The 195,193-nt window shown below is 67.1% G+C and carries 180 protein-coding genes, 4 tRNA genes, 1 other RNA gene, 5 pseudogenes and 1 riboswitch; of the genes and pseudogenes, 100 read left to right on the top strand and 90 right to left on the bottom strand.

What is annotated here, in order from left to right; all coding sequences use genetic code 11:
• Positions 1-63: 63 nt before the first annotated feature.
• Entirely contained in the window at positions 64-1,032 is a 969-nt protein-coding gene (locus tag PV772_RS07615) for a hypothetical protein (RefSeq protein WP_347885797.1), read from the bottom strand.
• A gap of 184 nt (positions 1,033-1,216) precedes the next feature.
• Between PV772_RS07615 and ccmD the strand changes: the two genes are divergently transcribed.
• Positions 1,217-2,071: a heme exporter protein CcmD gene (gene ccmD / locus PV772_RS07610; protein ID WP_347885796.1), complete on the top strand. Its 855-nt coding sequence runs from the start codon at positions 1,217-1,219 to the stop codon at positions 2,069-2,071.
• A gap of 108 nt (positions 2,072-2,179) precedes the next feature.
• On the opposite strand, the gene PV772_RS07605 is transcribed toward ccmD, so the two are convergent.
• Positions 2,180-3,220, bottom strand: a complete 1,041-nt coding sequence (locus tag PV772_RS07605; RefSeq protein ID WP_347885795.1) for an NAD-dependent epimerase/dehydratase family protein — start codon at positions 3,218-3,220, stop codon at positions 2,180-2,182.
• A 147-nt stretch (positions 3,221-3,367) separates the two neighbouring features.
• On the opposite strand from PV772_RS07605, the gene PV772_RS07600 reads away from it, so the two are divergent.
• The 10 genes from PV772_RS07600 to rfaE2 all read left to right on the top strand — a co-directional run bounded on the left by PV772_RS07600 (position 3,368) and on the right by rfaE2 (position 14,373).
• Positions 3,368-4,324: a sigma-70 family RNA polymerase sigma factor gene (locus tag PV772_RS07600; RefSeq protein ID WP_347885794.1), complete on the top strand. Its 957-nt coding sequence runs from the start codon at positions 3,368-3,370 to the stop codon at positions 4,322-4,324.
• A 223-nt stretch (positions 4,325-4,547) separates the two neighbouring features.
• Positions 4,548-5,084: an HAD family hydrolase gene (locus tag PV772_RS07595; RefSeq protein ID WP_141158383.1), complete on the top strand. Its 537-nt coding sequence runs from the start codon at positions 4,548-4,550 to the stop codon at positions 5,082-5,084.
• Positions 5,084-6,172: a glycosyltransferase family 9 protein gene (locus tag PV772_RS07590; protein ID WP_141183152.1), complete on the top strand. Its 1,089-nt coding sequence runs from the start codon at positions 5,084-5,086 to the stop codon at positions 6,170-6,172. Before PV772_RS07595 ends, PV772_RS07590 begins: the two co-directional genes overlap by 1 nt.
• Positions 6,169-7,203: a glycosyltransferase gene (locus tag PV772_RS07585; RefSeq protein ID WP_141158381.1), complete on the top strand. Its 1,035-nt coding sequence runs from the start codon at positions 6,169-6,171 to the stop codon at positions 7,201-7,203. Before PV772_RS07590 ends, PV772_RS07585 begins: the two co-directional genes overlap by 4 nt.
• Positions 7,200-8,465, top strand: a complete 1,266-nt coding sequence (locus tag PV772_RS07580) for a glycosyltransferase (protein WP_347885793.1) — start codon at positions 7,200-7,202, stop codon at positions 8,463-8,465. The genes PV772_RS07585 and PV772_RS07580 overlap by 4 nt, the downstream gene beginning before the upstream one ends.
• Positions 8,462-9,172, top strand: coding sequence for an SIS domain-containing protein (locus PV772_RS07575; RefSeq protein ID WP_141158379.1), 711 nt, complete (start codon positions 8,462-8,464; stop codon positions 9,170-9,172). The genes PV772_RS07580 and PV772_RS07575 overlap by 4 nt, the downstream gene beginning before the upstream one ends.
• Positions 9,169-10,560, top strand: a complete 1,392-nt coding sequence (locus PV772_RS07570) for a PfkB family carbohydrate kinase (protein ID WP_347885792.1) — start codon at positions 9,169-9,171, stop codon at positions 10,558-10,560. The genes PV772_RS07575 and PV772_RS07570 overlap by 4 nt, the downstream gene beginning before the upstream one ends.
• A 44-nt stretch (positions 10,561-10,604) precedes the next feature.
• Complete coding sequence (locus PV772_RS07565) at positions 10,605-11,321, top strand: SDR family oxidoreductase (protein ID WP_347885791.1); 717 nt, start codon at positions 10,605-10,607, stop codon at positions 11,319-11,321.
• Positions 11,322-11,407: 86 nt separating this feature from the next.
• Entirely contained in the window at positions 11,408-12,847 is a 1,440-nt protein-coding gene (locus PV772_RS07560; RefSeq protein WP_347885790.1) for an aldehyde dehydrogenase family protein, read from the top strand.
• On the top strand, positions 12,844-14,373 hold the full coding sequence (gene rfaE2 / locus PV772_RS07555) for a D-glycero-beta-D-manno-heptose 1-phosphate adenylyltransferase (protein WP_347885789.1): 1,530 nt from the start codon (positions 12,844-12,846) through the stop codon (positions 14,371-14,373). Before PV772_RS07560 ends, rfaE2 begins: the two co-directional genes overlap by 4 nt.
• 109 nt (positions 14,374-14,482) lie before the next feature.
• Here rfaE2 and PV772_RS07550 read toward each other — a convergent pair whose 3' ends face one another.
• Positions 14,483-14,896 carry a VOC family protein gene (locus PV772_RS07550; protein ID WP_347885788.1) on the bottom strand — a complete coding sequence of 138 codons (414 nt, stop codon included), beginning with the start codon at positions 14,894-14,896 and terminating at the stop codon, positions 14,483-14,485.
• Between the two features lie 152 nt (positions 14,897-15,048).
• Here PV772_RS07550 and PV772_RS07545 point away from each other — a divergent pair, with 152 nt between their 5' ends.
• Positions 15,049-15,948 (top strand): fused MFS/spermidine synthase, encoded by a 900-nt coding sequence (locus PV772_RS07545; protein WP_347885787.1) that lies wholly within the window; start codon positions 15,049-15,051, stop codon positions 15,946-15,948.
• Positions 15,949-16,003: 55 nt separating this feature from the next.
• Here PV772_RS07545 and PV772_RS07540 read toward each other — a convergent pair whose 3' ends face one another.
• A complete protein-coding gene (locus tag PV772_RS07540) occupies positions 16,004-16,897 on the bottom strand; it encodes a LysR family transcriptional regulator (RefSeq protein ID WP_141158372.1) in 894 nt (297 codons plus the stop codon).
• 127 nt (positions 16,898-17,024) lie between these two features.
• On the opposite strand from PV772_RS07540, the gene PV772_RS07535 reads away from it, so the two are divergent.
• Together PV772_RS07535 and PV772_RS07530 are read left to right on the top strand one after the other, a co-directional pair.
• Positions 17,025-18,404, top strand: coding sequence for an MFS transporter (locus PV772_RS07535; protein WP_141183160.1), 1,380 nt, complete (start codon positions 17,025-17,027; stop codon positions 18,402-18,404).
• 75 nt (positions 18,405-18,479) lie between these two features.
• The gene (locus PV772_RS07530) at positions 18,480-19,229 is read left to right on the top strand and encodes a 3-hydroxybutyrate dehydrogenase (RefSeq protein WP_347885786.1); all 750 of its coding nucleotides are present in this window, start codon (positions 18,480-18,482) and stop codon (positions 19,227-19,229) included.
• A 4-nt stretch (positions 19,230-19,233) separates the two neighbouring features.
• On the opposite strand, the gene PV772_RS07525 is transcribed toward PV772_RS07530, so the two are convergent.
• Complete coding sequence (locus PV772_RS07525; protein WP_141183161.1) at positions 19,234-19,497, bottom strand: hypothetical protein; 264 nt, start codon at positions 19,495-19,497, stop codon at positions 19,234-19,236.
• Positions 19,498-19,664: 167 nt separating this feature from the next.
• Positions 19,665-20,018 carry a helix-turn-helix domain-containing protein gene (locus tag PV772_RS07520; protein ID WP_141183522.1) on the bottom strand — a complete coding sequence of 118 codons (354 nt, stop codon included), beginning with the start codon at positions 20,016-20,018 and terminating at the stop codon, positions 19,665-19,667.
• Between the two features lie 141 nt (positions 20,019-20,159).
• Between PV772_RS07520 and PV772_RS07515 the strand changes: the two genes are divergently transcribed.
• Positions 20,160-21,023 carry an SDR family oxidoreductase gene (locus tag PV772_RS07515; RefSeq protein WP_347885785.1) on the top strand — a complete coding sequence of 288 codons (864 nt, stop codon included), beginning with the start codon at positions 20,160-20,162 and terminating at the stop codon, positions 21,021-21,023.
• A 110-nt stretch (positions 21,024-21,133) separates the two neighbouring features.
• On the opposite strand, the gene PV772_RS07510 is transcribed toward PV772_RS07515, so the two are convergent.
• From PV772_RS07510 to PV772_RS07500, 3 genes are all read right to left on the bottom strand, one after another.
• Positions 21,134-22,213: an ABC transporter substrate-binding protein gene (locus PV772_RS07510; RefSeq protein WP_347885784.1), complete on the bottom strand. Its 1,080-nt coding sequence runs from the start codon at positions 22,211-22,213 to the stop codon at positions 21,134-21,136.
• A gap of 73 nt (positions 22,214-22,286) precedes the next feature.
• Positions 22,287-23,153 (bottom strand): ABC transporter permease, encoded by an 867-nt coding sequence (locus PV772_RS07505; protein ID WP_347885783.1) that lies wholly within the window; start codon positions 23,151-23,153, stop codon positions 22,287-22,289.
• On the bottom strand, positions 23,150-23,989 hold the full coding sequence (locus tag PV772_RS07500; protein WP_347885782.1) for an ABC transporter ATP-binding protein: 840 nt from the start codon (positions 23,987-23,989) through the stop codon (positions 23,150-23,152). Before PV772_RS07500 ends, PV772_RS07505 begins: the two co-directional genes overlap by 4 nt.
• 231 nt (positions 23,990-24,220) lie before the next feature.
• Here PV772_RS07500 and PV772_RS07495 point away from each other — a divergent pair, with 231 nt between their 5' ends.
• The 3 genes from PV772_RS07495 (at position 24,221) to PV772_RS07485 (ending at position 27,393) form a co-directional block, all read left to right on the top strand.
• Positions 24,221-24,994 (top strand): IclR family transcriptional regulator, encoded by a 774-nt coding sequence (locus PV772_RS07495; protein ID WP_141183163.1) that lies wholly within the window; start codon positions 24,221-24,223, stop codon positions 24,992-24,994.
• Between the two features lie 141 nt (positions 24,995-25,135).
• Positions 25,136-26,464 (top strand): CaiB/BaiF CoA-transferase family protein, encoded by a 1,329-nt coding sequence (locus tag PV772_RS07490; protein WP_347885781.1) that lies wholly within the window; start codon positions 25,136-25,138, stop codon positions 26,462-26,464.
• Entirely contained in the window at positions 26,464-27,393 is a 930-nt protein-coding gene (locus tag PV772_RS07485; RefSeq protein WP_347885780.1) for a hydroxymethylglutaryl-CoA lyase, read from the top strand. The genes PV772_RS07490 and PV772_RS07485 overlap by 1 nt, the downstream gene beginning before the upstream one ends.
• 58 nt (positions 27,394-27,451) lie before the next feature.
• On the opposite strand, the gene PV772_RS07480 is transcribed toward PV772_RS07485, so the two are convergent.
• The gene (locus PV772_RS07480) at positions 27,452-28,957 is read right to left on the bottom strand and encodes an amino acid permease (RefSeq protein ID WP_347885779.1); all 1,506 of its coding nucleotides are present in this window, start codon (positions 28,955-28,957) and stop codon (positions 27,452-27,454) included.
• Positions 28,958-29,271: 314 nt separating this feature from the next.
• Between PV772_RS07480 and PV772_RS07475 the strand changes: the two genes are divergently transcribed.
• The 5 genes from PV772_RS07475 to PV772_RS07455 all read left to right on the top strand — a co-directional run bounded on the left by PV772_RS07475 (position 29,272) and on the right by PV772_RS07455 (position 35,746).
• On the top strand, positions 29,272-30,882 hold the full coding sequence (locus PV772_RS07475) for a DUF222 domain-containing protein (RefSeq protein WP_347885778.1): 1,611 nt from the start codon (positions 29,272-29,274) through the stop codon (positions 30,880-30,882).
• A gap of 184 nt (positions 30,883-31,066) precedes the next feature.
• Positions 31,067-31,894 (top strand): IclR family transcriptional regulator, encoded by an 828-nt coding sequence (locus PV772_RS07470; RefSeq protein WP_347885777.1) that lies wholly within the window; start codon positions 31,067-31,069, stop codon positions 31,892-31,894.
• 151 nt (positions 31,895-32,045) lie between these two features.
• Positions 32,046-33,743: a urocanate hydratase gene (locus tag PV772_RS07465; protein ID WP_347885776.1), complete on the top strand. Its 1,698-nt coding sequence runs from the start codon at positions 32,046-32,048 to the stop codon at positions 33,741-33,743.
• Between the two features lie 2 nt (positions 33,744-33,745).
• Positions 33,746-35,338: a histidine ammonia-lyase gene (gene hutH / locus PV772_RS07460; RefSeq protein WP_347885775.1), complete on the top strand. Its 1,593-nt coding sequence runs from the start codon at positions 33,746-33,748 to the stop codon at positions 35,336-35,338.
• 162 nt (positions 35,339-35,500) lie between these two features.
• Positions 35,501-35,746, top strand: a complete 246-nt coding sequence (locus PV772_RS07455) for a hypothetical protein (RefSeq protein ID WP_141158359.1) — start codon at positions 35,501-35,503, stop codon at positions 35,744-35,746.
• 79 nt (positions 35,747-35,825) lie between these two features.
• On the opposite strand, the gene PV772_RS07450 is transcribed toward PV772_RS07455, so the two are convergent.
• On the bottom strand, positions 35,826-36,083 hold the full coding sequence (locus PV772_RS07450) for a hypothetical protein (RefSeq protein ID WP_141183169.1): 258 nt from the start codon (positions 36,081-36,083) through the stop codon (positions 35,826-35,828).
• Between the two features lie 204 nt (positions 36,084-36,287).
• On the opposite strand from PV772_RS07450, the gene PV772_RS07445 reads away from it, so the two are divergent.
• The gene (locus PV772_RS07445) at positions 36,288-37,169 is read left to right on the top strand and encodes a fumarylacetoacetate hydrolase family protein (protein WP_347885774.1); all 882 of its coding nucleotides are present in this window, start codon (positions 36,288-36,290) and stop codon (positions 37,167-37,169) included.
• Here the strand turns inward: PV772_RS07445 and PV772_RS07440 are convergent.
• Genes PV772_RS07440 through PV772_RS07425 form a run of 4 tightly spaced genes read right to left on the bottom strand, consistent with a single transcriptional unit; the run spans position 37,166 to position 40,659 of the window.
• Positions 37,166-37,558 (bottom strand): universal stress protein, encoded by a 393-nt coding sequence (locus PV772_RS07440; RefSeq protein WP_141183171.1) that lies wholly within the window; start codon positions 37,556-37,558, stop codon positions 37,166-37,168. The two genes, PV772_RS07445 and PV772_RS07440, sit on opposite strands and share 4 nt — an antisense overlap.
• A 51-nt stretch (positions 37,559-37,609) precedes the next feature.
• Positions 37,610-39,148, bottom strand: a complete 1,539-nt coding sequence (locus PV772_RS07435) for a tripartite tricarboxylate transporter permease (RefSeq protein WP_141158355.1) — start codon at positions 39,146-39,148, stop codon at positions 37,610-37,612.
• Entirely contained in the window at positions 39,149-39,652 is a 504-nt protein-coding gene (locus PV772_RS07430; RefSeq protein ID WP_141158354.1) for a tripartite tricarboxylate transporter TctB family protein, read from the bottom strand. It lies immediately after the preceding gene.
• The gene (locus tag PV772_RS07425) at positions 39,649-40,659 is read right to left on the bottom strand and encodes a tripartite tricarboxylate transporter substrate-binding protein (protein ID WP_347885773.1); all 1,011 of its coding nucleotides are present in this window, start codon (positions 40,657-40,659) and stop codon (positions 39,649-39,651) included. Before PV772_RS07425 ends, PV772_RS07430 begins: the two co-directional genes overlap by 4 nt.
• A gap of 309 nt (positions 40,660-40,968) precedes the next feature.
• Between PV772_RS07425 and PV772_RS07420 the strand changes: the two genes are divergently transcribed.
• Together PV772_RS07420 and PV772_RS07415 are read left to right on the top strand one after the other, a co-directional pair.
• Entirely contained in the window at positions 40,969-42,549 is a 1,581-nt protein-coding gene (locus tag PV772_RS07420; protein ID WP_141183525.1) for a sensor histidine kinase, read from the top strand.
• The gene (locus PV772_RS07415) at positions 42,546-43,211 is read left to right on the top strand and encodes a response regulator (RefSeq protein WP_141158352.1); all 666 of its coding nucleotides are present in this window, start codon (positions 42,546-42,548) and stop codon (positions 43,209-43,211) included. Before PV772_RS07420 ends, PV772_RS07415 begins: the two co-directional genes overlap by 4 nt.
• 36 nt (positions 43,212-43,247) lie before the next feature.
• On the opposite strand, the gene hutG is transcribed toward PV772_RS07415, so the two are convergent.
• A complete protein-coding gene (gene hutG, locus PV772_RS07410) occupies positions 43,248-44,240 on the bottom strand; it encodes a formimidoylglutamase (RefSeq protein ID WP_347885772.1) in 993 nt (330 codons plus the stop codon).
• 198 nt (positions 44,241-44,438) lie between these two features.
• Here hutG and PV772_RS07405 point away from each other — a divergent pair, with 198 nt between their 5' ends.
• Positions 44,439-45,743 carry a cation:proton antiporter gene (locus PV772_RS07405; protein ID WP_307360241.1) on the top strand — a complete coding sequence of 435 codons (1,305 nt, stop codon included), beginning with the start codon at positions 44,439-44,441 and terminating at the stop codon, positions 45,741-45,743.
• Between the two features lie 79 nt (positions 45,744-45,822).
• Here PV772_RS07405 and PV772_RS07400 read toward each other — a convergent pair whose 3' ends face one another.
• Positions 45,823-47,265 carry an NCS2 family permease gene (locus PV772_RS07400; RefSeq protein ID WP_307360244.1) on the bottom strand — a complete coding sequence of 481 codons (1,443 nt, stop codon included), beginning with the start codon at positions 47,263-47,265 and terminating at the stop codon, positions 45,823-45,825.
• 111 nt (positions 47,266-47,376) lie between these two features.
• Here PV772_RS07400 and PV772_RS07395 point away from each other — a divergent pair, with 111 nt between their 5' ends.
• On the top strand, positions 47,377-47,988 hold the full coding sequence (locus tag PV772_RS07395; RefSeq protein ID WP_141158348.1) for a copper resistance CopC family protein: 612 nt from the start codon (positions 47,377-47,379) through the stop codon (positions 47,986-47,988).
• 63 nt (positions 47,989-48,051) lie between these two features.
• Here PV772_RS07395 and PV772_RS07390 read toward each other — a convergent pair whose 3' ends face one another.
• Complete coding sequence (locus PV772_RS07390; RefSeq protein WP_141158347.1) at positions 48,052-48,711, bottom strand: FAD-dependent monooxygenase; 660 nt, start codon at positions 48,709-48,711, stop codon at positions 48,052-48,054.
• Positions 48,712-49,128: 417 nt separating this feature from the next.
• Between PV772_RS07390 and PV772_RS07385 the strand changes: the two genes are divergently transcribed.
• The 5 genes from PV772_RS07385 to PV772_RS07365 are packed head-to-tail and all read left to right on the top strand — an operon-like array spanning position 49,129 to position 56,245.
• Complete coding sequence (locus PV772_RS07385) at positions 49,129-50,169, top strand: universal stress protein (RefSeq protein WP_141158346.1); 1,041 nt, start codon at positions 49,129-49,131, stop codon at positions 50,167-50,169.
• 39 nt (positions 50,170-50,208) lie between these two features.
• On the top strand, positions 50,209-53,067 hold the full coding sequence (locus PV772_RS07380; protein WP_347885771.1) for a PEP/pyruvate-binding domain-containing protein: 2,859 nt from the start codon (positions 50,209-50,211) through the stop codon (positions 53,065-53,067).
• Positions 53,068-53,076: 9 nt separating this feature from the next.
• Positions 53,077-54,303, top strand: coding sequence for a hypothetical protein (locus PV772_RS07375; RefSeq protein ID WP_347885770.1), 1,227 nt, complete (start codon positions 53,077-53,079; stop codon positions 54,301-54,303).
• Between the two features lie 45 nt (positions 54,304-54,348).
• Positions 54,349-55,371 carry an ATP-binding cassette domain-containing protein gene (locus PV772_RS07370; protein WP_246839787.1) on the top strand — a complete coding sequence of 341 codons (1,023 nt, stop codon included), beginning with the start codon at positions 54,349-54,351 and terminating at the stop codon, positions 55,369-55,371.
• The gene (locus tag PV772_RS07365) at positions 55,361-56,245 is read left to right on the top strand and encodes an ABC transporter permease (RefSeq protein WP_141158344.1); all 885 of its coding nucleotides are present in this window, start codon (positions 55,361-55,363) and stop codon (positions 56,243-56,245) included. Before PV772_RS07370 ends, PV772_RS07365 begins: the two co-directional genes overlap by 11 nt.
• A 45-nt stretch (positions 56,246-56,290) precedes the next feature.
• Here PV772_RS07365 and PV772_RS07360 read toward each other — a convergent pair whose 3' ends face one another.
• The 5 genes from PV772_RS07360 to PV772_RS07340 all read right to left on the bottom strand — a co-directional run bounded on the left by PV772_RS07360 (position 56,291) and on the right by PV772_RS07340 (position 61,466).
• Positions 56,291-57,784, bottom strand: coding sequence for a C40 family peptidase (locus tag PV772_RS07360; protein ID WP_141158343.1), 1,494 nt, complete (start codon positions 57,782-57,784; stop codon positions 56,291-56,293).
• Between the two features lie 184 nt (positions 57,785-57,968).
• Positions 57,969-58,889 carry a cation diffusion facilitator family transporter gene (locus tag PV772_RS07355; protein WP_141183180.1) on the bottom strand — a complete coding sequence of 307 codons (921 nt, stop codon included), beginning with the start codon at positions 58,887-58,889 and terminating at the stop codon, positions 57,969-57,971.
• Between the two features lie 10 nt (positions 58,890-58,899).
• Complete coding sequence (locus PV772_RS07350; RefSeq protein WP_347885769.1) at positions 58,900-59,328, bottom strand: metallopeptidase family protein; 429 nt, start codon at positions 59,326-59,328, stop codon at positions 58,900-58,902.
• Between the two features lie 9 nt (positions 59,329-59,337).
• Positions 59,338-60,264 (bottom strand): DMT family transporter, encoded by a 927-nt coding sequence (locus PV772_RS07345; RefSeq protein WP_347885802.1) that lies wholly within the window; start codon positions 60,262-60,264, stop codon positions 59,338-59,340.
• Positions 60,265-60,449: 185 nt separating this feature from the next.
• Positions 60,450-61,466 carry a PHP domain-containing protein gene (locus PV772_RS07340; RefSeq protein ID WP_141158340.1) on the bottom strand — a complete coding sequence of 339 codons (1,017 nt, stop codon included), beginning with the start codon at positions 61,464-61,466 and terminating at the stop codon, positions 60,450-60,452.
• A gap of 164 nt (positions 61,467-61,630) precedes the next feature.
• Here PV772_RS07340 and PV772_RS07335 point away from each other — a divergent pair.
• The 9 genes from PV772_RS07335 to PV772_RS07295 all read left to right on the top strand — a co-directional run bounded on the left by PV772_RS07335 (position 61,631) and on the right by PV772_RS07295 (position 66,619).
• Positions 61,631-61,703 (top strand) — tRNA-Glu (locus tag PV772_RS07335).
• 90 nt (positions 61,704-61,793) lie between these two features.
• Positions 61,794-61,867 (top strand) — tRNA-Asp (locus PV772_RS07330).
• Positions 61,868-61,915: 48 nt separating this feature from the next.
• Positions 61,916-61,991, top strand: a tRNA-Phe gene (locus tag PV772_RS07325).
• Positions 61,992-62,576: 585 nt separating this feature from the next.
• Positions 62,577-64,169, top strand: coding sequence for a glycoside hydrolase family 68 protein (locus tag PV772_RS07320; protein WP_347885768.1), 1,593 nt, complete (start codon positions 62,577-62,579; stop codon positions 64,167-64,169).
• Between the two features lie 192 nt (positions 64,170-64,361).
• The gene (locus PV772_RS07315; RefSeq protein ID WP_347885767.1) at positions 64,362-64,811 is read left to right on the top strand and encodes an Asp23/Gls24 family envelope stress response protein; all 450 of its coding nucleotides are present in this window, start codon (positions 64,362-64,364) and stop codon (positions 64,809-64,811) included.
• Positions 64,808-64,999, top strand: coding sequence for a hypothetical protein (locus tag PV772_RS07310; protein WP_141158337.1), 192 nt, complete (start codon positions 64,808-64,810; stop codon positions 64,997-64,999). Before PV772_RS07315 ends, PV772_RS07310 begins: the two co-directional genes overlap by 4 nt.
• On the top strand, positions 64,996-65,376 hold the full coding sequence (locus PV772_RS07305; RefSeq protein ID WP_141158336.1) for a hypothetical protein: 381 nt from the start codon (positions 64,996-64,998) through the stop codon (positions 65,374-65,376). Before PV772_RS07310 ends, PV772_RS07305 begins: the two co-directional genes overlap by 4 nt.
• Positions 65,373-66,011, top strand: a complete 639-nt coding sequence (locus PV772_RS07300) for a hypothetical protein (protein WP_347885766.1) — start codon at positions 65,373-65,375, stop codon at positions 66,009-66,011. Before PV772_RS07305 ends, PV772_RS07300 begins: the two co-directional genes overlap by 4 nt.
• The gene (locus PV772_RS07295; RefSeq protein WP_141158334.1) at positions 66,008-66,619 is read left to right on the top strand and encodes a hypothetical protein; all 612 of its coding nucleotides are present in this window, start codon (positions 66,008-66,010) and stop codon (positions 66,617-66,619) included. Before PV772_RS07300 ends, PV772_RS07295 begins: the two co-directional genes overlap by 4 nt.
• 33 nt (positions 66,620-66,652) lie before the next feature.
• On the opposite strand, the gene PV772_RS07290 is transcribed toward PV772_RS07295, so the two are convergent.
• Positions 66,653-68,461, bottom strand: coding sequence for a glycoside hydrolase family 13 protein (locus tag PV772_RS07290; protein WP_141158333.1), 1,809 nt, complete (start codon positions 68,459-68,461; stop codon positions 66,653-66,655).
• A 140-nt stretch (positions 68,462-68,601) separates the two neighbouring features.
• Between PV772_RS07290 and PV772_RS07285 the strand changes: the two genes are divergently transcribed.
• From PV772_RS07285 to PV772_RS07265, 5 genes are all read left to right on the top strand, one after another.
• Positions 68,602-69,897 (top strand): ABC transporter substrate-binding protein, encoded by a 1,296-nt coding sequence (locus PV772_RS07285; RefSeq protein ID WP_347885765.1) that lies wholly within the window; start codon positions 68,602-68,604, stop codon positions 69,895-69,897.
• Positions 69,898-69,904: 7 nt separating this feature from the next.
• Positions 69,905-70,942, top strand: coding sequence for a sugar ABC transporter permease (locus PV772_RS07280; RefSeq protein WP_347885764.1), 1,038 nt, complete (start codon positions 69,905-69,907; stop codon positions 70,940-70,942).
• A complete protein-coding gene (locus PV772_RS07275) occupies positions 70,939-71,838 on the top strand; it encodes a carbohydrate ABC transporter permease (protein ID WP_109045843.1) in 900 nt (299 codons plus the stop codon). The genes PV772_RS07280 and PV772_RS07275 overlap by 4 nt, the downstream gene beginning before the upstream one ends.
• Positions 71,838-72,083: a hypothetical protein gene (locus PV772_RS07270; protein WP_210411307.1), complete on the top strand. Its 246-nt coding sequence runs from the start codon at positions 71,838-71,840 to the stop codon at positions 72,081-72,083. The genes PV772_RS07275 and PV772_RS07270 overlap by 1 nt, the downstream gene beginning before the upstream one ends.
• A 152-nt stretch (positions 72,084-72,235) precedes the next feature.
• Entirely contained in the window at positions 72,236-73,288 is a 1,053-nt protein-coding gene (locus PV772_RS07265; protein ID WP_141158330.1) for a LacI family DNA-binding transcriptional regulator, read from the top strand.
• A 7-nt stretch (positions 73,289-73,295) separates the two neighbouring features.
• Here the strand turns inward: PV772_RS07265 and PV772_RS07260 are convergent, their stop codons facing one another.
• Complete coding sequence (locus PV772_RS07260; protein WP_141158329.1) at positions 73,296-74,180, bottom strand: hypothetical protein; 885 nt, start codon at positions 74,178-74,180, stop codon at positions 73,296-73,298.
• A gap of 34 nt (positions 74,181-74,214) precedes the next feature.
• A complete protein-coding gene (locus tag PV772_RS07255; RefSeq protein ID WP_347885763.1) occupies positions 74,215-75,021 on the bottom strand; it encodes an exodeoxyribonuclease III in 807 nt (268 codons plus the stop codon).
• A gap of 159 nt (positions 75,022-75,180) precedes the next feature.
• Here PV772_RS07255 and PV772_RS07250 point away from each other — a divergent pair, with 159 nt between their 5' ends.
• The 3 genes from PV772_RS07250 to PV772_RS07240 are packed head-to-tail and all read left to right on the top strand — an operon-like array spanning position 75,181 to position 78,093.
• Positions 75,181-76,305, top strand: coding sequence for an enoyl-CoA hydratase/isomerase family protein (locus PV772_RS07250; RefSeq protein ID WP_347885762.1), 1,125 nt, complete (start codon positions 75,181-75,183; stop codon positions 76,303-76,305).
• Positions 76,298-77,320, top strand: a complete 1,023-nt coding sequence (gene mmsB, locus PV772_RS07245; protein ID WP_307360289.1) for a 3-hydroxyisobutyrate dehydrogenase — start codon at positions 76,298-76,300, stop codon at positions 77,318-77,320. Before PV772_RS07250 ends, mmsB begins: the two co-directional genes overlap by 8 nt.
• On the top strand, positions 77,317-78,093 hold the full coding sequence (locus PV772_RS07240; RefSeq protein WP_347885761.1) for an enoyl-CoA hydratase: 777 nt from the start codon (positions 77,317-77,319) through the stop codon (positions 78,091-78,093). Before mmsB ends, PV772_RS07240 begins: the two co-directional genes overlap by 4 nt.
• Positions 78,094-78,129: 36 nt before the next feature.
• Here PV772_RS07240 and PV772_RS07235 read toward each other — a convergent pair whose 3' ends face one another.
• From PV772_RS07235 to PV772_RS07205, 7 genes are all read right to left on the bottom strand, one after another.
• Positions 78,130-78,915: a TipAS antibiotic-recognition domain-containing protein gene (locus PV772_RS07235; protein WP_347885760.1), complete on the bottom strand. Its 786-nt coding sequence runs from the start codon at positions 78,913-78,915 to the stop codon at positions 78,130-78,132.
• A 64-nt stretch (positions 78,916-78,979) separates the two neighbouring features.
• Positions 78,980-79,315, bottom strand: coding sequence for a hypothetical protein (locus tag PV772_RS07230; protein WP_347885759.1), 336 nt, complete (start codon positions 79,313-79,315; stop codon positions 78,980-78,982).
• Between the two features lie 120 nt (positions 79,316-79,435).
• Positions 79,436-79,639 (bottom strand): cold-shock protein, encoded by a 204-nt coding sequence (locus PV772_RS07225; protein ID WP_009357211.1) that lies wholly within the window; start codon positions 79,637-79,639, stop codon positions 79,436-79,438.
• Positions 79,640-79,785: 146 nt separating this feature from the next.
• On the bottom strand, positions 79,786-80,970 hold the full coding sequence (locus PV772_RS07220; protein WP_347885758.1) for an acetyl-CoA acetyltransferase: 1,185 nt from the start codon (positions 80,968-80,970) through the stop codon (positions 79,786-79,788).
• The gene (locus PV772_RS07215) at positions 80,967-81,638 is read right to left on the bottom strand and encodes a CoA transferase subunit B (protein WP_141158321.1); all 672 of its coding nucleotides are present in this window, start codon (positions 81,636-81,638) and stop codon (positions 80,967-80,969) included. Before PV772_RS07215 ends, PV772_RS07220 begins: the two co-directional genes overlap by 4 nt.
• A gap of 37 nt (positions 81,639-81,675) precedes the next feature.
• Positions 81,676-83,115, bottom strand: coding sequence for a TIGR00366 family protein (locus PV772_RS07210; RefSeq protein WP_347885757.1), 1,440 nt, complete (start codon positions 83,113-83,115; stop codon positions 81,676-81,678).
• Between the two features lie 52 nt (positions 83,116-83,167).
• Entirely contained in the window at positions 83,168-83,884 is a 717-nt protein-coding gene (locus PV772_RS07205) for a CoA transferase subunit A (protein WP_347885756.1), read from the bottom strand.
• Positions 83,885-84,044: 160 nt separating this feature from the next.
• Here PV772_RS07205 and PV772_RS07200 point away from each other — a divergent pair, with 160 nt between their 5' ends.
• Positions 84,045-84,842 carry an IclR family transcriptional regulator gene (locus PV772_RS07200; RefSeq protein WP_347885755.1) on the top strand — a complete coding sequence of 266 codons (798 nt, stop codon included), beginning with the start codon at positions 84,045-84,047 and terminating at the stop codon, positions 84,840-84,842.
• A 103-nt stretch (positions 84,843-84,945) separates the two neighbouring features.
• Here PV772_RS07200 and nadE read toward each other — a convergent pair whose 3' ends face one another.
• On the bottom strand, positions 84,946-85,800 hold the full coding sequence (gene nadE, locus PV772_RS07195; RefSeq protein ID WP_347885754.1) for an ammonia-dependent NAD(+) synthetase: 855 nt from the start codon (positions 85,798-85,800) through the stop codon (positions 84,946-84,948).
• Positions 85,801-85,875: 75 nt separating this feature from the next.
• On the opposite strand from nadE, the pseudogene PV772_RS07190 reads away from it, so the two are divergent.
• Positions 85,876-87,135: pseudogene (locus PV772_RS07190) on the top strand (FAD-dependent oxidoreductase); the annotation flags it as partial.
• A 48-nt stretch (positions 87,136-87,183) separates the two neighbouring features.
• Positions 87,184-87,768 carry an orotate phosphoribosyltransferase gene (gene pyrE / locus PV772_RS07185; protein WP_168223241.1) on the top strand — a complete coding sequence of 195 codons (585 nt, stop codon included), beginning with the start codon at positions 87,184-87,186 and terminating at the stop codon, positions 87,766-87,768.
• On the opposite strand, the gene PV772_RS07180 is transcribed toward pyrE, so the two are convergent.
• Positions 87,765-88,394: a flavin reductase gene (locus PV772_RS07180; protein WP_347885753.1), complete on the bottom strand. Its 630-nt coding sequence runs from the start codon at positions 88,392-88,394 to the stop codon at positions 87,765-87,767. The two genes, pyrE and PV772_RS07180, sit on opposite strands and share 4 nt — an antisense overlap.
• Before the next feature lie 94 nt (positions 88,395-88,488).
• On the opposite strand from PV772_RS07180, the gene PV772_RS07175 reads away from it, so the two are divergent.
• The 4 genes from PV772_RS07175 to PV772_RS07160 all read left to right on the top strand — a co-directional run bounded on the left by PV772_RS07175 (position 88,489) and on the right by PV772_RS07160 (position 91,794).
• Positions 88,489-89,172: a winged helix-turn-helix domain-containing protein gene (locus tag PV772_RS07175; RefSeq protein ID WP_347885752.1), complete on the top strand. Its 684-nt coding sequence runs from the start codon at positions 88,489-88,491 to the stop codon at positions 89,170-89,172.
• 61 nt (positions 89,173-89,233) lie between these two features.
• A complete protein-coding gene (locus PV772_RS07170; protein WP_246839786.1) occupies positions 89,234-89,980 on the top strand; it encodes a GAF and ANTAR domain-containing protein in 747 nt (248 codons plus the stop codon).
• Positions 89,981-90,063: 83 nt separating this feature from the next.
• A complete protein-coding gene (locus PV772_RS07165) occupies positions 90,064-90,684 on the top strand; it encodes a hypothetical protein (protein WP_141183200.1) in 621 nt (206 codons plus the stop codon).
• Positions 90,685-90,753: 69 nt separating this feature from the next.
• Positions 90,754-91,794, top strand: coding sequence for an alpha/beta fold hydrolase (locus tag PV772_RS07160; RefSeq protein ID WP_141158312.1), 1,041 nt, complete (start codon positions 90,754-90,756; stop codon positions 91,792-91,794).
• A gap of 2 nt (positions 91,795-91,796) precedes the next feature.
• On the opposite strand, the gene PV772_RS07155 is transcribed toward PV772_RS07160, so the two are convergent.
• On the bottom strand, positions 91,797-92,627 hold the full coding sequence (locus tag PV772_RS07155; protein WP_141183202.1) for an HAD-IIA family hydrolase: 831 nt from the start codon (positions 92,625-92,627) through the stop codon (positions 91,797-91,799).
• A gap of 70 nt (positions 92,628-92,697) precedes the next feature.
• Between PV772_RS07155 and PV772_RS07150 the strand changes: the two genes are divergently transcribed.
• The 3 genes from PV772_RS07150 to PV772_RS07140 all read left to right on the top strand — a co-directional run bounded on the left by PV772_RS07150 (position 92,698) and on the right by PV772_RS07140 (position 94,919).
• A complete protein-coding gene (locus tag PV772_RS07150) occupies positions 92,698-93,354 on the top strand; it encodes a TrmH family RNA methyltransferase (protein WP_246857343.1) in 657 nt (218 codons plus the stop codon).
• 122 nt (positions 93,355-93,476) lie between these two features.
• Complete coding sequence (gene fbaA, locus PV772_RS07145) at positions 93,477-94,496, top strand: class II fructose-bisphosphate aldolase (RefSeq protein WP_141158310.1); 1,020 nt, start codon at positions 93,477-93,479, stop codon at positions 94,494-94,496.
• Entirely contained in the window at positions 94,497-94,919 is a 423-nt protein-coding gene (locus PV772_RS07140) for a DUF3151 domain-containing protein (protein WP_141158309.1), read from the top strand.
• Between the two features lie 74 nt (positions 94,920-94,993).
• On the opposite strand, the gene PV772_RS07135 is transcribed toward PV772_RS07140, so the two are convergent.
• Positions 94,994-95,623 carry a uracil-DNA glycosylase gene (locus PV772_RS07135; protein WP_307360318.1) on the bottom strand — a complete coding sequence of 210 codons (630 nt, stop codon included), beginning with the start codon at positions 95,621-95,623 and terminating at the stop codon, positions 94,994-94,996.
• 200 nt (positions 95,624-95,823) lie between these two features.
• The gene (locus PV772_RS07130) at positions 95,824-97,032 is read right to left on the bottom strand and encodes a cobalamin-independent methionine synthase II family protein (protein ID WP_141183205.1); all 1,209 of its coding nucleotides are present in this window, start codon (positions 97,030-97,032) and stop codon (positions 95,824-95,826) included.
• A 13-nt stretch (positions 97,033-97,045) separates the two neighbouring features.
• Positions 97,046-97,151, bottom strand: a riboswitch (SAM riboswitch).
• Positions 97,152-97,379: 228 nt separating this feature from the next.
• On the opposite strand from PV772_RS07130, the gene PV772_RS07125 reads away from it, so the two are divergent.
• The 5 genes from PV772_RS07125 (at position 97,380) to PV772_RS07105 (ending at position 102,321) form a co-directional block, all read left to right on the top strand.
• Complete coding sequence (locus PV772_RS07125; protein WP_347885751.1) at positions 97,380-98,444, top strand: M14 family zinc carboxypeptidase; 1,065 nt, start codon at positions 97,380-97,382, stop codon at positions 98,442-98,444.
• A 235-nt stretch (positions 98,445-98,679) separates the two neighbouring features.
• Entirely contained in the window at positions 98,680-99,969 is a 1,290-nt protein-coding gene (locus PV772_RS07120; protein WP_347885750.1) for an adenylosuccinate synthase, read from the top strand.
• 221 nt (positions 99,970-100,190) lie between these two features.
• Entirely contained in the window at positions 100,191-100,562 is a 372-nt protein-coding gene (locus PV772_RS07115) for a DUF1508 domain-containing protein (RefSeq protein WP_347885749.1), read from the top strand.
• 275 nt (positions 100,563-100,837) lie between these two features.
• Positions 100,838-101,389, top strand: a complete 552-nt coding sequence (locus PV772_RS07110; RefSeq protein WP_347885748.1) for a sigma-70 family RNA polymerase sigma factor — start codon at positions 100,838-100,840, stop codon at positions 101,387-101,389.
• A complete protein-coding gene (locus PV772_RS07105; protein ID WP_347885747.1) occupies positions 101,386-102,321 on the top strand; it encodes a hypothetical protein in 936 nt (311 codons plus the stop codon). The genes PV772_RS07110 and PV772_RS07105 overlap by 4 nt, the downstream gene beginning before the upstream one ends.
• Positions 102,322-102,381: 60 nt before the next feature.
• Here PV772_RS07105 and PV772_RS07100 read toward each other — a convergent pair whose 3' ends face one another.
• From PV772_RS07100 to acs, 4 genes and pseudogenes are all read right to left on the bottom strand, one after another.
• Complete coding sequence (locus PV772_RS07100) at positions 102,382-102,876, bottom strand: CoA-binding protein (RefSeq protein WP_347885746.1); 495 nt, start codon at positions 102,874-102,876, stop codon at positions 102,382-102,384.
• Positions 102,873-104,225, bottom strand: coding sequence for an O-acetylhomoserine aminocarboxypropyltransferase/cysteine synthase family protein (locus PV772_RS07095; RefSeq protein WP_141158300.1), 1,353 nt, complete (start codon positions 104,223-104,225; stop codon positions 102,873-102,875). Before PV772_RS07095 ends, PV772_RS07100 begins: the two co-directional genes overlap by 4 nt.
• A complete protein-coding gene (gene sfnG, locus PV772_RS07090; protein ID WP_347885745.1) occupies positions 104,225-105,418 on the bottom strand; it encodes a dimethylsulfone monooxygenase SfnG in 1,194 nt (397 codons plus the stop codon). The genes PV772_RS07095 and sfnG overlap by 1 nt, the downstream gene beginning before the upstream one ends.
• A pseudogene (gene acs, locus PV772_RS07085) lies at positions 105,415-107,373 on the bottom strand (acetate--CoA ligase); the annotation flags it as partial. The pseudogene acs and the gene sfnG, both read right to left, overlap by 4 nt.
• Before the next feature lie 311 nt (positions 107,374-107,684).
• On the opposite strand from acs, the gene PV772_RS07080 reads away from it, so the two are divergent.
• Positions 107,685-108,110 (top strand): CoA-binding protein, encoded by a 426-nt coding sequence (locus PV772_RS07080; protein ID WP_141158297.1) that lies wholly within the window; start codon positions 107,685-107,687, stop codon positions 108,108-108,110.
• On the opposite strand, the gene PV772_RS07075 is transcribed toward PV772_RS07080, so the two are convergent.
• Complete coding sequence (locus PV772_RS07075) at positions 108,107-109,147, bottom strand: 2-oxoglutarate and iron-dependent oxygenase domain-containing protein (RefSeq protein WP_347885744.1); 1,041 nt, start codon at positions 109,145-109,147, stop codon at positions 108,107-108,109. The two genes, PV772_RS07080 and PV772_RS07075, sit on opposite strands and share 4 nt — an antisense overlap.
• Before the next feature lie 45 nt (positions 109,148-109,192).
• Here PV772_RS07075 and PV772_RS07070 point away from each other — a divergent pair, with 45 nt between their 5' ends.
• The 4 genes from PV772_RS07070 to PV772_RS07055 are packed head-to-tail and all read left to right on the top strand — an operon-like array spanning position 109,193 to position 110,766.
• Positions 109,193-109,606 carry an MmcQ/YjbR family DNA-binding protein gene (locus PV772_RS07070; protein ID WP_347885743.1) on the top strand — a complete coding sequence of 138 codons (414 nt, stop codon included), beginning with the start codon at positions 109,193-109,195 and terminating at the stop codon, positions 109,604-109,606.
• Positions 109,599-110,147: a DUF1990 domain-containing protein gene (locus PV772_RS07065; protein WP_307360343.1), complete on the top strand. Its 549-nt coding sequence runs from the start codon at positions 109,599-109,601 to the stop codon at positions 110,145-110,147. Before PV772_RS07070 ends, PV772_RS07065 begins: the two co-directional genes overlap by 8 nt.
• Complete coding sequence (locus tag PV772_RS07060) at positions 110,144-110,464, top strand: putative quinol monooxygenase (RefSeq protein ID WP_141158236.1); 321 nt, start codon at positions 110,144-110,146, stop codon at positions 110,462-110,464. Before PV772_RS07065 ends, PV772_RS07060 begins: the two co-directional genes overlap by 4 nt.
• An 8-nt stretch (positions 110,465-110,472) precedes the next feature.
• Positions 110,473-110,766, top strand: coding sequence for a DUF503 domain-containing protein (locus PV772_RS07055; RefSeq protein ID WP_307360347.1), 294 nt, complete (start codon positions 110,473-110,475; stop codon positions 110,764-110,766).
• 74 nt (positions 110,767-110,840) lie between these two features.
• On the opposite strand, the gene purL is transcribed toward PV772_RS07055, so the two are convergent.
• Genes purL through purS form a run of 3 tightly spaced genes read right to left on the bottom strand, consistent with a single transcriptional unit; the run spans position 110,841 to position 114,173 of the window.
• Complete coding sequence (gene purL / locus PV772_RS07050; RefSeq protein WP_347885742.1) at positions 110,841-113,150, bottom strand: phosphoribosylformylglycinamidine synthase subunit PurL; 2,310 nt, start codon at positions 113,148-113,150, stop codon at positions 110,841-110,843.
• Entirely contained in the window at positions 113,147-113,920 is a 774-nt protein-coding gene (purQ, locus tag PV772_RS07045) for a phosphoribosylformylglycinamidine synthase subunit PurQ (RefSeq protein WP_141158234.1), read from the bottom strand. The genes purL and purQ overlap by 4 nt, the downstream gene beginning before the upstream one ends.
• Before the next feature lies 1 nt (position 113,921).
• Positions 113,922-114,173: a phosphoribosylformylglycinamidine synthase subunit PurS gene (gene purS, locus PV772_RS07040; protein ID WP_015935902.1), complete on the bottom strand. Its 252-nt coding sequence runs from the start codon at positions 114,171-114,173 to the stop codon at positions 113,922-113,924.
• A 247-nt stretch (positions 114,174-114,420) separates the two neighbouring features.
• Here purS and PV772_RS07035 point away from each other — a divergent pair, with 247 nt between their 5' ends.
• Positions 114,421-114,606, top strand: coding sequence for a hypothetical protein (locus tag PV772_RS07035; RefSeq protein ID WP_141158233.1), 186 nt, complete (start codon positions 114,421-114,423; stop codon positions 114,604-114,606).
• 254 nt (positions 114,607-114,860) lie between these two features.
• Positions 114,861-117,992 (top strand): S8 family serine peptidase, encoded by a 3,132-nt coding sequence (locus tag PV772_RS07030; RefSeq protein ID WP_347885741.1) that lies wholly within the window; start codon positions 114,861-114,863, stop codon positions 117,990-117,992.
• A 73-nt stretch (positions 117,993-118,065) separates the two neighbouring features.
• Here the strand turns inward: PV772_RS07030 and PV772_RS07025 are convergent, their stop codons facing one another.
• The 4 genes from PV772_RS07025 to PV772_RS07010 all read right to left on the bottom strand — a co-directional run bounded on the left by PV772_RS07025 (position 118,066) and on the right by PV772_RS07010 (position 120,403).
• Entirely contained in the window at positions 118,066-118,398 is a 333-nt protein-coding gene (locus tag PV772_RS07025; protein WP_141158232.1) for a serine protease inhibitor, read from the bottom strand.
• A complete protein-coding gene (locus PV772_RS07020) occupies positions 118,395-119,327 on the bottom strand; it encodes a 3-methyladenine DNA glycosylase (protein ID WP_347885801.1) in 933 nt (310 codons plus the stop codon). The genes PV772_RS07025 and PV772_RS07020 overlap by 4 nt, the downstream gene beginning before the upstream one ends.
• Complete coding sequence (locus PV772_RS07015; RefSeq protein ID WP_347885740.1) at positions 119,305-119,865, bottom strand: SSI family serine proteinase inhibitor; 561 nt, start codon at positions 119,863-119,865, stop codon at positions 119,305-119,307. The genes PV772_RS07020 and PV772_RS07015 overlap by 23 nt, the downstream gene beginning before the upstream one ends.
• Before the next feature lie 73 nt (positions 119,866-119,938).
• Positions 119,939-120,403 carry a MarR family transcriptional regulator gene (locus PV772_RS07010; protein ID WP_141158230.1) on the bottom strand — a complete coding sequence of 155 codons (465 nt, stop codon included), beginning with the start codon at positions 120,401-120,403 and terminating at the stop codon, positions 119,939-119,941.
• A 76-nt stretch (positions 120,404-120,479) separates the two neighbouring features.
• Between PV772_RS07010 and PV772_RS07005 the strand changes: the two genes are divergently transcribed.
• Both PV772_RS07005 and PV772_RS07000 read left to right on the top strand, forming a co-directional pair.
• The gene (locus PV772_RS07005) at positions 120,480-120,722 is read left to right on the top strand and encodes a hypothetical protein (RefSeq protein ID WP_141158229.1); all 243 of its coding nucleotides are present in this window, start codon (positions 120,480-120,482) and stop codon (positions 120,720-120,722) included.
• Positions 120,723-120,841: 119 nt separating this feature from the next.
• A pseudogene (locus tag PV772_RS07000) lies at positions 120,842-121,056 on the top strand (hypothetical protein).
• 85 nt (positions 121,057-121,141) lie between these two features.
• Here PV772_RS07000 and PV772_RS06995 read toward each other — a convergent pair.
• From PV772_RS06995 to ffs, 4 genes are all read right to left on the bottom strand, one after another.
• Positions 121,142-122,500 (bottom strand): aspartate kinase, encoded by a 1,359-nt coding sequence (locus tag PV772_RS06995; RefSeq protein ID WP_141158227.1) that lies wholly within the window; start codon positions 122,498-122,500, stop codon positions 121,142-121,144.
• Positions 122,501-122,716: 216 nt separating this feature from the next.
• A complete protein-coding gene (recR, locus tag PV772_RS06990; protein WP_141158226.1) occupies positions 122,717-123,316 on the bottom strand; it encodes a recombination mediator RecR in 600 nt (199 codons plus the stop codon).
• Between the two features lie 75 nt (positions 123,317-123,391).
• Positions 123,392-126,763, bottom strand: a complete 3,372-nt coding sequence (locus tag PV772_RS06985; protein WP_347885739.1) for a DNA polymerase III subunit gamma and tau — start codon at positions 126,761-126,763, stop codon at positions 123,392-123,394.
• A 51-nt stretch (positions 126,764-126,814) separates the two neighbouring features.
• Positions 126,815-126,911: signal recognition particle sRNA small type (gene ffs, locus PV772_RS06980), an RNA gene on the bottom strand.
• A gap of 387 nt (positions 126,912-127,298) precedes the next feature.
• On the opposite strand from ffs, the gene PV772_RS06975 reads away from it, so the two are divergent.
• Positions 127,299-127,383 (top strand) — tRNA-Ser (locus tag PV772_RS06975).
• Between the two features lie 80 nt (positions 127,384-127,463).
• On the opposite strand, the gene PV772_RS06970 is transcribed toward PV772_RS06975, so the two are convergent.
• Positions 127,464-128,399, bottom strand: a complete 936-nt coding sequence (locus PV772_RS06970; protein WP_141158224.1) for an oxygenase MpaB family protein — start codon at positions 128,397-128,399, stop codon at positions 127,464-127,466.
• Positions 128,400-128,530: 131 nt separating this feature from the next.
• On the opposite strand from PV772_RS06970, the pseudogene PV772_RS06965 reads away from it, so the two are divergent.
• Positions 128,531-129,355: pseudogene (locus tag PV772_RS06965) on the top strand (peptidoglycan DD-metalloendopeptidase family protein); the annotation flags it as partial.
• A gap of 74 nt (positions 129,356-129,429) precedes the next feature.
• Here the strand turns inward: PV772_RS06965 and PV772_RS06960 are convergent.
• A complete protein-coding gene (locus PV772_RS06960; protein ID WP_347885803.1) occupies positions 129,430-130,125 on the bottom strand; it encodes a hypothetical protein in 696 nt (231 codons plus the stop codon).
• An 89-nt stretch (positions 130,126-130,214) separates the two neighbouring features.
• Between PV772_RS06960 and PV772_RS06955 the strand changes: the two genes are divergently transcribed.
• Complete coding sequence (locus PV772_RS06955) at positions 130,215-130,727, top strand: glutathione peroxidase (RefSeq protein ID WP_141158223.1); 513 nt, start codon at positions 130,215-130,217, stop codon at positions 130,725-130,727.
• A 160-nt stretch (positions 130,728-130,887) separates the two neighbouring features.
• On the top strand, positions 130,888-131,814 hold the full coding sequence (locus tag PV772_RS06950; protein ID WP_141158222.1) for a phosphodiesterase: 927 nt from the start codon (positions 130,888-130,890) through the stop codon (positions 131,812-131,814).
• A 54-nt stretch (positions 131,815-131,868) separates the two neighbouring features.
• Here the strand turns inward: PV772_RS06950 and PV772_RS06945 are convergent, their stop codons facing one another.
• Complete coding sequence (locus tag PV772_RS06945; protein WP_141158221.1) at positions 131,869-133,506, bottom strand: stealth family protein; 1,638 nt, start codon at positions 133,504-133,506, stop codon at positions 131,869-131,871.
• Between the two features lie 76 nt (positions 133,507-133,582).
• Complete coding sequence (locus tag PV772_RS06940; protein WP_347885738.1) at positions 133,583-134,512, bottom strand: hypothetical protein; 930 nt, start codon at positions 134,510-134,512, stop codon at positions 133,583-133,585.
• A 143-nt stretch (positions 134,513-134,655) separates the two neighbouring features.
• Here PV772_RS06940 and PV772_RS06935 point away from each other — a divergent pair, with 143 nt between their 5' ends.
• The gene (locus PV772_RS06935) at positions 134,656-134,955 is read left to right on the top strand and encodes a type II toxin-antitoxin system VapB family antitoxin (RefSeq protein ID WP_210411385.1); all 300 of its coding nucleotides are present in this window, start codon (positions 134,656-134,658) and stop codon (positions 134,953-134,955) included.
• Complete coding sequence (locus PV772_RS06930; RefSeq protein ID WP_141158218.1) at positions 134,948-135,622, top strand: LytR C-terminal domain-containing protein; 675 nt, start codon at positions 134,948-134,950, stop codon at positions 135,620-135,622. Before PV772_RS06935 ends, PV772_RS06930 begins: the two co-directional genes overlap by 8 nt.
• Positions 135,623-135,652: 30 nt before the next feature.
• Here the strand turns inward: PV772_RS06930 and PV772_RS06925 are convergent, their stop codons facing one another.
• Both PV772_RS06925 and PV772_RS06920 read right to left on the bottom strand, forming a co-directional pair.
• Positions 135,653-136,303: a TetR/AcrR family transcriptional regulator gene (locus PV772_RS06925; protein ID WP_141158217.1), complete on the bottom strand. Its 651-nt coding sequence runs from the start codon at positions 136,301-136,303 to the stop codon at positions 135,653-135,655.
• Between the two features lie 35 nt (positions 136,304-136,338).
• Positions 136,339-137,037, bottom strand: a complete 699-nt coding sequence (locus PV772_RS06920) for a DsbA family oxidoreductase (RefSeq protein ID WP_347885737.1) — start codon at positions 137,035-137,037, stop codon at positions 136,339-136,341.
• A 214-nt stretch (positions 137,038-137,251) separates the two neighbouring features.
• Between PV772_RS06920 and PV772_RS06915 the strand changes: the two genes are divergently transcribed.
• Together PV772_RS06915 and PV772_RS06910 are read left to right on the top strand one after the other, a co-directional pair.
• The gene (locus tag PV772_RS06915; protein WP_347885736.1) at positions 137,252-138,313 is read left to right on the top strand and encodes a glycosyltransferase family 4 protein; all 1,062 of its coding nucleotides are present in this window, start codon (positions 137,252-137,254) and stop codon (positions 138,311-138,313) included.
• Between the two features lie 58 nt (positions 138,314-138,371).
• On the top strand, positions 138,372-140,552 hold the full coding sequence (locus PV772_RS06910; RefSeq protein WP_347885735.1) for a glycogen debranching N-terminal domain-containing protein: 2,181 nt from the start codon (positions 138,372-138,374) through the stop codon (positions 140,550-140,552).
• A 5-nt stretch (positions 140,553-140,557) separates the two neighbouring features.
• On the opposite strand, the gene PV772_RS06905 is transcribed toward PV772_RS06910, so the two are convergent.
• Together PV772_RS06905 and PV772_RS06900 are read right to left on the bottom strand one after the other, a co-directional pair.
• Positions 140,558-141,091, bottom strand: coding sequence for a GNAT family N-acetyltransferase (locus PV772_RS06905; protein WP_141158213.1), 534 nt, complete (start codon positions 141,089-141,091; stop codon positions 140,558-140,560).
• 16 nt (positions 141,092-141,107) lie between these two features.
• On the bottom strand, positions 141,108-142,067 hold the full coding sequence (locus tag PV772_RS06900; RefSeq protein ID WP_347885734.1) for a D-2-hydroxyacid dehydrogenase family protein: 960 nt from the start codon (positions 142,065-142,067) through the stop codon (positions 141,108-141,110).
• A gap of 145 nt (positions 142,068-142,212) precedes the next feature.
• On the opposite strand from PV772_RS06900, the gene PV772_RS06895 reads away from it, so the two are divergent.
• Positions 142,213-143,406 carry an MFS transporter gene (locus PV772_RS06895; protein ID WP_347885733.1) on the top strand — a complete coding sequence of 398 codons (1,194 nt, stop codon included), beginning with the start codon at positions 142,213-142,215 and terminating at the stop codon, positions 143,404-143,406.
• A gap of 257 nt (positions 143,407-143,663) precedes the next feature.
• Here the strand turns inward: PV772_RS06895 and aceB are convergent, their stop codons facing one another.
• Together aceB and aceA are read right to left on the bottom strand one after the other, a co-directional pair.
• Positions 143,664-145,316 carry a malate synthase A gene (gene aceB / locus PV772_RS06890; RefSeq protein ID WP_347885732.1) on the bottom strand — a complete coding sequence of 551 codons (1,653 nt, stop codon included), beginning with the start codon at positions 145,314-145,316 and terminating at the stop codon, positions 143,664-143,666.
• A 219-nt stretch (positions 145,317-145,535) separates the two neighbouring features.
• Positions 145,536-146,852, bottom strand: coding sequence for an isocitrate lyase (aceA, locus tag PV772_RS06885; RefSeq protein ID WP_141158209.1), 1,317 nt, complete (start codon positions 146,850-146,852; stop codon positions 145,536-145,538).
• A gap of 176 nt (positions 146,853-147,028) precedes the next feature.
• Between aceA and PV772_RS06880 the strand changes: the two genes are divergently transcribed.
• Positions 147,029-148,513, top strand: a complete 1,485-nt coding sequence (locus PV772_RS06880) for a helix-turn-helix domain-containing protein (RefSeq protein WP_347885731.1) — start codon at positions 147,029-147,031, stop codon at positions 148,511-148,513.
• 205 nt (positions 148,514-148,718) lie between these two features.
• Here PV772_RS06880 and PV772_RS06875 read toward each other — a convergent pair whose 3' ends face one another.
• The 3 genes from PV772_RS06875 to PV772_RS06865 are packed head-to-tail and all read right to left on the bottom strand — an operon-like array spanning position 148,719 to position 151,844.
• Positions 148,719-149,741, bottom strand: coding sequence for a TAXI family TRAP transporter solute-binding subunit (locus tag PV772_RS06875; RefSeq protein ID WP_347885800.1), 1,023 nt, complete (start codon positions 149,739-149,741; stop codon positions 148,719-148,721).
• Entirely contained in the window at positions 149,725-151,176 is a 1,452-nt protein-coding gene (locus PV772_RS06870) for a HAMP domain-containing sensor histidine kinase (protein WP_347885730.1), read from the bottom strand. The genes PV772_RS06875 and PV772_RS06870 overlap by 17 nt, the downstream gene beginning before the upstream one ends.
• Positions 151,173-151,844 (bottom strand): response regulator transcription factor, encoded by a 672-nt coding sequence (locus tag PV772_RS06865; RefSeq protein WP_347885729.1) that lies wholly within the window; start codon positions 151,842-151,844, stop codon positions 151,173-151,175. The genes PV772_RS06870 and PV772_RS06865 overlap by 4 nt, the downstream gene beginning before the upstream one ends.
• A 240-nt stretch (positions 151,845-152,084) precedes the next feature.
• On the opposite strand from PV772_RS06865, the gene PV772_RS06860 reads away from it, so the two are divergent.
• Together PV772_RS06860 and PV772_RS06855 are read left to right on the top strand one after the other, a co-directional pair.
• Positions 152,085-153,476: an MFS transporter gene (locus PV772_RS06860; RefSeq protein WP_347885728.1), complete on the top strand. Its 1,392-nt coding sequence runs from the start codon at positions 152,085-152,087 to the stop codon at positions 153,474-153,476.
• A gap of 163 nt (positions 153,477-153,639) precedes the next feature.
• Positions 153,640-155,388, top strand: a complete 1,749-nt coding sequence (locus PV772_RS06855; protein WP_109045894.1) for a pyruvate dehydrogenase — start codon at positions 153,640-153,642, stop codon at positions 155,386-155,388.
• Positions 155,389-155,479: 91 nt separating this feature from the next.
• Here PV772_RS06855 and PV772_RS06850 read toward each other — a convergent pair.
• The 4 genes and pseudogenes from PV772_RS06850 to PV772_RS06835 all read right to left on the bottom strand — a co-directional run.
• Positions 155,480-155,752 (bottom strand): annotated as a pseudogene (locus PV772_RS06850) (bifunctional hydroxymethylpyrimidine kinase/phosphomethylpyrimidine kinase); the annotation flags it as partial.
• On the bottom strand, positions 155,677-156,138 hold the full coding sequence (locus tag PV772_RS06845) for a hypothetical protein (protein WP_347885727.1): 462 nt from the start codon (positions 156,136-156,138) through the stop codon (positions 155,677-155,679). The pseudogene PV772_RS06850 and the gene PV772_RS06845, both read right to left, overlap by 76 nt.
• Positions 156,135-157,046, bottom strand: a complete 912-nt coding sequence (locus PV772_RS06840) for a TIGR01777 family oxidoreductase (protein WP_347885726.1) — start codon at positions 157,044-157,046, stop codon at positions 156,135-156,137. The genes PV772_RS06845 and PV772_RS06840 overlap by 4 nt, the downstream gene beginning before the upstream one ends.
• A gap of 21 nt (positions 157,047-157,067) precedes the next feature.
• Positions 157,068-157,724, bottom strand: coding sequence for a TetR family transcriptional regulator (locus PV772_RS06835; protein ID WP_347885799.1), 657 nt, complete (start codon positions 157,722-157,724; stop codon positions 157,068-157,070).
• Positions 157,725-157,916: 192 nt separating this feature from the next.
• Between PV772_RS06835 and PV772_RS06830 the strand changes: the two genes are divergently transcribed.
• Positions 157,917-158,678 (top strand): queuosine precursor transporter, encoded by a 762-nt coding sequence (locus PV772_RS06830; protein ID WP_347885725.1) that lies wholly within the window; start codon positions 157,917-157,919, stop codon positions 158,676-158,678.
• Positions 158,679-158,800: 122 nt separating this feature from the next.
• Here the strand turns inward: PV772_RS06830 and PV772_RS06825 are convergent, their stop codons facing one another.
• The 7 genes from PV772_RS06825 to PV772_RS06795 form a co-directional block, all read right to left on the bottom strand.
• Positions 158,801-159,739, bottom strand: coding sequence for a type IV toxin-antitoxin system AbiEi family antitoxin domain-containing protein (locus tag PV772_RS06825; protein ID WP_141158195.1), 939 nt, complete (start codon positions 159,737-159,739; stop codon positions 158,801-158,803).
• A gap of 156 nt (positions 159,740-159,895) precedes the next feature.
• Positions 159,896-160,645 carry a dienelactone hydrolase family protein gene (locus PV772_RS06820; protein ID WP_347885724.1) on the bottom strand — a complete coding sequence of 250 codons (750 nt, stop codon included), beginning with the start codon at positions 160,643-160,645 and terminating at the stop codon, positions 159,896-159,898.
• A 35-nt stretch (positions 160,646-160,680) separates the two neighbouring features.
• Positions 160,681-161,967: a tRNA guanosine(34) transglycosylase Tgt gene (tgt, locus tag PV772_RS06815; protein WP_141180707.1), complete on the bottom strand. Its 1,287-nt coding sequence runs from the start codon at positions 161,965-161,967 to the stop codon at positions 160,681-160,683.
• A 55-nt stretch (positions 161,968-162,022) separates the two neighbouring features.
• Positions 162,023-162,748: an SRPBCC domain-containing protein gene (locus PV772_RS06810; protein ID WP_141180708.1), complete on the bottom strand. Its 726-nt coding sequence runs from the start codon at positions 162,746-162,748 to the stop codon at positions 162,023-162,025.
• Between the two features lie 82 nt (positions 162,749-162,830).
• Complete coding sequence (locus tag PV772_RS06805; RefSeq protein WP_141180709.1) at positions 162,831-163,862, bottom strand: DUF6707 family protein; 1,032 nt, start codon at positions 163,860-163,862, stop codon at positions 162,831-162,833.
• An 88-nt stretch (positions 163,863-163,950) separates the two neighbouring features.
• Positions 163,951-164,490, bottom strand: coding sequence for an NUDIX hydrolase family protein (locus PV772_RS06800; protein WP_141158190.1), 540 nt, complete (start codon positions 164,488-164,490; stop codon positions 163,951-163,953).
• Between the two features lie 9 nt (positions 164,491-164,499).
• On the bottom strand, positions 164,500-165,252 hold the full coding sequence (locus tag PV772_RS06795) for a VOC family protein (protein ID WP_141183258.1): 753 nt from the start codon (positions 165,250-165,252) through the stop codon (positions 164,500-164,502).
• Positions 165,253-165,358: 106 nt separating this feature from the next.
• Between PV772_RS06795 and PV772_RS06790 the strand changes: the two genes are divergently transcribed.
• Together PV772_RS06790 and PV772_RS06785 are read left to right on the top strand one after the other, a co-directional pair.
• Positions 165,359-165,961 (top strand): YdeI/OmpD-associated family protein, encoded by a 603-nt coding sequence (locus PV772_RS06790; protein ID WP_347885723.1) that lies wholly within the window; start codon positions 165,359-165,361, stop codon positions 165,959-165,961.
• A gap of 134 nt (positions 165,962-166,095) precedes the next feature.
• Positions 166,096-167,739, top strand: a complete 1,644-nt coding sequence (locus tag PV772_RS06785) for a glycoside hydrolase family 32 protein (RefSeq protein ID WP_347885722.1) — start codon at positions 166,096-166,098, stop codon at positions 167,737-167,739.
• Here PV772_RS06785 and PV772_RS06780 read toward each other — a convergent pair.
• Positions 167,736-169,028, bottom strand: a complete 1,293-nt coding sequence (locus PV772_RS06780; protein ID WP_347885721.1) for a glycoside hydrolase family 76 protein — start codon at positions 169,026-169,028, stop codon at positions 167,736-167,738. The two genes, PV772_RS06785 and PV772_RS06780, sit on opposite strands and share 4 nt — an antisense overlap.
• A gap of 141 nt (positions 169,029-169,169) precedes the next feature.
• Here PV772_RS06780 and PV772_RS06775 point away from each other — a divergent pair, with 141 nt between their 5' ends.
• Together PV772_RS06775 and PV772_RS06770 are read left to right on the top strand one after the other, a co-directional pair.
• Complete coding sequence (locus PV772_RS06775) at positions 169,170-169,964, top strand: SDR family NAD(P)-dependent oxidoreductase (protein ID WP_347885720.1); 795 nt, start codon at positions 169,170-169,172, stop codon at positions 169,962-169,964.
• A complete protein-coding gene (locus PV772_RS06770; protein ID WP_347885719.1) occupies positions 169,961-171,169 on the top strand; it encodes an acyl-CoA dehydrogenase family protein in 1,209 nt (402 codons plus the stop codon). Before PV772_RS06775 ends, PV772_RS06770 begins: the two co-directional genes overlap by 4 nt.
• A gap of 14 nt (positions 171,170-171,183) precedes the next feature.
• Here PV772_RS06770 and PV772_RS06765 read toward each other — a convergent pair whose 3' ends face one another.
• Positions 171,184-172,026, bottom strand: a complete 843-nt coding sequence (locus PV772_RS06765) for a DUF1684 domain-containing protein (protein WP_347885718.1) — start codon at positions 172,024-172,026, stop codon at positions 171,184-171,186.
• A 93-nt stretch (positions 172,027-172,119) separates the two neighbouring features.
• On the opposite strand from PV772_RS06765, the gene PV772_RS06760 reads away from it, so the two are divergent.
• The 3 genes from PV772_RS06760 to PV772_RS06750 all read left to right on the top strand — a co-directional run bounded on the left by PV772_RS06760 (position 172,120) and on the right by PV772_RS06750 (position 175,979).
• Positions 172,120-172,659, top strand: coding sequence for a hypothetical protein (locus PV772_RS06760; protein WP_347885717.1), 540 nt, complete (start codon positions 172,120-172,122; stop codon positions 172,657-172,659).
• 113 nt (positions 172,660-172,772) lie between these two features.
• The gene (gene ppc / locus PV772_RS06755; protein ID WP_347885716.1) at positions 172,773-175,580 is read left to right on the top strand and encodes a phosphoenolpyruvate carboxylase; all 2,808 of its coding nucleotides are present in this window, start codon (positions 172,773-172,775) and stop codon (positions 175,578-175,580) included.
• Positions 175,581-175,673: 93 nt separating this feature from the next.
• Positions 175,674-175,979 (top strand): hypothetical protein, encoded by a 306-nt coding sequence (locus PV772_RS06750; RefSeq protein ID WP_141158180.1) that lies wholly within the window; start codon positions 175,674-175,676, stop codon positions 175,977-175,979.
• On the opposite strand, the gene PV772_RS06745 is transcribed toward PV772_RS06750, so the two are convergent.
• A complete protein-coding gene (locus PV772_RS06745) occupies positions 175,976-176,599 on the bottom strand; it encodes a VTT domain-containing protein (protein ID WP_141180718.1) in 624 nt (207 codons plus the stop codon). The two genes, PV772_RS06750 and PV772_RS06745, sit on opposite strands and share 4 nt — an antisense overlap.
• 34 nt (positions 176,600-176,633) lie before the next feature.
• Here PV772_RS06745 and PV772_RS06740 point away from each other — a divergent pair, with 34 nt between their 5' ends.
• Entirely contained in the window at positions 176,634-177,158 is a 525-nt protein-coding gene (locus tag PV772_RS06740; RefSeq protein WP_141180719.1) for an O-acetyl-ADP-ribose deacetylase, read from the top strand.
• Here the strand turns inward: PV772_RS06740 and PV772_RS06735 are convergent.
• Positions 177,155-178,117 (bottom strand): RluA family pseudouridine synthase, encoded by a 963-nt coding sequence (locus PV772_RS06735; RefSeq protein ID WP_347885798.1) that lies wholly within the window; start codon positions 178,115-178,117, stop codon positions 177,155-177,157. The two genes, PV772_RS06740 and PV772_RS06735, sit on opposite strands and share 4 nt — an antisense overlap.
• A 99-nt stretch (positions 178,118-178,216) precedes the next feature.
• Between PV772_RS06735 and PV772_RS06730 the strand changes: the two genes are divergently transcribed.
• Positions 178,217-178,852, top strand: coding sequence for a helix-turn-helix domain-containing protein (locus PV772_RS06730; protein WP_347885715.1), 636 nt, complete (start codon positions 178,217-178,219; stop codon positions 178,850-178,852).
• Positions 178,849-179,541, top strand: coding sequence for an SRPBCC domain-containing protein (locus PV772_RS06725; protein ID WP_307360434.1), 693 nt, complete (start codon positions 178,849-178,851; stop codon positions 179,539-179,541). Before PV772_RS06730 ends, PV772_RS06725 begins: the two co-directional genes overlap by 4 nt.
• Before the next feature lie 100 nt (positions 179,542-179,641).
• Here PV772_RS06725 and PV772_RS06720 read toward each other — a convergent pair whose 3' ends face one another.
• Positions 179,642-181,153, bottom strand: coding sequence for a PLP-dependent aminotransferase family protein (locus PV772_RS06720; RefSeq protein WP_347885714.1), 1,512 nt, complete (start codon positions 181,151-181,153; stop codon positions 179,642-179,644).
• Positions 181,154-181,213: 60 nt separating this feature from the next.
• On the opposite strand from PV772_RS06720, the gene PV772_RS06715 reads away from it, so the two are divergent.
• Positions 181,214-181,834 carry a hypothetical protein gene (locus PV772_RS06715; protein WP_141158174.1) on the top strand — a complete coding sequence of 207 codons (621 nt, stop codon included), beginning with the start codon at positions 181,214-181,216 and terminating at the stop codon, positions 181,832-181,834.
• A gap of 32 nt (positions 181,835-181,866) precedes the next feature.
• Here PV772_RS06715 and PV772_RS06710 read toward each other — a convergent pair whose 3' ends face one another.
• From PV772_RS06710 to PV772_RS06695, 4 genes are all read right to left on the bottom strand, one after another.
• Positions 181,867-182,697 carry a DNA-formamidopyrimidine glycosylase family protein gene (locus PV772_RS06710; protein ID WP_347885713.1) on the bottom strand — a complete coding sequence of 277 codons (831 nt, stop codon included), beginning with the start codon at positions 182,695-182,697 and terminating at the stop codon, positions 181,867-181,869.
• A complete protein-coding gene (locus PV772_RS06705; protein WP_347885712.1) occupies positions 182,690-187,735 on the bottom strand; it encodes a DEAD/DEAH box helicase in 5,046 nt (1,681 codons plus the stop codon). The genes PV772_RS06710 and PV772_RS06705 overlap by 8 nt, the downstream gene beginning before the upstream one ends.
• Before the next feature lie 34 nt (positions 187,736-187,769).
• A complete protein-coding gene (locus PV772_RS06700) occupies positions 187,770-189,374 on the bottom strand; it encodes an FAD-dependent oxidoreductase (RefSeq protein ID WP_347885711.1) in 1,605 nt (534 codons plus the stop codon).
• A gap of 215 nt (positions 189,375-189,589) precedes the next feature.
• Positions 189,590-190,246: a DUF4232 domain-containing protein gene (locus PV772_RS06695; RefSeq protein WP_347885710.1), complete on the bottom strand. Its 657-nt coding sequence runs from the start codon at positions 190,244-190,246 to the stop codon at positions 189,590-189,592.
• Between the two features lie 238 nt (positions 190,247-190,484).
• Here PV772_RS06695 and PV772_RS06690 point away from each other — a divergent pair, with 238 nt between their 5' ends.
• Positions 190,485-190,832 (top strand): hypothetical protein, encoded by a 348-nt coding sequence (locus PV772_RS06690; RefSeq protein WP_347885709.1) that lies wholly within the window; start codon positions 190,485-190,487, stop codon positions 190,830-190,832.
• 76 nt (positions 190,833-190,908) lie between these two features.
• On the opposite strand, the gene PV772_RS06685 is transcribed toward PV772_RS06690, so the two are convergent.
• Together PV772_RS06685 and PV772_RS06680 are read right to left on the bottom strand one after the other, a co-directional pair.
• Complete coding sequence (locus PV772_RS06685) at positions 190,909-191,553, bottom strand: NAD(P)-binding domain-containing protein (protein WP_347885708.1); 645 nt, start codon at positions 191,551-191,553, stop codon at positions 190,909-190,911.
• A 140-nt stretch (positions 191,554-191,693) separates the two neighbouring features.
• The gene (locus PV772_RS06680) at positions 191,694-192,323 is read right to left on the bottom strand and encodes a TetR family transcriptional regulator (RefSeq protein WP_141180729.1); all 630 of its coding nucleotides are present in this window, start codon (positions 192,321-192,323) and stop codon (positions 191,694-191,696) included.
• Positions 192,324-192,394: 71 nt separating this feature from the next.
• Between PV772_RS06680 and PV772_RS06675 the strand changes: the two genes are divergently transcribed.
• Entirely contained in the window at positions 192,395-193,174 is a 780-nt protein-coding gene (locus PV772_RS06675) for an SDR family NAD(P)-dependent oxidoreductase (protein WP_141158166.1), read from the top strand.
• A gap of 105 nt (positions 193,175-193,279) precedes the next feature.
• Here the strand turns inward: PV772_RS06675 and PV772_RS06670 are convergent, their stop codons facing one another.
• Positions 193,280-194,995 carry a thiamine pyrophosphate-dependent enzyme gene (locus PV772_RS06670; RefSeq protein WP_141158165.1) on the bottom strand — a complete coding sequence of 572 codons (1,716 nt, stop codon included), beginning with the start codon at positions 194,993-194,995 and terminating at the stop codon, positions 193,280-193,282.
• Positions 194,996-195,193 lie beyond the last annotated feature (198 nt).

Here is a 195,193-nt window from a genome sequence, read left to right as displayed (position 1 = left end):
TCGAGGCGTTATCCGCTTTCACATGCGCCGCGCTGGGCGGCGGCTCCGGTATCTGGCTGCTCATCACAAACCACCCGCCTGGCCGCCCCGGGTGCGGTCCTGGGTGAGGGGATCGTTGGCCATGGGATCGTCGGCGAGGGCGCGGCCACGGAGCGGATCGTCCGAGAGTTGGTTACCGGACCAAGGCTCTTCCACGAGTTGCGGACTGTCCAGCCCGCTGGCCGCCCCCGCTGACTCAGGGTAGCTGCTGCCGGGAGCGCCGCCGTCGTATCCTGCCGTGGTGGTGGCCGGGCCGGGAAGCTGGACCGGCGGAGGAGGAACTGTCCCGCCCGCTACCGGGTACGACTGGTTGTACTGGTCGCCGTAGGTGCTGCCCGCGTATTGGCCGCCAACACCGGTGCCGGCAGCAGTGGACGCCGATGCTTCGGGCGGGCCTGCGGTGAGGCCGCGGGTGAGGCGGCCGGCCAGGACGCCGGCGCCGGCGGCGAGGAGCAGGAAGGTCCCGGGCTTGTTCCGGGCGAAGCGCTGGACCTCGTTCAGGAGGTCACCCGGTTCCCGGTTTTCCAGCCAGGTGGCCATCGAGGAGGTGCGCTCCGCTGCCTGGCGGACCAGGTCACTGGCCATGCCCTGCTGGTCCGGGGCGCTGGCCATGCTATGCAGCTGGGTGGAGATGTTGCGGATGCCCTCGGCAGCCTTCTGCTGCTGCGTGCCTGCCTGGCTGGTCAGGCCTGACTTCGCCTGTCCCAGCAGGTCCTGCGCATTGGCCTTCGCCTCATGCGCAACGTTCGCTGCCTCGTCCTTCGCCGTCTGGGCCACATTCTGCGCGGACCCTGCTGCGGTACGGGCTACGTCGGCCGCTTCGTCCTTGGCTGCGTCCTTGCGGGAGGAGCCGTAGGTGTCACCAGCCTGGCTGTCGCCCTCAAGGGGAGCGGCGGTGGCGGGGAAGGTGGCGGGCGGCCGCTCGCCGGGAATTCCTGTATTGGCCGGCGGAGCCGTGTAGGCGGGATCCTGGGGCCATTGGTTCTCTGTCATCTTCGCTCTCTTTCCAAGAAGGCCGGTTGTTGATCAAGAACCAGCAATACTGGCCGTAAAATGATAAGCATGATTACTAATGAAAGGTAAGTACCCTTGCTAAACGAGTTATAACCGTTCTAAAAATGTCAGCCGGAAGGCGAGGGCCTGCCCGGTCACAACGAAGTGGAAAGTGGTGGGAAACGTGGACACAGCTCCATGGGTATGGGTTGTAGTTGCCGTTGTTGTGGTGGCGCTGATCGTGCTGCTGCTTTTGGCCGGAGGCAGGCGCCGAAAGGCAATGCAGGAAAAGCGGGACCAGGAACACCGGGAGAAGGCGGCCGAGATCCGGCGCGAAGCCGAGAACATGGAAATCGATGCCCGCGAGCGTGAAGCGAAGGCCATCCGGGCCCGTGCGGATGCGGAGCAGGCCAAGGTAGATGCAGCGCGGCTGCAAAAAGAGGCTGAACAGCGCAGCCAGGAAGCCCAGTCCCTGCGGGGCGACGTTGCCACCCGCGCCCGGAAGGCAGACGAGCTTGATCCCGACGTCGGCCCGGACGGCAGCCGGCAGGACCGCCGCGTGGTGCAGGACGCCCGGGAGGAGCGGGGCGGAGTGGATGCCGGGCACGATCGTCACGATGTCCACGACGCCGGGCAGGATCGACCCCAGGGGTATGGCGCCGGTTCGGACCGTCCGCAAACGCACGACGCCGGGACGGATCGTCGCGTCATACACGACGCCCGGCAGGACCGCACCGAAGCCTATGGCGCCAGGCATGATGCAAGCGAAGGGCTGGGCCACGCCGGACGCAGTGCCTCCCAGTCAGGTTCCGCCGCAGATGTTGGGGCTGGTTCGCGGGGGGAGCCGGGCTATGTTGACGATGGGCGCGACGACGCTGGACGGGGCCTTGGCGGGGACCGCGAATTTCCCGCTGCCGGTGCAGGCGACAGGGCGCCGGAGGCCGAGCCGGGACGGAGGCGCCATGCAGAGACCAGGGATGCCGCCGCGGGCGAAGACGTGCGAAGCGACCGGGGCGGCGACCAGGGCGCCGGCATCTAATCGACGCTTCAATCAACGGCGCCGGCACAGATGCTCCCGGCATCCCCTGGCCAGGGTGCAAGGGGCTGACGCATAGGCGCAGGAGCAGCCGGCCGGCCGCTCCTGCGCCTAGCGGGCGCGGGGTTTGAGGGCGGGGGAAGGACTGACTCCTTCCCCCGTTCCCATGCCCACAAGCAGCTCCTTGACGGCATCGATCGATGCCACTTTCGGCTCCCAGGCCAGGATGCGTTCCGCGCGGCTGGTGTCCATGATCGGGGCGCCGGCAGCCATCTCCACCCATCCGGCGTCTGTGGGCTGCAGCCGGGCCCGCCACGTCAGGTCCACCAGTGCGTGGAGCAGCCGCATGGGGATGGGCAGGATCCTCTTCGCGCCGAAGATGCGGCCCAGTTCCTGGGGCGTGAGGACCGGCTCGGCGGCAATATTGAAGGCTCCGCTGGCGCGCTGGTCGACTGCCCGCCAATAGGCCTCTGCAACGTCGTCCGCATGGACTGCCTGGAAAACCAGGTTGTCAGGGACCGGCAGGATGGGCAGCCATGGCCTGGGTGGTACCAGCCGGGACAAGACGCGGCCAAGGAAGTACCTGCCAATTTCAGCCCCGGCCTGTCCTTGGAAGATCAGCGCAGGCCGCAGCCGCGCGACGGCGATGTCCGGGTGTGCGGCCATGAATCCGTCCAGGAGCTTCTCCTGCTCTGCCTTGTGCCGGCTGTAATGCGAGCCTGCCATGCCATCTGCCGGCCATGACTCGTCCCGCCGCTGGTCCTTGCCGGACGCCTTGTACGCGCCCACCGAGGAAGCGCAGACAACCTGCTTGACTCCTGCGCGTGCAGCCGCCTCCAGGACATTTCCGGTCCCCGTGACATTGGTCCGGTGCAGGAGGTCCAGATCGCGGTTCGGCTGGATCTGCCATGCCAAATGGACCACTGCATCGACCCCGGCCAGCGCTTTTTCCAGCAGGGGCATGTCCCGCTCCAGGCCCACATCCAGGGTGTGCCACTGCACGCCGCTGTAGGGTTCCCCGGACGTATCGGGAAGCCTGCGGCTGATTCCCACCAGTTGCAGGCTGCCGGGCTTCCTGGCCAGCTGGCGCTGCAGGTTGCGCAGCAGTGCTGTCCCCGCGTTTCCGCTGGCTCCCGTAATGGCGATGCGCATACCTAAGACTCCTTGGCGGCTCGATCCAGTTCCCCCTACTTTCAGAGCTTATAGCGGAGGAGCATTGTTTTATAAGCAAGCTTATGATTTCCTACTTCTAAGTCTTGCCGCAGGCTTTCGGAACCAGACCGAGGGAAACCAACACTCATGCCCGAATCCTTTGCCGCATTTGCCGTCGACGCTGCGCCCGTCCACCGCCGGCAGCCGGTACCAGCACAAAACCACACTCCGCCCGCCACCTCCGGGCGGCTTCGCGAGACGTTCGAAAACGATTTGGTCCTCAAATACCTGGACCTTGCAGAAGCCCTGGCTGCGCGCTTCGAAGCCCGCGGCAGGGAGCGGGCAGACCTGAACCAGGTTGCCTATCTTGGCCTGGTCAAGGCAGCCCGTGGCTTCGACCAGGCCAAGGGGGAAAGTTTCCCCGCCTACGCTGCGCCCACCATCACCGGCGAACTCAAGCGGTACCTCCGCGACCGGACCTGGGTGGTCCGCCCGCCGCGCCACATCCAGGACCTGAGGACCCGGCTGTTCCGGGCAGAGCCGGAGTTGACCCAGTCGCTGGGCAGGAATCCCAGCGTGACGGAGCTGGCCAGCGAACTGGGGAGCGATCCGGCCGAGGTGCAGGAGGCCATGGCGGCGTCCAGCAGCATGCACCCCGATTCCCTGGACGCGGTCAACCCCAACTCGGATGCACCATCCATCGGCGAGGTGCTGGCGTGCCCCGAGACACCGCTGGAGCGCCTTGAAGAACTGTCCTGCCTGCGCGACGCCATGCAGGACCTGAACGACTCGGACCGCGAGCTCCTGTACCGCCGCTACTTCTGCGAGGAAACCCAGGTGCAGCTGGGGAAGCGGTTGGGCATGTCCCAGATGCAGGTTTCCCGCCGCCTGGCCAAGGTGCTGGTGGAACTGCATCGCAGGCTGGAGGAAGGCGCCCGTGCCGGAGTGGTGGACGGGGCCCTCGGCGATGAAACGCCGGGCGGCGCAGGCCGGCGGGGCCACCCTGCCAACACGGTTGCGCCCTTCCACCGGCCGCTGAGGGCTGGACACTCCACCGCAGCGAAGCGGGCGGACCGGCGCCACGGCGGCACGGGGACCAGGTAGCGGCCGCACTGCACGCTCCGGCGGCACGGCTGCGGGTACCGGTTCGCAGCAGAAGTGGCTGTTGCTGCGCAGAGCTGCATCGCCGGCATGGCGTAGCAGTCCCAACGCCTGCGCGGCGCACTCCTTATCTTGCCTGTTCAAGGTGGGTACCGGTACGCCGCGGATGCGGCCAAAAGGCACGGGGCCTTGTTTAGGAGCAACAGCAGAAGGGAACTGGTTGGCTATGGGAAGCTCTGAAATGTCCACGCTCCGGGCTGTCCTGTTCGACAGGGACGGAACCCTGGTTGTCGATGTGCCCTACAACGGGGATCCCGGCAAGGTACGGCCGATGGCCGGCGCGAAAGAGGTGCTGGATGGCCTGCGGGCGGCAGGAATTGCCACTGGGGTTGTCAGTAACCAGTCGGGCATCGCCCGCGGCCTGATCACGGCCGACGACGTGGCAAAAGTCAATGCCCGGGTGGAAGAACTCCTGGGGCCGTTCGATGTGTGGGAGGTCTGCCCCCACGAGGAACAGGACAGCTGTTCCTGCCGCAAGCCGGCTCCCGGCATGGTGCACAGCGCCTGCCGCAAACTTGGGATCCACGAATCGGAAGCCGCCCTTATCGGGGACATTGGCGCCGACGTGGGGGCCGCCGAAGCTGCCGGCGCCACCGGGGTCCTGGTCCCCACGCCCGTGACCCGCGCCGAGGAGGTGGCCGCGGCGCGGCTGGTCGCCTCCGACCTGTCCTCAGCCGTGGGCCTGCTGCAGGAGCTGCCCTGATGGGGCGCGTCCTGGTGGCCCGGCTGGACAGCATGGGCGATGTCCTCCTCTCCGGCCCGGCCGTCCGCGCGGTGGCCAACGGCCGCGCCCAGCACGGCGGCAGCACCAACCACGTGGTGATGCTGTGCGGCCGGCAGGGTGAAGCCGCCGCTGCCATGCTCCCGGGCGTCGATGACGTCTACAGCTGGGACAGCCCGTGGATCATGAACCCGGCGCCGCGGATGACGGGCCCGCATGCGGACCGCCTGATCGAATACGTGCGCAATTCCCGCATCACCGAAGCCGTCATCCTCACTTCCTTCCACCAATCGCCCCTGCCGCTGGCTCTCCTGCTGCGCCTGGCAGGCGTGGAGCGCATCACCGGTGCCTCCACGGATTACGCTGGCTCGCTGCTCGATGTCCGCCTGAAACCGGGGGAGGACTTCCCCGAGGACCAGCCCGAAGCGGAACGGGCGCTGGGCATCGCGGAAGCCGCCGGCTTCCGGCTCCCGGCGGGCGACGACGGAAAGCTGCGCATCAACTCCGTGGCCGAAGTGGCTGCCCTCGTAGGTACCGGACCCTACGTCGTGGTCCACCCCGGCGCGGCCGTCCCGGCAAGGGCGTGGCCTCCGCTGCACCATGCTGCCGCCGTCGAACTCCTCCAGGGGGCCGGGTACCGCGTGGTGGTGACCGGCGGTCCCGGCGAGACGTCGCTCACGGCCACGGTGGCAGGCCCCTCCGCCCTGGACCTGGGCGGCCGCACCGACCTTGCCACCATGGCGGGCGTCATGGCCGGGGCCGATGCGGTCATCAGCGGCAACACCGGCCCGGCCCACCTGGCGGCCGCGGTGGGCACACCTGTCGCTTGCCTGTTTTCCCCCGTGGTCCCTGCGATCCGCTGGGCACCCTACGGCGTGCCGCTGGAACTCCTCGGAGACCAAAATGCGCCGTGCCGCATGACCCGGGCCCGGATTTGCCCGGTACCGGGCCACCCGTGCCTCGATTCGGTGTCGCCGGAGGAAGTGGTGGCAGCGGTGGAGCGCCTGGTAAGTGGAGTGAGCTCCTTCAGCACGCACGTCAGCACCCGTAGAAAGGCCCGCAACAGATGAGGATCCTGCTCTGGCATGTCCACGGTTCCTGGACGGATGCCTTTGTCCGCGGTCGCCACGAGTACCTGCTTCCCGTCCTGCCCGGAGGCGGCGCGTGGGGACTGGGCCGCGCCGGCAGGGACTGGCCGGAATCAGTGCGGGAGGTGGACCTGGCCACGCTCGACGCTGACGCCGTGGACGCCGTCGTCCTCCAACGCCCGGAAGAGATCGATGAAGTGGTACGCAACCTGGGACGGAAGCCCGGCGTCGACCTGCCGGCCGTGTTCGTGGAGCACAACACCCCCAAGGGAAATTTCCCGAACACCAGCCACCCCCTCGCTGGCCAGGACCGCATCCCGGTGGTCCACGTAACCCATTTCAACCGCCTGGCCTGGGACAACGGCTCCGCTCCCATCACCGTGATCGAGCACGGAATCCCGGACCCCGGACAGCTATACACCGGTGAGCTGCCGGAACTGGGGGTAGTGGTCAACGAACCTGTGCGGCGGGGCCGGGTCACAGGAACGGACTTGCTGCCGGCCTTCGCTTCGGTGGCTCCGCTGCAAGTGTTCGGCATGAAGACGGAAGGCCTGGCGGCAGCCACCGGAATCGAGGCTTCACGCGTGACGGCCCGGGGCGACCTGAAGACACGGGACCTGCACCGGGAACTTGCCCGCTGCCGCGTCTACGTCCATCCCATGCGCTGGACCTCGCTGGGGCTGTCCCTCCTGGAAGCCATGCACCTGGGCATGCCGGTGGTGGTGCTTGCCACCACTGAGGCCCCACGTGCCGTGCCGCAGGAAGCCGGCGTGGTCTCTGCCGACGTCGACGAGCTGCTCCGCTGTGCGGCGCGGCTGGTGGCCAATCCGGATGAAGCCCGACGGCGGGGACTCGCCGCCCGGGAGGCGGCGCTGGAGCGTTACGGCCTGGGCAAGTTCCAGGACCGCTGGGATGGGCTCCTGGCGGACCTGCGGAACCGGCCCCGGCACCCCGTTAACGAGCGGCCGGACGAGCGGATCCTCGTTCCGGCACGGGAGAGGAAGACACCATGAAGATCGCCATGATTTCCGAGCACGCCAGTCCGCTGGCGGCACTGGGCGGCGTGGACGCAGGCGGGCAGAACGTCCATGTTGCCGCGCTGTCCGAGGCCCTTGCCAAGCGCGGCCACCACGTCACCGTCTACACCCGCAGGGACGCAACGGAGCTTCCCGCACGGGTCCGGGTGGGGCGCCGGTTCGACGTGGTCCACGTGGACGCCGGGCCCGCCCGCCGCGTGCCCAAGGACCAGCTGCTGCCCTACATGGGCGACCTCGCGGACGGCGTGGCCAGGGACTGGGGGCAGCGGCCGCCGGACGTGGTGCACGGCCACTTCTGGATGTCCGGCCTGGCAGCCTTGGAGGCGGCCAGGCGGCCCGACGCCGGGTACCGCGTGCCCATGCTGCAGACGTTCCATGCGCTGGGTACCGTCAAGCGGAGGCACCAGGGCGCGGAGGACACCAGCCCGGAGGCACGCCGCTGGCTGGAACCCGGCGTGGGACGCGCTGCCGACCGGATCATCGCCACCTGCTCAGACGAGGTCTTCGAGCTCAAGGCCATGGGCATCGCCACCGGCAAGATCTCCATTGCGCCCTGTGGGGTGGACCTGGGCTTCTTCTCGGCAAATGGGCCGGTGGCCGAAAGAAAGCGCCGCTACCGGATCCTGTCGGTGGGGCGGCTGGTGCCACGCAAGGGCGTTGACCTGGTGATCCGATCACTCCCGTACCTCAAGGCGGCGGGATTCGACGACGTCGAACTCCTGATCGTGGGCGGCGGGGGGGACACCAACGTCATGCACTCCGACCCCGAGATCCGGCGCCTGCTGGACCTTGCCGCCGGGCTGGGCGTGTCTGAACACGTGACCCTGCAGGGGCAGGTGGCCCGGACGGAGATGCCCGGCATCTTCCGCAGTGCCGATGCCGTGGTCTGCGCACCCTGGTACGAACCGTTCGGCATCGTCCCGCTCGAGGCGATGGCCTGCGGCGTCCCGGTAGTAGCAGCAGCCGTGGGCGGCCTCCGGGACACGGTGGTTGACCATGCCACGGGCCTGCACGTCCCGCCACGGGACCCCGAGGCCATCGCCTCGGCACTGTCACTGTTGCTGGAAGACCCCGCCCTCAGGACAAAACTCGGCCAGGCCGGGGAGCGGCGCGCACGCACCCGTTACTCCTGGGACCGGGTGGCAGCGGAAACCGAAAAGGCCTACCAGCTGGCCATGGCCGGTGCCCCGGCCAGCGTTCCGGCCGGGAACGTACCGATGGAAGGAGCCGCCCTGTGACTGCCGAATCGTCCCTGCGCGAAGCAGACCTCCGTACCCTCACCGGAGCACCGCCGCTGCCCGCGGTGCTCCCAGGCGCCACATTCGTGGACCCCGCCAGCGCCGAGGCCGTCCGCACCCACCTGGACAATGTCATTCCGGCCCTTGATTCGCTCCGCAGCCAGTCCGGCCGGCTGGCCGCCTGGGGCGTGGAGCTTGCCCAGCGCCTGCTGCGCGGGCAGCGGATCCTGGCCGCGGGCAATGGCGGCTCAGCTGCGGAGGCGCAGCACCTCACCGCCGAACTGGTGGGCCGGTTCGACAGCGAACGGGTCCCGTTCTCCGCCATCTCCCTGCACGCGGAGTCGTCGGCGGTCACCGCCATCGCCAACGACTACGGGTACGACGAGGTCTTTTCCCGGCAGGTCCGCGCCCACGGCCGTTCCGGTGACGTGCTGATGCTGCTGTCCACCAGCGGCAAGAGCCCCAACCTGCTGCGCGCCGCAGAAGCGGCGGCCCGGCTCAACGTGACCACCTGGGCGCTCACCGGCTCCGGCCCCAATCCGCTGGCGGACGTCTGCGACCAGGCCGTCATGATCGACGCCCTTAACGCCAACGCCCAGGAAGGGCACCTGATCGCCCTGCATGCCATCTGCCGGGCCTTCGACCTTGAGGTTGCCCGGCACACCCCGTCCGTAGTGTCCGGGTTCCCGAGAGGGGGCCGGGCATGAGGGTCGTCGTCGTGGGAGACGTGATGCTCGACGTCGACCTTTCAGGTGAGGCCACCAGGCTCAGCCCGGATGCCCCCGTTCCCGTGGTGGACATTTCGGGTGTCCGACGCCGCGCAGGCGGCGCAGGCCTGGTGGCGCGCATGCTGGCCCAGGACGGCTGGCCCGTCACTCTGGTGACGGTCCTTGGCAATGACGACGCCGGCAGCCAGTTGCGTGCACACCTGGCCGGGGTGCAGCTCGTCGCGGGCACCAGTGGCTATCCCTCGCCCGTCAAAACCCGGGTCCGGGCGGGTTCGCATCCGGTGGTCCGCTTCGACCAGGGTTGTGAAAAGACGCCGGTTCCGGACGTGAGCCCGGCGATGCTCCGCGCCGTGGAACAGGCCGGCGTGGTCATCGTTGCCGACTACGGCAGGGGGCTGGCGGCCAACCCCCGGCTCCGCGCGCTGCTGGGCCGGCTGGCGGGTGAGGTCCCCATTGTGTGGGACCCGCACCCTTCAGGGCCGGAACCGGTGCCCGGGGTTGCCGTGGTGACACCGAACATTTCTGAAGCAACCAAAGCCGTCCAAGCTGGTTCCGGAAGCGCTGCAGGCTCGGCAGACACCGTGGCGGAAATTCTGCTCCAGCGGTGGCGCAGCCGGGCCGTGCTGGTGACCAGGGGCGAGGAAGGGGCGGTCCTGCTCCGGCAGGGTGATACCTCTGCCCGGGCCGTCCCCGCGCCAAGGGTGGAAGCCGGCGACCCCTGCGGGGCCGGCGACCGCCTGGCAGCCAGCCTCGCCGTGCACCTCCTGGCCGGCAGCGACCTTCCGGAAGCTGCCGCGCTGGCAGTCCACGATGCCGCCGACTTCCTGGCGGCCGGGGGCGTCTCGGCCCTGCCGGACACTGCAGGGGCCGACGCTGCCGCCGGACATCCGGCGCCGGCTGCCGGCCGGCGCACCACCGAACCCGTGCTCCTGGCCCGTTCCGTGCGCGAGCGCGGCGGGACGGTGGTCGCCACCGGCGGCTGCTTCGACCTGATCCACGCCGGCCACGTCCGGTCACTCACCGCAGCCCGCGGGTTGGGGGACTGCCTCATCGTTTGCCTGAACTCGGATGACTCGGTGCGGCGGCTCAAAGGCCCGCAGCGTCCCATCATCGGCCAGCACGACAGGGCCGAACTGCTCCTTGCGATGGAATGCGTGGACGCGGTGATGGTCTTCGATGAGGACACCCCGGAAGCCGCCCTGGACCGGCTCCGCCCCGACATCTGGGTCAAGGGCGGCGACTACAAGGGAGCCCGCCTGCCCGAGGCCGACCTGGTGGAAAGGTGGGGCGGCCGCTGCCTTACCGTTCCCTTCCACCCGGCCCGCTCCACCACCGGCCTGGCTGACGCGCTCGCCAAGGTCAGCTGAACCACTTCCCTTTTCTGTCTTGTTTTCCCACTGAAAGGAACACCATGACCGCAGAACCAACCGCAACTGCTGCCACCACGCCCGGACGCGTCCTGGTCACCGGAGGTGCCTCCGGACTGGGGGCCGCCGTCGTCGAAGCAGTCCTCCGCTCCGGTGGCACTCCGGTGGTCCTGGACCGCGACATCAGTACCGTCTCCGGCGTCAAGGCGTTCGAAGTGGACGTCGCTGACCGTGCTGCCGTGGAGCACGCAGTCCGGGAAGCCGCGGAAACCCTCGGCGGCCTCGACGCGGTGGTTACCGCGGCAGGGATCGACCGCTGCGGCAAGCTCGCCGACGTCGAAGCCACCGAGTGGGAGAAGGTCATCGGGGTCAATCTGATGGGCACCGTTTCCACCGTGCGCGCCGCCCTGCCGTACCTGAAGGAAAGCCACGGGCGCGTGGTCACCATAGCTTCCACCCTGGGCAAACGCGCCGTGGCTGATGCCACCGCGTACTGCGCCTCCAAGTTCGGCGTGGTGGGATTCAGCCACGCGCTGGCTGCGGAAACCGGAGGGGAAATCGGCGTGACCACCATGATTCCGGGCGGCATGAAGACCCGGTTCTTCGATGACCGGACCGAGCAGTACAAACCGCAGGACGATTCCCGGCTCAACGATCCCGCCAACACCGCACAGGCCATCCTGTTCGCCTTGAACCAGCCCACCGGCTGCGAGGTCAGGGAAATGCTGATCTGCCACGAGGAAGAGGGCTCCTGGCCCTAAACCGGGCACAGGCCGCCACACCCTGGCGGCACAGCCGGACCACCAGCACACGACATACCAGCACCGAAAGGCGGGAGGAACACACCATGCCCACCACAGCCACTGAAACAACCGCAGGCAAGGAAACAGTCGAGGGCGCCGGCATCACCATCCAGGACCCGCGGACCGGTGAAGTGCTCTGGACGGTGCCCCAGGCGGGCCCGGACGCAGTGAATGATGCCGTGGACGTGGCCCGCAGAGCTGCGCCCGGCTGGGCGGCGACAGCTCCGGCCGAGCGCGGCGCGGCCCTTCGCGCCGCCGCCAAGGCGCTGGATGCTGCCGGCCGGGAGCTCGCCGGGCTGAATGCCAGCGAAACCGGGCGGCCCGAAGAAGAAGCGCTTGCCGGAATCGCCGCCGCCGTATCCACCCTTGAGCAGTATGCCGAACTGGGCCCGGTGCACCGCGGCCACAGCCTCCGCGGGAGCCGGCTCGCCTCCGACTACACCATCGCCGAGCCGCGCGGCGTGGCCGTCCTGCTGACCCCCTGGAATGACCCGGTGGCAGTAGCCTGCGGCCTGATCGGGGCCGCGTTGGTGACGGGCAACGCGGTCATCCACAAGCCCAGCGAGCGCTGCCCCCGGCTGGGGGAGGCGCTGGGCGAAGTCCTGGCACCGGCCTTTCCCGCCGGCGTCTTCCTGACCCTCTCCGGCGGCGCAGGGGTGGGGGCAGCCCTGTCCCGGGCGGACGTGGACGTGCTCGCCCACGTCGGTTCCAGCGCCTCAGGTGCCCGGATCGCGGAGGCAGGAGCCCGTACCGGTGCCCACGTCATCCGCGAAAACGGCGGCAACGATCCCTTGGTGGTGGACCGCGACGTGGACCCGGCGTGGGCTGCGGAACAGGCCGCCATCGGCGCCTTCAGCAACAGCGGCCAGATCTGCACCGCCGTGGAACGCATCTACGTCCATCAAGACATCGCCGAGGCGTTCTGCAGCGCACTCGAAGCCGAGGCTGCCCTCCGGAACAGCAACGGATCCGTGGCGCCGCTGGTTGACCTACGGATGCGCGACGCCGTCCACGGGCATGTTGCGGAGGCCCTGGACCGCGGCGCCCGTGCCGTGGAAGGCGGTGCACTGCCGGACGGGCCCGGATCCTTCTACCCCGCCACCGTTCTGGTCGGCTGCACCGAAGGAATGCAGGTAATGGCGGAGGAAACGTTCGGCCCGGTGGCCCCGGTCCAGGTGGTGGACACGTTCGACGACGGCCTGCGCCTGGCGTGCAGCGGCAGGTACGGCCTGGCCGCCACCGTCCTGAGCAGCAACCTTGCGCACATCCAGCAGGCCGTGGCCGCGCTGCCGGTGGGAACGGTCAAGGTCAACGCGGTCTTTGGCGGCGCTCCGGGCGGGGCAGCCCAGCCCCGCGGGGAGAGCGGCGCCGGGTTCGGCTACGGGCCCGAGCTGCTGGACGAATTCACGCAGGTCAAGGTGGTGCACATCGAAGCTCCGCCGGCCTATGCACGGGCCGGCCGTGCCGAAGTGGACCAGCCATGAATGCGTCCCCGGACTCCATCGACCTCTCAACCCAGCGGGCGCTGTCTGACTGGCTGCCGGGAAGGCTGGCCGCCGAAAACCCCTCCATCCTGGTGATCGGCGACGTGATGCTCGATGGCTGGTGGAGCGGCAGCATCGAACGGCTCTGCCGGGAAGCTCCCGCGCCCGTCGTGGACATCCAAACCCGCGAATCGGTTCCCGGTGGGGCGGCCAACACCGCCATGAACCTTGCGGCCCTGGGAGCGAAGGTGGCAGTGGCCGGCATCATCGGCACTGACGACGCCGGCGAGGACCTGCGCGGGCAGCTTGCCGCCGCCGGCATCGACGTCCGGCACCTCCACACCCACCCGGATATGGTCACCACCACCAAGATTCGGATCAGCAGCGGCGGCCAGGTGATGCTGCGCCTCGACGACTCGGCCGGCACTGTCCCGGCCGACGCCCTGGCCGCGCTCGCCGCCTCGGTGCGGGCCGCCGTCGAACGCCAGGACGCCGTGCTGGTCTGCGATTACGGGACCGGGGTAGTGGCAGGCCCCGTCCGCGCCGCACTGGCGGGAACCCTGGGGAACTGGACCGGGGAAGGCCGGCCACTGGTGGTGGTTGACGCCCACGACCCGCGGCCGTGGGCGGCCCTGCAGCCGGACCTGGTGACGCCGAATGCCCAGGAAACCGCGCGGCTGCTCGACCGCCGGCTGCCGGAGGGGCAGGGCAGGGTGGAGGCCGTAGGCGGCGCTGCTGCAGACCTGCTGGCCAGCACCGGCGCGCGTGCGTTGGTGGTCACCCTGGACCGGGACGGAACCGTCCTGCTGACGCCCGACGGCGTGCGGCACCGGACGTGGGCGCGGCCGGCTGCCGAAAAGCAGGCGTCCGGGGCAGGCGATACGTTCGTGGCGGCCCTGACGCTGGCCCGTGCCGCAGGCCTCCCACTGACGGCCAGCCTGGACCTGGCACAGTCGGCCGCCGACGTGGTGGTCCACCAGCCCGGCACTTCGGTGTGCAGTACCGCCCAGCTCAGCCGGTACCTGGAGGCGTTCGCCGATACGGCCTTGAGCGAGGAGGAACTGGAGCGCCAACTGGAGCTGCACCGCGCCCAGGGGCAGCGGATCGTGCTGACCAACGGCTGCTTCGACGTCCTGCACAGTGGCCACACCCGGTACCTCAACCAGGCCAAGCAGCTGGGCGACATCCTGGTGGTGGCGCTGAACAGCGACGATTCCGTCCGCCGGCTCAAGGGATCCGGCCGGCCCATCAACACCATGGCGGACCGGGCAGCGGTGGTGGCGGCGCTGAGCTGCGTGGACTACGTGACAGTGTTCGACACCCCCACGGCCGCCCCGCTGATCCGCCTGCTCCGGCCCGAGGTGTACGCCAAGGGCGGGGACTACACGCCCGAAATGCTGGCCGAGACGCCCGCGGTGGAAGAATACGGCGGCCGCGTGGCCATCCTGGACTACGTGGCTGAACGGTCCACCACTGCCGTGGTGAATCGGATCCGCGACGGCCAGGGGGCTGCCACGGCACCGTAGCAGTGGGCCCGTCCCGGCGGCAGCCGAGGGACGAAGCCGAGGCGCGGCCCGACGTCGTCGCGCCCCCCGCTTTCGGCAACTGACCCTCCAGCCCCCTCGGGGACTCGCCTCAGCTGTACAGGTGGCTGTCCAGGACCGAACGGGGTTTTTCTGCCGGATCCGGGTGGGTGACGATGACGCGGATACCGTCGGGATCCCGGCCTTCGACGACGGTAACGCCGCCCTTTGCGCGGGTTTCCGTATAGCGCCCCAGGTCTTTCAGCGCCCGCTCGAAGTACGCCAGGCCCTCAGCGGTGTCTGTCGCCCACATCAGCAGGTGCTGCCCCAGGCCATCCGAGTAGTGCTCCTCACGGGGGCCGCGTTCAATGAGGTAGAGCTCGAAGCCTCCGGGCGCCAGGAGGAGGGCCGCGTCGGCCGAGCGTATGGTTTCCACGCAGTTGAACAGGTCCCGGTAGAAGGTCACGGACCTGTCCAGCTCCGAGACGAACTGGACGGATGAAGCCACCCTCGCTGTGTATTCCATCCTGTCATTGTTGACCCCGCCGCCGCAGACCACCAGCCTTCCATCAGGCGGTGCGGGCTTCCGGGACCGTTGCCCCGCTTCAGCTCCAATGGCGGGCAGCAACTAGGGTTGACCCTGTACAACTCACACGGACTGAAGCGGGGCAACGGGCAATGGCGAAACGCGGACGGTCGGCGAACCGGGCCGGACGCCCGGCAGCCGGTGTGGTTGAGGTTCCCAAGGGGGCTGTGGTGAACGGTCCGGCAGAGGGCGTCTACTACATCGATACGGGCGACTGTGACCTCATCGCCGACCAGGACAACTCCACCGGCTGGCTCCTGAAGATCAACGGCGTCATGAGCTCGCACATTGACCTGGCCGACCCGTTGTTCCTGGACTTTGAGTACATGCGGTGGATGGCGGCGCTCATTGAGTCGCGGTGGCCGCCGTCGGACGTCTCCGCAGCAAAGCTGCGCGGGCTGCACCTGGGCGGCGGTGCCTGCTCCCTGGCCCGCTACTTCTCCGCCGCCTACCCCGATGCGCGGCAGGTGGTGGTGGAGCTGGACGGGAAGCTCGCCGAGTACGTGCGCGGCTGGTTCGACCTTCCCAAGGCGCCCCTGCTGCGGATCCGCGTGGGGGAGGCCCGTGCCGTGACCGAAACCCTCACGGAGCACACCAGGGACTTCATTATCCGCGACGTCTTCGCGGGAGCATTCACCCCCCGGCCCCTCACCACCGCCGAATTCAACCAGCACGCCAAGCGGGTCCTGGCGCCGGGCGGCTTGTATGTTGCCAATTCCGGTGACGCCCCGGACCTGAAGAACGCCCGGGAGGACGCGGCCACCATTGCGGCCGCCTTCAAGCACACGGTGATCATTGCCGATCCCGCCATGCTGAAGGGCCGGCGGTACGGAAACATGGTGATGGCCGGCAGCGACGTGCCCTTCGGGGACGATCCGCAGCTTCGCCGCCGGCTCCTCGGCGGGGCCGTCCCGGCGCACCTGTGGGATGACGACCAGGTGCGGGCATTCGCGGCGGGGGCTCCGGTCCGCCACGACGCACCCGCACCCTGACCCCGCAAGCACGGCCAGGGAACCCGGGGGGCGTGGGCCCACGCAGTTATCGTCTTCAGCGGCCCAGGAGTGCATCGCGGTGCTCGGACATCCGTTCCCTGAGGGCCTGCACGACGGCGGCCACCGCAGGGCGGCGGAGTGAGTCCGGACGCAGGACCATCCAGTAGGGGAGCAGTTCGCCGATCTTTTCGGGCAGCAGGCGGACCAGGTCGTCGTGGAGGTCGGCCATGAAGCACGGCAGGAAGCCGACGCCGGCGCCGGCACGGGTGGCCTCGACATGGACGAACACGTTGGTGGAGGTCAGGCCGTCCTTCATGGCGGGAACGAGCCGCCGCGGCGCATCGAGGTCGTCCACCTGGAGCATCGAGTCCACGAAGTAGACCAGCGGATGCCCGTTGAGTTCGGCCACGGTGGCGGGTGTCCCATACTCTGCAAGGTAGGCGCGGGAGGCATACATGCCCAGCCGGTAATCGCCCAGGCGGATGGCCTCCGCGCGGTGCACCTGCGGCTCGCCCACCACCACTTCGATGTCCAGCCCTGACCGCTGCTGCAGCGCCCGGCGGGTCATGGTGACCACCTCCACGCTCAGGCCCGGATGGTCCCGGCGCAGCCGTGCCACGGCAGGGGCGGCAATGTAGGCGCTGAAGCCATCCGTCGCGGTCATGCGCACGACGCCGGCAATCGGGTCGGGTGCCTGGCCGCCCGGTCCCAGCGTGCCCAGCACCGCCTCCACCTGTTCGGCCGCCCGCACGGCGCGTTCGCCAAGCTCCGTGAGTTCCCAGCCGCCCGCGGCACGGGACAGGACCCGGCCGCCCAGGGACTTCTCGAGCGCGGCGATCCTGCGCGAGACGGTGGTGTGGTTCAGGCCCAAGGCTTGGGCCGCCGTCGTGAACCTGGCGGAGCGGGACACCGCCAGGAGCACCAGCAGGTCATCGGGGTTCGCGTTCATATCTGCAATTGTGCACACGTTGACTGCCTCTTTGGCCATTGAAGAGCCGGACCTGTGCAGCAATACTCATCTGAGTCACTTGTGCTGGAGATCACAGCACGTGTCAATGTGGACACTGAGGAGAACCATGAGCATTGAGCAAGGCCTGGCGAACGACGCCGGGCATGCACCCAAGGGAACGGGCCTGAAGAAGATTGTCGCCGCCTCCATGGTGGGCACGGTGGTGGAATGGTACGAATTCTTCCTGTACGCCACCGCGGCCACGCTGGTCTTCGGCAAGTACTTCTTCCCCGCCACAGGCAACGACCTGGACGGGATCATCCAGGCGTTCCTGACCTATGCCGTGGGCTTCATCGCCCGCCCGCTGGGCGGCATCGTCTTTGGCCAGATCGGCGACAAGCTGGGCCGGAAGCCCACGCTGCAGCTCACCATCATCATCATCGGTGTTTCCACGTTCCTGATGGGCTGCCTGCCGGGCTTCGCCGACATCGGGTACCTGGCCCCTGCGCTGCTAGTGGCCTTGCGCTTCATCCAGGGCTTCGCGCTGGGCGGCGAATGGGGCGGTGCCGTGCTCCTGGTGGCCGAACACAGCCCCAACAAGACCCGCGCCTTCTGGTCCAGCTGGCCCCAGGCGGCCGTCCCGGTGGGCAACCTCCTGGCCACCCTGGTGCTGTACATCATGTCCACCACCCTGAGCAGCGAGGCCTTCCTCGGTTGGGGCTGGCGCGTGGCGTTCTGGCTCTCCGCAGTGATCGTCTTCGTGGGCTACTACATCCGCACCAACGTCAGCGAATCGCCCATCTTCCTCGAAGCCAAGGAACTGGTGGAGAAGGAACAGGCCGTCAGCTACGGCGTCTTCGAGGTCCTGCGCAAGTACCCCAAGGGCATCTTCCAGGCCATGGGCCTGCGGTTCGCGGAAAACATCATGTATTACCTGGTGGTCAGCTTCGCGATCGTGTACCTCAAGAGCGTGCACAAGTACGACACTTCCTCGCTCCTGCTGGCGCTGCTGATCGCGCACCTTATCCACTTCGCCATCATTCCGCAGTACGGCCGCCTCGCGGACCGGATTGGCCGCAAGCCCGTTTACCTGGCCGGCGCCATCCTGGGTGCCACCTGGCCGTTCTTCGCCTTCCCGATGTTCGATACCAGGAACGCCGTCGTCATCGTCCTGGCCGTGACCATCGGCCTGTGCCTGCACGGCCTGATGTATGCGGGCCAGCCCGCCATCATGGCCGAGATGTTCCCCACCCGCATGCGGTACTCCGGCGCATCCCTCGGCTCGCAGGTGACGTCCATCTTCGCCGGTTCGCTGGCGCCGCTGCTGGCCACCCAGTGGCTGAAGGACACGGGTTCGTGGCTGCCCACCGCCATCTACCTGGTGGTGGCCTGTGCCATCACCACGGTGGCCGTGCTAAGCCTGAAGGAGACCAAGGGCATTGCCCTGGAGGACGTGGACCAGGAAGACGCGGCCCGCGAGGGGCTGCTGACCGCTGGACGCCGCTGACCTGGCTGTTGGGTTGACCCGGCCGCTGGACCGTCCGGGCGCGCAAGTCGTTGGCTGTACACAAGGAGAACTGGAATGGACAACACGTTGAATGGACGCAAGGCGCTGGTCACCGGCGGTGCCAGCGGAATCGGGGCCTCCTGCGTGCGCGCACTGGCGGCGCGCGGAGCGAAAGTTGTGGTGGCCGACGTCGATGCCGCCGCCGCAACGTCCCTCGCCGATGAGGTGGGCGGCAGCGCCTGGGAAGTGGACCTGTTGGACGTCGACGCCCTGGCCGCGCTGAGCCTTGACTGCGACATCCTGGTCAACAACGCCGGCATCCAGCGCATCAACCCCATCGAGGAGTTCGATCCCGCAGACTTCCGCCGGCTTATCAGCCTGATGCTGGAGGCCCCGTTCCTGCTCATCCGGGCTGCCCTGCCGCACATGTACGCCAACAAGTTCGGCCGCGTCATCAACTTGTCCTCGGTTCATGGACTGCGCGCCTCTCCGTTCAAAAGCGCGTATGTCTCGGCCAAGCACGGCCTGGAAGGGCTCAGCAAGGTGACCGCGCTTGAAGGGGGACCGCACGGTGTTACGTCGAACTGCGTCAACCCCGGATACGTGCGCACGCCTTTGGTGGAGAAGCAGCTCGCGGACCAGGCCAAGATGCACGGCATCCCGGAGTCCGAGGTCCTGGCGAAGGTGATGCTCACCGAAGCCGCCATCAAGCGCCTGGTGGAGCCGGACGAGGTGGCGTCCCTGGTGGCCTGGCTGGCGTCCCCGGCCGCCGGCATGGTCACCGGCGCCAGCTACACCATGGACGGTGGCTGGTCGGCCCGTTAGTACTTCAGTCCAGGGGTTTGACCAGCCGGTGGTCAAAGAAGAAGACGCCGTACGGGGTCTTCACTCCCACTGACCGGCGGTCCTGCCACACGACGACCCCTTCGCGCCTGCCGCTGAAGGGGTCGTCGCCTATGACGGTGTCCCCTACCCGGTAAGGGCAGCGGGGTCCGAAAGCCGTCAACGTGCGGCCCCATGCCCCGGAAAGGGCGGACCCCAGGCTGACGGGCCGGCCCATGCCGGAAAGATCCTGTGCGTAGTCCCTGGCCATGTGACCAACTCCTTCAAGCGGCAGCCTGCCGCCTGCTAACGGTGCTGGTTGGCCGAATGCTCCCAGCGGAGGATGGTCCTCCCATTCCGGCCGCCACCGTACGGCTACGCTAAGCGCTATTCACACCAGCCACACCGGTAACAGGTACTTATTTTCCGGTGCTGCGACTACTTGGCCGGGACGGCCCCGTTGATGATCTCTTCGGCGTGGTCAAAAGCCCAGGCTGCCAGAGGCACCAGCAGCGCACTCAGTTCGTAGCCCCGGTCGGTGAGGCTGTAGTCCACCCGGGGCGGAATGACAGGCTGGGCTTTCCTGCTGACCAGGCCGTCGCGCTCCAGGGTCTTCAGCGTTTGTGCCAGCATCTTCTCGCTGATGCCCTCGGCCCGCCGCCGCAGGTCGCTCCACCGCTGTTCGCCCTCCGACAGGGCAATGAGGAGCAGGACGCCCCATTTGCTGGTGACGTGGTCGAGCAGTGTCCGGCTGGGGCACCCGGCCGGGAACACGCCGTCGTCAAAGGCCATGGGCAGGGGGGGCGGCTCGCATGCCACAAGCTTACTCCAGGGTCAGTACCTTACTTCAAAGTGCGTACTCACTTTTGGGAAGTTATCCGCCGACGGGCCGGTTGTGCCCTTCGACAGAGCAAAATCCCGAAAGGAATCATCGTGAGCATTGTTGTTACAGGCGCCACTGGCCAGTTGGGCCGCCACGTTCTTGAAGCACTCCTGGAGCGTGGGGTGGCGGCCGGGAATATTGTCGCGGCCGGCCGGTCCGTGGCGAAGCTGGCGGACTTCGTGGAGCGCGGGGTACGCGTACAGCCGATGGACTACGCCGACGCCGGATCGGTTGCCGCTGCCTTGAAGGGTGCCACGCGGGTGCTCCTGATCTCCGGCAGCGAAGTGGGACAGCGGGTTGACCAGCACCGCACCGTTATCGAAGCGGCCAAGGCCGAGGGCGTGGAGCTGCTGGCCTACACCAGCATCGCCAACGCGGACACCACGTCCATGTTGCTGGCCGACGAGCACAAGGCCACCGAGGCGCTGCTGCGTGAGTCCGGGGTTCCGTTCGTGCTGCTGCGCAACGGCTGGTACCTGGAAAACTACACGGAGCAGCTGCCCGGAACGCTTGCGCAGGGCGCTGTTGCGGGAAGCGCCGGTGACGGCAAGGTCAGCGCCGCTGCCCGGGCCGACTATGCCCACGCGGCTGCCGCGGTTTTGGTGGCCGACGGCCAGGCCGGCAAGGTTTACGAGCTTGGCGGCGACAAGGCCTTCAGCATGGCGGACCTCGCTGCGGAGATCAGCGCGGCCACCGGGAAGGCCGTCAGCTACAACGACCTGCCCGCGGGGGACTATGCGGAACTGCTCGCGTCCGTGGGTGTGCCGGAAGCCTTTGCGGAGATCCTGGCGGATTCCGACATGGGCATTGCCCGCGGCGACCTCCTGGTCAGCACCGGCGACCTCCGGCGGCTGATCGGCCGCCCGACGACGTCCCTTGGCCAGGCGGTGCGGGCCGCCGCTGCTGCCGCGTAGGACAGCCGAACTGAAAGGTGCCCGTTCCCCATTGGGGGCCGGGCACCTTTTTCTCTGTCTCTTAGGCGGGCTGGGACGTTGTTCGCTGCGCCGGTTGTGCTTCCCTCGGGTTACTTAACCAGGTCGTTGGTGTACGTATCGGCAAGCTTGATGTCCTTGTTTCCCACGTCAGGGTTGGCCACCTGCTGGGTCTTCAGGACTGCCTGGACGCCGTCGTCGGTAAAAGTGCCGTCCTTGCTCAAAGTCTTCTTGAGGTCATCGATGACCTTGGCGTAGAGATCCTTGTCGCCGCCGGCGAAGTTTTCCGGCATCTTGGCCGCGATTTCTGCCCCCGAATGCCCGTTGATGTACTCCAGGGTCCGCTTGATGGCCTTGGCCAGCTTGGTGGCGGTGTCCTTGTTCTGGTTGAGCCAGTCAGTCTTGGCGTACAGGCAGGCGGAAGGCCAGGAATCGGTGGCGAACACTTCCTTCAGGCCCTCGGAGCTGCGGACATCCTCCAGGACCACTGGGTTGTGGCCGATGCGCTTGGTAAGCACTGAGACGTCCGGTTCGAGCATCACTGCGGCGTCGACCTGGCCCTGCTCAACAGCGGCAACGGCAGATGAGCCGGCGCCGATGGCGGAAACAGCTGCATCAGACTGCTGCATGTTGTTCTTGGCCAGCAGGAACTTCACGAACATGTCGGTGGAAGAACCCGGAGCTGTGACGCCCACATTCTTGCCCTTCAGGTCCGCGATGGACTTGATCTGGCCTTCGTTCTTCGGGGACACCAGCAGGGCCAGGCCGGATGACTGGCCCATGTCCACGAACGCTTTGATCTGCTGGTTCTTGGCCTGCATCTGGATGGTGTGCTCGTAGTACCCGCTGGTCACGGTGGTGCTGCCGCCGATCATGGCGGTCAGGGCCTTGGAGCCGCCCTGGAGGTCCTGGAGCTCAACATCCACGCCCTCATCCTTGTAGTACCCAAGTTGCTGGGCCAACGTGGTCGGGAGGTAGGTCAGGAGGGTCTGTCCGCCGACGCCAATCACCACCTTGCCACCGCCCCCGCCGCCGGCAGTGGCCGATCCGCTTTGGCCGGGAGGGGCCGCCGCGGGTGCGCCGCAGGCTGAGAGCGCCAAGGCAACCGACGCAATCAGGGTCAGTGGCCGGAGGAGGACCCGGCCACGGCGCCGGGTTGCTTTCTGTGTCATGAGTGTCCCTTTCAGGCGGGTTGTTGAGTTTCAGCGCAGGTAAAGCAGCTCTTGGGCCGGTCGGGGCCAGGGGTCAGGAAGACCGGACCGGGCGCCACCTGAGCAGGTGCCGCTCCAGGCGGTTGACGAGGAGGTCGATGATCAGGACGACGATCATAAGGATGAACATCCCCGCAAACACGCCCTTGGTGTCGAACACGCCCTGGGCCTGGGCGATGGCATATCCGACGCCTCCCGACGCGCCAAGGTACTCGCCCACCACTGCGCCGGTAATGGCGAAGCCGACGCTGATATGCAGGCTCGAGAAGATCCAGGTCAGGGCGCTGGGGATGAAGACGTGGCGCAGGAGCTGCTTTTCGCTGGCCCCCAGCATCCTGGCGTTGTCCACCAGGACCCGGTCCACGCTCTTGACCCCTTCCAGGGTGTTGAAGAAGACGATGAAGAACACCAGGGTGAAGCCGAAGGCGACCTTGGACCAGATGCCAAGGCCGAACCACAGCAGGAAAATCGGAGCCAGGACCACGCGCGGGAGCGCATTGAACATCTGGAGGAAGGGGTCCAGCAGCCGCTCAAGGAAGCGGACGCGGGCGAGGATAAAGCCCAGGAGGAGTCCGACGGCGGCTCCCACCAGGAAGGCGAGGATGGCTTCCTGCATGGTCACCCAAAGGTGGGGGAATACGAACCCTGAGGACACCCAGAGCCATACGGTCTGGAAGATGTCCGAAGGGAGGGGGAAGAAGAATTCGTCGATCACCCCGGCCCGTCCCAGGACCTCCCACGCTCCCAGGACGAGAACCGTGAGGAGGAGCTGGATGCTCCGCATGGCCAAGGGTGACATTTCTCCCCGGCGGGCCGGCCGGCTGGCGGGCCTGCGGTCCTGGGTGCCGCCGGGAGAGCCGTTCCCGCGGGACCCGGGCCTCCGTGAACCGAGTATGGTCACGCCGCTTCACCTTCCTCCGCCATAGCGTTTTCGTAGGTCTTTGAAACTTCGACTTTCAGGCGGCCCCAGATCTCGCGGTGCAGCGCCACAAACCGGGGGTCGTCACGGATATCCAGCAGGTCGCGCGGGCGGGGGATGTCGATTTGGTAGCTTCCCACCACCCTGCTCCCGGGGCCGGCTCCCAGAATGACCACTTCATCGGACAATGCGATCGCTTCGTCGAGGTCGTGGGTAATGAAGACCACTGCCTTGCCGGATTCCTGCCAAAGCTGCAGGAGTTCGTTTTCCATGATCTGGCGGGTCTGGACGTCGAGGGCTGAAAATGGCTCGTCCATGAGGAGAATGTCCGGGTTCACTATCCAGGCCTGTGCGATGGCCGTGCGCTTGCGCATGCCGCCGCTGAGCTGGTGCGGATAGCGGTCCGCGAAGTTCTTGAGGCCCACCTTTTCGAGCCAGCGCCGCGATTCCGAGTGGGCCTCCGCCTTGGAGACGCCGGCCATGGTCAGGCCCAGGCTGACGTTGTCGATGACCGTTTTCCACGGCAGCAGGGCGTCCTGCTGGAACATGTAGGACGCCCGGCGGTTCACTCCCGCCACCGGCTCTCCGAAGCTCTTGACCTCTCCGAAGCTGGGAGTCAGAAGCCCTGCTGCCATGTTCACGATGGTGGACTTGCCTGATCCCGTCGGGCCGACGATCGAGACGAAGCGGCCGGGTTCCACCTTCAGGTCAATGTCGCGGACTGCGAAGTAGGTCTCGCCCCCGGATGTTGGAAATTGTTTGGTGCACCCGGTGAGCTCCACGGCATATCCGGACGTGGCTGGCTGTGCAGCTGGCATCTTTGCCTCTTCCCGGCCAACTCCGGCCGTTTGTTTCCCCCTGTTGGTCCACGCTGTCGGAACGAAAGTGGTGCATCGGTCCGCGTCCGGAGACCTGCGTGCGGTCTCTGGTGGTGTTACTCGTCGGCAGGTCCTTCCTGCCACATCGTGGGTTCTCCATCATGATGTGGACCTGATGCTAACAGTTACTTCGGTCACACTCAACGACCCCTCGGCTCATACACTTTCCCCATGAGCTCCAGCGAAACGTCGGCCACGCCCCTGTTGGTCCTGCGGAAGATCACGGCCATCCTCGATGCTTTCTCCCTCGCGCAGCCCGAGCTGTCGCTGGCCGAGATCCGATCCAGCACCGGGGTACCGCACTCCACCGTCCAGCGCCTTGTGGCGAACATGGTGCAGGAAGGGATTCTGGACAGGCACGGAGACCGGTACCGGGTGGGGGTGCGGATGGCCCACTGGGCGGCACCGGCAACCCAGGGGCTGGATTTCCTGGAGCTGCTGACGCCCGTGCTGCGAAGGCTTCGTGACGAGCTGGGCGAGACCGCCTGCATCTTTCGCGAATCCCAAGGGAAACGGGTTTGCATCGCCCTTGCCGAGACCCGCCGCATGCTCCGGCGGGCGGTAAGTGTCGGTGAAATCATGCCGCTGCACGTGGGTGCGGCGGGGCGGGTCCTGCTGGCCTGGAATCCGGAAGTTGCCGAGCGGGTGTACCGGTCGGGCCTGGCATCACTGACCGACCAGACCATCACCGATGCCGCGAGCCTGGAAGAATCGGTCGCCAAAGCCCGCGCGGACGGCTTCGCCATCACCACCGGTGAGCGTGTGTCCGGCGCCAGCGGCATCTCGGCGCCGATTTTCGGCCCGCAGGGCGAACTCTTCGGCGCTCTTACGGTGATGGGGCCCGCCCTGAGGATGCCCTTCGACGTCTGCGCGTCCTGGGTGGAACAGGTGCTGGCGGCCGCGGAAGAGGGTACCAGGGTCATCGGAGGCACCATCCCGCAGTAGCGACGATTTCACCTCCCTCTATCCACATTGTGAATTTAGGTCCACAATATGAGTTGTCGTGCCAACGATGCTTCGCGATCCCACGGCAGGCCGGGCAACGCGGCCCGGGCACCGGTTGCCGTCAGAACAGGAGTCCCAAAGATGGTGGAAACTTCCCAGACCGCACCCCCTGACGGCATGCGCGCCGGGCAGGACGCAGACGCTGGACCTGGCGGACGGTCGTGGACAGGGCCCAGCGCTGCACCTGCCCCTGGCGCTGCCATGGAAAAGGCCGGCGGCCCGTTGACCGGCGTGCGTGTCCTGGAGCTCGGATCACTTATCGCAGGCCCGTTTGCAGGACGGCAGCTCGCAGACTTTGGCGCGGAAGTCATCAAGATCGAGTCACCCGACCGTCCAGACCCCATGCGGGAATGGGGGCGCGCCCGGGTGCATGGCCACACGCTCTGGTGGTCAGTCCAGTCCAGGGGGAAGAAATGCGTGACGCTGGACCTCAAGTCGCCCCGCGGACGTGAACTGTTCCTGGAACTCTGCAGGGAAGCCGACGTCATCCTCGAGAATTTCCGCCCTGGAACACTCGAAAAACTGGGGTTCGCCCCCGATGTGCTTTGGCAAAGCAACCCAGGCCTGGTCATCGCCAGGGTTTCCGGCTACGGCCAGACCGGACCGGATGCCAACAAGCCGGGTTACGCGTCCGTGGCAGAGGCCCGCGGCGGCCTGCGCCACCTCAACGGCTACCCGGACCAGGCTCCGCCACGGACGGGCATTTCGCTGGGGGACAGCCTGGCGTCGCTCTATGCGCTGCAGGGAATCCTGCTGGCCTTGTATTGGCGTGATGCCCGGGGAGGGACGGGGCAGGTCGTGGACGTGTCCCTTGTTGAGGCATGCTTTTCCCTCCTGGAAAGTGCCGTTCCCGATTATGCGGCTCAAGGTATTGTGCCCGGCCCCAGCGGTTCCGGGCTGAAGGGCATAGCGCCGTCGAATATCTTCCGCTCCAGCGACGGAAAGTGGGTGGTGATCGCTGCCAACCAGGACTCTGTGTTCGTGCGGCTGGCTGCTGCAATGGGCACCCCGGAGTTGGCTTCCGACCCCCTCTACAGCAACCATGCTTCCCGGGGAGTCAACCAGGAGGCGTTGGAACAACTGATCGCCGAATGGGCGGCAGGCTTCAACCACTCGGAACTGGTGGCGTGCCTTGACCGGCACGCTGTTCCCAACAGCACTGTGAGTACCATCGAGGACATCTTCGAAGACCCCCAGCTCCGGGCGCGCGGGATGCTGGTTGAAGTTCCCGATGAACAGTTGGGGGCGGTGGTCCAGCCGGGCGTCATCCCCAAGCTGTCCCGGACCAGCGGCGGCATCGCGTGGAACGGGCCGCTGTCGCCTGGCTCCCACAACAGCGACGTCTACGGGGGTCTGCTCAAACTGAACGACGAAGAACTGCAGCATGCCAAGGACGAAGGTGCCATCTGATGAACGGAATTGCGGGAACCGGTACTCGCGGAGATTCAGTCTCCATCGTTGACGTCAGTCCCCGGGATGGGCTGCAGAATGAAAAGATTCCGGTCAGCACCCACGACAAGCTGCGCCTAATCAACGATCTGATTGCCTTGGGCGCCAGGCGGATTGAGGCTGTGAGCTTCGTCAACCCCAAAAAAGTTCCGCAAATGGCCGATGCCGATGCCGTCATGGCCGGGGTGCCGCGGGCTGCCGGCGCCAGCTACATCGGCCTGGTTCTGAACACCCGCGGTGCGCACAGGGCGGTGGACGCGGGCGTGGACGAGATCAACTACGTCCTGCCCGTGACTGATGCCTTCGCCGCAGCCAACCAGAACACGACTGTCGCCGCCGCCCTGGACGCGCTGGAAGAAGTATCCGGAATCGCCGCCGCTGCCGCCATTCCCGTCACGGTTACGGCCGCCGTAGCTTTCGGTTGTCCGTATCAGGGTGACGTGCCTGGAGAGCAAGCTCTTTCGGTGGTCCGCAGGGCACTGCAACGAGGTCAGCTGGCCGAGGTTGCCTTGGCGGACACCATCGGCTGCGCCGTCCCATGGCAGGTCAACGAGGTCTTTGCTGCCCTGGTATCCGAAACGGGTGTGCCGCTGAGGGCCCACCTGCACGAAACGCGACACACTGCACTGGCAAACACCTATGCGGCCATGGCAGCCGGCGTCAGGGTCTTTGACAGTGCCGTGGGAGGCCTGGGCGGATGCCCGTTCGCCCCCGGCGCGGCCGGCAATATCTCCACGGAAGACTTGGTGTGGATGTTGGAACGGGCAGGGTTTGCCACGTCGATGGATCCGCTGGCAGCCACCGAACTGGGGCGCTGGATCTGCGCCAAAGTGGAGACGGCCCCGCGCTCAGGGCTCGCCGGCGCAGGAGTGTTCCCCAAGGCTGCCTAGGCCCGGGGGAACACTCTGCGCCAAACGCCGCAACGGCGGAGTTGCAGTGACGTTATCCTCAGCCCCGCCTGCTTCCGGCGGAAGCCTTTGTCCCTGCGGTCCCGACCACCTGCAGCGGCGGGGTCTCGTCCTCAAGGTGGGGCCTCCGTCGTCCGTCACCCTTGATCCACAGGCGGTAGGCCAGGACCAGCAGCCCCAGCCACACGGCGCCCACGTACAGCGCAATCCGGGTGTCCTCGAAGGCGCCCAGGACGGCGATCACCAGCGCCATGAACGCGATGGTCAGGACTGACGCGGCCGGCCACCACGGCGAGGGGAATTCCGACGCCGGCAGTCCCTTCCTTGCGATTTCCCGCTTCATGGCCACGTGGGACGCCAGGATCATCACCCACACCCAGACGGTGGCGAAGGTGGCGATGGAGGCAATAACGAGGAACACGTCTTCGGGGATGACGGCGTTGAGGACCACGCCCACCAGCAGGATCCCGGCCATCATGACCACGGTCATCCAGGGGACACCGTGCCGCGAGACCTTCCCGAAGGCGGCGGGCGCGTGGCCCTGGTTGGAGAGTCCGAAGAGGATGCGGCCAGCGCCGAAGATGTCGCTGTTGATCGCCGACAGCGCTGCCGTGATGACCACGGCGTTGAGGATGTGCGGTGCTGCGGGAATGCCCAGGCTGCTGAAGATCTGCACGAAGGGGCTGCCGCTGGTGCCTACCTGGTCCCACGGGAAGAGGCTCATCAGGACGCCCAGGGTGAGGACGTAGAACAGCAGCACGCGCACCGGGACGGTATTGACGGCCTTTGGGATGACCTTCTTGGGGTCGGCTGCCTCGCCGGCCGTGATGCCCAGGGTCTCGATCCCGCCGAAGGCGAACATCACCACGGCGAAGGATGCCAGCAGCCCGTCGAAGCCGTTGGGGAACAGCCCGCCGTGCCCAGCCAGGTTGCCAAGGCCGGGCGCCACGGTGGAGTCCGCGGCCTGGAAACCGAACACGATGATTGCCGCGCCGCCGGCGATCATGGCGACGATGGCCGCTACCTTGACCAGCGAGAACCAGAACTCCAGCTCGCCGAAGACCTTGACGCTGAGCAGGTTTAGCGCGGCCAGGAAGCAGATGACGGCCAGGATCCAGATCCAGCGGTCAACCTGCGGGAACCAGAATCCCATATAGATGCTGAACGCGGTGACGTCGGCAATGGCGACAATGGCCATCTCGAACACGTACGTCCAGCCGGTTACGAACCCGGCGAGGGGCCCAAGGTAGCGGCCTGCGTACTGGCTGAAGGAGCCGGACACCGGGTGCCGCACCGCCATCTCGCCCAGGGCCCGCATCACCATGAACACCGCGGCGCCCCCGATAATGTAGGCCAGCAGGACGGCCGGTCCTGCTTTCTGGATGGCGGAGGCGGAGCCGTAGAAGAGGCCCGTGCCGATGGCCGAGCCCAAGGCCATAAAGCGGATGTGCCGGACATTGAGGCCCCTGTTGAGGACTTGTCCGACGACGGCTGCCGGCTTTTGCGTTTCCACCGGACTTTGCGTCCGGGTTGGGGTGGGTTGCATAGAGTTACCTTCTCGTCTTTGGGAGGGAGCCGCTAACCAGCAGACCATTTCCAGGCCCTTCGTGATGAGGCTCACGGAGGCTTGGTGTCTTCGGTTCCAGACTGTGGGTGGCACCTTTTCGCGGCGGGCAGGTTCTTGCGCTGCGCAGGTTCCTTTTCGCGCGGGGTATTAGGGGTGCGAAAAGTAGGTTGCGCAGCGAATACGCGTACGACGGCGGCACGCGGGCTTTTACGGGTGGGCCACCGTGGCGCCGGGTGGCTTTGGCGGCTAATGGCTCCGGTTTCAATGTCAGTGGGTCGCGCGATGATGTCGGTATGGGAAACAGCGGTGGTGTTGGGGTGGCGTTGGAGGGTGTTCAAGCCGCCGTCGCTGCCCTGGATTCGCTGGACCGTGAGGACGCCGTCCTGGCCGCCGGGGTCGGCGTTGGTGCTGATGTTGACGTGTTGCATCGGCGGTATGACATCCGGCTGGAGCGGCTCGAGCTCGTTGCCCGGTTGGAGGCGCAGCTCGCCGCGGTGAAAGCACAAGATGCTGCCGACGCGGTTGGGTTCCAGGAAGCGGTGACCCCGCCGGACGCGTCCGTGGATGACCGCACCTACGCGGAAATGTCCGTGGTGGAGGAGATCGCCGGGGTCCTGACCGTCAGTTCCGCGGCCGCGGGCGCGCTGGTGGAGCAGTCCCGCCGGATCTGCGCCCAGCCGCTGGTGCTCGAGGCGCTGTCCGCCGGAACCATGTCGTGGCAGCATGCCCGGATCGTCGCCGACGAAACCGAGAGCCTCACCGCTGAGGATACGGCGTCTTTGGTGACGCATTTCTTCGACCCTGCCGCGCCCAATGCTGCCCGGGGTGCCGCACCCGGGCAGCTGGTCCCGTCCCGGTTCCGGGCCAAGGTCCGTGGGTGGCGGGAACGCCATCATCCGGAATCGATCGAGAAGCGCCATGTAAAGGGTGTGGCGGACCGGCGGATGGAATACACCCCCGACCGGGACGGCATGGCCTGGGTCTCCCTCTACCTGCCCGGGGACACCGCCTGCGCGATCTGGAACCGGACCACCGCCACCGCCCGCGGCCTCCAGGGACCAGACGAACCCCGCACGCTTACCCAGCTCCGCCCCGACATCGCCGCATCCCTGCTGCTCGGCGCCGGGCACGCGACCGCGCCGGGTGAAGCTGCCGGGGATGCCGGTGATCTCGGGAAAGTCCCCACGCCGAGGGCCGATGTCCTGGTCACCGTGCCCGTGTTCGCCCTCCTCGGAGCCACTGACGAACCAGCAGTCCTCGATGGTTTCGGCCCGATCCCTGCATCGATGGCCCGCAGACTCGTCGCCGGTGGCGCGGAGTCGTTCTACCGGGTCCTCGTCGACCCACGGGACGGGGCGCCCCTGGAAATCGGCAGGAAGAACTACCGGCTCACCGGGGCCATCAAACGCTGGATCAGGCTGCGGGATGCCAGATGCACCTTCCCCGGCTGCACCAACCGCACCCCCGACAACGAAACCGACCACCTCACCGCCTGGCACCACGGCGGCACCACCAACGTCAGCAACCTGGTACAGCTCTGCCCCAAACACCACCGGCTCAAGCACCACAGCCAATGGATCCCCGACCCGGCCACCAAGGATGAGCCGCCAGGCTGGACCTCACCCACAGGGCGCCACTACGACCCCGAACAGCAGGACTCAGAACCAGCCCGCTGGCCGCAATGGCTCCCGGCTTCGTTCCGCGGCGCCTCGGAACGCGAAACCTCAATAGGAGCAACCGAGGCGGCGGACGTGTGCGCGCTTGAAGACATCGGCTTGCTTGAGGAGCTAAGCGTCCCCGACGACCCCGGCCCACTGGAAGGTCAGCTTCCTGCCGACCCTTTTCCGGAGTGGAACCTGTTTTTGGACTTCGTAGAGCTGGAGGCGCCCGTTCTCTCGTGCTGAGGCGCGGAGGCGGGCTGCGGGACGACGCCTGGTCCCGGTGTTCAGCATTGCTGGCTCGCTGGAATGCGCCATGTCTGGTATCCGAGACATAACAAAGGACAATGGATCACGAACGGCGCCACCCGGGGCGCAAGCTTAAGTACGGGATACCGGACACAGCTATCGAGAAGGACCGTTCCTGCCCATGAGCACTGCACTAAGCACCGATTCGTCGGGACCCCGCGCCGCGGCCAAGGTGCCTTCAAAGGTTCCTGCCGCGGAAAACACCCTGCGCATCCTCAAGCTGCTGGCATCCAGGCGCGGGCCCATGGCGGCCTCCCAGATCGCCTCCAGCCTGGACCTGCCCCGCTCCAGTGTGTACCACCTGCTGGGGGTCATGGAGGCGAATGGCTTTGTCCTTCACCTCCACGAGGAGCAGCGCTACGGCTTGGGCATCAGCGCCTTCGAACTCAGTTCCGCCTACTCCCGCCAGGAACCGCTGTCCCGGCTGGGCCGCCCCCTGCTCGCGAGCCTGGTGGACGCCATCGGCGAAAGCGCGCACCTTGCCGTGCTCCATGGAAGGGACGTGTTGTACATCGTGGAGGAGCGGGCCAAGAACCGCCCCTCCCTGGTGACCGACGTCGGCGTCCGGCTTCCCAGCCATCTCACGGCCAGCGGCAGGGCCATCCTTGCAGCACTGCCCAAGTCGCAGGTCCGTGCGCTCTACCCGAACGCCGCCGCCTTCAGTGCCCGGCATGAGGTGGAGGGCGCCATCATGAAGTACTCGTCGCTCTCCTCGCACCTGGACCGGGTGCGGCAGCGCGGATACGCCACCGAACACGGTGAGGTCACCCCCGGCTTCGGATCCATCGCCGCCGCCGTCACCGACCACACGGGCTGGCCCACCGCCGCTGTCGCGGTCACCTTCCTGGAAGACAAACTGGCCCCGGAGGAATGGCCGGCGCTGGCAGCCCGGGTCCAGAAGGCGGCGGATGAACTTTCGGTCCGGATCCACGGACGCCCCACCAAGTAACGCCGTGAACCGCGATCCGGGCAACAGGCCCGGATCGCGTCTGGCATCCCGGACAGCTCCCCGCCAAAAGCCCTGTGACGGGCGTTTCCAAAGGGTTTTAGTGGATACAGAACTTCTTTCCTCCAACAGACAACACAAGAAGGAGCCCACCATGGCACCCGCCGATTTCACCACCGGTGCCCGCCCGGTCAAAGCAGCCCGCGGCACCGAGCTCACCGCCAAGTCCTGGCAGACCGAAGCGCCCCTGCGCATGCTGATGAACAACCTGGACCCCGAGGTCGCCGAGCGTCCGGATGACCTGGTGGTCTACGGCGGCACGGGCCGGGCCGTCCGCTCCTGGGCCGCGTTCGACGCCATCACCCGCACGCTGGAATCCATGGAAAAGGACGAAACCCTGCTGGTCCAGTCCGGCAAGCCCGTGGGTGTTTTCCGGACCAACGAGTGGGCGCCCCGCGTGCTGCTGGCGAACTCCAACCTGGTGGGCGACTGGGCCACCTGGCCGGAATTCCGCCGGCTCGAGGCCGAGGGCTTGATGATGTACGGCCAGATGACCGCCGGTTCCTGGATCTACATCGGCACCCAGGGCATCCTGCAGGGCACGTTCGAAACCTTCGCCGCGATAGCCCGCAAACTCACCGGCGACCAGAACGGCACCCTCGCCGGCACCCTGACCCTGACCGGCGGCTGTGGCGGCATGGGCGGCGCGCAGCCGCTCGCCGTCACCCTCAACGACGGCGCCTGCCTGATCGTCGACGTCGACGAGTCCCGCCTGCGCCGCCGCGCCGGCAAGCGCTACCTGGACGAGGTGGAAACCGACCTCGACGCCGCCATCGCCAAGGTGCTCAAGGCCAAGGAGGAGCGCCGCGGCTGGTCCGTGGGCTACGTGGGCAACGCGGCTGAGGTCTTCCCTGAGATCCTGCGCCGCCACAACGCAGGCGAGCTCACCGTGGACATCGTCACCGACCAGACCTCGGCACATGATCCGCTGTCCTACCTTCCCGAGGGCATCACGGTGGACGAGTGGCACCGCGAGGCTGAGGCGGACCCGGAAGGCTTCACCAAGAAGGCCCAGGCCTCCATGGCCCGCCATGTCCAGGCCATGGTCGAATTCCAGGATGCCGGCGCCGAGGTCTTCGACTACGGCAACTCCATCCGCGACGAAGCCCGCAAGGGCGGCTACACCCGGGCCTTCGAGTTCCCCGGCTTCGTCCCGGCCTACATCCGGCCGCTGTTCTGCGAGGGCCTGGGCCCGTTCCGCTGGGTGGCCCTCTCCGGCGACCCGGAGGATATCCGGGTCACGGACCAGGCAATCAAGGAACTCTTCCCCGGGAACAAGCACCTGCACCGCTGGATCGACGCCGCCCAGGAGCGGGTGGAATTCGAAGGCCTGCCGGCCCGCATCTGCTGGCTCGGCTATGGCGAACGCGCCAAGGCCGGCCTGCTGTTCAATCAGCTGGTCAAGGAGGGCAAGGTCAAGGCGCCCATCGTGATCGGCCGCGACCACCTGGACTCCGGCTCCGTCGCCTCCCCGTACCGCGAGACCGAGGCCATGGCTGACGGCTCGGACGCGATCGCCGACTGGCCGCTGCTGAACGCGCTGCTCAACACCGCGTCCGGCGCCACCTGGGTCTCCCTCCACCACGGCGGCGGCGTCGGCATCGGCCGCTCCATCCACGCCGGCCAGGTCTCGGTCGCCGACGGCACAGACCTCGCCGCGCAGAAGCTCGAGCGCCTCCTCACCAACGACCCCGGCATGGGCGTCATCCGCCACGCCGACGCCGGCTACGACCGCGCCGTCGAAGTCGCCAAGGAACGCGGCGTCCGCATCCCCATGAACGAAGGCAACTAATCATGACCACGATTACCCACGAACCGCTCACTGTCACCCTCGGGTCGGCCGGCGTCACGCCCCAGGATGTTCTCGCCGTCGCGCGCCACGACGCAAAGGTCACCATCGCCCCGGATGCACTCGAAACCGTGGCCAAAGTCCGTGCCCACATCGACAGCCTGGCTTCCAGCGACACGCCTGCCTACGGCATCTCCACCGGCTTCGGCGCTTTGGCCAACCGCCACATCCCGGGCGGGCTGCGCACCCAGCTGCAGAAATCGCTGATCCGCAGCCACGCGGCAGGCATGGGCCCGGCAGTTGAACGGGAAGTGGTCCGCGGCATCATGTTCCTGCGCGCCAAGACCCTCGCCTCCGGCCGCACCGGCGTCCGCCCCGTGGTCCTGCAGACCATGGTGGACGTCCTCAACGCCGGCATCACCCCGGTGGTCCGCGAATTCGGCTCGCTCGGCTGCTCGGGCGACCTCGCGCCTCTGTCGCACTGCGCCCTGGTCCTCATGGGTGAGGGTGAAGCGGCAGGGCCCGACGGCGTCACGTACGGCGGGCGCGGCGAGCGGCCCGTCGCCGAGCTGCTTGCAGAGCATGGCATCGAACCGGTCACCCTGGCTGAGAAGGAGGGGCTGGCGCTGGTGAACGGCACCGAGGGCATGCTGGGGATGCTCCTCATGGCCATCGCGGACCTGCGCCAGCTGCTGGCGACGGCGGACATCACCGCCGCGCTGAGCGTGGAGGCACTGCTGGGCACCGACCAGGTGTTCCTGCCCGAGCTGCACGCCGCGCTGCGGCCGCACCCGGGCCAGGCGGCCAGTGCCGACAACATGCTGCGTGTGCTCTCGGATTCGCCCATTGTGGCCTCCCACAAAGTGGGGGATTCAAGGGTCCAGGACGCCTACTCCCTGCGCTGCGCCCCCCAGGTGGCCGGCGCCGTCCGCGACACCGTGGACCATGCCGAGCTGGTGGCCACCCGGGAACTGGCGGCAGCCATCGACAACCCGGTGGTGCTCCCGGACGGCCGCGTCAGCTCCAACGGCAACTTCCACGGCGCACCCGTGGCATACGTCCTGGACTACCTGGCCATCGCCGTCGCGGACCTCAGCTCCATGGCCGAACGCCGCACCGACCGGATGCTGGATCCTGCCCGCTCGCACGGCTTGCCGGCGTTCCTGGCCGCGGATCCCGGCGTGGACTCGGGCCTGATGATCGCCCAGTACACCCAGGCCGGGCTGGTCTCGGACAACAAGCGGCTGGCCGTTCCGGCATCCGTGGACTCCATTCCGAGCTCGGCCATGCAGGAGGACCACGTGTCCATGGGCTGGCACGCGGCGCGGAAGCTGCGCAAAGCCGTGGAGAACCTCCGGCGCGTCCTGGCCATCGAACTGGTGACCTCGGCCCGGGCCCTGGACATCCGCACCCAGCTCTCCGGCGGCGTGCTGACCCCAGGGCCGGCCGGAACCGCCGTGGTGGCAGCGCTCCGCGAGGTGGTGGAAGGGCCGGGCACGGACCGTTTCCTGTCCCCGGAACTGGAGGCGGCTGACCGGCTGGTCGCCTCAGGTGACGTTCGTGCGGCGGCCGAATCCGCCGTCGGGCCGCTTGCCTGAAACCGAAGGATCTTCAGGGCCTGCTGCGCCTGCGTCCGCAGTGCGGAATATCCGGCGCCACGGCACGCCTTGGCTCCGGGAGTGTAGTAGAACTGAAGATGTAGTGAAAGTCACATCAACGAGGCTGTGGCGGCAGAACGATACAAAGGGGTAGAAGTTCAAATGAAAGCACGTGGGGCAGTCCTGTCGAGGCGCAATGCCCATTCCGCCGCGGTTTCCAACTGGAGGGCCCTCCAGGCCGGGGACCGTGTCGAGATCATCAAGCATGCGCATGTGGTGGCTGCGGGGGAGGTGGAAGAGGTGTCGCAGAGCGGCAACGTCCTCTGGCTGGTGCCGGCGGGCCCGTCAGGTCCGGCGGAGAAGCAGCTCTTCCTGAAATCCGACGGCGTGCAGGTCCGCCGCGGCTGACGGTCCGGCCGGGCAGAACCCAAGGCAACAAAAAATCCCCGCACTCCCAATGGGAGTGCGGGGATTTTTGTGGTCTTGGTCAGGCGGCGATGGACTCGTAGGTTTCGCCGAAGGGGACCGATTCGTCCAGGGCCACCGTGTAGCGTCCGGGGTGCAGCCTGGTGACCAGGATTCCGCAGGCAGCGTCCTTGGCTGCAACTTCGATCAGTTCTGCCACCGCCTCTTCCAGTCCGGCGTGGACCTCGCCGGCGGTGGAAAACTCCAGGCTGATGGACCGGGGGGCGGGTCCTTCGGCGGTCTGGGCGGCGGGAACGCGCTCCAAGAGGGCTGTAGTCATGTACCGAACTTTCTGTGTTTCGTGCCGGTGTGGCTTCACCATTCTACCGACTGAGGACGCTATATGTCAGATGACTGCTCTTTGGCCGGCCGCTGAAACGGTCACAAAAGGTTCCGTTCCGGACGCGGGTCCTTATCGAGGACCATGGAAGTGGGTGTCCGGAGGGCCCGGAGATCCCATCGACACAGCTGAGGAGAACACGGTATGAAGATCATGCGCCTGGGTGAAAGCGGCCACGAGCAGCCCGCCGTGCTGGTTACCTCCCCGGAAGGCCCTGACCGGTACTTCAGCCTGCTGCCCCTCACTGCCGACGTGGACGGTGCCTTCCTTGCTGACGGCGGCCTGGAAAAGGCCCGGAAGGCGCTCGAAGCAGGGGAGCTGCCGGTCCTGGACGGCGCTGCTGCGCTGCGGATTGGTTCCCCCGTGGCCCGGCCCGGCTTAGTGGTCGGCATCGGGATGAACTACGCCGCCCACGCCGCGGAATCGGGAGCGGAGCCGCCCACCATTCCCGTGGTCTTCCTCAAGCCGAGCAACACCGTCACGGGCCCGTTCGACCCGGCCCCGCTTCCGCCCCGCTCCACGCAATACGACTGGGAGGTGGAACTGGGGATCGTGATCGGCAAGGAGGCAAGCTACCTTGGCTCGCCGGACGAAGCTGCCGGCTGCGTAGCCGGCTACGTCACTGCCAATGACTTTTCCGAAAGGGAGTACCAGCTGCCGGGCGCTGCCGGCCAGTGGACCAAAGGCAAATCGCTGCCCGGATCCACGCCCCTGGGTCCGTGGCTGGTACCGGCGGACCAGATCGACGGCGGCAACCTGAGGCTGCGCAGTTGGGTGAACGGTGAGCCGCGGCAGGACTCAACGTCGGCGGAGCTCATTTTCGATGTGCCCACCCTGATCCACCACTGCAGCCAGTACATGCGGCTCGAACCGGGCGACGTGATCCTCACCGGAACTCCGCAGGGGGTGGCCTTAAGCGGCCGTTTCCCCTATCTCCAGCCCGGCGACGTGGTGGAGGTAGAGGTGGAGGGCCTGGGCCGCCAGCGCCAGGAGCTGTTCCGGACGCGGGCGGCCTCCACGGCTTAGTCCGCCTTTACGGCCAGGACAGGGCAGTCCGCTTCCAGCAGGATGCGCTGGGACGTGCTTCCCATGATCAGCTTGCCTACCGGGGTGCGGCGGCGCAGGCCGATCACAATCAGGTCGGCGTTGTGTTCCTCGGCGGCATCCAGCACCTCAGCTGCGGCGTCGTGGCCGCGGACCGGACGTTTGACCAGGTACTGGATCCCCTGGCTGGCCAGCCGCTGCTCGATGTCCTGGATGTCCCGGTCCTGGGCGAAGCGGGTGTCCACCGTGGTCTCGCCCTTGGAGGAGTTGATCAGCACCAGGGTGCTGTTGCTCTTCCGGGCTTCGGTGATGGCCTGGGTCAGGGCAGCTTCGCCCTCGGGGGTCGGGACGTATCCCACAACGACCGTCATGGTGTCTCCTTGCTTCTGCTCGATGTGCGTGGATGGCTTTGGTGCGGCTGCTTAGTCACTGTAATCCGCTGCACCCGAGTTGGCCGGGAGCAGCGGCCTGCGCTCCGGACGGTTGCGGCGGTACACCTTGTAGGCAAAGGGCCAGAGCAGGATGAGGCCAATAATGACATAGATGCCGACGGCGATCGGCTCACCCATAAGCCCTGCCGGGTCGCCTGCGCTCAGCTGCAGGGTCTTGCGGAGCTGCCCTTCGATCCGCGGGCCCAGGATCACGCCCAGGATCAGCGGCAGCACGGGAAGCCCGAAGCGCCGCATCATGAAGCCGAGTGCGCCCAGGACCAGCAGGATCACCAGGTCGAACGCCTGCAGGTTGACCGAGTAGGCGCCCAGCGTGGCGAAGAACAGGATGCCCGCGTACAGGTACGGGCGTGGCAGCTGCAGCAGCTTGGCCCACAGCGGTGCCAGCGGCAGGTTGATGATCAGGAGCAGCAGGTTGCCGATGAACAGGCTGGCGATCAAGGCCCACACCAGGGGCCCCTGGCTTTCGAAGAGCTGTGGACCCGGCTGGATCCCGTAGCTGGTGAAGGCGGCCAGCATCACGGCTGCCGTGGCATTCGTGGGCAGTCCCAGCGCCAGCATGGGGGTCAGCGTCCCGGCGGCCGCAGCGTTGTTGGCTGCTTCCGGACCGGCCACGCCTTCAATGGCGCCCTTGCCGAACTCTTCCGGGTGCTTGCTGAGGCGCTTTTCCGTCACGTAGGACAGGAACGTGGGGATCTCTGCGCCACCGGCCGGCAGGGCGCCGAACGGGAAGCCGAAGGCGGTGCCGCGCAGCCACGGCTTCCAGGACCGCTTCCAGTCGGACTTGCCCATCCAGGGCTGGCCCACCGGGATGGCGTGCAGGGGAGTGCGGCGCAGGTGTGCCGCCACCCAGAGGGCCTCGCCCACGGCGAAGATGGCCACGGCCACCACCACGATGTCCAGGCCGTCCGCAAGGAGCGGCTGGCCGAACGTCAGGCGGCGCTGGCCGGTGACGGAATCCATCCCTACCAGGCCGATGGCCAGGCCGAGGCCCAGGGAGGCGAATCCGCGCAGCCGGGACGAGCCGAGCACGGCGGTGACGGCCAGGAGGGCCAGGACCATGATGGCGAAGTAGCTGGGGGCGCCCAGGCTGACGGCGAACTTCACCACGACCGGTGCGCAGACGGCCAGCAGGGCCGTGCCAATGGTGCCGGCCACGAACGAGCCGATTGCCGCCGTCGCCAGTGCCTGCGCCGCCCGGCCCGCCTTGGCCATCTTGTTGCCTTCGATGGCCGTGACCACCGACGACGATTCACCAGGGGTGTTGAGCAGGATCGAGGTGGTGGAGCCGCCGTACATGCCGCCGTAGTAGATGCCGGCGAACATGATGAAGGCGCTGGTGGGTTCCAGGGCGTAGGTGACGGGGAGCAGCAGGGCCACGGTCATGGCCGGGCCCAGGCCCGGGAGGACGCCGACGGCGGTACCCAGGATGACGCCGATGACGGCGTACAGGAAGTTCATGGGGGTGAGGGCGGTGGCGAAACCGTCCATCAGGGAGGACCAGACGTCCATTTAGAGGATTCCTTCCAGGAGGCCGGCCGGCAGCGCGATGCCCAGGCCGAGGTAGAAGCCGTAGAAGGTCAACAGGGACAGGGCAACGGAGATCAACCCGTCCCGGACAAAGTGGCGGCTGCCCAAGGCAAGGACGCTGCCCCAGAACAGGACCGTTCCGGAGACCACCCACCCGGCCCAGTCGATGAGCAGGATGTTCAGGATGAAGGCTCCGGCCAGCGGCAGGACGGTCTTCCAGTCGGCGGGGTGCGCCAGGTCAACGTCCTCGCCGCCCTCGGCCTCACCCTTGCCGCCGCGCAGGACGTTGATGGCCAGCAGGACGGCGCAGACCACCAGCATCCCGGCCACGATGAACGGGACGGTTTTGGGCCCAACCGGATCAGACTTCGAATACGGGGTTGCCAGGCCGTTGGCGTCAAGGAAGACCAGGACGCCGGCCGCCCCGAGCAGGAGTGCGACCCCCAGCTCGGAGCGGCCTTTAAGGCCTGTGGTCAGCGACGTCACGCCAACCCAAGCTTGGTCAGGACATCCGCCACCCGCTTGTCCTGCTCGCTGAGGAAGGTTTTGAACTGGTCGCCGGTGATGAAGGCGTCGGTCCAGCTGTGGGTCTTCAGCGCTTCCTTCCAGCCCGCAGTGCCGTGCATCTTCTCCAGGGCTGCGATCAGTGCCGCCTTGTCCTTGTCACTGATTCCCGGAGGGGCCACCACGCCGCGCCAGTTGGTGAACACCAGGTCGATGTTGGATTCCTTGAGCGTGGGTGCGTCCACGCCGTCAAGGCGCTTCTCGCCACTGGTGGCCAGGACACGGACCTCGCCGGATTCGATCTGCTTCAGGTACTCGCCGGCGCCGGAGGCGGCGAAGCCGAGCTTGTTGCCAAGGATCGCGGGGAGAAGGTCGCCGCCGCCGTCGTAGGAGACGAAGTTGACCTTCGTGGCGTCGATGCCCACGGCGCCCGCCAGCTGCATGGGCAGCAGGTGGTCCGGACCGCCGGGGGAGGAGCCGCCGCCTACAGCGATGGAACCGGGATCGGCCTTCCAGGCCTTCACCAGGTCATCGATGGTCTTGTAGGGCGAATCCTTGCCCACCATGATGGCGCCGGGCTCTTCGATGAGCCGGGCCAGCGGGGTGGTGTCCGTCAGCTTGGACTCGGACTTGTTGGTGTAGCTGGCACCCACAACGCCCAGGCCCATGAGCATGGCAAGGTCGCCGTTGCCCTTCTCGTTGACAATGCGGGCAAGGCCAACGGTGCCGCCGGCACCGGCGAGGTTGAAGACCTCGGTGTTGGTGGAGATCTTCTCGTCGTCGAGGACCTTGGCGGCGGCGCGGGCGGTGGTGTCGTAACCGCCGCCGGGGGTGTTGGGGACCATGATCTGCAGGCCGGTGATGGGTCCCGCGGCGGCGCCGGAGCTTTCCGGGCCCGTGGAGCTCTTGCTGGTGGCACCGCAACCGGTGGCCATCAGGGCGATGCCGGCAGCAACGGCGGCAACTCGCAATGCGCGGATCTGGCGCATGTGTTCCTCTTCTCTCGAACAAATCTGGCCGGCATCGGCTGACTCGTGGTTCCGATGCTTTGTGGTTCCGATGCTAGGGGCGGCAGTGACGCCGATCACTCTTGTGTACGCAGAGAAAGTTGTGTTCATTGCGTTCACGTTTCCGGCATCCCACAGCCGCCCTGCCGCTGCCTTTGGGATATAGTTCCCGGTACACCACCCCAGGCCCTGCGCCCATATCCTGTGTGCGCTGCGGCCTGCCACTGGCGCCGGCCTCCGGTTCCCCTGCCCGCACATACCAGGAAGACCATTGTGACTCGACGACGAGGAATGTCCCTTGCGGGGCAGTACCTGCTGCTGCAGTTGCTCATCGTCCTGGCCGTGCTGGTGGGCGTCGTGGCCATCTCCCTGGCGCAGTCCGCGGCGGCCTTCGAACGGATTGAGGGCCGGCGCGCCCTGTCCGCAGCGGAAGCCTTGGGCGGCAACCCCGTGGTGCGTGAGCTCCTGCCGGAGACGGAACCGCGCGGCGGGGCAGTACTGCCGGCGGTGGCGGAGTCCGTCAGGATCGTTTCCGGCTCATCCCGGGTGGCGCTGGCACGTATCGACCGCACGGTGGTGGCGTCCTCGGATCCCAGCCTGCTGGGCCTGCCGCTGGAGCTTGGTGCCAGCAGGGTCATGGAGGGCCGTGCCTGGACGGGAGTGGTGGGCGGGACCCCTGCGCCGCTGCTGTCCGCGCACGTCCCCGTCCTGGATGACACTGGGCGCATGATCGGGATTGCCTCCATCAGCCGCAACTATCCAACGGTGCTCGAACGCCTGGGCGACGCCGTGCCCAACCTCCTGACCTACCTGGGCGTGGCGAGTGTCCTGGGCATCGCCGGGTCCTTTTTGCTGTCGCGCCGGGTAAAGCGGCAAACCCTCGGCATGGAGCCCAGTGAGATCACCAGCCTGGTGGAAAACCGCGAGGCCATGCTGCACGGCCTCAAGGAGGGCGTCGTGGCGCTGGACCTGCATGAGCGGATCACCGTGGCCAACCACAGCGCGCGTGCCCTGCTGGGCCTCCCGCCTGACTGCGTGGGCAAGCGCGTGGCGGCGCTCGCCGTCGAACCCGCCCTCAAGGAAGTCCTCACCCGCGAGCAGCCCGGGCCCGACCAGTTGGTGCTGGTGGGGGACCGGCTGGTGGTGATGAACCGGGTACCGTTCCAGTCCCGCGGCCGGGTGATCGGCTCGGTGACAACCCTGCGCGACCGGACCGAGCTCTCCGAACTGGAGCATGAGCTTGGCACCACCCGCACCGCCACGGACACCCTCCGCGCCCAGGCGCACGAGTTCGCCAACCAGCTCCACGTCATCTCCGGCCTGATCCAGATCGGCGAGTATGATTCCGTGGTCCAGTTCGTCAACGGCGCCACCGTGGACCGGACCCGGCTCAACGACGAAGTGTCGGCCCGCATCAAGGACCCCGCGCTCGCCGCCCTGCTGATCGCGAAGTCGAGCCTCGCCACCGAACGGGGCGCGGCCCTGCAGCTGGACCCGGACTCCGTGCTGGACAGCGTCGATGACGGGCTGTCCCGGGACCTCACCACCGTGGTGGGGAACCTGGTGGACAATGCGTTCGACGCCGTCACCGGACTTCCGCAGGCAGCCGTCAGGGTGCTGGTGGAGGGCAACGGGGCGGGAGACGTGGTGGTGACTGTCCGCGATAACGGTCCCGGTGTCCCCGGGGGTGCCACTGACCGGATCTTCCGCCAGGGCTTCACCACGAAGGACCCCGGCCCGGCCGGCAGCCGCGGCTTCGGATTGGCGTTGTCGCGGGCCGTGTGCCGCCGCAGCGGCGGGAACCTGACGGTGGCGAACGATAATGGTGCAGTCTTTACCGCTGTGCTGAAACGAGGGAGTAGCCGGCCGTGATCAAGGTTTTGATCGTCGATGACGATTTCATGGTTGCCAAGGTGCATGCCGGCTTCATCCAGCGCACGCCCGGCTTCACCGTGGTGGGGGCCGCCCATACCGGGGCGCAGGCCGTCGCGGAAACCGGGCGGCTCCAGCCGGACCTGGTGCTGCTGGACATCCACCTGCCGGATATCAACGGCCTGGACCTGATGCAACGCCTCCGCGCTGTCGCTCCGGAGCTGGACGTGCTGGTCATCAGTGCCGCACGCGAGGTTGAGACCGTCCGTAAAGCGCTGCGCGGCGGCATTGTCCATTACCTGATCAAACCCTTTTCGCAAACGGACCTGCAGGAGCGGCTGGAGCACTACCGGAATGCGTACCAGGGCCTGGATGCGTCCAAGGACGTGGCCGAACAGTCGGATGTGAATCGGGTGTTCGGCCTGGACCGCGCCGAACGGCCGCTGCCAAAGGGCTGCAGCATAGAGACGCTGAAGCTGGTGGAGGCAGCGTTGAACGCCGCCACCGGCGACGTGTCGGCGGCGGAAGTGGCCGAGGAACTTGGAACCTCCCGTGTCAGCGCCCGCCGCTACCTTGAGTACCTGCACGATGAAGGAACGCTGGACGTGCGGCTCAAATACGGGGTGGGACGGCCCGAACGGCGGTACGTCCTGAAGGCCTGACGGGACCCCGCCGGAACGCCACCGGGGGACCAGCCCTCAGCGCAGCAGCGTGTCAATCAGCCGGGCGGCGGTCCTGGCCGTCCGGCCGTCAATGTCGAACGCGGGATTCAGCTCCGCCACGTCCAGGTGCAGCAGCTTCCCGCTCCGGGCCACCTGCCGGCAGACGGCCGAAATGACGGGTAGCTCGACACCGTAGGCTGCGGGCGCACTGACCCCGGGTGCCACCGCGGCGGGCAGCACGTCAAGGTCGATGGTCAGGTACAGCACGTCAATGTCGGCCAGGAAGCCCGCCACGAAGTCCCGGGTCCGGTCCGCGTCGCAGTCCTCATCCAGCAGGTACCGGACCCCCAGTTTGTCCGCGGTGTCGAACAGGACCCGGGTGTTGTTCGGCTCCGAGATGCCGGCGACGGCGTAGCGGAATTCGCGTCCGGCGTCCGCTTCCGCGCGGGCCATCTGCAGGAACGGCGTGCCGGAGCTGGCCACGGGCTCCTCGCGGAGATCGAAGTGCGCATCCAGGTTCAGGACCCCGAGGCGCTGCCCGCTGTGGACCGCGGATGATGCGCTGAGGCCGAGGTAGCTGGCATAGGCGGTTTCGTGTCCGCCGCCCAGCACCACGGTTTGGTGGCCGGCATCCAGCAGTTCCGCCAGAACCTGGCCGAGCCGTTCCTGGCCCACCTCGAGGTCTTCCCCGGACACCACCACATCGCCTGCGTCGGCCACGGTACGGTCCAGGTGGAAGGCCAGCGGACCCAGTGCTTTCCGCAGCGCCGCCGGCGCCGCCGCCGCGCCGGGCCTGCCCTTGTTGCGGCGCACCCCCTCATCGCTGGAAAAGCCCAGCAGGGCCACCGACTGCCGGCTGGATGATGCCACCAACGGTTCTTCATCCTGTCCCGCTGCAGCCCCGCCGGCCGCCGACGGACTCTCGTGGTTCACCGCCTGCCACCAGCGGCGGTGGGCCGGCCCATCGCCGTCGAACCTGCCGGTCCAGGGCTGGGGCGGGACGTCGACGGAGGGAAGCTGGAGGGACATGCTCCAAGCTCACCGCACGCCGGGCGCGAAAGCCAGCACGCCCGCCGTCGTCCTGTCCGGAATCCGAGAATCAGGAGGCGCCGGACATCCGTGGAACGTCCCGCCGTGGGTACGGGGGATAGGGTGGGACCGGGCCGCTCCGCAGGCGCAGGCAATGGCTGCGGGCCGGCAACGAAACACTTCCAGGCTGGAGAGCCCATGTTTGAAGCCCCCGACATCCTTTTTGCCGCGGCCGGCGTGGCCGTCTTCGTCGCGGCGGTCCTGCCCAAGCTGCTGCGCAACATGCCGCTGTCCATGCCCATGGTCTTCCTGGGCGCCGGGATGGCAGCCTTCGCGCTGATCCCCTCGCTGCCAAGTCCCAACCCGGTGGAGCACAGCGACTTTGTCATGCACCTTGCCGAGGTGTGCGTGATCATCTCGCTAATGGGCGCCGGGCTTGCCCTGGACCGCCCCGTTGGACGCCGGCGGTGGTCCACAACGTGGCGCCTCCTGGGTATTGCCATGCCGCTGTGCATCCTCGGGCTGACCCTGCTGGGGATGTGGCTCCTGGGCCTGGGGCTCGGCGCGGCCCTGCTGGTGGCCGCCAGCCTGGCCCCCACGGACCCTGTCCTGGCCTCGGAAGTGCAGGTGGGTGAGCCTGCCGACCAGGACGACCACACCGACAAAGAGGACGAGGTCCGGTTCGGCTTGACGTCGGAGGCCGGACTCAATGACGGGCTGGCGTTTCCGTTCGTCTACCTTGCCATTGCCATCAGCGTTGCCGGGGCGGACCCCGCAGGCTGGTTCGGCGAATGGTTCGGACTGGACGTGGTGTGGCGGCTGGCTGTCGGGCTGGTGGTGGGGTTCCTCACCGGAAAGCTGCTCGCCAGGCTGTTCTTCTCCGCCCGCGCGGAGAGCTTCAGGCTGTCCAACCACTCGGAGGGCTTTGTGGCCTTGGCCGCGACGTTCCTGGCCTACGGGCTGACGCAGATGGTGGAGGGCTACGGGTTCATTGCGGTGTTTGTGTGTGCCGTGACCATCCGCGCCGCAGAACGCACCAACGGCTACCACCGGGTGCTGCACTCCTACGTGGAACAGCTGGAGCGGCTCCTGACGGTGGTGATCCTGGTCCTGCTCGGCGGTGCCATCGCCCGGGGGCTGCTGGCAGGTATCGGGCTGCCGGAACTGCTGGTGGCCCTTGCCTTCCTGCTGGTGGTCCGGCCGCTGGCAGGCTGGCTGGGCCTGCTGGGAGGCAAGACCGGTCCGCGGGAACGCGTGGCACTGTCATTCTTCGGCATCCGCGGAATCGGCTCCCTGTACTACCTGGCCTTTGCGTTGGGGGAAGGACACTTCACCGGCCAGGGACGCTGGCTCTGGTCTTTTGTCGGGCTGGTGGTGGCCCTCTCCATCGTGATCCACGGAGCCACCACCTCGCCCCTGATGAACCGGCTGGACCGGCTGCGGCAGCGGAAGGCGCTGGCGGTGTCCGGCGACGAGGGGCTCGCCCCCAACACCCCGGTGTAGGCGCACGGCCCGGGAAACCCGGGTAAAGCGAAAGGGCTGGTGCGGCGGACGCCGCACCAGCCCTTTCCCGGGACAGAGGTTACTTCATCCCCAGGGCCGCCTCGATGGGGCCGATGGCGAAGAACAGCGCGAACGCTGCGGCCACGGCCCACATCAGCGGATGGATGTCCTTGATCCTGCCTTGGACGGTGCGGATCAGGACGTAGGCAATGAAACCTGCGCCCAGACCGTTGGCGATGGAGTAGGTGAAGGGCATCAGGGTGAAGGTGAGGAACGCGGGGATGGCGATGCCCCAGTCCTGCCAGTCGATCTTGCCCACCTGGGAGACCATCATGAAGCCCACCACCACCAGCGCCGGGGCCACGGCCTCGAACGGGACCAGGTTGATCAGCGGAGTGAAGAACATGGCCACCAGGAACAGCAGGCCGGTGACGATGGACGCCACGCCCGTGCGGGCGCCCTCGCCGATGCCTGCGCCGGCTTCCACGTAGATCTGGTTGGAGGAGACGGAGGCGCCGCCGCCGATGATGGCGCCGAGGGCGTCCACCTGGAGCACACGGTCGACGTCGGGAATGTTGCCGTGCTCGTCCACCGTGCCGGCTTCGTTGGCCAGGCCCACCATGGTGCCCATGGCGTCGAAGAAGATGCTGAGCAGGATGACGAAGGCCAGCAGGGTGGCTGCCACGAAGCCAAGGTGCTCGAAGGCGCCGAACGGGTTGGCCTTGCCGATCAGCGACAGGTCCGGGGCAGCCCAGCCGGAAAATGCCGGGGCAACCAGGGACCAGCCCTGCGGGTTGAAGTTCTTGCCGTCGAAGCTGGGGCCGATGTGCAGGGTCATCTCAAGGATGACGGACAGCACGGTGGAGGTGATGATGCCGATCAGGATGGCGCCCTTGACCTTGCGCACCACCAGGGCGATGGTCAGGATCAGGCCGAACACGAACACGGCGGTAGGCCAGCCCAGGAGTTTGCCTTCGAAGCCCAGGCCCACTGGGACGGTGGTTCCCGCAACGTCCGGGATGCGCCGCACAAACCCGGCGTTGACCAGGCCGATCAGGGCGATGAACAGGCCGATGCCCACCACGATGGCCGTTTTGAGTCCGTCCGGAACGGCTTTGAAAACGGCGGTGCGGAAGCCGGTCAGGACCAGGATCAGCATGGTCACGCCGGACAGGACCACCAGGCCCATCATGTCCGGCCAGGTGAGGCCGGGGTTGGTGGCCACGGTGACAGCCACGAAGGCGTTGACGCCAAGGCCGGTGGCCAGGGCGAAGGGATGCCGTCCCCAGGCCCCCATGAGGATGGTGAGGACGCCGGCCACCAGTGCGGTTACGGCGGCGACGGCGGTGAAGCCCAGGGTGGTGCCGTTGGAGTCCGCGCCGGACAGGATGAGGGGGTTCAGCACCACGATGTAGCTCATGGCGAAGAACGTGGCGAACCCGCCGCGGATCTCGCGGGAAAGGTTGGAGCCGCGCTCGGTGACCCTGAAATACCGGTCCAGGGCAGAGCCTTGCTTAAGCATTAGTCCTCCGGGGAAGTGTGTGGGGATACCTGCATCCTAAGGGAGCGGCGGGGAGGGGGCAGGCAATTTCGCCTAGTCTGTAAGGAAGCCAACACGAGGAGCAGCCCCACCATGCGCCAAGTCCCCCGCCAGTTGCTGAGCATGGTGCTCGGTGTGTTTATCTTGGCAGCCGCTGCACTGGGCCTGGCCGCCCCGGCCTCCGCCCATGATGCCGCTGAATCCACCAGCCCGGCGCAGGGGGCGGCACTGGCTGCTCCGCCCGCCGAGGTTTCGGTGACGTTCAGCAGCAAGCCGCTGGGCATCGGGTCGTCCTTCTCCGTCAAGGATGCCGGCGGAACCGAATGGTCTGACGGCTCCGTGCAGATCGTGGACAACGTGGCCACCCAAAAGCTGCGCCCGGGCGGCCCGGCGGGAACGTACACGGTGGCGTGGCGCGTGGTCAGCTCGGACTCACACCCCATCGAGGGAACCTTCACTTTTTCTGCGGCGTCCGGCGCCGCACCGCCAGGCGCGTCCACCGGTGGAAGTTCGACGGCGGCCGGTACGGTCCCCGGCATGGGCACCGCACAGCCGGGAACCACGGAAGAGCAGTCGGAGCCTGCGGCCGCGGGCGAGCCGTTCCAGTGGAGCATCGTGATTTTTGCGGTGGTAGCCGTCGGCCTGCTGGTAGCGCTCGGCGTCATGGCCAGGCGCAGGCTCACCGGTGACGGAGACGCCGAGTAGGACGGGAGCAGTCCCACCCGCTCCGGGCCGTTGGTTCCTGCCGCGCACCCGGCCGGCGGACCCTCAGCAGGTGAGTACCGCAAAGCCGCCGGCGGCCGGCAGGGCACCCCGGGAGGGCTGCCCGCCGGCCGCCAGTCCGCTGTCGGGGTTGACCTTGGCGGAGATGGCCTGGCCCACGGTTTTAGCCTGGCGCAGCACTTCCTTGGGTGATGGCGTGATGAGTTCGCCCACCCCCACCAGGTAGATGCCAATGGCCCGCATGGCGGCTGCCACGTTGCGGCCCACGGCAATGCCGAAATCGCTGAGCATGCGCCGCAACTGGCTGTGTGCGCAGCGGGTGAGCACAATATGGTCAGCCACCAGGATGCCCGTGGGGGTGTGTACCTGCCACTGGGGCGCCACCTGGTCCGGAGTTTCCAGCATGGTCAGCTGGACCGCCCGCGTGGTGTTCCGGACATCCACACTGTGGCTCGCGGCGTAGTTGCGCAGGTGGCGCAGGATCTCGTTGCGTTCCCGGAGGGTATCGCTGTCCGCTGCGTCGCACCGTTGCAGTGAAGTAGTGTTCGCAGGCTGCGCCTGGCCCAGGATGTCGAGGCCGTCCACCACGATGGAGTCCACCCCATGGCGGCGCAGTTCGGCGGCCACGGCCAGCCCGGACAGGCCAGTGCCAATGACGACAGTGGTGGTCTGTTCGGTCCCGGCGTTCCCAGGCGTGCTTGACACTACAGTTTCCCTCCTTTGGAGCTTCGGCAGGTGCCGGCGTCCTCGCCGGCGCGCGTTCCGTTACCCCCAAGTACGGCCGCAGCGCATGGTCCGGGACCGTCCTGGCAGGAAAATGCGGTTGGCGTCCCGGACCAACAATGTCCTGAAGACTACAGACAAAACGCGGCCGTGGATAGCCCAGTGGAGAAAACATTTCCGCCCTGCGAAGGCGCTTTCCGGAAGCCATCCGAAACCCTGTGGATAACTTCGCCCACATGCCCCTGAACAGGCTTGCTAAGCACTGGGGGACGGAGAATAGTGGGGAGCAGGAGCGGTCCTGTTCCTGCCCGCGCCGGTGTTGTGCCGGGTGCGCAGGAAGCGGCCCGTTTTCTGGCAGAATAGCCGCAACATCAGGCGTATCGCGAGGAGGCGGCCCCCATGGGCTCACGAGAGTTGCATCCGGACCCGGCCCGGGACGGTGGCGGTACACCTTCCGCCCCGCGGGGCATCGTGGTCGGCGTCGACGGATCGGACCATGGCCAGTGCGCCCTGGTGTGGGCCGCTCGCGAAGCCCAGCGCCGCCGGCGCCCCCTCCATATCGTCACCGCCTACTCCGTACCGATCTTCGCCGCATCCGGCCTGGACGGGGGTTACGCCACCGTGGACGACTCCGTGATCCGCGAGGGTGCCGAGGCGATTCTCCGGCAGGCACTGGAAAAGGTTGCCGCGTACGACGTCGATGTCACTTCCTCGGTGGAGAACGGCGACGCCGCAGGCGTCCTGCTGGAGATCTCCGAAACCGCTGAACTCCTGGTGGTGGGAACCCGCGGCCGCGGCGGCTTCGTAGGGCGGCTCCTTGGTTCCGTCAGCAGTGCCCTGCCCGCCCACGCGAAGTGCCCTACCGTGACGGTCCCCTTGTTCTGCTCGGACCGGCTTGGGGAGTCCACGGAGGACCGCCGCGTCAAGGCTGAACAGGCCAAGTCCGGCCACCGCACGGTTGAGAATGTGGTGGTGGTTGGTGTGGACGGCTCCGAGCAGGCCCGCGTCGCCGTCCTTGAAGCAGCCGACCAGGCCGAGCGGCTCGGGGCCTCCCTCCGCGTGGTCTGCGCCGTTCCCCAGTACAGCGGCTCGCTGGCCTGGGTTCCCGCGCCCATGGACCGCAAAGCCCTCTTCGACGATATCCGCGTCACCCTGGAAGCCGGCATGGCGTGGCTCCGCAGCCACTACCCCAGGCTGCAGGCAGAGTACGAATTGAAGGACGGCTCGCCGGTGGACGTGCTCGTTGAGGAAAGCCGGCACGTTGAGCTGGTGGTGGTGGGTACCCGCGGCCACGGCGGCTTCACCGGAATGCTGCTGGGCTCGACGTCGGACGGCGTGCTCCACCATGCGAAGGGCCCAGTCATGGCTGTCCCGGACCGGGAGGACCCGCGCCTGGCGGACCGTGGACGGTTCGGCCCCATCCTGGGCGACGCCGCGTAGACGGCGACTTTACCGGGCAGCCAGCGGAAGACCACGGACATGACGCAGCGCACCCCAACCGATGACGGGTCCGGCGGGCTGGTGCTTGACCTGGCCCAGCTCAACGCCGGAATGCTGGCGCTGGTGGGTGGCAAGGCTGCGAACCTTGGAGAGCTGTTGTCGGCCGGGCTGCCGGTTCCGGAGGGGTTTTGCCTCACCACCGCTGCATACCGGCAGGCTATAGGCGCCACCGATGCATTGCTTCCGCCGCTGGCCGGGGTGTACGCCGCGCTTGGGGATGGGGATGGGGATGGGGCGGGGGCCGGCGGGGCGTCACCCGATGTGGCAGAACTCGCCGGAACCGCCCGCGCAGCAATCCTGGCGGCTCCCATTCCCGCAGGAGTTGCCCAGGCGGTGGAGCTGGCCTACACCGCCTTGGGTCCCGACGTCCCGGTGGCAGTAAGGTCGTCCGCCACGGCGGAAGACCTGCCTTTCGCCAGCTTTGCCGGCCAGCAGGACACCTACCTGAACGTGGTGGGCACCGCCGCGGTGCTGGATGCCGTCCGGCGGTGCTGGGCATCGCTGTGGACCGACCGTGCAACTGCCTACCGGGCAAGCCTCGGGATCCACCCGGCCACCGTGGCGCTCGCGGTGGTGGTCCAGCGGATGGTGGGCGCGGAGACTGCGGGCGTGATGTTTACGGCGAACCCGGTCACCGGCAGCCGCCGGCAGGTGGTGATCGACGCCAGCCCGGGCCTCGGCGAGGCCGTGGTCTCCGGCGCGGTCAACCCGGACCACTTCGTGGTGGACGCCCTGACCGGGAGGGTGCTGGAAAGCAAACCCGGCGACAAGACCGTTGAGATACGTCCGGCCGCCGGCGGCGGGACTGAGCTGCGAGAGGTGCCGGGCCGCCGGGGTGCCGCCTGCCTGACGGACCGGGAAGTGGCCGGCCTGGTGCGGCTGGGGTTGCGGGCAGGGGAACATTTTGGTGCCCCGCAGGACACCGAATGGGCCGTGGACGGTGGGGGCGCCCAATGGCTGACCCAATCGAGGCCCATCACCACGCTCTATCCCGTCCCCCGGAGTAATGGTGCCGCCGGCCGGGTTCCGCCGGGTTCCACCGCCGGCGGGACCAGGGCGTACCTCTGCTTCAGCCTCGCGCAGGGACTCACCCGGCCTCTTACTCCGATGGGCCTTGCGGCCGTCCGGCTGATCGCCTCATCGGTGGCCACCGTTGCCGGGTTCCCCGTTCCCGACCCCCGGGGAGGACCGTCCCCGTACGCCGAGGCGGGGCAGCGGATCTACATCGACTTCACCACGCCCATCCGCAGCAGCGTGGGCCGCCGCCTCGTTCCCCGCGTCTTCGACATCATGGAAGCCCGGACGGCAACGGTCATGCGGCAACTGTTCGCAGACCCCGCCTTTTCGGTGACCACCAGGACGCCTTTCGGGCTGCTGCGGCACGTCGTGCCCGCGGCCGTCCGGGCAGAGGTTCCCGCCAACTTCCTCCGTGCGTTGTTCCGTCCCAGCGCGGCCTTCCGCCGGTTGGACCGTTTTATCCAGGAGTTCGACGCTTCCCTGGCTCCCGGTGAGGACGCGGCCGCACTGGCACGCCTTGACCATGCCGAGGAGCTGGTGGGCTCACGCCTGTTCCGGATCGTTCCGGCGATCCTTCCCCTTCCCGCCCTTGGCTTTGCGATGCTGGGTGTTGCCGGCAGGCTGCTGGGCGGGGATGCCTGGGCCGAGCTGCAGCCCGTGATCCGCGGCCTGCCCAACAACGTCACCACGGAAATGGACCTGGAGCTGTGGCACCTGGCACAGGCAATCCAGGAGGACGCCGAATCACGTACCGCCCTGATGGACGGCGACCCCGCAGCCCTGGCTGCAGCCTTCCAGGCCGGCCGACTGCCGGCGCGCCTGGACACCGGCCTGGCAAGGTTCCTGGACAGGTACGGCCACCGGGCCGTGGGCGAAATCGACGTCGGACTCCCGCGGTGGTCGGAGGAGCCGGCACACATCCTGGGAATCCTTGCCAACTACCTGCGGCTGGACAACCCGGCCCTGGCGCCAGACGCCCAGTTCAGCAAGGCCGCCGAGGCCGCCGAGGCGCAGGTGGCACGGCTTGTGGCCAGGGCATCCGCACGCGGCAAGATCCGGGGACGGCTGGTGCGTGCCGCGCTCCGCAGGGCACGGCTGTTCGCCGGCCTGCGCGAGCTGCCAAAGTACCAGCTGGTGCTGGCCCTCGGGGAAGTCCGCCGCCAACTGCTCCTGGTGGGCAACGAACTGGCGCAGGCGGGAACGGTGGAAAGGCCCGACGACGTATTCTTCCTGGACTTCGCCGAGACCCGGCAGGCCTTGGCCGGAACAGCCGGGAACAGCGGAGCTGCCGTCCGGGACATGCAGACCCTCGTGGCGGCGCGGCGCCAGGACTATGCCGTGGAGCTCAGGCGCCGGCACATCCCCCGGGTCCTGCTCTCGGACGGCACGGAACCCGAAGCGGTTCGTACCGCCGTCGGACCCGCAGGAAACGGAGCCGTGCCAAACGGGACCCTGGCCGGCAGCCCGGCCTCGGCCGGGACGGTGACCGCTGCGGCACGGGTCATCCTGGATCCTGTCGGGGCGCGCCTGGAACCCGGCGAGATCCTGGTTGCCCCGTCCACGGACCCGGGCTGGACACCGCTGTTCCTGACGGCGGGAGGACTGGTGATGGAGATGGGCGGGGCCAACTCCCACGGCGCCGTCGTTGCGAGGGAATACGGTATTCCCGCGGTGGTCGGAGTGCCGGACGCCACCGGCCTGATCAGCACGGGCCAAAGAATAACGGTCGACGGCGCCGCAGGAACCATCGTGCCGGAACACCCCGGCAACCCCCGGAATGGACCCGTCCCCAGGGGCACAGACCCCCCTGCGCGGGCGTAGTCTTGGTTTATGGGCTCCAACAGGCTGGATTCCAGCGGACAGTCTCAACACATCAACGTGCAACGAAGCAGCACCAGGGGCCGCAAGGCGTGGCTGCGATGGCTTCCGGCCGTCGTGGCTCCGGCGGCCATCGCCTCCGCAGCCCTGGTCGGGTCCCTTCCGGCCGGTGCCAGCAACCCTCTCCCCGCCAAGACGCCCGCCCAGGTCCTCGAGCTGGCCGCCAGCCACCGAGGGGGCACATTCTCGGGCACGGTGGAACAGTCGGCCGACCTGGGGCTGCCGGAACTTCCGGCCGCCGGGAAACCATCCGGTTCCGCGTCCGGTCCTGCGTCCGCCGGCAGTGTCGCTTCGGTGATTGAGCTCCTGACGGGCAACCACACCGCGCATATCTACGTGGACGGCAAAGACAACGCCCGTGTACAGGTGATGGACCAACTGGCCGAACGGGACGTGGTTCGCCACGGAAACGATGTCTGGTTCTACTCCTCAAAGGACAACACGGCAGCCCATCTGGCCCTGCCCCAGCGCGCCCAGGGCCCTGCCCCCACAACGGACCCCGCGCCTCCAAACGACCCGCACGGGTCACCCGGCATGCACACTCCCGCTGAACTGGCCCAGCAGTTCCTGTCGAAGGTGGACCCGAGTACCGCCGTTTCCGTTGGCCCCGATGTATCCGTTGCGGGGCGTGCCGCCTACAACCTGCTGCTTGAGCCCCGCACGGACGGGACCTTGGTGGGCAAGGTGGCCATCGCCGTCGACGGTGAGAGCGGGATGACTTTGTCCGTCCAGGTGACCGCTCGCGGCGCCGACAAGCCTGCGTTCGCTTCCGGGTTCACCAGCCTCTCGCTCGACGCGCCGGACCCGTCAGTCTTCAGCTTCAGCCCGCCCCCGGGCAGCACGGTGAAGGAGATCCCGGTCCCGGAGAATCCCCATGATCCCGCAAAGTCCCATGATCCTGCCGATGCCCATGGCCCGGGTGCCATGCACGGCGGCGCCAAGGGGAATGTTGCCGTCACCGGTACCGGCTGGGAGACGGTGGTGGGAACGTCGGCTGGCTCGGCTGCGGCGGCCGAACCACTGCTCCAGGACCCGTTGCTGTCCCAGGCCGCCATCGCCGTACCCGGCGGCCGGCTGCTCTCCACCGCGCTGCTGAACATCCTGGTGACCGACGACGGCCGGATATTCGCTGGAATGGTGCCGCCCGAGGGGCTGCAGGCCGCAGCAGCAGCGCGGTAGGCGTTGGACGGACGGGGGAGTGGCGGCCGGGCCGGAGCAGGCCAGGTGACTTCGGGGCTGGCGATTGAGACCCGGGGCCTCAGCAAGCACTTTGGCCAGCAGGCCGCCGTCGACCACGTGGACCTGGCTGTCCCGCACGGGACGGTCTTCGGATTCCTGGGGCCCAACGGGTCCGGGAAGACCACCACCATCCGGATGCTGCTGGGACTGGCTGCCGCGTCTGCAGGCACCGTGACGCTGCTGGGCCAGGAGATGCCGGACAAACTCCACGAGGTGTTGCCGCGCGTCGGCGCCCTGGTGGAGGGCCCCGCGTTCTACCCCTTTTTGTCCGGCGCCGCCAACCTCCACCGGCTCGATTCCGCCAGCCCGCACACTGTGCCTGCCACGCGCAGGGCCCGCGTGCAGCAGGCCCTGCAGCGTGTAGGCCTGGAACACGCCGCAGGGAAGCGCGTGCATGCGTACTCCCTGGGCATGAAGCAGCGGCTGGGCATCGCCAACGCACTGCTCTCGCCCCGGGACCTCCTGGTCCTGGACGAGCCCACCAACGGCCTGGATCCGCAGGGGACCCGCGAAGTCCGCAACCTGGTGCGCTCGCTGGCGCACCAGGGCACCACTGTCTTTGTCTCCAGCCATCTTCTGGCCGAGGTGGACCAGATGTGCACCCACGCTGCGGTCATGAGCGCCGGCAAGCTCGTGGCGCAGGGGCCGCTGGCCGAGCTGCGCCAGGCCGGAAGCACGCGCCTGCGGCTGGTAACACCCGACGGCGGTGCGGCGCGGCAGATCCTGGCGGGGCTGGGGCTGGTGCCCGGGCTGGGGGACGCCGAGGCGGAGCCTGCACGTTCGGGCCGTCCAGGCCCGCAGGGGCCGGAACCACGGCGCACCCAGCCGGACGGGGAGACCATCGTTGCGGCGTTGGATGCGAGCCTGCAACCGGCCGTGCTGCCGGAGGACGTCGTGGTGCGCCTGGTCCACGCGGGGGTCCGTGTCCGGGGCTTCGCCGTCGAACGTGAAAGCCTTGAGGACCGCTTTGTTGCCCTGACCGGGGAAGGATTCGACGTTGCCCAGTAGTGTTCCCGCGGATCTTCCGGAGGCTGCCGGAACAGCCCGGCCGGCCGCAGTGCCGCGCAGTTCCGGGCTGTCCCTGTTGGGGTCGGAGTTCAAGGTCCTTTTCGGGCGGCGGCGGACCTGGGCCTTGCTCCTGGCGCTCGCCGCCATCCCCGTACTCATTGCCGTGGCCGTGAAGGTTTCCTCCAGGGTCCCGCCGGGGCGGGGCCCTGCATTCCTCGACCGGATCACCCAGAACGGCCTGTTTGTGGCTTTCACCGCCATGCTGGTCTCGGTCCCGCTGTTCATGCCGCTCGCGGTGGGGGTGGTGGCCGGCGATACGATCGCCGGAGAGGCCAACCTGGGCACCCTCCGGTACCTGCTGGTGGCGCCGGCCGGGCGGGTGAGGCTCCTCCTGGTGAAGTACGCGGGGGCACTGGCCTTCTGCATCGCGGCTCCGTTGACCGTTGGCCTGGCAGGTGCGGCCATTGGGGCTGCGTTGTTCCCCGTAGGCCCGGTGACCCTGCTCTCCGGAGGGGTAGTGCAGCCTGGCGAAGCCTTCCTGCGGATACTGCTGATCGCCGCCTACCTGGCTCTGTCCCTTGCCGGGCTCTCGGCAATCGGGCTGTTCCTGTCCACGCTGACCGTTGTTCCGGTGGGGGCCATGGCCGCCACGGTGGTGGTGTCTGTGGTGTCCGAGGTCCTGGACCAGCTTCCCCAGCTGGAGTGGCTGCACCCGTGGCTCTTCAGCCATTACTGGCTGGGTTTCGCCGACATGCTGCGCCAGCCACTGGTGTGGGACTCGTTCGGCAGCAACGCCCTGCTCCAGGCCGGCTACGTGGCGGTGTTCGGGGCGCTCGCGTATGGCAGGTTCGTCACCAAGGACATTCTGAGCTGACGACGGCGGCCGGAGCCTTCAGGAGATGCAGCCCCAGGTAGCAGCTCAGTAGCGGGCCGCGTACGGATACAGGTCCATGCCCACCATCGAACTGATCGTGGAAACGGTGATGCCCTCCTGGGGGTTCAGCGCCTGGACCACTCGGCCGTTCCCCAGGTAGATGGCCACGTGGTAGAAGTTCGGGGCGGAACCCCAGACCAGCAGGTCACCCCGGCGGGCCTGCGAAATCGGAACGTGGACGGGGGCTGCCGCGTACTGCTGGGACGCGGTGCGCGGAAGGTACGTACCGGCCGCGGCGAAGGCATTCTGCACCAGGCCCGAGCAGTCGAAACCATACGGCCCCGTGCCACCCCATTGATAGAAGTACGGTGCGCCCACCTTGCCCAAGGCGACGGAGATCGCTGCCTCGTACGTGCCCGAGCCGGCGGGAGGCGCAGGCGCGGGGGCAGGGGCCGGTGCGGCGGGGGCAGGTGCGGGTGCCGGGGCAACCGGAGCAGGGGCCGGAGCAGCGGGTGCCGGGGCGGCCGGGGCAGGTGCCGGGGCGGCAGGGGCAGGTGCTGCTGCAACGGGGGCCGGTGCCGCCGGCGCGGGGGCTGCCGGGGCTGGCGCGGCGGGAGCGGGAGCCGCAGGGGCAGCCACCTGTCCGCCGCCGTTCTGTCCTGCACCGTCCTGGCGGCCGGCTTGGTCGTTGGCTGCCTTGTCCTGTGCTGCTTTATCGGCCGCTGCTTTGTCGGCGGCAGCGGACAAAGCAGCAAGGCGTGCCTCTTCGCGCTGCCGGTCAAGGGCATCCACCCGCGCGGATTCGAGCGCCACTGTGGTGTTGCGGAGCTGGGCCAGCTGGTCCACCAGGACGGTCCTCTGTGCCTTGGCATCGGCGACTGCCTTTGCCTGCGCGGCGTTGGCCTGCTCCGCCTGGGACCTCCGTTGCTCGGCGGTCTTGGCGGCGTCGTCAGCAGCCTTGGTGGCATCATCCGCGGCTGCGGTCAGGGACTGGTAGGCGGTGGCTGCGCTGTCCGCGGCTTCGAACGCGCGGCTGCGGCTGGCGGATAGGGCCTCAAGGGTGGCGGCCTGCTGGAGGCTGTCGCTGCCGCTGGCCAGGGTTCCGAGGGTGGGGTTCAAGCCGCCGTTGCGGTACAGGTCGCCGGCGAGCTGCCCCACCTGCTTCCGGGTCCTGTCCTGCTGGTCGCGGGCGGACGATGCTTTGGCGGCGGCAACGGAAGCCGCTTCAGTCCGCTGCTGCAGTTCCACGAGCGCTTCACTGTAGGAATTGTTGGCCTGCATGGCCACCGCGAACGCCGCCTGCTGGGCAGTTGACGCATCCGCCAGAATCCGCTCGATCGCCGTGACCTGGTCTGCCGTCGCGGACTCACTTGCCTTTGCGGCGGCGATGTCCTCCGGGGACGGGATCTCCGGTGATGCGGGACGGACCGTAAGTGCGGATGGTGCCGGCGCCGCCAGCGCGGGCGGGGCCACAGAGGCAAAGAGTACGACGGCGGCGCACAGCGCAGCGGTCCTGCGGCCGGATCCGGGTATAGCCATCTGCAGAGACCTCGCAACGGTAAGGCTGGGAGTGAGGTTCTGGATGCGGCACGACGGTGCCCCTCAGCTGCTCGCCAGCAGTCCGAGGTTACGTGACGATATGCACATTGGCAACAGCAGTCACATGAATAACATAAACCACAAAGATGTCATTCTCCACGGAATTCACCACGGTGTGTCGGGGTCAGGCGTGCTGGTGTTCCTCGTGTTCTGAGTGGCTGGCGGGCTCCAGCTGGAAGGTGCAGTGGTCGGTATCGAAGTGGGAGCCCAGGCAGGTGATGAGCTTGTCCAGCAACTGGTCGGCGCCCCGGGCGTTCAGCACCCCATCCTCCACCACCACGTGCGCTGAGAAGACGGGGACGCCGGAGGTGATGGTCCAGATGTGGATGTCGTGGACGTCGGTCACACCGGCTACCGACAGGATGTGCTCGCGGATCATCTGGACTTCCACTCCCTTCGGGCTGGCCTCCAGCAGGACGTCCACCACGTCGCGCAGCAGGCTCCAGGCGCGGGGGAGGATCATCAGCGCGATAAGGACGGATGCGATGGTGTCTGCTGCCTGGAAGCCGGTGGCCAGGATCACTATGGCGGCGATGATGACGGCCACCGAGCCCAGGAGGTCGCCCAGCACCTCCAAGTAGGCGCCGCGGATGTTCAGGCTCTCCTCCTGCCCACCACGCAGGACCAGCAGCGATACCAGGTTTGCCACGGCGCCGAGGATTGCGGCGAACAGCATGATGTCCGTCTGCACCTCGGGGGGTGCGCCAAACCGGCGAATGGCCTCCGTGAAAATCACCACGGAGATCACGATCAGGATCAGCGCATTCGCCAACGCCGCGAGCACCTCTGCCCGCTGGTAGCCGTAAGTCCGCTGGTCGCTCGCCGGGCGGCCGGCGATCCAGGCGGCAAGCAGGGCGATGGTGACACCGGCCGCGTCGGAGAGCATATGCCCTGCGTCCGCCAGCAGGGACAGCGACCCGGACAGGGCCGCGCCGACGATCTGGATGACCACAACGCCGAGCGTGATCCCCAGGACCGCCACCAGCCGTTTCCGGTGCCGCCCGGTGGCAGTGATCCCGTGGCCGTGGTTGTGGTCGTGTCCCATGCCTACAAGGCTAGCCCCAGCCCAGCTCGTGCAGCCGGTCATCGGAAATCCCAAAGTGGTGGGCGATCTCATGGACCACGGTGACGGCCACTTCGTGGATCACCTCGTCCCGGGAGGCGCAGATTTTCAGGATGGGTTCGCGGAAGATGGTGATCCGGTCCGGGAGCGAGCCGGCGTCCCACCATGAATCGCGTTCGGTCAAGGGGACGCCTTCGTACAGCCCCAGCAGCACGGTGTCCGGGTCTTCCCCTGGGCCCGGCACGTAATCGTCGTCGATGAAGACTGCCACGTTATCCATGGCCCGGGCCAGCCGGTCCGGAATGCTGTCCAGGGCATCCTGGACGGCTGCTTCGAATTCGTCAGAAGACATGGTGAAACCTGACGGTTCATGCGGCCCTTCGGGAATGATGGGCAGTCCCGGCGGAAGGCTGGCTGGCATACCCCGACTCTAGCCCGCCGCCCGGCCCGTCCCGATGCGGGAGGGGCGCGTCCTGCGCCGGGTCAGTCCCACTCCCACCAGGCAGACCAGCCCGCCCACCAGTCCCCAGGCTGTGGGGATCTCCCCGAGCAGCAGCCAGGAGATGAGCACCGTGGTCCCGGGCACCAGGTAGGTCGTGGCAGCCAGTTTCCCGGCTTCCACCAGCGAGAGCGCGTATGCCCAGGTTGTGAAGGCGATTGCAGTGGGAAACACGCCAAGGTACACCAGCGCCCAGGTGGCCTCCGGAGGGGCGGCCCGGACTTCGGACGCCAGTTGCCCGGCGAAAGGCAGGCAGCACACCGCGCCAACGATGATGCCGAACCAGGTTGCCTGCGCCGCCGGGAACTTCCGCACCACCGGCTTCTGGATGATGACGCTGACTGCGGCGAGCACCGCTGCAAGGAGGCAAAGCGCCACGCCCGCCAGGTCCGTCGTCGAACTTTCCCCGGCGCTGCGCGGCTGTCCGGAACCCAGGGCGATCAGTGCAACTCCCGTGAACGCCACCGTGCTGCCGATGAGCAGCCAGCGGGGAAAACCCTCTTTGAGGAAGATGCCGGCCAGGATGGCCACCAGGATCGGGTTGACGTTGATCAGCAGGGCGCTGGTGCCGGCGTCAAGGATGTGTTCGGCGGCGTTCAGGGCTACGTTGTAGCCGCCGAACCACATCACGCCATAGGCGAGGATGGGCAGCCATTCGCGCCCCCTGGGCAGCATCCGGCTCCTGAGCAGTTGCGGCACCACCAGGAAAGCGAGGACGACGGCGGCGACCGCCAGCCTGCCGAGCGTCAGGGATCCGGGGGAGAAGTGCGGCCCGATAGCGCGGATGCCGACGAACGCGGAGGCCCACAGCACCACGGTAACCACCATGGCCGCCACGCCGAGAGCCTTCACTGGCATGGGCGCTGCAGCGGGGGAAACCAGGGGCTGGCGGGCGGGACTGGTGGAAGGCATGAATCAAATGTACGGCTGCTGCAGGCACCGGACTGGCGGAAATCGGCCGTGTGGGTGACCCCGGGCCAGGCAGAAGCTGGCAGACGCCGTCGAGTAGCGGGGTTCAGCTTCGCTGGCGGTCCGAGGAGGGCCTAGCTCCGCGAAGCCCAGGCGAGCAGCTTGTCCACCGGCCACGTGGTAATGATCCGGTCTGCCGGAACGTTGTTGCGGGCCGCCCGTTCGGCACCGTACTGCAGGAAATCCAGCTGGCCGGGGGCGTGGGCATCGCTGTCAATCGAGAACAGGCACCCGGCTTCCAGGGCCAGCTGGATCAGGGCATCCGGCGGGTCCTGCCGCTCGGGACGGGAATTGATCTCCACGGCGACGCTGTGCTCTGCGCAGGCGGCAAACACTTCCTTGGCATCGAATTCCGACGGCGGCCTGGTCCCGCGCGAGCCTTCCACCAGCCGGCCGGTGCAGTGGCCCAGGACGTTGGTCTGCGGGGCCGTAACGCCCCCGAGCATCCTCGCCGTCATGGTCTTCCGGTCTGCCCGGAGTTTTGAATGGACGCTGGCCACCACGATGTCCAGCCTGTCCAGCAGTTCCGGTTCCTGGTCCAGCTCGCCGGATTCCAGGATGTCCACCTCGATGCCGGCCAGGAGCCGGGTGGGTCCGTCCTTGCCGTTGATGCCCGCCACCACGTCCAGCTGGTCCCGCAGGCGTTCGGGCGAGAGGCCGTTGGCGATGGTGAGGTTGGGGGAGTGGTCTGTCAGGGCCACATACTCCCTGCCCAGCACCTCCGCGGCCGCCACCATCAGCTCGATGGGGGAGCCGCCGTCGGACCACTCACTGTGGCTGTGAAGGTCCCCGCGCAGGGCCCTGCCGATCTCTGCACCGCCGGATGCAAGCGGCTCGGCGCCCTTCTCCCGAAGGTCTGCCAGATACTCGGGGACCTGGCCGTCCACCGCCTGCCGGATCACCGTGAAGGTCCGGTCCCCGATCCCCTTCGTGGATTTGAGCCGCCCGTTCCGGGCCCGCGCTGCCACTTCCTCCGGGCCGAGCGCGCTGATGGCGGCGGCTGCCTTCCGGAAGGCCTGGACCTTGAACGTGGCCGCGCGTCCGCGCTCCAGCCAAAAAGCGATCTCGTTGAGCGCATCGACGGCATCCATCCGTCCATCTTGACCCGTCCAGGGCCCAAACGGCGGGGTTTTCCGCCGATTTTGGAATATTCCGGGTTAGCCCCTATAGTTTTAGAGTCCAGTTCGGAGAAACGCAGAGGACAAAGACGGAAAGCCCCGCTTGACGCCTTTTATTTTGTTCCGAACGGGTTCTGGCCCCCATCGTCTAGCGGCCTAGGACACCGCCCTTTCACGGCGGCGGCACGGGTTCGAATCCCGTTGGGGGTACGCAAGGAACTGGTCAAGCAGGCTAAAAAAGTCTGGTAGGCTGGAAGCCTTGAAAAAAGCGGTAGAGATACTGCAAAGCAAGAAACGCAAGGCCCTGTAGCGCAGTTGGTTAGCGCGCCGCCCTGTCACGGCGGAGGTCGCGGGTTCAAGTCCCGTCAGGGTCGCTCTGATTGTTGGAAGAAATTCCGGCTGTCATGGTGACTAGTCACCTAGGCTCTGTAGCTCAGTTGGTAGAGCGTTCGACTGAAAATCGAAAGGTCACCGGATCGACGCCGGTCGGAGCCACCACTGGGAAGCATCAGTTCTTCGGAACTGGTGCTTTTCTGCTTTAAGGCTCATCCGGTTTCCGGGCCCCATAACCCTCCAGCTTGGTCGCATACCCCTCTACCTTGTTCGCGGATCGCGACGCTGAGGGTCGTGGTACGCGCACAAGCTTCGGAGCTGGTGCGGGTATATGCGTTGGTCCCGTAAACGGGACAGCGGCGGGTCCCGCACTGTGTGGCGCAGACAACATTCCGTCCGGCCTGGGAAAATTATTTGTCTGACTTTTGAAACATTTGACCTGCGCCAAACGGATATGGCACGCGCGCGCATTGGCTGATGTAAGCGCTTGCACTCTACTCGCCGGTAACCCGTTTTGGCGTGTGAAACAGGGTTTGAACTGTCCGTTCCACCCCGTCTACGGTGGAGCGCGGCCGGAGGACAGCATGCTTTCCATCGGCCGGCCAGGCCCTACCCAGGCCTGCCTCCACCCGCAGCACAACGGCGTCCCCGATGACGCCTGAGGTGTCGCCGGGGCCGCGGTTTGTTTCGGGATCATGGGCACACGCCCGCCTTCCACGAAATGTCACAACTCCGCGAGAAGAGCAAGAAATGCACAAGCACCCCCAACCCCGGCTGCTGCGGTGGCGCACTGCGGCCGCAGCGCTGGCGGCGACCCTGGCCGCCTCGGCCTTCCTGGCCGTCCCCGCGGCCCAGGCCAATGAGCCCTCAGATCCGCCCGCCGTCCAGCAGATGCCTGCCCCCACGCCAGGCTTCCCCTTGCCGACGCAGCACACGCAGCAGGCCTTTGACCCGGCGTCGGACTTCACCTCCAAGTGGACCCGCGCAGACGCCAAGCAGATCATGGCGCAGAGCGACTCCACCGTCTCCCCGGGCGCAAACTCCATGAGCCCTGACGTCACCATGCCGGAGATCCCGCAGGACTTCCCCACCATGAATGACGACGTCTGGGTCTGGGACACCTGGTCCCTGACGGACGAAAACGCGAACCAGATCAGCTACAAGGGGTGGGACGTCATCTTCTCCCTGGTCGCCGACCGGCACGCCGGATACGGCTTTGACCAGCGCCACTGGAACGCCCGGATCGGGTACTTCTTCCGCAAGACCAACGCTGATCCCGCCAAGGACAAGTGGAACTACGGCGGGCACCTGTTCCTGGACAACACGTCCATCGGAAACACCGAGTGGTCCGGTTCCACCCGCCTGATGCAGGGCAACCACGTGAACGTCTTCTATACCGCCACCACCTTCTACGATGTGGCGGAGCGGAACGCCGGCGGCGGCGGCATCGCCCCCGACGCCGTCATCGCCAAGGCGTTGGGAAACATCCACGCCGACCAGAACGGGGTTACCTTTGACGGGTTCCAGCACACCAAGCTGCTGGAACCGGACGGAAAGATGTACCAGACCAAGGCGCAGAACGCCGGCTTTGCGTTCCGCGACCCGTACACCTTCCAGGACCCGGCCCATCCCGGCAAGACCTACATGGTGTTCGAAGGCAACACCGCGGAAAACCGCGGCGACTACCAGTGCAAGGCCGAGGACCTGGGCTACCGCCCCGGGGACCCGCACGCAGAAAGCGTCACGGACGTCCAGAACAGCGGCGCGTTCTACCAGACGGCCAACGTTGGGCTGGCGGTCGCGGACAACAAGGATTTGACCAAGTGGTCCTTCCTCCCGCCCATCCTTTCCGGGAACTGCGTGAACGACCAGACCGAGCGCCCGCAGATCTTCATCCAGAATGAAAACGGCAAGAACAAGTACTACCTGTTCACCATCAGCCACCAGTTCACCTACGCGGCAGGGATGCGCGGTCCCGACGGCGTGTACGGGTTCGTGGGCAACGGCATCCGTTCGGACTACCAGCCCATGAACAACAGTGGCCTGGCCCTCGGCTCGCCCACGGACCTGAACCTTCCGTCCGAGTCCCCGGAGGCGCCCACGCCGAACCAGAACGGGCGGCAGTTCCAGGCATACTCGCACTACGTGCAGCCCGGCGGCCTGGTGCAGTCCTTCATCGACAACGTCAACGGAGTCCGTGGCGGTTCCCTCTCGCCGACGGTAAAGATCAACTTCCGCGACGGCGTGTCCCAGGTGGACAGGACGTTCGGCCGGAACGGGCTGGGTCCGTTCGGCTACCTGCCCACCAACGTCAGGGTCGGCGGCGAAGGCCTTTACAAGTAGGCCTGCCCACCGCGGCAGCTTCAAGCAGTACGTGAACCAGGCGGGGAGTCCCACGGCTCCCCGCCTGGTTCCTTTAATAACCGCTTTCCTTCAACACTCCTGGACCCGGTCTGTGCGGCTGCGCCGACGGGTTTCCAGCCCATCTGTCGCAGCCTGGGGATAGGGTGGAACCAACAGAAGGGGGAGTGCCTGATGGAATACCAGAACCCACAACCCGTGGTGCCCAACCGTCCTGCCGCCAGCCCGGCTCCCGGTCCGGGCCGGACAGTTATTTCCGAGACCGCCGTGGCAAAGGTCGCGGGGATCGCTGCCCGCGCGGTTCCCGGCGTCTACGCACTGGGGTCGGGCCCGTCCCGTGCCCTGGGCGCCATCCGCGACGCCGTGGGAAGCTCCGACCACGCCGCGGGTGTCCACGCGGAAGTAGGCGAAACGCAGGTAGCCGTCGATATCACCCTGGTGGCCAGCTACGGAACGCCCCTGCATGCGCTGGCCAACAGCGTCCGTGCCGCCGTTTACCGGGCGGTCGAAGAACTGGTGGGTCTGCAGGTGATCGAGGTGAACGTCGAGATCACCGACGTCTATGTCCCACCCCCGGTCAAGACCGCAGCCCCGGCCGCTTCCGAACGGGAGGCGTTGCTGTGAACCTCACCGTGGCAGGCACGGCCATAGGCGCATTCGTGGCGTTCATGTCGCTGCAGTTCGGTCTTTGGGGCTTCCTGGTTTCCCTTCTCTTCATGGCCATTGGGGCCCTCCTGGGCCGCGCCGCCGAAGGAAAGCTGGACCTGCGCGGCATTTTCGATGCCATCATCGGCCGGCGCTCGTCCTCATGAGTTCGCCCGCGCCCGTTGTGCGTGCGCAGGCGCTCAGCGGCCATAACCGGATTAGTACCCAGGCTTTGACCAGCCTTGCCAAAGCGGCGGCTGCGCAGGCGCTGGGCGTCGACGCCCAGGACATCCGTGCGGACTGGACGGACGACGACGGCCTGCTGGCCTTGTCCCTCGTCGCCCCCATCAGCATCCCGCCGTTACAGGCGGTGGCAGCGGACCGGGCGCGAATCGGCATCGTTGGAGGTTCCATCCGGGACCGCACCGTGAAGGCCAAGGAAAGCATCCTGGCGAAGGTGTCGGAACTCAGCGGTTCACAGGTGAGCCGGGTGGACATCCGCATCAGCGGGGCAAGGATCAGTACAGAAGGGCGGGTACGGTGAGCAGCAGCGTGGAGAGCCGCCGGGCCGGCAGCGGGACCCGGAGAGGCAACGGCCCGGACATGGGCAGGGTGGTCTACCGCGAGACACATTCCGGCAGGGCCGTGGTGTCGGTTGTGGCCGCCGTCCTGGTGCTGGTGCTGGCCGGTTACGGCGTCCTCGAATCCGGGGTGCACGCAGTGGGGCAGCCGGCGTGGCTGGTGGAGCCGCAAGTCGCTGCCCAGCGCATCGTGGACCTTCCCGCCGGGATACCCCCGCTGCTGTTGGCGGCAATCGGCGCCGTGCTCGCGATGCTGGGATTGATCTTCCTGCTTAGTGGGATCCTCCCAGGGAAACGCGCGCGCCACGTGCTGGCCGGCGTACCCGGGGAAGGGCTCCCTGCCGTGGTGGTGGACGACGAGGTCATCGCATCCTCATTGGCCCGCCGCGCGCGCCTCGCCGCCAATGTCACCCCGGACCAGGTCATGGTGGTCGTCTCCCAGCGGCAGGTGCTGGTGAATGTCCGCCCTACCTCCGGCGTCCCGGTAAACCCGGAAAGGGTACTTGAGGCCGTCCGGGATGAGCTGGACCGGATGTTGCTGGAACCGGCACCCATCCCTCGCGTCAATGTGGCGCCATCGGGGGTGATCGGGGCATGAACGGCACCCCGACACTGCTCAACCGCATTTTGCTTACCGTGCTGGGCCTGCTCCTGCTGGGGGCCGGACTCCTCCTGGTGCTGCTGGCCACCGTTCCCTCTGTGGGCGCCTGGTGGCACTCTTGGTCTTCCGGTGCCTGGGGCGGCATCAACCAGTTGTTCGATTCCACCCGGTTCCCGGGCCGGCCGGAAAGCTGGTTGTGGATCGTGGTGGCGCTGGCGCTGCTGGCATTGATGGGGCTCATGGTGGCGTGGATCGCGCAGCAGGGAAAGGGCAAGTCAAACCTCCTGGCACTTGACTACGATCCCGGCGACACTCCCGGCGACGTACGCATCGGTGGCGGGGTGGCAGAACAGGCCCTCCGGCATGCCCTTGAAGGGCGCCCCGACCTCGCCGGTGCAACCGTCACCACCTACGAGGTCCAGGGAACGCCGGCCTTGAAGGTCCGGCTCCTGCCGCGCCAGGGCGTGGCCCCGCATCTGCTGGCCGCCGAGGTCACCGGCCTCGTGGACGCCCTGGAGGCCGTGGTGGGCAAGGAGTTTCCCGTCCTCATCCACATCGGCGCCGGGGCGCGGACACGCTTCAGCAGGGCTGAACGCGTCCGCTGACATGCCGCCGAAGGGCGTCCAGGCGCGCTGCGGTTACCTGCCGCCCATGAGGTACACGGTGGTGTCCACGGGAACCTCCCGCATGCCGGTCCATTCTTCGGCCGGCTCGGGACCGCTGGACAGCACCACGACCAACCCCTCGGGTAAGGGGGCGGAAGCGAATCCCATGTTGGACAGGACCGTGACGCCTCCATTCCGGAACGCCAGCAGGCCGCTGTCCGGCGCGTGTTCAGCCGTCCACTCCACACTGCCGCGGCCCAGCTGTTGTGCCGCACGAAGGGACAGGGCTGCCCGGTACAGCTCAAGGGTTGAGCCTTCCTCGCCGTCCTGAAGGTCGGCGGCCAGGGGCCCGAAGCTTTCCGGTTGGGGGAGCCATGGCTCGCGTGCCTCGCCGGACAACTCACCGGAGAACCCGTACCCGGGTTGGTCCGCAGTCCATGGCAGCGGGACCCGGCAGCCGTCGCGCCCGATTTCGGCACCATGGGTCCGGAAGAATGTTGGGTCCTGCCTCGCCTCATCGGGAAGAGTGGTGTGCTCAGGCAGGCCCAGCTCCTCGCCCTGGTAAAGGTAGGCGGAACCCGGCAGCGCCAGCGCAACCAGCGTGGCCGCGCGGGCCCGCGCCAGGCCCAGCGCCGCGTCGGGCTGCTCGTCGGCGGCCCCGATGCCCTTCGGGAACGTGGTGGGATCCTTGAGGCCGAACCGGGTGGTGTGCCGCACCGTGTCGTGGTTGCTGAGCACCCAGGTGGACGGAGCCCCCACGGATGCTGCCGCCGCCAGGGAGGCGTCGATGGCGTCAGCCATGCGTTCGGCATCCCAGCCTGCCAGGAGGAAGTCGAAGTTGAAGGCCTGCTGCATTTCATCCGGCCGGACATAGCGTGCCAGTCGCTCGGCCGGCTCCACCCATGCTTCAGCCACCATCATGCGGTCCCCGCCGTACTCCGCCAGGACGCGGTGCCAGTCCCGGTAGATGGCGTGGACGCCGTCCTGGTCGAAGAAAGGAGATGGCGGATACATGGGGGACACGGACCGGTGGGGTTCTTCGGCGTCGGTGTGGGCGTGGGGAGCGTCCCCGGGCAGATGGCTCTCCAGGCGGGGAGTGGAGGTTCCCTCCACCATGGCGGCAACACCGTCCCAGTCCGGCAGTCCCGCTTCCTTTACCAGGCCGTGGGCAACGTCCACCCGGAAGCCGTCGGCCCCGCGGTCCAGCCAGAAGCGCAGTACCGAACGCATTTCCTCCTGGACTTCCGGGTTGTCCCAGTTCAGGTCCGGTTGCTTGGTATCGAACAGATGGAGGTACCACTGGCCCGGCGACCCGTCGGCCTCCTGAACCCGGCTCCAGGCCGGCCCGCCGAACACGGATTTCCAGTTGTTGGGGGCCCGGCCACCGTCGCCGGATCCCGGGACCTCGTCCTTGCCGTCCCTGAACATGTATCGGTCCCGCGCAGGGCTCCCCGGGGGTGCCGCCAACGCCTCCCGGAACCAGGCATGCTCGTCAGAGGTGTGGTTCGGAACCAGGTCCACGATGACTTTCAGGCCGCGCCGGTGAGCTTCCTGCAACATGGCGTCGAAATCTTCCAGGGAGCCGAAGAGCGGGTCTACCTGGCGGTAGTCGGCCACGTCGTATCCGCCATCTGCCTGCGGCGACTTGTAGAACGGAGAGAGCCAGATGGCATCCACTCCAAGGGACTCCAGGTAGGAAAGACGGCCCGTGACGCCGCGGAGATCGCCCATGCCATCACCGTTGCCATCTGCAAACGACCGGGGATAAATCTGGTAAACCACGGCGTCCGCCCACCATGCAGAAGGGGTTGGGCCCGGCACCGGAACGGCTGGATCGGTCATTTGGTTCCCCTCTGATAACTTTTTGATGTAAACGCTTGCATTGCAGACAGCAACCTTACTAGTGTGATGGTCACCACATCAACCTCACCTAGCAAGCGCACTGTCGACTTACTTGTCACTCAGCGAGGAGCTTCAAGCTAATGAAAACCCCGAGATTCCTGCTTCCGGCTGCCACTGCCGGCATTCTGGCCCTGACGTTGTCCGCCTGTGGCGGTGGAGGTGGAGGGGGCACCACCGGGGGCGGCGGTGGAGGCGGTGACGCCAGCGCCAACCTCGACGGCCGCGGCCCCATCACTTACGTCCAGGGCAAAGACAACAGCAACGTGGTGCGCCCCCTGGTGGACAAGTGGAACGCGGCCCACCCGAACGAAAAAGTCACTTTCAAGGAACAGACCGACCAGGCCGACCAGCAGCATGACGACCTTGTCCAGCACTTCCAGGCAAAGCAGTCGGATTACGACGTCGTGGATGTGGACGTCGTCTGGACCGCTGAATTCGCAGCCAAGGGCTGGCTGCAGCCGCTGAAGGACAAGATGGCGATCGACACCAGCGCCATGCTCAAGCCGACTGTGGACAGCGCAACCTACAAGGGCACCCTGTATGCGGCCCCGAAAACCTCGGACGGCGGCATCCTTTACTACCGGAAAGACCTGGTACCCACCCCTCCCAAGACCTGGGACGAGATGATGGGCATGTGCTCCATCGCCAAGCAGAACAACATCGGATGCTACGCGGGCCAGTTCAGCAAGTATGAGGGCCTCACGGTCAATGCGTCCGAGGCCATTAACTCCGCCGGCGGTTCCGTCCTGGACAAGGACGGCAAGCCCAACTTGAACACTGCCGAGGCCAAGGCCGGCCTGGGGAACCTGGCCAAGGCCTACGCTGACGGCAACATTCCCAAGGAAGCCATCACGTACAAGGAAGAGGACAGCCGCCAGGCGTTCCAGAGCGGTAAGCTCCTGTTCCTGCGCAACTGGCCCTACGCCTTCAACCTGATCACTACTGAAGGTTCGTCGGCCGTCAAGGACAAGACGGGGCTGGCTGCACTCCCGGGCAAGGATGGACCTGGGGCATCCTCACTCGGCGGCCACAACCTTGCCACCAGCGTGTACTCCAAGAACAAGGCAACTGCCCTTGACTTCATGAAGTTCATGACCTCGGCGGAGACCGAGAAGTTTTACGCTACCCAGGGCTCGTTGGCTCCGGTTCTCGGATCGCTGTATGACGACCAGGAACTCGTTGCCAAGCTGCCCTACCTGCCGGTGCTGAAGACGTCCATCCAGAATGCCGTTCCGCGTCCCGTAACGCCGTTCTACCCGGCAGTCACCAAGGCAATCCAAGACAATGCCTACCCCGCAATCAAGGGAGAGAAGTCAGTGGAAAGCGCACTTTCAGACATGCAGAAGTCCATCGAATCCGCCGGTGCGGGATCGTAGTTCTGCCATGGCAACCGAACTAGGCCCGACGCCGGTCAAGTCACCGGCGTCGGGCGGCACCCCCGTCCATCACGCGCCCAAGGGTGTAGGGGAAGACAACAGGATTGCAACCCAGGGGCGCTGGGCCTCCTGGCTGCTCGCCCCCACCATCATTGCCCTTGGCATCGTCATCGTTTACCCCATCATCAGCGCCATCGTGATGTCCTTCCAGAAGGACGCCGGGCTGGACCCCGCCACCGGCCTGTTCACTGAAGGCGGCTCCGCGGGCATCCAGAACTACGTGAACTGGCTGGCGCAGCAGTGTTCGGCTCCAAGCGGCGGAACCGTCGCTTGCCCGCCGGGCACGCTGGGAGGCCAGTTCTGGTCTGCCACCGCTACGACCTTCTTCTTTACCATCGTCACGGTGGCATTCGAAACCGTGCTGGGTTTCTGGATGGCCATGATCATGGCCCGTGAATTCCGCGGCCGCAGCCTGGTCCGTGCAGCTGTCCTGGTGCCGTGGGCCATCCCCACCGCCGTGACGGCCAAGCTCTGGTTCTTCATCTTCGCCTTCGAGGGCATTGCCAACAAGCTGTTCAACACCACCATCCTGTGGACGGGCAGCGAATGGCCGGCCAAGTGGGCCGTTGTCATCGCGGACGTTTGGAAGACCACGCCCTTCATGGCTCTGCTGATCCTGGCGGGGCTGCAGATGATTCCGGCGGAAGTCTATGAAGCCGCCAAGGTGGACGGCGCCACTGCCTGGCAGCGGTTCCGCATGATTACCCTGCCCTTGGTCAAGCCCGCGCTGATGGTGGCAGTCCTGTTCCGTACCCTGGATGCGCTTCGCATGTTCGACCTGCCGTACATCCTCACCGGCGGTGCCAACAACACCACCACCTTGTCCATCCTGGTGATCAACCAGATCAGGCAAGGCTTCAACGCGGCAGCTGCCCTGTCCACCATCACGTTCATCATCATCTTCCTGGTCGCCTTCATCTTTGTCCGCTTCCTCGGGGCAAACGTGGTTGAGCAGAGCGGCGCCACAGGAAAGGGGAAGAAATGACCACGGCAACAGCAGACGCCTCGGCGTTGCGGGCCCGGCAGGACAAGGGCCGCAAGGCAGCCCAGAACCGGGAAAAGTGGGCACAGGGCAGGACCTACATCAGTGCGGTCATCGTGCTGCTTTGGTGCCTTGCCCCGGCCTACTGGATGGTGGTCACGGCGTTCCGTGAGGTGGGGTTCACCTACGACACCTCGATCCTCCCCACCCATGTCACCCTGGACAACTTCAAGACTGCCTTCGATACGTCCTTTGGCAACAGGTTTGGGCAGGCGCTGCTGAACAGCGTGTTCATCGGCGGCGTCGTGACGGTGGTGTCCCTGCTGATTGGTGTCTTCGCCGCGTACGCCCTGGCCCGCCTGAACTTCAAGGGCAAGTTCCTGGTCCTCGGCTTCATCCTGGGTGCCTCCATGTTCCCCGGCGTTGCCCTGATCACCCCGCTGTTCCAGCTGTTCACCAACATCGGCTGGATGGGTACGTACCAGGCGCTGATTATCCCGAACATCTCCTTCGTCCTCCCGTTGACGGTCTACACCATGACCTCGTTCTTCCGGGAAATGCCGTGGGAGCTCGAGGAATCAGCCCGCGTGGACGGCTGCACCCAGGGGCAGGCGTTCCGCAAGGTCATCATGCCGCTCGCTGCTCCGGCAATCTTCACCACCGCAATCCTGGCCTTCATTTCCTCGTGGAATGAGTTCCTGATTGCCAGCCAGCTGTCCAGCGACGCAACGCAGCCGGTGACGGTGGCCATCGCCAACTTCGCCGGTGCACAGCCCAACCAGATCCCGTACACGGCCATCATGGCCGCGGGCACCATCGTCACCATCCCGCTGGTGATCCTGGTGCTGGTCTTCCAGCGCAAGATCGTGGCCGGCCTGACGGCAGGTGCTGTTAAGTGATGGGCGCCAGTTCCCGCCCCCGGACCCCGGGGGCGGGAACCCGCAGCCGGTTGGTCCGCTCGGGTGAGGACTTCGACATCATCATCGGCTTCCTCGCATTCTGGGCGCTGGTCCTCCTGGTAGTCACTGTGTGGATGGAAGTTACAGCCCAACCCGCCCTTGGATGGGCGCTGGGCCTCCTGGCCAGCCTGCTGGCCCTGTACGGGATGGTGCGGCTGCGCCGGAAACTTCCAGCCCGACGATAGTGAAGAAGGCACCGGTTACCGGTGGCTGTGACTTTGCACGCAGCCGCCGGTCCGGTTATCACTGCCCGTCCCCGGAATGGAAAAATACAAGGCCGGGGGTAAACGCAGGGCCAGCCGGCCCTACGCCGAAAAGGAGTTAAAAGGGGGACGCGGTGGCACGGACAACGGAAAGGTCCCAGCGGGGCGGCCATAACGGCGTCAGCATCGAAGACGTGGCCGCGGCCGCCGGAGTCTCCACAGCGACCGTCTCCCGCGCGGTCCGCGGACTGCCCCGGGTTTCCCCAGCCACCAGGGAGAAGATCCTGGAAGTGGCCGGAAACCTGGGCTACGTGGCCTCGTCCTCCGCTTCCGGACTGGCCACGGGTCGCACCAAAACCATAGGCGTCCTGGCCCCGTTCGTCAGCCGATGGTTCTTTTCAAAAGCAATCGAGGGCGCGGACCGCGAACTGCACGCCCGGCACTACAACCTCTCCCTCTTCAACCTTGGGGGCCACGGAAGCAACCGCGAGCGGCTCTTCAGCAAGACCATGGTGTACAAGCAGATCGACGCCCTGCTGGTGCTCTGCATGGCCCTCAGCCATGACGAGATCGAACACCTCCAGAAGATCGACATTCCCCTGGTGGTGGTGGGAGGGCACGTCGAGGAGTGCCCCTACATTGGCATCGACGATTACGCCGCCGCGTCCACCGCGGTCCGGCACCTGATCGACCTGGGCCACCGCGACATCGCCTTGCTGCACGGCGACGACGAGACAGACCTGAACTTCGACGTTCCCCGCGTCCGCATCCTGGCATTCAAGGACGTCATGGCCGCAGCCGGTCTGCCCACCCGGCCGGAATGGGACGAATGGGGCGATTTCACCGTGCGCAGTGGCCAGGAGGCCTTCCGCCGGCTGTGGTCGGGTCCGGGACAGAAACCGACGGCTATCTTTTGCGCCTCGGACGAAATGGCCATGGGCGTCATTTTCGAAGCCAACCGCATAGGTGTCAGTGTGCCCGGCGACCTGTCCGTGGTGGGCATCGACAACCACGACTTCGCTGCCGCCATGGGCTTGACCACTGTGGGGCAGCGCCCGGACGAACAAGCCGAACTGGCGACGAAGATGCTGCTGGACGAACTGGACGGCGAGGTCGGGGCTGTCCGCTCCGCAGTGGCGCCCCATGAACTCATCATCCGGCGCACCACGGCGCCTCCCAAGGGCTGAAACCGCCTCAGGAAGCGCGGGCCAGTTGGCGGATGGGAATCCAACGCGAGGCCAGCCGGCGGTAGGCTGCCGCGGCACCGGTCATATCTCCCTCCGCCAGGCATTCGATGCCCAGCCTGATATCCATGGGGGATTCATCCGGGTACACCTTGTCCGCCACGGCCCCGTAGTCCAGTTCCACCATGGAGTTCACGTGGAACAGCTCGAGCCATTCCGTCAGCTGGGCGAGGTCATCGAGCATGTCCAGGTCAGGGGCGGCGAGGGCCAGATTGGCCACTGCGTAGCGGGCCCGCTCCAGGGCATCGGTGATGGGCGCCCAGACGCGCACGGTGAGGATCCGCCCGGCTGCCTCCACCACATCCTTGCGGTCGGACTCCATGAACAGAGAGAACCAGCTGAACGGGATACCCCAGGTGGAGGCCCGCGTGTGCACGCGGACGGATCCGTCCCGGGCCTTCACCAGGTCGATCCGCTCCTGGTGCCGGTCCCGCTGTTCCTCCGGGATCAGCAGTTCGGCCAGCGGGCCGTGAATCCCCTCCATCAGGGCGTTGGCGGCCAGTCCGGCGCGGAGGACCAGTTGGCTGGGGCAATACAGGAGGACTGGCTCATTGCCGGCGTCAGCACCGTCGTCGGCCGTTCCACCGCCCGGTGCCGTGGTGACGCGCACCAGGTCGGTGCGTCCGGTGGGGAAAGGGTCCCCGCCGGAGCGGGTAATCCGTCCCAGCGAGGCGAGCAGTTCAGCGTTTTCGACGGCGGCGCGTGACACGGCCTGTGCGCCCGCCGCCGCGATGGCCGGACGCTGCTCTTCCGGGAAGGCCTCCAGGGGCTCGTAGACGCGCAGCGTGGAGGAGAAAGGCAGGCCGGCCTGGCCCCGGTAGAGGTTCCCCGTCACGACGGTCTCCTTGCATGGGTCCAGGGCGCGGTCATCAGTCGGCCAATTCCACCAGCACGGGGGCGTGGTCAGAGGCACCCTTGCCCTTGCGTTCCTCGCGGTCGATCAAGGCGCCGGTGACACGGGCGGCCAGGGCGGGGGAAGCGAGGATGAAGTCGATCCGCATGCCTTCCTTCTTGGGGAACCGCAGCTGGGTGTAGTCCCAGTACGTGTAGACGCCGGGGCCGGGGGTGTAGGGGCGCACGACATCGGTGTAGCCGGCCGACTCGAAGGCGTGGAACGCTTCCCGCTCCGGCGGGCTGACGTGCGTTGCCCGGTTGGCGATGAACAGGTCGATGTCCCAGACGTCATCGTCGAAGGGCGCGATGTTCCAATCTCCCATCAAGGCCACCTGCGCCTGCGGGTCCTCCGTAACCAGCGCCTGGGCGTGCGTCTTGAGGCTTTCGAGCCACTTGAGCTTGTACGGCATGTGTTCGTCGTCCAGGGAGCGGCCGTTGGGGACGTAGAGGCTCCAGACCCGGACGCCGCCGCAGGTGGCAGCCATGGCGCGGGCTTCCTGCACCGGGTCCTTTCCGGCTTTGCCGAACGAGGGCTGGTCCAGGAACGTCCGTTCCACGTCCTCAAGCCCCACCCGGGAGGCGATGGCAACGCCGTTCCACTGGTTCACCCCGAAATGGGCCACCTCGTAACCCATCCGTTCAAAGAGTTCCCACGGAAAGTTCTCGTCCTTGCATTTGGTCTCCTGGATGGCCAGGACGTCGCAGTCGCTGCGCTGGAGCCAGGCTTCAACGCGGTCGGCGCGGGCACGGAGCGAGTTCACATTCCAGGTAGCTATCTTCACGGTTCCTAACTTACCTTGGCGGCCGCGCGCCCGGTAAAGCCCTCGCGGGCCCGGTCCCGCCGTCCGGCCACGGTTGGTCCCGGGCAGCAGGCGGCGGGTATATTCGCACCAGAATGGCCTGGATCACACGCCGGCCACCACGTGAAGGAGCACCAGCCGATGACCGCAGCCACGGGCACCACAACGGACAGCAGTGCAGGAAACGGCGGCGCGGAGGTGCTTTTTGGCCACCGCGGCCGGCTCGGTGTGGTCACCCTCAACCGGCCCCGGGCGGTCAATGCGCTCACCGAGGGGATGGTGGACCTGCTCCTGCGGCAGCTCACCGCGTGGGTCAAGGACGACGACGTAGCCGCCGTCCTGGTACAGGGCGCCGGGGAGCGTGGCCTGTGCGCGGGCGGTGACATCGTGGCCATCTACCGGGACATCCTTCACGGCGGAACCCGGACTGCTGACTTCTGGCAGACCGAGTACCGGGTGAACTCGCTCATCGCCCGGTACCCCAAGCCGTACGTCGCCCTTATGGACGGGTTGGTCCTTGGCGGTGGGGTGGGTATCTCGGCGCACGGGAACGTCCGCGTGGTCACCGAACGGACCAGGATGGGGATGCCTGAAACCACCATCGGGTTCGCGCCGGACGTCGGCGGCACCTTCCTGCTGTCCCGCGCACCGGGCGAGACGGGAACCCATGCGGCGCTGACCGGCGCCCACCTGGCAGCGGGGGACGCCTTGTTCCTGGGCCTTGCCGACCACTACGTCCCGTCCCAGTCGCTGCCCCGCCTGGTGGCGGAACTGGAATCTGAAACCCCGGAAGCCGTCGTCGCCCGTCATGCTGGGCAGTCCCCGCTTTCTGCCCTGGCCGGGCAGCGGGACTGGATCGATGCCTGCTACGCCACCGACGATGCCGGGGACATCGTTGCCCGGCTCCGGGCATGGACCGGCCCCGGCCGGGAAGACGCTACGGCGGCGGCGGACACCATCGAAGCCAAGTCACCCACGTCGGTCAAAGTCACCCTGGCATCACTGCGCCGGGCCGCGAAGCTGACCCTTGACGAGGCCCTTGCCCAGGAGTACCGGGCCGGGCTGCGGTTCCTTGCCGGCCCTGATTTCCGCGAAGGTATCCGTGCCCAGGTGGTGGACAAGGACAGGAACCCGCAGTGGAAGCCGGCCACGCTGGCAGAGGTGCTGCCGGGCCAGGTGGACAGGTTCTTCCAGCCGCTGGACGGCCGGGAACTGGACCTGCAACCTGGAACGGACCTGGAAGTGACGGAGGCGGACCATGCCTGAGAACGGCAGCGTGGCGTTCCTTGGCCTTGGGCACATGGGCGGTCCCATGGCCTTGAACCTGGTCCGCGCCGGTTACCGGGTGACCGGGTTCGACGTGGTGCCCGCAGCCATGGAAGCGGCACGGGTGCAGGGTGTGCCAGTGGCGGCCACCGCCGTCGAAGCACTTGCCGGCGCCGACGTGGTACTGACCATGTTCCCCAGCGGCCGGCATGTCCTGGACGCTTACCGGGGCAACCCCGGACATCCCGGGCAGCCGGGGGAGCCCGGACTCCTGGCCGCCGCGCCACCGGGAACCATGTTCCTTGACTGCTCCACCATCAACGTCGACGAAGCACGGGAAGCTGCCCGGCTGGCCATTGAAGCGGGCCACCGTTCCGTTGACGCCCCCGTTTCCGGCGGCGTGGTGGGAGCCGAGGCAGGCACTCTGACCTTCATGGCCGGCGGCGACGCGGCGGGCTTCGAGGAAGTGCTGCCGCTCCTGGAAGTGATGGGCAGGCGGGTGGTGCACTGCGGCGCCCACGGAGCCGGACAAGCCGCCAAAATCTGCAACAACATGATCCTGGGCGTCTCGATGATCGCGGTCAGCGAAGCGTTCGTGCTGGGGGAGAAGCTGGGGCTGACGCACCAGGCCCTGTTCGACGTCGCTTCCGCCGCGTCAGGCCAGTGCTGGGCGCTGACCACCAATTGCCCAGTGCCCGGACCGGTGCCCTCCAGCCCGGCCAACAGGGACTACCAGCCGGGTTTTGCCTCCGCCCTCATGGCCAAGGACCTCAACCTTGCCGTCAACGCCCTGGACAGCACCGGGGTGGCGGGACAGATGGGAGCGCTCGCTGCGCGTATTTACGATAGGTTTGCCGCGGAGGGCGGAGCGGGCCGCGACTTCTCCGCCATCATCACGGACATCCGCGGCGCATCGGAGCCGCAGGCCGGGGACGGGCCCGCAGGGGCCGGTGGCACGGAGGTGCCGGGCCGGCGTCCGGCCATAACAGCATACGACGACGGGAGTCCGGAATGACGGAGTACGCCAACATCCTGGTGGAGCAGCAGGGCAGGGTCGGACTGGTGACGCTGAACAGGCCCGCGGCACTGAATGCGCTGAACAAGGCCACCATGGAGGAGGTGGTGGCCGCCGTGACGGCGATGGATTCCGATCCCGGCGTGGGCGCGGTGGTGATCACGGGCTCCGGAAAGGCCTTCGCCGCGGGAGCCGACATCAAAGAGATGGCGGACCAGGGCTACATGGACATGTACGTCGCGGACTGGTTCCGGGGCTGGGAGGAGCTCACCCGGCTGCGGATCCCCACCATCGCGGCGGTGTCCGGCTTCGCCCTGGGCGGCGGCTGCGAACTGGCCATGATGTGCGACCTGATCATCGCCGGGGACAACGCAAAGTTCGGGCAGCCGGAAATCAACCTTGCCGTACTCCCCGGCATGGGCGGCTCGCAGCGCCTGACCAGGGCTGTGGGCAAGGCCAAGGCCATGGACATGATCCTCACCGGACGGTTCATCGACGCGGAGGAAGCGGACCGGTGCGGGCTGCTGTCCCGGGTGGTTCCGGCGGCAGAGGTGGTGTCCGAAGCACTCAAAGTGGCCGGCGTCATCGCCGAAAAGTCAAAGCCCGCGGCGATGGCGGCAAAGGAAGCCGTGAACGCCGCTTTCGAAACCGGGCTGGCCCAGGGAGTGGTGTTCGAACGGCGGCTCTTCCACTCCCTGTTCGCCACGGAGGACCAGAAGGAAGGCATGGCGGCGTTCACGGAAAAGCGCCAGCCGGAATTCAAGCACCGGTAGACCCGGCAGCTGATTCGCCCTGCCCGCAGGCGCCGCCTAGAGGTACTGTGCGGCGAAGCTGTGCAGGGCCGCCCGGACGAAGCGGGCTCCATCAGCCCCGCCGTAATTGGCGGCGAAACGGGGGTCCTCCACGTACATGTCGGCCAGCCCGGTGACGTATCCCCGGACATCGCCGCCGCTCCCAGCGGCAGGTGTTCCCGGGATGGACTTCAGCCACGCGACATGCCGCCCTGCCAGTTCGCGCGCTTCCGGGCCGTCCGCAGGAACGCCCGCAGCCGCAGCAGCCTTCCAGTCCCGGCCAAGCTCCTCCGCGTGGGACTTCCACTCCTGTTTCTCCGCAGCCCCCATGCCACGCCACCACTTATCGGATGCCGCGTAGGCGTCCTTGCCCCACCGTTCTTCAACTTCATCCTTGTACTGCGTGTGGTCGAAGCCCTTGAACATGTCCTCAGCCATCAGCTGGCCTCCTGCCTTTACTGTTTCGATTGTTTGCCGCACGGACTCCGCCTGCCGGGCCAGCCGCTGTTGCTCTTGGCCCAGCCATTCCAGGTGCCGGCCCAGCGCTGCCACCGGATCCGCCTCGCGGTGGAAGACTTCCGCGATGGCCGGCAAACCCAGGCCCAGTTCGCGCAGCAACAGGATCCGCTGCAACTGGAGGAGGGTGGCGCCGTCGTAATAGCGGTAGCCGTTGTGGCCTACCCGGCTGGGCTTCAGCAGGCCGATGTCGTCATAGTGACGGAGCGTGCGGCTGGTGGTGCCGGCGATCCTGGCTACGTCCTGGATGGACCAGTCACTGCCGCCGGTGTTGGAAGAATCCTGCATGCTGCGAGCCTAAGGGTTGACGCTGCGTCAAGGTCAACAACAATGTCAAAACGGCGCCTGGTGTTCAGCCGGTCCGGCGGTCCCGTGGGGCCCGGTGCCTGGCCTGGGCCACAAGCCGGGTGAACGCAAAGACAAAGATGGCCTCAATGAGCACCATGAGGCCCAGCAGGAGCCACTGCTGGCGGCTGATGAAGACGATGCATCCCGTCAGGGCCAGGACGGTTCCCAGGGCAAGCGCATAGGTGGCGAAGCCTACGGCCACGCGGGCGCTGCGGACCCCGGTCCGGAACCCAAAGCCGTGCGGCTCCCCGCCGGGCTGCCCGGGGATGAGGTCCGGCGCTGCTGGGCCGAGGGAGTCGAACTCCTCCCACGGGTCCCTGTCCTGGTCCTGCCGAGTCATGAATCAATTATCCCAAATGTGGGAAGCCGAAGAGTGGCGGCACAAGAAAGCGGCTCCCCCAACTGACGTTGGGGGAGCCGCTGAATGGGGTCCCGGCCTGTGCCGGTGGCCGCCGAAGACTTAGAGCGGGCGGATGTTCTCTGCCTGCGGGCCCTTGGGGCCCTGGGTCACATCGAATTCGACCTTCTGGTTCTCGTCCAGTGAGCGGTAGCCGCTGGTGGCGATTGCCGAGTAGTGGGCGAATACGTCAGCGGACCCGTCATCGGGGGCAATGAAGCCAAAACCCTTTTCGGCGTTGAACCATTTAACTGTGCCTGTTGCCATGGCTGCATTCCTTCATGTGACTCTGATTCTCTCCCCGGAATCGTCCCGGGGTGCGCGGGAGTTAGTCCCCCACAGTCCCCAACGTACGGGGCGCAGGCCCCGGGTGCAAGGGTAGGCGCGATAAAAAGCGCCATTAGCCTGCGCGTTTACACCGATTCCAGGACGCTGACGTAGTTGGCAATGCCCACTCCGCCCATGTTCTGCACAGCCGCCCGGCGCGCCCCCGCGATCTGCATGTCCCCGGCTGTACCGGTGAGCTGCATGGCCGCAATGACGTGCTGGGAGACTCCAGTTGCCCCCACGGGGTGGCCCTTGGCCTTCAGGCCGCCGGAGACGTTGATGGGAAGCTTGCCGTCCTTGAATACCCAGCCTTCCTCGATAGCGCGGGCGCCCTGGCCGGGCTCTGCCAGGCCGATGGCCTCGTACATGAGCAGTTCGGCGATGGTGAAGCAGTCGTGCACCTCGGCAAAATCGAGGTCCGCCAGGCCCACGCCGGCCATCGCCATGGCCCGCTGCCAGGAGGTGCGGGTTGCGGCGAACGCGGTGGGGTCCCTGCGCTCGGCGGGGAAAAAGTCATTGGCCTGGCCGAAGCCCGCGAGCCGGACCGGGGCGGTGGCGCCCCCGGTGGGGGAAACGGACAGCACGACGGCGGCCGCACCGTCGGAGACGGGCGAACAGTCGGTGCGGCGCAGGGGATCGGCCACCATGGGGTTCTTGTCCGAGACGGTCCGGCAGAACTCCTCGCCGAGGTCCTTGCGGAGCTGGGCGTAGGGGTTGTCCACGCCGTTGCGGTGGTTCTTGGCCGCGATGGTGCCCAGGACGTCGGAGACCGGCCCGTACCGCTTCTCGTAGTGCTTCGCGACCTCGGCGAAGAGCCCGGTGAAACCGGTGGTGGAGGGCTTGCCGGCCATGTCATAGTCAGCGCCGAGCAGCGCCGCGCCCACCACGTCCGCACCGGCGTGGGTCATCTTCTCGGCGCCGATCACCAGGACGGTCCGGGCAGTGCCGGCCAGCAGCGACTTGGTGCCCTGCTGGAAGGCGGCAGAGCCGGAGGCGCAGGCGTTTTCGACCCGGGTGGAGGGTACGTTGGCCAGGGCCGGAGAGACCTGCAGGGCCAGCGAAGACGGGAACGCCAGCGGCATCATGCCCGAATTGAACTGGCCGATGTAGATCTCGTCGATCTGCCCGGGTTCGATTCCGGCGTTGCCGATCGCTTCGGTGGCCACCTGGACGATCAGGGACTCGAGGGTCTCCTCCGCCAGCTTGCCAAACCGGCTGTGTCCCCAGCCGGTGAGCAGGACGTCCTTGCCAAACTGTTCCTTCAGGCTCATGCTGCCACGTCCTCGTTATCAAGGCGGACCTCGAAGTCCGCTTCCGTCTTCGTACGGATCTCCTCTTCGGTGACCCCCGGTGCCAGGCGCGTCAGCGTCAGCTGCCGCCCGCCGTCGTCCGTTTTGTACAGGTCGAATACGGCGAGGTCGCTCACGATCCGGTCCACGCAGCTGAGCCCGGTCAGCGGCAGCGTGCACTCGCGGACGATCTTCGCGGTGCCGTCCTTGGCGTTGTGCTCGGTGAGGACCACGACGCGCGGGGTTCCTGCAACCAGGTCCATGGCACCGCCCATGCCCTTGACCATCTTGCCGGGGATGGTCCAGTTGGCCAGGTCCCCGTTGCCGGAGACCTGCATGGCGCCGAGGATGGCTACCTTCACGTGCCCGCCGCGGATCATGCCGAACGAGGTGGCCGAGTCGAAGATGCTGCCGCCCGGCAACACCGTGACAGTCTGCTTGCCGGCATTGATCAGGTCCGCGTCCTCTTCGCCCTCGTAGGGGAACGGGCCCATGCCCAGCAGGCCGTTCTCGCTCTGCAGGACCACCCGCACCCCCTCGGGCAGGTTGTTGGCCACCAGCGTGGGAATGCCGATCCCCAGGTTCACATAGTCGCCGTCGTTCAGTTCCGCGGCCGCGATTGCAGCCATTTCATCCCTGGTCCATCCCATGGGGTTTCTCCTTGGTCTTCTAGCTGTTCTCGTTGGATTAGTTGGGTATTACCGGCGGCACGAACTCGAACGTCATGCCCAGCAGCCACGCAAGCAGCAGCACCACCGGCAGGTGGAACAGGAATTGCTGGAACGTGAAGCCCACCAGGTCCCGGGCGCGCAGGCCCAGCACGGCAAGCAGCGGGAGCATGAAGAACGGGTTGACCAGGTTGGGCAGGGCCTCGGCCATGTTGTAGATCTGCACGGTCCAGCCAAGATTCATGTTCACGTCCGTGGCGGACTGCATGACGTACGGTGCCTCCACCAGCCACTTTCCACCGCCGGACGGGACGAACATGCCCAGGATGGCCGTGTAGATGGCGATGATGACGGCGAACGCCCCGTTGCCGCCGATGCTGGTGAAGAAGTGGGCCAGGTGCTCGGATACCGACAGGCCCCCGGCGCCGGTGGCTTTAGTCAGGATGGCGGCCATCGCGGCATACAGCGGAAACTGCACCAGGATTCCCGCCGTGGCCGGGACCGCCTTGGTGACAGACTGCAGGAATTTCCGCGGGGTTCCGTGCAGGACCAGCCCCAGCATCAGGAAGACCAGGAGGTAGCCGTTGAGTGAGCTGACCACGCTGAGGATGGGCAGGGTCAGCAGCTGGGACACCAGCCAGCCCAGGGTGAGCACGCCTGCCAGGATGGGCAGGACCCTGCTGTATTCCAGCCATTCGCCGGGCCGGGACTTTTCGGCCGGCGGTTCGGGCTGGTCATCGAGGTCCACGCCGAGATCGGCCGCCGTCTTCACGGCGCTTCCCGTAGGTGCGGAAAAGTGCGCGATCACCGTGGTGAGGACCATGAGGATGAGCAGGGTCAGCAGGGACTGCCAGGTGAAAATGGTGGTGCCGAAATCCAGGACGCCGGTGACCTTGAGCAGCGCCGGGGGAATAGAGGCCTTGGTGGCCTGCAGCTGTGCGGCGGAGGAGGACATGCCCAGGGCCCAGACGGCGCCCAAACCCATGAAGGCTGCGGCGCCGAGGGCCCGGTAGTCCACGTGCAGGTCTGCCCGCCGGGCCACCGCCCGCGCCAGGAGGCCGCCGAAGATCAGGCTCAGGCCCCAGTTCACGAATGACACGGACATGGACAGGACAGCCACGAAGCTGACGGCGGTGCGCGCGGAGTTGGGCACCTGCGCCAGCCGGTCAATCAGCCTGGCCACGGGCGGCGACGTGGCCACCACATAGCCGGTCAATACCACCATGGCCATTTGGAGGGTGAACGCCGTGAGGTCCCAAAACCCGTTGCCGAAGGAATCAACGACGGCCTTGGGCGAGGCGCCGATGGCCAGCGCCGCGATGGCCACCAGCACGACGCCGGCGAGGGCGAAGATGTACGCGTCAGGGAACCACTTCTGCGTCCAGCCGGCCAGCGTTTCAGCCATCCGGGCCAAACCCTTCTGGCGGACGTCCGGGTGGTCGGTTTGCGTGGTGGTCATGAGGGTTATTTCTCCATTGAGTGCTGTGGATCAGGGGCAGGCGTGGGCCCGGTCAGGCGGAGACGAGGCCGGTTCGCTGCCGGACCGTGCGCTGCTCGATGTCCTTGATCCGTTCCGTGGCCTGCACCAGCCGCTGGACAAAGACGCCGGGCGTGGCGATGTGGTTCGGGTCCAGTTCGCCGGGCGCCATGATCACCTCGGCCTCGGCGACGGTCAGGATCCCGGCCGTGGCCACTACCGGATTGAAGTTCCTGGCCGTGTAGCGGTAGGTCAGGTTGCCGTCCGTGTCCGCGGTGTGGGCGTGGACCAGGGCGACGTCGGCAACGATGGCGCGCTCGCGGACGTACGTTTCGCCGTCGAACACCTCGTGCGGCTTGCCCTCGGCCACCAGGGTGCCGACACCTGTCTTGGTGTAGAAGGCCGGGATTCCGGCGCCGCCGGCGCGGAGGCGCTCGGCCAGGGTGCCCTGCGGGGTGAACTCGACCTCCAGCTTGCCTGCGAGGTACTGCTCGGCGAACAGCTTGTTCTCGCCCACGTAGGAGGCGACCACCTTGCGGACCTGGCCACCTTCGATAAGGATGCCGAGTCCTTTGCCGTCCACGCCCATGTTGTTGGAGACCACCGTGAGGTCACGGACGCCGGAGTCGCGGACGGCCTCGATCAGGTCGGCCGGGATGCCGCTCAAGCCAAACCCGCCGACGGCGAGGGTGATGCCGTCCTGCAGTGCCCCCTCCAGGGCGGTGGCGGCAGAAGCCTGGAGTTTCTTCATGTCGTCTCCTCGTTGAGCGCAGTAGTCCACTTTGTGGACGGTTGGGATCTGAGTTTGGAGACTACGGCCGTCGCGGAGAACGTGTCAAGAATCACTGGAAAATGCCCTACAGTATGGACAGCAGGGCTAAAACAATCCATATTGTGGACAAGGGGACGTGATGGCATCAACGCCGGTGCAGGGCGCGCAGGTGGTGGCACGGATCGCGGGACTGCTGCGGCTGGTGGGCCGCAGCGCCGAGGGGATGCCGCTCGCGGTCCTCGTCCGGGAATCAGGCCTTACCCGGCCAACCGTCCACCGGCTCCTGGCGTCGCTCGCCGCGGAAGGCCTGCTGGACCACGATTCCGTCACGGGCAACTGGGTCCTGGGCCCGGAAATCCTGCTCATGGGATCGGTGGCATCGGCCCGGTTCCCCATGGAGGACATCGCCCGGCCCAGCCTGCGCAGGCTTGCCCAGGCCACGGGGGAGAGCGCCTTCTTCTCCATCCGCCGCGGCAATGAGACGGTGTGCCTGCTGCGTGAGGAGGGTACCTTCCCCGTCAGGTCCTTTGTCCTGCACGAAGGAGTTCGTTTCCCGTTGGGCGTCGCGTCGGCCGGGACAGCCATCCTGGCCTTCCTGCCCACGGATGAGCAGGAGGAGCTACTGGGCCGGTGGCCGGAGCACGCCGGCGCCTTCGCGGCGAACCATACGGTCGATCTTGTCCGGAAGAACCTGGCCCGGACCAGGCTGGCCGGCTACTCGGTGAACCCGGGGCTGGTCCTGGAAGGAAGCTGGGGGATGGGCGCTGCGGTCTTCGACAGGTCAGGGCGCCCCGCCTGGGCGTTGTCGCTGACGGGCATCGAACCACGGTTCAAGCCTGAACGGCAGGAGGAGCTGGGCGGACTGCTGATGGCGGAGGCATACCGGATCACGCAGCAGCTGGGCGGGGGAGCGGACGGCGGACGGCGCACCCGCTGAGTCTCCCCGGCTTTGTCTGTGCACGACGACGGCGGGCTGCGCTTTTTGGCGCGGCCCGCCGTCGTACTCCCCGAAGGTGGGGAAAATCAGCAGGGGGCGGGGGCTACAGCCCGGAGCGGGGCTCCGCGGGACCTTCGCCCTTCCACCATGTGTCAAAAATGGTTACCGGCACGGTGCGCTTGTGGCGGGTCCGGAGGTACTTCTGCTCGATGGATTCGGCCACCGCGTCCGGGACCTGGCGGCCTTCGAGGTAGTCATCAATCTGGTCGTAGCTGATGCCCAGCTCGTCCTCATCCGTGCGGCCCGGCCGGTCATCCAGCAGGTCTGCGGTGGGCACCTTCTCCCACACGCGTGCCGGTGCACCCAGTTCAGCCAGGAGGGCCCGGTTCTGCCGCTTGTTCAGGCCGAACAGGGGCAGGATGTCCGCGCCGCCGTCGCCGTACTTGGTGAAGAAGCCCGTGACCGACTCCGCGCCGTGGTCGGTGCCAATCACCAGGTAGTTAAACTCCCCGGCCAGCGCATATTGGGCGATCATCCGGGTGCGTGCCTTGGTGTTTCCCTTGTGGAAGTCGGAGATTTCCGAGCCCACGGTCTTCTCGAACTCGTCCTCAAAGCCGTCCACCGCTGCCGAAATGTTGAACGTCCATTCCGTCTTGGCCTTGATGAAGTCCAGGGCTGCCTGGGCGTCCTCCTCATCGTGCTGCACGCCGTAGGGGAGGCGGACCGCAACGAAGTTGGCTTCCACGCCTTCGGCTCCAAGCTCATCAACCGCCAGCTGGGCAAGCCTTCCGGCGAGCGAGGAATCGAGGCCGCCGGAGATGCCCAGGACAAAGCCCTTGGTGTGGGTGGCCTTCAAGTATTCCTTGAGGAAAGTGACGCGTTTGCGCACCTCCCCTGCGGGATCGATCCGGGGCTGAACGCCCATTTCTTCAATGATCTTGGCCTGGAGTTCGCGCATGATGTCCAGCCTAGCCAGCGCTGTCAACAACCCTCAACTGTTCCGGCCGGCCCCTGCGCGGCGTAGCTTTATGGCATGGAGCGCACGGGATGTGCCGTGGTGGGCGGTGGCCCGGCAGGAATGATGCTTGGCCTGCTGCTGGCACGGGCCGGAGTGCACGTGGCGGTCCTGGAAAAGCACCGGGATTTCCTGCGCGACTTCCGCGGGGACACCGTGCACGCGTCAACCATCCGGCTGATCGACGAACTGGGCCTGGGCGCCGGATTCCGGGCACTGCCGCAAAGCCGGCTGAACAATGTCGCCGTCCCGGTTCCCGGTGCCGGGATGGTCACGCTGGCGGCTTTCGACTCCTTGAAACCCCCGTACAACTACGTGGCCATGATGCCCCAATGGGACTTCCTGGATTTCCTCGCCTCGGCCGCCGCCGCCGAACCGACGTTCACCCTGCTCATGGAGACTGAAGCCACCGGTCTGGAGTTCGACGGCGGGCGCGTCACCGGGGTGCGCTACCGCTCCACCGGAGACGCCGCCGATGGCGTTGAACGCGTGCTGCATGCCGACGTTGTGGTGGCCGCCGACGGCCGGCATTCGGTGTTGCGCCAGGCTGCCGGAATGAGGGCCAAGGAGTACCCGGTGCCCTTCGATACCTGGTGGTTCAAAATTCCCCGCCACCCCGCGGAAAAGGGCGACGTTGCGGGCGTGGTGCCCTCGCTGGGAAACCGGGACGCCATGATTGCGCTCAACCGCACCGACTACTACCAAATGGGCTACCTTGCGCCCAAGGGCTCGGACGCCAGGATCCGGGAAGGCGGCGTGGAACGGTTCCGCCAACGGGTGGCAGCACTCCGTCCCGACCTCGCCGACCGTGTTGATTCGATCCGCAGCGTGGCGGACCTGTATTGGCTGGACGTCAGGCTGAACCGGCTGCGGCGCTGGTACAGGGACGGGTTCCTGTGCATTGGCGATGCTGCGCACGCGATGTCGCCCGCGGGCGGTGTGGGCATTAACCTGGCGATCCAGGACGCCGTTGCGGCCGCGGAACGCCTGGCCCCGGACCTGCGCCAGGGGCACGTTCGGACCAGGACCCTTGCTGCGATCCAGCGCCGGCGCCGCATGCCCACGGTGGTGGTCCAAACCGTGCAGCGGATCATGCACCGTGTGGTGTTCGTTCCACTTTTCGCGGGGACCCTGTCCGGGGACATGCTGGCCGGCAGGGATGCCCGGACCCCGTTTCCCGTCCAGCGCGTCCTCTTGTTCATCCTGCGCCACAATCCTATGGTGAAGCGCGTCCTGCCGAGGATGGTTGCCATCGGTCCCCGCCCGGAGCACGCCCCTGGCTTCGCCCGCCCGCTCACCGTCCCGCCACCCACTAAACTTGGGGCCATGACTTCGCCCACTGACACTGCGGTAGACACCGCGGCTGCCCGCGCCCGACTGCTCGAACTGATCAAGGAACTCGCCGTGGTCCGCGGCAAGGTGATCCTCTCCAGCGGAGCTGAGGCCGATTACTACATCGACCTGCGCCGCATCACCCTGCACCATGAAGCGTCCAAGCTGGTGGGGCAGGTCATGCTGGCCCTGGCAGACGACGCCGGCATCGACTTCGAGTGCGCCGGAGGCCTCACCATGGGCGCCGACCCCGTGGGCACCGCGGTCATGCACGCGGCCGTCGACGCCGGCCGGACCGTGGACGCGTTCGTGGTCCGGAAGGCCCAGAAGTCCTACGGCATGGGCCGCCAGGTGGAGGGCCCCTCCGTTGAGGGCCGCAAAGTGCTGGTCCTGGAGGACACGTCCACCACTGGCGGTTCCGCACTGACCGCGGTGGAAGGCGTCCGGAAAGCGGGCGGCAACGTCGTGGCGGTGGCCGTGATCGTGGACCGCGACACCGGCGCCAAGGAGAAGATCGAAGCCGAAACCGGCGTTCCCTACCTGTTCGCGTTCGGCAAGGACGAACTGGGGCTGGCTTAGCCCCGGCGACCGGAAGGGCCGCTGGTTTGGGCAGTGAGCTTCTGCTCCGCCCTCGCGTTTTGGCCGAGATGGCTTCCTTTCCCAAAATAGTGGCGGAACGTATAGAACATGGGCTGCCAGGTTCGCACGTCCACCCGGGATGAATCGAGCGCCAGGTCATCGCGGACATGCACCTGCTGGACGCGCACCTGGACTGCGTGGAGGTCGTCCTCCAAGCACCACGAGTTGACCAGGGCCGCCTCGATGTGGACCGGGCATTGCGCAATGCGGTTGGGAGCGACCTCCACGCCAGGCATCGGGTCCCATCCTGCCAAGGCCCACTTGTCGTGCGCCGTGCGGTAGTTGCCGGCCTTCACTGCCGGGACCGGTTCGCTGCCGGTGGTCATGGAAATCCGTTCAATTGCGGGTGCCATGGAGTCCTCCGGCAAATTGAGCACCACTTCCCTGGTGCGGATCAGGTTGCGGTAGCCCTGATGATGGGAGCTGAGGCCCAGGACGTAGTGGTCCCCAAGCGACCAGGCAGAGGATATGGGCGTGATGTTGGTGGTGCCATCCGGGTTGCCGGTGGTCAGCAGGGCCACCAGGGAGCCGAAGTAGTGGACGCTGGGGGAGATGGTTGTGAACATGGGTCCATCGTTCCTGCGGGAAAGTTTGGGGACGGACAAACGATTCCCCGGGCAGGATGGATACATGACGGCGTATTGGGCGGAGGACCTTGCCATGATGGCCAAGGCCATGGGGGAACCGTCGCGGGCCCGGATCCTGGTCGCCCTCATGGATGCCCGTGCCTGGACAGCGACGGAACTTGCGGGCTGCGCGGGGATCAGCAAAGGCACAGCCACCACGCATTTGAACCACCTCGTTGATGTAGGCCTGCTGGACGAAGTGCGCCAGGGCCGGCACCGGTATGTGCGGCTGAAGAACCAAGGTGTTGCCGATGCAGTGGAAGCACTGGTCCGTCTCAGTCCTTCGTCGGGGCCGGAGTTTCCCTCGACGTACCGCGGGCGCAGGCATCAGCATGAATTGCAGCGCGCCCGAACCTGCTACCAGCATCTGGCCGGGGTATTGGGTGTCAACCTGTGTGTCCTGTGGCAGAGTGAGGGATTCATCTCCTCCGGCTGGGAACTAACCGCGCAGGGTTTTGCCTGGGCGGAATCGATTGGCTTGCGCCTGCCGACAAAGCCGCCACGCCCGCTCGTGCGGCCCTGCCTTGACTGGACCGAGCGCTTAGACCATGCGGCCGGCGTGCTGCCGGATCTTTTCACCGGGCACGCACTGTCGTCCGGGTGGCTCAAGCGCGGATCGCATCCCCGCTCCGTTGTCCTGACCGAACTGGGAGCCGGGCAGCTTGCCGGCTTTGGACTGGCAGATGCGCTTGGAGCGGGCATCGGCGCTGATTTATGATGTGCGTTAACACTTTTCAGTTGCTTGGAGACCATGCACCTTGCTCCCCCCACAACAGCCTTTGAGCGCAACCGACCAGGTCCAGAACCTCATCCTGGAAAGCGCTGATTTCGAGGACTTCCTCAACGAACTGGCTCGCTTCTCCGCGCACCAGATGGCCGGCGACGGCGACGATGCCCTGTGCGGCATCACACTGCTCCGCGACCGCAAGGCAGCCACCATTGGCTGGAGCAGCGAGACTGCGCGGGAAGTGGATGAAATCCAGTACTCCCTGGCCCAGGGTCCCTGCCTGACCGCGGCAAAGGAAGAGCGCGAAGTCCACGTCCCCGACCTTTTGCAGGAGGACCGCTGGGGTCCGGACTACGCGTCTGCGGTTGCCTCCCACGGATTGCGCTCGGTGCTTTCCCTGCCGTTCAACCTGCAGGGGGAGGCCAAGGCCGCACTGAACCTCTACTCCGACGCCCCGCACAAGTTTGACGGCCCCGCCGCGGACAGGGCACGGGACTTCACCCGGGAGATCTCCGAAGCCCTGCGGCTCGCTGTCAGGTTCTCGCTGCACGCCGACAGTGCATCCAATCTCCGGGCCACGCTGGAATCGCGGACCATCATCGACATCGCCATCGGCATCGTCATGGCGCAGAACCGGTGCAGCCAGGAAGCCGCCGTCGAAATCCTTACCGAGGCGTCCAGCAACAGCAATACCAAACTTCGGGACATCGCCAAGTCGCTGGTGGATTCGGTGGGCGGCTCCGGTGCGCGTACCCACTACCAGGAGCCCGGCAAAGTCAGCCAGGGTCCGCGGGCCTGAGCGGCAGGTTGTGCCGTGGCCCCGGGGAGGGTTAGGCTTGCGGAGGTTGAGCCGTCGGCCATAGAACCTCTTTTGGAGTACCTATGGACCGCGCGCTAGACGCACTCGTTAACCTCGATGTCCCGGCGGACATCGTCCGGATTGAAGTCCGGGGAGCCCTTCACCACGAATCCCGTGCTGAACTGGTCCACATCATCCGCCGTGTCCGGAGGATGGGCATCCGCTGCCGCATCTGCGTCGACCTCTCACAGGCGGAACTTGTCGAATCCTCCGCCCTGGCCGGGCTGCGTTGTGACCTGAACGCCATGGACACCAAGCTCCTGCTGGGCGTCCCGTCCGCCGGGGTGTCACTTCAGCTCACGCCGGCGGCCCACGACTGGGCGCCAGGTGAAGCGTCCAGCCGGCGCCCGCTCCTCATGGACGACGACGTCAGGGAGCTTTTTCCCGGCGGCGACTTCGCAGGCGAATTCCCCCAACTGCCGGTGATGTGGATCGAAGAGCTGTACGGCCGTCCGCTGACCGAATACACAGACCAGGAACTCCTGCTCGCCAGCGACTCCGCCTTTGCCCTGCTGGACAACCCGGAGGCACCCGACGGCGCCGACCTGCTGGGCCGCTACAACGACATCGGGCTGGAAATCCTTCGCCGCCAGCAGGAACCGCAGGCACCCTTCCCGGCTACCGAAGGCCAGGCCGCCAGCTGACCCCGGCGTCACCGAACGTTTACACGCGTTCATTGCGGTGCCGCGTTTGGCTGGGCTTACGGTAGGACTGTGCCGTATGAGGGGGAGGTCCATCCGCAGAGCCGGCGTGGGGTCTCCGACGCCCGGCTGCTGGCCGAAGCCGCTGCCCTAAAACGCTTCTCACGGCGTTCATTCCTTGCCGGGGCCGGCGCGTCCGGACTGCTGGCCGCCGACATGCTGGTGACCCGTGAGGTGCAGTCTCAGCGCCGGACCACCCGGATCCTGTCCGTTGCCGATGACTTCGCCGACGCCTATTACCCGGACGCCTGCTGGTTCCTGTTCCCCGGGTACAAAACCAGCTGGGAAGAGGCGCAATGGATCCTGAACGCGCTCCGGGGGGCCCTGAACAAGCGTGCCCGGCTCGCCGCCGTCGGATATTCCAACCTGGGCCTCGACGTCACCGAAGTCGTCCGCGCGATCGCTGAGTACGTCGCGGTGGAAAAGATCACCAAGCTGTTCTTCTACGGCCACAGCTTCGGCGGCATGCTGGCCACCCAGGTGGCCGCCCGGCTCCTTGCCGTGGCAGGCATCCAGGTGCAGTTCATCCTCCTGGACTCCAGCCCGTACAGCGCCCACGACGTCCTGGACCAAAGCTGGTTCGACGGCGTGGTGTTCCTCTACGAGAGCGGCGTCAGGTTTCCCTCGACCCTCCGCGGCGGGTATGAACTGGGGGAGCGGATCATCCACAAGGACGAACGGAGCTGGCGGCAGATCCTTAACCAGACACTGGAGCAGCTCTCACCGATCGCCCCGTCCAACGTGCTGGTCCAGACGGAGTCCGCCTACATCTACCACTTCGAGGGAAGGCAGTTCGCCGGGCAGCTCGGCACCGCCAAAATGGCCTACCTGGGCAACCCGAAGGACGCCACCGTGGACTACGAGACGGCGTCCGAAACCTGGGCCGTGGTGTACAAGGACAACATGGTCTCAAGCAACCTCCAGACCACCGGGGCGGTACCCGCCCACGCCAGCCCGGGCTGGAACCCGCAGGTCTACCGGCCCCTGGTCACGGGACTCCTGGACGAGTACTTCCCGCTGCCCCGGGGCGGATCCAGGGTCAGCATCTTCTAGTCCTAGATCTGGTTCTTCAGGTCCGCCACGGAGTTGAGCACCTGGTTGGGCCGGAACGGGTACGCGGCGATGTCGTCCTTGTGCGTGATGCCGCTGAGGACAAGGACGGTGTGCAGGCCGGCCTCCATGCCGGCAATGATGTCCGTGTCCATCCGGTCACCGATCATGGCGGTGGTCTCTGAGTGTGCGTCGATCTGGTTCATCGCAGACCGGAACATCATGGGGTTCGGCTTGCCCACAATGTACGGTTCGCGGCCGGTGGCCTTGGTAATCAGGGCCGCGATGGCACCCGTCGCCGGCATGGGACCGTCCTTGGAAGGGCCGGTTGCGTCCGGGTTGGTGGCAATGAACCGGGCACCGGCGAGGATCAGGCGGATGGCCATGGTGATGGCCTCGAAGGAGTACGTGCGCGTCTCGCCAAGCACCACGAAGTCCGGGTTCTGGTCGGTGAGGATGAAGCCGGCCTCATGCAGCGCCGTCGTGAGCCCCGCCTCACCGATCGTGTAGGCGCGGTTGCCGGACTCTGAGCCCCGCACCTGGTCCTTGAGGAACTGCGCCGTGGCCAGCGCCGAAGTCCAGATGTTTTCCTCCGGAATTTCCAGGCCGGAGGAACGCAGGCGGGCGGCAAGGTCGCGCGGGGTGAAGATGGAGTTGTTGGTCAGCACCAGGAACCGCTTGGACGTATCCACCCAGCGCTGGATCAGCTCGGCCGCGCCGGGAATGGGCTGGTTTTCGTGCACCAGGACGCCATCCATGTCCGTCAGCCAGCACTCGATCTCCTGGCCGCTGCGGTACACCGAAGGGTTGCCTGTTACCTCGTCTGCTTCTGCCATGCCTGCCTCCGCCTGTGATAGTTGCCCGAAGAGTCCAGTCTAGTGTTGAAGGGTGAACCAAATGCCCGGCATGACAGACGAACCCGACCACCAGCCCGGGGAGGCCGAACCCGCAAAGGCGGAGGTCGGCGTCGGGCCCTGGGAGGGGGAACTGCCCGAAGGCGACCATTGGGACCCCGACCTCCTGGCCGACGGTGACCGGCGCAATGTGCTGGACAAATACCGCTACTGGAAGCATGAGGCGATCGTGGCAGAGCTGGATTCGCGGCGGCACAACTTCCACGTGGCCATCGAAAACTGGCAGCACGACCTCAACATCGGAACAGTTGTGCGCACCGCCAACGCCTTCCTCGCCAAAGAGGTGCACATCATCGGACGACGGCGGTGGAACCGGCGCGGAGCCATGGTCACCGACCGCTACCAGCACGTCCGCCACCACCCCACGGTGGAGGATTTTGTCCAGTGGGCGCAGGGGGAGGGGCTCGCGATCATCGGCATCGACATTTTCCCGGACTCTGTGCCCCTGGAGACCTACGAGCTGCCGCGCGACTGCGTGCTGGTGTTCGGGCAGGAGGGCCCGGGCCTGACCCCGGAAGTCCATCAGGCCGCTGCCGCCACCCTTTCCATCGAGCAGTTCGGCTCCACCCGTTCGATCAACGCCGCATCCGCCGCGGCCATCGCCATGCACGCCTGGATCCGCCGGCACGTCTTCAACCAGCGCGTGTGAGTATTACCAACCCGTGACCCGAAACACCCGGGCCGCCGGGGAATGGCTAGGATGGTGCCAAGCCGTAAGCGGTCTACTTGAGGGTCATCCACCCACAGACGAAACTCAGCAGAGGAGCCAGCATGCCCATTGCAACCCCAGAGATCTACGCCGAGATGATCGACCGCGCGAAGGCGGGCGGATTTGCCTTCCCCGCCGTCAACGTCACGTCCTCGCAGACGCTGAACGCAGCGCTCCGCGGCTTCGCCGAGGCAGAGTCCGACGGCATCGTGCAGGTTTCCACCGGCGGTGCCGCCTACTGGTCCGGCGCCTCCACCAAGGACATGGTTGCCGGTTCCCTGGGCTTCGCTGCCTTCGCCCGCGAAGTGGCCAAGAACTACGGTGTGAACATCGCCCTGCACACGGACCACTGCCCCAAAGACAAGCTGGACGGCTTTGTCCTGCCGCTGCTGGAAGCCTCCGAGGCCGAGGTCAAGGCCGGCCGGAACCCGCTCTTCAACTCGCACATGTGGGACGGTTCCGCCGAGACCCTGCAGGAGAACCTGAAGATCGCCCGCGACCTGCTGGCCCGCACCGCCGCCGCCAAGATGATCCTCGAGGTGGAGATCGGCACCGTCGGCGGCGAGGAAGACGGCGTCGAGAACGCCATCAACGACAAGCTCTACACCACGGTCGAGGACGCCCTCGCCACCATCGACGCCCTGGGCGCCGGCGAAAACGGCCGCTACATCACCGCCCTGACCTTCGGCAACGTCCACGGCGTCTACAAGCCCGGCGGCGTCAAGCTGCGCCCGGAGATCCTCAAGGACATCCAGGCCCAGGTGGGTGCCAAGATCGGCAAGGACAACCCGTTCGACCTCGTGTTCCACGGCGGCTCCGGCTCCTCCGACCAGGAAATCGCCGACGCCGTTTCCTACGGCGTGATCAAGATGAACATCGACACCGACACCCAGTACGCCTACACCCGTCCGGTCGCGGACCACATGTTCAAGAACTACGACGGTGTCCTGAAGGTCGACGGCGAAGTGGGCAACAAGAAGACCTACGACCCCCGCGTCTGGGGCGCCTCCGCCGAAGCCGGCCTGGCAGCCCGCGTGGTGGAAGCCACCAAGCAGCTCGGTTCGGCCGGAAAGACCTTCTAGATGTCGGACGAGTTCCGCCGCAACCTGATGGGGCCGGAGCCCACGCTCCTGCCTGCCGAAACCGAGGTGAACGGGCAGCTGGAGGCCGGGCACGAGGCCCTGGACCTGGTGGAAAGGCACCCCACGTCCTCACTGTTGTGGGCGATCCTGGCCGAGGAAGCGTGGGCCGAGGGGCGCACCATCGACTCCTACGCCTACGCCCGGGTGGGCTACCACCGCGGACTGGACGCGCTTCGCCGCAACGGGTGGCGCGGCGTAGGCCCCATCCCTTGGGAGCACGAGCCGAACCGTGGATTCCTGCGTGCCCTCTACTCCCTGGGCCGGGCGTCCTCCGCCATCGGCGAGGCCGACGAGCCGGAGCGGATCGAAAAGTTCCTCAACGACTCGGACCCCACAGCGAAGGCAGCCATCGAGGCGAAGTAGCAAGCTTGGATTAAAGCGCGACGACGGGTGGTTACCTTTCCTGGAAAGGTAACCACCCGTCGTCGTTCGTTCGTTTATGGCTTGGCGATGCCTGTGCGGGCCATGGCATCGGCGTAGGCCGCGCGCATGTCCTCGAGGTATTCCTCCTGGCGCGCCGGGGAACCGGCGAAGGCGCGGCCGCTCAGCGACCGGACCTTGTAGGTCTTCAGGCCGCGGCGCCAGAGCAGGGGCACCTCCGTCTTCAGCAGGAGGTTGGCCAGGCGGTTGGCTTCAGTGCCGTGCGCCACGATCACGGAGGCGCGGGGGACCAGGGCGAGGAACTTCAGCAGCGGCTTCAGGCCGGCCTGGATCTGGTCCGGAGTGAACTTGCCGTTGACTTCGCCGGGGATGTGCCAGGGGTGGACGTTCCACGGCATCACGAACTCGGGGCGCAGCCCCAGCTTCCACTGGAGCCCCAGCATTCGGGTCGCGGCGTCCTGGTCCCCGGCAGTGATGAAGCCGGACGGGTCCGCCTCGCCGATGTTAGAGAACAGGCTGATGATGCGGCATTCCTCAACGTCGTGCATCGGGTCCACATAGGGCACCACGGTTCCGGGCTTGGCCTCCTGCAGGGAATCACACAGTTCATTGACGGCGGCAACGCTGGGTTCGTAGCGGCGGCTCATGAGCTGTTCGTGGAATGTTTCTGGGGCCAGGGCTGTCATGAAGTGCTGGTTCTCCTGCGGGGATTGATATTGCTTCCACCGGTGAAAATGGGCGCGCGGCGGCGCGGATCATCAACGGCGGTTAGTTGGGGTGGGCCGATTCCTGGTCGGCCTCTGCCAGTTTACCAAGCCCGGGGAAACGAAACGCCGGCCGCCCCTTCCGGTGATGGAAGGCACAGCCGGCGCAGCGGTACGACGGACTACCAGAGGCGGTTGGTGGCGCGGCGAGCACCCTCGCCGAGGGCCTCCAGCTTGGCGAAGGCGATCTGTGGGTGCACCCTGCCGCCCAGGCCGCAGTCGGTGGAGGCAATGACATTTTCGCGGCCCACGACGTCGGCAAAGCGGACAATGCGGTCAGCCACCAGGTCGGGGTGTTCCACCACGTTGGTGGCATGCGACACGACGCCCGGGATGATGACCTTGCCCTCGGGGAGCTTGGTGTCCTCCCATACACGCCATTCGTGTTCGTGGCGGACGTTGGCTGCCTCGAAGGAGTATGCGCCCGCGTTGACCTGCAGCACCGAGCCGATGATGTCGGCGAAAGGGATGTCCGTGGTGTGCGGGCCGTGCCAGGAACCCCAGCAGACATGCAGCCGGATCTGTTCCTGGGGCAGGTCCCGGAGGGCCCAGTTGGTGGCCTCGACGCGCAGCTGGATGAACTTCAGGTAGTCCTCCAGGCTGGGCTCGGGATTGATCTGGTCCCAGCTCTCGGCCAGGGACGGATCGTCGAGCTGCACGGTGAGGCCGGCGTCGACGATGGCCTTGTATTCCTCCCGCATGGCATCGGCACAGGCGTAGACAAGTTCCTCATCGGACTTGTAGTACTCGTTGGCCACGCGGGCGCACGAGCCGGGAGAGAGGGATGCCACGAAGCCGTCCGACAACCCGGCGGCGGCGAGGCCGGTTTTCAGGTTCTTGATGTCCGATGCCACCAGGTCCTGGCCCGTGTAGGTCAGGGGTCCGGCGATCTTGGGCTGGGTCACGCTCTTGCGGTGGGACAGGATGCCCGAGGACGGGTCGTTGTAGGCCTCGTTGAACGCCTGCCGGTCGCGCCTGTCGGGGAAGGAGGTCAGGACAATGTTGCCGGGGGAGGAGCGGTGCACCTGGGCATCGGCCCAGCGGTCCACATTGGTTGGCTCCAGGCCGCCCAGCCGTGCGAAGGAGTAGTTCCACCAGGCGCCATAGTCCACGGAGTTGGCCATCGTGTGCCCGTATTCGCCGTCGTTGGGAATGTCGATCCCGAGGTCCTTCTGGCGCCGGACCACGTCCACCACGGAGGTTTCCAGGAGGTCCAGGAATTCAGGGGTGACGCCGTCGGTTTCCTTGGCGGCATTGGCCGCGATGAGTTCCGGGGTGCGGGGCAACGATCCGGCGTGGGTGACGCGGATGTGGTCGGTGTTCAGGGGCATGCTGGAATCTTCCTTTCCATCGGTCCTGGCAGTAGCACCTTCGGTCCGGCAGGAATCCTGCTGGACCGTGGTTGCTGCGGCGTCATCGAGCCAGGTCTCTCGGCCGCTCCGGATGGTTCACTCTCACTAAATCGAGAGACCCACCTTGGGGCAAGTCCGTGCGGCTTTATGTCGCGGCCCGCTGCCCGGCTGCTTCCCTGCCCTTGCCCGGCGGCCAGCAGCATACTTACAGACTTTGTCCAGCCTGTTGACAGGTTTCGTTAAGCTTGGTTGGCTGAGGTCACATGCCACCGCCGCAACGGAGCTGGCCGGTGGCGCCCCGATGCACTCGAAAGAGGTAACGCACTGTGAATAAATCCCTGGCAAATTTCAGGACCCTCGCCGCCTCCGGAGCCCTGGCGCTGGCCGTCGTCGCAGGACCCGCCCCGCTGGCACACGCTGTGGGCGAAGGCCCCAATTACGACGGCAACGGCCAGATCACCACCTCCAAGCTCGCCACGTACGAACAGATGGTCTCATTCCTGAAGGACCAGGACGCCCGCCAGCCGGCAATGGAGCTGGAGGTCATCGGGCAAACGGTCAAGGGGCGCGACATCCACCTGGTCAAGTACATTTCGGACCCCGCCAAGCCCACGATTCTGTACCTGACCCAGCAGCACGGCAACGAGCAGCTCACCACCGAGGGCGCCATGGAGTTCATCAAGCACCTGGGGACCGGTAAATCCGCGGACATCCTCAAAGGCGTGAACATCCTGGTGGTGCCCATGCTCAATGCGGACGGGGCCATGGGGGACGTGAACTTCTCCCTGGAAAACTACCTTGCCAAGGGGGACCGCAACCTCACCCGCTACAACGCCGAGGGCGTGGACCTGAACCGCGACCATGTGGCCAAGGTCCAGCCGGAGACCCAGGCGCTGCACAACAACGTCATGCGCAAGTACCGGATCGACTACATGATCGACCTGCACCACCAGGGCACCCGGGCCGAGCGTGACGGCAAGCTGGTATCCGGCTCCATCCTGTACCCCACCACCCCCAACGCCGACCCCGCCGTCGTCGAAAAATCAAAGCAGCTTGGCGCCGTGGTCTTCAACAACGTCGACTCCACCGGCTGGGGACACCTGGGCAAGTACCAGGGTGGCAGCGCCGAAACCATCAGCCGAAACGGCATCTCCGTGGAGTACGGCATCGCCACCCTGCTCTTCGAGATGCGCGGCATGTCGGACCACTACCTGGACGGCTATGCTCTCGGGCAGCGCAGCAACGGCTACCTGATCAAGCAGACTGTCACCACGCTGAGCTCCACGGCCGCAGCCATCGCGGACGGGTCCATTGCCGACGCCGACACCTCCTTCTGGAACACACTCGCCGAACAGACGTCCCGCCCCGCCGGGGAGGCTGAGGACGAATAGGCGGCACCGCCCGCCGCGGCCTTTTGGCAGAAACGGCCGCGGCGGGCCACAACAGTGGACGAAGTGCCCTATCGGCTAAACTTGGGTGGTAAGAGCCCCGGAACTCTTGCTTCGCTGCGCCGTGCTGCGGCTGTGCGAAGGCCGGTCTGTTCGGGGCATTCTCATGAACGGCGCTGCATCGGCCTGCCACCTGGTGGCCGGGCCCGGGCAGCCCGAACGAATGGGGGAGGATCCCATGCCAGCAATTGTGATCGTAGGAGCCCAGTGGGGCGACGAAGGAAAAGGCAAGGCCACCGACCTGCTGGGCGGCCGTGTTGACTACGTCGTCAAGCCCAACGGCGGCAACAACGCCGGGCACACCGTCGTCGTAGGCGGTGAAAAGTACGAACTCAAGCTTCTGCCGGCCGGCATTCTCAGCCCCAACGCCGTTCCCATCATCGGCAACGGCTGCGTGGTGAACCTGGAGGCCCTCTTCCAGGAAATCGACGGACTCCAGGCGCGTGGCGCCGACACCTCAAAGCTGCGGGTCTCCGCCAACGCCCACCTGGTGGCGCCGTACCACCAGGTGCTGGACAAGGTAACCGAACGCTTCCTGGGCAGCCGGGCCATTGGCACCACCGGCCGCGGCATCGGCCCTGCCTACATGGACAAGGTTGCCCGGCTGGGCATCCGCGTCCAGGATGTCTTTGACGAATCGATCCTCCGCCAGAAGGTGGAAGGCTCGCTGCGGCAGAAGAACGAACTCCTGGTCAAGGTCTACAACCGCCGCAGTGTGGTGGTGGACGAGATCGTGGAGTACTTCCTGTCCTTCGCCGAGCGGCTCCGCCCGCTGGTCATCGACAGCACCCTGGTCCTGAACTCCGCGCTCGATGAGGGCAAGGTAGTCCTGATGGAGGGCGGCCAGGCAACCTTCCTGGACGTGGACCACGGCACCTACCCGTTCGTGACCTCCTCCAACCCCACCGCCGGCGGCGCCTCCGTGGGCTCCGGCATCGGCCCTACCCGGATCTCCCGCTCCATCGGCATCATCAAGGCCTACACCACCCGCGTTGGTGCCGGCCCATTCCCCACCGAACTCTTCGATGAGATGGGCATGTACCTGCAGAAGACCGGCGGCGAATTCGGCGTCAACACCGGACGCCCGCGCCGCTGTGGTTGGTACGATGCGGTCCTGGCGCGGCACGCCTCCCGCGTAAACGGCTTCACTGACTACTTCGTCACCAAGCTGGACGTGCTCACCGGCATCGAGCAGATTCCGGTATGTGTCGCCTACGACGTGGACGGTGTCCGGCACGACGAAATGCCCATGACGCAGACCGAGTTCCACCACGCGAAGCCCATCTTCGAGTACTTCGACGGCTGGACCGAGGACATCACCGGAGCCCGGACGCTGGCAGACCTTCCGGAGAACGCGCGCAACTACGTGCTGGCCCTGGAAAAGCTTTCCGGAACCCGGTTCTCCGCCATCGGCGTTGGCCCGGACCGGGACCAGACCATCGTGGTGAACGACCTCATCAAGGACTAGATTTTGTGGGCCCACGCCCGCGGGGTTCCCTGGTCGCATTTGCGGGGCTGGGGAGCGGGCGGGGACTACGACGGCGGCAGGCCACCTTCGCAGGTGGCCTGCCGCTTCTTTTTGGCAGCCGGAAAGCGAATTTACACAGGCTTAACGCGCACGGTCTTGTGAGGCTTCCGGTGCCGCCGCCAGACTCGTCTGTACCACCTGGTGCCCAAGGAAGGATCGTCATGGCCGGAAAATTTGAAGCATTCATCGACGCTGATTCGTTCTTCAGGTTCCGGCTCCTGGCTCCGGACGGGGCCGTGATCGCCGTCTCGGGCCCGTTCGAGGACAAAGCCGCCGTGGTGGCCGGGATAGCCGCGGTTCGCGAATGTGCCGGAACCGGCCTGGTCACCGATCTCTGTCCCGCGGGGGCCGTCTCCCGTTCCGCACCTGTACCCGCTGCAGCTGCTGCCGCCATCCCGGTGGAGCTGCCCGCCGCCGTCGTACCTGTGTGCAGCGAGGAGCGCACGCCCGCCCTGGCGCACGCCTTCGTGCTGGCAGGGGCACCCCGCCGGCACGCCATTGTGCCGCGGTGGACCAGGACAGCTACCCGCTGAAAATGATTTCCAACTTTTTTTGAAGAAGGCGTAACCCTCCGGGCGGCCGGAGCGATTACCTCTATGAAGCGCCGGTCTGGAACCTGTCCCCCATCACGTTCCAGACCGGCTCTTTTGTCTTTCCGCAAGGGTGGCTGCCAGGCTGCGCCCGTCGCTGGCCGCGGGCCGTGGCGCTTCTGGCTGCGCGGTTACTGGAGGGTAGACTAGGCGCAGCGTTCCGGATGTACCGAACGCTTGCCTTGCCACCGCCCTTCTTGACGGAAAGCACCACGTCAGTGACCGATGCACAGACAGACGAGGCTCCGGACCGGCCAGAGTCCGGGACCGCTGCCTTCAGCCTGGTCTATAAGGCGTATGCATCACAGGTTCTGGGCTATCTCACGGCCCGGGGAGTCGAGGATCCGGAGGCCGCCATGCAGGAAGTGTTCCTGTCCGTGTTGCCACGGCTCGGTACCGTGCGCGGAGGGGAGTCCGGGCTGCGGACCTTCATCTTCGCTGTTGCCCACGCCCGGATGGTGGATGACCACCGCCGCCAGAGCCGTACTCCGGCCAAGCTGCCCTTCGAGCCCGAGCTGGACCGGCGCGAGGACATGTCGGCGGAGAAGGAAGCACTGCAGCGCATCGCACCCCGGGAAGTCCTCAGGATGTTGGACGGGCTGCCCCGGGACCAGCGGGACGTCCTGTCGCTGCGCCTGGTGGGTGGCCTCACGGTGGAACAGACGGCGGAGACCATGGAAAAGAGCGCTGGTTCGGTCAAGCAGCTTCAGCGGCGCGCATTGCTGAAACTCCGGGAACTTGCCGCAGTGAAGGAGTACCTCGCGCCATGACGCCTGCCCCGGATAACCTTGCCGCCCTCGTCGATGACATGCTGCTGGATGTCGGCTTCGAACAGGACGCGGACCTTCGCGGCGCCCTCCATTCGCTGGGTGCCCTCGCGTCCATTCCCACGCCCGAGCCCACCGGGGAGCTCGCTGCACTGCTCACGGCTGGCGGGCCGGCCCGGGGGGAGGCCCCCGTACCTGCCGGCGCACTCGATGCCGCAGGCAGGCAGCCTGGAGAACGCGAAGCTGACCAGGACGATGGACCGCCCGCCGATGAGCTGGCGCGCCGCCGCCGTCGCAGGCACCGCCCCACCACGCTGGGGCTGGTGCTGGTGGCCGGCATGGGGCTGGGAGTTGGCGGGGTAGCCGCCAGCTCAGCACCTCCCGGGAACAGCCCCGTGGAGCAGCTGCTGGCGGATTTGTCGCCTTGGAACAGTTCGGTGAGCGAGCCGTCGGCCGCCAGCTACGGCTACCGTGCTCCCAGGGTGGCTTCCGATGGGGAACTTGCCGCCGCCGGCCCGGAGGCCGCAGCGGGCGGGGCCACCGACGCGGCCAACCTCGCCTCCCGCCTCCTGCCGGACCAGGCCGGAACTTCCCGGCACACAGGGCATGCGCACACTGGCACGCCGCTCTGCGCCGGTCCCGTCAATCACGAAGCAGCCGGCAGGATGTGTCTGCCTGCGGGGGCAGGGCCGGCCACGCAGGGCAACGGAGCTGGCCGCGGCACGGAGAACCAAGGAACTGCGGCGGAAGAGCCGGCAGGACCGGCCGCCGCGAACCAGGGGAAGGCGGGCACACCCGCGCCGGATAATGCGCCCGCAGCGGCGGGTGCGGCCGGCGGGCCGGCGAAACCCACTGCCGGAGTGGTCCAGGGCCAGGCAGGTTCCCAGGGCACGGGGCAGGGAAACGGCCCCCGGCCCACGTCTCCGGCGAAATAGCCGAAAGACGGCAACAGCGGGCCCGTTAAACGGACCCGCTGTTGTTTTCTTCAGCGGCGGTCAGGCGATGACCTGGCGTTTGGAGGAAATCACGCCGGTATCGAAACCGGCCAGGTGGAGGCCGCCGTGGAAGCGCGCGTGCTCGATCTTCACGCAGCGGTCCATCACCACGTTGAGCCCTGCGGCTTCCGCGCCTGCCGCGACGCCTTCATGCCAGGAGCCCAGCTGCAGCCAGAGTGTTTTGGCGCCGGCGGCCACTGCCTCGTCAAGGACGCCGGGAAGGTCGTCGTGCTTGCGGAACACGTCAACGATGTCCGGGCTTTCCGGCAGGTCCGCCAGGGATGCAAACGTGGGCTGGCCCAGGATCTCCTTCACCACCGGGTTCACGAAGTACACCTTGTAGCGGGTGGAGGAGAGCAGGTACGTGGCCACGAAGTAGCTGGCCCGCGACGGTTTGTCGGAAGCCCCGACAAGGGCGATGGATTTCGCCTGCCGGAGCAACGCCAGCCGCTCCGGTGCTGACGGGCCGGACCAGGTGCGTTCGGCGGTGCTCATGCGTTTGCTCCGATCGTGCAGGCGTCTGCGGGTTCTTCGACCACAATGGCGTCCCGGGCCGCGGCGTTGGAGGCTTCGGCGAGTGCCTGGTCCAGGTCCCACAGGATGTCCTCGATGTCTTCAAGGCCCACCGAGATGCGGACCAGGTCCTCCGGCACGCCCGCGGATTCCAGCTGTGCCGCACTGAGCTGCTGGTGGGTGGTGGAGCCGGGGTGGATCACCAGGGTGCGGGAGTCACCCACGTTGGCCAGGTGGGAAGCCAGCTGCAGGGATTCGATGAACTTCTGCCCCGCGGCGCGCCCACCCTTCACCCCGAAGGAGAAGACTGATCCGGGGCCCAGCGGCAGGTACTTCTTGGCCCGCTCGAAGTGCGGGTGGGAGGGCAGGCCGGAGTAGTTGACATAGGCCACCCGGTCATCGTTTGCCAGCCACTCGGCCACGGCCCGCGCGTTCTTCAGGTGCTCGTCGAGCCGCTGCGGCAGTGTCTCAACGCCTTGGAGCAGCTGGAACGCGGACTGCGGCGACAGCGCCGGGCCGATGTCGCGCAGCTGCTCGCTGCGCAGCTTGGTGAGGAAGCCGTACTCGCCGAAGTTGCCCCACCAGGAGACGTTGCCGTAGGAAGCCACGGGCTCGGTCATGGTGGGGAACTTGCCGTTGCCCCAGTTGAAGCGGCCGCTTTCAACCACCACGCCGCCCAGGGTGGTGCCGTGGCCGCCCAGGAACTTCGTGGCGGAATGGATCACGATGTCGGCGCCGTGCTCGATGGGCCGCACCAGGTACGGCGTGCTCAAGGTGGCGTCGACCACCAGGGGGATGCCGGCGTCGCGTGCCACCTTGGCCAGCCCCGCCAGGTCCTGGACCTCCGACGACGGGTTGGCCACCACCTCCACAAAGATGGCCTTGGTGTTGTCCCGGACCGCTGCGGCGTAGTCTGCAGGGTCGGTCCCGGTGACGAAGGTGGTGTCGACGCCGAACCGGCGAAGGGTGACATCGAGCTGGGTCACGGTGCCGCCATACAGCTGGGAGGCTGCCACGATGTGGTCGCCGGCCTGGGTGAGGGCGGCGAACGTGATGAACTCAGCGGCCATGCCCGAGGACGTGGCCACGGCGCCGATGCCGCCTTCGAGGGATGCGATGCGCTCCTCGAACGCAGCGACCGTGGGGTTGCCGATGCGGGAGTAGATGTTGCCGTACTTCTGGAGGGCGAACAGGTTGGCGGCGTCGTTGGTGTCCTTGAAGACGAAGGACGTGGTCTGGTAGATGGGTACGGCGCGGGCGCCGTGCTCGGCGTCGGGGGTGCCCCCGGCGTGCAGGGCGCGGGTGCGGAAACCGAAGGCGCGTTCAGCCATCAGACAGCCACCGCTTCGGCGGCAACCGGGGTTCCGGACAGGTCCAATTCGGTGCCGTTCTTCCGCGCCAGGTCGGCCTCCAGTTCGCGCACGATCGGGAGGATGTCGCGTCCGAACGCCGCCACCTCCTCCTGGAAGTGCAGGTAGCCCGTGAGGAACAGGTTCACGCCGATCTTCTTGTACTCCACGATGCGCCCGGCAATCTGCTCGGGGGTGCCGATGAGCTGGGTCTTGAACCCGTCGTTGTACTGGACCAGGTCCTCGAAGGTGGAGTCAGCCCACATGCCCTTGCCGTCCTTGGTGGAGGCGCCGGCTTCCTGCACGGCGTCGCGGAAGCCCTGGACGGCGGGTTTGTGCGCTTTTTCCACGATCTCGCGCAGGGTGTCCCGGGCTTCCTTTTCGGAGTCGCGGGCGATGACGAACCCGTTGAGGCCGAATCGGGGAGCGGCCAGCGGGCCTCCGGCGCCGCGGCCGGTTTCGCCGGCAGCGGCCACCACTCCGGCGATGTTGTCCTTGAAACCCTCGAGGTCTTTGCCGTTGGAGAAGTACCAGTCCGCCACGCGGCCCGCGGTGGCCTGGGCCGCCGTCGAGTTTCCGCCGAAGAAGATCTCCGGGTGGGCGCGGCCCGGGACGTCCACAGGGGCCGGGTTCAGGGTGAAATCGGTGATGTTGTAGTACTTGCCGGACTGGCTGTACTCCTTTTCGGTCCACAGCCCGCGCAGGACGTTGATGAATTCCTCGGTGCGGACGTAGCGCTCGTCGTGCTCCAGCCACTCCAGGCCGAAGTTGGTGAACTCGCTCTTCAGCCAGCCGGAGACGATGTTCACGGCGGCGCGGCCGTTGGAGATGTGGTCGGCTGTGATGATGTACTTCGCCAGCACGCCGGGGTGCCACATTCCCGGGTGGACTGCGGCGATGACCTTCAGGCGCTCCGTGGCGGCCAGCAGTGCAAGGCTGAACGAGGTGGCCTCGTGCTGCTTGTCCGCGCCGTAGGAGGCGGCGTACCGGGTTTGGGTCAGGGCGTATTCGAAGCCGGATTCCTCGGCGATGCGCGCCAGCTTCTTGTTGTAGTCGAAGTCCCAGCCGGTGCGCTGCTCGATGGTGGATACCACCAGGCCGCCGGAAACGTTGGGCACCCAGTAGGCGAACTTGAGGGGCTCGGAGAGACGTGCGACGTTGCTGATGTCTGTCATGATTCTTCCTTCGTTAGGGCCCGCTGGCGCAGGACGTCCTGGATGCCGGCGATGGCCGGTTCGTTCTGGAGTGAGGTGGTGTCGCCCAGGGTTGTTCCTTCGAACAGTTGGGTGAGCAGCCGGCGCATGATTTTGCCGCTGCGGGTCTTGGGAACGTCGGGAACCACGACGACGTCGCGCGGCTTGGCGATCGGCCCGATCTCCTTCGCGACGTGGTTGCGGAGTTCGGCCGCCACCTCCGTCGGAGCCCCGCCCTTCAGTACAACGAAGGCGACGATCGCGTGGCCGGTCTTGGGGTCTGCCACCGGGCAGACGCCCGCTTCCACGACGGAAGGGTGCGAGACGAGGGCCGATTCGATTTCGATGGTGGAGAGCAGGTGTCCGGAGACGTTCAGGGTGTCATCCACCCGGCCCAGGATCCAGATGTCACCGTCGGCATCGTACTTGGCGCCGTCGCCGGCCAGGAACCAGCCCCGGTCCGCGTACTTGCTCCAGTAGGAATCGAAGTAGCGCCGTGGGTTACCCCAGACGGTGCGGGCAATGGCGGGCCCGGGGGAGTCAACCACGATGTTTCCCTGGACGCCCGGCGCAACGGTATTGCCGCCGTCGTCCACGATCCTGGTGCTGACCCCCGGCAGCGGGCGAGCGGCGCAGCCGGGCTTGAAACTTGTGTCCGTAGGCGCGGGGGAGAGGATGGTGGCGCCGGTTTCGGACTGCCACCACGTGTCCACCACGGGTGCTGTGCCGGCGCCCACGTTCTGCCGCAGCCAGCGCCAGGCCTCCGGGTTGACCGCTTCGCCCACGGTGCCGAGCAGGCGGATGGAGGACAGGTCGTAGGTGTCCGGCACGCCGTCCGGGAACCAGCCCATAAGGGACCTGACCAGGGTGGGCGCGGTGTAGTACTGCGTCACGCCGTAGCGTTCGATGATTTCGAAATGCCGGCCCGGGTGGGGCGTGTTCGGGGTGCCCTCGAAGATGACCTGCGTGGCGCCGTTGGACAGCGGTCCGTAGATCTCGTAGGTGTGCGCCGTAACCCAGGCGAGATCGGCCGTGCACCAGTGCACATCCAGCTCGCGCAAGGCAGGGTCCGGGTTGCTGAACAGGTGCTCGAAACTCCACGACGCCTGCGTCAGGTAGCCGCCCGAGGTGTGCACCAGGCCCTTGGGCTTCCCGGTGGTCCCGGAGGTGTACATGATGAACAGCGGCGTCTCGACGTCGAACGCCTCCGGTTCGTGGACGTCCGGGGAGCTCCCGACGGCGTCATGCCACCAGACGTCGCGGCCTTCCGTCATGGGCACGGTTGTGAGCTTGCCGGCAGGGGTGGTGCGGTTGACCACCAGGACGTGTTCGATGGCATTGTCCCCGGCGACGGCTGCGTCCGCGTTGTCCTTCACGGGAACGGCCACGCCGCGGCGGAACTGGCCGTCCGTGGTGACCAGGAGCTTGGCACCCGTGTCCTCCACCCGGAACTTCAGCGCTTCGGCGGAAAAACCACCAAACACCAGGGAGTGGATGGCGCCGATCCGGGCCACGGCGAGCGTGATGATGATGGTCTCGGGGATGACCGGGAGGTAGATGACCACGCGGTCGCCCTTGGTGATGCCCAGGGCCAGGAGGGCATTGGCGGCCTTGGCCACCTCTCGTTGGAGCTCGGCGTACGTGATGGATCTGCGGTCGCCCGGCTCGCCTTCGAAGTGGAGGGCCACCTTGTTTCCGCGGCCGGCCGCGACGTGGCGGTCCACGCAGTTGGCTGCCACGTTGAGCCGTCCGCCTTCAAACCAGGTGATTTCCGGTCCGCGGCCGGCTTCAGGGTCCGCCGGATTCCAGCGGTGCGCCGTGTGCCACGGGGTATCCCAGTCCAGGCGCAGCGCCTGCTGTTCCCAGAAGGCAACGTTGTCCGGGTGCACTCCCGCGTTCAGGTGCATCGTTTCGGTGGTGCTCACGCCCATCGTTTCACTCCATCGGTCCTGGCGGTAGCACCCTGAGGAGGCAGCCCTCCGGAGCGGTCAGCTCCAGGTACCCGCGGCTGCGGTCTTTGCTATCGCCGCGGCATTGGGGGCCGTCCGGCGACCAGGATTGCTGCGGCGTCATCGATCCAGGTCTCTCGGCCGCTCGGGATGGTCAAAGACCACTACACTCCAGTGAATCGGCAAGAGCAAACCCTTGCGTCCGCCGCGTAATATTCGTTCATGACGTCGACTAGAGCCGTGCATCATTCTCTTATTCGACGCGCTATGACTTCGGGCAGGGAGCGTAGTCTGAACCCATGGGCCACACGAACGATCCTGCAGTCATTGAACGGCTTATGCGAACCAAGGGCCGATGGGCCATTGTGGGCCTGACCACCAATGAGTGGCGCTCAGCCTATGATGTTTCGCTGTTGATCCGCGACCGGCTGGGCATGGACATCATCCCCGTCAACCTGCCAGGGGACCCGGTCCACGGCGAACCGGGGTACCGCACCTTGGCGGACATTCCGGCGGAAAAGCGGCCCATCGACGTCGTGGATTGCTTTGTGAATTCACAGAAGGTGGGCAGCGTGGTTGACCAGGCTATTGCTGTGGGTGCCAAGGCTGTGTGGCTGCAACTGGGTGTTATTGACGAAGCGGCGGCGGAGCGCGCCAAGGCGGCCGGCCTCGATGTGGTGATGAACGCCTGCCCCGCCCAGGTTGCCTGGAAATATGGGCTTTAGGGCTCCCCCGGCTGCTTCAGCAATTCCGGATAATGCCGTTCGGTGACGTCCGGGTGCGCGCGCATGCGCCCTTTAAGCATGTTCAGGCCGAAGGATGCCAGCAGCGGGTTGGCGGGATCGTCCGTGATGCCGCGGGCCGCCGCTTTCAGTTCAGGCGCCAGGGGAACGGGCTCGATGACAGCGTCCAGCCGTGGCGACCAGAAGAACGGCACCGAGTAGCGGTCCACGCCCGGCGGTGGGGCCTGGACACGGTGGATGGTGGCCGCCAGGTAACCCTCGGTGGCCACTTCCAGCATCTCACCCAGGTTCACCACCAGCGCACCCGGCAGGGGCTCCACCGGCAGCCATTCGCTGGTACCGGGCGGCAGGACCTCAAGGCCGCCTACGCCGTCCTGCAGCAGGAGCGTCACGAACCCGTAATCGGCGTGGGAGCCGACGCCCTGGGCGCCGGCTTCTTCCACGACACCACCCACGTAGTGCACCAGCTTGCCCATCCATGCCGGGGTGTCCCGGAAGGGTTCATCAAAGTAGTCCTCCGGCAACTGGAGCGAAACCGCGATGGCCCGCAGCAGTTCCATCCCTACCTCTGACATGAGGTCAGCCCATTCCATGGCGGCGGGCTTGAGTGGGGGGAACGCTTCGTCGGGCCAGAGGTTTGGCCCCTGCAGCAGCCAGTAGGGCTGGTCCTCCGGGAAGTCCGGCACCGGGTCGCGCTCGGGGGAGTAGTCGATCTGCTCCCGCGCGTCCGCCCGGCCCTGGGTCACTTCGGTGCCCATGCGGGTGTAGCCGCGGAAGTGCGGGGACAGGCGGTTGTCCAGCTTCATCCGCTCGGCAAGGGGAAGGTTGAAGAACTGCCGCACAAGGTCCAGCAACTCTTCAGCCTGGCCGGGTCGCCCGCCGTAGCCGGTGATTTGGAAGAAGCCCACGTCATGGGTGGCATGCCGCAGCTGCTCGATGAATTCCGGGCTGAAGGATCCGTAGGGCTGCCGTGCGGAACTCAGATCCAGAACAGGAATGGCTCCCTGGTCGCGTGACATCCTCGCAGACTAGCACCGTACCCGCCTGCTTTATAGGCTTCCTTCATGGACCCCAACGCGCTGCGGACAATCTGCCTTTCGTTTCCCGGCGCCTACGAGGATTTTCCGTTCGGACCGGAAACGTCGGTCTTCAAAGTGCGGTCCCGCATCGCCGGGGGCGCGCGCCACGAGGCGAAGCTGTTTGCCCTGTCATTCATGGACGAGGACGACTTCTACGTGAACCTGAAGTGCGAACCGGCCCTTGCCGTGCAGCTGCGGGCAGTGCATCCGGCGATTACCGGCGCGTGGCACATGAACAAGACCCACTGGAACGGTGTCCGCCTTGACGGATCGCTGCCGGACGGGATGGTCCGGGACATGGTGGAGGACTCGTACGACCTGGTGGTGGCAGGCTTGAGCCGGAAGCAGCAGGAGCAACTGGGGTGGGCACGCCTCGGGAAGGCAGGCAGCAGTGACTGACAAGGCAACTGCCCGGCTCGAATACCCGGGAGTGGGAAGCACCGAAGAAGGGAGCGCCCCCGAAGGATACGACCGTGTCCTGCAGGAGGTCCGCCTGGGCACCGGGCTGGATACCTACCGGCGCGTGGCGGACGGCATCCTCGCCTGGGAACTGCAACGGCGGGCGGGGCTCCGGGTCCGGGCCGACTCGCCCCGGGCCGTGCCGGGGGCACACGTGGTGAGCGGATTCGGCGTCGGGCCCTTCCGCCTGCCGGCACCCTGCCAGGTCGTGTGGGTCCATGATCCGGTGCCAGGCGGCATCCCGCAGTCCGCCGGTTTCGGCTATGGCACTTTGCCCGGCCACCCTGCCCGCGGGGAGGAATCCTTTGAAGTGGAGATCGACGGCCAGGCGGAGGTGTGGCTGCGGATCCAGGCCTTCAGCAGGCCCGCCAACTGGTTCTACGCCGCCGGCGGACTGGTGACCCGCGCGGCGCAGCGCTACGTTACTTCCCGGTACATTGAAGGGGCACGCAGTCTCGCCGCGGAAGGAAAATCCCAGTGATCTTTATTGTCGTCAAGTTCAAGGTCAAGCCCGAGTGGTCAGAGCGCTGGCCGGAGCTCGTGGCAGACTTCACCGAAGCCACCCGCAAGGAACCGGGCAATCTCTGGTTCGACTGGTCCCGCAGCCTGGACGACCCCAACGAATACGTCCTGGTGGAAGCTTTCCAGGATGACGCCGCCGGCGACCACGTGAACAGCGACCACTTCAAGAAAGCCATGGCGGACATGCCCCAGGCCCTCGTTGAGACGCCGAAGATCATCAGCCGGCAGCTCGACGGCGAAGGCTGGGACCTCATGGGCGAACTCACCATCGGCTAGGGACTGCCATGTGGATCGGCTGGACCGAGTTCGACATCCTCCTTGGCGACGTGCACAGCCTTAAGGAGAAACGTTCCGTGGTCCGGCCGCTCCTGGCCGAACTCAAGCGCCGGTTCGAGGTGTCCGTAGCGGAGGTGGGGGACCACAGCCACTACCGGCGCACCCGGCTTGGCGTTGGCCTGGTGGCAGCGGACCGGGCGCACATCGTAGAGGTGCTCGCCGCCGTCGAACGCTTCGTGGCCGGCCGCCCGGAGATCGAGCTGCTCAGTGCCCGCCAGCGCGAGCTCCACAGCGAGGACTGAACCGGTCCTTAAATGCGGACGGACACCCAAAGCCCTCTCTCTGGGCTCGAGTGTCCGTCCGCGTTCCGTGGGGCCTAGCCGAAGTACTTCGGCAGCGTCCCCTCGTGGGCTTCGCGGAGGGCGTCCAGGGACAGGCTCTCCACGCCATTGATGTCCAGGGTGCCGCTCGCCGCGTCCACCACACCAATGCGGGTGTGCGCGAAGCCGCGGGCGGTGCACATGTCCGTGAAGCGGATCTCCTCCGACCTCGGGACACCCACGATGGCGCGGCCCTGGGACTCGGAGAAGAGCGCCGTGAACAGGTCCACGCCGTCCCGGTCAACAACATCCTGAAGGGCAATCCGGGCACCCACGCCGTAGCGCAGCGAGGACTCCACCAGCGCAGCCGCCAGGCCGCCCTCGGAGAGGTCGTGCGCAGCGTCGATCATGCCGTCGCGGGAAGCGTTGATCAGGATCTCGCCCAGGGCGCGTTCTGCCTCGAGGTCCACCTTCGGCGGCTGGCCGCCCAAGTGGCCGCGCATGTTGGCCCATTCGGAACCGTCCAGCTCGGCGCCCGTGGTGCCCAGCAGGTAGATGGCCTGGCCGTCCTCGCGCCAGCCCGACGGCGTGCGCCGCGCGACGTCGTCGAGCTTACCCAGCACCGCCACCACGGGGGAGGGGTGGATGGGCGTGGTGCCCGTCTGGTTGTACAGCGAGACGTTGCCGCCGGTGACGGGGATGCCCAGCACCATGCAGGCGTCGGACAGGCCGCGGATGGCCTCGGCGAGCTGCCACATGACGTCCGGGTCCTCGGGGGAGCCGAAGTTCAGGCAGTCGCTGACGGCCATGGGGATGGCGCCCGCGGTGGCGACGTTGCGGTAGGCCTCGGCCAGTGCCAGCTGCGCGCCGTGGTACGGGTCCAGGTAGGTGTAGCGGCCGTTGGCATCGGTGGCCAGGGCAACGCCCAGGCCTGACTCCTCGTCAACGCGGACCACGCCGGCGTCGTCGGGGAACGCCATGGAGGTGTTGCCGCCGACGTAGCGGTCGTACTGGTTGGTGATCCAGGCCTTGGAGCACATGTTCGGTGACGCCACGAGCTCGGTGACGGCCGCAGCCAGCTCAGCAGGGGCGGCCGGACGGCCGGCGTCCTGCACCGAGCCAGTGAAGGTGTCCGCCTGCACGGCGTCCTGCCATTCGGGGCGGGCGAACGGGCGGTCGTAGACCGGGCCGTCGTGCGCCACGGTGCGGGGATCGACGTCGACAATCACGTCGCCTTCCCACGTGATGATCAGGCGGCCGGTGTCGGTCACCTCGCCCAGCCAGGAGTACTCCACGGCCCACTTGTCCATGACGGCCTCGAACGCTTCCACGTTCTCCGGCGTGACCACGGCCATCATGCGCTCCTGCGACTCGGACATCAGGATCTCGCCCGGGGTCAGCGTGGGGTCGCGGAGCAGGACGGAGGTCAGCTCAACCTGCATGCCGCCGTCGCCATTGGAGGCAAGCTCCGACGTGGCGCAGGAGATGCCTGCGGCGCCGAGGTCCTGGATGCCTTCCACCAGGGAGCCCTTGAAGAGCTCCAGGCAGCACTCGATGAGCACCTTCTCCGCGAAGGGATCGCCCACCTGGACGGCGGGGCGCTTGGAGGGCTTGGTGTCGTCGAAGGACTCGGAGGCCAGCACGGAGGCGCCGCCGATGCCGTCGCCGCCGGTGCGTGCACCGAACAAAACCACCTTGTTGCCCTTGCCGGAGGCGTTGGCCAGGCGGATATCCTCGTGGCGCATGACGCCGACAGCCAGGGCGTTGACCAGCGGGTTGCCCTGGTAGACGGAGTCGAAGACCATCTCGCCGCCGATGTTCGGCAGGCCCAGCGAATTGCCGTAGCCGCCGATGCCCGCCACGGCGCCGTGCATGACGCGGGCGGTGTCCGGATGGTCGATGGCGCCGAAGCGCAGCGGGTCCATGACGGCGACGGGACGGGCGCCCATGGAGATGATGTCTCGGACAATGCCGCCGATGCCGGTCGCGGCGCCCTGGTAGGGCTCAACGAACGACGGCGAGTTGTGCGATTCGATCTTGAAGGTCACGGCCCAGCCGTCCCCCAGGTTGGTCACGCCGGCGTTTTCGCCGATGCCCACCAGCATGTCCTTCTTCATTTCCTCGGTGACCTTCTGCCCGAACTGGCGCAGGTGGTTCTTGGAGGACTTGTAGGAGCAGTGCTCGCTCCACATGACGGAGTACATGGCCAGTTCGGCGCCGGTGGGGCGGCGGCCAAGGACCTTGACGATCTCGTCGAACTCCTTCTGCTTCAGGCCAAGTTCCGCCCAGGGCAGCTCGGTGTCCGGAGTCTTGGCAGCGTTCTCGACGGTGTCGATGTTGAACTTCTTGGTGGTTTCGGTGGTCACTTGTCGCCTCCCACAATCTTGTTCAGGACGGAGGTGAAGAAGCCGAGGCCGTCGGTGTCGGAACCGCCGATGCCATCGAGCGATTCGGGGCCGAAGCCCGGTTCCACGGCGTGCTCGGGGTGCGGCATGAGGCCCACCACGTTGCCTGCTGCGTTGGAGATACCGGCGATGTCGCGGCGGGAGCCGTTCGGGTTGAAGCCCACATAACGGAAGACGACGCGGCCCTCGGCCTCAAGGGCGTCCAGGGTTTTCTCGTCAGCGATGTACTGGCCGTCCTGGTTCTTCAGCGGGATGGTGATTTCCTGGCCGGCCTGGTAGTCCAGCGTCCACGCGGTGTTGGTGTTCTCCACGCGCAGCACCTGGTCGCGGCAGAGGAACTTCAGGTGGTCGTTCTTGATCATCGAGCCGGGCAGCAGGTGCGATTCGGTGAGGATCTGGAACCCGTTGCAGATGCCCAGGACGGGCAGCTTGGCGTCGGAGTTGGCGGCGTCGATGATCCTGGACATCAGCGGCGCGAAGCGGGCAATGGCGCCGGCGCGGAGGTAATCGCCGTAGGAGAAGCCGCCGGGAATCACGACGGCGTCCACGTCACCAAGTTCGGTGTCGCCGTGCCAGAGTTCGACGGCGGTGGCACCGGCGAGGCGCACGGCGCGGGCAGCGTCCCGGTCGTCAAGGGTGCCGGGGAAGGTGACGACGCCGATGCGGGCGCCGGCGAGGCGCGGTTCCGCCGCGACAGCGACAGCTTCGCCGATCAGGGGAAGTTCAGTCATCTCAGGCCTCGACGACCTCGACGTTGACGACGTCCTCGATCACGGGGTTGGACAGGAGGGTTTCGGCGGCGTCACGGGCCTGGGCCAGGATTTCCTCGGTCACCTCGCCGTCGACCGTCAGTTCGAAACGCTTGCCCTGGCGGACAGAGCTGAAGCTGGTGAAGCCCAGCCGGGGGAGAGCGCCAACGATTGCCTTCCCCTGGGGGTCCAGAATCTCGGGCTTGGGCATGACGTCAACAACGATCCGGGGCATCCGGCAACTCCTGTGCGTGAGCTTGGGTAAGGGCGCAGCGGAGTGGTGCCGTCTCACGCCGTACCGGTGTGTCGGGGGACATGGTGGACGGGCGCTCCGCGAGCTTGCCCTATCATTCTACCGGCACGGGCGCATCGCTCTGAATCCCCGCGGCCCCGGTGGGGGTGCCGCACAAAACGCTGGAACATTCGAGGCGTATGGAGGTCTGGTTCTGGAGTTGCCGCAGGGCCTTCACTAGGATTGCTGGATGGCTGAGAATTCGAAGTCCGTGTTGTTGCCAATGGTCGCTGCTGCCGTCTTCGCCGGCCTGGGCCGCATGGTGTTCCAGAAGGTCAAGGCTGACCGCCTGGCCCGCGAGACGCGGGTGGCGGGCCCGGTGGATGAGAAGACCAGGCAATGGATCAGTGACGTGGTGCGGACTCCGCGGCATTAGCCCGCAGGCATCCTCCCACTTTGTTGCAGGGCGTCCCTTCGGGGCGCCCTTTTGCGTGCCTGAGGTTACTGAGGCTTTACCCGCCGTATGACAGGCGAAAATTTTTCAAATGTGCTCTATGTCATATCGCGCTCTCAGTCTGTACCCTGTGAACAGTCTGGTCTCAGCTAATTACAAAACCTGTAATTCCCTCTGCAGTGCCAGTCATTCGGGGCGCCCACCACTCTGGGCGGCACATCGTGAAAGGGTTGCACGTGAAATCAACTGGAAAGAGCCCCTTGCGGGCTGGGGGACTCCGGAAGGCGGCCGCCCTGGCCGTCGGGTTGCCCCTGATCCTCAGCTCGCTGGCAGTGGGGCCCGCTTCGGCGGCGCCTGGCGTCCAGGGCGCCGGAAACGCTTCATCCGGCGCCAAGGACGGCCAGTTCAAGGACGGCAGGTACATCGTGGTACTCGCCGGTCCGGCTGCCGCGGCCTATGAAGGGGGAACTGACGGTCTGGGCGCTACCAAGCCGCAGCAGGGCAGGAAGCTCGACGCGGGCAGTCCCAACTACAAGGCCTACGACGCCCATCTGCGCAAGCAGCAGCGCGACGTTGCAGCTGCGCAGGGGGTCACTCCCGCCAAGCAGTACACCGCGGCCCTGAACGGGTTTACGGCGGAACTGACCGCGGCGCAGGCGGGAGCCCTGTCCAAGGACAAGCGCGTCCTGGTGGTTGCGCCCGACGTCGAGAACAAACCCGATTACACCACCACCGACTTCCTCAAGCTCACCGGTCCTGATGGGGCCTGGGCCAAGCAGTTCGGGGGCGAAGCCAACGCCGGCAAGGGCGTAGTGGTGGGCGTTATCGATTCGGGCTATGCCCCGGACAACCCCTTCCTTCAAGGGGAACCGGTGAAGGCCCTGCAGGGTGAGGCGCAGGTTGGCGTCCCCTACCGCACCGGCGACGGCAAAATTGCCATGCTCAAAGCGGACGGCACCACTTTCGAGGGTGAATGCCAGAAAGGACAGGGAACGGGGGCATCCTTCGACGGATCACTCTGCAATTCCAAGGTCATCGGGGCCCGGTACTTCGCGGATTCCTTCCTGCAGTACGTAACACCCGGCAACCGCGCCCCCGAAGAGCAGATCTCCCCCGTGGACGTGGGAAGCCACGGCACCCACACGGCCACCACTGCCGCCGGCAACGCCAATATCGAGCAGGTGATCGACGGGGCCAGCTTCGGCAAGAGCTCCGGCGTGGCGCCGGCCGCCAAGGTTTCGGTCTACAAGGTCTGCTGGGAGGACACCAACCCGGACACCGGCGGCTGCTACTCCTCCGCTTCGGTTGAGGCCGTGGACGCAGCCATCAAGGACGGCGTCGACGTCTTGAACTACTCCATTTCCGGAAACAACAACAGCACCACCGATCCCGTGGCGCTGGCCTTCCTGAACGCCGCCGCCGCCGGCATTTTTGTTTCTGCCTCGGCAGGAAATTCCGGTCCCACGGCCTCCACCGTCAACCACGCCTCGCCATGGCTGACCACGGTGGCCGCCGCAACCTTCCCCAGTGACCTGGTGGGCACGGTCAAGGTATCCGACGGATCGCTGTACCGCGGCGCATCCATCATGAAGTCCGAGCCGGCGGACAAGCCTGTGGTCCTGGCTGCTGCTGCCGCCGCGGCCGGTGCGGCCAACCCCAACCTCTGCGGCCCGGGCACCCTTGACGCCGCCAAGGTGGCCGGCAAGGTTGTGGTCTGCGACCGCGGCGTGGTGGACCGGACCGCCAAGAGCCAGGAAGTCCTGGACAAGGGCGGCGTGGGCATGATCCTGGTGAACCTCACCAGCAGCTCCGAGGACGCCGACAACCACGCTGTTCCCACCGTCCACGTCAACGCGCCCAAGAGCCTGGAGCTGAAGGCCAAGCTCGAAGCGAATCCGGCACTGACGGTAAGCCTGGTCAAGGGCGACCTGACCGGACTTCCCCCGGCGCCGGCGCCCCAGATCGCGGGCTTCTCGTCCCGCGGGCCCACCCTCGCGTCCGGCGGTGACCTGCTCAAGCCTGATATCTCGGCCCCGGGCGTGAACGTCCTTGCCGGCGTCTCCACGATCGGCAACCATGGCGACCAGTTCGGATTCATGTCCGGCACGTCCATGGCCGCGCCGCACATCGCCGGTTTCGGTGCCCTGGTGCTCGGCAAGCAGCCGAAATGGTCGCCCGCCATGGTGAAGTCCGCCATGATGACCACCGCCTATCCGCTGGTGAACGCCGACGGCACGCCCAATACCGATCCCTTCCAGGGCGGCGCCGGCCACATCGACTCCACCCGTGTCCTTGATCCCGGGCTGGTCTACGATTCAGGCATCCAGGACTGGCTCGGCTTCCTCAACGGACAGGGCGTGGAAACGGGAGCGCCGCAGGCGGGCACCATCGCTGCCCGCGACCTCAATGTTCCCTCGGTTGCCCTGGGCAGCCTGGTGGGTGAGGTCCAGGTCAAGCGCAAGCTGACCGCGCTGGTCCCGGGCATGTACCGCCCCGAAGTGAACATGCCGGGCTTCAACGTCAACGTCGAACCCAAGGCATTGAACTTCGCCAAGGCCGGGCAGACCCGTGAAGTGACCCTCACCATCCGGAACGTCAGCGGCCCAGTGGGCAAGTTCAGCACCGGCAGCCTCACCTGGAAGGGCCCCCGGACGGTGAGCTCACCGATCGCCATCCGGCCCGTTGACGCCCAGATCGCCCCGTCGTTCACCTTCAGCTCGCCCACGGGCACCGGCAGTGGATCGATGAACCTCGTATCCGGCTCGGACAGCCCCATCGCCGTCGGAGTAGAGGGGCTGGCACCCCTGAGCCAGACCGCCATCACCAAGTCCCCGGGAGCGTACGCAGCCACGAACGACGCGCACAACGCCCTGGTCCAGGTGAAGGTGCCGGCCGGCGCCACGTTTGCCCGGCTGGGCATCCAGGCGCAGTCGAACGACGTCGACTGGGACATGGTGGTCTACGCACCGAACGGATCCGGGGGCCTCACAGCCACCCAGGTGGCAACGGCATCGGCCAGTGAGTTCCTGGACCTCGAATCCCCGCGTCCCGGGACCTACTACGTGGTGGCGAACCTGTACGTCACCCCGGACAACGGGCCTGCCACTGCTGCGGTCCAGGCCGTCTCCTTTGCCGGTGACGCAGGCAACCTGACGGTCAATCCCAACCCCATCGTGGCGCCGAACGGGACCGCCACCTCGGCCACGCTCAATTGGACGGGACTTTCCGAAGGGTCGTACCTCTCCCGGCTGAGCCTGGGCAGCAACGGCATCAAGACCTGGGTCAACGTGCAGGTAGGTTCCGGCTCTGCCCCGGCTCCGGCCGGCGCTCCCCAGATGGGCATGGCCCAGGCTGTTCCCGCAGCCTGACCATCAACTAAGCATGGGGGGAGGGTCCCGGACGATACGTCCGGGACCCTTTTTCGCGCCGGGCCCCCGGAGGTCAGGCGCCGTTGCCACCCAGCAGGGGAGCCATGGCCTTCCACCGGGCGATCTCGCAGCCATCCGTCCGGGTGAAGACCGAATGGACCGCCCGGCCATGGAACGTGCCGGAAACGACGGCCACCTGTGGTCCCCCGTACTGCTGGGTGCACAGCCTGGGTGGCCCGGGCCGGGGAAAGAAGATGTCTTCCCCAAATTCCTCCACGGCCGCCAGCGCGGCCTCCGGTGCCGGCAGGGTGGTCCCGGGCGATGGAGTCCCGTCCTCCGCCACAAGCCGGAACACATACTCGGGAGCCTCCGGGGCCTCCCGGACGCTGATGGCCAGGTCGATCACTTCTGCACACCATCTGCGAGGGCACCAAGGTCCAGGGCAAGTCTCTCCCGCAGCGCGGTTGCCTCCGCGGCAAAATTGCGCTGGTGCTCAACGTAGGAAGCCTTGCCCTGTGGAGTTTCGATGGGAATGGCTGGGTAGCCCCACTCGGCGAGGTCGTATGGGGAAGCCTGCATGTCCATGGCCCGGATGCGCCAGGAGAGTTCGAAACAGTCCATGACCAGTTCGCTGGACAGTGCCGGCAACAGTTTGTACGCCCACTTGTAGAGGTCCATGTTGGCGTGCAGGCAGCCCGGCTGCTCCATGTGGCGCTGCGACTCCCGGCTGGGCGAAAACTCGTTGAGCGGAATGGCATCAGGGGTGTAGAACCGGAACGCGTCAAAGTGGGTGCACCGGATCCTGTTGTCCTCCACCACCTTGTCCGTACCCGCTGACCCAAGCCGCAGCTGCAGGTATTCGTGGCGGAGGTCGAACTTGTCCTGCCGGTAGACCATGGCCCATTCATGCAGGCCGAAGCAGCCGAACTGGGCAGGCCGGGCCGCCGTGCCCCGAAGGATCACCCCGGCGAATGCCACTGCTTCCTTGCGGTCCGCAAGGAAGGCGGCCCGGTCGAAGGTGGCGGCCGTACATCCCGCAGGCAGGCCCAGGAAACCAAGCTCGCCGTCGTCGAGCCTCCGGTAATGCTTCCAGCCCAGCCGCTCGGCTGCCTGGGCGCCGGTGAGGACCGCGCCGGCGCCCGGGTGCCAGCGCTTCAGCTGCCCCGGTTTCTGCGTGTAGTAGGTGAAAAGGAAATCCTCCACCGGGTGCTTTTGTCCTGCGGACCGGCGGGCCAGGTAAGGATCGGCGTAGCGGCTGACGCGCTGCAGGTGGGCTTCCCCCCGTGCCTGGGCGCTGTCCTCCGCCAGCAGGCTAAGAGGCTCCACCGGCGGCACCGAGCACATCCCGGGCAGCGTCCCATGCGCTGATCTCGCATCCGTTGGTCCGCGCAAATTTAGAATCCACGGCCACGCCGTCCACCATGCCCGTGACGGTAGCTGTTTGGGGGCCGCCGTACTGTTGGGTGCAGGGCCGCGACGTCCCTGCCGGGGCCGGAGCCAGGATGCCTGGGTTCGCTTTCAGCGCGGCGCAGGCGGCAGCGGCGTTGGGATGGCTGCTTTCGGCGGCGGGGGTGCCCGCGGAACAAACCAGGGTGTAGTCGACTTCGGGTGCGCCCGGGGACGGAACCACGGTGATGGCGAGCTCGGCATTTCCCTGTCCCGGGCCCTCGGCTGGCCGCGACGTGGCGGGGGCGGGCGCCGGTACCGAGGTTTCTGTGTCCGGAGAGGGGGCCGCAGTGCCGGCCGGGGAGCCTGCCGATGCGGTGGAGGGCGCTGTGGACGCGGATGTGCCATTGCCGGGAGTGCCGCTGCAGCCCGAGACCAGGCCGGCGGCAACGGCAAGGAATGCTGCGAGCATCCGGAACTTCCGCATCAGGCCACCTTCCCTTCGTCCAGCAATTCTAGTCGCTTGGCATGGGGCAGGCAGGCCGTCGCCCTCCGGGCAGTCACTGGGAGGTGGCGGCGATCAGCCCCATCATGGAGGCATGCAGTTCGGTGACCTGGTCACGGGTCAACCCCAGCCGTTCCATCATGGTTCCCGGTACCTGGAGCGCCCGTTCCCGCAGGGCAGTGCCTTTGGGAGTCAGCTCCACGGCCAGGGCGCGCTCGTTGCCGTCCACACGGCGCCGAGTGATCAGTTCCGCCGCTTCGAGCCGGCGCAGGAGCGGAGAGATGGTGGCCGGCTCCTGGGCCAGGGCTGTACTGATGTTCCGGAGGGTGCGCGGGCTGTCCTCCCAAAGGCAGAGCATCACCAGGTACTGCGGATGCGTGAGGTTGAGCTTCTCGAGTACGGGTTTATAGGCGCCCACCACGCTGCGGGCGGCCACCGTCAGCGCAAAGCAGAGCTGATGTTCAAGCAGCAGGTCTTCGTCGTGTGCCGGGTCTGTTGCTTGTGAGTCCGTTGCAGTCATTGGGCCTCCGATTGTTAGTGCACTAATCATTAGTGTACACTTGTTTTAGCCGGTATTGAGTGGAAGGAACCTCTTCATGGGCAAGGACAGGTCCGCGGACAAGGGCAACGCCTCCCAGCGCTTCATGCGCGCCACCGGTAAGCTGCGGGCCGTTTTCGGGCCTGCCAACCGAAGCGCCCTGGCACATGACATGACTGAAGAGAACCGCCGCCTGCTGGCCCAGCGCCAGGCGGAAACCCAGCAGTGGGAGACCGTCACCAGGCCGGACGGCAGCACCTACGTGGTGCCGAAGAACCCCGAGGACCGCTCCCTCCGGTAGCAATTCCGCCACCCTTGGGCCGGAGCCTTTTTGCTGTCCCGGGCATAAAATTAGGGCACTGGCTCCTGACGGAGCCAGGCGGCACTTTCGCCCGATATCCGGGAAGGGGGTGGAAAACAGTGGCACATGTCCTCACCAGTTTCATGGGCCTGACCGAGGGCTCCGCTTTGTCTTTGGTCCCGCCACCCGACTGGACGCCGATGCGCCCGTGGTGCACAAACACGACGAATTCGAACAGGCTTCCGAAGAGGACCTTTCTCACTTCGTGGTGGAGACCGATTCAACCGGCCACCATTACGCGGTGCGCCGCGAAGATCTGGAACGCGAAACCTGATCCTTCCCGGATGCTTCCAAGCACGGAAAAGCCGGGCCGCCCTTCTCCCTTCAAGGGGAGGAGCGGCCCGGCTTTTCGTTGGCGCCTACCGGCCGGTGCCGCCGTAGACCGTCGCTTCGCTTTCGGTGTCGAGCCCGAACGCCTTGTGGATTACGCGAACTGCTTCGTCCAGCAGATCGGCGTGCGTCACCACTGAGATACGGATCTCCGAGGTGGAGATCATGTTGATGTTGATGCCCGCGTCTGACAAGGCCTTGAAGAACGTGGCGGAGACGCCGGGGTGGGACCGCATGCCGGCGCCGATCAGCGACAGCTTGCCGATCTTCTCGTTGTATTCGATGGCCTCGAACCCAATCTGGTCCTGCGCAGCCTTCAGGGCGGCCAGGGCTTCGGCGCCTTCCACGATGGGCAGCGTGAAGGAAATGTCGGTCTTGCCCGTGCCGTGCGTGGACACGTTCTGGACGATCATGTCGATGTTCGAGTGGGCGTCGGCGATCACCTGGAAGATCGCGGCGGCTTTGCCGGGGATGTCGGGGACGCCGACCACGGTGACCTTCGCTTCGGAACGGTCATGCGCAACGCCGGAGATGATTGGCTGCTCCAAGGCAACTCCCTCTTGAGTGGTGATCTTGTCGTCGGCGCTGGGGATGACCCAGGTGCCTTCATGCTGGCTGAATGAGGAACGGACGTGGAGCGGGACGCCGAACCGGCGGGCGTATTCCACGCAGCGCAGGTGGAGGATCTTGGCGCCAGACGCCGCGAGTTCCAGCATCTCTTCGCTGGAGATCGTGTCGATCTTCTGGGCTGACGGGACAACGCGCGGATCGGCGGTAAAAATACCGTCCACATCTGTATAGATCTCGCAGACGTCCGCTTCGAGGGCTGCCGCCAGCGCCACGGCCGTGGTGTCCGAACCACCGCGGCCTAGCGTCGTGATCTCGTTGGTGGTCCGGGACATGCCCTGGAAACCTGCCACGATGGCGATGTGGCCTTTGTCCAGGGCGGTGCGGATGCGGTGGGGGTCGACGTCGATGATCCGGGCCTTGCCGTGGATGCCGTCGGTAATCATGCCTGCCTGCGACCCGGTGAAGGACTGGGCGGACGCGCCGAGCTTATTGATGGCCATGGCCAGGAGCGCCATGGAAATCCGCTCACCGGCAGAAAGGAGCATGTCCATTTCGCGGGCGGGGGCGGAATCGGTCACCTGTGCGGCGAGGTCCAGGAGTTCGTCCGTGGTGTCACCCATCGCAGAGACAACCACCACCACCTCGTTGCCGGCAGCCTGTGCATCCACCACCCGCTTCGCGACGCGCTTGACGCCGTCAGCATCAGCAACGGAGGAGCCACCGAACTTCTGCACAATGAGTTGTTTGGTCACCGCGCCGGAGGCGGGGGCTGCCAGCGGCTGTGTTGCGTGGTGCACTTCGGTGGTGGGCGTACTCATGCGCATACCTTCATCGGATCAATTGGAGTTCTGGAGGCCAGGCAGCCTGACGCTTGACGGCGCGGCAATCCTTTGGGACAGTTTATCGCCGCGCCCGGAGGGACGTTGAATTGTGACCACATTCCGGCCACGGACCACCGGGGCCGCAGCCTTCGCCGGCAGGGGCGGCAGGTCCGGCCAAGGTGGAGGTCCGACGGCGGGTGGCCGCCGCGTGCCTTAGCCCAGGGCGTTCCGGCGGCCCTCGAAGGCGCGGCCAAGGGTGACCTCGTCGGCGTACTCCAAATCACCACCAACGGGAAGGCCGGACGCCAGGCGGGTGACTGCGATACCGATCGTCTTGAGCATGCGGGCCAGGTAGGTGGCCGTTGCCTCACCCTCCAGGTTGGGGTCGGTGGCGATGATGACTTCCTGGATTTCGCCGTCGTTCAGCCGGGTGAGCAGTTCACGGATCCGCAATTGCTCCGGCCCTACGCCGGCGATGGGATTGATGGCCCCGCCCAGCACGTGGTACCGGCCGCGGAACGAACGGGTGCGCTCCACGGCCAGGACATCCTTTGACTCCTCCACGACGCAGATGACCGCGGGGTCGCGGCGTGGATCGCGGCAGATGTTGCACAACTCCTGTTCCGTGACGTTGCCGCAGACGGTGCAGAACTTCACCCGTTCCTTGACGGTGGTGATCGCCTCAACCAGCCGCTTCATGTCCTGGGGATCGGCTTCAAGGATGTGGAAAGCCAGCCGCTGCGCGGACTTGGGCCCCACGCCCGGAAGGCGTCCGAGCTCATCGATCAGCTCCTGGACGGCACCTTCGTACACTTTTTCCTCTTTAGCTTCGTGTGGATAGCGGATGGATCAGTCAGTTGGCCATGCGCGGCCGGCACTCCTCAGCCGTCAATAGCGTGGCGTCACAGGGCTTCCGTCCAGGGACCGCTCCTCGATCAGTTTTCCGCCCAAAATGCGTTCGACGGCGGCCCGGCCGAATACGCCCGATTCCTCGATGGTTTCATCGTCGGCGCTCGGGATGTCCTGGACGTACGCGCTCGGGGCGGCAGCGGCCCTGGCCGGCGCCTTCGCGCGTCCAGCCTCGGCTTCAGGGCTGTTGGACAGCCGCTGGTAGAGGCTTTGCCGGGTTTGGGTTGGTCCGGCCGCAGGGGTAGGAACCGGCGCGGCAGCCGCTGGCCGGGGAGGGGCGGGCGCCGCGGCCGGTGCCACCGAAGCCGGGGCAACGGCGGCGCGGGCAGTTGCGGCCTGCGTAACAGGGGACGGGGCTGCAGCCGCCATGGCGAATTCGGGTACCGGAGCGCGGTCGGGGGACGGCGACTGGTAGGTTCCCGAAACCGGGTCAGCATGGCCGGAGCCGGAGCCGGAGCCGGAGCCGGAACCCAGAGCCCAGGATGGCACCGTTACGGCAGGGGCCACGGGTATGGAGGGCGGCACCTGGGCGGTTGCGGGTTCGTAATGCGGGACATCGGCCGATGCCCCGATGTTGTCATTTGCCGGGCCTGATGCAGGTGCGGCACCAACGTTGCTCTTGTCGCCAACCACCCATACGCCGGGCGCCTGCTCCACCGCCCTGGTCCAGGGATCGTGGGCGGCGTCCGCCCGCGGGGCATCAGATTGGGACGCGGTACTCGAGCCCGGGGCGCCGGAGGGAGTGCCTTGGGTACGCGCGGCAGCGCCCGGGCGGGCGCCGGCTGCCGTCTGCGGGACACCAGTGGCAGGGGAGGGTGATGCCGTCCGGCCGTCCGGACGTGCCGAGGGCTCCCAGTCCATGGGAGGTTCCTCATCCAGCGGGGGAGCATCCTCATCCCGGGGCGGGCCCCAGTCGTCATCGGAATAGGAGTAGTCACCACCTGCCGATGGGTAGGTGGGCGGGGCGGCGTCCGTGGCGGATGGCTGGGCAGCAGCGTTCCCGCCGTTGACGGACGCGCGGCCGGACACTGGCCCCCGGGTGGCGGAGGCGGTGGCGACTTCCGTGGGACGGCCCCCGGCCGGGGCAGCCGCAGGGGGAACGACGGCGGATGCCGCGGCCGGGCTGGCGGCAACGGCGGAACTGCCCGAGCGGGCAGCAGGGGCGGTGGTCCCGGCGTTGGAGCCTCCGGCGCCGTCCGGGTTCTCCGCATTCCCGCCAAGCGGCGTGCCGGGGACGGCCGCGGTTGCAGGAGCATGCGCAGTGGGTGCTGCCCCCGCAGGGGCCCCGGCAGGCGCAGGAGCCAGCCCCCAGGCAACGTCAGCTGAGGTGGCCGGAACCACCGGACTGGCGGGTACTTTTGGGTTTGGCTCAGAGCTCGCCTGGTTGGCGCCACCGGCAACCGCCTGGATCTGGCAGTCGATACCGACAGTCTTGAGGATGGCCTGCCGCAGGTTGTCCGAGTGGTCTGCCCTGCCGAAGGCGCCGGCAAGCCCCGATGTGGTGAAGGACAGCGTCAGGACACTGCCGTCGAACGCCTGGACCTGCGCATTGGGCTCAACAAGGGCCCAGGTGCTGCGCTTGATTTTGGACAGTGCCTGCAGGACGTCCGGCCACGCCCGGCGAAGGACCTCCACGTCTCCCATGGCCGGGGGAGCAGACGGGACGGACGCGCCGGGTGCCTGCTGGTTCGCCGCCGGGACCTGGCGGGCAGGTGACTGCGGTGCAGCATCGGGTTGCGGCGCTGCGTTGGCCGGCGCCGCAGCGGGGGGTAGCTGCGCAGCAGTGGGGGCCCCTGGAGCGGCGGCGTTCTGGGGCGCCCGGCCGCGGACAGGTTCCTCGACGGGCCAGTCGCTGGTGCTGACCCGCGGTGGCGTAAGCGGGCTGCGGGCGCCGTCAACGGCTGGAGTATCCTGCCCGTGCCCGGAAGTGGGCAGGGACGGAGCTGCCGGAACAGGGCGTTCGTGCCTGCCCTGGGCATGCTGGGCTGCGGCAGGCGAACCGTCCCCGGCCTGCGCTGGAGGGTCCTGCGCTGGAGAGTCTTGGGCGGCCGGCTCCTGTGCTCGATGGGAGTCCGAGGGGGTGTCCACGCGGGCGGCGGCCGGAGCCGCTGTTTGGGGCGCCGGTGCTGCTCCCGCGGGCTGGGAGGGCGTTGCCGTTGCGGGGACACTGACGTCGGTCCCTGCGTAGTTCAGCCGCCTCTCCACGCGGTCGATCCGTGCGGCCATGCCCCGTTCGTTCTGCTCGGAGCTGGGGAGCAGGATCCGGGCGCACAGCAACTCCAGGTGCAGCCGGGGTGAGGTGGCCCCCGTCATTTCAGTCAGGGCCGTGTTGGTGACATCGGCAGCCCGGGAAAGTTCGGCGGCGCCAAGGTTGTGGGACTGGTTCTGCAGGCGGGCGATCTGGTCCGCCGGCATCCCGCGCAGGATGGCGTGGGCGCTTTCGGGCATGGCCTGGACGATGATCAGGTCGCGGAAGCGCTCCAGCAGGTCCTCAACGAACCTTCGTGGATCGTGGCCAGTCTGGATGACCCGGTCCACGGCGCGGAACACGGTGGCGGCGTCGGAAGCGGCCACGGCCTCCACGACGTCGTCCAGGAGCGAGGCGTGCGTGTAGCCGAGCAGCGCCACTGCGAGCTCGTAATCCAGCCCGTTGGGTCCGGCACCTGCCATGAGCTGGTCCAGGACTGAGAGGGAATCACGGACGGAACCGCCTCCCGCGCGGATCACCAGTGACAGGACCCCAGGGGCCACGGGAACGTTTTCCTGGCGACACAGGAGCTCAAGGTAGGCCATCAGTGGCTCGGGCGGTACCAGCCGGAACGGGTAATGGTGGGTCCGGGAACGGATGGTTCCGATGACCTTGTCCGGCTCAGTGGTGGCGAAGATGAACTTGATGTGTTCCGGCGGCTCTTCCACGATCTTCAGCAGGGCGTTGAACCCGGCCGAGGTGACCATGTGGGCTTCGTCGATGATGAAAATCTTGTAGCGGTCCCGCACCGGGGCGTAGGTGGCCCGCTCACGGAGGTCACGGGCGTCGTCCACGCCGCCATGGCTTGCGGCGTCGATCTCGATGACGTCGAGGGAACCCGGGCCGCCACGGGCCAGTTCCACACAGCTGGGGCAGGTTCCGCAGGGGGTGTCAGTGGGGCCCTGGGCGCAGTTGAGGCAGCGCGCCAGGATCCGGGCGGAGGTGGTTTTGCCGCAGCCCCTGGGGCCGGAGAAAAGGTAGGCGTGGTTGACGCGGTTCTTGCGCAAAGCCGTCATCAGGGGCTCGGTGACGTGCTCCTGCCCGATAACGTCAGCGAACGAGTCGGGACGGTATCTGCGGTACAGGGCGGTAGTAACTGTCACGAAGAAAACCCTACCAATCCGGGCTGACATCATGCCGCCCTGTGGGGGAATAGTAAAGACCCCCCATGCACCCGCCAGAGCCCGTCTACCCTTGCTACCTTCCGGTCCTGGGGGAGTTCAACAGGATGACGCCACATGAGGGGCCGTCAGATACTTTACCCGAACATGGAGCACGACTCGAATCGGGGCCCGCCACTGCCTTCCGACCCCCGCACGGCCGGTGCGGGGCCGGAACGAAACGGGCATGAATCTCCATTGCGCATCTCTGCCCCACCCGCGATCATGTGTATGTACACCGATTGGGGCAATCTCAAGGTTGTGAGCTGCGTGGCCTGGCGTAACGGAACGGACCCGGCAGCTCAACGGTGCACAGGGAATGGGCGCATTGGGGGCGCCCATTTCCAGACGAAAAGGCAACCCGGCACCCGGTAAGCGGGGAGGCGGGCGGCGGCCCAAAACCCGCGCCGGAGGAGCCAATTGGGCGATGCGGAAAACTTCAGGTAATCTAGTACCTGCTTTTGATTCAGAAGCAGTTGGAGAATTCGCCTAGCGGCCTATGGCGCACGCCTGGAACGCGTGTTGGGTTAACGCCCTCGGGGGTTCAAATCCCCCATTCTCCGCCGGTCAAGAACCCGGTCCCGATAACCCGGGGCCGGGTTCTTGCTTTATGCGGAGCGTGCAGGCCCCCGAAAATGGGGGATCAGGCCACGTCTGCCAACGGTTCCCCCAGCCGCCTCAGACGCTTCCTCGCTGCCGTTTCGCTGGGACCCCTCCGCCTCAGCGGGCCGCCCAAAGCAAAATGGACGACGACGAGCACGGCTTTGGTTGCCAGCCGGACCGGCAGTGGAAACGGGCCCAGCCGTGGAACCGAAAGTCCCAGCATGTCCCGGTACCGGGGTTCCAGGCTGTACACGGCACCAGCAAACAGGATCCGGTAGCCGGGCTTCAGCAGGGGATGCAGCGGCGCATTGCGGATGAACTCCACAGTTTCCTTGACCCTGGCGTCCGCGCGCAGTTCGCCCCCGGCGTTCCACCGTTCCAGCTGGCCGTGCAGCTGTGCTTCCGTCAGCGGCGGGTCTTCCACTCCCATCAGCGTCCCGGCCTGGGCCCACTGCCGGACGTACGCGTCCGTGCCGCCCGGGATGGGCTTGCCCCAGATCTTGTGGGCTGCGAGGAAGCCATCGGTAAAGGCCAGATGGATCCAACCGGCCAGTCCGGGATCGTTCGCACTGTAGCGGCGTACACCGCCGTCGTTGTCCTGGTAGTTGCCTTGGACGGGCTCATGCAGGCGGCGGACACGCCGGGTTGCCTCCTCCGCGGCCGCCGTGGACCCATAGGTCACCGTGAAGATCCAGCGGATGGTGTTGGCCAGCCGGCGCAGGGGATCGTCGCGGAAGTTGGAGTGCTCGTGGACCCCCGCCAGCGCGCCCGGATGCAGCGACTGCATCAGCAGCGTGCGGATGCCACCCACGATCGGCGTCATGGAGCCGTGCACCGCCCAAACGGCGGATCCGGGCAGGTGGTAGCCGGGGTCGTCCCCTTCGGCCAGCTTCAGCGTCCAGTCCGGCGGGGCGTCGGCCCTGCCGGAGAACGTCTTTTTGATCTCGTCCTGCCATGTACGAAGGACATTGCGCATGAGACATTGTTGCCCATTTCCGGCGGCACGGCCGCTCCGGTGGTGAAGCGCGGCCTCCCACCCCCTAACGGCCCACAAAAAACCCGCATAGTCCGGCTTTGGGGTTTCCACCCCCGCGGTCCTGTGGTCCCATGGGACATACCGTCGAGACAACGCGCGGCAGGCCACGTCCTGGAGTCAGTGAATTGGGCAAGAATTCCGTGCCCGGCAACCGCAAGCCGGACCAGCGCAGCCTTTCCCCAGTGGCCCGTGCCGTCGCCGCTGCCGGTGTCCTGGCGGCATCCGTTTATGCCGTAAATCTTTCCGCCGGCTCCGGGGAGCGGCCGCAGTTTGCGCGGTCGGTTTCCGAAGCAGGGACCACCCCCGGTGCGGCTGCCATGGACGGAATTTTCGGAACCATAAGCGGTCACGAACCGGACAGCGCACCTGCTTCGTCCACGGCAGACCAGGTGGGTGCCGCGCCCCTTCCACCCGCCATCCTTTCCAGCCCCCAGGCCGCGTTGGCGTTCCCGCGCACGGCAATCGGCGGCGCCAACCAGGGTACAGCGGCAGCCCTGACTGTTGGCCCTGCGGGCGCGGGCAGGCCGTTGGCCGGATTCCTGATGGCACCCCTGCAACGCCTGTATCCGAGTTCGCCGTTCGGTTTCCGGGTGAGCCCGATCAGTGGGTCGGCGGGGGACTTCCATCTGGGACAGGATTACGCAGCGCCGTGCGGGACACCGGTTTACGCAGCTGATTCCGGCGTCGTGCGGGCAGCCGGCTGGCACCCCTGGGGAGGGGGCAACCGGATAGAGATTGACCACGGCGACGGGCTCATCACTACCTACAACCATCTGGAATCGATCGGCGTACGCACCGGCGACCAGGTACGGGTGGGGCAGGTGATCGCCCGCGTAGGCACCACCGGATGGTCCACGGGCTGCCACCTGCATTTTGAAGCCGTCCTGAACGGCCGTTACACCAACCCCCTGAGATGGACATTCCTCCAGCTCCGGGCGGTGAACCAGTCTTTCCCGGCTGACATGGTTTCCTATGCGCCGGGCACGGGGTTGTCCGGCGGCCGGATCAGCTGGACCATTCCCCTCCAGGTCGATCCGGGTGATGGACTCCCCGCAGCCGGCCTGCAGGCTTCGCCCTTCCCGCCGCTCCCGGTCCCGGGGCCGGGGCCGTCGCCGTCGCCGTCCCAACCGACGGGCGTTGTGCTGCCGCCACCCGACGTGCAATTGACGACGACGGCCCCGCCAACTGCGGAACCGGCGGGCAGTGCCGCGCCGCCGCCGTCCGATCCGGCAAGCCCGCCGCCGTCGCCTACGGATCCTGCGACGACTGACCCGACAAAACCTTCACCGTCGCCCACGTCGCCCTCGTCGCCGACGGATCCTGCGCCGTCTGATCCTGCGACGACTGACCCGGCAAGCCCGCCGCCGTCGCCTACGCCCGTCCAGCCCGAACCCGCGCCGACGGAACCCGCGCCGACGGAACCTGCGCCGTCTGATCCTGTAAGCCCGCCGCCGTCGCCTACGCCCGTCCAGCCCGAACCCGCCTCCGTGGGGCCGGCACCTTTCGAACCGGCCCCTGCGCCCGTCGCTGTTGAGCCCGTTCCTGTGCCAGTTCCCGTTGAACCTGCCCCGGCACCGGCGCCTGTTGACCCGGCCCCCATCACCACCACGCCTTCACCCGAGCCAACCGTTCCAGCCGCGGAACCCACCCCGGCGCCAACTCCCACCGTGACCGAGCCATCCCCAACGGCACCCCCGCCCTAGAAATTTTCTCCTCCGGACCCGTACGGTCCGCCGCCGGCAACGAATTCCCTGCATGAGCAATTTCCTGCTGTCGCGCAGCCCGCGACCCCTCTATCCCATCCCGCTGATCCTGAACGACGGCACCAGGACACATTTCGGCCAGTTCAAAGGGAAGGTGGTTTTGGTGGTCAACGTGGCCTCGAACTGCGGCTTCACGCGGCAGTACGCCGCGTTGGAAGCGCTGTACGGGAAGTTCCGCGACCGCGGGTTCGAGGTCCTGGGGGTTCCGTGCAACCAGTTCGCGGGGCAGGAGCCGGGAACCGACAGCGACATCGCGGACTTCTGCGAACGGAATTTCGGTGTCACGTTCACCCTGACGGCCAAAGCCGAGGTCCGCGGCCGCAACCAGCACCTGCTCTATTCAGAGCTCACCAAGTTCAAGACCGGGCTGCTGCCGGGGCTGGTGAAGTGGAATTTTGAGAAGTTCCTGGTCAACCGCGAGGGGGACGTGGTGGCCCGGTTCGCCCCTACGGTCGAACCAGACTCGGAAGAGGTGACGGGCGCCATCGAACACGCACTGGGATAAACGGGCAGCGGGCCGAATGCGGCCGGCAAAAGCGCAGTTCTTTTAACTTTTTCCACATCAGCCACGGCGATTTACCCCATGTTTGCCAAATGTCTGATTGGATAAATATTACTGAAGGGTACAAGGGAAGAACGGCTTCCCACCAACCATAGAGGTAGCAATGGAGCACATCGAGGCCGAACACCCCCGGCCACGCCACTTCCTACTCCACCTGAGCGATCCCCACCTGTTGGGAGGTCCGGAACCCCTCTACGGAATCGTCGACAGCGAAGCCAGGCTTGCCCAGCTGTTCGACGAAGTCAAAGCGTCCGGGGCCCGGCCTGAGGCTGTCATCTTCACCGGTGACCTCGCCGACAAGGGTGACGCTGAGGCCTATGTAAAGCTGAGGGCCATCGTTGAGCCCGCCTGCAAGGAACTCGGGGCCCAGGTCATCTGGGCCATGGGAAACCATGACGACCGCGCCAACTTCCGCCGGGGGCTGCTGGACCAGCCCGGCAGTGACGAACCAGTGGACCACAGTTACTTCATCAATGGCCTGCGAGTCATTACCCTGGACACCACTGTGCCCGGGTTCCACCACGGCGAACTGAGCCCGGCGCAGCTGGAGTGGCTGGCCCGCCAGCTGGAAACCCCTGCTCCGGACGGAACCATCCTTGCGATGCACCACCCCCCGGTCCCGTCGGTGCTGGACCTTTCGGTACTCGTGGAACTGCGCGACCAGGCGTCGCTGGCGGCGGTGGTGCGCAATTCGGACGTCCGCACCATCCTGGCCGGACACCTGCACTACTCCACCACCGCGAGCTTTGCGGGCGTTCCTGTCTCGGTCGCTTCGGCCTCGTGCTACACCCAGGACCTGAACGTCCCTGTGGGTGGAACGCGTGGCCAGGACGGCGGCCAGGCGTTCAACCTGGTACACGTGTACGAACACACCATTGTGCACTCCGTGGTGCCCATGGGCAGTGCGCCCACGGTGGGCGAATATGTCTCCCCGGAAGAGACGGCCCGGAGGCTGCAGGCTGCAGGGGTCCGGATTCCGGAGACCACCAAGCGCGGCAGCACCAAGCTGGGCGCACCCAGCCGGCGCTAACACGGTTGCTCCGGCCGGCCCGGCTACCGGACCGGCCGGAGCGATGCGTGCGGCCTACTTTTCCCAGGGCGCCCTGATAGGAAAGTACCGTTCCAGGAAGTCGGTCACCACTTCAGCCCGCTCGTCCGCGCTGACCTCCGGAAAGCTGCCGTCGTTCAGGCAGAAGAAATCCATGTTCCGCTTGGCCAGCAGCTTGGGCAGGTACTTCAGCCCCGAGCGCATGGTGGTGTCCACGTAACGCACCTTGGCCGCCGTCTGCGTGACGGCTCGGCCCGTAAGCAGGGCGTAATAGTGGTAGAAGGAGTTGGTCACGGAGATGTTGTCCGCTGCCCGGAATCGGCTGGCAGCGGTCTTGCGGAACTCTTCCGGGAATTCCTCCTCCATCTGGTCCACGACGCTGCGCCGCAGCGGCGCGGCCGTGTGCTCGAGGTGCCGGGTGGTGATCCGGCCGAACCGGTTCCACAGGAGTTTGCGGTTTACCCGGGCGGCGTTTTCGAACCCGCTGCGTTCGGCGTCGTTCTCGCCCAGGCCGATCCTTGTTTCAGCCTCGATGAACTTGGTGATGCCTCCGGGGGTGAAGAACATGTCCGGGCCCACCGGCCGGCCGAAGAACATGTCGTCGTTGGAGTAGAGGAAGTGCTCGGACAGCCCTTCGATGTTGTGCAGCTGGCATTCCACGGCCTGCGAGTTGTGCGTTGGCAGCACCGAGGGATCGGAGAAGAACTCCTCGCTGCGGACTATCGTGACGGACGGGTGGTCCGCCAGCCAGGCAGGCGCGGGGGAGTCCGTGGCGATGAAGATGCGCCGGATCCACGGTGCAAACATGTACACGGACCGCAGCGCGTACTTGAGTTCGTTGATCTGCCGGAACCGGGCCTCGTGGTCGTCGCCTTCGCCCAGGACATGTCCCTTTTGCTGGGCGCGGCGGGCCGCGATGTATTCGGGTGAGCTGCCGTCCACCCAGGAGAACACGATGTCAATGTCGAAACTGATGTCGCTGGCGTGGTCGGCGAACATGTTCTCGATGGTGGGCCAGGTGTGCCCGTACCGTTCCACGGTGCCGCGGACCGCATCCTGGCGCAGCAGCGTCCGGCGCGTCAGCGAGTTCTCGATGGGGAGGATCAGCTGCTCGCCCTCAAAGGCCCACAGCTCGATCTGGACGCCGGCTGAGGCGCCAAACTCAAAGCCGCCCACCGGTTCCACCCGCGGCCGGTAGAGGCGGAAGATGCGTCCCTGCCGGTTGGGCGAGAGCTCTCCGTCCGCCACCAGGACGGAAGTCTTCTTCTTGGCGTCCACGGTCATCGAGTAGAAGGGTTCGTCCCGGCAGGCATCCACCAGGGCGGCCCGGAGCTTCTTCCGGTCCTTCCAGTCCAGGGCCACCACGGGCCTGTCGTTGTTGCCGCGGACCAGGAGGTACGAAAGGCCGGCGTTGGCCAGGACGTTGCGCAGGAACAGCAGGTCTTCCACCATGGCCTGGTACGGAGTCCTGGTGTCGTTGATCAGGGCGTAGCGGCCCTTGTGCCGGATGACGTCGGGTCGGTGCTTGAGGCGTTGCTCAGCCGCTGCCGATGTGATTTCGGCGTGAAATTGTTCTTCCACGGACGCTTGGGCGCCGTAGTAAACCTCGTCCTGGACCGGTGCTTCTGTAATGGTGGTCTCCGTGCTGGTGGTGGTGGGCATTCTTACCTGCATGATAGTCCTGCCCGGGTAACGGAAGGTTTCCGGGTAACTTGGCGGCCGGCAAGCCGCTTGTCCGCCCGGCAGCGGCTCAGGCGCCCAGCGCGTCGCGCCATGCGTGCAGGAAGGCTCCGCCGGCGTCGTCGTGGATCACTGTGTCCTCCAGCCCCAGGTCCGCTGCCGTCAGTACCGGATACGGCTTGCTGGGAATGCCGTCCGCCGGGCGCACGTCGACGTGCTTCACGGGGTGGTCGTTGTGGTGCAGCCAGTCCGCCATGGCGTAATCGGTGCGGGAATCGCCCACGGTCCGCCACGCCTGGGGCGTAATGCCCTGCGCTGCGAGGAGTTCCACCGCGCGGCTGGCGCCCAGGTCCTTGCCCAGCCGCACCGACTCAATGTCCGTGGAAATAATGGTGGGATCCACCCGGTAGTCCACCTCGTCGTCGGAATTTGGTGCGTGGTGGTCGAGCCGGACAACACCCAGCCCGTGCCGTGCCATGAGCTCCACGGCCTCCGCATCAAACAGTTTCTGCTCGGCCAGGTAGTCGGCGCTGGGCACGTTGATGTGCTGCTCCACGGACACCATGGCGCGCTTGGTCTCGTCAAAGAACATGTGGGCGGCATAGTCCTCCGCCACGAGCCGGCGGATGTCATCCCCGTACGCTGCCGGAACGGCGAGTTCCCGGTCCACGTGGACGGGGCCGGGGCCGGCGGACGTATAGCTGAACCAGACCGCGCCCTTTTCGCAAATGGCATGGATGACGGTTCCCGCCGGAATGCCGGCCGCGATCATGGGTTCCATGACCTGCTCGCGGATAAAGGCGTCGGAACGGCCGGTATTGAAGATGACCGGGATGCCGGCAGCCGCGAGGGCCACCAGGTCAAGGATGATGCCGGGCTTGACGTCACGTGTCACCGGGCTGGCCACCGGGCCGTCCACGTCCAGCAGGAGGGCCAGTGGCGGCGCCGCCGGCTGGCTGGTTCCGGGCGCGGACACGGCAGGGGACTCGGAGACTGTCATGGGTCCATTCTGTCAGCAGGACCGGCGCCATTCCGCGCCCCCGGCGCCGGGGGCGCGTGGCAGATGGTCACTGTTTGGCTACAACCTGCCGCGCGCCAGCCGTGCCACTTTCGCTGGGGCACAGGGGTGCCTACTGTTGCATGGTGATATTCAAAGCTGTGGGCGAGGGCCGCCCTTACCCCGACCATGGTTACAGCACCCCCAAGCAGTGGGCGTCGCTGCCGCCGCGGCCGGTCCGGCTGGATGAACTGGTGACCACCAAGCGCACCCTGGACCTCGAAGCGCTGCTGGCGGAAGACTCAACATTTTTCGGCGACCTGTTCCCGCACGTCGTGCAGTACCGGGGGACCCTTTACCTGGAGGACGGCCTCCACAGGGCGGTGCGGACCGCCCTGCACCAGCGCACCGCGATCCATGCCCGGGTCCTGGTGCTTGATGGCTAGCAAACGGCCAAAGGATCCGAGCGTCCTGCACGGCCACCACGTCGTTACCGGCCCTGAACTGCGGGCCGCCATGGAGGCGGCGAGGGATGCCGACGAAACCGCCCGGGTCCGGCGCCGAGTCCTGCACGGGGTGGTGCTGGTCCTGCTGATCGGCGTGATCGCCGCGGCCATCATCCTTGCCCTGGCCATCATCAACGGCCGGCTGCAGCTGCCCTCCGCGGAGCCCGCCCCGAGCCCGGTGTCATCCTGCCCGCCTTCGATCTACGACTACGTTCCGGCGGACAAGGTCAACCTCAACGTCTACAACTCCACCAGCCGGCCGGGCCTTGCCCGGTCCGTCGCGGACGAATTCCTTGCACGCAAGTTCGTCGTGGGGAACGTGTCGAACATCAACGCCGGCTACCGGGGCGTGGCCGCCGTGGTGTCGGGTGCAGCAGGGCATGCGGCGGCATTCACGGTCCAGCGCCATGTGCCCGGCTCGGACTACTTCCAGGACGGAAGGACCGATGCCAGCGTGGACGTGATCCTGGCACAGGACTACAAGGCACTGACACCGGCGGACCTGGTGGACCAGACCCCCGGCAAGCTCAGTTGCCCGAGGGAAAGCCGGCGTATCGCGGACACGGACAAGCTGCCCGTGATGCCTGCCGCCGCTCCGACCCGCTGACCGCAGCCAGCCGGAAACAGCGGGCCGGACTCAGCGAGCCACCACCGGAAGCTGGGCCACCTTCACCGGGCGCCCGTCGTCGTCGAACCGTGCGCCGGCGCCCAGCTGGATGAACCGGACGGTCCTGGCCACACGCGCTTCCAGCTCAGCCGGCTCATCACTGCCCCGCGCCGCGCTGGACGACAATGTGCCCAGGATCAGCTGGGACTGCTGGCCCACGTCCGCCACCGGCAGGTACCCCTGGTCCATGCCGTCGCGCAGGATGCCCTGCAGCAGGACGCTGAGCTCGCCCACATGGTCGGAGAGCTTGGCAAAGGACGACGGCGACAGCACCGCCCCCATGGCAGGGCCCGGCGGGAGGTGGCGTCGGCTGAGGTCAACCACCTGGGCGCGGACGTACAGGGCCAGCCGTTCTACCGGGTTTGCAATCCGGTCCAGCGATTCGCGCAGTTCGGAGAGGAACTTCTCGGTCTCGTCAAGGGCGTAGGAGATCAGGAGTTCTTCGATATCGGCGTAGTAGTTATAGACAGCCGTGCGGCCCACGCCTGCGTGCCGCGCCACGTCCGTCATGGTCAGCCCCGGAAGGCCGTGAGTGAAGAGAAGCTCGCCAAAAGCGGTGAGGATACGTCGCTGGGTGTCCGCGCGTTGTTCGGCATTGCTCGCCGCTGAAATCCTGGGCATACAGACACTTTACCGCGATGTGTCAGTAAAAAGCGCTAAACGGCGCACCCGTCAGGTCCGCAGGCCTCAGCCTCGGAGGAATTGACCAGGACCAGGGGGTTGGCGTCCTGCCATGCCTGGGTGAGGGCAGCGGTGAACGTCTCAGTGGGCTGGGCGCCGGACAACCCGAATTTGCGGTCGATCACGAAGAACGGGACCCCGCTGATGCCCAGGCCCCGGGCCTCCTCGAAGTCGAACCGGACCTCGTCGGAGTACTTGTCCGTGGTGAACAGTCCCTCCACCTCGCCTGCCGGCAGGCCGAGATCGTTGCCCAGGGACGTCAGGTACTCCCGGCTCCCGATGTCCTTGCCGTGCTCGAAGTGGTCGCTGAGGAGGCGTTCCTTGGCAGCGTCCTGGCTGCCGTGGGCTGCCGCAAGGTGGATCAGGCGGTGGGCGGTGAAGCTGTTGGCCACCACCACCTGGTCGAACCGGTAGTCAAGGCCCTCGCCCTTTGCCTGCTGGGCCACATGTTCGAACATCTGCGACACCTGCTGGGCGGGCATGCCCTTCCGGCTGCTCAGGTATTCCAGTTCGGTTCCGTCATAATGCTCCGGCAGTGTGGGATCCAGCTGGTAGCTGCGCCACACCACGTCCACAGCAGCGCGGTGGGGGAACGCAGCAAGCGCAGCCTCAAACCGGCGCTTGCCGATGAAACACCACGGGCAGGCAACATCTGACCAGATCTCAATCTTCATGCCTTGCACAACCCGGCTGCCGTTGCCGCCATTCCGGCGCGTGCCGTGAGATGGGGCACATTCAGCCCTTGTGGCCGGGGCGATCCTGGGCAATAGTCGGAGTTAGGTGAAGCAGACGCCCTACAAAAATAAAACACCGCGGGACCTCCATGTCCCGCGACGGAATATGCCTGGCGGCTGGGGAGCGCGGGCCTCGTTTCCCTGGAGGCCAAGTATGCGAATTGGACTTATTGCCGGACCCTGGATTCCCATTCCTCCGCTGACATACGGCGGCATCGAAAGGGTTGTGGATACCTTGGCGCGGGGCTTTGCGGCCGCCGGGCACGACGTACTGCTCGCGGCTCCCACCGAAAGCACCTGTCCCGTTCCGCTGCTGCCGGGCATGCGGCCGGCGGTCCGGGATGAGCTTGGCTCGACGATGTCCGAACTCAGCCATGTGATCCGGGCCTACCAGGGGCTGCAGGACGTGGATATCATTCACGACCATACGCTTGCGGGCCCGCTCTACGCACACCGGCCCGCCAAGGTACCGGTGGTCACCACCATCCACGGTCCTCTCCACAAGGAGGCGGAAGACCTCTACCGTTCCATGGCCCGGGATGTGGCAATTGTTGCAATCTCCCGGGACCAGGCCTCTCACGCCCCGGAAGTCCCCGTCACCCAGGTAATCCACCACGGCATGGACGTTTCCGCGGTCCCGGTAGGCAGTGGCCGTGGCGGGTACCTCTGCTTCGTTGGGCGCGCCTCCCACGACAAAGGGCTGCTTGAAGCAATCACCCTCGCCCGGGACGTGGGCATGCACTTGAAGATCGCCGTCAAGGTGCGGGAACCGGACGAGATCCGCTACTTCCGCGAGGTCATCGAACCGATGCTGGGCCCCAACGAGGATTTTGTGGGGGAAGTGGACGACGCCACCAAATACCGCATGATGGGCGAAGCCACGGCCTTCCTGAACCCCATCCAGTGGTCCGAGCCGTTTGGGCTGGTGATGATCGAGGCGTTGGCCACCGGAACTCCCGTGATCGGCACAAGGATCGGCTCAGCCCCTGAGATCGTGGAACACGGCCGCACGGGCTTCCTTGGAAAGACCGGGGAACTGCAGTGCTTCGTTGAGGCAGCCGCCGGGCTCAGCAGGGAGCGCTGCCGGGCATCAGTGGAGGACCGGTTCAGTGCCCACCGGATGGTGGCGCAGCACCTCAGGCTCTTCGATGACCTGCTGGCGGGGAGATTGCCGGGAGGGGTTCCGGTTACCCCGCCGGTGCACCAGAATCGTTAAGGGGACGGGCGGGCGTTGGGCTCCCCGGCAGCATCCAGCCTGAGAAGGGAGTCCTTCCATGACCGCCTGGAACGAAGACAATGAGGCCTCCGGCTCCGATGTTGGTGCCGTCACCGTACTGGAAGGCTCTTCGTTTTGCATCTCGGCCGGTACCGGCGACATCAGCGCCGACGGCAGCACAAACGGCGCGTTCTACCAGGACACCCGGATCGTCTCGGGCTGGGTGCTGCGGATCAACGGCTCGCGGCGCGAACCGCTGTCAGCCCAGAAGGCCCAGCCGTTCGAAGCAACCTTCGTGGGCCGTGCAACGTGGCCCGGAGGCCGGTTCGACAGTCCGCTGGTGGTCCGCCAGGTCCGCCACATCGGACCGGGCCTGCAGGACGACATCATCTTGGAGAATTACGCGGCGGAACCCGTTGAATGCGCCATCGAGCTGCTGGTGGACGCGGACCAGGCCGACCTCTTCGAAGTGAAAGGCGGCCGCACAACAGGCCCCGATGACACCACCCGCGCCGTAGTGGATGGAAAGCTCATCATCGAAGCATCCCGGCACGGCCAGCAGCGGGGCTCCGCCATCGGGGCCAAGGATGCGGAGGTGGGCACGGATGGGCTCCGGTTCAACGTCACCGTTCCGGCCCGCGGCAAATGGAGCACCAGCGTCATCGTGGTGCCGCTGGTCAATGGGGAAGCCCCGGAAAAGCCCTTCACCGAAGGCCAGCTCCCGCACCACCGTGAGGGCGTGCAGCGCCACTTGGCGTGGGAGGAGAACGTTCCGCGGATCAGCATCGAGGACACCAGCTTCCAGAATGTGCTCAACCGCAGCCAAAGCGACCTTGGTGCACTACGGATCTTCGATGCCCGCCATCCCAACCGCGCCGCGGTCGCGGCGGGGGCTCCCTGGTTCATGGCGCTGTTCGGTCGGGACTCGCTGCTGACGTCCTACATGAGCATGATGGTCAACCCCAATCTCGCCCTGGGCACGCTGCAGACCCTGGCCGGGATCCAAGGGAAGAAAGTGGACGTGGATTCCGAGGAGGAACCCGGACGCATCCCGCACGAGGTCCGGCTGGGCGTTACTGCCGGCCTGTCGCTGGGCGGCACGGCGTATTATGGCACGGCGGATGCCACACCGCTTTTCGTCGCAACCCTGGGCGAGCTGAGCCGGTGGGGGCTTTCCCGGGATGCGATCCAGCCACTGCTGGCCCACGCCGACCGCGCCCTGGAATGGATCGAAAAATACGGCGACCGCGACGGCGACGGCTTCGTGGAGTACCTCCGGCCCAATGACCACGGCTTGGTCAACCAGGGCTGGAAGGACTCCTGGGATGGCATCAACTTCGCGGACGGGACCATCGCTGAAGCCCCCATCGCGCTCTGCGAGGTCCAGGCCTACGTCTATGCGGCCTACCTGGGCAGGTCGCTGCTGGCCCACTGGACAGGGGATCCTGACCTGGAAAAGCACTGGGCCGACAAGGCTGCAGCCTTCAAGGAGGAGTTCAACAGGAAGTTCTGGCTGCCGGAGAAGGGCTACTTTGCGGTGGCACTTGATAAGGACAAACGGCATGTCGACGCGCTGACATCCAACATCGGCCACTGCCTGTGGACGGGCATCGTGGACGAGGACAAAGCCGTGTCCGTCATGGAAAACCTGATGTCCCCGCAGATGTTCACGGGCTGGGGCATCCGCACGCTGGCCTCCGACATGGGCGCCTACAATCCCGTCAGCTACCACAACGGCTCTGTGTGGCCGCACGACACCGCGCTGGTGGCCACTGGGCTGATGCGCTACGGGTTCGTGGACGAGGCCAAACGGGTGGCACTGGGCATCCTCGACGCTGCCCGGCATTTTGATAGCCGGCTGCCGGAATTGTTCTGCGGGTTCGACCGCGGCGAGTTTCCGGGCCCTGTTCCGTATCCCACCGCATGCTCACCCCAGGCGTGGGCGGCCGCGGCGCCCGTGCAGCTCGCCAGGATCCTGCTGCGCTTCGACCCCGTCTTCACCCGCAGGGTGGTGCACCTGGCGCCGATCCTGCCGGAGTCAGTGGGAACCTTCCGGGCCGAAAATGTCCTGTTGGATACCAGCCGGGTCACCATCACCGCCACGGGAACAACGGGCGCCATCGACGGACTCCCGCCGGGGCTGAAGCTCCTGACGGAGCCCCGCCCGCCACTGGCCTACCCACCGGACGGAGCCCCCGCCAACTCCCGCGTCCCGGGCATCCAGCAGGCCAGCAGCTGAAGCGTTCAGGGCAGGGCGCGTTCCAGCACGAAGTCGTGCTCCACGGTGCTGCCCAGCCGGAACGATTTGGTGCCCACCTTCCGGAAGCCGGATTTCTCGTAGAAGCGGATGGCGCGGGCGTTCTGGCTGTTCACGCCCAGCCACGCCCCGGCGCCCCCGGTGGCAGCCGCGGCCTGGAGGCTGGCGTGCATCAGTTCAGCAGCCGCGCCCAGGCCGTGGTATTCGGGGTGGACGTAGCACTTGCTGATCTCCACGGAGGGCAGCAGTGCGAGTGCGGAGGCTACGTCCGGGTCCGCGGCCGGCCTGTCCACCAGGAGGCTGTAGCCGGTGAGCCGCCTGTCGGCGTCGATGACCAGGATGGTGACATCCGGGTCCTCGAGGTAGCCCGTGAAGTGTTCCTCGCTGAGCGTGTTGGCCAAGTGGGCGGCAATGTCGGCAGGTGAGGACGACGGCGGGCAGGCCAGCGGAAAGGTGACGGCCGCCAGGTCGGCGAGCGGGCCGGCGTCGTCCGCTGTTGCCCTGCGGATGATGTGGGTCATGTGGTGTCCCTCCACGTCAGGGGGTGATGGTTCGGACGGGGGAGCCGGCAAGCCAGGCGGTGATGTCCTCGAGGGCGCCGCCATAGAACTGCCGGTAGCTTTCCTGGGTGACGTAGCCCAGGTGGGGCGAAAGCACAGTGTTCGGCGCGGCGAGGAGCGGGTGCCCGGCCTGCAGGGGTTCCTGGTCGAAGACGTCCAGGGCGGCGCCGCGGATCCACCCCTCGTTCAATGCCCTGATGAGCGCGTCCTGGTCTACCAGGGGTCCGCGGGCGGTGTTGACCAGGAGGCCTTCGGGGCCCAGCAGCTTCAGCTCGGCCTCGCCCACGATGTTCTCCGACCGCGGGGAGAGCCGCAGGTGGAGCGTTGCGACGTCGGCCACCGTGAAGAGTTCCTCCTTTGACACCAGCCGGGTGCCGGCTTCCGCTGCGGAGTCCGCAGTGAGGTTCTGGCTCCAGGCCACCACATCCATGCCGAACGCCTGCCCGTAGGCCGCAATCCGCCGGCCGATCTTGCCCAGGCCCACGATGCCCAGGGTCTTCCCGGCAAGTTCGACGCCTACCGTTGACTGCCAGGCACCTGCCCGCAGCGAGCTTTCCTCGGTGGGAAGGTGCCGGGCAATGGCCAGCAGGAGGGCCCAGGTGAGTTCCGGCGCTGCCGTAGGTGAGCCGGGCGTGCCGCAGACCGTCACCCCGTGTTCGGCGGCGGCTGCCACGTCGATCGCGGCGTTCGCCATTCCGGTAGTGACCAGCAGTTCCAGCGCCGGCAGCTCCTCGAAGACTTCCCGGGGGAACGCGGTCCGCTCGCGCATGGCGATCACCATGGTGGTGTCCGCCAATGCCGAAACCAAGGCATGCCGCGACGTGAAAGGTTCACGGTAGGTGGTCACGGTGACACCCGACGCCTCCAAAGCCGCGAAGTCGGCGAAGCCGTGGGCCACGTCCTGGTAGTCATCGAGGATGGCAAGGCGGTGCGTCATCGGGAGTCCTTCGCAGTGTCCTACGTCCTGGGTCACGCTTATCGTATGGCAGGGGCCGGTCCATAGGGTGCGTGAAGCCCCGGCAGCGCAGGAGCGTGATAGCAATGGGAGTGATGAATCCACGCCTATTCCCGATTTTGTCCCTGTGAGCGGCCCCGCCCTGTCCCGCATCCCGAGAAGCTGGGTCCTGCTGGCCTGCATCGGCCTGCTGGCCCTGAACCTCCGCGGCGCCATCGTTTCCGTGGCACCCCTGGTGGACCTCATGCAGGCGGAACTGCACTTTTCGCCGGTCATGCTGGGGCTGCTGACCAGCATCCCGGTGCTGTGCTTTTCGCTCGCCGCTCCGCTGGCGTCCCTGGCGGCGCGGAAGTTCGGTGCGGAGTTCGCGGTGACGCTGACCATCGTGGGGGTGCTGGCCGGCGTGCTGCTCCGTTCCGCGGGAGGGCCGGCGCTGGTGGTGGCCGGCACGGTGGTCATCGGCGTGGCCATTACGGTGGGCAACATTGCGGTTCCTTTGATCATCCGCCGGGATTTTGCGCCGCGGCGGCAGGGGACCGCGATGGGGATCTATACCGCAGCCCTGAACATCGGATCCTTCCTCACCTCGGTGGCCATGGCCCCGCTGGCGGCCGTGACCGGGTGGCGGCTGGCCCTAGCCGCGGTGGCTGTGTTGGCCGTGGCCGCGGTGGTGGTGTGGGTGTTGGCCGTGGGTCCCCGCACCGCGTTCATGGTCTCGGCCGAAGACGGCGTGGACGCGCCGCGGGCCCCCGTGAGCCGTTCCGGATGGATCACGGTGGGGCTCACCGCGGGCTTCGGGGGCCAGGCCTTCTCCTACTACGGCGTCACGGCATGGCTGCCCAGCTACCTGCACGACGAACTGGGCATGAATGCCGCGCAGGCCGGCGCCGCGTCCTCGATCTTCCAGATCCTGGCCATCGTGGGCGGCCTCGGCGTGCCTTTTGCGGCCAAGTACATGAGTGCGACGGCGGTGGCGGTCACCCTTAGTGCCCTGTGGCTTGCCGTTCCGGTGGGGCTGCTTTTCCTGCCACAACTGTGGTGGCTGTGGTCCACCTCCGGCGGCATCGCACAGGGCGGCGGCATCACGCTGATCTTCATTGCCGTCATCAAGCTGGCCCGGGACCAGGCCGCTGCGGGCCGGATGTCCGCCACCGTCCAGGGGCTGGGCTACTGCCTCGCAGCCGTGGCCCCGCCGCTGCTGGGATTTGTCCACGACAGCTCTGGATCCTGGACGCCGGCCCTGCTGGTCATCCTGGGTTCGGTACTGGCCTTCTTCGTCGGAACCACGCTCTCCGTGCGGAAGGTGCCGAAGGGCCGCTGAGGCGATCCGCCGCCGTCGGACGTTCCGTCGCCCCCGACGCCCGCTCACTTCTTGCACTAAACGGTGAAACGCCCGCTCACTTCTTGCACCAAATGGCGGAACGCCCGGTCACTTTCTTTGGGAAAGTGATCGGGCGTTTCGGGTTTTCCTGCAGTAAGTGAGCGGGGGTGTGAGGGGTGTTCCGTTGCCGGGCCGGCGCCCCGGATTTCGGGGGGCCTGTTGCGAAGGGCGTGCCGGCCCGGCAAACGGAGGTTTGGTTACGCGGCGGCGAGTTCCTCGACGGTGGCCTTTTCGCGGGCTTCGGTCAGGTAGCGGGCGTAGGCGGGGAGGGTGAGGAAGGAAGGGAACTCACGGGCGAGGGTGACTTCCTCGAAGATGTCGCGGGCGTCCTCGAAGCGGTCGCCGTCGAAGCGCTCCAGCCGGGCGAATTCCTCGTCCAGGAGTTCTTCCACCCACTCGTGGCTGACGATCTCGCCCTGGTCGGTGATGGCCCGGGCGTAGATCCACTGCCACAGCTGGGAGCGGGAGATCTCCGCGGTGGCGGCGTCCTCCATGAGGTTGTGGATGGCCACCGCGCCGTTGCCGCGAAGCCAGGATTCGATGTAGCGGATGCCCACTTCGATGTTGTTCCGGATGCCCTGCTCGGTGATGGTGCCGGTGGTCGCGGCAACGTCGATCAGGGCACGGTCGTCCGGCGTGACGTCTTCGCGGAGCCGGTCCAGCTGGTTCGGCTTGGTGCCCAGGACGCCGTCGAACACCTCGCGGCACACGGGGACCAGGTCCGGGTGTGCCACCCAGGAGCCGTCGAAGCCGTCGTTGGCCTCGCGGGTCTTGTCTGCGCGGACCTTTTCGAGGGCGTTGGCGTTGGCTTCGGGGTCCTTGCGGTTGGGCACGGCTGCCGCCATGCCGCCGATGGCCATGGCGCCGCGCTTGTGGCAGGCCCGGACCAGCTGTTCGGTGTAGGCGCGCATGAACGGCTGGGTCATGGTCACTTGGCCGCGGTCCGGGAGGACGAAGCGGGGGCCGCGGGTGCGGAAGTTCTTGATCAGGGAGAAGATGTAGTCCCAGCGGCCGGCGTTCAGGCCTGCCGCGTGGTCGCGGAGTTCGTAGAGGATCTCCTCCATTTCGAACGCTGCGGTAATGGTTTCGATCAGCACCGTGGCGCGGATGGTGCCCTGGGGGATGCCGAGCAGGTCCTGCGCCAGGATGAAGATGTCGTTCCACAGCCGGGCTTCGAGGTGGTTCTCGATCTTGGGCAGGTAGAAGTACGGGCCCTTGCCCTGGGCGAGGAGGCGGCGGGCGTTGTGGAAGAAGAACAGGCCGAAGTCCACGATGCCGCCGGCGATGGGCTGGCCGTCGATGAGCATGTGCTTTTCCGGCAGGTGCCAGCCGCGGGGGCGGACCACGATGGTGGGCAGGTCGCCGGCCGGGCGGAGTTTGTACTCCTTGCCTTCTTCGGTGGTGAAGTCGATCCGGCGTTCCAGGGCGTCGGTGAGGTTCAGCTGGCCCTTGATGACGTTCCGCCACGTGGGGGTGGAGGAGTCCTCCATGTCCGCCAGCCATACCTTGGCACCGGAGTTCAGGGCGTTGATGGTCATTTTCTTGTCCACCGGGCCCGTGATTTCCACGCGGCGGTCCTCCAGGCCCGGGGCCGGGGGAGCGACCCGCCAGGACGGATCATTCCGGATGTGCTCGGTTTCCCGCAGGAACCGCGGGTCCGCTCCGGCGGCGATGTCAGCCCGCCGGGTGCGTCGCGCCTGGAGCAGTTCCTGCCGCCGCTCCGCAGTGGCCCGGTGCAGCTTCGCGATGAACGACAGGGCGTCCGGCGTCAGCACCTCGTCCTGCCGGCAGATGGGCTGGGCGGTCATGGTGATGCCATTGATGGTGAAGCTATCGGTGAAGCTGTTCATCTCAGTCTCCTTAAAGACGAAAGGGAAGTTCGACGGCGGGTAGCGGCAGGGCGGCGACTGAGGCACGAGGCCGAGGAGCCGGTGTCGCGGCAGCCTGCGTAAAGGGGCCCCGTGCCCGCCCCCGACCGAGTTCTACGAGGTCATGGGGCGGGCGTGGGGAATAGCAGGCAGAGCGACGTCGGTCCGAAGGCCGGAGGCGACACCCGCCGTCGTAAGTTGCTAGTGGAACTGGCCCTCTTCGGTGGATCCCACGAGGGCGAGGGTCGACGCGTTCGGGTTGAGCGCCGTGGAGATGGTGTCGAAGTAGCCGGTGCCGACTTCGCGCTGGTGCTTGGTTGCGGTGTAGCCGCGGGATTCGGAGGCGAATTCCTTTTCCTGGAGTTCGACGTAGGCGCTCATGCCTTCACGGGCGTAGCCGTGGGCGAGGTCGAACATCGAGTAGTTCAGGGCGTGGAAGCCGGCCAGGGTGATGAACTGGAAGGTGAAGCCCATGGCGCCGAGTTCGCGCTGGAACTTGGCGATGGTGGCGTCGTCCAGGTGCTTGCGCCAGTTGAAGGACGGCGAGCAGTTGTAGGAGAGCATCTGGTCCGGGAATTCGGCCTTGACGGACTCCGCGAACTTGCGGGCCAGTTCCAGGTCCGGGGTTCCCGTTTCCATCCAGATGAGGTCGGAGTAGGGGGCGTAGGCCTTGGCGCGGGCGATGCAGGGTTCGATGCCGTTGCGGACCTTGTAGAAGCCCTCGGCGGTGCGCTCGCCGGTGATGAATTCCTGGTCGCGCTCGTCGACGTCGGAGGTGATCAGGGTGGCGGCCTCGGCGTCGGTGCGGGCAATGACGACCGTGGGGGTGCCTGCGACATCTGCCGCCAGGCGGGCGGCGTTCAGGGTGCGGACGTGCTGCTGGGTGGGGATCAGGACCTTGCCGCCGAGGTGGCCGCACTTCTTCTCCGAGGCGAGCTGGTCTTCCCAGTGAACACCTGCTGCGCCGGCCTGGATCATGGATTTCATGAGTTCGTAGGCGTTCAGCGGACCGCCGAAGCCGGCTTCGGCGTCGGCAACGATCGGGACCAGCCAGTCCTCGACCGTCTGGATCCCCTCGGAGAACTCGATCTGGTCTGCGCGGAGCAGGGCGTTGTTGATGCGGCGGACCACGGTGGGAACGGAGTTGGCCGGGTAGAGCGACTGGTCCGGGTAGGTGTGGCCGGAGTTGTTGGCGTCGGCCGCGACCTGCCAGCCGGAAAGGTAGATGGCGCGCAGGCCTGCCTTGACCTGCTGCACGGCCTGGTTGCCGGTGAGGGCGCCCAGGGCGTTGGTGTAGCCGCCGGTCTTGTGCTCCTCGGTGAGCTGCTTCCACAGCTTTTCCGAGCCGCGGCGGGCCAGCGTCTGCTCTTCGGTGACGCGGCCGCGGAGGCGGACGACGTCGGAGGCTGAGTAGTCCCGGGTCACACCTTCCCAGCGGGGGTTGGCGGCCCACTCGAGCTCCAGGGCGGCGGCCTGTTCTTCGGGCGTCTGCTGGGTGGGCTCAAATGCTGCAGTCATCGTTGATCTCCTTGATTGAGCTCCGGATGGAGTAGGTGGGAACCGCTTCGTTGAGGTTCCCACCGGCTTATCCGGTGCGGTGTTTCTTTCCGTGACAACTACTTTTCAGCACTTTCAACCCCCTTTCTAGATGGAAAGTCTGGAAAGAAATGCACTTCTTCACGTATTCTTCATAAATGTCGCCTTCAAGCTGGAACAGGGACGTTTCCCAGCCGCCGTCAGCCGCCGCAGCGGAACTTGACGTCATTGCGCTGGGCCGCCGCGTCCGCCATCTCCGCAAACAAGCCGGGCTCACGCTCGATGACCTGGGTGCCGCCGTCGGGACCGCTCCCAGCCAGCTGAGCCTGGTCGAGAACGGCAAGCGGGAGCCCAAGCTGACGCTGCTCCAGCACTTGGCAGCGGCGCTGAATGTCAGCATCGACCAGCTGCTCGGGGCCGAGCCGCCCAGCCGCCGCGCCGCCCTGGAAATCGAGCTGGAGCGCTACCAGCGCGGGCCGCTGTACGAGTCGCTGGACCTGCCCAAAATCCGCATCAGTTCGCGGCTTCCGCTGGATGTGCTGGAGGCCCAGGTGGGACTGCTGCACGAGCTGGAACGGAAGATGAACGAGCAGGTGGCCACCCCGGAGGAAGCCCGCCGCGCCAACGGCGAACTGCGGGCCATGATGCGGGAGCGCGGCAACTATTTCCCTGAGTACGAGGCAGAGGCGCAGAAGGTCCTCAAGGAGGTGGGTTACACCGCAGGTCCGCTGAGCCAGCACGTCATCGCGGACATCGCCGAGCATCTCGGTTTCACCCTGCATCACGTGGGGGATTTGCCGCATTCCACCCGTTCCGTGACGGATTTGAAGAACCGCAAAATTTACCTGACGCAGAGCCAGCGGCAGGACCACGACCCGCGCTCGGTGCTGCTGCAGGCCCTGGGCCACTATGTCCTGGGCCATGAAACGCCTAAGAACTACGGTGACTTCCTGGCCCAGCGGGTAGCCACCAACTACTTCGCCGCCGCCCTGCTCCTGCCCGAGCAGGCAACCGTCGAATTTCTGCAAAAAGCCAAAGCAGCGAAGGAAATCGCCGTCGAGGACATCCGGGACGCGTTCGCCGTGTCCTATGAGACCGCCGCGCACCGGTTTACCAACCTGGCCACCAAGCACCTCGGCATTACGACGCATTTCCAGAAGACCCACCAGAGCGGCATCATCTACAAGGCGTACGAGAACGACGGCGTGAACTTCCCGCAGGACCACACCGGCGCCATCGAGGGCCAGCCGTCGTGCAAGGCCTGGACGTCGCGGGCGGTGTTCGACGTCCCGGACAAGTTCAGCGCCTACAGCCAGTACACTGACACGCCGTCCGGCACGTACTGGTGCACGGCCCGCACCGAGCGGTCCGCCAGCGGGGAGTTTTCCCTGAGTATCGGGGTGCCGTACCAGCACGTGAAGTGGTTCCGCGGGCGGGAAACCACGGCCAGGGCGACGTCCAACTGCCCGGATCCGAACTGCTGCAAACGGCCGCCCGCCGAACTGGCCAACCAGTGGGCCGGGAACGCGTGGCCCTCGGCGCGGGCCCACTCGCACCTGCTGGCAGCCATGCCCCCAGGCGCCTTCCCTGGAGTGGACGAAACCGAGGTGTACAGCTTCCTGCAGGCCCACTCCGGGAGCTGAACAACGCCCCATCACTTTCTGCGGGTTTCTTCCTGACGCCCCATCAGCTCCTGCCGGTTTCTTCCTGACGCCCCATCAGCTCCTGCCGGTTTCCTTCTGACGCCCCATCACTTTCTGGGCGGAAGTGATGGGGCGTTTTGGTTTGTGGGGCAGGAGGTGATGGGGCGTTTTGGTTTGTGGGGCAGGAGGTGATGGGGCGTTTGGGTCAGCCGTGCAGCGCCCGGTACGCGTCCGCGGCGGCGGGGTGCAGGGGGATCCCGGCGGTGTTGATGAGGCTTTCCGCGCTAAGGAACTGCACGCCCAGGGTGGATTGGGGAATGAGTTCGCCGGCGTTGTGCACCAGCAACTGGACTGTGCGCTCCACGGTGGCGCTGTCCAGGTCCCGCCGGCAGAGCAGCAGGTTGGGAGCCCCCACTGTCCACACCGCGGGTACTCCTGGATAGCTGCCCTCCGGAATCAGGACCCGGTCGTACATTCCGCCGTACCTCCGGCGCAGCTCCGGCAGCAGCGCGGACAAGTCCAGCAGTTCCAGCGCCACCTCCTGCTGCGCGGCGGCGATGGCGGCGGTGGGCACGCCACCGGACCAGAACAGCGCATCCACGGTCCCCGCCTTGAGCGCCGCGATGCCGTCGTTCAGGCCAAGATGTTCGACGCCGGCAGTCCCCGCAGAGGGCTGCGCGGCATCCGTTGAGGTGCCCAGCCCCGCTGCTTCGAGCAACCGGGGAGTGGTAAGGGAAGTCCCCGATCCGGGTTGCCCCACGGCCACCCGCCGCCCTGCCAGCCCGGAAATGTCCCGGATGCCACTGTCCTTCCGGACCACGCAGTGGACGTAGTTCTCATAAACCTTGCCGATCGCAGCGATCCCTGCCGCCTCCCCGCCGGACTGGTCCCCGGCGGCATCGGCCAGGGCCACGGCAAAGGCGGCACGCCCAGCCCGCAACTCGGCGATGTTGTCCAGGCTTCCGCCGGTTGCCACGGCCCGGGCGTGGCCGGCTACGCCATGGCGCTCAAGCGCTGCGGCCAGCAGCGTCGAGAACTCCAGGTAGAAGCCGCCGGGCTCACCGCCCGCCACCACCAGGTCCTCCGGGCGGTCGCCCCCGGTGCAGGCGCTGAGGCCGGGCGGCAGGCAGGCCGCGAGTCCGACGGCGACGACTGACGTGAGCACGGACCGCCGCGGCACTTGCGGCAATGGACCGCCCGGGGCTACGGGATCACGCACGGGCACCACCCCGGCTGGAACCCGGGAGCGCATGGCCGGCAGGATGGGCGGGGAACTCGATGCGCGCGGACAACCCATGGGGGACGGCATCGGCCAGCACCAGGCGCGCGCCGTTGGCAGCGGCAAGCTCTCCCACAATGGTCATGCCCAGCCCAGTGCCCGGAACCGACGCATGCTGAGGCGACCGCCAGAACCTGGTGGCTGCCGAGGCGCGCTCAGCGGCGGTAAGCCCTGGACCGTCGTCGGTAATTTCCACCGCCACCATGCCCGGTTCCGGCCGGACCGCCGCCGTGATGGTGGCACCCCGGGCGTACTTGATGGCGTTGTTGAGGAGCTCGGCCGCCATCTGGGCCAGCTCCGCCGGGTGGCAGGAAACCAGTGCCGGCGGCTGCGGGGCCGGAGCAAGGACCAGCCGGCAGCCTGCCTGTTCCGCCAACGGGGCTGCCCGTTCGATTTCGCCCTGGAGCACAGGGAACGGGTCCATCGGGTCCGGCGCGGGAAGCTCTTCGAGGCTGCCGGCAGCCCGCAGGTAACCTTCGGACGCCCGGTGCTCAGCTGCGGCGAGTTTCAACACTCCGTCCAGGATCTCTTCCACCCGGTCCAGCTCCGCCACGGCACGTTCGGCCGCGTCGTGTTCGCGGGCCGTTTTCAACTCGAGCTGCAGCAGGTCCAGCCGCAGCCGGAGTGCCCCCACCGGGTTGCGCAGCTGGTGCGAGGTGTCCGCAATCAGCTGGCGCTGGGCTGCCATGCTGGCACTGACAGTCCGCGCCATCGCTGTGAAGGACCGGCTCAGTTCCCGCAGCTCCGGGGGCCCGTCCTCAGGGAGGCTCCCGGTGCGCCCGGTCCGCTCCAGCTCGTGCAGGGCCGAATCCAGGCGCAGGACCGGACGCAGGACCCAGCCGGTGACCCGCGCAGCCCCCACCAGGAGCACGGCCGCCAGGGCAAGCGCGGCAACCCCCACTCCCAGCCAGCGTTCGCGGAGTTTTTGCCGTGCAGCGTCGGCATGGACGTCCAGCAGCACGGCGCCCAGGACCTGGCTGGCGCTGCCGAACGGCCGGAAGATGAGCTGCGAACCGGAGCCAAGGGGTTCCAGTGGTTCAAGGGTGGTGTTGCTGACGTTCAGCCGGGCCAGGGACAAGGCGTTCTGCACGTCGGGCCGTCCGGCATCCAAACCACCGGAGGCCAGGGTCTGCTCCTGGACGCGCACCACGATCCCCTCGCCGTACAACCCGGAATACGTGTCCATCTCCCGCTGCAGCCGCGCCGTGTCGCCATCGCCCGCGGCGTCAAAGGCCACCTGGGCCAACCGGTTCAGGGAGGCGGCCCGGTTGATCTGGAGCTCCTGGGTCAGTTCACGTGACGCGGATGTGAGGATGGTGCTTGAGATCAGGAAGACCACCACCAGGCAGAGTACGCTGAGGACGCCCAGCACCCGCAGCCTCATCCGGAAGCCGCCTCCACCCGGTAGCCCACTCCGCGGACGTTGATGATGAAGCCCGGTTTCTGCAGTTTTGCCCGCAGCCCGGTGAGGTGGACGTCCAGGGACCGGGAGGAGGCCAGGAACGCGTCACCCCACAGTGCGTCCAGGATCTGTTCGCGGGTAACCACAGAGCCGGCGTGGCGTGCCAGCAGGGCGAGGAGTTCGAACTCGGTGGCGGTCAGGGCCAGCGGCAGCCCCGCTTTTGTAGCGGTGTGCCGCTTCAGGTCGATCGCCAGGTCGTCCAGCACAATGGTGTCTTCCTGCTGGACGCCAACGGCCCGCGCCGCCCGCCGCGTCACCGCTTCGATCCGGGCCAGCAGTTCCACCAGCTTGACCGGTTTGACCAGGTAGTCGTCCGCCCCGGAACGGAGCCCGAGCACCACGCTGCGTTCGTCGTCCCGCGCGGTGAGGATCAGGATGGGGACGTCGGTGACCTGCCGGAGCTTGCGCAGCACCTCCAGCCCGTCCATGTCCGGCAGTCCCAGGTCGAGGAGGATCACCTGGAAGTTCCGGTGGGAGAGCAGCGCGTCAGCGCCGCGCGCGAGCCGCCGGGGGTGGTGGCCGGCGCTTTCGACGGCGGCGGTCAGGGCACCTGCCATGGCGTCGTCGTCCTCGACGATCAGCACGTCCATTGCCATCTTCCTTGCCGTTGCTGCGGTGCCTGGATCATCCCCCGCCTTTGGAGACTACCGCCTGAAGAACGGATTTGCCCGACGGCGGCAGGCCGGCAAGGCGGGGAGAGGCCGTCAGCGGATACCTAAGGAAGTGTTAGGAATTGCCCCTCCGCGTTGGTTGTGCGGTGGATCACCCATACCGTGGATGAGGCCCTCCGGCGTTGGAGGACGCACGTCACCACAAGGAGGAACTCACCGATGAGCACCCAGCAAACCGCGCCCCGATCGGAGGCCGCCCAGACCCGGCGGGCCGTGGGCAACATCCTGAAAGGTTCCGCCGGCAACCTTGTGGAGTGGTACGACCTCTACGTCTACACCGTCTTTGCCGCCTACTTCCAGGCCCACTTCTTCAACTCCAAGGATGAGCTCCAGGCCGGCCTCGAAGCGATGGCCGTCTTTTCGACGTCGTTCCTGATGCGTCCCATCGGCGCCTGGTTCTTCGGCCGGTACGCGGACCGCAAGGGCCGCAAGGCGGCGCTGACGCTCAGCGTCACCATGATGTCCGCAGGCTCCTTTGCCATCGCCGTGCTGCCCACCCAGGACGTCATCGGGCTGTGGGCCATGATCCTGCTGGTGCTGGTCCGCGTGATCCAGGGCTTCTCCGTGGGCGGCGAGTACGGCACCAGCGCCACCTACATGTCCGAGGCCGCCACCAGCAAGCGCCGCGGCTTCTTCTCCAGCTTCCAGTACGTCACCCTGATTGGCGGCCAAATGCTGGCCCTGCTGGTCCTGGTGATCCTGCAGAACGCCATGCCCAAGGGCGACCTGGGCGAGTGGGGCTGGCGAATCCCGTTCGCGATTGGCGGCGTGGCTGCCCTCGTGGTCCTGTGGCTCCGCCGCTCCATGGAGGAGACCGTTTCCGCCGAGCAGATCGAGGCCGCCAAGACTCCCGTGGTTGCCGGACAGGCCCAGCCGGGCACCATGAAGCTGCTGTTCACGAGCTACTGGAAGCCGCTGCTGGTCTGCATCGGCATCACCCTTGGCGGCACCGTGGCGTTCTACACCTACACCAACTTCATCCTGAAGTTCATGAACGATACCTCCGGCATCGCCAAGACCGACACCTCCGTGATCAACTTCTGGGCCCTGTTCATCTTCATGCTGCTCCAGCCCGTCTACGGCATCATCTCGGACAAGGTGGGCCGCAAGCCGCTGCTGCTCTGGTTCGGCATCACCGGCGTGCTGTTCACCTGGCCGCTGCTCTCCACCCTGGCCGGCACCAAGGACCCGTTCACCGCGTTCCTGCTGATGATGGGTGGCCTGCTGATCGTCGGCGGCTACACCTCGATCAACGCCCTGGTGAAGGCCGAACTGTTCCCCGCCTCCATCCGTGCGCTCGGCGTGGGCCTGGGCTACGCGATCGCCAACTCGCTCTTCGGCGGCACCGTGCCGCTGATCGGCGCCGCGTTCCAGAAGGGCTCGCGTGAGGACCTGTTCTTCACCTACGTGACCATCACCATCGCGATCTCGCTGGTGGTATACATCTTCGCCCTGAAGAACAAGAAGGCCACGCACCTTGATGACGAACAGGGCCATGCATGGGCATCCAACGCGGCCGACGGCGAAGAGCGGGTGGGTGCCGGACGGTAGCCTTTAGCGGCACCCAGGGGCCAGCTCCCCAAGGAGGCGTACGACGGCGGCTGCCGGGCCGCCGTCGTACGCCTCCTTTTGCATGCCACGCCCAGGTGTGCCCGGGGTGGGCGGACTATATTGGGCGAGTGTCAACACCACCACAATCGCGGGAGTCTGCACCATGGCCAAGGAACTTGCCACCCAGCTCATCGAACAACTCCAGGCTGCCGGCGTGCAGCGGATCTACGGGATTGTGGGTGACAGCCTCAACCCGATCGTGGACGCCGTCCGCCAAACGGGTGGCGCCGCGAAGGGCGGCATCGACTGGATCCATGTCCGCCATGAGGAAGCCGCTGCCTTTGCCGCCGCTGCCGAAGCCCAGCTCACCGGCAGGCTGGCGGTCTGTGCTGGATCCTGCGGCCCCGGAAACCTGCACCTGATCAACGGGCTCTACGACGCCAACCGCTCCGGGGCGCCCGTGCTGGCCATCGCCTCCCACATCCCCAGCAAGCAGATCGGCAGCAGCTTTTTCCAGGAAACCCACCCGGACAGGCTGTTCAACGAGTGCTCGGTGTACTCGGAGCTGGTCAGCACCGCTGAGCAGGCGCCCCGGGTGATGCACAGCGCCATCCAGCACGCGCTGGGGCTTGGGGGAGTCGCCGTCGTGACCCTGCCTGGCGACATTGCAGGACTGGAAGCCGCAGGCCCCACGCCGCTCCCGGCCACCTTCCGGCCGGCCAGCCTGGTCCCGGACCCGGCCAGCGTCCAGGCCCTCGCGGACGCCATCAACGACGCCGGCAAGGTGGCCATTTTCGCCGGCGCCGGCGTGGAGGGGGCGCACAGCGAGCTGATGGCGCTCGCCGAACTGGCCAAGGCGCCGGTGGGCCACTCCCTGCGCGGCAAGGACTTCGTCCAGTACGACAACCCGTTCGATATCGGCATGACCGGGTTGCTGGGCTACGGAGCCGCCGCGGAGGGCATCGAGGACGCCGACCTGCTGGTCCTCCTGGGCACCGACTTTCCCTATGACCAGTTCCTGCCGGACACCCGCACCGCGCAGGTGGACCGGGTGGCCCACCGGCTGGGCCGCCGGACCGACGTCGACATTGCCGTCCACGGCGACGTGCTGCCCACCCTGCGCGCTCTGCTGCCACTGGTGACGGCGAAGAAGAGCCGCCGGTTCCTGGACCAGATGCTGAAGAAGCATGACCGGCTAATGAACAAGGCCGTGGGCGCGTACACCCGGAAGGTGGAGAAGAAGCAGCCCATCCACCCGGAGTACGCGGCGTCGCTGCTGGACCAGGTGGCCGCCGAGGACGCCATCTTCACAGCGGACACCGGCATGTGCAACGTCTGGACCGCGCGGTACATCAACCCGCTGGGCACCCGCCGGCTGATCGGGTCCTTCCTGCACGGCTCCATGGCCAACGCCCTGCCGCACGCCATCGGCGCCCAGTTGGCCTACCCCGGCCGCCAGGTCATCTCCGTCTCCGGCGACGGCGGGCTGTCCATGCTGCTGGGCGAGCTCATCACCGCGGCCGCCTACAAGCTGCCGGTGAACGTGGTGGTGTTTAACAACTCCACCCTGGGCATGGTCAAGCTGGAGATGCTGGTGGACGGGCTGCCCGACTTCGGCGTGGACGTGCCGGACGCCAACTACGCGGCCGTGGCCAAAGCCCTGGGCTTCCATGCCGTCCGGGTGACCGATCCTGCGCAGATCGAGGCGGCGTACCGGGAGGCGTTCGCGCACCCCGGCCCGTCACTGGTGGAGCTCATCACCGATCCCAAGGCGCTGTCCATCCCGCCGAAGATCTCCGGCTCGCAGGTGCTGGGATTCGCCACGGCCATGTCCAAGGTGGTGCTGAACCGGGGAGCGGGCGAGGCCGTGAGCATGGCGCGCAGCAACCTGCGCAACATCCCGCGGCGCTAGCTGTACTGCCGAGTTCGCCGGAAACTGCCGGGTTCGCCGCAAAATCCCGGCGGTCTCGAGGGTTTCCGGCGAACCCGCGGGGAGATCGGTTCTACCGGGCGCCGCCCTGCCAGAGGGCGTCGAACGGGGCACCGGAGGCAACGCGGTTGCGGATGCCGGCGGTAACAAAATCCTTGGCGGTCCGGGCAGCATCCAACGGCGTGGCACCCTTTGCGAGCTCGGCGGTTACTGCGGCGGCCAACGAGCAGCCCGCACCGGAAACTGCCACCTCGCCCACCTTGGGAGCACTCAGGACTTCGAGCGTCTCACCGTCGTAGAAGACGTCGACGGCGTCCGGGCCTTCCAGGCGAACCCCGCCCTTGGCTTCCGCGCAGCCACGGGTTCCGGCGCAGGCGCGTCATGGATTGTGACGAGGCCGGACACGGCTGCCCGCCCCAGCGCTGCGCAGAACCCCGTCCACAGGATCGTGCCCCACATTGCGGACCAGTGGCTGCCGGTGATGACCATGAGCGTGAGCACCCCCGTAACCAGCCCTGCCACGCCGACGGCCACGGCGTGGAGCAGCTGGTTGCGGACGGGCCGCATGCAGATCCCGGCAACCAGCGCCAGGGGCATTCCCAGGATTAGCGCGGAGAGCGTTCCGTAGAGGTAGCCGGGGAAACCCAGGGGGAACCCGAAGGCCAGGACCGTGAGGCCCGCGCCGGGAAGGAACGAGCCTGGGCCGAAGGTGACGCGGAGCGGGTGGCTCATTCCCGGCCCTTGGCGATCTGCAGCAGTGCCCGGCCCAGCTCCGGCTGGCTGTAGACGAAGCCCGCGTCGAGGAGTTTCTGCGGCTGGACCCACCTGCTTTTGAGCACCAGCTCGGTTTCGGTGCGGATCAGGACGGCCCCTGCACGGAGGAGCCATGCAGGGGTGGGGAGCCCGAAGGGGGCGCCGTAGGCCCGCCGCACCAGGCGCATCATTTCCCGGTTGCTCACCACGTCCGGCGACGCCACATTAACGGGTCCGGTGACGTCGGTCCGAGCATGCAGTAAGCGGATGCTGCGGTACAGGTCTTCCACGTGGATCCAGCTGAATTTCTGCCCGCCGTCGCCCATGTGGCCGCCCAGGCCCAGCCGCGCCAGGTTGGCGAACGGCGCCAGCGCGCCGCCGCCGCGGCCCAGCACGATGGCGATCCGCAGCGGGATCTTCCGGGTGGCCGGCGTGGTGGCCGACGCGAGGGCGGCCTCCCACGCTTTGGCCACGTCCACGGAGAACCCGGAGCCAAGCTCGCCGTCGGTTTCAGGCTGGGGGTGGTCCCTGGCATCCCGGTAGATGGTGCCGGTGCTGGCATTGAGCCAGGTCGACGGCGGCTCCGGGCATTGTGCGATGGCCCGCCCCAGGGCCTGGGTGGTGGCCACGCGCGAGTCCATGATGAGCGCCTTGTTCCGCCGGTTGTAGCGGCAGGAGACGGACCGTCCGGCGAGGTTCACCACCAGCCCGGCGCCGTTGAGCACCCGGACCATGACGGCGTCGTCATCCCATCCGGCCGCGGCGCTGCCCGTTCCCTTGCGTCCAACGGTGCGCACGGTCCATCCGTCTTCCTGGAAGCGCCGGCGAAGGTATGTGCCGATGAAGCCGGAAGCCCCCGCCACCACAACGGTCTTTGTGCAGTCCATGTTTCCCCCAATGTTTCTTCCCTAATCGCGGATGCTGCGGCTCAGGTCCAGGACGTCGTCCAGCACCTTGCTGACTCCCGGGATGCGGGCCAGTGCGAGACCGCGGGCAATGAGTGGGGCCGCACCGTCCACCAGCCTCCTGGTCCGCCGCTGGCCCTCCGAGGTGTCATAGACCCAGAAGAGGGTGATGCCCATGTAGCAAAGCCACAGCAGCTCCGGCAGGTCGGTCCGCAGCTTCTTCGGTACGGCAGGCCTGGCCCCGTCCACGGTGCGCCTGAAGATGTCCAGGGATGCCTCGCGCGCGGGCGTGGACCGTGCTGAGAAGGGGTTCACCGGTGATGTTGGCCGGATTGCCGTGGCAACGAAGTCCGCGCCGAACCGGTGGTAAGGGGCCATGACGTCAAGGCCGGCATGCAGCGTGGCCTTCAGGCGCTCAGCCAGGGAAGCGGTCCCGTCCAACGCTTGTGAGGCCCGCGCCGCATGTTCTGCCTGCACCTGGATGTACAGCTCGTGGACCAGGTCATCCTTGGACGCGAAGTAGTAATAGGCGTTGCCGACGGAGACGCCTGCCCCGGCGGCGATGGCGCGCATGGTGGTCTTCTCGAACCCGATATCACGGAACATGCGCAGCGCGGTGTCCGCCACCAGCTGCCTGGTCTGTTCGCTCTTCGCTGCCACGGCATCCCCATTCTTGAACATGTTCAAAAACAGTGTGCCACAGTAGTTGAACATGTTCAAAAACTGTGTCCGTGCTAATCAGCCCTTCTCCTTGGAGAGCTTTGCCGCCGCAGTGCGAGAATGGCACGAGTGCTAATACAACCGGCCGCCCAGTACGGCAGGCCGGCCAACCACTCCTGAACGGATCCCTCAATGTCCTCCGCCCCCGGCCACAGTGCCGTGCCCCAAACCGTCCAACCCACTGCCGCAGGTCCTGCCGCCAGATTCGCGGACATCGGATCGCCCTACTTCGGGATCATGCTGGCAGCCATGGCAGTGGTGCTGATCCTGTCCAACATTGGAGCGTCCAAGGGGGTGGCATTCGGCCCCATCGTCACCGACGGCGGCTTCTTCCTCTTCCCGCTGGCTTACATCCTCGGCGACGTGATCAGTGAGGTCTACGGATTCAAGGTGGCCCGCAAAGCCATTTTCACCACATTTGCGCTGTCCGTCTTCGCTTCCCTCTGCTACTGGGTTGTCATTGCGCTGCCCGGGTTCGACGACGAGTACGGTGCCGCCAAGCAGTCCGCCCTGGAGGGGTCACTCGGCCCCGTGCCACAAATCGTCCTGGCCTCCCTGCTGGCATTCCTGGCAGGGCAGACCATCAATTCCTGGATCCTGGTCCGGATGAAGGCCCGCACCGGGGAGAGGTCCCTATGGGCGCGGCTCATGGGATCCTCGGGCGCCGGGGAGTTTGTGGACACGCTGATCTTCTGCAGCATCGCCGCACCCGTCATCGGCATCGCCGACCCCGGCAGCTTCGTGAACTACGTGCTGGTGGGTTTCGTGTACAAGACCGTGGTGGAGTTCCTCTTCGTCCCCGTAACCTCGCTGGCCATCAACTGGGTCAAGCGTCGCGAGCCCAGTTACGGCGCCGCCGGCCACGCCGCGGAAGTGGTGACAAACGCCGCATAGCTGCCGCCCGGCGTCGTACGTTGCAACTGCTGATCGCGTGGGATCGCCGGAAAGCTGCCGGATCGCCGGAAATTACCGGCGACCCGGCACCATTACGGCGATTTCGCGCTCCGGCCGGGTGGCTAGGGCCGGAGCGCCGCAAGGACACGGGCCTTGAACTCGTGTTCGCGGAAGAGGTCGGCCCATTTCACGCGCACAAAGGTCCAGCCGTCCTCGGTGAGGGCGTTCTCCCGCTGCCGTTCCTGAAACAGCACCTCGGCCGTTGGCTTGTAGTCGAAGTACTTCGTTTTCCCGTCGAATTCGAGGGCAACCTTCTTTTCCTTCCAGGCGAAATCCAGCCGATACCGCCCGGCACGCGTCGCCACCGCGACCTGGGGCTCCGGCAGGGGAAGTTTCAGCCGCAGCAGGAGTTCGCGCGTGAGTGTCTCACCCGCGGACTCCGACCGCGGATCTGCGTGGGCGAGCGCCAGCCGGAGGGTCCGGATTCCGCGGCGTCCCTGCAGGCCGTCAGCCATTCTCTCCATGAGGGCCTTGTCCGCACCTAGCCGGAGGGCGTGGTCCATCAATACCAGTGACTGCCGGTAAGCCAGCATCATGGCGCAATCCACTACCGTCCGCTCCAGCGAGGTCACCCGGAGGTTGCCGAGGGTCACCACTTCCGGCCCGGTCCAGGGACGGGTGTGGCCACGGACATCCTTGCCGAGCCGCTCGCTGGAGGGGTTTCCCGGCAGTAAAAGGTGGATCAGGTCATCAACATCCCAAACATACAAATGGTGCAGCCGGGCGGCGGAGGTGTGGCTGTACACATAGCCGCCGGCTGAAGTGGTCAGCGTCCCGTGGGCATGGGCGTGGATCAGCTGCCTGCTGCGGACTGGCCCCGATTGCTTCTCCCACAGCTCGGCGCGGATGTAGCAGCCATGGCGGAGGCGGACCAGCTTCCCGTGGAGGGCCAGGGCCTTGATGGCCCGGGAATTGAGGCCGTGCCCGTGCAACTGTTCCGTCCGCCACAGGTTGCCGGTGCCTGGAAGAGCGGGAAGGCGTACTGTCTGCTTCGGTGTCATTCCGACAGGGTCCCGCCGCTGCGGCACCATCGGAAGGCGCCGCCGTCGTCATGTGGAAAACGTCCCGCGTCCCCAGCTCGCCGGAAAGGTGCCGGATCGACGGAACGTTCCGGCGGGCCGGCAGCTTTCCGGCGGATTCGACGGCGGCCGGCCGGCTTAGGCCTTCAGCGTCCCGTCCAGCAGGGCGCGCAGTTCCTGGAAGTGCCGCTCCGTGGCTTCTGGGTGGAATGCCGAGGTGTCCGCCATGGAGTAGCCGTGCGGTGCCCCGGCGTAGATCTCGTTGGATGCCTGCAGTCCCGCGGCGTGGAGCGCTTCGCCCAGGCGGGCGACGGCGTCGGGGGCCATGCTCCGGTCGTGGTCCGCGTGGCCGAAGACGAACCGCGCCCGCGCGTTGCCAAGCCCCAGGTGCGGGCTGTCCGGATCCTCCGTTGCCAGGCCGCCGCCGTGGAAGCCGCCGCACGCTGCCACCACTTCGGGGTGCGCGGTGGCGGTCCGGAGCGCGAGCCGGGCGCCCATGCAGTAGCCGGTGGTCCCGATGGGGCCCGGCGCCACGTCGTCGAGGGCTGCCAGCGCGGAAACCCAGGCATCGATGTCCGGCAGGGCCTTGTCCGGGGTCAGCCTGCCCACCCGCGGGAAGGCAGCCTTGCCGGCGGCTTCCCGGCCCTCCTGGGTGGACATGTCACCCCCGGGGGCAAGCTCGGCGACTGTTCCTTCACGGTAGAAAACGTTGGGCGCCAGCACCACGTAGCCCCAGTCGGCAATGCGCTGGGCCATCTCCTGGATGCGCGGGCGCAGGCCGAACGCGTCCATGTAGAAGATGACTCCCGGGAACGGGCCGTTTCCGGCGGAAGGGCGGGCAACGATGGCTTCGGCACGGCCTGCAGGGGCCTGGATCTCGATGAGCATCTGGTCAGGATAGCGGAGGCGCCCGGGAGGCATGCTCAGGAGTAGTACCGGCCCAGGGTCTCTGCCTTGAAGTCGAAGAACGTGCCGGACTCGATGGCCAGCCGGGCGTCGTCCACCATCTTCACCACGAACCGCTCGTTGTGGATGGAAATCAGGGTGGCGGACACCATTTCCTTGGCCTTGAACAGGTGGTGGATGTACGCCCGCGAATAGTTGGTGCAGGCGTAGCAGTCGCAGCCCTCCTGCAGTGGCCCGAAATCGCGCTTGTACTTGGCGCCGGAGAGGTTGAACCGGCCTTCCGGGGTGTAGAAGGCGGAGTTCCGGGCCACCCGCGTGGGGGAGACGCAGTCGAACGTGTCGGCGCCGTTTTCGATGGCCGTGAAGATGTCATCCGGTTCGGAGATGCCCAGCAGGTGCCGCGGCTTGTCCTCCGGCAGTTCCTCGTTGCACCAGCGAACGATCGTGCCCAGGTTTTCCTTCTCCAGCGCCCCGCCGATGCCGAAGCCGTCGAACGGCATGGCGCCAAGGTCGCGGCAGGCCTTCCGGCGCAGGTCCTCGTACTGGGCGCCCTGGATCACGCCGAACAGGGCCTGGTACGGCTTGCCCGCGCGGTCCTCCGTCAGGCGGAAGTGTTCCGAGATGCACCGCTCCGCCCACAGCCGGGTGCGCTCCAGCGATTCCTCCTGGTACCGCCGGGAGTTCTGCAAGGTGGTGAGCTCGTCGAACGCGAACATGATGTCCGCGCCGATCTGGTGCTGGACCCGCATGGAGATTTCGGGGGAGAACCGGTGGCGGTCGCCGTTCAGGTGGGACTTGAACCACACGCCGTCGTCATCGATGTGCGCCAGGCGCTCTTTGCCTGGGGCCACGGCGTCATCAGGCCCGGAAGTATCCACGGACTTCATGTCGATGACCTTCTTGAACCCCGAACCGAGGCTCATCACCTGGAATCCACCGGAATCAGTGAAGGTGGGGCCGGGCCAGTTCATGAAGGCACCCAGCCCGCCGGCCTCGTCCAGGATGTCAGGGCCCGGCTGCAGGTACAGGTGGTAGGCGTTGGCCAGCAGGGCCTGCGCGCCCAGGTCCGCCATTGATTCAGGCAGTACGGCCTTCACCGTGGCTTTGGTCCCGACGGCGATGAACGCCGGGGTCTGGATCTCACCGTGCGGGGTGGTGATGGTCCCGGTGCGGCCCAGGAATGCCCCGCCGTTTTCAGCCTCCTGCGCGGCCGATGGCGGGCAGGACTCCGCCAGGCGGGTGCCGACCTTGAAGGAGAACTGTGATCGGGTTTCCGGCAGGGCGAAGGCGGGGTTGGCTGGCACCGTACCAGTGTGCCAGCAATCCCCCCGCGGCCCGTAAACGCGGGCCCCGGTACGCTCAGCTGGCCGGTTCTGAGGCCGGGTAGTTCGAGGCCCGCCAGGAATCCCAGGATTGCCGGATGGCGTCGAAGGCGCCGGCGCCAAGATCGTAGGTCGAGGCGATGACGAACGAGCCATCACCCTCCTCGCGGACGTCCTTGATGGCGGGATGGTCTGCCACCACCAACAGCCCCTCGCCGTGTTCCGCGTAGCTGTGCACCGTGAGCCCCACCTGGTGGCTGGTCCGGTACCAGACTTTGCCGCTGATCTCCTCACCGGTGCCGAGCGTCAGCTGGTACGGCTCACCCGGCGCCGGGAGGTCGGAGAGCCCCAGCTTGTCGATCGCGGAGCCGTTGCCCTCGGTCAGGTGCAGGAACAGGGTGTGCCGCTTGCCGTGCGGGTGGCGTTCCAGGGCGAACCGGAGCTGCTGCAGGAAGGTCAGCCAACCCTGCGTGATGTCCTCGTCCCATGCCGCCCATTCGGAGTTGTGGTCCACCGCGCCGCGGGTGACGCTGACCCGGGTACCGTCCGCAACCGGGTGGAGCTCGAACGTGTCCCCGCCGTGCACGGTCAGGCTGGTGTGGTCCGCGGATTCCTGTACATCGGAGAAGTAGATCTCCTTGATCTCGGACTCCAGGTCTTCGGCCTGCCAGCCGTGCCACTGGGCCACCCTGGACGGTTCCCGCAGCATGGTCCAGACCTGCGGGGCGTCGGCGTTGATCACTACGCTGAGATTGTTCGTCATAGCCCCGAATGTACAACTCCGGCTACCCCCGGGGTAGGGCTAATTTCCCTTGCTGGAAGTTACCGGCAACGTGGCCCTGTGTTCAGGAGCGGACGGCCTCCAGCTCGTTGCTGATGCGCCGTTCAAGTTCGGACATGCCGATGGTTTCGGAGCCGCCGTGGGCCCGCAGGAACAGCAGGGATTCGAGCCGCAGCAGCCGCCATTCGCGCTCGGCGTCGTGGTTGGAGTTGTCGATCGAGCGGAAGATTTCCTTGTCGTACAGGTTGGGTTCATTGAGCGAGCGCTGCCGCACCTTGGCTGCCATCCGTGCCTTGAAGGCGTCCGTCTCCTGGTTTTCGGGAGTGCGGATCAGTTTCTCGTAGACCTCGGCCCGTTCGTCCTGGCCATCCTGCCGGCAGATGTAGCTGGCCAGCGCCAGGGCTGCCTCCACCGAGGTCCACCGGCCGGGGTTCCCGTCGTAGGGGAGCACGGTGATCAGGTCTGCCACCGACAGTGCGCCGTCCGCGTCCTTGAGCGTGATGAACAGTTCGTGCGCCAGGTCGCTGAGGTCCTTCAGGCAGCTGCCGGACTTGAAGTTGACCCCCTTCGAGAGCCGGTCCGCCAGGAGCAGGACGCCCTCGGCGTCTGGGTGGGCCTCCGCGGCTGCCTCCACCACGGATTCGGGGGTGCCGTCCGGGGCGGGGATGAGCGCCAGTTCCTCCTCGCCGGGCCCGGTCACCGCGGGTGGTGCCGGGGGAAGGGGAGGGACGACGACGGCGGGCGCCACGTTGAGGGGACCGGTCCCGGCGCCGGGCTGCTCCTGCGCGCCGTTCCGGGGCATCAGGGTTTCCGCGGGTGGTGCGGCCTCGGGAAGGTCCGCCGGCAGGGGGAGCTGGGTGATGTCGTCGTGCGCGCCGTCCACCACGGTGACCATGGTGCCGATGGCCACCCGCAGTGTGCCGCCGCCGGAGAGGCTGGCCAGGACCAGTGCGGGGGAGCCGAAGTCGTCGTGCTCAAGCTCCACCTGGTCGATTTCGGCAGTGCGCCGGCCGTCGGGGAGGAGGATGTGGCTGCCGGTGGTCAGAGATCCAGCCTGCTGTTCACGGTGGTGCCTGGCGGCTGGTGATTCGGTCATGGGAGTCCTTAAGTTCTCTTGCGGTCCGCCCTACAGTCTACAAAGGCGGGCACTCAAAACCGGGGACCCCCACGTCCCGGCGGGGTGGTCAGAAGCCCACGCCTGCAAACGCCAGGGCCTGCCGGATCAGGCCGCCGCGGCCGCCGGAGAACTCCATCTGCACGCCGGGGCTGAGGACTTCCTCCGGGGTCATCCAGGTCAGTTCGAGGGCGTCCTGGCGCGGCTCGCACTCGCCCGTCACCGGGATCACGTAGGCCAGCGACACGGCGTGTTGCCGCTCGTCCGTGAAGCCGGTCTGGGACGGCGCGGGGAAATATTCAGCCACGGTGAACGGCACGGGGCTCAGCGGCAGCTGCGGGAACGCCAGGGGGCCCAGGTCCTTTTCCATGTGCCGGAGCAGGGCGGCGCGGATGGTTTCGCGGTAGATCACACGGCCGGAAACCAGGGAGCGCACCATGGTCCCGTCCGCGTCCGCCTGCAACAGCGTTCCCACCTCGTTGACGTATCCCAGCGGGTCCAGCCTGACCGGTACTGCCTCTACGTACACCATGGGCAGCCGCCCGCGCGCCTCAAAGAGGTCTTCTTCGGAGAGCCAGCCGGGATTCGGGTCAGGTGTGCGCACGTTCATGCTTAAGTTCTACCCCATGGGGCGGTGCTGGGAGACCCACACCGTGGCGGGCGCGTTGGGGCTGCCCGCGTCGGGATTGGCCACATGGAGGGTGCTGCCAAACGCCTCCTCCGTCAGGCTGGCGGAGAAGCCGGCCGCGGTGAGGCGCTCCCGCAGCTGCTCCAGGCCGCCGCCGTATTCAAAGCCAAGGCCCGAGCGGGACGCTCCGGCTGCCGGCCGCACCAGGAGTACCCCGCCGTTCTTGGCCGTGAAGTCCGCGGTTTCGTCGTTGTCCGGCACGGGCCGGGGGCGGGCGCCGATGTGCAGCAGCGTGCGGACGGCACCTTCGGGGTCCTCGGTGTACCAGACCGCGGCGACGGCCAGGGCGGGATCGGCGTCGGCACACTGGGCAAAGTGGGCGGCCTTGTCCGCGAGGAAGCTGAACCCGTCCGGCGCGCTGATACGGCAGGCGTCACCGTGGTCGGCGGTAACGGGTTCGGCCGGTCCGGTGCCTTCCGCCGCTCCCTCCTGTGGGGAGTCTTCCTTGGCTGAGGCGTTGGTGCGCCTGGCGAATTCGGCAACGTCGCCCACTTCCACGGCCAGCACCGTCCGGCCGTCCTGTCCGGAACCGGCCTCGGCGGAATGGACTGCCAGCCGCCCTGAGCCCGAATCGAAAACCGTCCACCCGCCGTCGTCCTCGGTGGGGACCATTCCCAGGGCGGTGAGGAGCTGTTTCCAGGCCTCGGTGCGCGAGGTGAAATGGACGGGGCGGACTCGGAGCATGGCATTGTCCTCGGGGTTGCGGATGGGCCGGTAGGGCCATGATGCCACGTGTTGCTGTCCGGCACACGGGCCTTGTGGTACGGGATTCCACAGGCAGAATTAGGCCATGGCCAATGACCTTGAGGAACTGCTGCTGCCCGACGCTGCCGCCTGGCGTGCCTGGCTGGAAGAGAACCACGGCACCAGCCCAGGGGTGTGGCTGGTGCTGCACAAGAAGGGCGGGACGGTGACGGGCCTTGACTACGCGGCGGCCCTGGACGAAGCCCTTTGTTTTGGCTGGATCGATGGGCAAGGCAGGCGCCGGGACAGCGAAAGCGTGTTCCAGCGGATGACGCCGCGGCGCCCCCGGAGCATCTGGTCGGCCCGGAACGTGGGGCACATTGCCCGGCTGGAGGAGGCCGGGAAGATGACCGACGCCGGACGGGCCGCCGTGGCGGCGGCCAAGGCGGACGGCCGCTGGGACGCGGCCTATGGCGGGCAGGCCGACCTCCAGGTGCCGGAAGACCTGGCGGCCGCCATCGCAGCCAACCCGGCGGCGCAGGCCACCTTCGAGGTCCTGACAAAAACCAACCTGTTCGCCCTGGTGTTCAGGACCAATTCGGCGAAGCAGGCGGCCACCCGGGAACGCAGGATCGCCGGGTTCGTGGACATGCTGGCACGGGGAGAGACGCCCTATCCGCAGAAGAAGCGGCCACCGGCACGGGACTGACTGCCGGTGTATGACGTCCCCGGATTGGGTTCCCGGGAACCGGGCCGGTAAAATTGACGGTTCACTTGCGCTGGTGCCGTTCCCCTGTCCCGGGGGACGGCACTTGTGCGTTCAGCGACGGATCGACACCACCCATGCCCTTCCCACGTCCCGCGTCCATTCGTGCCGCCCTCCGGCGACCCCCCATTCTGTGGGTCCTGGCCGCCGTCGCCGTGCTGGCGCTGGCCGTTTCGCTGGTACTGGCCGGTACCGTCCAGCGGGGCTCCGGTACGCAGGAAAGCGGCCCACCAACCGCCGCGCGTCCAACGGAAGCCGCGCCGGAGGGGGATGACGTTTTCCGGCCGGCGTACCACCTCACGCCGGACGAGCACTGGATGAACGATCCGCAGCGGCCCTTTTTCCTCGACGGCCTCTGGCATTACTACTACCTCTACAACGCCGACTACCCGGAAGGGAACGGCACCGAGTGGTTCCACGCAACCAGCACGGACCTGGTGCACTGGAAGAACGAAGGGGTGGCTATTCCCAAGTTCCGCAACGGCCTGGGCGACATTGAGACCGGCTCCGCCGTGGTGGACACGGAAGGGACGGCCGGGTTTGGCAAGGGGGCCGTGATCGCGGTCCTCACCCAGCAGCACGACGGTGTCCAGCGCCAGTCCCTGTTCTACTCCACGGACAAGGGCTACGGCTTCCGGGGCTACGGGCAGAACCCGGTGATGGAGAACCCCGGCGCCGAGCACTGGCGGGACCCGCGGATCGTCCGGGACGAGGCCAATAACCAGTGGCTGATGCTCCTCGCGGAGGGCCACAAGATCGGCTTCTACACCTCCAGGGACCTCAAGCAGTGGGCCTACGTGTCCGGATTCGAGCAGGAAGGGCTGGGAATCCTGGAGTGCCCGGACTTCTTCCAGCTGGACGTCGACGGCGACCCCGCCAAGCGCACCTGGGTCCTGGCCGCGAGCGCCAACGGATCCGGGGAGGGGCGCACCACGGGCGTGGCCTACTGGACCGGCAGCTTCGACGGCAAGGCCTTCACAGCGGACGGCGGCCACCAGTGGCTCGACGGCGGACCGGACTTCTACGCGGCCGTCACCTGGGCTGGCCCGGGGCTTGACGACGCGCAGCCGATGGCGTCGCGGCACGCCATCGGCTGGATGAACAACTGGGCCTATGCCCGGAACCTTCCCACCAACGGCTGGTACGGGGCGGCCTCGGTGGTGCGGGACATCCGGCTGGCGTCCGGCGGCGGCCGGCCGGCCCTGGTGTCCTCGCCCACGGCCGCGCTCCAGTCCCTGGAAGGGGAACCGGTCCAGGTGCCCGGCGGGAGCATTGATGGCGGCCTGGCACTCCCGGTCCCGGACAGCGGCGCCTTCAAGGCCGACGTCGAGCTGGCCAAGCCCGCGGACGGGACCGGGGAGGCGCGGCTGCTGCTGCAAAGCGGCGGCACCACCTATGCCACGGTGGGCTACGATTTCGCGGCCGGCCGGGCGTTCGTGGACCGCAACGGTGACGCGGCGGCCGGCGGGAGCGGCCTGGCAGACCGGGCGGACGCCCGCGGCGAATACCGGCAGGAGCGCTCGGTGGACGCGCGGCCGGCCGGGGACACCGTCCGCCTCACCATCTACGTTGACCGGTCCTCCCTGGAGGTCTTCGTGGACGGACAAGCCCTGACCTCGCTGGTGTTTCCGCCGGCGGGACCCAAGGAAGCCCGGCTGGTGGCGGAGGGACCGGTATGGCTCAAACGCGGCACCGTTACGCCGCTGGCCGGCATCCGCTAGGCGCCGGCTGCGGCGGTGACGGCGGCCGCTGCCTCCAGCGCCATCCAGGCCTGGAGCTGGGTGGAGAGTTCGACGGCGGCGCCCGGCGGATACGTCGCGGCCGCCGGTTTGGCCGCGTGCAGCGAGAAGATGCTCGTGCCTTCCCGCCGGGCATTTGCCTCGCCGGGGCCTACGGGGCGCCGGCCGGACCATAGCGCTTCAGCGGTGTCCGTCACCAACCGTGCAGCCGTGGCGCGGGTAGCCGCGGGAAGCCGGCGGTCTGCCGCGGCGAGTGCCAGGTAACGGCAGAGAATCCCGGTGAAGAGGCCGCCGTCGCCCGTTCCTTCGCAGCGCAGCACCGAACCACCGGAGCCCGTGCCGGCTCCGTTGCTGCTGCCCGGGACGGTCAGCAGCCGCTGCACGGCGTCCACCAGGACCGCGGCCCGGGCCAGGTTCGCCTCGCCGCCCAGCTCCAGGAGTGCTCCCAGCACCGGGCCCTGGTTGTAGGTGTATACCGCCCGCTCCAGCACCACCTCTCCGGAGGGATCCAGGCGTGCGCCGTCAAGGTAGAGGGCCTGGTCCGCGTCAAAGAGCGTGGTGTCGAGCCAGTCCAGCAGGGCCTGGGCCTTGGCGTGCTGGCCGGTGCGGGCATAGAACAGGGCCACCGGCGCGGTGGCCGGGGTGTTCTTGAAGTCGCGTTTCTTGCTCCAGAAAGTCCCGCCGCCCAGGTCATCGGTGCAGGCGGCGTCGAACTGCAGCGCCAGCGACGCCCGGACCACGGCGTTGCGGCGGCGGCCAGGACGACGGGTTTCCTCGGCCAGCCTGTCCAGGCGGAGCGTTGCCAGCGCCAGCCACGCCATGTCGTCGTAGTAGCTGTTCACGAAAGTCAGGGCGTTGCGGAGCCTGATCCCGGTGACCAGGCGCGAGGCCAAGTGCCCGGCGCTGGGCCGGCCCGGGCCGTCGAACCGGGCCGCCGGGGTGGCTCCGCCGCCCAGTTCCCGCCGCCCGGCGTCCACCAGGCAGTCAACGTAGTGCGCCTGCCACCAGTAGTGCCAGGGGAGGGCCAGCGATGCGGCAGGCCGCATCCGGCGGAGTGCGGTACGCCATCGCGGCGCTGGCTGGGTGCCCGGCTCCTGCTCCGGCGTTGAGGGGGTGGGCGGTCCGGCCGGGTGCCTGCCCTGCCACAGCACTGCGCCCAGGTGGGTTCCGGGCAGGAACAGCAGTTTCCGGCCGAACAGGGCGGTCACGGACCGGGCCGCGTGGTTCGCCCTGTCCTGCCAGGCGGTCAAGGAGGTGCTGCTGGACGTCATGCCGTCCACCCTAACCGTGCCGCCGGCACCAGGGAGGGCAGGGCCTCGGGGGTGAGTGCGGCGGCGCGGGATTTCAGTTAACATTCATTAACTGTTGCTCGGGTCGCGCCGCGGCATGGGGACACACATCAAGGAGGATGGATGGACATCAAAGGCAGCGTCGCACTGGTGACAGGCGGGGCGTCCGGGCTGGGAGCAGCCACCGCGCAGAGATTGTTCGACGCCGGCGCATCCGTCGTGCTCGTTGACCTGCCGTCCTCGGGCGGACAGGCAGTGGCGGACGAACTGAACGGCCGCGCCGCAGCCGGCCAGTCCGCCGTCTTTGCCCCCGCAGACGTGACCAGCGAGGCCGACGTGCGGGCCGCCGTCGGGACCGCCGCGGGGCTGGGCCCGCTCCGGATCGTGGTGAACTGCGCAGGGATCGCCACCCCCGGCAAGGTCCTGGGACGGGACGGTGTGCTGGCCCTGGAATCCTTCAGCAAGGTCATCCAGGTCAACCTGGTGGGGACCTTCAATGTCCTGCGCCTGGCCGCCGAAGCGATGGCGGCCACCGCGCCCGCCACCACCCCGCTGGGCGGCCCGGAACGCGGCGTCATCATCAACACCGCCTCCGTGGCGGCCTTCGACGGACAGATCGGCCAGCCCGCGTATGCCGCCTCCAAGGGCGCCGTGGCCGCCATGACGCTGCCGATCGCCAGGGAACTGGCGCGCTCGCTGGTCCGGGTGGTCACCATCGCCCCGGGCATCTTCGAGACCCCTATGATGGCCGGCCTGTCGCAGGAGGCGCAGGACTCGCTCGGCGCCCAGGTTCCGCACCCGTCCCGGCTGGGCAAGCCCGCGGAATATGCCAACCTGGTGGCACATATTGTGGACAACGCCATGCTGAACGGCGAAACCATCCGCCTGGACGGCGCTATCCGGATGGCGCCGAAATGAGCGCGCCGGACGTTCCGCAGCTGCCGGCGGCGGACTTCTTCGCCGTCGAAGCGATGCTGGACGAGGCTGAACGGAACAAGCTCGCCGAGCTGCGGGACTTCCTGGCGGCCGAGGTGGCGCCGTACGCGGGGGATTGGTGGAACAAGGCCGAGTTTCCCGCCCATATCCTCCCCAAGCTGGCCACGCTGGAGCTGAGCACACCGGTCCACCGCGGCTACAGCCATCTTTTTGCCGGGCTGGTCATCGCGGAGATCACCCGCGTGGATACCTCCCTGGCCACGTTCTTCCTGGTCCATCACGACCTCTTCGTGGAATCGCTGCACACCTTCGGCACGGAGGACCAGAAGCAGCGGCTGCTGGCCGACGCCTCGGAGCTGCGCACTACGGGTGCCTTCGCGCTGACCGAACCGCTGCACGGCTCGGATGTGGCGGGCGGCCTGGAGACCCGGGCCCGGCGGATCTCCTCCACCACGGGAGAAGCGGACAACTCCGGCGATACGTGGGTGCTCAACGGGGCCAAGCGCTGGATCGGCAACGGGACGTTCTGCGACTACATGCTGGTGTGGGCCCGGGATGAGGCGGACGGTTCGGTGCGCGGCTTCATTGTGGACGCAACGCTGCCGGGAGTCAGCCGGAGCAGGATCGAGAACAAGATCGCCCTGCGCACCGTCCAGAACGCGGACATCCAGTTCCGCGATGTCAGGGTTGCCGAGGCGGACCGCTTCGCCGGGATCAGCAGCTTCGAGGACACCAAGGAACTGCTCCGCAGCTCACGGATCATGGTGGCGTGGCAGGCGGTGGGCCAGCAGCTCGCAGCCTTCGACGTGGCCCGGCAATACGCGGTGGAGCGGCAGCAATTCGGCCGGCCGCTGGCCCACTTCCAGTTGATCCAGCAGCAGCTGGTGACCATGCTGGGGAACGCCGTGGCCAGCATGTCCATGATGGCCGGGCTCGCCCGGCTGCAGGAGCAGGGGGCCGCCAACATGCCGCAGGTGGCCCTGGCCAAGTCCTACCTCAGCGCCCGCATGCGCGAAACCGTGGCGCTGGGCCGCTCCATCCTGGGCGGCAACGGGATTGTTACCGACTACCGGATGGCCAAGATCTTCGCCGATGCCGAGGCCATCTACACCTACGAGGGCTCGTTCGAGGTCAACACCCTGATCGTGGGAAGGGCCATCACTGGAATCTCCGCCATCGGTGGTTGAGCCGGTCGAAACCCTTACCGGCTGGGGTACGGCTCTTTCTCGCCGGCTTCCACCCGGATGTCGAGGCTGTTGTTCTTCACGGGCATGGGGCAGGTGCCGTAAGGGGTGAAGGCGCTGGGGTAATTGATGGCCCGGTTGAAGTCCAGCACTACGGACCCGTCCGGCCGCGGCCTGGGGAGGGAGAGTTTCCGCCACTCGTCCGTGGTGTCGCCGTTGGTTTCGTCGTGGAACGTGACGGTCAGGGCGCCGAGCTCTTCTTCCTCCGCCTGGAGCCGGAACTCATGGCTGCTTCCCGGGAGGCGGAAGACCACCTCGCCTACGCTGCGGTGCACGCCGTCAACCAGCGGGTTCGCGGTGCCGATCGGCACATCCACCGGCGCCGGGTAGGGCTCAAACCTTCCGGTGACCTCCCAGTCGGGGTTGTACGGAAAGGTAGGCACGCCGTCGAATTCCGTGAAGGCCGGTGATGCAGCGTCCCGGGTGCGGATCGCATACCGGCCGCCGCGCATGGCCAGTTCCACCACTACCTGGTCCCCGTCCGGGCCGCCGAACTGCACCCACATCAGTGATTCCTCGTCCGCCAGGACGGCGGATACGGTGCCGTCCACCTTTTCCCCTGTCTCCACCAGCGTGAGCCCGTCCGCCGGAACCGCGGTGAGGAACGCCGTCGAGCCCGTGGCGTCAGTGGACCACAGGCCGGGGGCCGGCTCGATGGCGGAAGGTGAGTCTTCGAGCCACTGGAAGGAGGTGAGGGTAAGCCAGCCGTGCGGCGCTGCCAGGGCTTTGTTGCGGTTGGCGCGGAAGCGCTGCCAGCGCTCGGCCCTGGCGGCGTGGGTGGTGGCTGGGGTGGTGGTCATGGTTCCTTCCAGTTGCGTATGCCTTCGGCTACAACCGGATCGCGGACGTGTTCATTCCGCCGCTGAATCCTTTGTCCGGGGTTGAATGGAGTGGTGGACATCCTTGCGGGAGTGAATCGGGAGTGGCTTGCCGCGCTCCCCTGGCTGGCGGCCGTCCTTGCCGCCGCGGTCGTCCTGGCGTGGCGCCAGCGGCGGCCGGACCTCGCAGCACCTGCCGCCGTCGCCGTCTTCATGGCAGCCAACGTGGGCGCCGGCATCTACGTCCTGAACCACCTCGCGGACGGGCGCTGGGGCGGGGACGCGCAGGCGAAACTCGCCCCGCCCACACTCTCCGGAACCCCCGTGGTGGGCCAGTTCCTGCAGCCGCTCGACGGAGCCATGGCAGGCATGGCCGGCGGGGTAAACGATTTCATCGACTTCCGGGCCGCGCTGCCGGTGGCACTGGACTTCTTCGCGGCCGCCGGATGGGCGCTGGCACTCCTGGTGCCGCTGCTGCTCACCGCTGCCGTGGTCCAGGCCGGGAAGGCCCGGCGCCGCACGGCGGAGGCAGCCGCCTGGCAGGACGAGGTGCGGAACCTACGGGCTGAACTCGACGCCGTCAAACGGCATGTGGGGTACCGCGACATCTTGTGAGACGGATTCCACTGAGGCGAGGCACCGGGGGTAGCATCTTTAGCTAGTAACGTGGCTCACAGTATCCAGCGCAGTGTACGAGCCAAGTCCGAATCCCTCGAAAGATTGTTTCCATGGCTCACACTGCAACACCTCCCGAGACCGACCTTGCCTCCGAACTGCGCGCGGATGTCCGGCGCGTGTCCACCCTGCTGGGCGAATCGCTGGTCCGCCAGCACGGGCCGGAACTCCTGGACCTCGTGGAGCAGGTCCGGCTCCTGACCAAGGAATCCAAGGAAGCAGCGCGCGGCGGTGCGCACGCCACCGGCCCCTGGAGCGCGCACGACGTCGTTGCCCAGGTCCGCGAACTCCTCGGTTCCCTGCCCATCGAGCAGGCAACCGACCTGGTGCGTGCCTTTGCCTTCTACTTCCACCTCGCCAACGCCGCCGAACAGGTCCACCGCGTCCGCGGACTCCGTACCCGGGCCGAAAAGGACGGCTGGCTGGCCAAGACGGTGGCGGACATCGCGGCCCAGGCCGGTCCGGAGGTGCTGCAGGAAGTAGTCAACGGGCTGGACGTGCGGCCCATCTTCACCGCCCACCCCACCGAAGCGTCCCGCCGTTCCGTCCTGGACAAGATCCGGAAGCTTTCCGATGTCCTGTCCCAGTCCACAGCCGAAGGGTCCACCGGCCGGCGCCGGCAGGACCGGCAGCTGGCCGAGATCATCGACCAGATGTGGCAGACCGACGAGCTGCGCCAGGTCCGGCCCACCCCCGTGGATGAGGCCCGGAACGCCATCTACTACCTGGGCGGCATCCTCACCGACGCCATGCCGGAAATGCTGTCGGAGCTGTCCGAGCTGCTCGGGGAACACGGCGTCAGCCTCGCCTCCAAGGACGCCCCCATCAGGTTTGGCTCCTGGATCGGCGGTGACCGCGACGGCAACCCGAACGTGACCGCGGCCGTGACCCGCGAGATCCTCCAGATCCAGAACCAAAACGCCATCCGGATCAGCATCGGCATGATCGACGAGCTGATTTCCATCCTGTCCAACTCCACGGCGCTGGCGGGCGCTGACCCGGGGCTCCTTGAGTCCATTGATGAGGACCTGAAGAAGCTGCCGGGCCTGGACAAGCGGGTCCTGGAACTCAACGCCCAGGAACCGTACCGGCTGAAGCTCACCTGCATCAAGGCCAAGCTCATCAACACCGGCAAGCGGGTGGCGGCAAACTCCAACCACGAGCACGGCCGCGACTACAACGCAACCGATGAACTCCTGGCTGACCTGAACCTGCTGGAGCTCTCGCTCCGCAACCACTCCGCGGCGCTGGCGGCGGACGGCTCCCTGGCCCGCGTCCGCCGCGCCATCGCCTCCTTCGGCCTGCACCTGGCCACCCTGGATATCCGTGAACACGCGGACCACCACCACGACGCCGTCGGCCAGCTGATGGACCGGATCGGCGGACCGGGGCTCCGCTACGCCGAGCTGAGCCGGGAGGAACGATTCGAGGTGCTCGGCTCGGAGCTGGCTTCCCGCCGCCCGCTGTCCGGCCACCCGATCAAGCTGGACGGCGCCGCCGACGGCACCTACGACGTCTTCCGCGAGATCCGCCGGGCCCTGCGCATGTACGGTCCGGACGTCATCGAGACCTACATCATCTCCATGACCCGCGGCGCCGACGACGTCCTGGCCGCCGCCGTGCTGGCCCGCGAGGCCGGCCTGGTGAACCTCTTTGGCGACAAGCCCTACGCCAAGCTCGGGTTCGCGCCGCTGCTGGAGACGGTGGAGGAACTCCGGGCCTCGGCCGAGATCATCGACCAGCTGCTCTCCGACCCCTCCTACCGGGAGCTGGTGCGGCTGCGCGGGGACGTCCAGGAAGTGATGCTGGGCTACTCGGACTCCAACAAGGAATCCGGCGTGATGACCAGCCAGTGGGAGATCCATAAGACCCAGCGCAAGCTTCGCGACGTCGCGGCCAAGCACGGCGTGCGCGTCCGCCTGTTCCACGGCCGCGGCGGCTCGGTGGGACGCGGCGGCGGGCCCACCTACGACGCCATCCTGGCCCAGCCCAACGGTGTCCTCGAAGGCGAAATCAAGTTCACCGAACAAGGCGAAGTCATCTCGGACAAGTACTCCCTGCCGGAGCTTGCCCGCGAAAACCTGGAGCTGTCCCTGGCCGCCGTCCTGCAGGGGTCGGCCCTGCACCGGGACCCGCGGACCTCCGAGGACCAGCGCGAGCGCTACGGGCACGTCATGGAGGCCATCTCCGACGCCGCCTTTGACCGGTACCGGAAGCTGATCGACCACCCGGACCTGCCTGCCTACTTCATGGCCTCCACCCCGGTGGAGCAGCTGGGCTCCCTGAATATCGGTTCCCGCCCGTCGAAGCGGCCGGATTCCGGTGCCGGGCTGGGTGGCCTGCGTGCCATCCCGTGGGTGTTCGGCTGGACCCAGTCACGGCAGATCGTGCCCGGCTGGTTCGGTGTGGGGTCCGGGCTTAAGGCCGCCCGCGAGGCCGGCCACTCCGCGCAGTTGGTGGAAATGATGGACCACTGGCACTTCTTCCGCTCCGTGCTGTCCAACGTGGAAATGACGCTCGCCAAGACGGACATGGACATCGCCGGCTACTACGTGTCCACCCTCGTCCCGGAGGAACTCCACCATCTCTTCCGCACCATCCGGGAGGAATACGAACTCACCGTTGCCGAGGTCCGCAAGCTCACCGGTGAAAACCTGCTCCTGGATGCCCAGCCCACGCTGAAGCGGTCTCTGGAGATCCGCGACCAGTACCTGGATCCGATCAGCTACCTCCAGGTGGAACTCCTGCGCCGCATCCGCACCGAGGGCGGGATCAGCGGGGCCGAGATCGACGAACGCCTCCAGCGGGCCATGCTCATCACCGTCAACGGCGTCGCCGCGGGCCTGCGCAATACCGGGTAACCCCCGGTTGCTCCATCACTTGTGGTCCCTAACAGGCGCTGTTAGGGACCACAAGTGATAGGGCGTCTTCGGTGTTTGGATAGGGTTGGGAGCATGCCTTCCTTCCAGACCCGCCTCAAGATCACCGGGCTCCGGCCAGGGAATCCGCCCGAGTCCGTCATGGACGCGGCCGTGGAGGCGCTGGGCACCCGGCACCACGTGGAGGCACACCAGCTGCAGATCGCCGGCGGCGTGCCGCAGCTCAACCTGCGTTTTCTCGTGGAAGCCAGCGAGTACAGCGGTGAGAACCGCCAGGCGGTGGAATCGGCAGCCATGATGCGCGACGCCGTCGAACGAGTTGCGCTGACAGGTTCACTCAGCGTGCTGCGGCGCAGCCGCGGCAAGTGGCTGCCGGTCTAGCCTGCGTCGGGGAGGGGCTCGTCCTCCACCGGGGACCGGTCGCCGCGGCGCCGGGTGACGATGATGCCCACGACGGCGCCGATCACCAGGCCGACGGCCACGCCAATGAGGGAGCTGGCCCAGAACGGCAGCTTGGTGGTTGAGCCGGTGAAGTAGCCCAGGCCTACCAGCCAGCAGGCCCACAGGACGGCGCCCAGGCCCGCACACAGGCTGAAACCGCGCACAGAGACGTTTGCCACGCCGGAGGCTGCCGAAGTGGCGAGCCGGCCGCCGGGGATGAACCTGGCGCCGATGATGGTGCCATAGGTCGACGACCGCCCGGCCTTGGCCAGTGCCGCATGGATGCCGGCGTGCACCCGGCGGCCCCATTTCCAGCGGTCCAGTACGTGGCTGAGGCGGCGGCGGAACAGGTGGAACACCACCATGTCGCCGATCCAGGACGCCAGGGCGGCGAGCAGCAGGACGAGGAACACGTTGGCCCGGCCGTCCGCGGACAATGCGCCGCCGGTAATCACCACCATCTCCGAGGGGATGGGCGGGAAAATGGCGTCGCCAACCACCAGCGGGATGACCCAGAAATAGAGGGCCGTCCCCCAGCTGTCAACGCTGCCGAAGTCCATTGCCACAAGGTACCGCACTTGGGAAACTGGCCGCATGCGGATCTCGGTCCTGCAAGGGGACATTACGCAGCGGCGGGTGGACGCGGTGGTGAACGCCGCGAATTCCTCGCTGCTCGGCGGCGGGGGCGTGGACGGTGCGCTGCACCGGGCCGCCGGGCCGGAACTGCTTGAGGCGTGCCGGGAACTTCGCGCGGCCCGGCTGCCGCACGGCCTGCAGACCGGCGCCGCCGTGGCAACCCCGGCCTTCCGGTTGCCGGCCCGCTGGGTGATCCACACGGTGGGACCCAACCGGCATGCGGGGCAGACGAACCCGGCACTCCTGGTGTCCTGCTTCAGTGAGAGCCTGCGCCTGGCTGAGACGTTGGATGTCCGGGAGCTGGCCTTCCCTGCTGTGGGAGCCGGGGCTTACGGGTGGAGCGCTGGGGCTGTTGCCGCGGCGGCGCAGGAAGCGCTAACCGGTTTCCGGGCTGCCCATCCGGCCGCCGGGCTGGAGCTGGTGGAGTTCGTGCTGCGCACCGCGGAAGTGGAGGCGGTGTTCAGGGACGTCCTCGGGGGTTAGGCCCGTGCCCGGACCGCTTCGCTGAGTTCCAGGCTGCTGCGGTATTCCACGGGCTTTCCGGAGACCGGGTCAACGAACCTGATGCCGCGGGCCAGGAGCTGGAGCGGCCTGGAGTAGTCGTCCGGCGCCTTGTCCAGCAGGTGGGGGTAGAAGGCGTCGTTCACGATCCCCAGCCCCAGCGAAGCCATGTGGACGCGCAGCTGGTGGGTCTTCCCGGTGTGCGGGTCCAGGCGGTACCTGGCCAGCCGGTGCCCTGCGCCGTCGGCACCTGCCGCAGGCCCGCCGTCGAACGTTTCCAGCCGCTCAATCCGGGTTTCCGCGTTCGGCTCACCGTCGATGACCTCCGCCAGCAGGTAGCTGCGGGACTTGGTCATCCGGTTGCGGACCACCACGGGGAAGTCGACGGCGGGGTGCCCCGGCGAAGGCTCGGCGGCGGACACGCATTCGTACTCCTTCTGCACCTGCCGCTTCTCGAAGAGCACCTGGTATTTGCCCCGGGTCTGCGGGTTGGTGGAGAAGAGCAGCACGCCGGCCGTCATGCGGTCCAGCCGGTGCATGGGGATCAGGTCCGGCAGGTCCAGCTGGTTCCGGAGGCGCACCAGGGCGGATTCCTGGATGTAGGTGCCGCCCGGCGTGGTGGGCAGGAAGTGCGGCTTGTCCACCACCAGCAGGTGCTCGTCCCGGTAGAGGATGCCGATCTCCACCGGCAGCCGCGTTTCCGGCGGCAGGGTGCGGTAGTACCAGATGAAGGTGTGGTCCTCGAGCCTGGTGTGCCGGGTCAGCGGTACGCCGCCCTCGCCAACGATCTCGCCGGCGTCGAACCTGTCCTCGATGCCCTGCGGATCAATGTGGCCCCAACGGTGCATCATGTAGTCCATCGCGGTGTCCCACGGGCCCTCGTCCGGAAGGCGCAGGCGGGTGGCGTTGACGCCGTCGCGCACGGGGAGGGGGGATTGCATCACCGGTCCATTCTACCGGGGGCAGGTGGCCGGAGCGGGTGGGATCCGACGATAAAAAAGTTCTTGACAAAAAAAGTTGTCGGTAGGCACACTGGTGGCATGCAGGACATCGCAGTTATCGAGGACCCCGCAGCCGCCGAGGCATCCCTGGACCCTATCCGCACGCGGATCCTGAGGGAGCTGGTGCTGCCGGCGTCAGCCACGCAGCTGGCAGTGCGCGTCGGACTTCCCCGGCAAAAGGTGAATTACCACCTCAAGGCCCTGGAACGGCATGGCCTGGTGGAACTGGTGGAGGAGCGCCGCAAGGGCAACGTGACCGAGCGGGTCCTGCAGGCGGCGGCGGCCTCCTACCTGATCTCGCCGTCCGCGCTGGCCGCAGTGTCCCCGGACCCGGGCCGGTTCGCCGACCACTTCTCGGCTTTCTGGCTGCTGGCGCTGGCGGGACGGATGGTGCAGGAAGTGGGCAAGCTCATCACCGGCGCCGCCGCGGCCCGGCAGAAGCTGGCCACCTTCGCGATCGACGGCGACATTACCTTCCGCACTGCCGCGGACAGGGCCGCGTTCGCCGAGGAGCTCGGTGTCGAGGTGACCCGGCTGGTGGACAAGTACCACGACGGCGGCGGGTCGCCCCGCGGGCGGCGGCACCGGCTCGTGGTTGCGCTGCATCCGGCACTCAAAGAAACCAATGCCTCCACGGCAACCAACGAAACAGCAGGCAAGGAGCAGGACAAATGAGCGACAAACGGGACTTCGAGATCGTCCAGGACACCGAACTGCCCGGCACCCCCGAGCGGGTGTGGGAAGCCGTTACCAACGGAACGCCTGCATGGATGTTCCCCACGGACCAATGGCCGGCAGTCAAGACCGTTGAGGAATACCCCCACCATCTTGTGTCCCGGATGGAGGGGCCGGACGGCTGGTTCAACCAGCTGGAGCACGTGCTGGAACCGCTGGACGGCGGCCGTGCCCGGCTCCACTATGTCCACAGCGGCATCTTCGCTGAAAACTGGGACCAGCAGTACGACGGCGCCAGCCGCCACACCGAGTTCTACCTGCACACGCTGGGCCAGTACCTGCAGTACTTCGACGGCCGCCCCGTGGTGTTCACCGACATCCAGGCCCCGGCGGCGTCCCAGACAGCGGACGGCTTCACCCGCCTCCGTGACGCACTGGGCGCCGGTTCCACAGGGCCGGGCGCCACGGTTGATGTGGAGCTCGACGCCGTGGGGCGGCTGGCGGGCGAGGTGGACTTCGCGAATGAGCACTTCCTGGGCATCCGCACACCGGACGCCCTCTACCGGTTCTTCGGCCGCAACGCGTGGGGTGCCCCCGTGGGCATGACGGTGCACGATTTCAGCGGCTCCGGCGATTCCGGGACCACGGCCAAGGCGTGGAGCGGTTTCCTGGAGCGGGTGTACGCGTAGCTCCCGCTTCCCGTTCCGCGCCCAGATCGCCGGAAAGCTGCGGGGTAGCCGTCTTTTTCCGGCGGTGACGCACCGTCCCGGCGATTCCGGCAGCTGCCGCTCAGGCGATGGCGACGGCGGGAGCCTGGGTGAGCGAACGCCGCAGCTGGGGTGCGGCGTCCAGCCGGTCCTGGGCCGCCCGGAGTGCCAGGACGGCCACCTCCAGTTTGTCCGGCGGCAGGGTGAAGGGCAGCCGCAGGTTGCGTTCGAAGGCGCCGCCGATTCCGAACCGGGGCCCGGCCGCCAGCCTGATGCCATAGTCCGGGGCAAGGACTGTCAGCGCCGTACTGATGGGGGCGGGGAGCCGGCACCATACGGAGAGGCCTCCGGCAGGCGGTGCCGCCTGCCACGTTGGAAGGTGTTCCGCCAGGAGATCCAGGAGGGCTGACCGGTTGCGGCGCAGCGTCTGCAGCAGGGCCGGCAGCGGTTCCTCCAGTGCCCGCACCAGGTGGGCTGCCGCGAGCTGCTCCATGACGGGGCCGCCCAGGTCCAGGGTGGTCCGGGCCGCCGCAAAGCGCTGGATCATGGACTCCGAGGCGCGGATCCAGCCCGTGCGCAGGCCGCCCCAGTGGGACTTGCTCAAGGAGCCAATGGACACCACAGTGCTGCCGAAGCCGGCAAGGGGCGTGGTGGCGGTGCCGTCGAGGTTGAGGTCCCGGAGCGTTTCGTCTGCCACCAAAACGGTTCCGGCCGCCGCCGCCGCGCGGACCAGTTGGCGGCGCTGGGCATTAGGCATGATCAGGCCTGTGGGGTTGTGGAAGTCCGGGACAAGGTAGGCAAGTTTTGGCTTCTGCTGCACCATGGCAGTTTCCATGGCCGGCAGGTCCCAGCCGGACCCGGCAAAGGCGACCGGGACGGGTCGGCACTTCGCGGAGCGGATGGCATCCAGCGCGTGGGGATAGCTGGGGTGTTCCACCAGGACCCGGTCCTGCCGGTCAGCCAGGGTGCGGATGATGATGGTCAGGGCGTGCTGGGCTCCGGAGGTCACCATGACCTGGCCCGGCTGGGTTGGCACTCCGGCCGCCGTGTAGCGGTCCGCGACGGCCTGCCGCAGCGGCAGCAGTCCCAGGGCGTCGTAGCCAAACCCGGGCAGCAGTGCCGGCAGCTCCGTCAGCGCTGCGGCGAAGGCCCGGTGCACCACCTCGCCGCTGGCAGGCAGCGCCGAATAGGCCAGATCCACCAGTCCCGCGGGTGCGGTGAGTCCGGGCGCGGTAAGCCCGGGTGCGGTGAGCCCGGGGGCCGGCAACGCCCCGGTGGATGGAGGCTGCGGACCGAAGAGGGCCGAACCAAAAGGGGTCAATTCCGGAATGCGTGTGCGCCCGCGGCTGCCCTGGCCGCTGCTGAGGAATCCCTGCTCCCGAAGGCTTGAATACGCCGCCGTTACCGTCGTCCTGCTGATATCGAGTGCGGCGCACAGCGCGCGCTCGCTGGGGAGCGCCGTATCCAGCGGGATCCTGCCGTCCAGGATGAGCAGCCGGATGACGTCGGCGAGTTCGCGGTATGCCGGCCCCGTCCTGGTGTTCCACGGGCCGAGGAGGCGCGACAGCGCGAGGGCGGTAAGGGCGGCAGGCATGTAGCCAGTATTTCAGACTGGATATGTAATTCAATGCCAGTTTGCTGTGATCATGGTTCCATGATGACCCGCAGACTCGTCCAGCTGTTCACCGGCCTCGCCATGTACGGCATCTCCCTGGCCATGTTTATCCGCGCCGGCCTGGGCCTGGATCCGTGGGACGTGTTCCATCAGGGTCTGGCCAACCGGACAGGGCTGAGCATCGGCGTGGTGGTAATCGCCGTGAGCTTCCTGGTGCTGCTGCTGTGGATTCCGCTGCGGCAGATGCCCGGCTTCGGGACGCTCTGCAATGCCATTCTGGTGGGCGTCTTCGCGGACATCGGGTTGGCACTGATCCCGACGGTCAGCTACCTGGCCGGCCAGATCGGCCTCCTCGCGGGCGCAGTGCTGGCCAATGCCGTGGCCTCTGCGTGCTACATCGGTGCCGGATTCGGGCCGGGTGCCCGCGATGGCCTCATGACGGGGCTTGCCCGGCGCACTGGATGGACGGTCAGGTTTTCCCGGACGCTGATTGAGGTGACGGTGCTGGCGGCCGGCTGGCTGCTGGGCGGATCGGTGGGTGTGGGCACCGTGGTTTACGCCCTGGCGATTGGTCCCCTGGTCCACCTCCTGCTGCCGCGCTTCGTGGTTGGCCCCGGCAAGGCCAGTGCCGCCAGGGAACCCACCACCGCGAACTGTTAAAGCGCCTGACTGTTAGGGCGCCTGGCTGTACGTCAGGCAGGCGGGGGCTGGCACCTCGGACAGAAGTAGATGTCCCGCTCCTCTTCGCCGTTTGGCTTGCCCAGGAGCCCCCGCTGGATGGGGGTGCCGCACTTGAGGCACGGCCGCCGTTCTCCGCCGTAGACCCAGTAGCCCGGCCTGCCCGCCATCCTGCCCACCGGCATGCCCCGGTTATTGAGGATGGTGACGCGGCGCCCCGCACCCAGGTTGACCTCCAGGAGCTGCTTGGCGTCGGTCATCATGGTCCGCACGTCTGCGACATCGGCAACCGGGGTGGCGGGATGCACCCCCGACAGGAAGCACGCCTCGCAACGGTAGATGTTTCCTATGCCGGCGAGGTTCCGCTGGTCCAGGAGTGCCACACCGATGGGAACCTCGGGGCGCGACCTGACGCGCCGTTCGGCCTCGTCCAGGTCCCAGTCAGGGCCCAGGAGGTCCGGGCCGAGAAAGCCCACAATCGAGTCTTCGTTGGCGGTGGCCACCACTTCCACGACGCCCAGCGAGAAGCCGACGGCGTCCGCCACGGCAGTGCGCAGAACGCACCGGGCGGTGTAACCCGGTTTCCGCCACCTCCCGCCGGGCGGGTAAACCTGCCAGGCGCCTTCCATCTTCAGGTGCGAGTGGATGGTCAGCCTCTTGTCCTCGGGGCTGACCACACGCATCAGCAGGTGCTTGCCCCTGGGGACCACTTCATCCACGGTCCAGCCGGAAAGGTCCAGGGTGGCGAACCGGGGCACGCGGAAGTCAGAGGCCATCAGTGTCTGTCCCGCCAGGGCCTCATGCAGCTGGTGCGCGGCCCGCCAGACAGAATCCCCCTCAGGCACGGATCCTCAGTCCTTTCGGCGTGGAGTAGGCTCCGGCGGCGCTGAGGGCAGCGGCAACAGGGGTATCGAGGATGCCGTGGCCGTTCACCTTCTCCATGATCAGCTTGTCCACCGCTCCACGGGTCACGACTCCCACCAGCGCTGCCCCTGCCGCGGCGAGGACGGCGTCGTCGTCGCTGAAAGCCAGCAGCGTCTTTCCGCCGCGCTCCACGTAGAGAACCAGCGCACCGTCCACCAGCACCACCAGCGCCCCGGCTTTGCGGCCGGGTCGGTGGCCGGTACCGGCGTCGTCCTGCGGGGCGGGCCAGGGGAGTGCGGCGCCGTAGGGGTTGGCCGGATCTGTGGCGGCGAGGGCAAGTGCCACGGGTTCAGCCTTGGCCAGCCCGGTGTCCTCCGAGTAGGAGCGAAGCCGGTCCACGGTGGCGGGCACTGCGAACTGGGCGGCGCCCAGGTGCTCGATAAAGTAGCCGCGGCGGCAGCGGCCGGCTTCCTCCAGCCGGGCCAGTACCTTGTACATGAGTCCGAAACCCCCCAGGATCTGCTCAGCCATGACCGAACCCCTGGTAACCACGCCGTAGCGGTCCAGCAGGAGTTCCGCGGTGGCACGGGCGTGGATGGTGGCATCGAGTTCAGGTTCGGGCAGCGCGGACCAGCGGCCAGCGGCAGTGGGCGGCGTCGCTGCGCCCGGGGATCCGTAGCGGCCGCCGGACAGTCCGGGGGACCCCATCAGGCCGGTGCCATGGGAACGGCCCAGCCGGCTCAGCCGTGGTGCCCTTGCCCGCGGTGCGCGGGCAACCTGGCGGTGGGCGGTGTGGCCCCCGGCGATCAGGGCCCGCACGGGGGCGAAGGTGTCTCCGGTGATCCGGCCGGCCCAGGCCAGGTCCCAGAGCGCTGCCACTACTTCCTGGTCGCTGAGGACGGCGTCCATTCCGCCGGCAACCTCGGACAGTTGCCGGAAGAAATACCCGCCGCCGTTGTTCCGCAGGTGATCAAGGAGCCGTTGGCCGGCGTCCCCTGGTTCGAACTCGGGGGACGGGTTCAACGTCAGCTCCACCGAATCCGCCAGGTGGAGGCTGATCCAGCCGTCGTTCCCGGGCAACGCCCCGGCCCCGGACCACAGGACCTCGCCGGCAGCCATCAACTCATCGAGCATGGCCGGCTGGTAGTTGGACACGCGGGTGGACAGCACCAGGGGTTCCCATGCCGAGGCGGGGACGGGTACTCCCGAGAGCTGGTCGATGGCAGTGATGATGCCGTCCAGTCCGCGCAGCGAGGGCTGTCCGCGGCCGCCGCCGGGGGTCCTGACATGTTGCCATGCGGGGAGGAAGCGTCCGTAGGCGGCGGCGTCCACCGGTTCCACTTCCGCGCGCAGGGCGGCCAGGGAGCGACGCCGGAGTTTGCGCAGCACTTCGGCGTCGCACCATTCGCTGGTGATGGTGTGTGGGACGTCAGCGCCGGGGGCGTTGGCTGGCGGCGGTGCTGCTCCGTCAATTTGCGGCGCTGCGTCAGCTTCCTCTCGGGCCGGCGGGGTCACATGCGGCCTGAATTCCCCTTCCACCACGCGGCCGTCCGCCGCCAGGCGCTTTAGCGCGGTGCCCACCACGGCCACGCCCAGGCCCAGCCGGGCCGCAGCCTCCGCCGCGGTGAAGGGGCCGTGGGTGCGGGCATACCGGGAGACGAGGTCGCCCAGGGGATCGGCAACCGGCTCAATGAAGGCCAGCGGAACACCCATCGGCAGCGGCACGCCGATGGCATCGCGGAGGCGGGCGGCGTCCTCCACCGCGGCGAAGCGTTCCACGCCGCCGATGTTGACCTTGATGGCACGGTTGGCGCGCTGCAACGCCAGGAGGTGGGCGTTGGCGTCCGCCGCAGTGGCGGAGGGGGTTTCGGCGCGTGCAGCCTCCACGGGCTCGCCCACCGGTCCGGCCGACTCATGGGCCGCGGGTTCGTTGGCCTCGACGACAGGGGTTTCGGCAGGTTCCAGCCGCAAAGCGGCCTCTTCCGGATCGAGGGGCCCCAACAGCCGCAGCAGGTCCGCCACGCCTTCCATTCCGCGTGCACGGCGGTCCGGGGCGAGGCGCTGGAGCTCGCGTTCGGTGGCGTCGATGACCTTCGCGTCCAGGAGTTCGCGCAGTTCCACCCTGCCCAGCAGCTCATTGAGCAGCGTGGAGTCCAGCGCCAGCGCGGCGGCGCGCCGCTCCGCGAGCGGGGAATCGCCCTCGTACAGGAACTGGGCCACGTAGCCAAAGAGAAGGGACTTGGCGAACGGTGAGGGCTGCTGCGTGGTGGTCTGCAGGATCCGCAGTTCCCGCCGTTCCACGGATGCGGCGATGTCCTTCAGCGCCGGCAGGTCGTAGACGTCCTGCAAGCACTCGCGCACGGTCTCCAGCACGATCGGGAACGTGGGGTATTTCCGGGCCACATCCAGCAGCTGGGCGGACCGCTGGCGCTGCTGCCACAGGGGCTGGCGTTTGCCGGGGGTCTGCCGGGGCAGCAGGAGCGCCCGTGCCGCGCATTCCCGGAACCGGGAGGCGAAGAGGGCGCTGCCACCCACCTCGGCGGTGACAACCTGTTCCAGTTCCTCGGGATCGAAGAGGAACAGCTCGGCGCCCGGCGGCTCGTCCTCCATCATGGGCACCCGCAGCACGATGCCGTCGTCGGCCGCCATGGCGGACCCATCCAGCCCGTAGCGCTGGTGCAGCCGCTGCCCCACAGCCAATGCCCAGGGCGCGTGCACCGGCATGCCGAACGGGCTGTGCAGGATCACGCGCCAGTCGCCCAATTCGTCGTGGAACCGCTCCACCACCAGCGTGGTGTCGCTGGGGACCACCTCGGTGGCCTGCTTCTGCTCCGTGAGGTACTGGATGAGGTTGTTGGCGGCGAAGTCGTCCAGTCCGCTGGCCTTGCAGCGCTCGGTGGCAGGGCCGGCATCGGACGCGGACAGCTCGCGGACAAACGCACCCAGGGCGCGGCCCAGGTCCACCGGCCGGCCCAGCGAATCACCCTTCCAGAAAGGCAGCTTTCCGGGCTGCCCGAATGCAGGGGAGACCAGGACGCGGTCGTGCGTAGTGTCCTCGATCTTCCAGCTGGTGGCGCCCAGGGCAAAGACGTCGCCCACCCGGGACTCGTAGACCATTTCCTCGTCAAGCTCGCCTACGCGGCGGCCACCCTTGGGCGCGCGCGCCGGTTTGCCGTCCCCGGAGGGGGAGGCAGAGCCTTCCTGTTCAGTGCCGATGATGTAGACGCCGAACAGCCCGCGGTCCGGGATGGTGCCGCCGGACGTCACGGCCAGGCGCTGCGCTCCCGGCCGGCCCTCGATGGTACCGGCGTTGCGGTCCCAGATGATCCTGGGCCTGAGCTCGGCGAATTCGTCGGAGGGATACCGCCCGGCCAGCAGATCCAGGGTGGCTTCGAACGCGGATCGTGGGAGGGACGCAAAAGGCGCGGAGCGTCGCACGGTGCTGAACCATTCCTCCACGTCAATGCTGCCCAGTGCCGTGGCGGCCACGGTCTGCTGGGCCAGGATGTCCAACGGGTTGGCAGGGATGCTGAGCCGCTCGATCTTGCCGTCCAGCATGCGCTCCACCGTGATGGCGGTGTGGACCAGGTCAGCGCGGTGCTTCGGGAAGAGGACGCCCTGGGAGATCTCGCCCACCTGGTGCCCGGCGCGGCCCACCCGCTGCAGGCCGCTGGCCACCGAGGGGGGCGATTCAACCTGTACGACCAGGTCCACGGCACCCATGTCGATGCCCAGCTCCAGCGAGGAGGTTGCCACCACGCACCGAAGCCGGCCGGACTTGAGGTCGTCCTCGATAAGCGCGCGCTGGTCCTTCGATACGGAACCGTGGTGGGCGCGGGCCAGGACCGGATCTGCCCCGGCGGAGCTTCCGGCCTGGGCCATCATGTGCGCCGGGGTGGCGGTTGACACGGGAATGCCCGACGCCGGTTCCCCCGCAGTGCCGGGCGGAGCCGCCTGCCCTTCCGGACCGGGCCCGTCCCAGCCGCCGCCGACGGCAACCAGTTGGCGTTCGGCGTAGATCTCGTTGAGCCTGGCCGTGAGACGCTCCGCGAGGCGCCGGGAATTGGCGAAGACGATGGTGGACTGGTTGGCCAGCACCAGGTCCACGATCTTTTCCTCCACGTGCGGCCAGATGGACGCCTGCGGCTGCAGCCCCGATGCCGGGCCGGAATCGAACGCCCCGGCCGCGCCCTGCAGGTCTGACATGTCCTCCACCGGCACGGAAACCGTCAGGTCCCAGTTCTTCCGGGCCGGCGGAGCGACGATTTCCACCGGTGCCGAGCCCGCAAGGAACTGCGCCACGAGTTCCCGGGGTTCCACCGTGGCAGAAAGCCCGATGCGCTGTGCGGGTTTGGGCAGCAGCGCGTCCAGCCGTTCCAGTGATACGGCAAGGTGCGCTCCCCGCTTGGTGCCCGCCACGGCGTGGACCTCGTCAAGGATGATGGTGTCCACCTCGGTGAGCGTCTCCCGGGCCTTTGACGTGAGCATGAGGAACAGCGACTCGGGGGTGGTGATGAGGATGTCCGGCGGGTTGCTCAGGAGCCCGCGGCGCTCAGCTGCGGGCGTATCCCCGGACCGGACCCCCACGGTGATCAGCGGCGCGGGTAGCCCAAGCCGCTTTGCGGTCTGGGTAATGCCGATCAGCGGGGAGCGCAGGTTCCGCTCCACGTCCACGCCCAACGCCTTCAGCGGCGATATGTAGAGGACGCGGGTCTTGCGCTTGGGTGCCCGCGCGCGTTTGCCTTTGGCCGGCGGCTCCTCCGCGACAGGCTCAGGGGCGTGCGAGACCAGGAGCCGGTCCAAGGCCCAGAGGAAGGCGGCGAGGGTCTTTCCGGAGCCGGTGGGGGCCACCACCAGGGCATGCGAGCCGGAGGAAATGGCGTTCCAGGCGCCGGCCTGCGCCGGAGTCGGCTCCGAAAATGCGCCCAGGAACCAATCCCGGGTGGGCCGGCTGAACTGGCCCATGGGCGCAGCCGTACCGGAGGCACCGCCGCCGGCAGGACGCTGTTCCTGGTTCATGCCTCCATCATGCCCCACGGCACCGACACCCAACTCACGCAGGCCCGGCCTGAGGCAGGTCCTTGGTGGCAGGGCCCTCAAGCAGCTTGCCTTCGTTGGTGAACCGCGAGCCGTGCAGGGGACAGTCCCACGTCTGTTCGTTGTCGTTCCAATGCAAAATGCCGCCCAAATGGGTGCAGACCGCAGACAACCTGCAGGTGTTTCCGCCAACGGTGGATACTGCCACCGGCCGGTTGCCGTCGCGGTAAACGCTGCCATGGCCATCGGCCGGGGCTGTGGCAGTCGCGTGTTCGCCAGGGACGGGTGCGGGGGCCGCAGCGACAGGAGTAGTGCCCGCGCCCGGAACAGGAGGCGCAGGAGGCCGGTCCTTGTCACGTTTGAACCCGTCAAACCTCCGGCCCTCCGCCGCCAGCTTCCCCCAGTCCGAGGCCAGCCTGGCCGCCACCCCGGCGTTCAGCGTGACGGCGGAAAACGCGCCGGCTGGTGCCGTGATGCGGTGGTGGATGGTGTCAGCCCAGGGCATCTTTCCGCCGAGGATGTCCGCCGAGATCCCCAGGGCGGCGGCCACCGCGTTGGTCATTCCCCATTTGTTGTAACCGGTGCCAAAGTAGATCCGGCCCTTACCCCGGGGAAGCTTGCCAAAGAATGGCATGAGGTTGGTGGGGTGGTAGTCCTGCGCGGACCACATGTGGGTGGCAACAGCACCGGGATAGTGCTTGTCCGCCCAGGACAGCAGGCCGGCCAGGTGCGCCTTCTCGGAATCGGTCCTGCCCACGTGGTGCCCGTGCCCGCCCACCAGCAGCAGGTTCCGCCCGTCCACCTCATAGTCCCGCAGCGAATGGGTGGGTTCTTCGACGGAGATGTACATTCCCGGCGGAGGTGCTTGCTCCTCCTGGAGTTGAAGCGCGGCCGCGTAGGAACGGGCGGGCTTCATCTTGGCGAAGTACAGGCCGCGGTCCAGGACCGGGATGCCGGTGGCCAGCACTACTTTGTCCGCCCTGACGCTGCCCCGGTCGGTCCGGACAATGGAGGGCGCGTCACCGGTCACGTCGCGAAGCCGGACTCCGCCCATGATGCGGCCGCCCCGGCTCCGGATGTCCGCCACCAGGGCATCGAGGACATCCATCGGGTTGATCTGGGCCTGGCCGCGCAGGCGCACGGCGCCGTGGACGGGAAACGGAAGGCCGGCGTCGCGAACATAGTCCACGTCCAGCCCGGCAGTGCCGGCGGCGCTGAGCTCTTCCCGCAGTTTCTCAGTGCCTTGGGCCGACGCAGCGTATGTGTAGGCGGTGCGGCGCTGGAAGGGCACGTTTTGTTCCTCGAGGTAGCGCAACAGCCACGCCTGTCCCTCCCGGTTCCCGTCCACGTATGCCTGCACCTGTTTCCGCGAATACTGGCGGGCGAGCCGGGACAGGAACGTGCCCTGCAGCAGGGAGACCTTGGCGGTGGAATTGCCGGTGCTGACGGCTCCCGGGTGGCGGGCCTCGAGCACCAGCACGCTTTGCCCGGACCGGGCCAGCAGCAGGGCGGTGACCAATCCGGTGAGCCCTGCACCCGCCACGACCGTGTCGTACCTGGAATCCGGTTCGAACGGATCTGCGGCGAAGGGAGCCCTGCGGTCCAGCCAAATCGACGTCATGCCAGTCCAACCTGCCTTCGGTCCACAACCTCACAAGCCCGATTTGCGACGGGTCCGTTATGCACCCCTGCTACTCGCGGCATATTTGATAAGTGTACTTATGAAATCGGTTTTTGGTCCGACGGCGGTCCAACATAAACGTCAGGGTGCCCCGGCTTGTCGGCCGGGGCACCCTGACGTCATTCGGGGCTTCCGCGGGGCGTGAAGCCAAGCGGTCAGGCGGGCTGGAATGCTCCGATACTCAGCAGGGTGATGTCCGCGTTGCTGCAGGCCGTGGTGGGCTCCGGGATGAACAGGGAGTCGGTGTCCTCCGGCGGATAGATCCTGTACCCGGCGGCGTCGACAGGTGCGCAGCCCTGGTAGTTGCGGGCCTGTGTGTACCGGAGGACTGCGGTGCCGGTCTGCCCGGGGGCCAGGAGGACGTCAACGACGCCGGCGGAGTCGTCCCGGGCCGCAGGTGCGCCGATGGGGGCGCCGGTGGCTTCCGCTACGAGGGAGACGCCGGGGTAGCCGCGAAGGATGCAGGGGTCGGAGCCCTTGTTGGTGAGGTTGAGCTTCATGTAGACACTGCCGGCGGCCCCGCCGCCGGATGCGTCGGTCGCGGCGGTAAGTCCGGTCGCCTTGCATAGCCCGGGCCCGCCGGCAGCGGATGTGGCTGGGGCGGGTGAAGCGGGCGTCGACGTTGCCGGTGCCGGGGACGACGGAGGCGGCGTGGACGCCGATGCCGTGGGGGACTGGCTGGCCTGCCCGGTGGCGGGCGTGGTCGTCGTTTGGGACTGTGGCTGGCTTGGCCCGCATGCGGTGAGCAGCAGCGCCGCAGCCGCGGCCGCCGTCGTCAAGGCAAACCCCTGGGAAATTTTCTGAGACCTCATGGCACCACCTTCGCGGTAGCCGTTGCCCGCGTCAACGATGCCACATGCGGTAGCGGCAATTTGATGCCCGGATCGTGATGATCCGGGCACCAAATGCGTCCCTCCTGCCCGCCGCCTGCGACGTGGGTGCCGGCGGCGGGGGCGACGGTGCCGGCCCCCAAAGTGCCGGGCCCTGTGACGGTGTCGAGGGGCGGCGCTAGACTGCCAGCGTACGTGTTGGCGATCGAAGGAGAAGTTCATGGACTACACCGGAAGCCAGTCGGAGAAGGTCATCCAGGCCGGTGAACTGGGCCGCAGCCACATAGGGCAGACCATCAGCTTCCAGCCGAACGAGTTCACGGTGGTCTTCGGAAAGCTCGCAGGCATCGCTCGGACCGAGGCCATGGTCTACCTTTCCCTGGCGGGAGTAGGAAACGGCACGCACCTGAAGGATGAATACGACCTGCCCGTCACGCACGAGGTCTACGTGCCGGTGGATGTCATTTCCAACGCGGAATCGACCATCAAGGACCTGTTCGGGAAGGTCCAGGAGAACCTGCGGGGCGGCGGCCATAAGGGCGGCGAGGACCGGGCTGACAGGCTCTAGCCGCAACTGAACAGGGGAAGGCCGGCACCATGGTGCCGGCCTTCCCCTGTTCCTGTCGTGGTGGGTGCTTCGCCGGCTACGCCGCGGGAACGAAACTCAGGGCCGAGTTCCACTGGAACTGGGGCAGCTGCTCATTGGCTGAGAGCAGGATGTTCAGGAAACCGGTCTGCTCCAGCTGCCGTGCGCGGCGGAGTGGCCCCACCACAATGGGGGTCAGGCCGGCGGCGGAAGCGAAAGCGGCGACGGCGGCGACTGCTGGCTCATCATCTCCGGCCACCAGGACGTCCAACTTCTGGCCGGCCACTTGGCCCTCGCCAAGGGTGGCGGCAAAAGTGGTGTTGAAAGCCTTCACAACTTTCGCTCCGGTGGCCTTCTGCAGTTCCTCGGCGGCGGAGCTGCCGGCCGGAACGGAGAGGCCTTCAAAGGTGGAGAAGTCCACGGGGTTGGTGATGTCGACGTAGACCTTGCCGTCGAGGCTGTCGCCGTAGCGGGCCACGATTTCCTTGGCGGCGTCGAAGTACACGGCCGGGATGACGATGGAACCGGTGACTGCGTCGCCCAGCACGCCGGTGCTTACCTGGCCGGTGAATTCCGCGGCCAGGGCGTCGGCCTTGGCCTTGTCCCCGTGGGCCAGGATCTGGACACTGTTGCCTCCGGCGATGGCGCGGGCTGCAAGTCCGCGGGCCATGTTGCCGGTGCCGATGATGGTGATGTCAGTCATGATGTTCTTCTTTCCAAAGAGGCGGGATAGGAAATTCACTGCGGTCCTTCGTTGAAATGCCCTTACTTGAAGCTTCAACTAGTGTCTCCGTGAATCTATTCCCGGCCAGGGAAACTGCTGTCCGCTTATCAGTACCGGAGTCAGGTGGCTGGGATCCGGAGGACTTCTGCCGCTGCCCGCAGGTAGGGGGCCGGGTCGGCGTCGGTTCCGGCGGCCCAATCCAGCCAGGCCTGGAAGGTGGCGGCGATGAAGGCGGCGCTCACATACCCCGCGGTTCCTTGCGGCACCCCGGCCGCCGAGAGGTAGGCCAGAGCCTCCCGGCGCTGCGCCCCCAGCGCCTCGTGGCTGTGGCTGAGCAGTTCCGGGTGCTCTGCGATGAGCCGGAGGCGCGCCCGGGCCAGATCCGGATGAGGCAGTGCGGCCGCCCCGGCAGCCACCGCATCGGCGAGGACGCTGATCGGCGGCCCGGGCCGGGCAGGACTGCCGGCGGCAGTGGTTCCGGTGCCCAGGGCACGCAAGGATGCCTGGAGGGCTGGTTCCATGCCGCCCCACACCAGGTCCGCCTTGGTGGCGAAGTAGCGGTAAAGGCTCTTCCTCCCTATTCCCGCGGCCTGGGCGATGTCCGCCATGGAGGTCTTGCCGTATCCCTGGCGGGCAAACAGGTCCATTGCGATGCGTGCCACGGAGTCGGCGTCGATGGTCGCCGGCCTGCCCGCCGCGCGCGTGGTTTCACCGTCCACTGCTGCGCCTCCATCCGTATCGCGTGCCATTGCGTCCCTTCCATAATGACACCGCGTGTCATAAAGTGTGGGCATTACGCTCCCACTCTGGAAGGACCATCATGGCCACCGACGCATCTTGGCAGGAATCCGTCACCCCGGGCCGGTTCGCCGGCAAGACCGTCATTGTCACCGGGGCTGGCTCAGGCATCGGACAGGCCACGGCACTGCGCGTGGCGCGCGAAGGTGGACGGGTGGTGGCGGCCGACATCAGCCAGGAGCGGCTGGATGAGCTGGTGGCGCACAACGCCGACCTTGACCTGGTTCCGGTGGCGGGGGACATCTCAACGGAAGAAACAGTGGCTGCCGTCGTTGGGGCCGCCGGCGGCAAGGTAGACGCACTGGCCAACGTTGCCGGCATCATGGACAACTTCGCCCCGATCCACGACGTGGATGACGACACCTGGGACCGGGTCTTCCGCATCAACGTCACTGCGTTAATGAGGCTGACACGCGCAGTGCTGCCGTTGATGCTGGAAGCCGGCACGGGCTCCGTGGTCAACGTGGCCTCCGAAGCAGGGCTGCGGGGTTCCGCGGCCGGTGCCGCCTACACCGCGTCCAAGCATGCGGTGGTGGGCCTCACGAAAAATTCAGCCGTCATGTACGGTCCAAAGGGGCTGCGCTTCAACGCGGTGGCCCCCGGCGCCACCATCACGAACATCGTGGCCAACTGGGGATCGCAGCTGGCCGTCGAACGCCTTGGCCCGCTGATGCAGGCCAACATACCGGCGCCGGCCACCGCCGCCCAGCTCGCCGCGTCCATCACCTTCCTGCTCAGCGATGACGGCACCAACATCAATGGCGCCGTCCTTGCTTCCGACGGCGGCTGGTCGGCACTGTAGCCGGCGGCGGCGCTGCTGACCGGCAGTTAAGGCAAGCGGGCGACGGCGGGAGGTCCCGCCGTCGCCCGCCTCACCTTGGGCCGTGGGCGCCAAAGCGCGCTGCAACTAGTACGCCTTGACGCGCTGCTCCACGATGAGGTGGATCAGGGCAAACACCCCGTCGCCGTCGATGGCCGCCAACGCGGCATCCAAGGCGGCCGGCACGTCCCGGTCCTCGGTTACGGTGATGCCAAACCCTCCGAAAGCCCTGGCCATCAGCGCAAAATCGGGGTTCTTCAACTGCGTGCCGGACACGCGCTGCGGGTAGTGCCGTTCCTGGTGCGTGCGGATGGTGCCGTACTCCTGGTTGTCCATGACCACCATCAGGGGCGTGGCGCCGTACTGGGCGGCGGTGGCCAGCTCCTGCCCATTCATGAGGAACTCGCCGTCCCCCGCGATGGTCACCACCCGCCGTCCTGGCTGGGCCAGCGACGCGGCGATCGCGGACGGCACCGAGTACCCCATGGAGCCGTTGCGGGCGCTGATCATGGACGCGTAGCGGCGGGTTGGGAAATACCGGTGGGCCCAGTTGGTGTGTTCCCCGGCCCCGAACGTCACCATCGCATCCCCGGGAAGTCGGGGCACAAGGTTGGCCATCAGGGTGTCCATCCTCGCCTTGCCCGGCGCCGGGGACGCAGAAGGGAGCGCCGCGAAGCTTTCCTGCTCTCCCCGCATCCTCGCCGTCCAGGCCTTCCACTCCTCCTTGACCGGCAGGTCGATGCACTCCAGGTCCCGGACGAACGCGTCCGGTTTGGCCAGGATCTGCCGTGACACGGGTCCGGACCGCCCCCGCAGCGAAGGGTCCGCTGTCACCAGGAAGTTCTTCTTGCTCCAGTCCTGGCGGCACACGAATCCGTCAGTGATCACATCTCCGGGCACCGTGCCCACGAACACCAGGAGGTCTGTCTCCTCCAGGAGGTCATATGTGGGCCTGGGCCGGCCGTACCCGATGGGCCCCACGTAGGACGGCGAATCAAAGGACACCGTGCCTTGGGTGCGCCACTCCGCGGCGGCCGGGATGTGATGGCGCTCCAGCCAGGAAGTGAGCTGCGTGGCCGCCTCCTGCGTCCAGTCGTTGCCGCCGGTGACGAAGAGCGGCTTGCTGGATTCGGCCAGGGCAGCCTTCAGCGCCGCGGAGTCCGTGCTGCTCAATCCCCCTGCGGCTACGGGTATCGCGGGGTGGAGTTCCGGGCTGACCTGCTGGCGGATCACGTCCTCGGGCAGGCCAACAACCACGGGCCCAGGCCGTCCGCTCATCGCCGAAAACATGGCTTCGGCCACGATTTCGGAGGCCCGCTCCGGATGGTCCAGAACCATGACGCGCTTGGCGCCGGTATCGAACCAGGACTTGATGTCGAATTCCTGGAACGCTTCGCGGTCCCGGTGGGCAAACGGGATCAGGCCCACGAAGAGCAGCATGGGTGTGGAGTCCTGCCAGGCGGTGTGCAGGCCCACATGCGCATTCGCGGCGCCCGGTCCCCGGGTGACCATCGCGACACCCGGGCGTTGCTGCATCTTGCCGTCCGCCTCCGCCATGTAGGCGGCCCCGCCTTCATGCCGGCAGACGACGGTTTCAATGCTGGACTGGTGCAGGCCGTCCAGCACGTCGAGGAAGCTCTCGCCGGGAACCACGTAGGTGCGTTCCACGCCGTGGGCCACCAGCGAATCGACGATGACGTGTCCGGCGGATTTGAGGGCGGGCGCCACACGTTCCTGGTGGTGGACGACGGCGGCGGGCTGGGGACGGGAGGTGGTCAGGGTGGGCTGCGGCTCTGGTGTCATGGTCTTTCTTCAGCTCGGATGATTGCAGGCGTTGTGGTCAGGAAATGGGCGTCCGGTTGGCGATCACGGGTGCTTTCCCGGTGTAGCCGTCGCGGGTTTCGGCGATGTGGCGGATGCGGTGGCGGCAGGCGTACCAGCCGGCGACCATGAGGATGGAGGCGATGGCGGTGACGAGCATGGTCAGGGGTGAGTCGATGA

Origin of the sequence: Pseudarthrobacter sp. CC12, assembly GCF_039907755.1 — a bacterium.
In the GTDB taxonomy this organism is placed as follows: domain Bacteria; phylum Actinomycetota; class Actinomycetes; order Actinomycetales; family Micrococcaceae; genus Arthrobacter; species Arthrobacter niigatensis.
Note: the sequence above shows the minus strand (reverse complement) of the source record. Positions and strands in the feature narration are given on the sequence as shown.

What these genes read in the sequence shown, in the direction of transcription:
- PV772_RS07615 (WP_347885797.1), bottom strand. Translation starts at nt 1,032, where the DNA reads ATGACAGAGAACCAATGGCCCCAGGATCCCGCCTACACGGCTCCGCCG.
- PV772_RS07605 (WP_347885795.1), bottom strand. Translation starts at nt 3,220, where the DNA reads ATGCGCATCGCCATTACGGGAGCCAGCGGAAACGCGGGGACAGCACTG.
- PV772_RS07600 (WP_347885794.1), top strand. Translation starts at nt 3,368, where the DNA reads ATGCCCGAATCCTTTGCCGCATTTGCCGTCGACGCTGCGCCCGTCCAC.
- PV772_RS07595 (WP_141158383.1), top strand. Translation starts at nt 4,548, where the DNA reads ATGGGAAGCTCTGAAATGTCCACGCTCCGGGCTGTCCTGTTCGACAGG.
- PV772_RS07590 (WP_141183152.1), top strand. Translation starts at nt 5,084, where the DNA reads ATGGGGCGCGTCCTGGTGGCCCGGCTGGACAGCATGGGCGATGTCCTC.
- PV772_RS07585 (WP_141158381.1), top strand. Translation starts at nt 6,169, where the DNA reads ATGAGGATCCTGCTCTGGCATGTCCACGGTTCCTGGACGGATGCCTTT.
- PV772_RS07580 (WP_347885793.1), top strand. Translation starts at nt 7,200, where the DNA reads ATGAAGATCGCCATGATTTCCGAGCACGCCAGTCCGCTGGCGGCACTG.
- PV772_RS07570 (WP_347885792.1), top strand. Translation starts at nt 9,169, where the DNA reads ATGAGGGTCGTCGTCGTGGGAGACGTGATGCTCGACGTCGACCTTTCA.
- PV772_RS07565 (WP_347885791.1), top strand. Translation starts at nt 10,605, where the DNA reads ATGACCGCAGAACCAACCGCAACTGCTGCCACCACGCCCGGACGCGTC.
- PV772_RS07560 (WP_347885790.1), top strand. Translation starts at nt 11,408, where the DNA reads ATGCCCACCACAGCCACTGAAACAACCGCAGGCAAGGAAACAGTCGAG.
- rfaE2 (WP_347885789.1), top strand. Translation starts at nt 12,844, where the DNA reads ATGAATGCGTCCCCGGACTCCATCGACCTCTCAACCCAGCGGGCGCTG.
- PV772_RS07550 (WP_347885788.1), bottom strand. Translation starts at nt 14,896, where the DNA reads ATGGAATACACAGCGAGGGTGGCTTCATCCGTCCAGTTCGTCTCGGAG.
- PV772_RS07545 (WP_347885787.1), top strand. Translation starts at nt 15,049, where the DNA reads ATGGCGAAACGCGGACGGTCGGCGAACCGGGCCGGACGCCCGGCAGCC.
- PV772_RS07540 (WP_141158372.1), bottom strand. Translation starts at nt 16,897, where the DNA reads ATGAACGCGAACCCCGATGACCTGCTGGTGCTCCTGGCGGTGTCCCGC.
- PV772_RS07535 (WP_141183160.1), top strand. Translation starts at nt 17,025, where the DNA reads ATGAGCATTGAGCAAGGCCTGGCGAACGACGCCGGGCATGCACCCAAG.
- PV772_RS07530 (WP_347885786.1), top strand. Translation starts at nt 18,480, where the DNA reads ATGGACAACACGTTGAATGGACGCAAGGCGCTGGTCACCGGCGGTGCC.
- PV772_RS07525 (WP_141183161.1), bottom strand. Translation starts at nt 19,497, where the DNA reads ATGGCCAGGGACTACGCACAGGATCTTTCCGGCATGGGCCGGCCCGTC.
- PV772_RS07520 (WP_141183522.1), bottom strand. Translation starts at nt 20,018, where the DNA reads ATGGCCTTTGACGACGGCGTGTTCCCGGCCGGGTGCCCCAGCCGGACA.
- PV772_RS07510 (WP_347885784.1), bottom strand. Translation starts at nt 22,213, where the DNA reads ATGACACAGAAAGCAACCCGGCGCCGTGGCCGGGTCCTCCTCCGGCCA.
- PV772_RS07500 (WP_347885782.1), bottom strand. Translation starts at nt 23,989, where the DNA reads ATGCCAGCTGCACAGCCAGCCACGTCCGGATATGCCGTGGAGCTCACC.
- PV772_RS07495 (WP_141183163.1), top strand. Translation starts at nt 24,221, where the DNA reads ATGAGCTCCAGCGAAACGTCGGCCACGCCCCTGTTGGTCCTGCGGAAG.
- PV772_RS07490 (WP_347885781.1), top strand. Translation starts at nt 25,136, where the DNA reads ATGGTGGAAACTTCCCAGACCGCACCCCCTGACGGCATGCGCGCCGGG.
- PV772_RS07485 (WP_347885780.1), top strand. Translation starts at nt 26,464, where the DNA reads ATGAACGGAATTGCGGGAACCGGTACTCGCGGAGATTCAGTCTCCATC.
- PV772_RS07480 (WP_347885779.1), bottom strand. Translation starts at nt 28,957, where the DNA reads ATGCAACCCACCCCAACCCGGACGCAAAGTCCGGTGGAAACGCAAAAG.
- PV772_RS07475 (WP_347885778.1), top strand. Translation starts at nt 29,272, where the DNA reads ATGGGAAACAGCGGTGGTGTTGGGGTGGCGTTGGAGGGTGTTCAAGCC.
- PV772_RS07470 (WP_347885777.1), top strand. Translation starts at nt 31,067, where the DNA reads ATGAGCACTGCACTAAGCACCGATTCGTCGGGACCCCGCGCCGCGGCC.
- PV772_RS07465 (WP_347885776.1), top strand. Translation starts at nt 32,046, where the DNA reads ATGGCACCCGCCGATTTCACCACCGGTGCCCGCCCGGTCAAAGCAGCC.
- hutH (WP_347885775.1), top strand. Translation starts at nt 33,746, where the DNA reads ATGACCACGATTACCCACGAACCGCTCACTGTCACCCTCGGGTCGGCC.
- PV772_RS07455 (WP_141158359.1), top strand. Translation starts at nt 35,501, where the DNA reads ATGAAAGCACGTGGGGCAGTCCTGTCGAGGCGCAATGCCCATTCCGCC.
- PV772_RS07450 (WP_141183169.1), bottom strand. Translation starts at nt 36,083, where the DNA reads ATGACTACAGCCCTCTTGGAGCGCGTTCCCGCCGCCCAGACCGCCGAA.
- PV772_RS07445 (WP_347885774.1), top strand. Translation starts at nt 36,288, where the DNA reads ATGAAGATCATGCGCCTGGGTGAAAGCGGCCACGAGCAGCCCGCCGTG.
- PV772_RS07440 (WP_141183171.1), bottom strand. Translation starts at nt 37,558, where the DNA reads ATGACGGTCGTTGTGGGATACGTCCCGACCCCCGAGGGCGAAGCTGCC.
- PV772_RS07435 (WP_141158355.1), bottom strand. Translation starts at nt 39,148, where the DNA reads ATGGACGTCTGGTCCTCCCTGATGGACGGTTTCGCCACCGCCCTCACC.
- PV772_RS07425 (WP_347885773.1), bottom strand. Translation starts at nt 40,659, where the DNA reads ATGCGCCAGATCCGCGCATTGCGAGTTGCCGCCGTTGCTGCCGGCATC.
- PV772_RS07420 (WP_141183525.1), top strand. Translation starts at nt 40,969, where the DNA reads ATGTCCCTTGCGGGGCAGTACCTGCTGCTGCAGTTGCTCATCGTCCTG.
- hutG (WP_347885772.1), bottom strand. Translation starts at nt 44,240, where the DNA reads ATGTCCCTCCAGCTTCCCTCCGTCGACGTCCCGCCCCAGCCCTGGACC.
- PV772_RS07405 (WP_307360241.1), top strand. Translation starts at nt 44,439, where the DNA reads ATGTTTGAAGCCCCCGACATCCTTTTTGCCGCGGCCGGCGTGGCCGTC.
- PV772_RS07400 (WP_307360244.1), bottom strand. Translation starts at nt 47,265, where the DNA reads ATGCTTAAGCAAGGCTCTGCCCTGGACCGGTATTTCAGGGTCACCGAG.
- PV772_RS07395 (WP_141158348.1), top strand. Translation starts at nt 47,377, where the DNA reads ATGCGCCAAGTCCCCCGCCAGTTGCTGAGCATGGTGCTCGGTGTGTTT.
- PV772_RS07385 (WP_141158346.1), top strand. Translation starts at nt 49,129, where the DNA reads ATGGGCTCACGAGAGTTGCATCCGGACCCGGCCCGGGACGGTGGCGGT.
- PV772_RS07380 (WP_347885771.1), top strand. Translation starts at nt 50,209, where the DNA reads ATGACGCAGCGCACCCCAACCGATGACGGGTCCGGCGGGCTGGTGCTT.
- PV772_RS07375 (WP_347885770.1), top strand. Translation starts at nt 53,077, where the DNA reads ATGGGCTCCAACAGGCTGGATTCCAGCGGACAGTCTCAACACATCAAC.
- PV772_RS07360 (WP_141158343.1), bottom strand. Translation starts at nt 57,784, where the DNA reads ATGGCTATACCCGGATCCGGCCGCAGGACCGCTGCGCTGTGCGCCGCC.
- PV772_RS07355 (WP_141183180.1), bottom strand. Translation starts at nt 58,889, where the DNA reads ATGGGACACGACCACAACCACGGCCACGGGATCACTGCCACCGGGCGG.
- PV772_RS07350 (WP_347885769.1), bottom strand. Translation starts at nt 59,328, where the DNA reads ATGCCAGCCAGCCTTCCGCCGGGACTGCCCATCATTCCCGAAGGGCCG.
- PV772_RS07345 (WP_347885802.1), bottom strand. Translation starts at nt 60,264, where the DNA reads ATGCCAGTGAAGGCTCTCGGCGTGGCGGCCATGGTGGTTACCGTGGTG.
- PV772_RS07340 (WP_141158340.1), bottom strand. Translation starts at nt 61,466, where the DNA reads ATGGATGCCGTCGATGCGCTCAACGAGATCGCTTTTTGGCTGGAGCGC.
- PV772_RS07320 (WP_347885768.1), top strand. Translation starts at nt 62,577, where the DNA reads ATGCACAAGCACCCCCAACCCCGGCTGCTGCGGTGGCGCACTGCGGCC.
- PV772_RS07315 (WP_347885767.1), top strand. Translation starts at nt 64,362, where the DNA reads ATGGAATACCAGAACCCACAACCCGTGGTGCCCAACCGTCCTGCCGCC.
- PV772_RS07305 (WP_141158336.1), top strand. Translation starts at nt 64,996, where the DNA reads ATGAGTTCGCCCGCGCCCGTTGTGCGTGCGCAGGCGCTCAGCGGCCAT.
- PV772_RS07295 (WP_141158334.1), top strand. Translation starts at nt 66,008, where the DNA reads ATGAACGGCACCCCGACACTGCTCAACCGCATTTTGCTTACCGTGCTG.
- PV772_RS07290 (WP_141158333.1), bottom strand. Translation starts at nt 68,461, where the DNA reads ATGACCGATCCAGCCGTTCCGGTGCCGGGCCCAACCCCTTCTGCATGG.
- PV772_RS07285 (WP_347885765.1), top strand. Translation starts at nt 68,602, where the DNA reads ATGAAAACCCCGAGATTCCTGCTTCCGGCTGCCACTGCCGGCATTCTG.
- PV772_RS07280 (WP_347885764.1), top strand. Translation starts at nt 69,905, where the DNA reads ATGGCAACCGAACTAGGCCCGACGCCGGTCAAGTCACCGGCGTCGGGC.
- PV772_RS07275 (WP_109045843.1), top strand. Translation starts at nt 70,939, where the DNA reads ATGACCACGGCAACAGCAGACGCCTCGGCGTTGCGGGCCCGGCAGGAC.
- PV772_RS07270 (WP_210411307.1), top strand. Translation starts at nt 71,838, where the DNA reads ATGGGCGCCAGTTCCCGCCCCCGGACCCCGGGGGCGGGAACCCGCAGC.
- PV772_RS07250 (WP_347885762.1), top strand. Translation starts at nt 75,181, where the DNA reads ATGACCGCAGCCACGGGCACCACAACGGACAGCAGTGCAGGAAACGGC.
- mmsB (WP_307360289.1), top strand. Translation starts at nt 76,298, where the DNA reads ATGCCTGAGAACGGCAGCGTGGCGTTCCTTGGCCTTGGGCACATGGGC.
- PV772_RS07240 (WP_347885761.1), top strand. Translation starts at nt 77,317, where the DNA reads ATGACGGAGTACGCCAACATCCTGGTGGAGCAGCAGGGCAGGGTCGGA.
- PV772_RS07235 (WP_347885760.1), bottom strand. Translation starts at nt 78,915, where the DNA reads ATGCAGGATTCTTCCAACACCGGCGGCAGTGACTGGTCCATCCAGGAC.
- PV772_RS07230 (WP_347885759.1), bottom strand. Translation starts at nt 79,315, where the DNA reads ATGACTCGGCAGGACCAGGACAGGGACCCGTGGGAGGAGTTCGACTCC.
- PV772_RS07225 (WP_009357211.1), bottom strand. Translation starts at nt 79,639, where the DNA reads ATGGCAACAGGCACAGTTAAATGGTTCAACGCCGAAAAGGGTTTTGGC.
- PV772_RS07220 (WP_347885758.1), bottom strand. Translation starts at nt 80,970, where the DNA reads ATGAGCCTGAAGGAACAGTTTGGCAAGGACGTCCTGCTCACCGGCTGG.
- PV772_RS07215 (WP_141158321.1), bottom strand. Translation starts at nt 81,638, where the DNA reads ATGGGATGGACCAGGGATGAAATGGCTGCAATCGCGGCCGCGGAACTG.
- PV772_RS07210 (WP_347885757.1), bottom strand. Translation starts at nt 83,115, where the DNA reads ATGACCACCACGCAAACCGACCACCCGGACGTCCGCCAGAAGGGTTTG.
- PV772_RS07205 (WP_347885756.1), bottom strand. Translation starts at nt 83,884, where the DNA reads ATGAAGAAACTCCAGGCTTCTGCCGCCACCGCCCTGGAGGGGGCACTG.
- PV772_RS07200 (WP_347885755.1), top strand. Translation starts at nt 84,045, where the DNA reads ATGGCATCAACGCCGGTGCAGGGCGCGCAGGTGGTGGCACGGATCGCG.
- nadE (WP_347885754.1), bottom strand. Translation starts at nt 85,800, where the DNA reads ATGCGCGAACTCCAGGCCAAGATCATTGAAGAAATGGGCGTTCAGCCC.
- pyrE (WP_168223241.1), top strand. Translation starts at nt 87,184, where the DNA reads ATGACTTCGCCCACTGACACTGCGGTAGACACCGCGGCTGCCCGCGCC.
- PV772_RS07180 (WP_347885753.1), bottom strand. Translation starts at nt 88,394, where the DNA reads ATGTTCACAACCATCTCCCCCAGCGTCCACTACTTCGGCTCCCTGGTG.
- PV772_RS07175 (WP_347885752.1), top strand. Translation starts at nt 88,489, where the DNA reads ATGATGGCCAAGGCCATGGGGGAACCGTCGCGGGCCCGGATCCTGGTC.
- PV772_RS07165 (WP_141183200.1), top strand. Translation starts at nt 90,064, where the DNA reads ATGGACCGCGCGCTAGACGCACTCGTTAACCTCGATGTCCCGGCGGAC.
- PV772_RS07155 (WP_141183202.1), bottom strand. Translation starts at nt 92,627, where the DNA reads ATGGCAGAAGCAGACGAGGTAACAGGCAACCCTTCGGTGTACCGCAGC.
- PV772_RS07150 (WP_246857343.1), top strand. Translation starts at nt 92,698, where the DNA reads ATGACAGACGAACCCGACCACCAGCCCGGGGAGGCCGAACCCGCAAAG.
- fbaA (WP_141158310.1), top strand. Translation starts at nt 93,477, where the DNA reads ATGCCCATTGCAACCCCAGAGATCTACGCCGAGATGATCGACCGCGCG.
- PV772_RS07140 (WP_141158309.1), top strand. Translation starts at nt 94,497, where the DNA reads ATGTCGGACGAGTTCCGCCGCAACCTGATGGGGCCGGAGCCCACGCTC.
- PV772_RS07135 (WP_307360318.1), bottom strand. Translation starts at nt 95,623, where the DNA reads ATGACAGCCCTGGCCCCAGAAACATTCCACGAACAGCTCATGAGCCGC.
- PV772_RS07130 (WP_141183205.1), bottom strand. Translation starts at nt 97,032, where the DNA reads ATGCCCCTGAACACCGACCACATCCGCGTCACCCACGCCGGATCGTTG.
- PV772_RS07120 (WP_347885750.1), top strand. Translation starts at nt 98,680, where the DNA reads ATGCCAGCAATTGTGATCGTAGGAGCCCAGTGGGGCGACGAAGGAAAA.
- PV772_RS07115 (WP_347885749.1), top strand. Translation starts at nt 100,191, where the DNA reads ATGGCCGGAAAATTTGAAGCATTCATCGACGCTGATTCGTTCTTCAGG.
- PV772_RS07105 (WP_347885747.1), top strand. Translation starts at nt 101,386, where the DNA reads ATGACGCCTGCCCCGGATAACCTTGCCGCCCTCGTCGATGACATGCTG.
- PV772_RS07100 (WP_347885746.1), bottom strand. Translation starts at nt 102,876, where the DNA reads ATGAGCACCGCCGAACGCACCTGGTCCGGCCCGTCAGCACCGGAGCGG.
- PV772_RS07095 (WP_141158300.1), bottom strand. Translation starts at nt 104,225, where the DNA reads ATGGCTGAACGCGCCTTCGGTTTCCGCACCCGCGCCCTGCACGCCGGG.
- sfnG (WP_347885745.1), bottom strand. Translation starts at nt 105,418, where the DNA reads ATGACAGACATCAGCAACGTCGCACGTCTCTCCGAGCCCCTCAAGTTC.
- PV772_RS07080 (WP_141158297.1), top strand. Translation starts at nt 107,685, where the DNA reads ATGGGCCACACGAACGATCCTGCAGTCATTGAACGGCTTATGCGAACC.
- PV772_RS07075 (WP_347885744.1), bottom strand. Translation starts at nt 109,147, where the DNA reads ATGTCACGCGACCAGGGAGCCATTCCTGTTCTGGATCTGAGTTCCGCA.
- PV772_RS07070 (WP_347885743.1), top strand. Translation starts at nt 109,193, where the DNA reads ATGGACCCCAACGCGCTGCGGACAATCTGCCTTTCGTTTCCCGGCGCC.
- PV772_RS07055 (WP_307360347.1), top strand. Translation starts at nt 110,473, where the DNA reads ATGTGGATCGGCTGGACCGAGTTCGACATCCTCCTTGGCGACGTGCAC.
- purQ (WP_141158234.1), bottom strand. Translation starts at nt 113,920, where the DNA reads ATGACTGAACTTCCCCTGATCGGCGAAGCTGTCGCTGTCGCGGCGGAA.
- purS (WP_015935902.1), bottom strand. Translation starts at nt 114,173, where the DNA reads ATGCCCCGGATCGTTGTTGACGTCATGCCCAAGCCCGAGATTCTGGAC.
- PV772_RS07035 (WP_141158233.1), top strand. Translation starts at nt 114,421, where the DNA reads ATGGCTGAGAATTCGAAGTCCGTGTTGTTGCCAATGGTCGCTGCTGCC.
- PV772_RS07015 (WP_347885740.1), bottom strand. Translation starts at nt 119,865, where the DNA reads ATGCGGAAGTTCCGGATGCTCGCAGCATTCCTTGCCGTTGCCGCCGGC.
- PV772_RS07010 (WP_141158230.1), bottom strand. Translation starts at nt 120,403, where the DNA reads ATGACTGCAACGGACTCACAAGCAACAGACCCGGCACACGACGAAGAC.
- PV772_RS07005 (WP_141158229.1), top strand. Translation starts at nt 120,480, where the DNA reads ATGGGCAAGGACAGGTCCGCGGACAAGGGCAACGCCTCCCAGCGCTTC.
- PV772_RS06995 (WP_141158227.1), bottom strand. Translation starts at nt 122,500, where the DNA reads ATGAGTACGCCCACCACCGAAGTGCACCACGCAACACAGCCGCTGGCA.
- PV772_RS06970 (WP_141158224.1), bottom strand. Translation starts at nt 128,399, where the DNA reads ATGCGCAATGTCCTTCGTACATGGCAGGACGAGATCAAAAAGACGTTC.
- PV772_RS06955 (WP_141158223.1), top strand. Translation starts at nt 130,215, where the DNA reads ATGAGCAATTTCCTGCTGTCGCGCAGCCCGCGACCCCTCTATCCCATC.
- PV772_RS06950 (WP_141158222.1), top strand. Translation starts at nt 130,888, where the DNA reads ATGGAGCACATCGAGGCCGAACACCCCCGGCCACGCCACTTCCTACTC.
- PV772_RS06945 (WP_141158221.1), bottom strand. Translation starts at nt 133,506, where the DNA reads ATGCAGGTAAGAATGCCCACCACCACCAGCACGGAGACCACCATTACA.
- PV772_RS06940 (WP_347885738.1), bottom strand. Translation starts at nt 134,512, where the DNA reads ATGACAGTCTCCGAGTCCCCTGCCGTGTCCGCGCCCGGAACCAGCCAG.
- PV772_RS06930 (WP_141158218.1), top strand. Translation starts at nt 134,948, where the DNA reads ATGGCTAGCAAACGGCCAAAGGATCCGAGCGTCCTGCACGGCCACCAC.
- PV772_RS06925 (WP_141158217.1), bottom strand. Translation starts at nt 136,303, where the DNA reads ATGCCCAGGATTTCAGCGGCGAGCAATGCCGAACAACGCGCGGACACC.
- PV772_RS06920 (WP_347885737.1), bottom strand. Translation starts at nt 137,037, where the DNA reads ATGAAGATTGAGATCTGGTCAGATGTTGCCTGCCCGTGGTGTTTCATC.
- PV772_RS06915 (WP_347885736.1), top strand. Translation starts at nt 137,252, where the DNA reads ATGCGAATTGGACTTATTGCCGGACCCTGGATTCCCATTCCTCCGCTG.
- PV772_RS06910 (WP_347885735.1), top strand. Translation starts at nt 138,372, where the DNA reads ATGACCGCCTGGAACGAAGACAATGAGGCCTCCGGCTCCGATGTTGGT.
- PV772_RS06905 (WP_141158213.1), bottom strand. Translation starts at nt 141,091, where the DNA reads ATGACCCACATCATCCGCAGGGCAACAGCGGACGACGCCGGCCCGCTC.
- PV772_RS06900 (WP_347885734.1), bottom strand. Translation starts at nt 142,067, where the DNA reads ATGACGCACCGCCTTGCCATCCTCGATGACTACCAGGACGTGGCCCAC.
- aceB (WP_347885732.1), bottom strand. Translation starts at nt 145,316, where the DNA reads ATGAACAGCTTCACCGATAGCTTCACCATCAATGGCATCACCATGACC.
- aceA (WP_141158209.1), bottom strand. Translation starts at nt 146,852, where the DNA reads ATGACTGCAGCATTTGAGCCCACCCAGCAGACGCCCGAAGAACAGGCC.
- PV772_RS06880 (WP_347885731.1), top strand. Translation starts at nt 147,029, where the DNA reads ATGTCGCCTTCAAGCTGGAACAGGGACGTTTCCCAGCCGCCGTCAGCC.
- PV772_RS06870 (WP_347885730.1), bottom strand. Translation starts at nt 151,176, where the DNA reads ATGAGGCTGCGGGTGCTGGGCGTCCTCAGCGTACTCTGCCTGGTGGTG.
- PV772_RS06865 (WP_347885729.1), bottom strand. Translation starts at nt 151,844, where the DNA reads ATGGACGTGCTGATCGTCGAGGACGACGACGCCATGGCAGGTGCCCTG.
- PV772_RS06860 (WP_347885728.1), top strand. Translation starts at nt 152,085, where the DNA reads ATGAGCACCCAGCAAACCGCGCCCCGATCGGAGGCCGCCCAGACCCGG.
- PV772_RS06855 (WP_109045894.1), top strand. Translation starts at nt 153,640, where the DNA reads ATGGCCAAGGAACTTGCCACCCAGCTCATCGAACAACTCCAGGCTGCC.
- PV772_RS06845 (WP_347885727.1), bottom strand. Translation starts at nt 156,138, where the DNA reads ATGAGCCACCCGCTCCGCGTCACCTTCGGCCCAGGCTCGTTCCTTCCC.
- PV772_RS06840 (WP_347885726.1), bottom strand. Translation starts at nt 157,046, where the DNA reads ATGGACTGCACAAAGACCGTTGTGGTGGCGGGGGCTTCCGGCTTCATC.
- PV772_RS06830 (WP_347885725.1), top strand. Translation starts at nt 157,917, where the DNA reads ATGTCCTCCGCCCCCGGCCACAGTGCCGTGCCCCAAACCGTCCAACCC.
- PV772_RS06825 (WP_141158195.1), bottom strand. Translation starts at nt 159,739, where the DNA reads ATGACACCGAAGCAGACAGTACGCCTTCCCGCTCTTCCAGGCACCGGC.
- PV772_RS06820 (WP_347885724.1), bottom strand. Translation starts at nt 160,645, where the DNA reads ATGCTCATCGAGATCCAGGCCCCTGCAGGCCGTGCCGAAGCCATCGTT.
- PV772_RS06810 (WP_141180708.1), bottom strand. Translation starts at nt 162,748, where the DNA reads ATGACGAACAATCTCAGCGTAGTGATCAACGCCGACGCCCCGCAGGTC.
- PV772_RS06805 (WP_141180709.1), bottom strand. Translation starts at nt 163,862, where the DNA reads ATGACCGAATCACCAGCCGCCAGGCACCACCGTGAACAGCAGGCTGGA.
- PV772_RS06800 (WP_141158190.1), bottom strand. Translation starts at nt 164,490, where the DNA reads ATGAACGTGCGCACACCTGACCCGAATCCCGGCTGGCTCTCCGAAGAA.
- PV772_RS06795 (WP_141183258.1), bottom strand. Translation starts at nt 165,252, where the DNA reads ATGCTCCGAGTCCGCCCCGTCCATTTCACCTCGCGCACCGAGGCCTGG.
- PV772_RS06790 (WP_347885723.1), top strand. Translation starts at nt 165,359, where the DNA reads ATGGCCAATGACCTTGAGGAACTGCTGCTGCCCGACGCTGCCGCCTGG.
- PV772_RS06785 (WP_347885722.1), top strand. Translation starts at nt 166,096, where the DNA reads ATGCCCTTCCCACGTCCCGCGTCCATTCGTGCCGCCCTCCGGCGACCC.
- PV772_RS06780 (WP_347885721.1), bottom strand. Translation starts at nt 169,028, where the DNA reads ATGACGTCCAGCAGCACCTCCTTGACCGCCTGGCAGGACAGGGCGAAC.
- PV772_RS06775 (WP_347885720.1), top strand. Translation starts at nt 169,170, where the DNA reads ATGGACATCAAAGGCAGCGTCGCACTGGTGACAGGCGGGGCGTCCGGG.
- PV772_RS06770 (WP_347885719.1), top strand. Translation starts at nt 169,961, where the DNA reads ATGAGCGCGCCGGACGTTCCGCAGCTGCCGGCGGCGGACTTCTTCGCC.
- PV772_RS06765 (WP_347885718.1), bottom strand. Translation starts at nt 172,026, where the DNA reads ATGACCACCACCCCAGCCACCACCCACGCCGCCAGGGCCGAGCGCTGG.
- ppc (WP_347885716.1), top strand. Translation starts at nt 172,773, where the DNA reads ATGGCTCACACTGCAACACCTCCCGAGACCGACCTTGCCTCCGAACTG.
- PV772_RS06750 (WP_141158180.1), top strand. Translation starts at nt 175,674, where the DNA reads ATGCCTTCCTTCCAGACCCGCCTCAAGATCACCGGGCTCCGGCCAGGG.
- PV772_RS06745 (WP_141180718.1), bottom strand. Translation starts at nt 176,599, where the DNA reads ATGGACTTCGGCAGCGTTGACAGCTGGGGGACGGCCCTCTATTTCTGG.
- PV772_RS06740 (WP_141180719.1), top strand. Translation starts at nt 176,634, where the DNA reads ATGCGGATCTCGGTCCTGCAAGGGGACATTACGCAGCGGCGGGTGGAC.
- PV772_RS06735 (WP_347885798.1), bottom strand. Translation starts at nt 178,117, where the DNA reads ATGCAATCCCCCCTCCCCGTGCGCGACGGCGTCAACGCCACCCGCCTG.
- PV772_RS06730 (WP_347885715.1), top strand. Translation starts at nt 178,217, where the DNA reads ATGCAGGACATCGCAGTTATCGAGGACCCCGCAGCCGCCGAGGCATCC.
- PV772_RS06725 (WP_307360434.1), top strand. Translation starts at nt 178,849, where the DNA reads ATGAGCGACAAACGGGACTTCGAGATCGTCCAGGACACCGAACTGCCC.
- PV772_RS06720 (WP_347885714.1), bottom strand. Translation starts at nt 181,153, where the DNA reads ATGCCTGCCGCCCTTACCGCCCTCGCGCTGTCGCGCCTCCTCGGCCCG.
- PV772_RS06715 (WP_141158174.1), top strand. Translation starts at nt 181,214, where the DNA reads ATGATGACCCGCAGACTCGTCCAGCTGTTCACCGGCCTCGCCATGTAC.
- PV772_RS06705 (WP_347885712.1), bottom strand. Translation starts at nt 187,735, where the DNA reads ATGAACCAGGAACAGCGTCCTGCCGGCGGCGGTGCCTCCGGTACGGCT.
- PV772_RS06700 (WP_347885711.1), bottom strand. Translation starts at nt 189,374, where the DNA reads ATGACGTCGATTTGGCTGGACCGCAGGGCTCCCTTCGCCGCAGATCCG.
- PV772_RS06695 (WP_347885710.1), bottom strand. Translation starts at nt 190,246, where the DNA reads ATGAGGTCTCAGAAAATTTCCCAGGGGTTTGCCTTGACGACGGCGGCC.
- PV772_RS06690 (WP_347885709.1), top strand. Translation starts at nt 190,485, where the DNA reads ATGGACTACACCGGAAGCCAGTCGGAGAAGGTCATCCAGGCCGGTGAA.
- PV772_RS06685 (WP_347885708.1), bottom strand. Translation starts at nt 191,553, where the DNA reads ATGACTGACATCACCATCATCGGCACCGGCAACATGGCCCGCGGACTT.
- PV772_RS06680 (WP_141180729.1), bottom strand. Translation starts at nt 192,323, where the DNA reads ATGGCACGCGATACGGATGGAGGCGCAGCAGTGGACGGTGAAACCACG.
- PV772_RS06675 (WP_141158166.1), top strand. Translation starts at nt 192,395, where the DNA reads ATGGCCACCGACGCATCTTGGCAGGAATCCGTCACCCCGGGCCGGTTC.
- PV772_RS06670 (WP_141158165.1), bottom strand. Translation starts at nt 194,995, where the DNA reads ATGACACCAGAGCCGCAGCCCACCCTGACCACCTCCCGTCCCCAGCCC.